General features: G+C 66.7%; 236 protein-coding genes, 4 tRNA genes and 3 pseudogenes (1 of these 243 running past the window's edge). 114 read left to right on the top strand and 129 right to left on the bottom strand.

Features of this window, described 5'->3' with window-relative positions:
* Window positions 1–36: 36 nt before the first annotated feature.
* Together DMP03_RS06570 and DMP03_RS06565 are read left to right on the top strand one after the other, a co-directional pair.
* The gene (locus tag DMP03_RS06570) at window positions 37–1,662 is read left to right on the top strand and encodes a DUF255 domain-containing protein (protein WP_152119901.1); all 1,626 of its coding nucleotides are present in this window, start codon (window positions 37–39) and stop codon (window positions 1,660–1,662) included.
* A 49-nt stretch (window positions 1,663–1,711) separates the two neighbouring features.
* Complete coding sequence (locus DMP03_RS06565) at window positions 1,712–2,518, top strand: TrmB family transcriptional regulator (protein WP_152119900.1); 807 nt, start codon at window positions 1,712–1,714, stop codon at window positions 2,516–2,518.
* Here the strand turns inward: DMP03_RS06565 and DMP03_RS14905 are convergent.
* From DMP03_RS14905 to DMP03_RS06550, 4 genes and pseudogenes are all read right to left on the bottom strand, one after another.
* Window positions 2,515–2,691, bottom strand: a complete 177-nt coding sequence (locus DMP03_RS14905; protein ID WP_172967098.1) for a hypothetical protein — start codon at window positions 2,689–2,691, stop codon at window positions 2,515–2,517. The genes DMP03_RS06565 and DMP03_RS14905 overlap by 4 nt on opposite strands.
* 99 nt (window positions 2,692–2,790) lie before the next feature.
* Window positions 2,791–3,427, bottom strand: a pseudogene (locus tag DMP03_RS14580) (NAD(P)-binding protein); the annotation flags it as partial.
* Window positions 3,428–3,480: 53 nt separating this feature from the next.
* Window positions 3,481–4,410, bottom strand: coding sequence for a GTP cyclohydrolase MptA (gene mptA, locus DMP03_RS06555; RefSeq protein WP_152119898.1), 930 nt, complete (start codon window positions 4,408–4,410; stop codon window positions 3,481–3,483).
* Between the two features lie 66 nt (window positions 4,411–4,476).
* Window positions 4,477–5,289 (bottom strand): NAD(+)/NADH kinase, encoded by an 813-nt coding sequence (locus DMP03_RS06550; protein ID WP_152119897.1) that lies wholly within the window; start codon window positions 5,287–5,289, stop codon window positions 4,477–4,479.
* A gap of 104 nt (window positions 5,290–5,393) precedes the next feature.
* On the opposite strand from DMP03_RS06550, the gene DMP03_RS06545 reads away from it, so the two are divergent.
* From DMP03_RS06545 to fer, 3 genes are all read left to right on the top strand, one after another.
* Window positions 5,394–6,554 carry a KaiC domain-containing protein gene (locus DMP03_RS06545; RefSeq protein ID WP_152119896.1) on the top strand — a complete coding sequence of 387 codons (1,161 nt, stop codon included), beginning with the start codon at window positions 5,394–5,396 and terminating at the stop codon, window positions 6,552–6,554.
* 294 nt (window positions 6,555–6,848) lie between these two features.
* Window positions 6,849–7,757 (top strand): type II methionyl aminopeptidase, encoded by a 909-nt coding sequence (gene map, locus DMP03_RS06540; protein WP_152119895.1) that lies wholly within the window; start codon window positions 6,849–6,851, stop codon window positions 7,755–7,757.
* Window positions 7,758–7,811: 54 nt separating this feature from the next.
* Entirely contained in the window at window positions 7,812–8,549 is a 738-nt protein-coding gene (fer, locus tag DMP03_RS06535) for a ferredoxin Fer (RefSeq protein ID WP_152119894.1), read from the top strand.
* A gap of 4 nt (window positions 8,550–8,553) precedes the next feature.
* Here fer and DMP03_RS06530 read toward each other — a convergent pair whose 3' ends face one another.
* Window positions 8,554–9,087 carry an HD domain-containing protein gene (locus DMP03_RS06530; protein WP_152119893.1) on the bottom strand — a complete coding sequence of 178 codons (534 nt, stop codon included), beginning with the start codon at window positions 9,085–9,087 and terminating at the stop codon, window positions 8,554–8,556.
* A 90-nt stretch (window positions 9,088–9,177) separates the two neighbouring features.
* Here DMP03_RS06530 and DMP03_RS06525 point away from each other — a divergent pair, with 90 nt between their 5' ends.
* A complete protein-coding gene (locus DMP03_RS06525; protein ID WP_152119892.1) occupies window positions 9,178–9,708 on the top strand; it encodes an HIT family protein in 531 nt (176 codons plus the stop codon).
* On the opposite strand, the gene DMP03_RS06520 is transcribed toward DMP03_RS06525, so the two are convergent.
* A complete protein-coding gene (locus tag DMP03_RS06520; protein ID WP_152119891.1) occupies window positions 9,705–12,212 on the bottom strand; it encodes a DNA topoisomerase I in 2,508 nt (835 codons plus the stop codon). The two genes, DMP03_RS06525 and DMP03_RS06520, sit on opposite strands and share 4 nt — an antisense overlap.
* An 833-nt stretch (window positions 12,213–13,045) precedes the next feature.
* Between DMP03_RS06520 and truD the strand changes: the two genes are divergently transcribed.
* From truD to DMP03_RS06480, 8 genes are all read left to right on the top strand, one after another.
* The gene (truD, locus tag DMP03_RS06515; RefSeq protein ID WP_152119890.1) at window positions 13,046–14,371 is read left to right on the top strand and encodes a tRNA pseudouridine(13) synthase TruD; all 1,326 of its coding nucleotides are present in this window, start codon (window positions 13,046–13,048) and stop codon (window positions 14,369–14,371) included.
* A gap of 49 nt (window positions 14,372–14,420) precedes the next feature.
* Window positions 14,421–15,137 carry a class I SAM-dependent methyltransferase gene (locus DMP03_RS06510; RefSeq protein WP_152119889.1) on the top strand — a complete coding sequence of 239 codons (717 nt, stop codon included), beginning with the start codon at window positions 14,421–14,423 and terminating at the stop codon, window positions 15,135–15,137.
* 45 nt (window positions 15,138–15,182) lie between these two features.
* Entirely contained in the window at window positions 15,183–15,905 is a 723-nt protein-coding gene (locus tag DMP03_RS06505) for a DUF2103 domain-containing protein (protein ID WP_152119888.1), read from the top strand.
* Window positions 15,906–15,950: 45 nt separating this feature from the next.
* Complete coding sequence (locus DMP03_RS06500) at window positions 15,951–16,220, top strand: 50S ribosomal protein L37ae (protein WP_152119887.1); 270 nt, start codon at window positions 15,951–15,953, stop codon at window positions 16,218–16,220.
* Window positions 16,221–16,355, top strand: coding sequence for a DNA-directed RNA polymerase subunit P (locus DMP03_RS06495; RefSeq protein WP_075938073.1), 135 nt, complete (start codon window positions 16,221–16,223; stop codon window positions 16,353–16,355).
* Window positions 16,352–16,597, top strand: coding sequence for a KEOPS complex subunit Pcc1 (locus tag DMP03_RS06490; protein WP_152119886.1), 246 nt, complete (start codon window positions 16,352–16,354; stop codon window positions 16,595–16,597). Before DMP03_RS06495 ends, DMP03_RS06490 begins: the two co-directional genes overlap by 4 nt.
* 90 nt (window positions 16,598–16,687) lie before the next feature.
* Window positions 16,688–17,074: a prefoldin subunit beta gene (locus DMP03_RS06485; RefSeq protein ID WP_152119885.1), complete on the top strand. Its 387-nt coding sequence runs from the start codon at window positions 16,688–16,690 to the stop codon at window positions 17,072–17,074.
* On the top strand, window positions 17,074–17,325 hold the full coding sequence (locus tag DMP03_RS06480; RefSeq protein WP_152119884.1) for a DUF3194 domain-containing protein: 252 nt from the start codon (window positions 17,074–17,076) through the stop codon (window positions 17,323–17,325). The genes DMP03_RS06485 and DMP03_RS06480 overlap by 1 nt, the downstream gene beginning before the upstream one ends.
* Here DMP03_RS06480 and DMP03_RS06475 read toward each other — a convergent pair.
* From DMP03_RS06475 to DMP03_RS06465, 3 genes are all read right to left on the bottom strand, one after another.
* Window positions 17,308–19,179: a DUF2070 family protein gene (locus DMP03_RS06475; RefSeq protein ID WP_152119883.1), complete on the bottom strand. Its 1,872-nt coding sequence runs from the start codon at window positions 19,177–19,179 to the stop codon at window positions 17,308–17,310. The genes DMP03_RS06480 and DMP03_RS06475 overlap by 18 nt on opposite strands.
* Window positions 19,180–19,275: 96 nt before the next feature.
* Entirely contained in the window at window positions 19,276–19,824 is a 549-nt protein-coding gene (locus tag DMP03_RS06470; protein ID WP_152119882.1) for a GMP synthase subunit A, read from the bottom strand.
* A 77-nt stretch (window positions 19,825–19,901) separates the two neighbouring features.
* Window positions 19,902–20,429, bottom strand: coding sequence for a DUF7097 family protein (locus DMP03_RS06465; RefSeq protein ID WP_152120096.1), 528 nt, complete (start codon window positions 20,427–20,429; stop codon window positions 19,902–19,904).
* Between the two features lie 105 nt (window positions 20,430–20,534).
* On the opposite strand from DMP03_RS06465, the gene DMP03_RS06460 reads away from it, so the two are divergent.
* The 6 genes from DMP03_RS06460 (at window position 20,535) to DMP03_RS06435 (ending at window position 26,439) form a co-directional block, all read left to right on the top strand.
* A complete protein-coding gene (locus DMP03_RS06460) occupies window positions 20,535–21,278 on the top strand; it encodes a phosphoglycerol geranylgeranyltransferase (RefSeq protein ID WP_152119881.1) in 744 nt (247 codons plus the stop codon).
* Between the two features lie 653 nt (window positions 21,279–21,931).
* Window positions 21,932–22,162, top strand: coding sequence for a helix-turn-helix domain-containing protein (locus DMP03_RS06455; RefSeq protein ID WP_172967093.1), 231 nt, complete (start codon window positions 21,932–21,934; stop codon window positions 22,160–22,162).
* Window positions 22,163–22,206: 44 nt separating this feature from the next.
* Entirely contained in the window at window positions 22,207–23,508 is a 1,302-nt protein-coding gene (gene aspS, locus DMP03_RS06450; RefSeq protein ID WP_152119879.1) for an aspartate--tRNA(Asn) ligase, read from the top strand.
* A 122-nt stretch (window positions 23,509–23,630) separates the two neighbouring features.
* Window positions 23,631–24,452 (top strand): pantoate kinase, encoded by an 822-nt coding sequence (locus tag DMP03_RS06445; RefSeq protein WP_152119878.1) that lies wholly within the window; start codon window positions 23,631–23,633, stop codon window positions 24,450–24,452.
* A gap of 44 nt (window positions 24,453–24,496) precedes the next feature.
* Window positions 24,497–25,273 (top strand): 4-phosphopantoate--beta-alanine ligase, encoded by a 777-nt coding sequence (locus DMP03_RS06440; RefSeq protein WP_152119877.1) that lies wholly within the window; start codon window positions 24,497–24,499, stop codon window positions 25,271–25,273.
* Window positions 25,274–25,344: 71 nt separating this feature from the next.
* Window positions 25,345–26,439: a guanosine monophosphate reductase gene (locus tag DMP03_RS06435; RefSeq protein WP_152119876.1), complete on the top strand. Its 1,095-nt coding sequence runs from the start codon at window positions 25,345–25,347 to the stop codon at window positions 26,437–26,439.
* Here DMP03_RS06435 and DMP03_RS06430 read toward each other — a convergent pair.
* Window positions 26,436–27,572, bottom strand: coding sequence for a pyridoxal phosphate-dependent aminotransferase (locus DMP03_RS06430; RefSeq protein ID WP_152119875.1), 1,137 nt, complete (start codon window positions 27,570–27,572; stop codon window positions 26,436–26,438). The two genes, DMP03_RS06435 and DMP03_RS06430, sit on opposite strands and share 4 nt — an antisense overlap.
* 138 nt (window positions 27,573–27,710) lie before the next feature.
* On the opposite strand from DMP03_RS06430, the gene DMP03_RS14255 reads away from it, so the two are divergent.
* Window positions 27,711–27,872: a zinc ribbon domain-containing protein gene (locus tag DMP03_RS14255; protein WP_172967092.1), complete on the top strand. Its 162-nt coding sequence runs from the start codon at window positions 27,711–27,713 to the stop codon at window positions 27,870–27,872.
* 17 nt (window positions 27,873–27,889) lie between these two features.
* On the opposite strand, the gene DMP03_RS06425 is transcribed toward DMP03_RS14255, so the two are convergent.
* Together DMP03_RS06425 and dcd are read right to left on the bottom strand one after the other, a co-directional pair.
* A complete protein-coding gene (locus DMP03_RS06425; protein WP_152119874.1) occupies window positions 27,890–28,780 on the bottom strand; it encodes a thiamine-phosphate synthase family protein in 891 nt (296 codons plus the stop codon).
* Entirely contained in the window at window positions 28,780–29,364 is a 585-nt protein-coding gene (dcd, locus tag DMP03_RS06420) for a dCTP deaminase (RefSeq protein WP_152119873.1), read from the bottom strand. Before dcd ends, DMP03_RS06425 begins: the two co-directional genes overlap by 1 nt.
* Before the next feature lie 80 nt (window positions 29,365–29,444).
* Between dcd and pth2 the strand changes: the two genes are divergently transcribed.
* Window positions 29,445–29,783, top strand: coding sequence for a peptidyl-tRNA hydrolase Pth2 (gene pth2, locus DMP03_RS06415; protein ID WP_152119872.1), 339 nt, complete (start codon window positions 29,445–29,447; stop codon window positions 29,781–29,783).
* On the opposite strand, the gene DMP03_RS06410 is transcribed toward pth2, so the two are convergent.
* Entirely contained in the window at window positions 29,780–30,415 is a 636-nt protein-coding gene (locus DMP03_RS06410) for a ribonuclease HI (protein WP_152119871.1), read from the bottom strand. The two genes, pth2 and DMP03_RS06410, sit on opposite strands and share 4 nt — an antisense overlap.
* Before the next feature lie 107 nt (window positions 30,416–30,522).
* Here DMP03_RS06410 and DMP03_RS06405 point away from each other — a divergent pair, with 107 nt between their 5' ends.
* Complete coding sequence (locus tag DMP03_RS06405) at window positions 30,523–31,440, top strand: DMT family transporter (RefSeq protein ID WP_152119870.1); 918 nt, start codon at window positions 30,523–30,525, stop codon at window positions 31,438–31,440.
* 46 nt (window positions 31,441–31,486) lie between these two features.
* Window positions 31,487–32,476 carry a PrsW family intramembrane metalloprotease gene (locus DMP03_RS06400; RefSeq protein WP_152119869.1) on the top strand — a complete coding sequence of 330 codons (990 nt, stop codon included), beginning with the start codon at window positions 31,487–31,489 and terminating at the stop codon, window positions 32,474–32,476.
* On the opposite strand, the gene DMP03_RS06395 is transcribed toward DMP03_RS06400, so the two are convergent.
* Genes DMP03_RS06395 through DMP03_RS14250 form a run of 3 tightly spaced genes read right to left on the bottom strand, consistent with a single transcriptional unit; the run spans window position 32,473 to window position 34,150 of the window.
* Window positions 32,473–33,450: an aldo/keto reductase gene (locus tag DMP03_RS06395; protein ID WP_152119868.1), complete on the bottom strand. Its 978-nt coding sequence runs from the start codon at window positions 33,448–33,450 to the stop codon at window positions 32,473–32,475. The genes DMP03_RS06400 and DMP03_RS06395 overlap by 4 nt on opposite strands.
* 36 nt (window positions 33,451–33,486) lie before the next feature.
* Entirely contained in the window at window positions 33,487–33,906 is a 420-nt protein-coding gene (locus DMP03_RS06390) for a hypothetical protein (protein WP_152119867.1), read from the bottom strand.
* Window positions 33,907–33,943: 37 nt separating this feature from the next.
* The gene (locus DMP03_RS14250; RefSeq protein WP_172967091.1) at window positions 33,944–34,150 is read right to left on the bottom strand and encodes a hypothetical protein; all 207 of its coding nucleotides are present in this window, start codon (window positions 34,148–34,150) and stop codon (window positions 33,944–33,946) included.
* Window positions 34,151–34,246: 96 nt separating this feature from the next.
* Between DMP03_RS14250 and DMP03_RS06385 the strand changes: the two genes are divergently transcribed.
* Together DMP03_RS06385 and DMP03_RS06380 are read left to right on the top strand one after the other, a co-directional pair.
* Entirely contained in the window at window positions 34,247–35,449 is a 1,203-nt protein-coding gene (locus DMP03_RS06385; RefSeq protein WP_172967090.1) for a GNAT family N-acetyltransferase, read from the top strand.
* Window positions 35,450–35,490: 41 nt separating this feature from the next.
* On the top strand, window positions 35,491–36,024 hold the full coding sequence (locus tag DMP03_RS06380) for a hypothetical protein (protein ID WP_152119865.1): 534 nt from the start codon (window positions 35,491–35,493) through the stop codon (window positions 36,022–36,024).
* Here the strand turns inward: DMP03_RS06380 and DMP03_RS06375 are convergent.
* Window positions 36,021–37,100: a CaiB/BaiF CoA transferase family protein gene (locus DMP03_RS06375; RefSeq protein ID WP_152119864.1), complete on the bottom strand. Its 1,080-nt coding sequence runs from the start codon at window positions 37,098–37,100 to the stop codon at window positions 36,021–36,023. The two genes, DMP03_RS06380 and DMP03_RS06375, sit on opposite strands and share 4 nt — an antisense overlap.
* 80 nt (window positions 37,101–37,180) lie before the next feature.
* On the opposite strand from DMP03_RS06375, the gene DMP03_RS06370 reads away from it, so the two are divergent.
* The 3 genes from DMP03_RS06370 to DMP03_RS06360 are packed head-to-tail and all read left to right on the top strand — an operon-like array spanning window position 37,181 to window position 40,813.
* The gene (locus tag DMP03_RS06370) at window positions 37,181–37,957 is read left to right on the top strand and encodes an SDR family oxidoreductase (RefSeq protein WP_152119863.1); all 777 of its coding nucleotides are present in this window, start codon (window positions 37,181–37,183) and stop codon (window positions 37,955–37,957) included.
* 52 nt (window positions 37,958–38,009) lie between these two features.
* A complete protein-coding gene (locus DMP03_RS06365) occupies window positions 38,010–39,632 on the top strand; it encodes a long-chain fatty acid--CoA ligase (RefSeq protein WP_152119862.1) in 1,623 nt (540 codons plus the stop codon).
* Complete coding sequence (locus DMP03_RS06360; RefSeq protein WP_152119861.1) at window positions 39,632–40,813, top strand: acyl-CoA dehydrogenase family protein; 1,182 nt, start codon at window positions 39,632–39,634, stop codon at window positions 40,811–40,813. The genes DMP03_RS06365 and DMP03_RS06360 overlap by 1 nt, the downstream gene beginning before the upstream one ends.
* On the opposite strand, the gene DMP03_RS06355 is transcribed toward DMP03_RS06360, so the two are convergent.
* The 16 genes from DMP03_RS06355 to DMP03_RS06280 all read right to left on the bottom strand — a co-directional run bounded on the left by DMP03_RS06355 (window position 40,810) and on the right by DMP03_RS06280 (window position 57,794).
* On the bottom strand, window positions 40,810–41,982 hold the full coding sequence (locus tag DMP03_RS06355; RefSeq protein WP_235908528.1) for a thiolase C-terminal domain-containing protein: 1,173 nt from the start codon (window positions 41,980–41,982) through the stop codon (window positions 40,810–40,812). The genes DMP03_RS06360 and DMP03_RS06355 overlap by 4 nt on opposite strands.
* Window positions 41,979–42,392 (bottom strand): Zn-ribbon domain-containing OB-fold protein, encoded by a 414-nt coding sequence (locus DMP03_RS06350; RefSeq protein WP_152119860.1) that lies wholly within the window; start codon window positions 42,390–42,392, stop codon window positions 41,979–41,981. Before DMP03_RS06350 ends, DMP03_RS06355 begins: the two co-directional genes overlap by 4 nt.
* Entirely contained in the window at window positions 42,392–43,357 is a 966-nt protein-coding gene (locus DMP03_RS06345; protein ID WP_152119859.1) for a hydroxymethylglutaryl-CoA synthase family protein, read from the bottom strand. Before DMP03_RS06345 ends, DMP03_RS06350 begins: the two co-directional genes overlap by 1 nt.
* Window positions 43,358–43,572: 215 nt before the next feature.
* A tRNA-Ile gene (locus DMP03_RS06340) sits at window positions 43,573–43,647 on the bottom strand.
* A 59-nt stretch (window positions 43,648–43,706) separates the two neighbouring features.
* Entirely contained in the window at window positions 43,707–44,243 is a 537-nt protein-coding gene (locus tag DMP03_RS06335) for an FxsA family protein (RefSeq protein ID WP_152119858.1), read from the bottom strand.
* Window positions 44,244–44,325: 82 nt separating this feature from the next.
* Entirely contained in the window at window positions 44,326–44,895 is a 570-nt protein-coding gene (locus DMP03_RS06330; RefSeq protein ID WP_152119857.1) for a peptidylprolyl isomerase, read from the bottom strand.
* Between the two features lie 47 nt (window positions 44,896–44,942).
* Window positions 44,943–45,593: a thioredoxin family protein gene (locus DMP03_RS06325; protein WP_152119856.1), complete on the bottom strand. Its 651-nt coding sequence runs from the start codon at window positions 45,591–45,593 to the stop codon at window positions 44,943–44,945.
* A gap of 1 nt (window position 45,594) precedes the next feature.
* Entirely contained in the window at window positions 45,595–46,338 is a 744-nt protein-coding gene (locus tag DMP03_RS06320) for an ABC transporter ATP-binding protein (RefSeq protein ID WP_152119855.1), read from the bottom strand.
* Complete coding sequence (locus DMP03_RS06315) at window positions 46,335–47,093, bottom strand: ABC transporter ATP-binding protein (protein ID WP_152119854.1); 759 nt, start codon at window positions 47,091–47,093, stop codon at window positions 46,335–46,337. The genes DMP03_RS06320 and DMP03_RS06315 overlap by 4 nt, the downstream gene beginning before the upstream one ends.
* Window positions 47,094–48,161, bottom strand: a complete 1,068-nt coding sequence (locus DMP03_RS06310; protein WP_152119853.1) for a branched-chain amino acid ABC transporter permease — start codon at window positions 48,159–48,161, stop codon at window positions 47,094–47,096. It lies immediately after the preceding gene.
* On the bottom strand, window positions 48,158–49,102 hold the full coding sequence (locus DMP03_RS06305) for a branched-chain amino acid ABC transporter permease (protein WP_152119852.1): 945 nt from the start codon (window positions 49,100–49,102) through the stop codon (window positions 48,158–48,160). The genes DMP03_RS06310 and DMP03_RS06305 overlap by 4 nt, the downstream gene beginning before the upstream one ends.
* 55 nt (window positions 49,103–49,157) lie before the next feature.
* The gene (locus tag DMP03_RS06300) at window positions 49,158–50,504 is read right to left on the bottom strand and encodes a substrate-binding protein (RefSeq protein ID WP_197739301.1); all 1,347 of its coding nucleotides are present in this window, start codon (window positions 50,502–50,504) and stop codon (window positions 49,158–49,160) included.
* 90 nt (window positions 50,505–50,594) lie between these two features.
* Window positions 50,595–52,580, bottom strand: coding sequence for an acetate--CoA ligase (acs, locus tag DMP03_RS06295; protein WP_152119851.1), 1,986 nt, complete (start codon window positions 52,578–52,580; stop codon window positions 50,595–50,597).
* A gap of 45 nt (window positions 52,581–52,625) precedes the next feature.
* On the bottom strand, window positions 52,626–54,605 hold the full coding sequence (locus DMP03_RS06290) for a bacterio-opsin activator domain-containing protein (RefSeq protein ID WP_172967089.1): 1,980 nt from the start codon (window positions 54,603–54,605) through the stop codon (window positions 52,626–52,628).
* A gap of 171 nt (window positions 54,606–54,776) precedes the next feature.
* Window positions 54,777–56,678: an acetate--CoA ligase gene (locus DMP03_RS06285; RefSeq protein WP_152119849.1), complete on the bottom strand. Its 1,902-nt coding sequence runs from the start codon at window positions 56,676–56,678 to the stop codon at window positions 54,777–54,779.
* 54 nt (window positions 56,679–56,732) lie between these two features.
* The gene (locus DMP03_RS06280) at window positions 56,733–57,794 is read right to left on the bottom strand and encodes an anthranilate phosphoribosyltransferase (RefSeq protein ID WP_152119848.1); all 1,062 of its coding nucleotides are present in this window, start codon (window positions 57,792–57,794) and stop codon (window positions 56,733–56,735) included.
* 233 nt (window positions 57,795–58,027) lie between these two features.
* Between DMP03_RS06280 and ahbB the strand changes: the two genes are divergently transcribed.
* Window positions 58,028–59,065, top strand: coding sequence for a siroheme decarboxylase subunit beta (gene ahbB / locus DMP03_RS06275; RefSeq protein WP_394349303.1), 1,038 nt, complete (start codon window positions 58,028–58,030; stop codon window positions 59,063–59,065).
* 98 nt (window positions 59,066–59,163) lie between these two features.
* Window positions 59,164–59,631, top strand: a complete 468-nt coding sequence (locus tag DMP03_RS06270; RefSeq protein ID WP_152119846.1) for a hypothetical protein — start codon at window positions 59,164–59,166, stop codon at window positions 59,629–59,631.
* Window positions 59,632–59,746: 115 nt separating this feature from the next.
* On the opposite strand, the gene DMP03_RS06265 is transcribed toward DMP03_RS06270, so the two are convergent.
* Together DMP03_RS06265 and DMP03_RS14760 are read right to left on the bottom strand one after the other, a co-directional pair.
* On the bottom strand, window positions 59,747–60,736 hold the full coding sequence (locus tag DMP03_RS06265; RefSeq protein WP_152119845.1) for a DUF3179 domain-containing (seleno)protein: 990 nt from the start codon (window positions 60,734–60,736) through the stop codon (window positions 59,747–59,749).
* A 117-nt stretch (window positions 60,737–60,853) separates the two neighbouring features.
* Window positions 60,854–60,982, bottom strand: coding sequence for a hypothetical protein (locus tag DMP03_RS14760; RefSeq protein ID WP_263969972.1), 129 nt, complete (start codon window positions 60,980–60,982; stop codon window positions 60,854–60,856).
* A gap of 140 nt (window positions 60,983–61,122) precedes the next feature.
* Between DMP03_RS14760 and DMP03_RS06260 the strand changes: the two genes are divergently transcribed.
* A complete protein-coding gene (locus DMP03_RS06260) occupies window positions 61,123–62,070 on the top strand; it encodes an AAA family ATPase (RefSeq protein WP_152119844.1) in 948 nt (315 codons plus the stop codon).
* Here DMP03_RS06260 and DMP03_RS06255 read toward each other — a convergent pair.
* From DMP03_RS06255 to DMP03_RS06240, 4 genes are read right to left on the bottom strand one after another with little or no spacing between them, the layout of a single operon-like run.
* Window positions 62,067–62,885 (bottom strand): ABC transporter permease, encoded by an 819-nt coding sequence (locus DMP03_RS06255; protein ID WP_152119843.1) that lies wholly within the window; start codon window positions 62,883–62,885, stop codon window positions 62,067–62,069. The genes DMP03_RS06260 and DMP03_RS06255 overlap by 4 nt on opposite strands.
* 25 nt (window positions 62,886–62,910) lie before the next feature.
* On the bottom strand, window positions 62,911–63,729 hold the full coding sequence (locus DMP03_RS06250) for an ABC transporter permease (RefSeq protein WP_152119842.1): 819 nt from the start codon (window positions 63,727–63,729) through the stop codon (window positions 62,911–62,913).
* Window positions 63,729–64,640 (bottom strand): ABC transporter ATP-binding protein, encoded by a 912-nt coding sequence (locus DMP03_RS06245; RefSeq protein ID WP_152119841.1) that lies wholly within the window; start codon window positions 64,638–64,640, stop codon window positions 63,729–63,731. The genes DMP03_RS06250 and DMP03_RS06245 overlap by 1 nt, the downstream gene beginning before the upstream one ends.
* Window positions 64,641–64,685: 45 nt before the next feature.
* Window positions 64,686–66,740, bottom strand: a complete 2,055-nt coding sequence (locus DMP03_RS06240; RefSeq protein WP_152119840.1) for an ATPase, T2SS/T4P/T4SS family — start codon at window positions 66,738–66,740, stop codon at window positions 64,686–64,688.
* 86 nt (window positions 66,741–66,826) lie between these two features.
* Here DMP03_RS06240 and pyk point away from each other — a divergent pair, with 86 nt between their 5' ends.
* Complete coding sequence (gene pyk / locus DMP03_RS06235) at window positions 66,827–68,602, top strand: pyruvate kinase (RefSeq protein ID WP_152119839.1); 1,776 nt, start codon at window positions 66,827–66,829, stop codon at window positions 68,600–68,602.
* Here the strand turns inward: pyk and DMP03_RS06230 are convergent.
* The 4 genes from DMP03_RS06230 to DMP03_RS06215 form a co-directional block, all read right to left on the bottom strand.
* Window positions 68,596–69,993 carry an alpha/beta fold hydrolase gene (locus DMP03_RS06230; protein WP_152119838.1) on the bottom strand — a complete coding sequence of 466 codons (1,398 nt, stop codon included), beginning with the start codon at window positions 69,991–69,993 and terminating at the stop codon, window positions 68,596–68,598. The genes pyk and DMP03_RS06230 overlap by 7 nt on opposite strands.
* Before the next feature lie 41 nt (window positions 69,994–70,034).
* Window positions 70,035–71,189 (bottom strand): cobalamin-independent methionine synthase II family protein, encoded by a 1,155-nt coding sequence (locus tag DMP03_RS06225; protein WP_152119837.1) that lies wholly within the window; start codon window positions 71,187–71,189, stop codon window positions 70,035–70,037.
* 41 nt (window positions 71,190–71,230) lie between these two features.
* Window positions 71,231–72,502 (bottom strand): OFA family MFS transporter, encoded by a 1,272-nt coding sequence (locus DMP03_RS06220; RefSeq protein ID WP_152119836.1) that lies wholly within the window; start codon window positions 72,500–72,502, stop codon window positions 71,231–71,233.
* Window positions 72,503–72,648: 146 nt separating this feature from the next.
* Entirely contained in the window at window positions 72,649–73,086 is a 438-nt protein-coding gene (locus tag DMP03_RS06215) for an SRPBCC family protein (RefSeq protein WP_152119835.1), read from the bottom strand.
* Between the two features lie 61 nt (window positions 73,087–73,147).
* On the opposite strand from DMP03_RS06215, the gene DMP03_RS06210 reads away from it, so the two are divergent.
* Window positions 73,148–73,612, top strand: a complete 465-nt coding sequence (locus DMP03_RS06210; protein ID WP_225870724.1) for a pyridoxamine 5'-phosphate oxidase family protein — start codon at window positions 73,148–73,150, stop codon at window positions 73,610–73,612.
* Window positions 73,613–73,658: 46 nt separating this feature from the next.
* Window positions 73,659–75,017: pseudogene (locus DMP03_RS06205) on the top strand (PQQ-dependent sugar dehydrogenase).
* Here DMP03_RS06205 and DMP03_RS06200 read toward each other — a convergent pair.
* From DMP03_RS06200 to DMP03_RS06190, 3 genes are read right to left on the bottom strand one after another with little or no spacing between them, the layout of a single operon-like run.
* Window positions 75,014–75,223 (bottom strand): hypothetical protein, encoded by a 210-nt coding sequence (locus DMP03_RS06200; RefSeq protein WP_152119834.1) that lies wholly within the window; start codon window positions 75,221–75,223, stop codon window positions 75,014–75,016. The pseudogene DMP03_RS06205 and the gene DMP03_RS06200 sit on opposite strands and share 4 nt — an antisense overlap.
* 35 nt (window positions 75,224–75,258) lie before the next feature.
* Window positions 75,259–75,621, bottom strand: coding sequence for a hypothetical protein (locus tag DMP03_RS06195; protein WP_152119833.1), 363 nt, complete (start codon window positions 75,619–75,621; stop codon window positions 75,259–75,261).
* A gap of 36 nt (window positions 75,622–75,657) precedes the next feature.
* Window positions 75,658–75,960: a putative quinol monooxygenase gene (locus DMP03_RS06190; RefSeq protein ID WP_152119832.1), complete on the bottom strand. Its 303-nt coding sequence runs from the start codon at window positions 75,958–75,960 to the stop codon at window positions 75,658–75,660.
* Window positions 75,961–76,085: 125 nt separating this feature from the next.
* Here DMP03_RS06190 and DMP03_RS06185 point away from each other — a divergent pair, with 125 nt between their 5' ends.
* Together DMP03_RS06185 and DMP03_RS06180 are read left to right on the top strand one after the other, a co-directional pair.
* Window positions 76,086–77,801 carry a histidine kinase N-terminal 7TM domain-containing protein gene (locus DMP03_RS06185; protein WP_172967088.1) on the top strand — a complete coding sequence of 572 codons (1,716 nt, stop codon included), beginning with the start codon at window positions 76,086–76,088 and terminating at the stop codon, window positions 77,799–77,801.
* Window positions 77,802–77,827: 26 nt separating this feature from the next.
* Entirely contained in the window at window positions 77,828–78,727 is a 900-nt protein-coding gene (locus tag DMP03_RS06180; RefSeq protein WP_152119830.1) for a diacylglycerol/lipid kinase family protein, read from the top strand.
* A gap of 54 nt (window positions 78,728–78,781) precedes the next feature.
* Here the strand turns inward: DMP03_RS06180 and DMP03_RS06175 are convergent, their stop codons facing one another.
* Window positions 78,782–79,972: an iron-containing alcohol dehydrogenase family protein gene (locus DMP03_RS06175; protein ID WP_152119829.1), complete on the bottom strand. Its 1,191-nt coding sequence runs from the start codon at window positions 79,970–79,972 to the stop codon at window positions 78,782–78,784.
* A gap of 84 nt (window positions 79,973–80,056) precedes the next feature.
* Here DMP03_RS06175 and DMP03_RS06170 point away from each other — a divergent pair, with 84 nt between their 5' ends.
* Genes DMP03_RS06170 through DMP03_RS06155 form a run of 4 tightly spaced genes read left to right on the top strand, consistent with a single transcriptional unit; the run spans window position 80,057 to window position 83,506 of the window.
* Window positions 80,057–80,947, top strand: a complete 891-nt coding sequence (locus tag DMP03_RS06170; RefSeq protein WP_152119828.1) for a DUF4129 domain-containing protein — start codon at window positions 80,057–80,059, stop codon at window positions 80,945–80,947.
* Window positions 80,944–81,738 carry a DUF7269 family protein gene (locus DMP03_RS06165; RefSeq protein WP_152119827.1) on the top strand — a complete coding sequence of 265 codons (795 nt, stop codon included), beginning with the start codon at window positions 80,944–80,946 and terminating at the stop codon, window positions 81,736–81,738. Before DMP03_RS06170 ends, DMP03_RS06165 begins: the two co-directional genes overlap by 4 nt.
* The gene (locus tag DMP03_RS06160) at window positions 81,735–83,009 is read left to right on the top strand and encodes a DUF58 domain-containing protein (RefSeq protein ID WP_225870725.1); all 1,275 of its coding nucleotides are present in this window, start codon (window positions 81,735–81,737) and stop codon (window positions 83,007–83,009) included. Before DMP03_RS06165 ends, DMP03_RS06160 begins: the two co-directional genes overlap by 4 nt.
* Window positions 82,997–83,506, top strand: a complete 510-nt coding sequence (locus tag DMP03_RS06155) for a DUF7519 family protein (protein WP_152119826.1) — start codon at window positions 82,997–82,999, stop codon at window positions 83,504–83,506. The genes DMP03_RS06160 and DMP03_RS06155 overlap by 13 nt, the downstream gene beginning before the upstream one ends.
* Window position 83,507: 1 nt before the next feature.
* Here DMP03_RS06155 and DMP03_RS06150 read toward each other — a convergent pair whose 3' ends face one another.
* Window positions 83,508–83,759, bottom strand: coding sequence for a DUF7125 family protein (locus DMP03_RS06150; protein ID WP_152119825.1), 252 nt, complete (start codon window positions 83,757–83,759; stop codon window positions 83,508–83,510).
* Here DMP03_RS06150 and DMP03_RS06145 point away from each other — a divergent pair.
* Genes DMP03_RS06145 through DMP03_RS06125 form a run of 5 tightly spaced genes read left to right on the top strand, consistent with a single transcriptional unit; the run spans window position 83,758 to window position 88,645 of the window.
* On the top strand, window positions 83,758–84,225 hold the full coding sequence (locus DMP03_RS06145; RefSeq protein ID WP_152119824.1) for a DUF7287 family protein: 468 nt from the start codon (window positions 83,758–83,760) through the stop codon (window positions 84,223–84,225). The genes DMP03_RS06150 and DMP03_RS06145 overlap by 2 nt on opposite strands.
* Window positions 84,222–84,857, top strand: a complete 636-nt coding sequence (locus tag DMP03_RS06140) for a DUF7288 family protein (RefSeq protein WP_152119823.1) — start codon at window positions 84,222–84,224, stop codon at window positions 84,855–84,857. The genes DMP03_RS06145 and DMP03_RS06140 overlap by 4 nt, the downstream gene beginning before the upstream one ends.
* Entirely contained in the window at window positions 84,845–87,463 is a 2,619-nt protein-coding gene (locus DMP03_RS06135) for a PKD domain-containing protein (RefSeq protein ID WP_152119822.1), read from the top strand. Before DMP03_RS06140 ends, DMP03_RS06135 begins: the two co-directional genes overlap by 13 nt.
* A 1-nt stretch (window position 87,464) precedes the next feature.
* Complete coding sequence (locus tag DMP03_RS06130; protein ID WP_152119821.1) at window positions 87,465–87,893, top strand: DUF7266 family protein; 429 nt, start codon at window positions 87,465–87,467, stop codon at window positions 87,891–87,893.
* Window positions 87,890–88,645, top strand: coding sequence for a DUF7289 family protein (locus DMP03_RS06125; RefSeq protein WP_152119820.1), 756 nt, complete (start codon window positions 87,890–87,892; stop codon window positions 88,643–88,645). The genes DMP03_RS06130 and DMP03_RS06125 overlap by 4 nt, the downstream gene beginning before the upstream one ends.
* On the opposite strand, the gene DMP03_RS06120 is transcribed toward DMP03_RS06125, so the two are convergent.
* The gene (locus DMP03_RS06120; protein WP_152119819.1) at window positions 88,642–90,261 is read right to left on the bottom strand and encodes a DUF7289 family protein; all 1,620 of its coding nucleotides are present in this window, start codon (window positions 90,259–90,261) and stop codon (window positions 88,642–88,644) included. The genes DMP03_RS06125 and DMP03_RS06120 overlap by 4 nt on opposite strands.
* A 64-nt stretch (window positions 90,262–90,325) precedes the next feature.
* On the opposite strand from DMP03_RS06120, the gene DMP03_RS06115 reads away from it, so the two are divergent.
* Window positions 90,326–90,859 carry a hypothetical protein gene (locus DMP03_RS06115; RefSeq protein ID WP_152119818.1) on the top strand — a complete coding sequence of 178 codons (534 nt, stop codon included), beginning with the start codon at window positions 90,326–90,328 and terminating at the stop codon, window positions 90,857–90,859.
* On the opposite strand, the gene DMP03_RS06110 is transcribed toward DMP03_RS06115, so the two are convergent.
* Together DMP03_RS06110 and DMP03_RS06105 are read right to left on the bottom strand one after the other, a co-directional pair.
* Complete coding sequence (locus DMP03_RS06110) at window positions 90,856–92,619, bottom strand: PAS domain-containing protein (RefSeq protein WP_152119817.1); 1,764 nt, start codon at window positions 92,617–92,619, stop codon at window positions 90,856–90,858. The genes DMP03_RS06115 and DMP03_RS06110 overlap by 4 nt on opposite strands.
* A gap of 3 nt (window positions 92,620–92,622) precedes the next feature.
* On the bottom strand, window positions 92,623–92,931 hold the full coding sequence (locus DMP03_RS06105; protein WP_152119816.1) for an ATPase domain-containing protein: 309 nt from the start codon (window positions 92,929–92,931) through the stop codon (window positions 92,623–92,625).
* A 74-nt stretch (window positions 92,932–93,005) separates the two neighbouring features.
* Here DMP03_RS06105 and DMP03_RS06100 point away from each other — a divergent pair.
* Together DMP03_RS06100 and DMP03_RS06095 are read left to right on the top strand one after the other, a co-directional pair.
* Window positions 93,006–93,090, top strand: a tRNA-Ser gene (locus DMP03_RS06100).
* A 224-nt stretch (window positions 93,091–93,314) separates the two neighbouring features.
* Window positions 93,315–93,782, top strand: a complete 468-nt coding sequence (locus tag DMP03_RS06095) for a pyridoxamine 5'-phosphate oxidase family protein (RefSeq protein WP_152119815.1) — start codon at window positions 93,315–93,317, stop codon at window positions 93,780–93,782.
* A 5-nt stretch (window positions 93,783–93,787) separates the two neighbouring features.
* On the opposite strand, the gene DMP03_RS06090 is transcribed toward DMP03_RS06095, so the two are convergent.
* Complete coding sequence (locus DMP03_RS06090; protein WP_152119814.1) at window positions 93,788–94,033, bottom strand: hypothetical protein; 246 nt, start codon at window positions 94,031–94,033, stop codon at window positions 93,788–93,790.
* 42 nt (window positions 94,034–94,075) lie between these two features.
* Window positions 94,076–94,363: a hypothetical protein gene (locus DMP03_RS06085; RefSeq protein WP_152119813.1), complete on the bottom strand. Its 288-nt coding sequence runs from the start codon at window positions 94,361–94,363 to the stop codon at window positions 94,076–94,078.
* A 79-nt stretch (window positions 94,364–94,442) separates the two neighbouring features.
* On the opposite strand from DMP03_RS06085, the gene DMP03_RS06080 reads away from it, so the two are divergent.
* Window positions 94,443–95,042: a hypothetical protein gene (locus tag DMP03_RS06080; protein WP_152119812.1), complete on the top strand. Its 600-nt coding sequence runs from the start codon at window positions 94,443–94,445 to the stop codon at window positions 95,040–95,042.
* On the opposite strand, the gene DMP03_RS06075 is transcribed toward DMP03_RS06080, so the two are convergent.
* Window positions 95,039–95,377, bottom strand: coding sequence for a DUF192 domain-containing protein (locus DMP03_RS06075; RefSeq protein WP_152119811.1), 339 nt, complete (start codon window positions 95,375–95,377; stop codon window positions 95,039–95,041). The two genes, DMP03_RS06080 and DMP03_RS06075, sit on opposite strands and share 4 nt — an antisense overlap.
* A 46-nt stretch (window positions 95,378–95,423) precedes the next feature.
* Window positions 95,424–95,957: an inorganic diphosphatase gene (locus DMP03_RS06070; protein ID WP_152119810.1), complete on the bottom strand. Its 534-nt coding sequence runs from the start codon at window positions 95,955–95,957 to the stop codon at window positions 95,424–95,426.
* 529 nt (window positions 95,958–96,486) lie between these two features.
* On the opposite strand from DMP03_RS06070, the gene DMP03_RS06065 reads away from it, so the two are divergent.
* Window positions 96,487–96,837, top strand: coding sequence for a PadR family transcriptional regulator (locus DMP03_RS06065; protein ID WP_152119809.1), 351 nt, complete (start codon window positions 96,487–96,489; stop codon window positions 96,835–96,837).
* 42 nt (window positions 96,838–96,879) lie between these two features.
* Here the strand turns inward: DMP03_RS06065 and DMP03_RS06060 are convergent, their stop codons facing one another.
* Both DMP03_RS06060 and rnhA read right to left on the bottom strand, forming a co-directional pair.
* Window positions 96,880–97,458, bottom strand: a complete 579-nt coding sequence (locus tag DMP03_RS06060) for a DUF7108 family protein (protein ID WP_152119808.1) — start codon at window positions 97,456–97,458, stop codon at window positions 96,880–96,882.
* Window positions 97,445–98,038, bottom strand: a complete 594-nt coding sequence (rnhA, locus tag DMP03_RS06055; RefSeq protein WP_152119807.1) for a ribonuclease HI — start codon at window positions 98,036–98,038, stop codon at window positions 97,445–97,447. Before rnhA ends, DMP03_RS06060 begins: the two co-directional genes overlap by 14 nt.
* Before the next feature lie 193 nt (window positions 98,039–98,231).
* Between rnhA and DMP03_RS06050 the strand changes: the two genes are divergently transcribed.
* On the top strand, window positions 98,232–99,191 hold the full coding sequence (locus tag DMP03_RS06050; protein WP_152119806.1) for a transcription initiation factor IIB: 960 nt from the start codon (window positions 98,232–98,234) through the stop codon (window positions 99,189–99,191).
* A gap of 67 nt (window positions 99,192–99,258) precedes the next feature.
* Window positions 99,259–101,484 (top strand): CDC48 family AAA ATPase, encoded by a 2,226-nt coding sequence (locus DMP03_RS06045; protein ID WP_152119805.1) that lies wholly within the window; start codon window positions 99,259–99,261, stop codon window positions 101,482–101,484.
* A gap of 12 nt (window positions 101,485–101,496) precedes the next feature.
* On the opposite strand, the gene DMP03_RS06040 is transcribed toward DMP03_RS06045, so the two are convergent.
* Window positions 101,497–102,372: a homoserine kinase gene (locus DMP03_RS06040; RefSeq protein ID WP_152119804.1), complete on the bottom strand. Its 876-nt coding sequence runs from the start codon at window positions 102,370–102,372 to the stop codon at window positions 101,497–101,499.
* Window positions 102,373–102,490: 118 nt separating this feature from the next.
* Here DMP03_RS06040 and DMP03_RS06035 point away from each other — a divergent pair, with 118 nt between their 5' ends.
* The 5 genes from DMP03_RS06035 (at window position 102,491) to DMP03_RS06015 (ending at window position 106,979) form a co-directional block, all read left to right on the top strand.
* Window positions 102,491–102,847: an Hsp20/alpha crystallin family protein gene (locus DMP03_RS06035; protein ID WP_152119803.1), complete on the top strand. Its 357-nt coding sequence runs from the start codon at window positions 102,491–102,493 to the stop codon at window positions 102,845–102,847.
* Window position 102,848: 1 nt separating this feature from the next.
* Window positions 102,849–104,510 carry an ABC1 kinase family protein gene (locus DMP03_RS06030; RefSeq protein ID WP_152119802.1) on the top strand — a complete coding sequence of 554 codons (1,662 nt, stop codon included), beginning with the start codon at window positions 102,849–102,851 and terminating at the stop codon, window positions 104,508–104,510.
* A 34-nt stretch (window positions 104,511–104,544) separates the two neighbouring features.
* Complete coding sequence (locus tag DMP03_RS06025; RefSeq protein ID WP_152119801.1) at window positions 104,545–105,234, top strand: SDR family NAD(P)-dependent oxidoreductase; 690 nt, start codon at window positions 104,545–104,547, stop codon at window positions 105,232–105,234.
* A 67-nt stretch (window positions 105,235–105,301) separates the two neighbouring features.
* Window positions 105,302–106,174, top strand: coding sequence for a ZIP family metal transporter (locus DMP03_RS06020; RefSeq protein WP_152119800.1), 873 nt, complete (start codon window positions 105,302–105,304; stop codon window positions 106,172–106,174).
* A 91-nt stretch (window positions 106,175–106,265) separates the two neighbouring features.
* Window positions 106,266–106,979 carry a hypothetical protein gene (locus tag DMP03_RS06015; RefSeq protein WP_152119799.1) on the top strand — a complete coding sequence of 238 codons (714 nt, stop codon included), beginning with the start codon at window positions 106,266–106,268 and terminating at the stop codon, window positions 106,977–106,979.
* On the opposite strand, the gene DMP03_RS06010 is transcribed toward DMP03_RS06015, so the two are convergent.
* The 4 genes from DMP03_RS06010 to DMP03_RS05995 are packed head-to-tail and all read right to left on the bottom strand — an operon-like array spanning window position 106,974 to window position 110,077.
* The gene (locus tag DMP03_RS06010; RefSeq protein ID WP_152119798.1) at window positions 106,974–107,735 is read right to left on the bottom strand and encodes a Nif3-like dinuclear metal center hexameric protein; all 762 of its coding nucleotides are present in this window, start codon (window positions 107,733–107,735) and stop codon (window positions 106,974–106,976) included. The genes DMP03_RS06015 and DMP03_RS06010 overlap by 6 nt on opposite strands.
* Before the next feature lie 24 nt (window positions 107,736–107,759).
* Window positions 107,760–108,572 carry an arginase family protein gene (locus tag DMP03_RS06005; protein ID WP_152119797.1) on the bottom strand — a complete coding sequence of 271 codons (813 nt, stop codon included), beginning with the start codon at window positions 108,570–108,572 and terminating at the stop codon, window positions 107,760–107,762.
* A gap of 21 nt (window positions 108,573–108,593) precedes the next feature.
* The gene (locus DMP03_RS06000; RefSeq protein WP_152119796.1) at window positions 108,594–108,971 is read right to left on the bottom strand and encodes a translation initiation factor IF-5A; all 378 of its coding nucleotides are present in this window, start codon (window positions 108,969–108,971) and stop codon (window positions 108,594–108,596) included.
* Window positions 108,972–109,015: 44 nt separating this feature from the next.
* The gene (locus DMP03_RS05995; RefSeq protein ID WP_152119795.1) at window positions 109,016–110,077 is read right to left on the bottom strand and encodes an aminotransferase class I/II-fold pyridoxal phosphate-dependent enzyme; all 1,062 of its coding nucleotides are present in this window, start codon (window positions 110,075–110,077) and stop codon (window positions 109,016–109,018) included.
* A gap of 132 nt (window positions 110,078–110,209) precedes the next feature.
* On the opposite strand from DMP03_RS05995, the gene DMP03_RS05990 reads away from it, so the two are divergent.
* From DMP03_RS05990 to cruF, 3 genes are read left to right on the top strand one after another with little or no spacing between them, the layout of a single operon-like run.
* Window positions 110,210–111,814, top strand: a complete 1,605-nt coding sequence (locus DMP03_RS05990) for a phytoene desaturase family protein (protein WP_152119794.1) — start codon at window positions 110,210–110,212, stop codon at window positions 111,812–111,814.
* Window positions 111,815–112,678 (top strand): prenyltransferase, encoded by an 864-nt coding sequence (locus DMP03_RS05985; protein ID WP_152119793.1) that lies wholly within the window; start codon window positions 111,815–111,817, stop codon window positions 112,676–112,678. It abuts the gene before it with no gap.
* A complete protein-coding gene (gene cruF / locus DMP03_RS05980; protein ID WP_152119792.1) occupies window positions 112,671–113,525 on the top strand; it encodes a bisanhydrobacterioruberin hydratase in 855 nt (284 codons plus the stop codon). The genes DMP03_RS05985 and cruF overlap by 8 nt, the downstream gene beginning before the upstream one ends.
* A gap of 6 nt (window positions 113,526–113,531) precedes the next feature.
* Here the strand turns inward: cruF and DMP03_RS05975 are convergent, their stop codons facing one another.
* On the bottom strand, window positions 113,532–114,479 hold the full coding sequence (locus tag DMP03_RS05975; protein WP_152119791.1) for a phytoene/squalene synthase family protein: 948 nt from the start codon (window positions 114,477–114,479) through the stop codon (window positions 113,532–113,534).
* A gap of 166 nt (window positions 114,480–114,645) precedes the next feature.
* On the opposite strand from DMP03_RS05975, the gene DMP03_RS05970 reads away from it, so the two are divergent.
* On the top strand, window positions 114,646–115,032 hold the full coding sequence (locus tag DMP03_RS05970) for a universal stress protein (protein WP_152119790.1): 387 nt from the start codon (window positions 114,646–114,648) through the stop codon (window positions 115,030–115,032).
* On the opposite strand, the gene DMP03_RS05965 is transcribed toward DMP03_RS05970, so the two are convergent.
* Window positions 115,029–116,255, bottom strand: a complete 1,227-nt coding sequence (locus DMP03_RS05965; protein WP_152119789.1) for an ornithine cyclodeaminase — start codon at window positions 116,253–116,255, stop codon at window positions 115,029–115,031. The genes DMP03_RS05970 and DMP03_RS05965 overlap by 4 nt on opposite strands.
* A 30-nt stretch (window positions 116,256–116,285) precedes the next feature.
* Window positions 116,286–116,702: a hypothetical protein gene (locus DMP03_RS05960; RefSeq protein ID WP_225870726.1), complete on the bottom strand. Its 417-nt coding sequence runs from the start codon at window positions 116,700–116,702 to the stop codon at window positions 116,286–116,288.
* 78 nt (window positions 116,703–116,780) lie between these two features.
* On the opposite strand from DMP03_RS05960, the gene DMP03_RS05955 reads away from it, so the two are divergent.
* Complete coding sequence (locus DMP03_RS05955; protein WP_152119788.1) at window positions 116,781–117,443, top strand: SOS response-associated peptidase; 663 nt, start codon at window positions 116,781–116,783, stop codon at window positions 117,441–117,443.
* On the opposite strand, the gene DMP03_RS05950 is transcribed toward DMP03_RS05955, so the two are convergent.
* Complete coding sequence (locus DMP03_RS05950; RefSeq protein ID WP_152119787.1) at window positions 117,440–118,105, bottom strand: hypothetical protein; 666 nt, start codon at window positions 118,103–118,105, stop codon at window positions 117,440–117,442. The two genes, DMP03_RS05955 and DMP03_RS05950, sit on opposite strands and share 4 nt — an antisense overlap.
* 89 nt (window positions 118,106–118,194) lie before the next feature.
* Between DMP03_RS05950 and DMP03_RS05945 the strand changes: the two genes are divergently transcribed.
* The 3 genes and pseudogenes from DMP03_RS05945 (at window position 118,195) to DMP03_RS05935 (ending at window position 119,614) form a co-directional block, all read left to right on the top strand.
* Window positions 118,195–118,908 (top strand): fumarylacetoacetate hydrolase family protein, encoded by a 714-nt coding sequence (locus DMP03_RS05945; RefSeq protein WP_152119786.1) that lies wholly within the window; start codon window positions 118,195–118,197, stop codon window positions 118,906–118,908.
* A gap of 48 nt (window positions 118,909–118,956) precedes the next feature.
* Window positions 118,957–119,305 (top strand): annotated as a pseudogene (locus DMP03_RS05940) (ArsR/SmtB family transcription factor).
* A 57-nt stretch (window positions 119,306–119,362) separates the two neighbouring features.
* Window positions 119,363–119,614 (top strand): DUF7521 family protein, encoded by a 252-nt coding sequence (locus DMP03_RS05935; protein WP_225870727.1) that lies wholly within the window; start codon window positions 119,363–119,365, stop codon window positions 119,612–119,614.
* Window positions 119,615–119,673: 59 nt separating this feature from the next.
* Here the strand turns inward: DMP03_RS05935 and DMP03_RS05930 are convergent, their stop codons facing one another.
* A complete protein-coding gene (locus tag DMP03_RS05930) occupies window positions 119,674–119,931 on the bottom strand; it encodes a hypothetical protein (protein WP_152119784.1) in 258 nt (85 codons plus the stop codon).
* A gap of 90 nt (window positions 119,932–120,021) precedes the next feature.
* On the opposite strand from DMP03_RS05930, the gene DMP03_RS05925 reads away from it, so the two are divergent.
* Both DMP03_RS05925 and DMP03_RS05920 read left to right on the top strand, forming a co-directional pair.
* On the top strand, window positions 120,022–120,240 hold the full coding sequence (locus DMP03_RS05925) for a DUF7543 family protein (RefSeq protein ID WP_152119783.1): 219 nt from the start codon (window positions 120,022–120,024) through the stop codon (window positions 120,238–120,240).
* 45 nt (window positions 120,241–120,285) lie between these two features.
* Window positions 120,286–121,317: a S66 family peptidase gene (locus tag DMP03_RS05920; RefSeq protein WP_152119782.1), complete on the top strand. Its 1,032-nt coding sequence runs from the start codon at window positions 120,286–120,288 to the stop codon at window positions 121,315–121,317.
* Here DMP03_RS05920 and DMP03_RS05915 read toward each other — a convergent pair.
* From DMP03_RS05915 to DMP03_RS14245, 3 genes are read right to left on the bottom strand one after another with little or no spacing between them, the layout of a single operon-like run.
* Window positions 121,303–121,713 (bottom strand): acyl-CoA thioesterase, encoded by a 411-nt coding sequence (locus DMP03_RS05915; protein WP_152119781.1) that lies wholly within the window; start codon window positions 121,711–121,713, stop codon window positions 121,303–121,305. The two genes, DMP03_RS05920 and DMP03_RS05915, sit on opposite strands and share 15 nt — an antisense overlap.
* A 39-nt stretch (window positions 121,714–121,752) precedes the next feature.
* The gene (locus DMP03_RS05910) at window positions 121,753–122,142 is read right to left on the bottom strand and encodes a hypothetical protein (protein WP_152119780.1); all 390 of its coding nucleotides are present in this window, start codon (window positions 122,140–122,142) and stop codon (window positions 121,753–121,755) included.
* Window positions 122,139–122,291 carry a hypothetical protein gene (locus tag DMP03_RS14245; RefSeq protein ID WP_172967087.1) on the bottom strand — a complete coding sequence of 51 codons (153 nt, stop codon included), beginning with the start codon at window positions 122,289–122,291 and terminating at the stop codon, window positions 122,139–122,141. Before DMP03_RS14245 ends, DMP03_RS05910 begins: the two co-directional genes overlap by 4 nt.
* A gap of 151 nt (window positions 122,292–122,442) precedes the next feature.
* On the opposite strand from DMP03_RS14245, the gene DMP03_RS05905 reads away from it, so the two are divergent.
* Both DMP03_RS05905 and DMP03_RS05900 read left to right on the top strand, forming a co-directional pair.
* Window positions 122,443–122,862, top strand: a complete 420-nt coding sequence (locus DMP03_RS05905; protein WP_152119779.1) for a DUF2178 domain-containing protein — start codon at window positions 122,443–122,445, stop codon at window positions 122,860–122,862.
* Between the two features lie 3 nt (window positions 122,863–122,865).
* Window positions 122,866–123,057, top strand: a complete 192-nt coding sequence (locus tag DMP03_RS05900) for a helix-turn-helix transcriptional regulator (RefSeq protein WP_152119778.1) — start codon at window positions 122,866–122,868, stop codon at window positions 123,055–123,057.
* Between the two features lie 5 nt (window positions 123,058–123,062).
* Here DMP03_RS05900 and DMP03_RS05895 read toward each other — a convergent pair whose 3' ends face one another.
* Entirely contained in the window at window positions 123,063–124,103 is a 1,041-nt protein-coding gene (locus tag DMP03_RS05895; RefSeq protein ID WP_152119777.1) for an alcohol dehydrogenase catalytic domain-containing protein, read from the bottom strand.
* A 103-nt stretch (window positions 124,104–124,206) separates the two neighbouring features.
* Between DMP03_RS05895 and DMP03_RS05890 the strand changes: the two genes are divergently transcribed.
* The 4 genes from DMP03_RS05890 to DMP03_RS05875 are packed head-to-tail and all read left to right on the top strand — an operon-like array spanning window position 124,207 to window position 128,711.
* A complete protein-coding gene (locus DMP03_RS05890) occupies window positions 124,207–125,691 on the top strand; it encodes a COG1361 S-layer family protein (protein WP_152119776.1) in 1,485 nt (494 codons plus the stop codon).
* The gene (locus tag DMP03_RS05885; protein WP_152119775.1) at window positions 125,691–126,395 is read left to right on the top strand and encodes an ABC transporter ATP-binding protein; all 705 of its coding nucleotides are present in this window, start codon (window positions 125,691–125,693) and stop codon (window positions 126,393–126,395) included. The genes DMP03_RS05890 and DMP03_RS05885 overlap by 1 nt, the downstream gene beginning before the upstream one ends.
* Before the next feature lies 1 nt (window position 126,396).
* Window positions 126,397–127,572 carry an ABC transporter permease gene (locus tag DMP03_RS05880; protein WP_152119774.1) on the top strand — a complete coding sequence of 392 codons (1,176 nt, stop codon included), beginning with the start codon at window positions 126,397–126,399 and terminating at the stop codon, window positions 127,570–127,572.
* On the top strand, window positions 127,569–128,711 hold the full coding sequence (locus DMP03_RS05875) for an ABC transporter permease (protein ID WP_152119773.1): 1,143 nt from the start codon (window positions 127,569–127,571) through the stop codon (window positions 128,709–128,711). Before DMP03_RS05880 ends, DMP03_RS05875 begins: the two co-directional genes overlap by 4 nt.
* A 13-nt stretch (window positions 128,712–128,724) precedes the next feature.
* Here DMP03_RS05875 and DMP03_RS05870 read toward each other — a convergent pair.
* Window positions 128,725–128,853, bottom strand: a tRNA-Met gene (locus tag DMP03_RS05870).
* An 89-nt stretch (window positions 128,854–128,942) separates the two neighbouring features.
* Between DMP03_RS05870 and DMP03_RS05865 the strand changes: the two genes are divergently transcribed.
* A complete protein-coding gene (locus DMP03_RS05865; RefSeq protein ID WP_152119772.1) occupies window positions 128,943–129,815 on the top strand; it encodes a DUF7115 domain-containing protein in 873 nt (290 codons plus the stop codon).
* An 18-nt stretch (window positions 129,816–129,833) separates the two neighbouring features.
* Here DMP03_RS05865 and DMP03_RS05860 read toward each other — a convergent pair whose 3' ends face one another.
* A complete protein-coding gene (locus DMP03_RS05860) occupies window positions 129,834–130,268 on the bottom strand; it encodes a DUF5830 family protein (protein ID WP_394349300.1) in 435 nt (144 codons plus the stop codon).
* Between DMP03_RS05860 and DMP03_RS05855 the strand changes: the two genes are divergently transcribed.
* A complete protein-coding gene (locus DMP03_RS05855; RefSeq protein WP_152119770.1) occupies window positions 130,263–130,898 on the top strand; it encodes a VTT domain-containing protein in 636 nt (211 codons plus the stop codon). The two genes, DMP03_RS05860 and DMP03_RS05855, sit on opposite strands and share 6 nt — an antisense overlap.
* Here DMP03_RS05855 and DMP03_RS14820 read toward each other — a convergent pair.
* On the bottom strand, window positions 130,888–131,004 hold the full coding sequence (locus DMP03_RS14820) for an HVO_2523 family zinc finger protein (RefSeq protein ID WP_318655861.1): 117 nt from the start codon (window positions 131,002–131,004) through the stop codon (window positions 130,888–130,890). The genes DMP03_RS05855 and DMP03_RS14820 overlap by 11 nt on opposite strands.
* Window positions 131,005–131,083: 79 nt before the next feature.
* Here DMP03_RS14820 and DMP03_RS05850 point away from each other — a divergent pair, with 79 nt between their 5' ends.
* The gene (locus DMP03_RS05850) at window positions 131,084–132,535 is read left to right on the top strand and encodes a molybdopterin-dependent oxidoreductase (RefSeq protein ID WP_152119769.1); all 1,452 of its coding nucleotides are present in this window, start codon (window positions 131,084–131,086) and stop codon (window positions 132,533–132,535) included.
* A 6-nt stretch (window positions 132,536–132,541) separates the two neighbouring features.
* On the opposite strand, the gene DMP03_RS05845 is transcribed toward DMP03_RS05850, so the two are convergent.
* Window positions 132,542–135,676, bottom strand: a complete 3,135-nt coding sequence (locus tag DMP03_RS05845) for an adenosylcobalamin-dependent ribonucleoside-diphosphate reductase (RefSeq protein ID WP_152119768.1) — start codon at window positions 135,674–135,676, stop codon at window positions 132,542–132,544.
* Window positions 135,677–136,027: 351 nt separating this feature from the next.
* Between DMP03_RS05845 and DMP03_RS05840 the strand changes: the two genes are divergently transcribed.
* Window positions 136,028–136,225: a hypothetical protein gene (locus DMP03_RS05840; RefSeq protein ID WP_152119767.1), complete on the top strand. Its 198-nt coding sequence runs from the start codon at window positions 136,028–136,030 to the stop codon at window positions 136,223–136,225.
* Here the strand turns inward: DMP03_RS05840 and trpG are convergent.
* From trpG to trpD, 4 genes are read right to left on the bottom strand one after another with little or no spacing between them, the layout of a single operon-like run.
* The gene (gene trpG, locus DMP03_RS05835) at window positions 136,222–136,797 is read right to left on the bottom strand and encodes an anthranilate synthase component II (protein WP_152119766.1); all 576 of its coding nucleotides are present in this window, start codon (window positions 136,795–136,797) and stop codon (window positions 136,222–136,224) included. The genes DMP03_RS05840 and trpG overlap by 4 nt on opposite strands.
* Window positions 136,794–138,356, bottom strand: a complete 1,563-nt coding sequence (gene trpE / locus DMP03_RS05830) for an anthranilate synthase component I (protein ID WP_152119765.1) — start codon at window positions 138,354–138,356, stop codon at window positions 136,794–136,796. The genes trpG and trpE overlap by 4 nt, the downstream gene beginning before the upstream one ends.
* Window positions 138,353–138,973 carry a phosphoribosylanthranilate isomerase gene (locus tag DMP03_RS05825; protein WP_152119764.1) on the bottom strand — a complete coding sequence of 207 codons (621 nt, stop codon included), beginning with the start codon at window positions 138,971–138,973 and terminating at the stop codon, window positions 138,353–138,355. Before DMP03_RS05825 ends, trpE begins: the two co-directional genes overlap by 4 nt.
* On the bottom strand, window positions 138,973–139,989 hold the full coding sequence (gene trpD, locus DMP03_RS05820) for an anthranilate phosphoribosyltransferase (protein WP_152119763.1): 1,017 nt from the start codon (window positions 139,987–139,989) through the stop codon (window positions 138,973–138,975). The genes DMP03_RS05825 and trpD overlap by 1 nt, the downstream gene beginning before the upstream one ends.
* 131 nt (window positions 139,990–140,120) lie before the next feature.
* Between trpD and DMP03_RS05815 the strand changes: the two genes are divergently transcribed.
* Together DMP03_RS05815 and DMP03_RS14240 are read left to right on the top strand one after the other, a co-directional pair.
* Window positions 140,121–140,195: transfer RNA gene (locus DMP03_RS05815), tRNA-Val, on the top strand.
* Between the two features lie 175 nt (window positions 140,196–140,370).
* Window positions 140,371–140,526: a hypothetical protein gene (locus DMP03_RS14240; RefSeq protein WP_172967086.1), complete on the top strand. Its 156-nt coding sequence runs from the start codon at window positions 140,371–140,373 to the stop codon at window positions 140,524–140,526.
* Window positions 140,527–140,535: 9 nt separating this feature from the next.
* Here DMP03_RS14240 and DMP03_RS05810 read toward each other — a convergent pair whose 3' ends face one another.
* Together DMP03_RS05810 and DMP03_RS05805 are read right to left on the bottom strand one after the other, a co-directional pair.
* Complete coding sequence (locus DMP03_RS05810) at window positions 140,536–141,012, bottom strand: type II toxin-antitoxin system VapC family toxin (RefSeq protein WP_197739300.1); 477 nt, start codon at window positions 141,010–141,012, stop codon at window positions 140,536–140,538.
* Complete coding sequence (locus DMP03_RS05805) at window positions 140,927–141,163, bottom strand: antitoxin VapB family protein (RefSeq protein ID WP_152119762.1); 237 nt, start codon at window positions 141,161–141,163, stop codon at window positions 140,927–140,929. Before DMP03_RS05805 ends, DMP03_RS05810 begins: the two co-directional genes overlap by 86 nt.
* A gap of 483 nt (window positions 141,164–141,646) precedes the next feature.
* Between DMP03_RS05805 and DMP03_RS05800 the strand changes: the two genes are divergently transcribed.
* Window positions 141,647–142,789, top strand: coding sequence for a CBS domain-containing protein (locus tag DMP03_RS05800; protein ID WP_152119760.1), 1,143 nt, complete (start codon window positions 141,647–141,649; stop codon window positions 142,787–142,789).
* A 46-nt stretch (window positions 142,790–142,835) separates the two neighbouring features.
* Here DMP03_RS05800 and DMP03_RS05795 read toward each other — a convergent pair whose 3' ends face one another.
* From DMP03_RS05795 to DMP03_RS05775, 5 genes are all read right to left on the bottom strand, one after another.
* Window positions 142,836–143,261 carry a universal stress protein gene (locus DMP03_RS05795; RefSeq protein WP_152119759.1) on the bottom strand — a complete coding sequence of 142 codons (426 nt, stop codon included), beginning with the start codon at window positions 143,259–143,261 and terminating at the stop codon, window positions 142,836–142,838.
* A gap of 63 nt (window positions 143,262–143,324) precedes the next feature.
* Window positions 143,325–145,103 carry an ATP-binding protein gene (locus DMP03_RS05790; RefSeq protein ID WP_152119757.1) on the bottom strand — a complete coding sequence of 593 codons (1,779 nt, stop codon included), beginning with the start codon at window positions 145,101–145,103 and terminating at the stop codon, window positions 143,325–143,327.
* A gap of 47 nt (window positions 145,104–145,150) precedes the next feature.
* Window positions 145,151–146,050 (bottom strand): HFX_2341 family transcriptional regulator, encoded by a 900-nt coding sequence (locus DMP03_RS05785; protein WP_152119756.1) that lies wholly within the window; start codon window positions 146,048–146,050, stop codon window positions 145,151–145,153.
* A 35-nt stretch (window positions 146,051–146,085) separates the two neighbouring features.
* Entirely contained in the window at window positions 146,086–147,603 is a 1,518-nt protein-coding gene (locus DMP03_RS05780) for a sodium:solute symporter family protein (RefSeq protein WP_152119755.1), read from the bottom strand.
* On the bottom strand, window positions 147,600–147,830 hold the full coding sequence (locus DMP03_RS05775; protein ID WP_152119754.1) for a DUF3311 domain-containing protein: 231 nt from the start codon (window positions 147,828–147,830) through the stop codon (window positions 147,600–147,602). The genes DMP03_RS05780 and DMP03_RS05775 overlap by 4 nt, the downstream gene beginning before the upstream one ends.
* 190 nt (window positions 147,831–148,020) lie before the next feature.
* Between DMP03_RS05775 and dnaG the strand changes: the two genes are divergently transcribed.
* Window positions 148,021–149,424 carry a DNA primase DnaG gene (gene dnaG / locus DMP03_RS05770; RefSeq protein WP_152119753.1) on the top strand — a complete coding sequence of 468 codons (1,404 nt, stop codon included), beginning with the start codon at window positions 148,021–148,023 and terminating at the stop codon, window positions 149,422–149,424.
* Here the strand turns inward: dnaG and DMP03_RS05765 are convergent.
* The 3 genes from DMP03_RS05765 to DMP03_RS05755 are packed head-to-tail and all read right to left on the bottom strand — an operon-like array spanning window position 149,404 to window position 151,522.
* Window positions 149,404–149,820: a GNAT family N-acetyltransferase gene (locus DMP03_RS05765; RefSeq protein WP_152119752.1), complete on the bottom strand. Its 417-nt coding sequence runs from the start codon at window positions 149,818–149,820 to the stop codon at window positions 149,404–149,406. The genes dnaG and DMP03_RS05765 overlap by 21 nt on opposite strands.
* Window positions 149,817–151,151 carry a DUF92 domain-containing protein gene (locus tag DMP03_RS05760; RefSeq protein ID WP_152119751.1) on the bottom strand — a complete coding sequence of 445 codons (1,335 nt, stop codon included), beginning with the start codon at window positions 151,149–151,151 and terminating at the stop codon, window positions 149,817–149,819. The genes DMP03_RS05765 and DMP03_RS05760 overlap by 4 nt, the downstream gene beginning before the upstream one ends.
* 41 nt (window positions 151,152–151,192) lie before the next feature.
* Window positions 151,193–151,522 carry a DUF5802 family protein gene (locus DMP03_RS05755; protein ID WP_152119749.1) on the bottom strand — a complete coding sequence of 110 codons (330 nt, stop codon included), beginning with the start codon at window positions 151,520–151,522 and terminating at the stop codon, window positions 151,193–151,195.
* A gap of 98 nt (window positions 151,523–151,620) precedes the next feature.
* Between DMP03_RS05755 and DMP03_RS05750 the strand changes: the two genes are divergently transcribed.
* The gene (locus tag DMP03_RS05750) at window positions 151,621–152,373 is read left to right on the top strand and encodes an ArsR/SmtB family transcription factor (RefSeq protein ID WP_152119748.1); all 753 of its coding nucleotides are present in this window, start codon (window positions 151,621–151,623) and stop codon (window positions 152,371–152,373) included.
* Here the strand turns inward: DMP03_RS05750 and DMP03_RS05745 are convergent.
* On the bottom strand, window positions 152,357–152,815 hold the full coding sequence (locus DMP03_RS05745; protein ID WP_152119747.1) for a hypothetical protein: 459 nt from the start codon (window positions 152,813–152,815) through the stop codon (window positions 152,357–152,359). The genes DMP03_RS05750 and DMP03_RS05745 overlap by 17 nt on opposite strands.
* A gap of 80 nt (window positions 152,816–152,895) precedes the next feature.
* Here DMP03_RS05745 and gatD point away from each other — a divergent pair, with 80 nt between their 5' ends.
* Together gatD and DMP03_RS05735 are read left to right on the top strand one after the other, a co-directional pair.
* On the top strand, window positions 152,896–154,158 hold the full coding sequence (gene gatD / locus DMP03_RS05740; protein WP_152119746.1) for a Glu-tRNA(Gln) amidotransferase subunit GatD: 1,263 nt from the start codon (window positions 152,896–152,898) through the stop codon (window positions 154,156–154,158).
* Complete coding sequence (locus tag DMP03_RS05735; RefSeq protein ID WP_197739298.1) at window positions 154,146–155,042, top strand: GNAT family N-acetyltransferase; 897 nt, start codon at window positions 154,146–154,148, stop codon at window positions 155,040–155,042. Before gatD ends, DMP03_RS05735 begins: the two co-directional genes overlap by 13 nt.
* Here DMP03_RS05735 and DMP03_RS05730 read toward each other — a convergent pair.
* Together DMP03_RS05730 and DMP03_RS05725 are read right to left on the bottom strand one after the other, a co-directional pair.
* Entirely contained in the window at window positions 155,039–155,317 is a 279-nt protein-coding gene (locus tag DMP03_RS05730; RefSeq protein ID WP_152119745.1) for a ubiquitin-like small modifier protein 1, read from the bottom strand. The genes DMP03_RS05735 and DMP03_RS05730 overlap by 4 nt on opposite strands.
* 24 nt (window positions 155,318–155,341) lie before the next feature.
* A complete protein-coding gene (locus DMP03_RS05725; protein ID WP_152119744.1) occupies window positions 155,342–156,475 on the bottom strand; it encodes an acyl-CoA dehydrogenase family protein in 1,134 nt (377 codons plus the stop codon).
* Between the two features lie 79 nt (window positions 156,476–156,554).
* Between DMP03_RS05725 and DMP03_RS05720 the strand changes: the two genes are divergently transcribed.
* Window positions 156,555–157,508 carry a phosphotransferase family protein gene (locus tag DMP03_RS05720; RefSeq protein WP_172967085.1) on the top strand — a complete coding sequence of 318 codons (954 nt, stop codon included), beginning with the start codon at window positions 156,555–156,557 and terminating at the stop codon, window positions 157,506–157,508.
* A gap of 51 nt (window positions 157,509–157,559) precedes the next feature.
* Complete coding sequence (locus tag DMP03_RS05715; RefSeq protein ID WP_152119742.1) at window positions 157,560–158,441, top strand: NAD(P)H-binding protein; 882 nt, start codon at window positions 157,560–157,562, stop codon at window positions 158,439–158,441.
* Here the strand turns inward: DMP03_RS05715 and DMP03_RS05710 are convergent.
* On the bottom strand, window positions 158,434–158,850 hold the full coding sequence (locus DMP03_RS05710) for a hypothetical protein (protein ID WP_152119741.1): 417 nt from the start codon (window positions 158,848–158,850) through the stop codon (window positions 158,434–158,436). The two genes, DMP03_RS05715 and DMP03_RS05710, sit on opposite strands and share 8 nt — an antisense overlap.
* Window positions 158,851–158,949: 99 nt before the next feature.
* Between DMP03_RS05710 and DMP03_RS05705 the strand changes: the two genes are divergently transcribed.
* From DMP03_RS05705 to DMP03_RS05685, 5 genes are all read left to right on the top strand, one after another.
* Window positions 158,950–159,960, top strand: coding sequence for a hypothetical protein (locus tag DMP03_RS05705; RefSeq protein WP_152119740.1), 1,011 nt, complete (start codon window positions 158,950–158,952; stop codon window positions 159,958–159,960).
* A gap of 68 nt (window positions 159,961–160,028) precedes the next feature.
* On the top strand, window positions 160,029–161,528 hold the full coding sequence (locus DMP03_RS05700) for an MATE family efflux transporter (RefSeq protein ID WP_152119739.1): 1,500 nt from the start codon (window positions 160,029–160,031) through the stop codon (window positions 161,526–161,528).
* Window positions 161,529–161,568: 40 nt separating this feature from the next.
* A complete protein-coding gene (locus DMP03_RS05695) occupies window positions 161,569–162,969 on the top strand; it encodes an FAD-dependent oxidoreductase (protein ID WP_152119738.1) in 1,401 nt (466 codons plus the stop codon).
* Window positions 162,970–163,004: 35 nt separating this feature from the next.
* Entirely contained in the window at window positions 163,005–163,226 is a 222-nt protein-coding gene (locus DMP03_RS05690) for a PLDc N-terminal domain-containing protein (protein WP_152119737.1), read from the top strand.
* A 42-nt stretch (window positions 163,227–163,268) separates the two neighbouring features.
* The gene (locus DMP03_RS05685) at window positions 163,269–163,523 is read left to right on the top strand and encodes a hypothetical protein (protein WP_152119736.1); all 255 of its coding nucleotides are present in this window, start codon (window positions 163,269–163,271) and stop codon (window positions 163,521–163,523) included.
* Window positions 163,524–163,693: 170 nt separating this feature from the next.
* Here DMP03_RS05685 and DMP03_RS05680 read toward each other — a convergent pair whose 3' ends face one another.
* A complete protein-coding gene (locus DMP03_RS05680) occupies window positions 163,694–165,160 on the bottom strand; it encodes a cobyric acid synthase (protein ID WP_152119735.1) in 1,467 nt (488 codons plus the stop codon).
* 96 nt (window positions 165,161–165,256) lie between these two features.
* Here DMP03_RS05680 and DMP03_RS05675 point away from each other — a divergent pair, with 96 nt between their 5' ends.
* Window positions 165,257–166,117: a universal stress protein gene (locus DMP03_RS05675; RefSeq protein WP_152119734.1), complete on the top strand. Its 861-nt coding sequence runs from the start codon at window positions 165,257–165,259 to the stop codon at window positions 166,115–166,117.
* Between the two features lies 1 nt (window position 166,118).
* On the opposite strand, the gene DMP03_RS05670 is transcribed toward DMP03_RS05675, so the two are convergent.
* On the bottom strand, window positions 166,119–167,519 hold the full coding sequence (locus tag DMP03_RS05670) for an HTTM domain-containing protein (protein ID WP_172967084.1): 1,401 nt from the start codon (window positions 167,517–167,519) through the stop codon (window positions 166,119–166,121).
* A 132-nt stretch (window positions 167,520–167,651) separates the two neighbouring features.
* Between DMP03_RS05670 and DMP03_RS05665 the strand changes: the two genes are divergently transcribed.
* Complete coding sequence (locus tag DMP03_RS05665) at window positions 167,652–168,710, top strand: PAS domain-containing sensor histidine kinase (protein WP_152119732.1); 1,059 nt, start codon at window positions 167,652–167,654, stop codon at window positions 168,708–168,710.
* Here the strand turns inward: DMP03_RS05665 and DMP03_RS05660 are convergent.
* From DMP03_RS05660 to DMP03_RS05605, 11 genes are all read right to left on the bottom strand, one after another.
* Window positions 168,707–169,753 carry a zinc-dependent alcohol dehydrogenase family protein gene (locus DMP03_RS05660; RefSeq protein WP_152119731.1) on the bottom strand — a complete coding sequence of 349 codons (1,047 nt, stop codon included), beginning with the start codon at window positions 169,751–169,753 and terminating at the stop codon, window positions 168,707–168,709. The genes DMP03_RS05665 and DMP03_RS05660 overlap by 4 nt on opposite strands.
* Before the next feature lie 284 nt (window positions 169,754–170,037).
* On the bottom strand, window positions 170,038–170,445 hold the full coding sequence (locus tag DMP03_RS05650; RefSeq protein WP_152119730.1) for a Rieske (2Fe-2S) protein: 408 nt from the start codon (window positions 170,443–170,445) through the stop codon (window positions 170,038–170,040).
* 37 nt (window positions 170,446–170,482) lie between these two features.
* Window positions 170,483–172,345, bottom strand: a complete 1,863-nt coding sequence (locus DMP03_RS05645; protein WP_152119729.1) for a GAF domain-containing sensor histidine kinase — start codon at window positions 172,343–172,345, stop codon at window positions 170,483–170,485.
* A gap of 83 nt (window positions 172,346–172,428) precedes the next feature.
* Window positions 172,429–173,433, bottom strand: coding sequence for a TIGR04024 family LLM class F420-dependent oxidoreductase (locus DMP03_RS05640; RefSeq protein ID WP_152119728.1), 1,005 nt, complete (start codon window positions 173,431–173,433; stop codon window positions 172,429–172,431).
* A 252-nt stretch (window positions 173,434–173,685) separates the two neighbouring features.
* Complete coding sequence (locus tag DMP03_RS05635; protein ID WP_152119727.1) at window positions 173,686–175,935, bottom strand: NADP-dependent malic enzyme; 2,250 nt, start codon at window positions 175,933–175,935, stop codon at window positions 173,686–173,688.
* Window positions 175,936–175,999: 64 nt separating this feature from the next.
* On the bottom strand, window positions 176,000–176,647 hold the full coding sequence (locus DMP03_RS05630; protein WP_152119726.1) for a helix-turn-helix domain-containing protein: 648 nt from the start codon (window positions 176,645–176,647) through the stop codon (window positions 176,000–176,002).
* Window positions 176,648–176,686: 39 nt separating this feature from the next.
* Window positions 176,687–177,202: a hypothetical protein gene (locus DMP03_RS05625; RefSeq protein WP_152119725.1), complete on the bottom strand. Its 516-nt coding sequence runs from the start codon at window positions 177,200–177,202 to the stop codon at window positions 176,687–176,689.
* Complete coding sequence (locus DMP03_RS05620) at window positions 177,199–177,963, bottom strand: nucleotide-binding protein (RefSeq protein WP_152119724.1); 765 nt, start codon at window positions 177,961–177,963, stop codon at window positions 177,199–177,201. Before DMP03_RS05620 ends, DMP03_RS05625 begins: the two co-directional genes overlap by 4 nt.
* Window positions 177,964–178,003: 40 nt before the next feature.
* Window positions 178,004–178,456, bottom strand: a complete 453-nt coding sequence (locus DMP03_RS05615; protein ID WP_152119723.1) for a universal stress protein — start codon at window positions 178,454–178,456, stop codon at window positions 178,004–178,006.
* Window positions 178,457–178,495: 39 nt separating this feature from the next.
* Window positions 178,496–179,581 carry a CAF17-like 4Fe-4S cluster assembly/insertion protein YgfZ gene (gene ygfZ / locus DMP03_RS05610; protein ID WP_152119722.1) on the bottom strand — a complete coding sequence of 362 codons (1,086 nt, stop codon included), beginning with the start codon at window positions 179,579–179,581 and terminating at the stop codon, window positions 178,496–178,498.
* Window positions 179,582–179,627: 46 nt separating this feature from the next.
* Window positions 179,628–179,921, bottom strand: coding sequence for a DUF6432 family protein (locus tag DMP03_RS05605; RefSeq protein ID WP_152119721.1), 294 nt, complete (start codon window positions 179,919–179,921; stop codon window positions 179,628–179,630).
* Between the two features lie 105 nt (window positions 179,922–180,026).
* On the opposite strand from DMP03_RS05605, the gene DMP03_RS05600 reads away from it, so the two are divergent.
* The 3 genes from DMP03_RS05600 to DMP03_RS05590 are packed head-to-tail and all read left to right on the top strand — an operon-like array spanning window position 180,027 to window position 181,681.
* Window positions 180,027–180,758 carry a DUF7093 family protein gene (locus DMP03_RS05600; RefSeq protein ID WP_152119720.1) on the top strand — a complete coding sequence of 244 codons (732 nt, stop codon included), beginning with the start codon at window positions 180,027–180,029 and terminating at the stop codon, window positions 180,756–180,758.
* Window positions 180,759–180,797: 39 nt separating this feature from the next.
* A complete protein-coding gene (locus DMP03_RS05595) occupies window positions 180,798–181,184 on the top strand; it encodes a DUF5611 family protein (protein WP_152119719.1) in 387 nt (128 codons plus the stop codon).
* A 47-nt stretch (window positions 181,185–181,231) separates the two neighbouring features.
* Window positions 181,232–181,681 carry a DUF5810 domain-containing protein gene (locus tag DMP03_RS05590; protein WP_152119718.1) on the top strand — a complete coding sequence of 150 codons (450 nt, stop codon included), beginning with the start codon at window positions 181,232–181,234 and terminating at the stop codon, window positions 181,679–181,681.
* Here DMP03_RS05590 and DMP03_RS05585 read toward each other — a convergent pair.
* On the bottom strand, window positions 181,678–183,015 hold the full coding sequence (locus DMP03_RS05585; RefSeq protein ID WP_152119717.1) for an arylsulfotransferase (asst): 1,338 nt from the start codon (window positions 183,013–183,015) through the stop codon (window positions 181,678–181,680). The genes DMP03_RS05590 and DMP03_RS05585 overlap by 4 nt on opposite strands.
* A gap of 72 nt (window positions 183,016–183,087) precedes the next feature.
* Between DMP03_RS05585 and DMP03_RS05580 the strand changes: the two genes are divergently transcribed.
* Genes DMP03_RS05580 through DMP03_RS05570 form a run of 3 tightly spaced genes read left to right on the top strand, consistent with a single transcriptional unit; the run spans window position 183,088 to window position 184,480 of the window.
* A complete protein-coding gene (locus DMP03_RS05580; protein WP_152119716.1) occupies window positions 183,088–183,546 on the top strand; it encodes a DUF5809 family protein in 459 nt (152 codons plus the stop codon).
* Window positions 183,543–183,941, top strand: coding sequence for a hypothetical protein (locus DMP03_RS05575; RefSeq protein ID WP_152119715.1), 399 nt, complete (start codon window positions 183,543–183,545; stop codon window positions 183,939–183,941). Before DMP03_RS05580 ends, DMP03_RS05575 begins: the two co-directional genes overlap by 4 nt.
* Window positions 183,938–184,480 (top strand): NUDIX hydrolase, encoded by a 543-nt coding sequence (locus DMP03_RS05570; RefSeq protein WP_152119714.1) that lies wholly within the window; start codon window positions 183,938–183,940, stop codon window positions 184,478–184,480. The genes DMP03_RS05575 and DMP03_RS05570 overlap by 4 nt, the downstream gene beginning before the upstream one ends.
* On the opposite strand, the gene rimI is transcribed toward DMP03_RS05570, so the two are convergent.
* Together rimI and DMP03_RS14235 are read right to left on the bottom strand one after the other, a co-directional pair.
* Window positions 184,472–184,942, bottom strand: a complete 471-nt coding sequence (gene rimI / locus DMP03_RS05565; protein WP_152119713.1) for a ribosomal protein S18-alanine N-acetyltransferase — start codon at window positions 184,940–184,942, stop codon at window positions 184,472–184,474. The genes DMP03_RS05570 and rimI overlap by 9 nt on opposite strands.
* A 216-nt stretch (window positions 184,943–185,158) precedes the next feature.
* Window positions 185,159–185,332: an HVO_0416 family zinc finger protein gene (locus DMP03_RS14235; RefSeq protein WP_172967083.1), complete on the bottom strand. Its 174-nt coding sequence runs from the start codon at window positions 185,330–185,332 to the stop codon at window positions 185,159–185,161.
* Window positions 185,333–185,452: 120 nt separating this feature from the next.
* Between DMP03_RS14235 and DMP03_RS05560 the strand changes: the two genes are divergently transcribed.
* Both DMP03_RS05560 and DMP03_RS05555 read left to right on the top strand, forming a co-directional pair.
* Window positions 185,453–187,294, top strand: a complete 1,842-nt coding sequence (locus DMP03_RS05560) for a UvrD-helicase domain-containing protein (protein ID WP_152119712.1) — start codon at window positions 185,453–185,455, stop codon at window positions 187,292–187,294.
* Between the two features lie 46 nt (window positions 187,295–187,340).
* Complete coding sequence (locus DMP03_RS05555) at window positions 187,341–187,616, top strand: hypothetical protein (RefSeq protein ID WP_152119711.1); 276 nt, start codon at window positions 187,341–187,343, stop codon at window positions 187,614–187,616.
* Here DMP03_RS05555 and DMP03_RS05550 read toward each other — a convergent pair.
* Complete coding sequence (locus DMP03_RS05550) at window positions 187,613–187,852, bottom strand: DUF7533 family protein (RefSeq protein ID WP_152119710.1); 240 nt, start codon at window positions 187,850–187,852, stop codon at window positions 187,613–187,615. The genes DMP03_RS05555 and DMP03_RS05550 overlap by 4 nt on opposite strands.
* A 94-nt stretch (window positions 187,853–187,946) precedes the next feature.
* Between DMP03_RS05550 and DMP03_RS05545 the strand changes: the two genes are divergently transcribed.
* Window positions 187,947–188,537 carry a riboflavin synthase gene (locus DMP03_RS05545; RefSeq protein ID WP_152119709.1) on the top strand — a complete coding sequence of 197 codons (591 nt, stop codon included), beginning with the start codon at window positions 187,947–187,949 and terminating at the stop codon, window positions 188,535–188,537.
* A 61-nt stretch (window positions 188,538–188,598) separates the two neighbouring features.
* Window positions 188,599–190,458: a PINc/VapC family ATPase gene (locus DMP03_RS05540; RefSeq protein ID WP_152119708.1), complete on the top strand. Its 1,860-nt coding sequence runs from the start codon at window positions 188,599–188,601 to the stop codon at window positions 190,456–190,458.
* Between the two features lie 72 nt (window positions 190,459–190,530).
* Here the strand turns inward: DMP03_RS05540 and DMP03_RS05535 are convergent, their stop codons facing one another.
* A complete protein-coding gene (locus tag DMP03_RS05535) occupies window positions 190,531–190,803 on the bottom strand; it encodes a MarR family transcriptional regulator (RefSeq protein ID WP_075937905.1) in 273 nt (90 codons plus the stop codon).
* Window positions 190,804–190,966: 163 nt separating this feature from the next.
* Here DMP03_RS05535 and DMP03_RS05530 point away from each other — a divergent pair, with 163 nt between their 5' ends.
* The 3 genes from DMP03_RS05530 to DMP03_RS05520 are packed head-to-tail and all read left to right on the top strand — an operon-like array spanning window position 190,967 to window position 193,944.
* Entirely contained in the window at window positions 190,967–191,281 is a 315-nt protein-coding gene (locus DMP03_RS05530) for an EMC6-like membrane protein (protein ID WP_152119707.1), read from the top strand.
* Complete coding sequence (locus tag DMP03_RS05525) at window positions 191,281–193,128, top strand: ribosome biogenesis/translation initiation ATPase RLI (protein ID WP_152119706.1); 1,848 nt, start codon at window positions 191,281–191,283, stop codon at window positions 193,126–193,128. The genes DMP03_RS05530 and DMP03_RS05525 overlap by 1 nt, the downstream gene beginning before the upstream one ends.
* Before the next feature lie 42 nt (window positions 193,129–193,170).
* Window positions 193,171–193,944 carry a PHP domain-containing protein gene (locus tag DMP03_RS05520; protein WP_152119705.1) on the top strand — a complete coding sequence of 258 codons (774 nt, stop codon included), beginning with the start codon at window positions 193,171–193,173 and terminating at the stop codon, window positions 193,942–193,944.
* Between the two features lie 113 nt (window positions 193,945–194,057).
* On the opposite strand, the gene DMP03_RS05515 is transcribed toward DMP03_RS05520, so the two are convergent.
* Complete coding sequence (locus DMP03_RS05515; RefSeq protein ID WP_152119704.1) at window positions 194,058–194,291, bottom strand: DUF7573 domain-containing protein; 234 nt, start codon at window positions 194,289–194,291, stop codon at window positions 194,058–194,060.
* 76 nt (window positions 194,292–194,367) lie between these two features.
* On the opposite strand from DMP03_RS05515, the gene DMP03_RS05510 reads away from it, so the two are divergent.
* A complete protein-coding gene (locus DMP03_RS05510; RefSeq protein WP_152119703.1) occupies window positions 194,368–194,574 on the top strand; it encodes a hypothetical protein in 207 nt (68 codons plus the stop codon).
* On the opposite strand, the gene DMP03_RS05505 is transcribed toward DMP03_RS05510, so the two are convergent.
* Together DMP03_RS05505 and DMP03_RS05500 are read right to left on the bottom strand one after the other, a co-directional pair.
* Window positions 194,575–195,549, bottom strand: coding sequence for a 5,10-methylenetetrahydromethanopterin reductase (locus DMP03_RS05505; protein ID WP_152119702.1), 975 nt, complete (start codon window positions 195,547–195,549; stop codon window positions 194,575–194,577).
* Window positions 195,550–195,647: 98 nt separating this feature from the next.
* A complete protein-coding gene (locus DMP03_RS05500; RefSeq protein ID WP_152119701.1) occupies window positions 195,648–197,615 on the bottom strand; it encodes an aconitate hydratase in 1,968 nt (655 codons plus the stop codon).
* Window positions 197,616–197,871: 256 nt separating this feature from the next.
* Here DMP03_RS05500 and DMP03_RS05495 point away from each other — a divergent pair, with 256 nt between their 5' ends.
* Complete coding sequence (locus DMP03_RS05495; RefSeq protein ID WP_152119700.1) at window positions 197,872–198,618, top strand: coenzyme F420-0:L-glutamate ligase; 747 nt, start codon at window positions 197,872–197,874, stop codon at window positions 198,616–198,618.
* On the opposite strand, the gene DMP03_RS05490 is transcribed toward DMP03_RS05495, so the two are convergent.
* From DMP03_RS05490 to DMP03_RS05480, 3 genes are read right to left on the bottom strand one after another with little or no spacing between them, the layout of a single operon-like run.
* Window positions 198,619–199,407, bottom strand: a complete 789-nt coding sequence (locus DMP03_RS05490; protein ID WP_152119699.1) for an ABC transporter permease — start codon at window positions 199,405–199,407, stop codon at window positions 198,619–198,621.
* The gene (locus DMP03_RS05485) at window positions 199,404–200,345 is read right to left on the bottom strand and encodes an ABC transporter ATP-binding protein (RefSeq protein WP_152119698.1); all 942 of its coding nucleotides are present in this window, start codon (window positions 200,343–200,345) and stop codon (window positions 199,404–199,406) included. Before DMP03_RS05485 ends, DMP03_RS05490 begins: the two co-directional genes overlap by 4 nt.
* A 39-nt stretch (window positions 200,346–200,384) precedes the next feature.
* The gene (locus DMP03_RS05480; RefSeq protein WP_075937894.1) at window positions 200,385–200,732 is read right to left on the bottom strand and encodes a cell division protein SepF; all 348 of its coding nucleotides are present in this window, start codon (window positions 200,730–200,732) and stop codon (window positions 200,385–200,387) included.
* 96 nt (window positions 200,733–200,828) lie between these two features.
* Between DMP03_RS05480 and DMP03_RS05475 the strand changes: the two genes are divergently transcribed.
* Window positions 200,829–201,539, top strand: coding sequence for a DUF1028 domain-containing protein (locus tag DMP03_RS05475; RefSeq protein WP_152119697.1), 711 nt, complete (start codon window positions 200,829–200,831; stop codon window positions 201,537–201,539).
* Window positions 201,540–201,846: 307 nt separating this feature from the next.
* Here the strand turns inward: DMP03_RS05475 and DMP03_RS05470 are convergent, their stop codons facing one another.
* From DMP03_RS05470 to DMP03_RS05430, 9 genes are all read right to left on the bottom strand, one after another.
* The gene (locus DMP03_RS05470) at window positions 201,847–202,326 is read right to left on the bottom strand and encodes an RNA-binding protein (protein WP_152119696.1); all 480 of its coding nucleotides are present in this window, start codon (window positions 202,324–202,326) and stop codon (window positions 201,847–201,849) included.
* A gap of 54 nt (window positions 202,327–202,380) precedes the next feature.
* Window positions 202,381–202,998, bottom strand: coding sequence for a class I SAM-dependent methyltransferase (locus DMP03_RS05465; protein WP_152119695.1), 618 nt, complete (start codon window positions 202,996–202,998; stop codon window positions 202,381–202,383).
* 44 nt (window positions 202,999–203,042) lie between these two features.
* Window positions 203,043–204,095: a hypothetical protein gene (locus DMP03_RS05460; protein ID WP_152119694.1), complete on the bottom strand. Its 1,053-nt coding sequence runs from the start codon at window positions 204,093–204,095 to the stop codon at window positions 203,043–203,045.
* 10 nt (window positions 204,096–204,105) lie between these two features.
* Window positions 204,106–204,720 carry a CAP domain-containing protein gene (locus DMP03_RS05455; RefSeq protein ID WP_152119693.1) on the bottom strand — a complete coding sequence of 205 codons (615 nt, stop codon included), beginning with the start codon at window positions 204,718–204,720 and terminating at the stop codon, window positions 204,106–204,108.
* 78 nt (window positions 204,721–204,798) lie between these two features.
* Entirely contained in the window at window positions 204,799–208,167 is a 3,369-nt protein-coding gene (locus DMP03_RS05450) for a PKD domain-containing protein (RefSeq protein WP_152119692.1), read from the bottom strand.
* Between the two features lie 87 nt (window positions 208,168–208,254).
* Window positions 208,255–208,518, bottom strand: a complete 264-nt coding sequence (locus tag DMP03_RS05445; protein WP_152119691.1) for a hypothetical protein — start codon at window positions 208,516–208,518, stop codon at window positions 208,255–208,257.
* Between the two features lie 31 nt (window positions 208,519–208,549).
* Window positions 208,550–209,848 carry a hypothetical protein gene (locus DMP03_RS05440; RefSeq protein ID WP_152119690.1) on the bottom strand — a complete coding sequence of 433 codons (1,299 nt, stop codon included), beginning with the start codon at window positions 209,846–209,848 and terminating at the stop codon, window positions 208,550–208,552.
* 2 nt (window positions 209,849–209,850) lie between these two features.
* Entirely contained in the window at window positions 209,851–211,980 is a 2,130-nt protein-coding gene (locus DMP03_RS05435; protein ID WP_152119689.1) for a type II secretion system F family protein, read from the bottom strand.
* Complete coding sequence (locus DMP03_RS05430) at window positions 211,970–213,619, bottom strand: type II/IV secretion system ATPase subunit (protein ID WP_152119688.1); 1,650 nt, start codon at window positions 213,617–213,619, stop codon at window positions 211,970–211,972. The genes DMP03_RS05435 and DMP03_RS05430 overlap by 11 nt, the downstream gene beginning before the upstream one ends.
* Before the next feature lie 100 nt (window positions 213,620–213,719).
* Here DMP03_RS05430 and DMP03_RS05425 point away from each other — a divergent pair, with 100 nt between their 5' ends.
* Entirely contained in the window at window positions 213,720–214,385 is a 666-nt protein-coding gene (locus tag DMP03_RS05425; protein WP_152119687.1) for a hypothetical protein, read from the top strand.
* A 5-nt stretch (window positions 214,386–214,390) separates the two neighbouring features.
* Here the strand turns inward: DMP03_RS05425 and DMP03_RS05420 are convergent, their stop codons facing one another.
* Together DMP03_RS05420 and DMP03_RS05415 are read right to left on the bottom strand one after the other, a co-directional pair.
* The gene (locus DMP03_RS05420; protein WP_152119686.1) at window positions 214,391–214,648 is read right to left on the bottom strand and encodes a hypothetical protein; all 258 of its coding nucleotides are present in this window, start codon (window positions 214,646–214,648) and stop codon (window positions 214,391–214,393) included.
* Window positions 214,626–214,871 carry a hypothetical protein gene (locus DMP03_RS05415; RefSeq protein ID WP_152119685.1) on the bottom strand — a complete coding sequence of 82 codons (246 nt, stop codon included), beginning with the start codon at window positions 214,869–214,871 and terminating at the stop codon, window positions 214,626–214,628. Before DMP03_RS05415 ends, DMP03_RS05420 begins: the two co-directional genes overlap by 23 nt.
* A 272-nt stretch (window positions 214,872–215,143) precedes the next feature.
* Between DMP03_RS05415 and DMP03_RS05410 the strand changes: the two genes are divergently transcribed.
* Window positions 215,144–216,172 (top strand): HNH endonuclease, encoded by a 1,029-nt coding sequence (locus tag DMP03_RS05410; RefSeq protein WP_197739297.1) that lies wholly within the window; start codon window positions 215,144–215,146, stop codon window positions 216,170–216,172.
* Here DMP03_RS05410 and DMP03_RS05405 read toward each other — a convergent pair whose 3' ends face one another.
* Entirely contained in the window at window positions 216,173–216,694 is a 522-nt protein-coding gene (locus tag DMP03_RS05405) for an archaemetzincin family Zn-dependent metalloprotease (RefSeq protein ID WP_152119684.1), read from the bottom strand. It abuts the gene before it with no gap.
* Window positions 216,695–216,733: 39 nt separating this feature from the next.
* On the opposite strand from DMP03_RS05405, the gene DMP03_RS05400 reads away from it, so the two are divergent.
* Together DMP03_RS05400 and DMP03_RS05395 are read left to right on the top strand one after the other, a co-directional pair.
* The gene (locus DMP03_RS05400) at window positions 216,734–217,132 is read left to right on the top strand and encodes a UPF0146 family protein (RefSeq protein WP_152119683.1); all 399 of its coding nucleotides are present in this window, start codon (window positions 216,734–216,736) and stop codon (window positions 217,130–217,132) included.
* Window positions 217,132–217,632, top strand: partial view of a TIGR01548 family HAD-type hydrolase gene (locus DMP03_RS05395; RefSeq protein ID WP_152120087.1) — the 5' portion only. 390 nt of this gene lie beyond the right edge of the window; only the first 501 of its 891 coding nucleotides appear in the window; its start codon is at window positions 217,132–217,134; the stop codon falls past the right edge of the window. Before DMP03_RS05400 ends, DMP03_RS05395 begins: the two co-directional genes overlap by 1 nt.

Below are 217,632 nucleotides of genomic sequence, written 5' to 3'. Positions count from 1 at the left end.
GCCGACGCTTTGCCGGTGGGCGCGTGAGAGACGGTAATGAGAGACGAGACGCTCGTGGAGTGGCGCGAGTGGGGCGAGGAAGCGTTCGCCGAAGCCAGGGCGCAGTCGAAGCCGCTGTTGCTCTCGCTGTCGGCGTCGTGGTGTGTCGCCTGCGACGAGATGGACCGCACGACGTACGCCGACCCGCGACTCGCGGGCCACCTGAAGGAGAGCTTCGTCCCCGTGCGCGTGGACGTGGACCGCCAGCCTCGCGCCCGCGAGCGGTACAACATGGGTGGGTTCCCCTCCACCGTGTTCTGTACCCCCGAAGGAGAGATTATCACCGGCGCTGGCTACCTCTCGGCCGACGGGCTGCGGCAGGCAATCGACACCGTCCGGGAGACGTGGGACGCCAAAGGGACCGAGGCCGGCCGCATTCCCCGCGCGCTCCAGAATCCCGACCCGCCGCGCGGAGCGGTGACCGCCGAAATCGAGGCGCACTTCGTCGAGCAGGTCGCCGAGGCGTTCGACGGTGAGTTCGGCGGCTGGGGCACGGACGCGAAGTTCCCGCTCCCCCGCACCGTCGAGTTCGCCGCCAAGCGCGACACCGAGCGTGCGAGTCGCACCCTCCAGGCGATTCAAGCGCATCTGTACGACACCTACGCCGGCGGCTTCTACCGCTACGCCACCAACCGAAACTGGGCGGGCGAAATCCACCGCGAGAAGCTCACCGACGAGAACGCCGCGCTCGTGCGAGCCTTCGCGACCGGCTATCTCCACACCGGCGAGGAGTCGTACCGCGACACCGCCCGCGGCACCATCGAGTATCTGACGACCGACCTCTGGACCGGCGACGCCTTCGCCGGGTCACAGGCCGGCGGCGACTACTACACCCTCGGTCCCGCCGAGCGCGAGGAGGCCGACCCGCCGGCCGTCGACGAGACGGTCTACGCCGACCGGAACGGGCTGGCCGCCAACGCGCTGTTCCGATTCGCCGGCTACACCGACGACGAGCGCGCCCGCACCTACGCCGAACGCGCTATCGAGCACGTCACCGACACCCTCGTCTCGGACGGCGTCGTCGCCCACTTCGACGGACCGGACGCCGAGTCCGGTCTCCTGCTCGACGGGGCGCGCGTCCTGCTCGGGTTGACCGCCGGCACGCAGGCCACCGGCGAGGCGTCGTATCTCGACACCGCACGCGAAATCGCCGACGCGCTTCGGGCCCGGCAGGCCGACGACGGTGCCTTCCTCGACGGCCCGGCGACGGGTATCGGACTACTCGACCGCCCGCTGCGTCCCCTCGACGCGAACATCGAGTTGGCGAACGCGCTCATCGACCTCGCGGTGCTGACCGGCGAGGCGTCGTACCGCGAGACGGCCGGCGAGACGCTCGAGGCCTTCGCCGGCGCAACAGAGCGCATGGGCGCGGACGTAGCCGAGTACGGTGCCGTCTGTGCCCGTCACGTCTACGACCCGCTCGTCATCGAGACGCCCGAAGCGGGAAGCGACCTCCACCGCGCGGCGTGGCGCGTAGCCGACCACGAGAAGGTGGTCGTCCCGAGCGGCCGGTCTGACGCCGTGGTCGTGCGCGGCGGCGAGCGCTCGGAGCCGGCGGTCACGCCCGATGAACTGCTGGAACGAGCCAGCGAGACGCGTCCGGAGTCCGTCCTCGGCGAGTAAGCAGGTAAACGAGGCGAGTGTTTTTCTCCTCGGAGGGGAATACCGGACAATGGCAACCCTGCGGGATTTGGGCCTCTCCGACTACGAAGAGCGCGCCTACCGGTCGCTGCTCGACGCCGGGCCGACAACGGCAAAGGAGTTGTCGGCGACGAGCGACGTACCGATGGGGCGCATCTACGACGTGTTGAACAGCCTCGACCAGCAGAGTCTCGTCCGGTCACAGACCGCGAGCCGCCCCAAGAAGTACGCTCCCGTCGAGCCACAGACTGCGCTCGACCGCCTGCTCGACGCCAAGAAGTCGGAGCTCGCCGCCCAGCGCGAGCAGTACGAGTCCATCGTCGGCGAGCTACAGGGCGAACTCGAAACCACCGACACGCCCGACGAGACGTTCTGGACGGCAGCCGTCGGGACAGAGGAGACGGCCGAGCTTCTCGTCGAACGGCTCGGCTCCGCGAGCGAGGAAATCGTGATGTGTCTCTCCTCACAGACCCCACAGCTGTTCGACATCGACCGCTACGGCGAGACCGTCCTCGATGAACTCGTCGCCGCGCTCGACCGAGGCGCGACCGTCAGGCTCTTGCTCCGCCGGAATCTCGTGCCGGCGCTACCGGAGGCAATCGGCGTGCGCTACCGCGAGTCGCTTTCCGACCACGACCGGTTTCAGGTCCGGACCAGCGACGACATCACGGGGACGTTCACTTTCGTCGACGCCGTCGAGACGGTCGTGGAGGTGCCACATCCGCTCGACCGGTCGGCGACCTTCGGCGTGATCGACCTGACGGACCGCGAGTTCGCCGGCTCGCTCGCCGACACCTTCGAACCCCGGTGGACGGAGGCCGACCCACTCTCCATTTAGGTGTCGCGCGCGACCAGATTCGCGACCGTCCGGCCCGCGATCGCTTGCGTCTCCATCGTCGACGCCACCGACTCCATCGCGTTCACGTAGTAGAGCCCGTCGGCGAGTCGAAACGGCGGTGTCGGCGTCTCCGGGTCTAATCGCGGGAACGCCCGCCAACTCACTTCCTCCATTTCGTCGACGGACGCGAACAGCGACTCCAGCAGCGTCGGCGTCGGCGAGCAGTCGCCGGCACAGGTCGGCGTTCGCCACGTCGAGCGTGTAGGTCCCGCTGCCCATCCCCGTCAGCGCGACCAGACAGGCGAGAGCGTTCAGCGTCGGGTCCTGTCCGTAGATAGTGCGGGTCGTCCCGGCGACGAGTTCGTCGACGAACTGGGAGCCGACACCGTGGTCGATCAGAAACTCGCGGCCGGACTGTGTGCACACCTCGCCCAGGCCGACCGCCTCGAACAGGCGTTCGGGCGTCTCGAAGGCCGTCTCGGCGTGGTCGTAGATGGCGTCGAACCGATCGGCGACCGCCTCGGCGCGCGCTCTGCGTGGCGAGAGCCCGTATCGAGTGAGGAGTCGAAACAGCGTCACCGGCTCCGTTCCTGCCGTCGTGAGCGGAAACCGACGCCCGTCCCAGACGCCGGTGCGCTCGGCTCCGCGGCTCACGGGCCGGCGCTGGAAGCCGAAGCGGTCGACGAAGGAGTCGATACAGCGGTTCCGCTCGTGGATGTGTTTCCCGCCGGCCTCGAACCGTCGACCGCCGACGGAGACGGCACGGAGCCGGCCGCCGACGCGTTCGCTCGCCTCGTACACGTCGGCGCGCGCTACGTCGGCCCGCTCGCGCAGAAACCACGCCAGCGACGCGCCGCCGATGCCGGCTCCGACGACAGCGACAGCCGGCCCCGACTCGTCTCGTGGCAGGTGCTAATTTATTCGACGAGAGAGCGAGTGAAAAAGACTGCGTGTGTGTCTCGTCAGTCGTCGCCGTTCAGCTCCGCGCGAAGCTGGCCGAACTCGGCGACCCGCTCCGCGTGGGCGTTGTGCTGGTGGATAGACTCGTCGTTCGACTGCACCATCGTCAAGACGGTATCGTCGGGGAGGTCGAGCCGGTCGACCGAGAGCTCGGCGAGCGAGCGCACGCAGTCCTCGACGAACTTCGCGTTCGCGTGGGACTCATACGTCATGTGGTCCTCGTCGGGGCGCTTGGCGTAGTTGTAGATGCGCGCCGACATCGAGTCCCGGGCGATGTCGATGAGATCGTGGAGTTCGATGTCGGGCGTCCCCGGCGTCTCGACGGTGAGGGTAGCGTGGCCGCGCTGGCTGTGGCCCGGCTGTGGCACCTCATCGAGGAACTGCTCGATGACCTCGCCATCGACGCCCATCCTGTCGAGCGTCTCGCGGGCGCGCACCTCGCTCATCCCCTGTGAGCACGGACAGACCGTCATCCCGACGACGTGACAGCCGATCTCCTCGTGGGTACCGTCCTCGTCGGCCGTCGCACCGGCGATGATGTCGGCGGTCGCCTGGGTCTGGCGGCCCGATGCCGGCGTCTCCTCGCGGATAACGTACTCGGCTTCCATGTTGACCTCCGCGCGGGAGGTGTAGTCGTGTTTCTCGAGCAGTCGCTCCGCCACGTCCCCACACACGTCCTCGACCCGGTAGGCCGGCTGGTCGAGCGCCTCCTCCAGCATCTCGTCGACGACTTCCATGTTGCGGGACATGTCGATTCCCTTCCGCCACTTCGGCAAGTCGACGTACGCCTCGAACTCCGCCATCAGGACAATGGGTCGTTCCTGTTCGCGGTCGATCTTCACGAGCTTCTCCACCCCAGTGACGCCGACCCGATTGAGGCCGACGCTTACGTCCGGACTCGACGCCTGCACGTCCGGCAGTTGCTGACTCATTGCGATAACAAAGGACGGGACCCATTTACGGGTTTCTACCCCCGTACTCGTTTGTGGGTTTTCTGACTACTCCAGCTTCTCTAAGGCGGCGAAGAAATCCAGCGCCGGACCGACGGTTCGAGTGGGCGTCCGTGCCGTCTGAACCGTCAGCTCCGCGGGCGGTTCCAGTTTCACCCGGGACCGTCCGTCGGCGACGACGTACGCCGTCTCCGCGTTCGACACCCGGACGGAGATCTCGTCGCTGGGGTCGATAACGAGCGGGGGCATCGCGCCGTCGGCTGCCATCTCGGTCACGACCAGCCCGTCGGCCCGGGGGTGGACCACCGGACCGCCCTCAGAGAGGTTGTACGCGGACGACCCCGTCGGCGTCGCGACGATGAGTCCGTCGGCGTGTGCCTCGGAGTACGTCTCCCCGTCGAGTCGCACTTCGATGTCGACTCCGTGGCCGTGGCCGCGCTGTGGGCCGAGCACCGACACCTCGTTGAGCGCCGGCGGCAGGTCGATGCCCTCGCCGGCGGCCTGCACCCGCCGCAGTTCCCGGTAGCTCGCCTCACCAGCGCGAATCGCCGCGACCGTCTCTGCGACGACCGCCGGCGCTTCCTCGGGAGCGAGGGGGTTGAGGAAGCCGACTTCGCCGAGATTCACGCCCAGTATCGGCGCGCCGTCGGTGGTCCGAGCGGTGTAGAGGAAGGTCCCGTCGCCGCCGATGGAGACGACGAGGTCGTACTCGCACATCGCCGATGGCTCGACGCCGTCCCGGTCGAGTGCGCTCGCCGTCTCCGTGTCGAATCGGACGGTCGCATCGAGGAGACTGTCGAGGTCGGCGGCGAGCCGGACCGCTCGGTCGTTGCCGCGTTGCGCGACGACACCAACGTGCATCGTCGGCGGTTCGCCCGGCCCGCCGATAAGCGTCACGGCCCCGAGGCCACACTTATCTCTCTGCGTCGGGAACAGAGAGATATGTGCGGACAGGAGGGGGGAACGTGAGCGAAGACGCCGAGGAGGACGACTGGTTCGAGTCCGACTCGGGCGACGACGAGTCGGACGAACTCGACTGGCATGACTGGGAGACCGACGACTCGGACGGCGAGGAGTCGACCGAGCCGTCAGACAAACCCGAGGAAGCGAGCGACGCTGACGGCGGCTCGTTGACCGCCGGCTTCGACGACGTATCGGACGCCGAGTTCGCCACCGACGCCGGCGATGAGTCGCTGGAGCAGGACGCCGAACCGGCGACCCCAGAGCCGACGGGCAGCGACGATTCCGCCGAGCCCGACGACGACTCCGGTGGGCTCGGTAGTTCGGAGTTCTTCGGCGGGGAGTTCGGCGCACCGGAGATGCCGAGCGACGAGGAGATGGACGACCCGTTCGCCGAGGACGACGGCGACGACACCGAAGAGTCACTGGAGGCGACGGGCGGCACGGAGTTCGACGAGGAGTTCGAGTCCGAGATCCCCCGCATCGACATCGGTGTCACCGGGCTCGACCAGATGATTCAGGGCGGCGTGCCCGCCCGCTCGCTCATGGTCGTCATGGGGTCTGCCGGGACCGGGAAGACGACGTTCGGGCTCCAGTTCGCCAATCGCGGGCTGGAGAAAGGGGAGAAGGCGGTGTACATCACGCTGGAGGAGACCCGCGACGCCGTCATCGCCGCCGCCAGCGAGAAGGGCTGGGGCTTCGAGCAGTACGCCGCGGACGACGATCTCGCTATCGTCGATTTCGACCCCATCGAGATGGCGAATTCGCTGTCCTCCATCCGAAATGACCTGCCCCGGCTCATCGACGATTTCGGGGCCGAACGGCTGGTGCTCGACTCCGTGTCCCTGCTGGAGATGATGTACGACGACCAGGCGAAACGGCGGACCGAGGTGTTCGATTTCACCAAGTCGCTCAAGAAGGCCGGCGTGACGACGATGCTCACCTCCGAGGGGAGCGAGGACAACCCGTACGTCTCTCGCCACGGCATCATCGAGTACCTGACCGACGCGGTGTTCGTCCTCCAGTACGTCCGCTCGGAGTTTCAGGAGACCCGACTGGCCGTCGAGATTCAGAAGATACGAAACGCGAACCACTCGCGCGAGACGAAGCCGTACGAGATTACCGACGACGGGATTTCGGTGTACCAGCAGGCGAACATCTTCTGAACCTTTTTCCACGGCGGGTCTGCGACCCGCCGGCAAAAACGTTCATGAAAAAGACACGTCGGGCCTCCAGTCGCTGGCCGGAGGCCAGCGGTAGTCGGCCCTCGGTCCTGCGGCTCGCTCTGCTCGCCGCAGCGAAACGCCTCCCACTGGTCGGCGTACACTGAACTGACCGCAACCTCGACAGCGACCACAACAGCACAGCGACACACCACGACCGCACCACACCAGCACAGCAATCGCACGGCCGTCGCGCCGGACGGAAAGCCCCTTGAGGAGTCCACTCCGAGTCGAGGTATGAGCGATATCGACCTCGACGCGGCGAAGTACGAGAAACACCGACAGGCCGGCGAGATTCTCGGCCAGGTGCGGGATGAGGCCGCCGAGCGAACGGAAATCGGCACCGGCTACCTCGAAATCTCAGAGTGGGCCGAAGACCGCATCCGCGAGCTCGGCGAACAGAAGGGCGTCGACGCAAAGCCCGCCTTCCCGGTGAACGTCAGCGTCGACCACGAGGCCGCCCACGGGGCCGCCGCGCCCGACGACGACCGCACCATCGGCGAGGAGATGGTGAAACTCGACATCGGCGTCCACATCGACGGCTGGCTGGCCGACACCGCCGTCACCGTCGATTTTACCGGCGAGACCAAGTTGGTCGAGGCCGCAGAGCAGGCGCTCGATGCAGCCCTCGACCTCGTGGAACCGGGCGTCCACACCGGGGAGGTCGGCGCGGAAATCGAGTCGGTCATCGACGGCTACGGCTACAATCCCGTCGTGAACCTGACGGGCCACGGGCTCGGCCACTGGGACCAACACACCGCGCCGAACATCCCGAATCGCGCGGTCGATAGCGGGACCGAGCTCGAAGTGGGCGACACCGTCGCCATCGAACCGTTCGCCACCGACGGCGGCGGAAAGGTCACACAGGGCCAACAGGAGGAGATCTACTCGCTCGAGCAGGAGGCGTCGGTCCGCAACCGACAGGCGCGACAGGCGCTCGAACAGATTGTCGAGGAGTTCAAAACGCTCCCGTTCGCGCGTCGGTGGCTCGACACGTCGCGTGCGAAGATGGCCCTCCGCCGGCTCGAACGGCAGGACGTGGTCCACGGCTACCCCGTCCTACAGGAGGATGAGGGGTGTCTCGTCGCCCAGCGTGAACACACGATTATCGTCACCGAGGACGGGTGTGAGGTGACGACGAGCTAGCGCGCAGATTGTCGGAGGCCGAGGGGATTTACACCCCCGAACCGTACGAGTGGTGTGGAGAATCCGTACGAGGTGCTTGGCGTCGAGTCGGACGCCGGCGAGGCGACCGTCGAGACCGCCTACCGCGAGCGCATCAAGAGCGCACACCCCGACCACGGCGGCGATATGGAGGAGTTCCGCCGGGTGCGTGCCGCGTACGAGACGATTCAGGCCGACGACCTCCCCGCGACGGCCGAGGAACCCGATACACCTGCCACGACGGACGAGGACGGCGACGACGCCGAGCCCACCGGTCCCGGCGAGCGACGCGGGGCACGCCGGCGCACCAGCCCGGACGATGAGGAGCCGGCCGACATCGACTCGACGCTCGACAAGAGCCGCGTCGAGTATCTCAACTACGAGGTGTTCGACGACCACGGCTGGGAACTCACCGACGACGACCTCTTCGAGAAGGCCAGCGACGCCGACTTGGCCCCCGATGACTACGGCCGCCTGCTCGTCCAGCAAAACGAGACCTTACTCGAAGCTGCCGAGAACCGCGGCTTCGCCTGGCCGTACTCCTGTCGCGGCGGAGCCTGCTCGAACTGCGCCGTCGCGCTCGTCGAAGGAGAGATGCCCACCCCCGCGGGCCACATCCTCACCGAGGAGTGGCTCGACCGCGGCATCCGGCTGTCGTGTCTCTCCGCGCCCGTCACCGAGTCCGCGAAGGTCGTCTACAACGTGAAGCAGTTACCCGGACTGGAGGAGCTTATTTTGCGTCCGAGCCGCTTTTCGAGTGCGAGGATGGACTGAGCGCTCACCCGTTGATTCGTTCTCGTACGGCGGGACGCTTCTCCGTGAGGTCTCGATAGAGGTCCGTCTCGCCGATGTACGGCTCCGATTCCTCGATGAAGTACGCCATCTTCGCGAGGAGCTGCTGTGCCAGTTCGTCCGAGTCTGCCAGCCCGTAGTAGTCGCTGTTGTCGAGAATGTCTGCGGCCTTGACGAGGACCGCGGGCCGCCCCACCGCAAAGCAGCTGTCGTAGATGTCGTAGTGGCGTTCGAGATACTCGTCGATGCTCGGGTCAAAGCTGGCCGCTTCCACGATATCGGCGACTGCCGTGCCGAACCACGACCGAATCTCGTCGGCGGTCACGTCCGTATCCTCGATGAGGTCATGGAGGAAGCCGGCGACGACGACAGACTCCTCGTACCCCCGCTCGTAGAGGTCCATCCCCACGCGCGTGCTGTGGAGAATCACCGGCTTCGGGTTGTCGCCCGAGCTCTCGAAGGCGTGGACCAGATACTGAAGCGCTCGCTCGATTTCCTCGTCTTCGGTCGCATCGCGCATCGTAGCGAAAACGAGCCGGGGAGTGTTGACTTTGCTTCGGTCGACGCGACAGCGGGCGGCTATTTTACCCGCGGGGCGCACACGTCGGGTATGGACCAACTGTTCGCCCCGTGGCGCATCGACTGGATCGAGCGCGAGGAGACCGACATCGACGGGTGTCCGTTCTGCGTGTTGCCCGACCGCGACGACGACCGCGACTCCCGCATCCTCGCGCGCAACGACCACGCGTTCGTCATTCTCAACAACTACCCGTACAACCCGGGCCACGCGATGGTCATTCCCTACCACCACACCGGGGAGTACCGCGACCTCGACGAGGAGACGCTGCTCGCGATTGCGACGCTCAAACAGCAGACGTTCGACGCGCTCGATGCCGCCCTCGGTCCCGAGGCGTTCAACACCGGAATGAACCTCGGTGGTCCCGCCGGCGGCTCCATCACCGACCACGTCCACGCCCACGTGCTCCCCCGGTGGGGCGGCGACACGAACTTCATGCCCGTGCTCGCGGACACCAAGGTCATCGTCGAAGCCGTCGACGACACCTACGAGCGGGTCCGCGAGGCGTTCGCCGACCTCGATGGCGCACACGACCCCGGCGACCCGGCCGCAGTCGAGTTCTAGTCGGCGGCTTCGGTGTCTGTGACCTCGGCTTGCCAGTCGCGCAGGCGGTCGGCAGAGACGCCTTGTACGTCGCCGGCGACGGTCTCGGGGTCGGCCGAAGAGAGGTCCGAGAGGCTCTCGATACCCGCGGCGGCGAGTTTTTCTGCCGTCTTCGCGCCGACCCCGTCGAGGTCCTCGATCGCGCTTGCGGCCTGTCGCTCCTGATACTCCGCGTAGTTACAGATGGGACAGCCCAGCTCCCACGGCTCGTCGTCGTCCTCGTCGTCGCGCACGAGGAGTTCGGGGAGGTCGTGCTCGCCACACCGGTCGTCCGTCACCTCGATGTCGCCCCGCCGCGGAAGCGGCAGCGAGTAGTCGCAGTCGGGATAGCGCGTACAGCCGACGAGCCGCGACCCCGACCGGAGCTGCTTGATTGCGAGTTCGCCGCCGTCCTCGGCTCCACACTCCGGACAAGTCCCGATGACTCTGTCTTCGGTCTGGTCGGCCTCGTCGGCCTTACACAACGGACAGCCGTGGGTGAACGTCGACCGGCCGGCGAGCATCTTCACGTGACCGAGCCCGTGTTCTGCACACACCTCGTCGGTGACGGTCGGCTCGCCCTGGCTCGGGAGCGGAAGGGTGTACTCGCAGTCCGGATACCCGTCACAGCCGACGAAGTACGACCCCCGGCGCGACCGGCGCACGAGCAGGTCGTCGCCACACTCGGGGCAGGGACCAAGCGTCTTGTCCGCCTTCAGCGACGTGCGCAGGAAGTCGCCGATTTCCTCGCGGTGCTCGTGGAGGTCCTCGAATACCCGCTGGAGCATCTCGCGCGACTCGTCTGTCACCTCGTCTAGCGACTTCTCGCCGGCCGCGATGGCGTCCATGTCTGCCTCCAGTCGGGCCGTCATCGCCTCGTCGGTGACGTGGTCGGCGAACTGCTCTGCGGCCTCCACGACCGCCATCGCCAGTCCAGTCGGGCGCGGCGGGTCGTTCTCGATGTAGCCGCGGTCGTACAGCTTCTGGATGGTCTCGTGGCGGGTCGCCTTCGTCCCGATACCCATCTGCTCCATGGTCTCGATGAGCCGCGACTGGCCGCGACGGCGGGGCGGCTGTGTCTCTTTGGCTTCGAGCCGCACGCCCGAGAGGTCGAGGTCGTCGCCTTCCTCGACTTCGGGGACGAAGTTCTCGCTGGCCGAGGAGTACGGGTAGACCGCGTGGTAGCCGGCCTCGACGAGGCGCTTCCCGTTGGCCTTCAGCGAGCGGCCGTTTGCCGTTGCGACGACGCGCAGGTGCGCCCACGTCGCCGGCTCCGCACAGGTCGCGAGAAACCGCCGGACGACGAGTTCGAACACCTCCCACTCGTCCTCGCCGAGGTCCTGTCGGCCGGGAATCTCGCCGGTCGGATGAATCGGCGGGTGGTCGGTCGTCTCCTCGTCGCCTTCGGTCGGCTCGATGTCGTCCTGTTCGAGCAGGCTGGCGGCGTCCTCGCCGAACGCGCCCGTGTCGGCGAACGTCTCGAGCAGTTCCTCGGGGTCCAAGTCCTCGGGGTAGACGGTGTTGTCCGTGCGCGGGTAGGTAATCCAGCCGGCGGTGTACAGCTCCTCGGCGATGGACATCGCGCGCTGGGCGGAGTAGCCGAGCGAGCCGGCCGCGCGAATGAACTGCGTCGTGTTGAACGGGGCCGGCGGGTCGTCCGTCCGGGTGCGTCTGCGCACGGACTCGACGCTCGCGCTCGTCGCTTCCCGCAGGTCCTCGTAGGCGTCGTCGGCGTCGGCCTCGTTCCAGACGCGCTCGTTTTCAGTGCCGTCCTCGCCCTCGTAGAAGTACTGCGCTTCGAACGCCTCGTCGTCTTTCGCGAGGTCGCCGTAGATCACCCAGTAGTCGTCGGGGTCGAACGCCTGAATCTCGCGTTCCCGGTCGACGATGAGCTTCAGCGTTGGAGACTGGACGCGACCGACGGAGATGAAGTCGTTGCCGAGCTGGCCGGCGGTCAGCGAGAGGAACCGCGTCAGCGCGGCCCCCCACATCAGGTCGATGATCTGGCGCGCCTCGCCCGCGGCAGCGAGGTCGAAATCGAGGTCGTCGGGGTTGGCGAAGGCGTCTCGAACCTCGCGCTCCGTAATGGACGAAAATCGGACGCGCTTGATTGGGACGTCCGTCTCCTCCTCGATGAGTTCGTACGCCTCCTTGCCGATGAGTTCCCCCTCGCGGTCGTAGTCGGTGGCGATGACGGCCTCGTCGGCGTCGCGGGCGAGGGATTTGAGCGCGGCGACGATGTTCTCTTTCGTCGGCGTCTTGACGACCGACGCCTCGGAGAGTTCGACGGGCTGAACGTTGCGCCAGTCGCTGTACTCCGGCGGGAAGTCGACGCCGACGACGTGGCCCGACAGCCCGATGCAGCGCGTGTCGCCCCACCGGTAGATGTTGACCCCGTTCGTGCGTTCGACACCGTGGCCGCCCTCTGAGAGAATCTCTGCGATACGCCGGGCGGCGTTGTCTTTTTCGGTGACGATGAGTTCCATTATCGAAGTTAGGGCCGACAGGCGAAATAAACGCTTCGACGGCCAAAATCGACAGCAAGCGCGCCTGTGCGCGTGCTCTCGCGTGTACGCTCGCGCGTGTCGTGGTCGGGTTGGAGTGGTCTGTTTTCGATACTGCTGACGCTGTTTGGTATGGTTTCGACAGCACCGCGACCACTCTCGATTCTTGGCATCGGGGAAACAGCACCGCGACCGCAGCGGTCGCTGGCCCGTGGCCGTCGGCCACTCTCCCAACCCTTCCTCACGACGCACACGGCTTCGCCGGTGCGTCAGGCCACCGCGACAGTTGATCAATCGAGTGACATGGTGCGGTGGCGTGGTCCGAGCGCGCCTCGTGCGCGCGAGTCAGCGCGAGGTCGTCGCGAGGGCACCGAGCGACGGCTTGTCAGCGCGTGCTCTGACAGTGGATGAGCGACTGAAAAGAGCGAATCGGCTGGGGAGGCTCGTGGGCGGTTCGGGTGGATAGAAAGGGGTCCTGAAGTCTGCCGTGGCAGACTTCAGGGTCAGCACGACGCGCAGCGTCGTGCCCAGACGGGCGTGTCGCGCGTGTTTGGTCTGTTCCGTGGCCCCTCTCGACGTGAGCGAAGCGAACGAGAGATGTCACGGAAAGACCGCGACACGCCCGGGGCTTTCAAGCCGTTCACAACAGCGAAATCAGCGAACGATACGTCCGGGACTTTCCGCCTGTTCTCGTTACCGATGTATTCAGAGCAGTCAGCAAGTGAGACGACCAGAGGTTCCAAGCCAGAATTACCGACGTATCCGGAATCGGGCAAGCGACACGTCCAAACCACCACCACCCGAACACCGAGAAAGTGAAACAGGCCCACCGCCACGAGCGTCCGACGGGCGTCGAGTGGTACGTCAGCGACACGGACGGCACCGGCGGCCACCTCCGAGACTCGGCCGACGCCTTTCGGGTGCGCGAGCTCGAAGCCGTGGAGCCGGAGCCGCTCGACGCCGACCCCGGCTCGTACGCGCACGTCGTCTTCCGGGCGACCCTTCGCGAGTGGGACACCAACGCCTTCGCGGGCGCGCTGGCGTCGAAAGTCGGCGTCTCCCGCGAGCGCGTCTCGTGGGCCGGCACGAAGGACAAGTACGCGGTGACGACACAGCTGTTTTCCGTCCGACTGGAGGACGAACGCGACCTCCCCGAACTCGACGGCGCTGACATCGAGCCGCTCGGACGGGTGGGCCGGCCCGTCCTCTTCGGCGACCTCGCGGGCAACGAGTTCGAGATTTCGGTCGCGGAGCCAACCCACCCCGAACGCGCCGCCGACATCACCGCGGAACTCCGGACGTTCGCCGGCGACGACGAACGCGTGGGCGTCCCGAACTACTTCGGGCCACAGCGGTTCGGGAGCGCGCGCCCCGTCACCCACCGGGTCGGGCTCGCGATTCTCCGCGGCGAGTGGGAGGAAGCCGTCCGGACGTACGTCACGTTCACGAGCGAAACGGACCCCGAGACGAGCGCGAAAGCGCGGCGTTCGGTCGACGACCGATGGGGCGACGACTGGGGCGAGCTGACGGAACTGCTCCCCGGCCGACTCCACTACGAGCGGTCGCTGTTACAGGGGCTCGCGGAGACCGGCGGGGACACGCCCGAGGATTTCCGGGCCGCACTCGAACGGTTCCCGTCGAATCTCCAGCAGCTGCTCGTTCATGCGGCGCAGTCGTATCTGTTCAATCGCATCGTCTCGGCGCGATTAGAGCGGGGGCTACCCTTCGACGGGGCAGTCGCGGGGGACGTGGTCGCCTTCGCCGACCGCGACGCCCCGCTTCCCGTGCCGGACATGGACCGACTCCAGCACGTCGACGGCGACCGCGTGAGGACCGTCAATCGCCACGTCGAGCGCGGGCGGGCGTTCGTCACCGCGCCGCTCATCGGCACGGAGACCGATCTCGCGGACGGCGAACCGGGCGACATCGAACGCGAGATACTCGCGGAAGAGAGCATCGAGCGGTCTGACTTCGACCTGCCCGGAGAGTTCCACTCCGAGGGGACCCGGCGTGCCGTGCTCGTGACGACGGACCTCACGGTGACGGAGCCGCTGACCTTCCAGTTTCAGCTGCCGAAGGGGAGCTACGCGACGACGCTGTTGCGCGAGTATCTGAAGGTCGCGCCCGACCGTCTGGGATAGTCCCGCACGGCGTCAGCAGACTTTTTCGCCGGCTCCCGGTAGACGGCGCATGGACCCCGAACACGACGCCTACGGCCAACTGCTCCGCGACCACGTGGACGGCGAGGCCGGGCGCGAGATACTTGAACGCGACGACGGACTGGTGTCGGTCGCGCCGCCGGCGGAGCGCTACTTCGCCGTGCGCGAGGAGTGGAGTCCACGCGAGCAGACCGCCATCGAGCGCGCCGAGGGCCGCGTCCTCGACGTCGGCTGTGGCGCGGGCCGGGTCGCTCTGGCACTCGACACCGAGGTCGTCGGTATCGACGTGTCGCCGGGAGCCCTCGGGGTGAGTCGCGACCGGGGCGTCGACGCGAGAGAGTTGGACGTGACCGACGCCGCGCAGTTAGAGGGCGAATTCGACACGGTCGTCATGTTCGGCAACACGTTCGGGCTGGTCGGGACGGGCGAGCGCGCGCCGCGGGTGCTCGACGCGCTGGCGCGGGTGACGACCGACGACGCCCGGATACTGGCCGACACGCGCGACCCACACGCCACCGACGACGCCGTCCACCGCGAGTACCACGACCTGAACCGGCGGCGCGGGCGACTGCCGGGCGCGCTCCGGGTGCGGAGTCGTTACGAGACGACCGCCACTCCGTGGTTCGACCTGTTGACGGTCTCGCCCGACGAGATGCGCGAGGTCCTCGGGCCGTCGCCGTGGGACCTCCACGAGGTGGTTGCGCGAGACGAGGGCGGCGGATACGTCGCCGAGCTACGGAAGTCTTGAGCGCGGCTCCGGGCGGTTTATCCGCCGGCGTCGTCTCCCTTCCGTATGGACTGTCGGCAGTGTGGCACGGCGCTGGAACGCCCCGGTGACTTCTGTCTCACCTGCCGCACGCCGAACGTCGACACCGTCGTCATCGGCTGTGACCGCGACCGCGCGACCGTCACCTGCCTGCTCGACGAGGAGATTGTCGCAGAGCGCACCGTGACGACGCTCCCCGAGGACGACCCCGAGCAGGAGCCGCGGGAACTCCGGAACTTCGCCGGCAGAGTCGCCGACGAGGTCCACCGGAAGCGGCCCGAGGAGGTGTACGCGGCCGGGGACCGTGAGGTCCTCGACGCCGTGCGCGCGGAACTGCACTACACCCTCTATCGCGTCCCCGACGAGGACCCCGTCGCGCACGTGCTCGACCGACAGGGCGAGCCGGCACTGGAGGTCGTGAACACGCCCCCACGCGAGAAGTTGGGCGGGAGCCACACGACGCTCATCGGGGAGCGCGACGGTATGGAGGCCATCCAGACCGTCGGTGACCACCCGCACGTGAAGAAGATTATCCCGGGGCCAATCGACGCGGGCGGTGCCGGCTCGAACTCCGGGGTGCGGGCGAAGGCGACCCGCGCCGACGACACCGGCAACGTCCGGCTGTTGATTCGTGACGGCTCTTCCGTACAGGAGAATCGCGTTGTCACGACGGCCGACAGCCGCGAGTTGGGCGAGCGCATCCGCGAGGACCTCAACCACGCGCTGCGCGAGACCGAGCTTCAGGAGTAAGGGCGTCTCGCAGGGTTTATGCCCGCGACACCAGTTCGATACGACATGAGCAACAGTATCACCGGGAGCGCCGGCCGCTTTGGCGCACGCTACGGCCGTGTCGCTCGTCGCCGCGTCGCGGAGATCGAGGAGGACATGAACGCAGACCACAGTTGCCCCTCCTGCGGTGAGGACCGCGTCGACCGCAAGGGCACGGGCATCTGGCAGTGTGGTGCCTGCGGCCACAAGTTCGCCGGCGGCTCCTACCAACCGGAGACCCCGGCCGGTCGCACCGTGCGACGGTCGCTGCGTGCTGCACTCGGCGACGAGGAGTAAATGACGTACAAGTGTTCCCGCTGTAAGCGCGACGTGAGCCTCGACGAGTACGGCGGCGTGCGCTGTCCGTACTGCGGTCACCGCGTCCTGCTGAAAGAGCGCAGCCGCGACATCAAGACCGTCCAGGTCAATTGAGCCGGCCACACGCGGCGACACTCGTTTTCGACTACGCTGACTCGACAGCCGCGCGGCTCGTCGCGGCGAGCGTCGAACAGGAACTCGACGACATCGAAGGCGACCGCACGCACGCGACGCTGACACGGTCCGAGGCGTCCATCGAGGTGCGCGTCACGGCCGACGACCTCACCGCGCTCCGGGCCGGGATGAACACGTGGTTCTCGCTGGTCGAGGTGGCGGAGTCGGTCGCCGAGGTGTGACGCGAGTCGCCAGCAGGCGGCCGAATCGGCGGCTGAACGGAGGAAGACGGAAAGCGGGGGTTTTTGGGCAGCAAGCCCGTCGCCGGAAATATGCAGGGCAACCTTCCGCCGGAAGCACAGGAGAAAATCGAGGAGCTACAGGATCTTCAGGACACGGCCCAGCAGGTCGCCGCACAGAAGGAGCAGGCCCAGACCTCGCTGCAGGAGTCCAAGACCGCACTGGAGACGCTCGAAGACCTCGACGACGGGCTGGAGATGTACCGCGAGGTCGGCGAACTGCTCGTCGAGACCGACTACGACGACGCCTACGAGGCGCTCGAAGAGAAGGTCGACTCGCTCGAAATCCGCGTCGAGACGCTCGAAAAGCAGGAAGAGCGCGTCGAAGACCAGTTCAACGGTCTCCAGTCCGAACTGCAGAACATGCTCCAGCAGGGCGGTGGCGGCCCGCAGGGTCCCCAGGGTCCGGGCGGCGCGTAATGGGCGACGCCGAGCCGACCGACGAACAGGTCGTCGAAACTGCCTCCGACGCCGCGGAGGGACTCATTTTCTCACGCTACGCGCAGAGTGACGTCCGCGACCTCGACGTGACTGTCACATTCGAGGACGGCGTGCTCGACGTGGACGTGTACCTCGACGCCGAAGAGCACGCGGCAGAGGTCGCCGACGGGGCGGCACGCGCCGCACGCGACGCCGTCGACGAGCTGTTCGAGTCAGGTCACGAAGAATAACACGGCCGAGATGAGCGTGACGGCGAGGATGAACGTCGCCGCCAGCGCTCCGCCCATCTGGACCATTGCGTTCGCGTGGGCAGCAAGCGACTCCGTTCGGTCGTTCCCGAACACTGTCACCTCGGCCCGCTCGGTCGCCATCCCCGCCTCCACGGGTTCGAGGTCTTCTCGCGCTTCTTCGAGCAGTTCGACGGCGAGCAGCCGAAGCTCGTCGCCGTCCATTCGCTCGCCCACCTGATTCGACGCCTCGACCGTGTTGACGATGTGGGTGTCTGTCGTCATCACCTCGGCGAAGTCGACGTGCATTTCGAGCGTCTCGACGATTGAATCGCGCAGCCCCGGCTCCATGTTGTTCCCGTCAACGAGCACGTACGCCGTCACCTGTCCGTTCACCTCGGTGACGGCGACGCGGACGCCGAGGGGACCGATACCGTCGAGTGGCTCCCACCGCGTGCGGTCCCACGCCGTACCGAGCTTGACCGGGTAGCGGGTCGCGTCCGCCAGTCGGTCGCCGGACGCGCGTGCGCCCTCAATCATGTCGAACGAGCGCTTCGACCCGGGGACGACGTGGCCGAGGTCGTCGCCGTCGAGACCGTTGTTGCAGTTGTGGGCGTCAGCGAGCATGATGTCCTCCAGTCCGCCCTGTCGGGCCTCCGCCTGTGCGGAGAGCCCGACGGCGTACTCCACGTCGTCGGCGAACCCCGGCGCGTAGGTGGCGGTCATGAACGCGTCGTCGCCGAACGCCTGTGCGAGCAGCGTCGCTTCGCCCTCGGTCGTGCGGACGCTCTCGGTCGCGCAGTCGTGATACTCCAGCCGCTCCATCGCGCGGTCGGTCGCATCGAGCAAGGTGTCGACCTCGCGGGAGGTGACGAGATTGAAGTCGTGGCCGGCGGTGGCGTGTGGCGGAAACGCGAGGCCCTCGGCCTGTCGGGAGACGCGCTCGGGGAGATTTCCGCCGCCGATTTCTCCCATCGGCCCCGGGTGTATCATCGGGAGGACGAACCGGGCCTTCTCCCCCTCGTCGGTGCGAAACGAGAGGACCGTGACGGGGACGACCGCCTCGTCGCCGATGCGTTCGAAGAACGTCTCCAGCTCGCGGGTCCCCTCGGCGATGTGGCCGATGAAGCCGCGGAGGAAATCCAACACGGAGATGCCCATCGACTGCTTCCACGGCCGGTCGATGACGGCGACGAACAGCGTCACCGCGGTCGCATAGAGCACGCACATCCCGCCGAGCAGGAGGAAGTCGGACGGAACGACGGCGAGCAGCTGGAGTTCGGTCGGGGCCTCGCTGGCGCGCGTGGCCGGCGAGAGGAACGACTCCGTGAGCGAGCCGCCCTCCAGATAACGGGCCGCACCGGTGTAGACGAACAGCAAGAGTGCGGCGGTGACGGTCTGGATGCTGGCGGGGATACTCGCGCGCAGCGGTGACCGGTGGGAGATGGCCATCGCCACGAGCAGCCGGAGCGCGAAGATCCCCGCGAGTGCCGCCAACAGCGTGTCGAAGACGAAGTCCTGTCCGAGACCGGTCACGACCACGGCGAGCACGCTCGCCGCGACGAGCGCGCCGACGAGGAGCAGTTCACAGACGAGAGCGAGCAGGGAGGCGCGGTTCGGCGTGAGGTTGCCGCCGAGCATCCGGTCGACGTATGGCGTCACGGCACTGGCGACGACGGTCGGAATCCCGATGTAGAAGATTCCTTCCCACGCGTCTTCGAGGACGAACCGGGAGTCGAAGGCCGCGATACCGGCCAGTGCCGCGACGGCGAGCGCGAACGCGAGACTGGAGTACCAGCTCGGGGCGCGGAAGATGAACCGCGACAGCGAGGCGAGGTCTCCCTGCGATGCCGTCATTGGCGCGGCTTGTCGCTCGGGCCAGATAACGCTACTGACAGTGTGGTGGGGTGTGAGGGGTTCACACTCCCAAATCGTTAGACCGGCGTCAGACGTTCACGAACAGCGGGCGATGAAGTTCTCGAACAGTTCCTCGCCGCGCTCGGTGTGGGCCACTTCGGGGTGCCACTGGACGCCGTAGAGGTCGCGGTCGGTGTCGCCCATCGCCTCGACGCTGCACACGTCGCTGGAGGCGGTTCGCTCGAACCCCTCGGGCACCTTCGTCACCTCGTCGGCGTGGCTGGCCCACACCCGCGTCTCCGGGGCGAGCGAGCCGACGAGCGGGTCCGTGTCGTCGTCGATTGCCACGTCTACGTCGGCGTACCCCCCGTACTCGCCGGACTTGACCTCGCCGCCGAGTTCGGTCGCGATGAGTTGATGGCCGAGACAGATGCCGAGGACGGGTACGTCGGCGTCGATGTACTCCGGGGCGCGGCCGACACGGTCCATCGATGGGCCGCCCGAGAGGACGTAGCCGTCGGCGTCGGTCTCGGCGAGTGGCGTCTCGTTGTCGACGAGTTCGACGTCGACGCCCAAATCGCGAAGCGTCCGGTGTTCGAGGTGAGTGAACTGGCCGTGGTTGTCCACGACGACGATGCGGGTCATGGGCCGGGTAGCACATCCGTGGTGAAATATCTGCGGAATACGACGGCTGTCGCCGTCAGTACCCATCTCCGTGCATACTACTCGTCGTCGTAGCGGTCGGCTGCGGTCGCGAAACCCGCCTCCGACTGCTCGTCGCTGCGGCGCTGCTCGCGGGCGGCGAGCGCCTCGGCGTCGGGGCTGGCGTCGTCGTCCACGCGCGCCCACGACTGATGCACCTTCGCGTGACACCACCGACACAGCGAGACGGTGATCTCGTGGCTCAGCTCGCGGCGGTCGTCGTCGGGGTATTCGAGGTGGTGTTCTTCGAGCAGGGGACGGCTGTCGTCGTGGGCCTGCCGGTGGGCAGAGAGCCCACACCTGATACACTCGTCCCCGTGCGTGCGCGACCGGAACTTCGGACAGTCGCTCCACTCCCACTCGCCGTGGGGGTCGGCGGCGGGACATCGAAGGTCGTCTCGCCGGCGCTCGCGGGCGAAGCCGGGGTCGTTGTGGCCGTGCTCGACGGCGTAGCGACAGCGGCCGTCGTCGGTGAGATACTCACACCGGTCAACGAACGCGTAGGGGTCGTCCACGCCGACGGAGGTCCCCTCCGGCGTCTGTCGCACCATACCCGCGTTTTCGGTGCCACACGGTTATACCAGTTCGGACGCGTGAGCCTGAACTGATGGGTATCCGAAGAGGTTTTCTCTCCGCGCCGGGTTTCGGGGAGTATGACCGCTCCGTGGACCGACTGGGACCACATCGTGAAACTCGACCCCGACAAGACGCTGTACGCCGACGAGACGTTCACGGACGTGTGTGCGACCGGCACCGACGCCATCGAAATCGGCGGCACGCTCGACATCACGGCAGAGAAGATGCGCGAGTATCTCCGCCCGTGTCTGGCGGCGTGTGCCGAACACGATGTCGCCTGTTACATTGAGCCGTCACACGCCGACGCAGTCGTCCACGAGCCGATTCCCGACGGCTTTCTCGTTCCGGTCGTGCTCAATGCCGGCGACACCTTCTGGACGACCGGCGCACATCTCAACTGGGTGAAATCGGACGAGCACATCGACTGGGACCGGACGTTCAACGAAGCCTACATCATCATGAATCCAGACGCCTCCGTGGCGACGTACACCGAGGCGAACTGCGAGCTGGACGCCGACGACGTGGCCGCGTACGCGACCGTCGCAGAGCGAATGCTCGGACAGGATATCGTCTACGTGGAGTACTCGGGGATGTTCGGCGACACCGACGTCGTCGGTGCGGCCCACGACGCGCTGGACGAGGCGACGCTCTTCTACGGCGGTGGCATCGGAACGTACGACGACGCCTACCGGATGCGACACCACGCCGACACGGTCGTCGTCGGCGACCTCATCCACGACGAGGGAGCAGACGTAGTGGCCGAGACGGTCGACGGTGCGAAGGCCGCGGCCAAAGAACGCACCCCGGACAACACGGCCTGACGGGCAACTCATCTCCGGCCGAAACGGCGGATGTTTCTCCTCGCGCGCGTTATTTCATCCGCTGAGAACGGTACCAGAAGTTATATTCGGTAATATCGACAGGTATCTTGTGAGCGTGATTGCTCGGTACGCCATTCAATCCGATGCACTGCCCCTCACAGAGACGTTCTCACGGGGATCGATTCGACTGGTGCTCGAACGGACGGTCGGCGTAGACCCCTCTCGGCCGGCACACTTCTCGTGGGTAACGGACGGGGCGACGGCGTTTGAGGCGGGAACCGAGAATGACCCGACGGTCCGTGACGTACAGTGTCTCACGGAGAAGAACGGCCGCCGGCTCTACCGCTACGTGGTGACCGACGAGGCACACACGACCTACCCAAAGCTCGTCGACATCGACGCACAGCGGCTTCACGTCCAGTACGCGGAGGGGTGGTGGCACGCGCGGACCCGATTTCCCGACGCCGAGATCTTCACCTCGTACAGGGAGTGGCTCGCCGACGCCGGCGTGACGGTCCGGCTGCTTCGCGAGTACAGGTCGGACGCCGAAGGCGACAGCGGGCTCACGCCAGAACAGCAGGCGGTGGTGACGTTGGCGAGAGAGCGGGGCTACTTCGCGATTCCACGAGAGGCTGGTCGACGCGGGCGTGCAGGTGGAGGTGCGTCGCATCTACGCGGAGGAGCCACACGGGCCTACCCCCGGACTGACGACCGAACAGCGGGAGGCGCTCGCGGTGGCATACCGGAACGGCTACTTCGCGGTGCCGCGAGAGACGACGACGGCCGCGCTGGCCGAGAAGCTCGGCATCTCCGGGCAGGCGGTGAGCGAGCGGCTCCGGCGCGGCTACACCCGGCTCGTGGACGCGACGTTCGACGACGAGTGACCCGGAAAGACGGGGCTTAAGTCGCGACCGCAGGAAATGGTCGTATGGACGAACGGACGTACACGGCGGACGCGGCGCCGGGCGACACTGTCACCGTCGCCGGCTGGGTACACGAACTGCGCGACCTCGGCGGCATCGCCTTCCTCATCGTACGCGACACGAGCGGGAAGATTCAGGTCAAGCTCGAGAAAGACGAGATGGACGACGAACTCGTAGAGACCGGACTCGACGTGGCCCGCGAGTCGGTCGTCAAAATCGTCGGCGACGTGAAAGAGGAGCCGCGCGCGCCGACGGGCGTCGAAATTGTCCCGACCGACATCGAGGTCATCGCCGAGGCCGAGACACAGCTACCGCTCGACCCGTCCGGCAAGGTCGACGCCGAACTCCCAACCCGCCTCGACAACCGCACGCTCGACGTGCGCCGCGACGAGTCGAAGGCCATCTTCGAGATTCGCTCGGAGGTGTTGCGTGCGGTGCGCGAGGAGTTCCGCTCGTTCGGCTCGACGGAGATCACGACGCCGAAGATCGTCGCCACCGGGACGGAAGGCGGTACGGAGCTGTTCCCGATCACGTACTTCGGCGAGGAGGCGTTCATGAACCAGTCGCCACAGCTGTTCAAACAGCTGATGGTCGGCTCCGGGCTGGAGCGCGTCTTCGAGATCGGTCCAATCTTCCGCGCCGAAGAGCACAACACGCCGCGTCACCTCAACGAGGCCACCTCCATCGACTTCGAGTCGGCCTTCTTCGACCACACCGAGGCGATGGACGTGTGTGAAGCCGTCACGAAAGCGGCCTACGAGGCCGTCGCCGAGAACTGCACGGACGAGCTGGAGACGCTCGGCATCGACGACTTCGAGGTGCCCGAGGAGGCGTTCCCGCGGCTCACCTACGAGGAGGCAATCGAGCGCATCAACGCGACGGGCGAGCTCGACGAGCAGCTCGTGTGGGGCGACGACCTCCCGACCGAGGGCGAGCACGCGCTCGGACAGGACGTCGGCGAACACTACTTCATCACCGACTGGCCCTCGGAAATCAAGCCGTTCTACATCAAAGACCACGACGACGACGAGACGCTCTCGACTGGCTTCGACATGATGCACCCGCGCATGGAACTCGTCTCCGGCGGGCAGCGCGAACACCGCTTCGACCGCCTCGTCGAAGGGTTCAGAAAGCAGGGACTCAACCCCGACGAGTTCGAGTACTACACCAAGATGTTCAAGTACGGCATGCCGCCACACGCCGGCTGGGCAATCGGCGGCGAGCGACTCATCATGACGATGCTCGGGTTGGACAACATCCGCGAGGCGGTGTTGTTCCCGCGCGATCGCCAACGTCTGAGTCCGTAGGACGAAGACCTGAGAGCCAGCGAGGCGAACGAAGTGAGCCTCGCACGGACAGGCATCGACTTTCGCCGTAGGGGAAATCGCCAAAACAGATTCTTTAAATCGAGTCACACCGACGCCGGAGTATGCACGCGACGGCGTTCGTCCCCGGTCACGTGACCGGGTTCTTCTCCACGCATCCCGACGAGCGGCCGCTTCGCGCCGGGTCTCGGGGCGGCGGCGTCGCACTCTCACACGGCGTCGAGACGACCGTCACCGACGACACGGGCGTGACGCTCAACGGCGAGTCGATTTCCGTCGAACCCGTCGAGCGAGTGTTGGACGCACTCGACGTCGACCTCGGGGTGGCGTGTGAGACGCCGCTCCCGCTCGGCTCCGGCTTCGGGGTCTCGGGCGCGATGGCGCTCGGCACCGCCTACGTCGTGAGCGCCCACACGGCGGCCGGTCTCTCCGAGAACGACCTCGTGTCGCTGGCCCACCGCGCGGAAGTGGAGTCCGGGACCGGACTCGGTGACGTGGTCGGGCAGGCGCGGGGCGGGATTCCGCTGCGGCTCGAACCGGGCGCACCGGGGTACGGCGCGATGGACGGGGTGCCGGGCGGGTCGCGCGTCGAGTATCTCTCCTTGGGCGGGCTGTCGACGGCGGACGTGCTCGGCGGCGACACCGAGACGCTGTCTGTGGCGGGGGAACGTGCACTCGAAACGGTACGAGAGACGCCGACGCTCGCGACCTTCGTCGCGGCCTCGCGGCGCTTCGCCGAGGAGGCAGGTCTCCTCACCGACGAACTCCGGGCAATTCTCCGCGACGTGGACGCGGTCGGCGAGACGGCGTCGATGGCGATGCTCGGCGAGACGGTGTTCGCGCTCGGGACCGGGCTGTCCGATGCGGGGTACGACCCCGCAGTGTGTCGGATTCATCCGCCGGGAGCCGGCCTGCGCGTCGAGTGAGCGGCTATCCGGTGACATTTGTAGCCGGCGCGTCGAGAGGTGGTATGAGCGACGAGCCACAGATTCCCGTCTCTCCGGACGACGAGACCGAGATACCGGAGTCACACCCGCGCTACGAGTCGCTGCTCACCCGCCACCGCATCGAACACGGCGTCGACATCGGCATCACCTCTCGACAGGGGCTCATCGCGCAGGGCCGCGGCGAGGCCTACGACTACCTGCTCGGCGAGCGGACCATCGAGAGTGCCGACGACGCGGCCCGCGCCGCGGCCGCCCACTTCCTGCTCGCGGACCACCCCGTCATCTCCGTCAACGGGAACGTCGCCGCGCTCGTCCCCGGTGAGGTCATCGCCCTCGCGGAGGCGGCCGGCGCTGACATCGAGGTGAATCTGTTCAACCGCACCCGCGAGCGGATGGAGACCATCGCCGACCATCTTAGCGAGCACGGAGCCGAGGACGTGAAGGGACTCACCGCCGACAGCGAGATTCCGGGTCTCGACCACGCCCGTGCGAAGGTGGACGCCGACGGCATCGGCTCGGCGGACGTGGTGCTCGTCCCACTCGAAGACGGAGACCGTGCGCAGGCGCTCTCGGCGATGGGGAAAGTCGAGGTCGTCATCGACCTGAATCCGCTCTCGCGGTCGGCACAGGCCGCGAGCGTCCCAGTCGTGGACAACATCATTCGCGCCGTCCCGAACATCACGCGCCACGCCCGCGAGCTACAGGACGCAGACGAGTCCGAACTGCATGCGATTGTGGAATCGTTCGACCCCGAGACCGCACTTGAGGCCGCAGAGCGCGCGATTCGACGCGGGGAGTAGAGCCGCGACCCGCGTCCCGACCATCGTGTCGAGTCACTTATTAAGCAGCAAGCGTTGCTGACCGAAGGATAATGGATTCGCTACGCACCGGACTGAGCTACGGAGACGTGCTTCTCGTGCCGCAACGCTCACCAGTCGACAGCCGCGGCGACACCGACCTCTCGACGCAGCTGACGCCGAACGTCGAGCTGTCGAACCCGCTCGTCTCCGCGGCGATGGACACCGTCACGGAAGCCGACCTCGCGGCCGAACTCGGGGAGGCGGGCGGACTCGGCGTGCTCCATCGCTTTCTCACCGCCGAAGAACAGGCCCGGCAGGTGCGCGAGGTCCACGAGGCGGGCCAGCAGGTCGCGGTCGCCATCGGCATCAACGAGGATTATCTCGCCCGGAGCGAGGCGGTCGTCGCGGCCGGCGTCGACGCGCTCGTCGTCGACGTGGCCCACGGTCACCTCGAACGCACGCTGGACGTGGTGGAGACGCTCGCCGAGGCGTTCCCCGAGACGGACCTCGTCGCCGGGAACGTCGCCACGCCCGAAGGCGTCCGTGACCTCGCTGCCGCCGGCGCTGACTGCGTGAAGGTCGGTATCGGTCCCGGCTCGCACTGCACGACGCGGAAGGTGGCCGGAGCCGGCGTCCCGCAGTTGACCGCCGTGGACGACTGTGCCGACGCCGCAGACGAGGCGGGCGTGACCATCTGTGCTGACGGTGGCATCCGTACCTCCGGGGACGCCGTGAAGGCCCTCATGGCCGGCGCGGACACGGTCATGCTCGGGAGTCTCTTCGCCGGGACCGAGGAGGCCCCGGGCGCAGTGGTCGAGGTCGACGGAACCCGGTACAAGCAGTCGCGCGGGATGGCGACGACGGCCGCCGCCGAGGACCGCGAGGACAAGGACAGCGAGGTGCGCGCCGACGAGGGCGTCGAGGCGCTCACCCCCTACAAGGGTCCGGTGGCCGACGTGGTGACAGAGTTCTGTGGCGGGATTCGCTCGGGGCTTTCCTACTGTGGTGGACACACTATCGAGACGGCACGCGAGTCGGCAGAGTTCATTCGTGTCGCCGCCAGCGCACAAGAGCGAGAAGGCTACCACTCGGACCACGACTGGGAGGGCGTCAGCGTCGACAGCGTCGGCGAGGCGGACGGAACAGCCGTCCAGAGCGACGATTAGAGGTACGCGTCGAGTCGGTCGAGCCCCGTCTCCAGTCGGTCCAGCGAGTTCGCGTACGAGAGTCTGAGTTTCCCCTCACCGGCGTCACCGAATCCAGCGCCGGGGGCGAACACGACGCCCGCCTCCGTGACGAGAGCCTTCGCGAGCGCCGTGCTGTCGTCGTACCCCTCGGGGTCGAGGAAGGCGTAGAAGGCACCCTGAGAGCGCGACGCTTTGACGCCGTCCATCTCGGCGAGTCGGTCTGTGACGTAGTCGCGCCGCTCTCTGAAGGCGGTCTGCATCTCTCGAACGGGGGCCTGTGGCCCTTCCAGCGCGGCGATGGCTGCGTGTTGTGAAGGGGTCGGCGTGCTCGCGGTCGTGGATTCGCGAATCTTGGTCGTCTCGTCCACGACGCTGGATTCGGTAGCGAGCCAGCCGACGCGCCACCCGGTCATAGCGTAGGCCTTCGAGCAGGAGCCGATGGTGATGACGTGCTCGGAGTCGTCGACGAGTGTCGCCATCCCGGTCGGGTCGCGGTCGTAGGTGAGCGCGGCGTACACCTCGTCGGCGATGACGTACGCGTCGTGTTCTCGGGCCGCCTCGATGACCCCCGCGACGGTCTCGTCTGTGAAGACCCGGCCCGTCGGATTCGACGGCGAACACAGCATCACCGCCCCGGTGTCCGGTCCCATCCGGTCGATGACGCGGTCGGCGTCGAGATCGTACGGGAACGCCATCGGCACCTCGACGGGCGTGGCGTCGGCGAGTTGTGCCTGCGTCCAGTAGTTCGGCCAGCCCGGCGAAGGTATCAGGAGGTCGTCGCCGGGCTCGAGCACGGAGAGACAAGCCAGATGGAGCGCCTCCATCCCACCCGTCGTGACGAGCACGTCGCCGGCCCCGTAGGAGTGGCCGTACTCGCGGGCGAGCGTGTCGGCGATTGCGGTCCGGAGTGCCGGCAGTCCCGCGTTCGAGGTGTAGTTCGTCTCGCCGCGCTCGATAGCGGCGACTGCGGCCTCCTTGACGTGAGCGGGCGTGTCGAAGTCCGGTTCGCCGACCTCCAGTCGGACGAGGTCGCCGTCGGTTCGTTGCGCGAGGTCGAAGAGCACGCGAATCGGGGAGCGGTCGCACCTCCGGACGCGCGCGGTCGGTTGCATACCGAGATGGGCGACGGCGCGGGGCTTCAACTTTCCCCGCTGTACCGTCGGTCGACCGCCACGAGTACCGGCTCCGGCGTTTTCAGTCACTGGATCTCGACATCCGTTTTACCACGCCGATCCTCGAAACGTGGAGGCGTGGGACTCACCGACCTATTCGCTTCCACGGTCGCCCGACGGGAGTATCGGTGTGAGGGTTGCGGGCACGAGTTCGAGGCCCCCGACCGCGAGCGCGTCCAGTGTCCCGACTGTCTGGGCTACCGGACCACGGTGCCGATTCCAGCCGACCCCCCGGAGTAGTCGAGCGACGCCACGCGTTACAACAACTCTCGAACGAGTTCCGCCACCACGCCGGCATCCGCCCCGAGCAGGTACGCCGCCGGCTCGATGCCGAAGCCGCCCGACTGGAACACCACGTCCACGTCGTCGGTCACGGTCTCGGCCACGGCCGTCTCGACCGACGCCTCGGCGTCGAACTCCGCGGTCGCGAGACCGGCTTCGGCGAATCGCGTCGCAATCTCGTCGTCGTAGCGGATGTTGAGCGCCGCGCGCGCGCCGCTCCCGCCGGCGCGCGCCGCGAGCAGCACCGTCGCGACGTGTTCAGAGACGCCGAACTCCGGGTCGCCGGGGACGGTCGCCCGCCCCTTCACGTCGAGAATCCGCCCCGGCACGCCGGCTACGTCCTCGATGCCGGTGGCGTCGGGCAGCGTCTCCACGAGATTTGAGCCGACCGCCGGGATGAGACCCGCGAAGCCGCTCGTGTTTTCGAGAGTCCGCACGCCCCGACGGACGGACGCGAGCACGCGCTCTGCGGTCCGCACCTCGGAGTCGGCGTCGTGGACCGCGAAGTCGCCCTCGTACTCCGTGAGGGGCGGGAACGTCTCCTCGTGGAGTCGCGCGAGCACGTCGCCGCGTTCGAGTTGCCGGATGAGTACCTCCGTCTCCACGAGCGCCTGTACCGGCGTCACGTCGCCGCTTGCGAGACCCGCACCCAATCGTACGACGAGGTCCTGAACGCGCTCGTCGCCGGCGAGTCGGTCGTTCGTGTCCACGTCGCCGTGGGCGTACTTCGAGACCGCACTCTGTGAGATCCCAAGTAGGTCAGCCACCTCGCTCTGTGTCAGCCCGCGGTCGCGCAGGTCTCCGGCCAACAGCGCCCGGAACGTCGGCAGAAACTCGTCGACGACGACCTCCTCGATGAACCGCATTACTGGTCACCACCGAATTCCCTGTCGCTCTGAATCCGTGACGCCTGCGGCCCGGTCTGGCCCTGATACTTTGACCCCCGCTCGCTCCCGTACGGGCGGTCGGCCTCGCTCTTGAGTTCCGTGAACGTGAGCTGTGAGATGCGCATCCCCGGCGAGAGTGCGACGGGCGCGCGACCGAGGTTCGACAGCTCGAGCGTGATCTGGCCCTCGTAGCCGGGGTCACACAGTCCGGCCGTTGCGTGGACGACGATTGCCAGCCGGCCGAGCGAGGAGCGACCCTCGACGTGGGCAATCAGGTCGGCCGGAATCTCGACGCGCTCGACGGTCGTCCCAAGAACGAAATCGCCGGGATGGAGGATGTAGTCGTCACCTTCCGGGACCGTCGTCTTTCTCGTGTACTCCTCGGTCTCCGTCTCGTCGTTCGGGTGGATACACGGGATGTTGGCGTGTTGGAACTCGAGAAACTCGTTGCCGAGTCTGAGGTCGACGCTCGCCGGCTGTATCTGGATGTCGGGGTCGTCGAGCGGTTCGACGACGAGGTCGTCGCCGAGTCGCCGCTCGATATCGGCGTCCGAAAGTATCATACGAGAGTGGCCGGGCGAGAAGAGCAAAAATGGGGCGGTCGTGTCTGAAGGCATATGCCCGTCGCCCCCGAGCGACGACTATGAAACAGGCAATCGTCGTCCGCACCGACATCGGCATGGGGAACGGAAAGCTGGCCGCACAGGCGTCTCACGCCTCGCTGAAGGCCTACGAAAACGCCCACACCAAGAGCCAGTCCGAGTGGAAGGAGGGCGGTCAGAAGAAAATCGTCCTGAAGGTCTCGAGCGAGCGCGAGATTCACGAACTCGCCGACCAGGCCCGACGCGAAGGCTTACCGAACGCGGTCATCAGCGACGCCGGCCACACGCAACTCGAACCGGGGACGGTGACGGCACTCGCCGTCGGGCCGGGCGAGGAGAACCTCGTGGACCGGGTGACGGGCGAGCTCTCGCTCCTCTAGTCGGCGTGGCGGTCCGCCCGCGACGGCGGCGGAATCTGCTCGCCCGTCGAGTCGGCCGTCGACTCCAGCGTCGACGGGACGACACACCGGTCGGGTTCGTGGTTGACGTGGCTGTACCCGGTCGGGTCGTTGGCGAGCGGGTGGGCCGGGTTCTCGCGGGAGTCGAGCCGCGCGGCCCGAAGCCCGTCGAAGCCGCCGATGCGCGCGAGAATCCCGCGCCAGTGGTTCCCCGTCGCGGTCGGGAGTCGGACCGGATGTGGCGGCTCGGCCTCGGGGGTCGCGAGGGCGAGCATCGCCCGGTTCACGTTCGCCGCGAGGTCGTCGTGGTCGAGGACGACGCCGACGCGTGCCGACGGCGGTGCACGCTCCGCCAACACGTCGAGTCCGAGATGGAGCGCGCGATACTCCGCGACATTGTTGTTCGGAGGTGAGTCCGCGACAGCCAGTCGCGCGACCGTCTCGCCGTCACCCGTCTCGATGAGCACGCCCAAGCCGCCGGCTCCGGAGTTGCGGTAGGAGCCGTCGGTGGCGACGTAGAAGTCTCGATGGTGGGTGCGCGGTGGGTGCGCAATGTGGGGTGTCGGGCTGTCGTCAAACAGCGATCTGAGTGCGGGCCGGCCGTATGCGGCCATGGTGATATGTGGGACAGCTGTACTGATAAAGCTACGGCATTCATGCCACATGTTGACACGAAACTCCGGTCCGAAAGCTTCTCCCCTCGACCGGGGCGAGTGTCGGCGTGCGACACCGCAATCACCTCTTGTTCGCGACGTTGGCGGCCGTCTGGGGGTCGGCGTTCGTCGCTATCAAGGCCGGACTCGGCACGCCCGACGCGCCGGCCGGCTTCTTCGAGACGCCCGTGCTGTTTGCCGCGCTCCGGTTCGACATCGCCGGAGTCATCATGCTCGCGTACGCCGTCGTGGCGACCGACCGACTGGTCCCCGAGGGTCGCCGCGAGTGGGCCAGCGTTGTCTCGACGGCCGTCCTCATCATCACGCTGTATCACGCCTTGCTGTTCGTCGGCGAGACCGACCCGGCGGTGTCGAGTGCTGCCGCCGCCATCGTCGTCTCGCTGTCGCCGGTCCTGACGGCCGGCTTCTCCCGGGTCCTCCTCCCGAGTGAGCGGCTTACACCGCTGGGTGTCGCCGGCCTCCTGTTGGGGTTCGTCGGCGTCGGGGTGCTCGCCGTTGAGGACCCACGGCGGCTCACGGTCGCGCCCGGACTCGTCGCCGTCTTCTTCGCCGTGCTCGCGTTCGCCGCCGGCTCGGTCGTGAACCGGCGGCTCGACGCTGCGCTCCCGGACGCATCGCTCGAAGCGTGGGCGATGGTCATCGGCGCGGGACTGTTACACCTCGGTAGTCTCGCCGTGGGGGAGTCCGCGGCCGACGTGGCGGTGACACCACGGGCAGTCGGCGCGCTGTTGTTCTTGTCCGTCGCCGCGAGTGCGGTCGGCTTCCTCATCTACTTCGACCTGTTGGCGCGGCTCGGTCCCGTCGAAATCAACCTCGTCTCCTACGCCGCGCCGGTCGCGACCGCGGTCGTCGGCTTCCTCTTTCTCGGGGAGGTCATCGATACGCGGACCGTCGTCGGCTTCGGCGTCATCCTCGCGGGCTTCCTACTCGTGAAGCGACGGGCGGTCGCCGCGGCCCTCGAGTGACACGCCCCGTACTGTTTTGCCCGCGGGCGGCGAGTCGCAAGCCAAGATGGGAGATTCGAGCGCGGGCGACCCCGTCGGGGAACAGTTCGGCGACGAGGACCTCTATGACATCGCCGAGTGGGACAAACGAGGACCGGTCGACGCACTTGCAGTCAAGATACACACCGCCGTGCGATGGGGAGGCAAGGGCCTGTTCGTCCTCACCGCGTTGCTTCTGCTCATCGCGCAGGTGGGCGTCATCGGCTACGCGATGTATCAGAACCCTGCAATCGGCGGACTGACGCTGCTTTCCGTGGTGCCGGCGCTCGGGTTGGCCGGCTTCGTCTGGTACCACGACGAGACGATGCGCGAGCCGTGGTGGCCACTCGCGGTCACGTTTATTCTCGCCATCCTGTTTGCCTCTTTCGCCACAACAGTGAACACGGCACTCAGCCCGCTTTTCGACGGGATTCAGTTCGGAATGGTGCTCTTTTTCTTCCTCGTCGTCGGTCCCGGCGAGGAGTTCTTCAAGTGGCTCGCCATCCGCGTGTACGCGTTCGACCGCTCGGCGTTCAACGCCGTCATCGACGGTGCGGTGTACGGAGCCGTCGCCGGACTCGGCTTCGCCACCGTCGAGAACGCGCTGTACATCGTGCAGGGGGTCATCCGCGCGAACGCGCTCACCGGCCCGGGAACCGTCGAGGCTGGCTTCCAGACGGCCTATGCCCGCGCGTTCGTCGGTCCCGGCCACGTCATCTACTCCGCCTTCGCCGGCTACTATCTCGGGCTCGCGAAGTTCAACCCCGAGGATGCCGGTCCCATCGTCGTGAAGGGGCTGCTCATCGCCGCAGGTATCCACGCGACGTACAACAGCATCGTCACCTACGTCTCCTTTCCCGGGATTACCTTCCTGCTCTTCATCCTCGTGTACGACGGCGTCTTCGGCTACATCCTCTACCGGAAGCTCAGTCGCTACAACAGCTACTACACCCGCGTGACCGAGGAGGACGACGAGCCGACCGTCGAGCCGGCCATCACGCGAATCGACGAGAGTTAGACCAGCGACGGCGCGTCCTTCGCCTCGCTCAGCCGCTCGACCTGTTGCTCGGAGAGGTCCATGTCGGTCGCGCCGAGGTTCTCCTCCAGCTGGTCGACGGTTCGGGCTCCGATGATGGGTGCGGTCATCGTCGGCTGCTCGAGCAGCCACGCGATGGCCACCTGTACCGGCGAGGCGTCTTCCTCGTCGGCGACGGCCCGCACCTCGTCGAGTACGTCGAAGTTCTCCTCGGTCAGATACCGGTCCTCGAAGCGGTCGCTTTCCGCGCCGCGGGTCCCCGCGGGAATCTCATCGCGCGTGTACTTCCCGGAGAGGAAGCCGCCGCCGAGTGGCGACCACGGACACATCCCGACGTCGTACTCGGCGAGCGCGTCGGTGTAATCGTACTCTACTTCCTTCGTGACGAGACTGTAGCGCGGCTGGGCGACGGTGAACGGCTCGTACCCTTCACGCTTTGCGATTTCGTTCGCCTGCGCGATACGCCACGCGTTCGGCTCCATCGTCGAGGTGCCGAGGTGGTTCACCTTCCCCGCACGCACCAGTCCATCGAGGGTGCGCATCAGCTCCGTGGTCGGGGTGGCGTCGTCCCAGCGGTGGATGTAGAGGAGGTCGACGTACTCCGTACCGAGCCGGTCGAGAATCCCGTCGATCTGTCGGCGGATATGCTTGCGCGAGAGCCCGCGACCGTTCGGGTCGTCCTCGCGGGTTGGCCAGTACACCTTCGAGGCGATGACGAAGTCCTCGCGGTCGCGGCCGGCGAGCCAGTCGCCGATCCACTCCTCGCTTAATCCGCCGCCGTAGACGTCAGCGGTGTCGATGAAGTTGCCGCCGGCGTCGGCGTACGCGTCAAGGAGTTTGTGCGCCTGCTGTTTGTCCACCTCGTAGCCGTCGTCGGTCTCGCGGCCGAATCGCCACGTCCCGAAAGAAATCTCCGTCACCGCCGTCCCCGTGTTGCCGAGTTGGGTGTACTCCATACCGACCGTCCGGCCGAGGGTCACCTCAACGTTCTGCTACCCGAGGGTGACGACGGAGACCTCGTGGCTCCCGTCGGCAGTGTCGATGGTGGTCGACTCGACGATGCTCGTCGCGACCGTGCGCCGCCAGCCGTCGACGGCCTCGGTGTGGGCGTCGCGGTGACGCTTCACCGAGTAGTCGCCGGTCTCACGCACCTGTTCGTCGGTGTCGTCGGGCGTCGGAAACGCCGGCGCGTCGGCCACGAGCAGTTCGGGGTCAACGTGAATCGGCTGCGGGTCGCCGTAGTCGGCCTCCTGGCCGTCGAGGTGGAGACGCGCGCGGATGCGACCCGAAAAGGGCGGCGTGATGCGTAACACTGCGCCGGCGTCACGCCGGACGTTCGCCTCTAGGGCCGTGACGATGTCGTCGGCGTGGATGACGACGCGGTCGATGACGGACGGACTGTCGGACTCCACGTTCGACCGCACGGGACACAGCGAGAAGAGCGTTCGGCTACTGCGGGTCGAACGTCTGCCCGCGGAACCACAGCGCCCACGCCGTGATGATTACGCCGCCGTAGCCGAGCACCCAGATGAGCGACCCCACGCGCCCGAGTCCCAGCTGCGCGAAGACGTAGTTGCCCAGCCCGGCAATCGCGATAATCGCCGCGAACAGGCCGGCGAGCGGGAGCCAGTCGGGGCTGTCCGTACTGTCTGCCATACCTCCAGTTACCGCCGTGGCCACCTGAATCCGCCGGTCCGTGACGGCCTCCCACGCGGTCGACGCGATTATCAGCCACCGTCGAAACCTTCGTGTATGCACCTCCACCGACTGCCGGACGGCACCGACGACCTGTTCCGGCAGTACGTCCAGTACGCCTTCCAGCCGAACGCCGGCCCCGATCTCGAGGAGTCCGACCGCCCGAACCCCCCGCACACCCGCTACGGACTGTATCCCGACGCGTCGGTGACAGCCGACGACGAGCCGGTCACCATCTGCTCGTCGTACGACTTCTCGCTGTGGGTGCGCGACAGTCTCGTCTCGGCGGGCGGGCTTTCGACGGTTGCGACCCCGCCGGAACATCGGCGCAACGGCTACGTCGAGACGATGCTCCGGAAGCTCTGTCTGTTGTACCGCGACGACGAAGTATCCATCTCGGTGCTGTGGCCGTTCAAACACGCCTTCTACGCGCAGTTCGGCTGGGCGACCGCCAGCCGCAGGCTGGAGTGGGAGACGGAGCCGTCGACGCTGCGGTCCGCGGCCACGACCGGCGGCACATGGGAGCGGGTCGACCGCGACGCGTGGGAGTCGCTCGATGCGATTCACGAGGCCGCCACCGGCACGGACGACCTCTCGCTCGACCGGTCGGAGGCGTGGTGGCGGACCCGCCAGCTCCGGAGCTTCGGCACCAACCCGTACGTCTACCGGTGGCGGGACGACGACGGCGAGCGTCGGGCGTGGCTCGCGTACACCATCGACGGCGACTGGGGCGACCGCACCCTCTACGTTCGGAGCTACGACGCGGCCGACCTCGAGGCGTTCCGCCACCTGCTCGGCTTCCTCACCGACCACGACTCGCAGGTCGGAGAGGTCCACGTCGAGACGGGGACCGACAACCCGCTGCACGCGATGGTGGACGACCCGGACGACCTCTCGCCGAAGCTGACGACCGGGCCGATGATTCGGTTCGTCGACGTGCCGGCGGCGCTCGAGTCGCTCTCGTACCCCGACGGCGTCGACGCGACGGTCGAAGTCGGGATTCGGGACCCGTTGCTCGAAACCGTGGCCGGTCGCTACCGACTCGCCGTCGCCGGCGGGGAGGCGACGGTCGACCGCGTCGGCGACGACCCGACCGGCGACGCGGTCGCGTCGATTGGCGCGTTCTCACAGCTCGCGGTCGGGTATCGCGGCGCGGACGCCCTCGCCGCGACCGACGACCTCGAGACCGACCGCGAGACGGTCGAAACGCTCGCGGCCGTGTTTCCGGAAACTGCGACGTATCTCCGAGAAGGGTTTTGACACCCGGCGATTTATCTCGGCGGCGCGTCTCCGGGTGAACGATGGGGAGTGGACAGTCGGTCCGGGAAATCGTCGAGCCACACCTCGCGCGCGGCGAGGAACCGCGAGCGGTGTACACGGACGACAACACCGTCACGGTCGTGACGGACCGCCGTATCGTCCGCTCGCGCGACCACGAAATCGAGGGGACGGATGCGACCGACGTAGAGTCTATAATGCTCACCGGCCCGCAGATTCTCGGCGCGCGCGTCCGAACGTATCCGGCGACCGCACCCGAGTGGGGGAAGATTGCCCTCGGGTCGCTGTTCACCGGCGTGGGGGCGCTGTTCGCGTACGGGAGTCTCGTCCAGAACTTCCTCGGGACGCCAACCGAGAGTGAACTCGCGCTCATCGTGGCGCTCGCCCCGCTCTTGCTCGTTCCATCGGGAGCGTACATCGCCTACGAGGCGTTCAACACACAGGAGAGCCACATCCGCGTCGAAGTCATCTCCACGGGCGGGGACACGACGCTGCGGCTCCCGCTCGACGCGACCGAGGCCGCAAACGCCGTCTCCTCGGTCGTCGGCGATAACTAAACGAGGTCGTCGTCTTCGCCCAAGTCCGGAATCGACTCGCCTGCGGTCGGCACCTCGCCGTCGATTCGAGCCGGAAAGCCGACGCGGCCGTCGTGGACGATTCCACGCTCGCGGTAGCTCTCGTCATCGACGGCGTCAGCGGGTGACTGAACCGCCGCGACCATCCCTGTCTCCCCACACAGCTGTTCCCACTCCTCGGCCGTTCGCTCACGGAACAGGTCGGTGAGTCGCTCGCGGACGGCACTCCGCTCGGCCGGGTCGGTCGTCCCGTGGGCGTCGATGAGCTCCGGACAGCCAGCCGTCTCACAGAACGCCTGCCAGAACGGCGGCTCCAGCGCCGCGAGCGTCACGTAGCCGTCGGCAGTCTCGTACAGATCATACCACGGTAACTCGCCGGTGAGTGGCGTCGCTCCAGGACGAGGGACCCCGTCGAACGCGAGCGCTGCGACCGGTGCGGTAAGCGACATCGCGGCATCGGCCAACGATGCGTCGATGTAACAGCCGCCGTCACCACGCGACCGGGCCAGCAGTCCGGCGAGAATTGAGAGTGTCGCGACCAGTCCACCCGCCATATCTGCGACCGGCACGCCCGGAATCTGGGGCGACTCCTCGGTGTCGCGGCGGGTCATATCCAGTAGTCCGGTCGTCGCGATGTAGTTGAGGTCGTGGCCCGGCCAGTCGCGACGCGGGCCTGTGCCACCGTAGCCGGACAGAGAACAGTAGATGAGGTCGGGATGGCGTTCTCGGAGTCGCTCGTGGCCGATACCGAGACGCTCTGCTGTCCCGGGACGGAACCCCTCGATGACGACATCTGCAGTCGCAGCGAGCGAGTCGAAGCGATCACGGTCTGCCTCCGTCGTCAGGTCGAGACTGATACTTCGTTTGCCTCGATTGACGGCGTCGAAAATCCGGCCGACGCCCTCGTCGGTCGTCGGTTCCATCTCGCGGGCGTAGTCGCCGCGGTCTGGAGCCTCGATTTTGATGACATCCGCGCCGAGATCCGCGAGTAGCTGGGTCGCGTACGGGCCGGGAAGCAGCCGCGTCAGGTCGAGCACGCGCACGTCTTGCAGTTGCATACCGCAGAACGTCGGAATGGCTTGAAAAGTTCTTGGGACAAGAGAACATTTAACAAGGACCGGTAGCACCCACAAACGAGATGGATTTCGGACTCGCTGACAAGACGGCGCTGGTGACGGGAGGTGCGGGACGAATCGGCAGTGAGGACTGTCGTGTGCTCGCCGACGAGGGAGCAGCGGTGGTGGTGCTCGACGTCGACGCCGACGCGGCGGCGGCCGTCGCTGACGAAATCGAATCGAACGGTGGCGATGCGATTACCGCCGAGTGTGACCTCACCGACCGCGAGGCGGTGCGTGAAACCGTCGAGACGGTTCGGGAGGCGACTGGCGGCGTCGATATTCTCGTGAACAACGCGGCGTTCGTCGATGCCGCCGCACAAGTCGGCGAGTTCGACGACGACGTGTGGGACCGCGACGTCGCGGTGAATCTGACCGGCGCGTACAACATCACGAAGGAGGTGTTCCCGGCGATGTGCGAGCGCGGCTGGGGACGCGTTATCAGCATGTCGAGCATGGCCGGACTGCAAGGTGGGTTTGGGCAGGCCTCCTACTCGGCGACGAAGGCTGCACTCATCGGGCTGGGCAAGACCCTCGCGCTCGAAGGGGCACAACACGGCGTCACCTCGAACGTTATCGTCCCGAACATCGTCGTGGACGAGTTCGCTGACCTCTCAGGGGAGGAGCTGGAGGCGGTCAATCCGATGTACGAGCGCATCAGACAGGCGACACCGATGAAGGAGCTCGGCCGGGAGGAGGACGTGTCGTTCATGGTCGCGTATCTCGCCAGCCAACAGGCTCGGTACGTGACCGGGCAGGCCGTCGGCGTGACGGGCGGCGTCGACCTATTTTCATTCTAACACGAGAGAACGCTTATGTAGATAGCGTATAGGCATGATAACATAGCCCATGATGGACGTTGACCTGACCCTAGATCGGATACTCGACCGGGCAGAGACGCTGTATCCCGACCGGGAGATCGTCACTGCCCGCCCCGACGGAAGCCGCCACCGGTATAGCTACGCCGATGCCGGTGACCGGATTGCACAGCTCGCACACGCGCTCGATGAGTTGGGACTCAGCCCTAAAGACCGGATTGCGACGGTCGCGGGGAACCACTACCGCCACTACGAGCTCTACTTCGGTCCCTCCTGCTCTGGCCGGAGTATCCACATGTGTAACATGCGGCTTCCGGAAGAGCACTTCACCTACATCGTAAACGACGCCGCAGACCGAGTCATGTTCGTCGATCCGGCGTTTCTCGACCTGGTGGAGTCGGTTGCTGAGGACCTCAAGACGGTCGAACAGTACGTCGTCCTGGCCGATGAGGTGCCGGAGACATCACTTGACCCCGTGACGGATTACGAGTCGTTGCTCGCTGACCACCCGACGAGCTACGAGTGGCCAGATATCGACGAAGAGCAGGAGTGTGGGATGTGTTACACGTCCGGAACGACCGGTAAGCCGAAAGGCGTCGAGTACAGCCACCGGGGCGTCTATCTCCACAGCGTGATGAGCGGCCACACCGATGCGAACGGCGTGAGCGAGCGCGACACCGTGATGCCGATTGTGCCGATGTTCCACGCGAACGGCTGGGGATTGCCGTACGCCGCGACGCTATCGGGAGCCAAGCAAGTGCTACCAGGCCCGCACACGGAGCCGGAACCGGTGGCCGAGCTCATCGCGGAGGAGGACGTGAGCATGTCTGCTGCGGTGCCGACTATCTGGCTGGAGATGGCCGAGTATCTCGATGCCAATCCGGAAATCGACGTGTCCAACATCGACCGATTGGTCGTCGGCGGGTCTGCACCCCCAGAGTCGCTCATTCGCACCTACGACGAACAGTACGACGCCCCAATCGTCCAGGGATGGGGAATGACCGAGCTGAGTCCACTCGGCACGCTCTCGACGCTCCGGAAGGAGGACGCAGACGCCCCATCCGAGGAGCGGTACGCGAAGCGGGCGAAGGCCGGTCTCCCGGTGCCGGGAATCTCCGTCCGCATCCGCGACGAGACGGGCGAGCCGGTCGACCGCGACGGCGAATCCAGCGGCGAGTTGCAGGTCCGCGGGCCGTGGGTCGCCGACCGATATCACGAGCGCCCAACGGCGACTGCTGAGTCCTTCACCGACGATGGCTGGCTCAAGACCGGCGACATCGCGACGTGGGACGAGCGTGGCTACATCGATATCGTCGACCGCATCAAGGACGTCATCAAGTCCGGCGGCGAATGGATCTCGAGCGTCGAGTTAGAGAACGAACTGATGGCACACGACGCCGTGGCCGAGGCGAGTGTCATCGCCACCAGCCACGAGCAGTGGCGGGAGCGACCCGTCGCCGTCGTCGTGCCGAGTGGGGAGCCACCGGACCCCGACGGGCTGGAAGCGCATCTGGCCGAGTCGATGCCGTCGTGGTGGCTGCCGGACGCCTACGAGATCCGCGACGCGATTCCTCGCACGAGCACCGGGAAGTTCGACAAGAAGCAGCTCCGAGAGGGGCTGGATGTGACACTAGACCGCACTCCGGGTGAGAGCTGATGGCCGAGTACGACGAGGAGACGCGGCTCGTTCTCGACGCGTTCGAATCGTTCATCGACGAAGAAATTGCCCCGATTGCGGCCGACCTCGGCGATCGGCTCACCGACCCACGATTAGGGCGTGAACAGGATGGACGCCCCGATGAGACGGTTGTCGAGGCCGTGGAGACGGTGCGACGGCGCGCTGCTGATGCCGGCTTCTACGCGATGAACCTGCCCGAACCGGTCGGCGGTGGCGTCTCGAAGCTGACGTGGTACGCCGTTAAGAAGGCCGCTGCGGCCCACGACTGTCCGCTGGCCGGGCGAGCACTCGCTGGACCCGAGGGGCCGAAGCCGCTCCTCCTCGATGCGACCGATGACCAACACGACCAGTACGTGGAGCCGGTCCTCGCGGGCGAGCAGTCGACCGCATTCGCACAGACAGAGCCCGGGGCTGGCTCCGACTCTCCGGGGATGGCGACCACCGCACACAAGGAGGGTGACGAGTGGGTCATCGACGGCCACAAGCAGTGGATTACGAACGCTCCGTTCGCCGACTTCGTACAGGTGTTCGCACGCACCAGCCCTGCCGAGGAAGGCCGATATGACGGCATCACCTGCTTCATCGTCGAGCGCGACGAGTTCGAGCTGACGGGCGTGAACAATGCCATCGGACTCGGTGGCTGGCAGGGAGAGCTCGCGTTCGACGACGTGCGCGTTCCCGAGACACGCGTCCTCGGTGAGGTTGGCAACGCGTTCCGGTCGGCGATGGCGTTTCTCTCATTGGGACGGCTCGAACTCGGGGCAGAAGCCGTCGGCACCGCGGAGCGACTGCTCGACAGTGGCTTCTCGTACGCACGCGACCGGGAGGCGTTCGGCCGTCCGATCGGCGACTTCCAGCAAGTGTCAGCCGCGCTGGCACGGGGAAAGGCGCGCACGTACGCCGCAGACGCCGCCGGCAAGCGGTGTGCACGGCGACTCGATGCCGGTGAACGGGCCGTCGAAGATACGTCGATTTTCAAGTGGTTTGCGACGAACGCGCTGTGGGAGACCGCAGACAGCGTGCTCCAGACCCACGGTGCGACCGGGCTCGCAGAGGGGAGCGAGTTCGCGAACGCGCTCGCCCGGGCTCGCGTGCTCCGCGTCGTCGAGGGCACCGACGAGATTCAGCTCAATACGATTGCGAAAGAAAACGGGCTTTAGCGCTGTCTTGAGAGGATATTCACACAGGAGACGCTTCCGGTCGCGTTGCGCCCGATACCGATGTTGTGTTGGAGTCCGTACTCGGGGTCGTTATCAGCCTGGACTGCGCCGGCTTCACCCCGGAGCTGTTCATAGATTTCGTTCACCTGGGCGACACCCGTTGCGCCGATTGGGTGACCTTTCGCGAGCAGGCCGCCTGACGGATTCACGGGCGTCTCACCGTCGAGAAGTGGCTCGCCGGAGTCGATGAACGCGCCGCCGTCACCCTTCTCACAGAAGCCGAGATCTTCGTACGTGACCAGCTCCGTGATGGTGAAACAGTCGTGTACCTCCGCCACGTCGATATCGTCGGCCGTGATTCCTGCCTGTTCGTACGCCTGCCCGGCGGCCTGTTCCGTCGCCGGGAAGCCGACGAGCGACTCGTCGTTTCCACGCTCGAATGAGTCAACAGAGAGCCCGCTTCCAGCGACCCAAATCGGGTCGTCGGTGAACTCATCGACCACGTCCTCGCTGACGACGAGGGTAGCAGCCGCCCCGTCCGTCACCGGACAGCAGTCGTACAGATTCAGCGGGTATGTCACCTGTGGGCTGTCGACCACATCGTCCACATCACAGGTGAACCGGTAGTGGGCGTGGGGGTACTTCGCGCCGTTCTCGTGGTTCTTCACGGAGATTTTCGCAATTTGCTCGCGGGTCGTACCGTACTCCTCCATGTGTCGGGTCGCGCGCAGGCCGAAGAAGGCGGGCATCGTCACGCCACGGCCACGCCACACCTGATCGAGCGCGGCTCCTTCGATGAGCCCGGCGGCGGAGTCGCGCATCTTCTCTGCACCGGCGACGAGTGCAACGTCCGTATTCCCCGCACGAACCGACTCGACGGCCGACCGGAACGCCGAGCTCCCGGTCGCACAGGCGTTCTCGACGCGAGTGACCGGCATCTCGAACAGGCCCGTCGGATGACTCAATCCGAGCCCCGACGAGGCGTTATCCGCTATATCGATCGTACCGAACCACGCGGCGTCCACGTCAGCCGGCGACATTCCCTTATCCACGTCGTCGAGACAGTCGCGAAACGCCGCCGCCAACATATCGTCGATGGACTGCTCGAACAGCTCGCCGAAGTCGATCATGCCAGCACCGACGACTGCCACGTCGGTCTCACTGCTCACAGGCGATCACCTCGCGGACGCGTGAACTTGAAGGAGTGAATCGGCAGTCCCGCCACATCGAAGACGCGGCGGAACACCCCCTCCGCCTCCATCCCGATTTCGATATCCGCGGGGTCAGTCTCGGTGAACAGTCCGTAGACGCGCGCCGGCTCACCGCTTTCTTCCTGTGGCATATCCATCACGGCGAGGGGGAGCGGAGTCTCGAACTCCTCGGGGAGTCGCTGCTGGACGACGTACGACCGGACCGTTCCGCGGGGGTGAAGCCGTGTCTCGGACCACGACGCATCGACTCCACACCGCTTGCAGAACTGTGGTTGCTCCGGAAAGCTGACCCAGCCACAGGCGTCACACTCGTGTGCACGAAGCCGCTCGTTCGCGGCGCGCGTCCGTGTGTACGGCGGTTCGAACATCAGTTCCCACCCCACGTCCGGAACTGCCGGTGTTTTCCATACGGGAGCTGCTCGCTGCTCTGAATGTACTCGTCTGTCGTCATTTCTGGTGTTTCTGCCGTTCGTCGCTCGATACGCAGCGCGTCACAGCCACCCGGGCCGTAGCCGGCGAGAAGCACCGACTCACCGGCTTTCGCGGTATCCAACGCCGCGGCGGTATCGAGAAAGACACCGGCGGCAGCCGTGTATCCGACCTCGGGGAACGTCGAAACGAGCGTCGCATCGAGACCGAGCGCGTCGCTCGCCTTTCGCCCCCACCCGCCATCGTGTGCTGGAAACACCGCGTGGGTGAACGAGTCGTCACCAAGGTGACCGACTGCGATCTCGACAGCGTCGAGATACCGCTCGCGGTTGAATCGTCCGTCACCGTCGGTCACGTCCTCGTGCGTCGCGAATCGACCGACGAACCCCGTCGTCGCGACACCGGAGTCGGTCAGGGCTGCGACCGCGTCCCCCTCACCAAACACCAGCGCGCCAGCGCCGGCGCCAGCGGTCCGCTCGGCGGCCGACCCGGCCGGCGCAGAGAGCGCATCGCTCCCGACGACTAACACGGTGTCGGCATCGGTCGAAAGCGCGTCCCGCGCCGCGAGGAGCGCGTTCGTTCCGGCGCGGGCGCTCCCCTGGAAATCGCCGACGCGCGTGTCACGCCCCGCTCCGACCGCGTGGGCAACGTGGGCGGCGACCCCCCGCTCGACGAACGGGTCACTCGTCGTCGCCGCGAACACCGCATCGATCTGGTCACCGTCAGTCGACGCTTGCGTGAGTGCGTCCGTCGCCGCCTCGACAGCCATCGTCGTCGTATCCTCATCGTGGCCCGGGACGGCGGTTTCACCGTCACCCGCGTAGTCGCCGTACTGCTCGGCGATACGCGACCGCTCGATACGATAGAGCGGAATATACGCACCGTAGCCGAGTATTCCTGCCATGGTAATCCAAGACATGGAGGAACCCAATATAAATCCCTGCCCCACTCTGGAGATGGAGCGACGGTAATCGCCAGGCTGCGGGGTCGGCCGTTCGTGGTCCTCCTGAACTCGGCGTAGAACAGCCGCTGCTCGGAAGTTGGTATCGCCAGAATTGTGGTGGCTGGGGAGGCCCACGCCCGAGATTCGCGTCGGACGATAATCGCCCGGAAGTTGGATGGGCCAACTCGGATTTGAACCGAGGGCCTCCCGGTTATCAGCCGAGCGCTCATACCTGGCTGAGCTATTGGCCCAGGTCAGCGCATCTTAGCGTATCGTCGTCGGTTGTTTAACCGTTTCGTTTCGGTAGACGCTATCGGTCGTCATCGACGTTTCGGTACTCGTCGCCGTCCATGTCAATCGTGTCTCCGTCCGTCGATTTCGACCCAGTTCCGGGACCGGAACCGGTGCCCGTGCCCCCGTCGTTCGGGAACCCGCCCATGTAGACGTTGCCGGTAGCGAAGCCGCCGGTCTTGGCGTCGAGATACGGCGTGACGACGTACTTCTTCACGACGACGCGAATCGGGTACCGGGTCGGCGGCAGCGCCAACAGCAGCGCGACGAAGTCGGTGACCAGCCCGGGCGTGAGGAACATCGCGCCGGCGACCAACAGGAGCGCGCCGTCGACGACCTCGTCGGTCGGCATCTCACCGGTCGCGAGCTTCCGTTGGAGGTTGGCGAGCGTGCGTCTCCCCTCGGCGCGCACGAGCACCATGCCGACGAGCGCCGTCAGGACGACAAGCGCGACGATAGCGACCAGCGAGAGGCGGGTCGCGAGTACGGCGAGCAGCATCGCGTCCAACAGCGGCACCAACAGCAGGAGCGCGATGACCCGGAAGTCGATCTTCATACCTGATGGTGGGGGGCGGGGTCGGATAACCCTTTTCGAGCCGCGCGGCTCGCGGGCGTGAGAAGGACGAAGACGAGAGGCGTTACGCTTCGACGGTGACGGCTTCGATTTCGGCGTCTTCCTGTGGCTGGTCCTGTCGGTCAGTGGGGAGCGAGCCGAGCTCCTCGACCACGTCCATCCCGTCGATGACCTGCCCGAAGACGGCGTGCTTGCCGTCGAGGTGCGGCTGCGCGTCCAGGGTGATGAAGAACTGCGAGCCGTTGGTGTCCGGGCCGGAGTTCGCCATCGACAACAGCCCCGGGCCGTCGTGGGTCAGGTCGTCGTGGAACTCGTCGTCAAACTGGTAGCCGGGGCCGCCGCGGCCGGTCCCGGTCGGGTCACCGCCCTGGATCATGAACCCCCCGATGATGCGGTGGAACGGAACGCCCGCGTACAGCGAGTCGCCTCGTACCTCGCCGGATTCCGGGTCTTTCCACGTGTTTGTGTCCGGGGCCGGCGTCGCGTCGGCCGCGGGGTCTGCGCGGGCGAGCCCGAGGAAGTTCTCGACCGTCTTCGGCGCGCGGTCGGCGAACAGTTCGATGGTGATGTCGCCGTGGGTGGTGTGGAAGGTGACTGTCGGATTCTCCGGGTCGGCACGCTCGTTGTTCTCCATACCGACAGGTGGCGTGTTGCGCGCAAAAAGGTAGTGGAACCGACCAGTCACTGGTATGCCGACGTCGCGGCCGCCTCGAACGCCGCCGGCGATTCATCCCCTTCAACGCGTGTCGCCAGTTCACCGTCGACGAGAAACAGCGCCGTCGGGGCGACGGTCACGTCGTAGCGGTCACGGATGGTCGGCGCGTTCCCGCCGTCGACACCGAACGTCGCCACCGCGTCGGGAATCGCGTCTGTCACCGTTTCGAACTCTGCCTTCAGCCGTGTGCAGGGTCGGCAGTCGCGCGCGAAGACAAACACAACCGCATCGCGGTCGGCAAGCACATCGTCGGGCGACTTCGACAACAGCGGCAACGACCCCGGAACCGGTGAATCGCGGGCCGCAGCCACCATGCCGACGCTTACAAGGAGCGTCTCAGACGTGGCTCCGTCGAGAAACCGCTGGACCGCCTTCAGGATGCAAAACTCCTCGCGGGTCACGTCGTGGGTATCAATCTGTTCGGCGGCCGCCTTGGTCGAGAGGTCGAACGTCTCCGCGACCGCCGCGTGAAACTTGTCGGTCGGGCAGTCGCCGTACGTGGCACGGACGATACCGAGCGTGGAGGCGAACTCGTCGGTGAGTTCGACCCGGTCGTCCCGTTCGACGAGGACGGCCGCATCGGTGAGCCGTGTAAACAGTGCGCTGTCGTCGGCCATCTCAGACCCCCAGATACCGCTGTCGTGTCTCCTCGTCGGCCGCGAGTTCGTCGGCCGTCCCGTCGAAGACGACCTCACCCGCGTCGATGACGTAGGCACTATCTGCAATCTCCGTGGCGGCGACGGCGTTCTGCTCGACCAGCAGAATCGTGCGCCCGGAGTCGCGGATTCGCTCGATGGCTCGCTCAACAGTCTCGATAATCTGGGGGGCAAGCCCCTCGTACGGCTCATCGAGCAGAAGCATCTGTGTTGGCTGCCGGAGCGCGCGCCCGATGGCGAGCATCTGCTGTTCACCGCCAGACAGCGTCCCGGCCGTCTGATTGCGCCGCTCGTCCAGTCGTGGGAAATCATCGTACACGTCATCGAGAGACATGCCACTCTCCGTGGTTGCGACGGAGCGACCGAACCGGTTGGAGACGTTGCGCGCCACCTCCGGCAGATGGAGGTTCTCCTCGACGGTGAGGTTCGGGAAGACACGCCGCTCTTCGGGAACGAGTGAGATTCCTTGTGGAGCGACATCCTCAGCCGGTTGGCCGGTGATATCCTCGCCGCGGAACCGAATCGAGCCACGACGCACCTGTGGCGGGGTCGCCCCCGCGATACACCGGAGCGTCGTCGTCTTGCCGGCTCCGTTGCGACCCAACAGCGCGCAGATTTCACCCTCTTCGACTTCCATCGAGAGTTCACGGAGGATGTGGCTCTCATCGTAGTAGGCGTCGATACCGTCGACTGAGAGCATGCTCATCGGTCTGCACCTCCGAGATAAGCATCCTGAACGCGCTCGCTCTCGCGTATTTCCTCGGGCGTTCCCTGTGCGATGACGCTGCCGCGGTCAAGTACGATAATCCGGTCTGAGATGTTCATCACAATCTCCATGTCGTGTTCGACGAGCAGGAAGGTGAGGTCGCGTTCGGCTTTCACGTTCTCGATGAGTTCGACCGTCGCGGCGGTTTCCTCGGGGGACATCCCCGCAGTCGGCTCATCCATGAGAAGCAGGTCCGGTTCAGCCGCGAGGGCGATACCGAGTTCGAGCCGGCGTTTGTCACCGTACGGGAGGTCAGCCGCCGCTGTTTCGCGTTCGGCCCACAGCCCAACGTCTTGGAGCGTCTCCCGCGCAACGGCATCGACCTCGTCGTAGGAGTCGAGTCGCGAGAGCAGATTCAGCCGAAACGCGCCGTGTTCTGCGCCCAGTGCTGCGATGCGGGCGTTGTCGATGACCGGCAGTTGGGGGAAGATTGAGGCGGTCTGGAACGATTTCGAGACGCCCCGCTGGACCACGTCGTGAGGTTTGAGTCCGAGGATGGACTCACCGTTGAACCGAATCTCCCCCTCCGTCGGGTCGAGACGGCGCGTGATGAGGTTGATGAGCGTCGATTTGCCGGCTCCGTTCGGGCCGATGAGACTGACGCGTTCGTTGCTCTCGATGGAGACGGAGACGTCATCTGTCGCCGTCACGCCACCGAACCGCTTGACTAGATTCTCTGTTTCGAGTAGTGGCATTCAGTCGTTTCCTCCGTCATCTGTTGTCTGTGTGTGAGTTGTATCGTCACTCCCGACCATCGACCGGAGCCGTCTGAGACCGCCCCAGACGCCGTCGGGGAACAGCCAGACGATGACGACGAACAGGACGCCGAGCAGGAGATGCCACCGGTCACCGATGAGTCCAATCGAGCTAGCGACGTTGTCCATGTAGAGGTAGATACCTGCGCCGATGAAGCCACCAAACAGCGTTCCGACCCCGCCGAGGATGGACATGATGACCACGTCACCGGAGACAATCCAGTAGAACGGCGAGGCCGAGGCGTTGCCCGCCTGCAGTGCGTGTAGACCACCCGCAAGGCCGGCGAAGGCTCCGGAGGCCACGAACGCCGCAAGCTTGTACCGCCAGACGTTGAGTCCGACGAACGACGCACGCTGTTCGTTCTCCCTGATGGCCTTGAACACCAGTCCGTACGGCGACTGTAGAATGCGGTAGGCAACAGCCACGGAGACGAGCGTGAGGACACCGGTGACGGCGTAGAGCCACGACGGAATGATACCGAGCGGCGTCAACACCGGCAGTCCAGCATCGAGGGGAATCACGCCGAACAGCGAACTCGCATCAAGGATGAGTCCGTCCTCACCGTTGGTGAGTTGGCCGGCCGGGCCGAGCATCGTGTAGTAGATCATCTGGCCGAACGCCAGCGTGAGGATAGCGAAGTAGATGCCACCCCGGCGAAGGGAGAGATAGCCGATGAGTGCCGCAAGCAGGATGCCGACGATGACGGCCAACGCGACCGCGACGAGCGGGAAGGAGAACTCGGCGTGGTGAATCAACGCGCCGACAGTCATCCCGCCGGCACCCCAGAAGGCGGCGTGCCCGAAGGACAGAAGACCGGTGTAGCCGTGTAGAAGGTCATATCCCATCACGAAGATACCCCAGATGAGTATCGGGGTTGCTAACCCGGCGTAACCGTTGAGAACATCACTCACGACCGGGGCTTCCGCGAACAGATACGGGAACGCGAGCACGGCGAGTGCCGTGAGTCCGAGCACGCGCAACTCATCGCGCGGAACGCGCGGACTCATGAACTCACCTCCTCACCGAGGAGCCCCTGTGGCCGGTAAAGCAGGACCAACGCAGCAATCACGTAGATACCGACCTGTGACCAGGCGGTGAAATCAAGCCCGGCGATGGAGACGCGCACGAGGGTCGCCTGTGTGAGACCGAGCAACACCCCGCCGGCGACCGCGCCGCGTATCGACCCGACGCCGCCGATAACGACGGTGACGAAGGCGGGCACGAGAATGTCGGTTCCGCTGGTGTAGTTGATGGCCGCGATTGGCCCACCAACGACACCGGCTACCCCGGCGAGTGCCGACCCGATACCGAAGATGAGCAGATACGGCCGCGTAATCTTGATACCGAGCAGTCGAACCATCTCGGGGTCGACGGTGCCGGCCTTCACGACGAGTCCGAAGTCGGTGTACTCGACCAGTACGTACACCGCACCGACGAGCACCGCCGTGATGACGATAATCCAGAGTCGCCACTGTGGGAGTGAGATACCCGCGATAGGAACCGGGTCGGCGGCCCACACCGGCGGGTCGAATCGGTGACTTCCGCGACCGACCAACAGTCCGAGTAGCTCCTGAAGGATGATGGCGAGTCCGAACGTGACGAGAATCTGGTCCGTGTCGGGGCGGTCATAGAAGGCGCGTGCGACGAACCGCTCGAACAGCAACCCGAGCACGAACACGAGCAGCGCGCTCGCGAACAGGCCGGCGAGGAAGCCGGCGTCCAGCCCGATACTCGTGAACCCCCACTCGGCGAGATAGCCGCCGGGTTCGAACCCCTGTGCGACGTACAGCCCGAAGAACGCGCCGACGAGATACAACGCGCCATGTGCGAAGTTGACGAACTCGACGGTCCCGAGGATAATCGAGAGACCGACGGCCAACAGGACGTAAATCGCACCCTGTTGTAGTCCATCAAGCAGGAGCGAAACCACTTCGATGAGGAGACTCACCGTCGGGCCCCCGTGAACGTTGTGTCACTCATGGCGACATGGAAAGACGGACGGCTCACTGTGGCTCTGCAGGTCCCAGCGTACATTCGGCGGCCGGGCCGGAGTCACAGCCGTAGCTCACCTGTGACCGGTCGGTCAGATTCACGATATCGAAGTAGTTGCCGGTGGATATCTCGTCGGCGGGGAGTCCCCGAACAACCGGGACGGCACGCTGTGCTTGGTGGTCACAGCCGCGCATCGTCTCCTCACCCATGCCGATGTTGTTGTAGTCGTAGTCTTCGAGTTCACCGATGACGTCGATAGGATTGAACGAGCCAGCGCGCTCGACGGCAGCGGCGTAGTTGAGCGTCTGGGCGTACGCGAGCTGTGCGACCCCTGACGGCGTGCGGTCGTACTCTGATTCGAACGTCTGTGTGAACTCGTTCGACGGCGTGTTGTCGATGGCAGAGTCCCACGCGACGGTCCCGAACACACCTGAGATGGCGTCACCGGCCGCGCTTGCCATCGGACGGTTGTACAGTGGCAACACGATTTCCATCTCCTCGTTGAGACCGGCATCGACCGCCTGCTGGACGGAGGTTGCCCCGTCGAGTCCGTAGTGGTCGAGCAACAGCACGTCCGCCCCGGAGTTTGCCGCCTCCGAGAGGAACGAGGAGTAGTCGTCCTCACCGAGTGGGGTGGCGACGGAGTCTGCTTCCGTCCAGCCGGCCGTCTCGGTGAGGGTGCGCCGCATCGACGCTTGGACCGACTCACCCCACGTGTAGTCGGCGTACAGCTGATAGAACGTGTTGTCACTGCCGTACTCTTCCTGTAACACGGGGGCAAGTGCCTCTGCCGTGTGGTAGGCGTTGAACATCTCGCGGAAGCCGTAGCGGGCACAGTCCGCGCCGGTCGTCGCGTTCGAGTGCGTGAGACAGGCCATGAAGATGACGTTCTGTGCCTGACACTCCGCTTGGACGTTGATGGCGACCGACGAGGAGGAGCCGCCGGTGACCATGATGGCGTTTTCCCGCTCGATGAGCTGTTTGGCGTTCTCGCGGGCCCGGGTCTTGTCCGTCCCGGTGTCCATCACCTCGTAGTCGATGGTTTTGTCCGCGACACCGTCACCGGAGAGGCCGTCGAACTGTGAATCGACCCAGCCGCCACCGTTGTTCAGATGTTTGACCGCCAGCTCGTAGGCTCGCAGTTCATCCTCACCCTCGGAGGCGTACGGTCCCGAGCGCGGGATGTTGAAGCCGAACGTCGCCGTGTCTCCCTCGATTGGGTAGTTACCGATCGATTCGCCGCTGGAGCTGGTGAGTGAGCTACACCCCGCAAGGCCAGCGATACCGGCCGCGCCGGCCGCCTTCATCACGGTTCGTCGAGTGTGGTTGGTATCGTTCATCACGATAGAGACACCCATTGTACACTATGGTATAAGTATAGAGTAAAAATATGATAAATATCCACACGGCGGAAGGAACACCCGACCTGAGACGAAACCCCGTGAGCGTTACTTCTCGGCCAGTTCGTCGCGAATCTGCTCGGGGACGGAGGGGTCACGCAGCGTCGTCGTGTTGCCCAACTCCTCCTCGTTGGAGATGTTCTCCAAGATACGGCGCATAATCTTGCCCGACCGCGTCTTCGGCAGGTCGTCGACGAAGATGACGTTCGCCGGGCGGGCGAACTTTCCAATCTCGTCCTCGACGGCGCGGACGATTTCCTCGCGTACGGTATCGCTCTCCTCGATACCCTCACGCAGGACGGCGTACACGTCCGGCACCTCACCCTTTTCCGTGTCTTCGCGGGCGGCGACAGCGGCCTCTGCGACCTTCTCAACCTCTGCGACGGCAGATTCCAGTTCCATCGTCCCGAGCCGGTGGCCGGCGACGTTCATCACGTCGTCAAGTCGGCCGAGCACGCGCCAGTAGCCGTCTTGGGCTTGGACTGCCCCGTCGCCCGCCTTGTAGTTCCAGTCGCGCCAGTCGTCGGAATCGGTGTCGGAGTACTCCGCCCAGTAGGTGTCGATGAACCGCTCGTCGTTGCCGTAGACGGTCTGGAGCATCGAGGGCCACGGCCGCTCGATGATGAGATTGCCGGCCTGTCCCGACGCCTCGGGCAGTGTTTTGCCGTCATCACCGACGAGTGCCGCCTCAATACCCGGACAGGCACGCCCCGCAGAGCCGGGTTTCATATCGTCTAACGCCGGCAGGTTCGTGAGCAGGTGACCGCCGGTCTCGGTCTGCCACCACGTATCCACGATGACGGCATCCTCGTCGCCGATGTGTTTGTAGTACCAAAGCCACGCCTCCGGCTGAATCGGCTCGCCGACCGTCGTCATGTGCCGGAAGTCGAAATCGTACTTCTCGGGGTACTCTTCGCCCCACTTCATGAACATCCGGACCGCCGTCGGCGAGGTGTGGAAGATATCCACGTCGTACTTCTCGGCGATCTCCCAGATGCGGCCCTTGTGCGGATAATCCGGCGTATCCTCGTACATCACGCTGGTCGTCCCGAGCGCGAGCGGGCCGTAGACGATGTAGGAGTGGCCGGTAATCCAGCCGATGTCGGCCGCACACCAGTAGGTGTCACCCGGCTCGATGTCGAGGACATTTTTTGCCGTCGCGGTGACGTAGGAGAGATAGCCGCCGGTGCGGTGTTGACACCCTTTCGGTTTTCCGGTCGTTCCCGAAGTGTACATCAAGAAGAGCGGGTCCTCCGCGTCACGAGAGACGGGGTCGACACGCGCACCGGCGTGCTCGTCGAGCAGGTCGGCCATCCGGACGTAGTCGTCCGATACGTCGGCCTGTGGTTCGTCGTGGCGCAGCCACGCCAACACGTCGGGGTCGCGCTCGGTCTGTTCGAGTGCCTCGTCCGTCTTCTCGATGTGGTCTAAGAACTCACCGCGGCGGTAGTAGCCGTCGATGGTGACGATGAAATCAGAGTCGGCGGAGTCGGTGCGCTCGGCGAGCGCCTGCGCGGAGAAGCCCGCGAACACGACCGAATGGGGTGCACCGATGCGGGCACACGCCAGCATCGTAATCGGGAGTGCGGGCACCATCGGCAGATGGATGGTCACCACGTCGTCCTCCTCGACCCCTTGTGCCCGGAGGGCGGCAGCCGTCTCGTTCACCCGGCGGTAGAGGTCCTGATAGGTGAGATTCACCTGCTCGCCGTCGGATCCCTCCCAGAGGATGGCGGTCTGGTTCTTTCGCTCGTCGAGATGGCGGTCGACGCAGTTGTGGGCGGCGTTCAGCTTCCCGCCGACGAACCACTCGAAGAAGGGGGGATTCGAGCCGTCGAACGTCTGGTCCCAGCGTTCATCCCAGTCGAGTAGTTCGGCGTAGCGGTCGAACCCCTCGGGGAACTCGCCGACCTCGTCGTAGATGTCGCGGTCGGTCGCGTTGGCCTGCCCGACGAACTCCGGTGGTGGCCGAAAGTACTCCTGTTCACGGAGCCTCGATTCCAGTTGGATATCCGCTGTGTCCTCATCAGACATGGTAGCTTATCCACCCGACAGATGGGTATTAATCCCGTCGCCTAACTATGCCAATTCGGTGTCGCTTTCCCCGTCGAAAAAGGCGGCAAGCAGTTTCCGTTGGGCGCGCCGGAGATGGTTGTGCAGGGTAGGAGAGGAGACGCCGACGGAGTCGGCCAACTCCTCGGCGGTGGAGCCGCGTGGCCAGTCGAAGTAGCCGGCGTGGTATGCGACCTGTAGCACGGACTGTTGCCGGTCGGTAAGTGCGGTTTCGAGTGCCTGTTGGAACTCCGTCGCCGTCCGCACCGACCGCTCGATTTCGCGTTTCGCCAGCAGACCAACGCCCGGATAGGCGGCTTTCAGCCCGTCGATGAACTCACGCACGTCTGCGGTCGGAGCCAACTCACACGAGAGCGTGATGACGCCGTCGTCTGCGGTGAGTGACGTGAGACTCGCGCCGCGGTCAATAATCTCACTGGGGAGTGAGCCGCCCGTCGCCGTGAGTTCGAGCAGCGAGCCGTCGCTCGCGGCGGCGACGAGCCGGGTAGACGTGCCGACCGCTCCGAACGCTTCGAGTGCACGCTCGGCGGAGACACCCGAAACCGTGACGTAATAGAGCAGCGAGCCGTCGTTGAGCGGAACCAACCCCTCGACCGTGAGCGTACAGCCGAGCTGTGCCGACAGCTCGCCGAACAGCGAGTCGGTGTTGTCACCGCGTAGCTCCAGCTCCACGACCGCGTCAGCAAGCAGGAGCTGTTTCCACTCAATGGCGGCGAGCGTCTCGGCAATCCGGCCACCCAGCCCGCGGAGCGCCCGTTGCTCGCCACCACCGACGGTGTCGGTTGCGACGACGACGAGACAGCCGTGGTCGGTGTCGCCGGTCGTGAGCGGAATCGCGACCTGTTGCTCGTCGACAGTCAGTTCACCAGCCTCGATAGCCGTCACGGCGAGTGGGGCCACACCGTCAGGCACGTCACCGGCAGTCGCCACCGGGGAAGCTGACGCCGTAACAGGGGTATCGAACGCGGCCACGCCCGCATAGAGGTCACCGGCGACGAGCCGCTCACAGACACGGGTGAACACCCCCTGTCGGGTGCCGGTGTCAGCGAGTACGGAGCCGGCAGCGAGCGTTCGCCGCTGGGCGTCGTCGAGTCGTGGGGAGTGCGTCGCGTTCGTCGCTGTTTCGGATTTGAGTGTCACGACGAAACCATCGTGTCCTGCACCCAGCGGGGAGAGTGAGAGCGTTCCGTCGAGAGTGTCTCCATCGGGAAGGGTACAGACGACCGAGCCGCGCCATCGGCCCCCATCGAGTGCCGTCTCCCACGCGCGACTGAAGGAGTCGCCGTCGGTCGGGGTGAACAGCGAACGGAGTTCACGCCCGGCAAGCGTCGTCATGTCGTGGCCGGTCGTCGTCTCGAACTGCTCGTTCGCGCGGGTCACGTGTCCGCTTGCATCAAGCACGAGTGCGGGGACGTCAACCTCAGCGAACACCCGTTCAGGCGTGGTGTCGGCGCGGTCGAACGCCGCCGCGATGGCCGAGCGGTCCAGCCGCGCGGGGTCGTCTGCCACTCCATCAAGCCGTGTCCAGCCGCCCGAGACCATCACGGCGGCCGGCGGGACACCCCGGCGGAGTTGTGACTGAGCACAGTAGCGGCGAACGTCTGCCGTCGAGACGTCGTCGAGTTCGGCCGCCGTCGCCGCGTCGCCGACGAGCATCTGGACGCGCCGGGCCGAGAGGTCGAATATCGGTTCATCCTCACGAATCCCGTTGCTCTCGATGTAGCGGTCGAGTTCACGTTTCACCGAGGTGGGGAGATACGCATCTCGCGTGCCGTCCTCTTCGGGAACGACGAGAAAGTGGTGTGGCGTCCCGTCATGTGGGGTGACACGAATCAAGGGAGGCCGAAGCTGGACGATTTCGGTCGGCCGGAGCCCGACCTCACCACAGAGCCGGACGAGCAGCCGCGTCCGATGGGTTGTCGCCCCGTCTCGGAGCCGCTCGTACTGCTCGTCGGCAAGCCGTGTGCGGTCACCGTTCGCGGGCATCTTTCGAATTCTCTTCGCGTGGCGAAATAAGCACTCGGGCAAGATACCGAACCGCTCGCGCACCAACATCGTGGTGAAAACCGGAACGTCGTGCCGAAACCGCGCTGAGTGTGTGTCGATTGGCGGTGAGCATCCGCAGATGTTTCGAGTTGATGCGCGCTGGCGAAACGGCTACTCGTCGCGCGTTACCGTCTCGATTTCGCCGACCGTCTCGGGGTTGCGGAGCGCGGAGGTGTCACCATAGCTGTCGCCGTCGGCGATTGCACCCAGTAGTCGACGCATAATCTTCCCCGAGTGCGTCTTCGGGAGTTCGGGGATGAAGACGATCGCACCGAAGCGGGCAGTCGGGCCGAGCCGTTCGCTAACGTGGTGTTCGATGCGGTCACGGAGCTGTTCGTCACCGCTTTTGCCGTGTTTGGTACAGACGTACGCGAGTGCCGTCCCACCCCGCTCGTTCGCCTCGACGACGGCTGCCTCTGCGACCCCATTTACATCGATGATGGCACTTTCGAGCGTTGCCGGGCCGAAAGCGGTGTTGCCGACGGTGACGGTATCATCCTCACGCCCGAGGAAGGTGACGTAGCCGTCCTCGTCGATGACGGCGCGGTCGCTGGTGACGTAGTACCAGTCGTCGGCGTTCGCGCCGCTGGCCTCGGCCGCAAGCGACTGTGACATTCCGGGCCACGGTGACGTGACCGCGAGATAACCAGATTCGCCGGGAGCGACCGGTTCACCCTCCTCGTCGATGACGGCGATATCGACGCCAGGAAGCGCAGGGCCGGCACTTCCCGGCTTCATGTCGTCAACGCCGGGGAGCGTCGAGACGAGGATGCCCCCCGTCTCCGTCTGCCACCATGTGTCAACGACCGGCGTATCGCCGCCGCCGACATGGTTGCGATGCCAGTTCCACGTGCGCGGGTCGATTGGCTCACCGACCATCCCGAGCAGACGAAGCGACGAGAGATTGTGTGATTCGGGGTGTGTCTCCCCCCACTTCATGAAGGCGCGCACGGCCGTCGAGGCGGTGTAGAAGGTGTCGACGCGGTGGCGCTCGACCAACTGCCACATCCGGTCTTTCTCCGGCTGGTCGGGGGCACCCTCATACAGCAGCGTCGTCGCCCCGAGCGCGAGGGGCGCATACACCATGTAGGAGTGGCCGGTAATCCACGCCACGTCGGCGGCACACCAGTGGGTGTCGTCCGGCTTGATATCGAGGACGCTGTGGCCGGTCCACGCGACGTGGGCGAGATAGCCACCCGTCGTGTGGGTGACGCGGGACGGCTCGCCCGTCGTGCCGGAGGTGTAGATGACGAACAGCGGGTCGGTCGCAGCCCGTGACACCGGCTCGACCGTCTCGTTGCGGTGGGCGTCCAACAGCGTCTCGTAGCGGCGGTGTTCCTCGCCGAGATAGACGGCGTCATCGTCGAGTCGCCCGACGACGACCGGCTCCACGTCGTGGTCGACCGACATCCGGGCGGTGTCGGCGGTCGTGAGCTGGTTCACCGCGCTTCCGCGTCGGTAGTAGCCGTCACAGGTGACAAGATAGCCGGATTCGGTGCGGTCAAGTCGCGTCGCGAGTTCATCGGCGGAAAAGCCCGCGAAGACGACGTTGTGGAGCGCGCCGATGCGGGCACACGCCAGCATGGTGACGACCAGTTCGGGAATCACGGGAAGATAGCAGGTGACCACGTCACCGGTCTCAACGCCAAGCTCACGGAGTGCGGCGGCGGCTTCGTTCACCTCGCGGTGTAAGTCGAGATACGTGTAGAGCCGGGTGTCGCCGTCAGCTCCCTCCCAGCGGATAGCAACCCGGTTTTTGCGCGTCTCCAGATGCCGGTCAAGGCAGTTGGCAGCCGCGTTGAGCGTTCCGTCGGCGTACCACTCGACGGTGTCGTCATCGGGCAACGGCTGGTCGGGGGGTGTCTCCCACGTCAGTAGCTCGGCGGCACGCTCCCAGACGGCGTGTGATTCCGCATCAACCACCGAGTTGGAGGGACTGACGTTCGCCTGCTCTACGAACGACGCTGGAGGCGAAACCGTATCTCGGCGACCGGGTGTGTGTTCACCACTCATTCAGCTATCGGGAGACTCGGGAGAGGCATCTATAAGCGTTCGGTCAAATCTGGCTCAGAACTCGCGCAGCGCGTCGAGTCGGTCGGCGGCAGCGCCGGAGTCGATTGCCTCGCGCGCTTGGTCGAGTCCGTCCTCGATGGAGTCGGCGTCTTCGCCCGCGTAGATGCGGAGCGCGGCGTTGAGCGCGACCGCGTCGGCGAAGGCGTCTTCCCGCTCGCCGGCGAGTACAGCCTCCGTGATGGCGGCCGACTCGCCGGCCACCTCCTCGACGCCGAGGGTCTCCGACTCGAAGTCCATCCCGTAGTCGGGCGTCTCGATGGTGAAATCGTCCACGTCGCCGCCGGACCACTCGGCGACGGTCGTCGACCCCGGCCGAATGTCGTCGTACCCCTCCATCCCCTGGAACATCAGGACGCGTTCTACGTCCGAAGAGCGGGCCTCTTGGAACGTCTCGATGATGCGGACGGCGTAGGGGAGATGATAGAAGGAGCCGAGATGCGTCGACGCTTCGGCGGGGTTCGCCAGCGTCTCGATGGTGTTGACGAAGGTGCGGACACCCATCGCGGCGCGGCGGTCCGAGAGCGCGTCGATTGCCGGCGCGAAGTTGGGCTGGTAGTAGAAGCCGAAGCCGACCTCGTCGGTCATCGCCGCCGAATCTTCAGGCGCGAGGTCGGTCTCGACGCCGAGTTCATCGAGGACGTGTTTGTAGGCGTCCTGCTTCTGTGTCGGCACGCGGTCGCCCGAGTGGACGACGACGGGCGTGCCGGCCGCGGCGGCGACGAGTCCCGCGGCGACACCGAGAATCGCGGTGCGGCCCTTGCCGTCGTAGTTCGCGCCGCAGTCGACCGGGTCACAGTCGGGCGCGGCGGTATGGGTGTCGGCGGCCATCTCGTCGACGAACGCGCCCAGCTCCTCGGGCGTGTTGCGCTTCCAGCGGTTGGCGAGCCAGAACGCGCCCAGCGTCGTCTGGTCGGGTTCGCCGTCGAGAATCCGGCGGAACGCCTGGCTGGCCTGCGGGCGTGTCATGTCGTCTGCGGACTTGTGGCCCGAGCCGACGACCTCCGTCATCAGTCGGACGAGCGGCCACTCCTCCTCGGTCGCGTTCGTTGTTGCCATATCCGTTCGTGGGGGCGCGCGCGCCGAAAATCCGTCGGCTCCGGCTAGCTGGCTACTATCGTGACGCCCGCCTTTCATCCCCGATGCGTGCGTCGGTTGTGTATGGAACTCCTCCCGCTCGCCCCGGACACCCCGCACTTTTACGCCACGTTGCGGCTCTACGAGGAGCTGGTCGAGGCCGTCGCGGCGGCGTAGGAACCGAAAACGGGGTATAGCTACCCCACCTAAGAGAGATAATGAGCCAGCAGGCCGACTGGCGTATCGGACTCGACGCCACCGACGCCGCCCTCATCGACGAGTACCAGAGCGGCTTTCCCGTCACCGAACGCCCGTTTCGCGTCCTTGCCGACGAGCTTGGTATCGAGGAGTCAGAGGCACTCGACCGGGTCCAGCGGCTCCGCGAGGACGGGATTTTCCGCCGCTTCGGCGCGGTGTTGAATCCCCCCGTCATCGGTTCCTCCACGCTCGCGGCCGTCAGCGCCCCCGAGGAACGCTTCGATGAAATCGCCGCCATCATCAACAGCCACCGGCAGGTGAACCACAACTACCGGCGCGAACACGAGTGGAACATGTGGTTCGTCGTCACCGCGAGCGACCGCGACACCCGCAACGAGATTCTCGCCGACATCGAGACCGAGACCGGCTGTGCGGTCCTGAATCTCCCGATGTTGACGGACTACTACATCGACCTCGAGTTTCCGGTCGTCAACGAGGACCGCTTCGCCCGCGAGTCGCTGACCGAGACCGAGGTGAGCGCGACCCGCATCTCCGAGCAGGCCACCGGCGACCTCTCCGCGCTCGACCGCCGCCTCCTGCTCGCGATTCAGGACGGCTTTCCGCTGTCGCTGACGCCGTACGCCGACATCGCCGCCGACCTCGACGTGGACGTGGCGTCGGTGCTCGACAGCGTCGAGCGCCTGCGCGAGAACGGCTGCATCAAGCGCATCGGCTGTGTCGTCAACCACGTCGTCACCGGCTTCGACAGCAACTGCATGGTCGTCTGGAACGTCCCCGACGACAAGCTCGACGAGTACGGCGAGCGCGTCGGCAGCCTGCCGTACGTCACCCTCTGTTATCACCGCCCGCGGCGGCCCGAGCAAGGCTGGGAGTACAATCTGTTCACGATGGTCCACGGGCGCGATTCGGCGGCCGTCGACGAGGTCATCGACGAACTCGCGAGCGAGTATCTCCCCGTCAACCACGAGCGGCTCTACTCGACGGCGACGCTCAAACAGACCGGCGCACAGTACGAGCGACTCGTCGAGGAGTAAATTCGCCCCGTTTTACCCCCAAAAGAACTATCTGACATCCACCTGAACAACGCAGCGTGTCAGATAATGAAACAGTACAGGGGTGACGGCGACGACAGATGCGACTGCTGATTACGCTCGACGCCGACGCCGACGCCGAGTATCGGACCGACTACCACCACAAGCTCCGTGGACGGCTTTGGCGAGCGCTTGACGGAACGGAGTACGGGAGCGAGCACGACGACGGGGAGCCGACCGGACTCGCATTCTCGAATATCTTCCCGTGGGGACAAATTGTGGAGGACGACGAGCGGTCGCTACTCGTCGCCTCACCGCGCGAGGGGTTGTTGGCGACGATGGCGGAGTCGCTCAAGCAGCATCCGGAGTTCAACGTCGGTGACATGCCGTTCACCGTGACGGACCTCACACCCGTCGAGCCGGATGTGGGCGAACCGGGTACCCGGGGAGTCATCGAGACAGCCACCGGCGTCGTGATTCGGCTCTACGACGAGCGCCGAGAACAGTACGGCATCGACGGTGAGTCCGGGTCGCCTCCTCCTTCGAGAGTGTGTCCAACGAGTAGATGAACATGCCAACCAGTCGATTGGTTAAAATCAAAACATACCGTCGGTCGGATTCGCGCTATGCAGATTGTGAGGGGCGAGAAGCCACTAGCACAAACTGAGATGCGCTCCAGAGGGATCAGTTGAGTCTATAAAAACTCTCTCGGCCGTGATCATCCTGCCACGCGAACGCGTACAGCCGGCGGGCTGGAAGCCGTGTCAGCTGTCGCCCGTCGCTGCTTTCTCCGGTCGCGAGGTTCCACGACACACCGTCGCCGTACAGCGTCTCGTCGCGGAATTCGAACTGGTCGCCCGGATGCGCGAAGGCGTGAAGGTCACCACCACTACTGACGATGAGCACGCTGCGTCCACCGACGGAATCAGAGACGACGCCGCCTTCCGATTGAATCACGGACAGCGGGTACCCCACTGCGTCGCCGTCGTGAACAATCCCCAGTACCGTCGTTTTCGCGCTGATGTCGTCTCTGTCCCACGTCCGTTCCGGTCCTTCGCCGCGCATCGCTCGCAGGCCGAATGCCTCCTTCGACTCATATCGCTCGTAGGGCGTCATGTCGTACGCCGTTTTGGGTGAGCCACGTCGCGGGTCGCGCTCGCCGCCGTACACAGGCTGTAGCACGATGCCATCTGGATACGCCTCGCGAAACTGGTGCCATGACATCATGGACGCAGGGACGACCGGCAGTGACTCCCCGTCGAGCGGCCCAGTGATGGCTTCTCCGAGCGGTTGTTTCCACTCCGATTCAGTCTCGTGGTCGTACATCACGAGTGCGTCGTCAGCGAGCTTTCCGGAGGTACCGAACGTCAGTACCTGTCCCCCTGCCGCCCGGACGTAGACAATGCCGCTGGCACAGATTGGACACCACGTAACCGCGATCGGGAGCTGCTCGTCGGAGGCGTCTGAAGATGTGAACGTACCGGAGTGGAAGCTTCCATCGAGTACGTCGTTGACGATTTCGTGATAGCTGAGGATGCGAACCGGATACGCGCGCGGTGGATCACTTCCAACGACGATGACGTCATCGTCGTCGTCACCGAAGTACGACGAGCCAAACGACGGCTCGTCAATACTCGGAATCGAATCTTGCGGAAGCACATCCTGGATATCCATATGCAGCACACGATTGGCGTGTGTTTAATCGCTGGGTCCGCCTGCTTGTCGGAGCAAAACGGACGCAATGCGACGAACGCAGACGACGCGATTGCACGGCCGGCGTGGTTCGGAGGATTACTCCTCAACGACGAACTGCCCGGCTGCCCGTGTCCTGATTGTCACCGTCGCCACGCGGACGGTGAATGCCGTCAACAGGAAGAACGGCGACAGCGCGAAGATGAAGACATCCCCGGGTCGCTCCACTGGATATCGAGTCGAGCGCTCTCGGCGTCGTCGCTCGTCGCCGGCTGGCTGTCCACGCGGGGCCAATCTGGGGCGCTCGCTGGGCGGTGTAGCCGGTCACAACCACGGCGATTTATCTTGGCTTGGCTGTCACCACCACCATGGACATCTCCGAGACGAGTGCGGCCTGCGGGGACGTACTCGACACGCTTCGTGGCGCGATTATCGCCGAGGACGCCTTCTTCGAGGACATCCTGCTCGGACTGCTCTCGCGTGGTCACGTCCTCATCGAGGACGTTCCCGGCACCGGGAAGACCTTGACCGCGCGGTCGATGGCGACCGCACTCGGACTTTCGTTTTCCCGCATCCAGTTCACGCCCGACCTGCTCCCCTCGGACGTGACGGGCACGACGATCTACGACGAGGGCACCGGCGAGTTCGAGTTCTCCGAGGGTCCCATCTTCGCGAACGTCGTCCTCGCTGACGAGATCAACCGCGCGCCGCCGAAGACACAGGCCGCGCTGCTAGAGGCGATGGAGGAAGAACAGGTCACCGTCGACGGGACGACCTACGAACTCCCGAGTCCGTTCTTCCTCATCGCGACCCAGAACCCCGTCGAGCAGTCTGGTAACTTCCCGCTGCCCGAAGCGCAACTGGACCGCTTCAGCGTCAAGACCTCGATGGGCTACCCCGACACCGACGGCGAAATCGAGCTGTTGAAGCGGCGACTCGACCGCGTAGAGCAGTCGCCGTCGGTCGAGCCGGTCCTCGACACCGAACGCGTGGTCGGAGCACGCGAAGCGTCCGAAGCCGTTCGCATCGAGGAGGATCTGCTCGCGTACATGGTCGACGTGACACAGGCCACCCGGAGTGATCGCCGGGTCGAGGTGGGCGTCTCGCCCCGCGGAACCCAGCGACTCCTCGAGGCGACGCGGGCGGCGGCGACGCTCGCCGACCGAGATTTCGTCACGCCCGACGACGTGAAACGCGTCGCGACGCCGGTGCTCGCACACCGACTCATCTTGACGCCGGACGCGACCGTCGAGAACATCGACAAGCGAGACGTGCTCGCGGACGTGTTAGACCGCGTGGAAGTGCCGACCGTCTAGAGATCGCCCCGACGGAACCGTTGGTAGCCGACGGCGAAGGGGACCAGACCCCACGCCGCGAGGACGGCGACCGCGACGACCGGCGAGATGAACCACGTCTCGTTTTGCGCTGCGACCGCCGGCACGGGACCGACGCCGATTACCTCACCGAGCAGGTACGAGACGGCCACGTTCGGCGAGAAGAACTTGGCGAACACCGCCCAGGTCGGCGGGTTGGCGGCAATAGTGGCGGTGTTCAGCCGGAAGAGAATGAGCGCGACGATATCGATAAACTGCGTCCAGAAGACGACGAGCCCGATATACGCACCGAAAGCCGCGGTGATGACCCGCCGGGTCGTCGCCAACCCCATCGATAACCCCGTCGCGAGCGCGACGAACACCGCGGCGTAGGCGGCCGAGACGACGCCGAGTCCGAGCAGTGCGAGCGGGTCGAAGCCGTCGAACGCGACCGCCGTGACGATTCCCGAGAGAAGCGTCCCGAGACCGATAGCACCCGCGATGACGGCGGTTCTGGCGACGAACTTCCCGACCGCGAGGTCGAGCCGCGAGTGGGGAAACGAGAGCGTGAGCGCGGCCGACCCCGACGTGCGCTCGCCGACGACCGACTCGTAGCCAAAGACGATAGCAAGCAGCGGGACCAACGCCGCGAACACGAATCCGAGCACGTCGACGTACGGAGTAAACTCCGGCGTTCCGTAGAGGAACGCGCCAGCGATCCCGAGATACGCGAGCAGGAAGACGACGACCAGCCCCCACGCTCCGCGGGCGCGGCGTGCGATCCGGAGGTCGTTGCGCGCGATGGCGCGCCAGCTCACCGTCGATCACCCCTGTGACGGCGGCTCATAGGTCCGTCCCCCGGAAGCGACGGTAGCCACCGACGAGCGGGCCGACGAACCACGCGAACAGGAGCAGGACGGCCACCTCTCCGCCCAGATACCACGGCGCGTCGGGACCGAGGAACGTCCCGGTCTCGCGTCCGACGACGAACCCCTCAACGATGCGGTCGTAGACGAGCGACGGCTCGGCGCCGTAGACGAACAGCGCCCAGTCTGGCAGTCCGCCGGCGGGCGTCGCCAGTCCCAGCGCGTCCAGCACGCGCGCGAACGTCCCCCGGAGGTTCCGCCAGAACAGGACGGCGACGATGACGGCGAACGCGCCGACGGTCGCCCGACGCGGCGAGGCCGTCAGCGTCGAGAGCGCCAGCGAAATCGCAAACAGGGCGAGAGCAAACAGCAGCGTCGCGCCGAGATAGACGAGGAACGTCACGCCGTCGACCGTCCCGAACGGGTATGAGACGAGCCACCCCCCGACGAGCAGGCCGGCGAGGATGGAACCGACGATGACGGTTCCGCGGGCCGCGAACTTCCCGGCGAGCACGTCCCAGCGAGAGTGTGGTAGCGTGAGCAGGAGTGTCAGCCGGCCGGCCGCGCGGTCGGCGACGATGGCTCGGTAGCCGACCAGCAGCGCGAACACGGTGACGACGAGCGGGACGAGCCCCGACAGTTGACTCGCGTACGTCGCCACGTCGCCGCTGGTCGAACCGCCGGCGACGTAGCCGCCGGCGACGAACACGAACGCGACGAACGCCATGCCGATACGCATCGAGCGACCCTCGATTACGTCGGCGAACTCGCGGCGGGCAATCGGTCGCCACGACATCAGGCCGTGCCCCGCGTGTATTCGACGAACAGGTCTTCGAGCGACGCCTCCTCGGTCGAGAAGTCCACCACGTCGACGCCCCGCTCGTCGAGCGCGACGAGGACATCCAGCTTCGCGTCGTCCTCGCAGGTGACGACGAACTGACCGTCCTCGTCGAGCCACGCCGAGTCGACGCCTTCGGTCGCTTCGATGGTCTCGATGTGCGCCTCGTCGGGCGTATCGACGGTGATGAGCAGCTTCGTCCCACCGCCAGCCGTCTCGCGCAGTCCTTCGATGGTGTCGACGGCCGCGAGCGTGCCGTGGTGCATGATGCCGACGCGGTCGGCGACGGCCTCCACCTGTTCGAGGACGTGCGAGGAGAAGAAGACTGTCGTCCCCCGCTCGTTCTCCTCGCGGATAATCTCCCGCATCGCCTTCGCGCCGTTGGGGTCCAAGCCGCTCGTCGGCTCATCGAGGACGAGCAGGTCCGGGTTCCCGACGAGGGCCATGCCGAGCACGAGCCGTTGGGCCATCCCCTTCGAGTAGCCGCCGGCGGGACGGTCTGCGGCGTGCGTGATGTCGAGGCGGTCGAGCACGTCGAACGGCTCCCCCTCGACGCCTTTCGACTCCATGGCGAACTCGATGTGTTCGCGCCCGGTCAGCGAGTCGTAGACGGCGTACCCCTCCGGGAGCACCCCCATGTGTTTGCGGGCGGCGACGCTGTCGGCCTGACAGTCCTTTCCGAACACCTCGATGGTCCCCTTCGTCGGGCGGGCGAAGTCCAACAGCATGTTGATGGTCGTGGACTTGCCCGCGCCGTTGTGGCCGAGGAAGCCGAACACCTCACCCTCCTCGACGGTGAGATCGATACGATCGACGGCCGTCACCGAGCCGTACCGCTTGGTCACGTCCTGTGCGCGTATCGCTGGCATACTGACTGAGCGTTCAGCGGTCGGAGTGATATGTTTTCCCCACGACTACTTCTGTCGGTAGGCGTCGCGACGGTGGCCCACCCGCTCTATCGTCGCCGCCTCGGCTTCGTGAAGGTCCGCGAGGAACTCGAACAGCGCCGCGTGTCCGTCGATGCTCTCGTCGACGAGATACTCGACGTACCGGCGCTTGCGGGCGAGGTCGGTCTCGATGTCGGCGGCCGTCCGGTCGGTTCGGCGAGCGAGTTGCGCCGTCAGTTCCTCGGCGAGCGAGACGCCCTCGCCGCCGCGCGCCCACAGTTGTGTCCACGACGGGTCGTCCTCGCCGGCGAAGTAGCCGACCGCGGTGACCCGTCGTTTCCCGTCGACGTGGCGAGTGACGAGGACGATGTCGAAATCACGGGCGGCGGCGTCGGCGGTCCACGCGTCGAGTCGGGACGCGAGCGCGTCGGGATTGCGAGCGTCGACGGTCGCGATGACGCCCCCGCCCGCGGCGAGTCGCTCCGCGAGCAGGTCACCGCGTGCCGGCCCGTCCACGTCGTCGAGGACGGTGACTGCCGGATTCAACGCAGCGAGCTCTTCGCCCACGTCTGCCGTCGTGACCCGGCGCTCAGGGTCGACGTGCGCGTGGGTCGCGAGTCGGAGCGACGACTCGTGCGGGACGGCGACGCCCGCCGTGTCGCCGGCGACGACCGGCCGGCGGTCGTGCGGGACGAACGGGAGGAGGGCGTTCAGGAGGGTGGTCTTGCCGGCACCACGTCCGCCGCTGATGGCAATTCGCCCACGGTGCTCGGCGAGGAGCCAGCAGAGCGCGGCCACCTCGGCGGGGAGTCTGTCCTCGGCGACGAGTCCGGGAGCCGTCGGCGGGTCGGCCGGTCTATGACGGACCGATAGCTGTGGACCGGCGTCGGTCGTGCGGGCCAGTCCGAGCGTGCAGTCGAGGACGGTTTCGGTTCCCTCAGGCCGGACGGTGACGGTCGCGGTCGGCCGCTGCGCCGAGAGGTCGGTCCCGCCGGCCGCAGCGAGTCGGCGCACCTGCTCGCGCAGTCGGTCGGCGTCGAACTCGATGTTCGTCGGGAGCCGGCGCGTCTGCCCCTCGTCGTCGCGGTGGCGGACGGTGACTCGCCCGTCGGTGGTGGTCTCGACGGCTTCGAGTCGCTCGTCGCGCAAGGGTATCGTCAATCGGCCCTCGCCGGCGAACGCGCGGAGCACGTAGTAACAGAGGTCGTCGAGGCGGTCTGGCGGGACCGGAGACTCGACGGCCGGAGCGACGAGTCCGTGGTCGGCGAGCAGCTCGCGCGTCCGCTCGCGGGCGGTCGCGAGCCACGTCGCCGGCGTGGCGGCCGCCAGGTCGCGCCGAAAGAAGGCTGCGGCGCGCGCTCGGACCGCGTCGGGGTCGGTGGTGTCGAACTCGTCGGCCGTCGCGAGCAGGTGGCGGCGACACCGGTCGATGCGGTCGCGGTCGCCGGCCCGAAGCGGCGGCTCGTCGACGGCGTACTTGCGGGTGAAGCTGTCCGTGCCGAGCGTGTCGTCGCGGTAGCGAACGACCGGTATCTCGTAGCCGCAAAACCGGACGGTCTCGCGGGCGAGCCGCTCGCTCGCCAGCCGGGCCACGCGGTCGGCGTCGGCTTCGAACGCCGTCACGGCAGGGGCAAACCGCTCGGTATGGACGGCGACCGTCGCACCCGTGTCGACCGCCTCGATACGAGGGTCGAGCGCGAGCGGCGTCAGCTCGCCGAGTCCGCGGTGGGTCGCACGGAGGTGGTAGTCGAGGCGGCGGGTCGACGCGGGCGGGCCGCCGTGGACACGGTCACGGGCCTCGCGCCACGACGCCGGCAGCGGTGCGCCGAACTGTTCGCGAACGCCCGTCGCGGTCCGCGGGGGGTCGGAGTCTACGTCGGTGAGATAATCGGACACGGTATCGAGCGCGTCGCGCCCGTCGGGCGAGAGGGACGGCTCGCGCACCGCATAGGAGAACGGCGCACCGGTCGACCGCTCGCGAATCGTCGCGACGACGCCCGGCGACACCGCGTACTGTGCGCGAACGTCGGGGGCGTACCACGCTTCCGGGTCGTCCGGGGCGACGGGGGGTGGAATCTCCACGGCTGTGTTCAGTATCGAGTTAGTGGAAAAATGTGTTGTGGTCGCGAGGGCGGAGAGTGATATACGAGGGACCAGAACGGAGGCGTATGTCCCCCTCACCTATCAGTATCGTCGCGACGCTCGGGCCGGCGTCCGACGAGCGAAGTCAGATTGCGGCGCTTGCCGACGCCGGCGTCTCCATCGCGCGGCTCAACGCCAGCCATGGCGCGACCGACGACCGCGCGACGGCCATCGACCACGTCCGCAGCGTCGACGCCGAGCGCGACGACACGCTGGCCGTCATGCTCGATCTGCCCGGCCCGGAGATTCGGACCGCACCCACCGACGACCCCGTCCACATCGAAACGGGGAGCGAACTCCGGCTCACGACCGGCGACACCGTCACCGCGACCGAGGTCGGCGTGTCACAGTCGCTGTCGGGCGTGGAGCCGGGCGACCGCGTCCTCTTGGACGACGGGCGTATCGAGACGACCGTCGAGCGCGTCGACGGCGAAACGGTGGTCGTCACCGTCGACGACGGCGGCGACCTCGGCAGCCGGAAGGGGGTGAACGTCCCGCGCGTGGACCTCGGACTCGACGTTATCACCGAGCGCGACGAGCGGGAACTCGACCTCGCGGCCGAGGCCGAAGTCGACTTCGTGGCGGCGTCGTTCGTGCGCGACGGCGACGACGTGTACCGCATCATCGAGGCGTTGGAGGCGCGCGACGCCGAGATACCGGTCGTCGCAAAAATCGAGCGCTCCGACGCCGTCGCGAACCTCGACTCCATCGTGGAGACGACAGACGGGGTGATGGTGGCACGCGGCGACCTCGGCGTCGAGTGTCCACTGGAGACGGTGCCGCTCATTCAAAAGCGCATCATCCGGCGGTGTCACGAGGCCGGCGTGCCGGTCATCACGGCGACGGAGATGCTCGACTCGATGGTGACGGCCGGCCGACCGACGCGGGCCGAGGCGACCGACGTGGCGAATGCCGTCCTCGACGGGACGGACGCCGTCATGCTATCGGGCGAGACGGCGATCGGCGACCATCCCGTACACGTCGTGGAGACGATGGACCGTATCGTCCGGGATGTGACCGACAGCGAGGAGTACGCCGAACTCCGCGAGCAGCGGGTGCCGGCCGCGGGCGAGTCGGCGACGGACGCGCTCGCCCGGTCGGCCCGCTATCTCGCCCGCGACGTGGGAGCCTCCACCATCGTCGTCGCCTCGGAGTCCGGCTACACCGCGCGCAAGGTGGCAAAGTACCGCCCTGAGACCCCAATCGTCGCCGCGACGCCCGACGACAGCGTCCGCCGCCGGCTGGTGTTGAGCGGCAACGTCACGCCGGTCCGGGTGGACCTCTCCGGCGACGGAGCCGACGCCGTCATCCACGACGCCATCGCCGCCGCGCTCGATTCGGGAATTGCGGCCTCCGGCGAGACGGTCGTCGCGCTCGCGGGGATGATGAACGACATCAGCGGCGTCGACACGACGAACACGCTGAAGATACACACCGCTGCGGCCGTGCTCGCGACCGGGCGCGTCGCCGTCAGTGGATACCAGACCGGTCTCGTCCACCGAGTCGAACGCGACCTCGCCGAGGTGCCAGACGGCGCGATTGCCGTCCTCGACGACGGCTTCGACGACGGCCTCACCGGCGAGATCCCGGACCTCGCCGGTATCATCGACGCGCGAGGCGGGCTGACGAGCTACGCGGCCGTCCTCGCGCGGGAACTCGAACTCCCGATGCTTGTGGGGACCGTCCTACCGGAGGAGATAGCGGACGGAACGACCGTCACCGTGGACGCGAATCGCGGGGTCGTCTACGAGGGCCGCGTGGACCGCGCTCACGCCGACCTGCCCGCCGGGACGGGTCAGTAGCCGCCCGTCTCGCCTCTGACCCAGTCGGCGAGGTCGGTGGTGACCCCTTCGGCGACGTTGCTCGGCCGGAAATACTCGTTCGGGGTCGACTGGCCCTCGCCGCTCACGAACAGGTGATTGAGCGACGGGTAAGCGTCGAACCGGCCGGGCGTCGTCTCCTGCCAGCGCCCGAAGTCGCGCTCGACGCTCACCTGATAGTCGCGCTCGCCCTGCAGGAAGTAGAGCGGTCGGTCGAGGTCGCCGGCGGTCGCGACCTGGTCGTACGCCTGGAGCTCTCGCCAGTAGGCCGGACCGCCGAGTCCGAACGGTCGCTCGCCGGCGTCGAGAGTTCCGTTGCGAATCCGGGTAATCGTCTCCTCGACCGACGCGAGTCGCCGTTCGTCGCCGTCGGAAATCTCACCGTCCAGCGAGAGCAGATACCGCATCTGCTCAGGAATCAGTTCCACCAACGGGCGGGCTGGTGCAGCGAGCATCGCGCCGCCGGCGAGCGAATCGTCGCGCGCTAACAGCCGCGGGACGAGCATTCCACCGAGGCTGTGTCCCACGACCGCCGTCCGGGAGACGCGCTCCTGTTCGCACAGCGTCGCGGCCGCCGTAAGCGCGTCGTCGGTGACGGTCGCGTCGAGCGAGAGCGCGGCGGGGTCCACGTTGCAGGCGCTCGTGCGCTTTCCGTACCGGAGGACGGCGACCCCGTTGCTCGCTAGCCCCATTGCGAGGTCTCGAAACGGCTTGTTCGGCCCAACTGTCGAGTCCATATCGAGAGGACCGCTCCCGTGGACGAGCACGACACCCGGAACCGAGTCGTCCCCAGTCGGGAGGGTGAGTTCGGCCGGCAGGGTGCAGCCGTCGCCGGTATCGAGCGAAAGCGACTGCGCGGTGAACGCGCTGGTGTCGGCGTACGCCGGTGGGCTGTACGTCCCCGCGCTGGGGAACTGGATGCCAGCGATCCGGCCGGCGTCGTCGTAGACCAGTCGGATGATTACCCGACCGCCGGTGAATCTGACCACCGCGTCGGTGACGAGAAACTCCTGCTGGGTGGCCGACTGAACGGTCGCGATTTCGACGTACTCGCCGAGTCCCTCGGTCTGTGTCGTCCAGACGGACTCGAGCGTCGCAGCGTCTAGCTGCTGTGTGACGGCGTCGGTGTACTCGTACTCCTCGATCGCCGTCGTGTACTCGCCGTCGACGAGACGTTCGACGTACGCGCGGGTGCGGTCGCGCAGTGCGACGGCGGTCGGTCCAGCGGGCGTCGGACTCGCTGTCTCCGTATCTGTCGGCGTCTCCGTCGACGTGTCGGTCTCGGTCGCCGTCGGCTCGTCGCTGCTACAGCCCGCAAGCAGGAAAGAAGCCGTGACGCCGGCCGTCTGGAGGAGTCTGCGGCGCGTCTGCATAGTGACAACAGAACGGAGAGACACATAACCGTTGCCCCGGCTCAGGCGAGACGCCCGCTCGCGATGGCGGCCCCCTCGTCGAGCGCCTCCAGTTTCGCCCACGCGATTTCGGGACTGACCATGCCGAGTCCGGCTTGTGTGCCGAAGCCGCAGTCCGGTGCGGCGACGAGTGGCGTGTCGTCGTCGACGGCGTCGGCGACCCGTTCGAGCCGGTCGGCGATTGTCTCGGGGTGGTCGATGATGTTCGTCTTCACGTCGACGACGCCCGGAATCAGCGTCCACCCGTCGGGGACGGGGTGTTCGGCGAAGGCGCGGTACTCGTGTTGGTGGCGGTGGTTCGCCTGTTCGACACTGAGACCCGTGATGTCGGCCTCGTACAGGATAGGTAACATCTCCGCGAGGTCGGTGTCGCGGTGGCCCGGTCCCTCGTAGCTCCCCCAACAGGTGTGGAGCCGCACCTGTTCGGCGGGGACGTTCTCCAGCGCGTCGTTGAGCGCCTCGACGTGGAGTCGGCTGGCCTGCTTGATTTCCTCCAGCGAGGCGTCGGCGTAGGCGTCGGTCTGGCCGACGGTGAGCAATTCGGGGGCGTCGATCTGGAGGGTGTAGCCGGCCTCGGCGAGCAGTCCGTACTCAGTCTGCATCGCGTCGGCGGCGGCGAACAGATACTCCTCGTAGTCGCCGTAGTGCTCGTCGACGTGCGTGGCGGTGACCACGCTCGGCGAGGCGCTCGTGACGAACGTGTCGTCGAACGTCGCGCCGGTCGCGTCGAGCGCGTCCTCGAAGACGGCGAGTTCGGTCTCGGCCTCCTCGCGGCCGGTGTACTCGAGTGGCCCGGTGACGACCGGATGCTCGGAGAGGTCGAGTACGTCGGTGGTGAACGTCTCGTCGGCGTACTCGGGGTAGTCCTGCAGGTCGGCCCACAGCGCCGTGGTCTCGGTCCCCTCGATACCGCTGAGCCGGTTTTTCACGTACCAGTTGAACGAGACGCGGGGCTGTTCGCCGCCGTTGGCGATGTCGATACCGGCGTCGACCTGCCGCCGGACGACCGTCTCGGTCGCCTCGCGTACCGTCTCGGCCCACTCTTGTTCGTCCACCTGCTCGCCGTCTTGTCGCCGTTTCAGGAGGTCGAGCAGTTCCGGGGGACGCGGGAGGCTACCGATGTGTGTCGTCGGAATCTGCCGTGAGTCGTTTGGCATACTCAGTAATACTTGTGCGTAGAAATATAACTGTGGGTTTTCTACTCCGTCGGTTGGGTCGGCGGCCGGAGCAGGAGCGCGGTGAGTCCGGCAGCCATCGCGAGCACCCCACCGAGACCGAACGCGGTGTACCAACCGGTCCGGGTGACGAGCCACGCCACGACGGCACCACCGAAGACGCCGCCCCACATCTTCCCCGAGTACAACAGCGCGTAGTTCGAAGAAGAGTGTGTCAGGCCGTAGTACTCGCCGACGATACTGGGAAAGAGAGTGTACTGGGGACTCCAGAAGAACACCGCGAGGACGACGCTGGCGACGAAGAGCGTGGGCGCGCCGGCGCTGGCAGCGTACACCAGCCCGGCGACGCCGATTCCACACAGCAGAAAGGAGACGGCCATCATCCGCCGGCGCTCGAACCGGTCGGAGAACTCACCCATGACGAGTCGACCGACGCCCGCGGCGACGGGGAGCACGGTCGCCGACAGGGTCGCGGTGTCGAGACTCGCTCCCAGAATTCGGATGCGGTCGGCCAGGTTCGTCGCCTCAGCGAAGGAGACCACCTGTGCGGTCACCATCAGCCCAGCTCCGCTCACGGCGATGAACATCGCGTACATCACCCAAAACTGCCACGTCCGGAGCGTCTCGCGCCACGTGAACTGGTGGGGACGGCTCCTCGTCGTGTCGCTTTCCTCGTCTCGGGTCTGCCACTCGGTCGGCGGGTCACGGATGACTACCGCGGCCACCAACACGAGCAGGCCGATGAGGATGCCCATGTTCCGGAGTACCTCGCTGTAGGCCCCGACGGTCTCGTTCGCCCGGACGTAGGGGACGAACAGCGCCGAGCCGCCGGCGAAGGCCATCGTTCCGACGCCGGTCGTCAGTCCCCGCCGGTCTGGAAACCACTTCAGCGCCGTGTTGACCGAGACGGTGTAGACGATACCGACGCCGACAGCCCCGAGCGCGTAGAAGAGATACAGCTGCCAGACGGCCGTCGCGTACGCTAAGCCGACGTAGCCGCCACCGGCGAGCAGGGCGGCGAGCGTGGTAATTCGTCTCGGCCCGTGGCGGTCGCGCCACCAGCCGACCGGGAACTGCGAGCCGGCCTGTAAGATGACGAAGACGGTGAAAATCGGGGCGAGGACGGCCGGCTCAACGCCAAAATCCGTCGCGAGCGGCCCCTCGATAGAGGACCAGACGTACTGATACGGGCTGATGACGCCCATCGCGCCCGCCGCGGCGACGATGAGCCACCACCGCGAGTAGCCCAACTCCTCGCGTGCGCGCGCTGCCGGGTCGGCTCCACTCGAACTCATTGTCCATCCTCTGCGACGGGGACGGGTATTCGTACCGGTCGCGGGCCGTCACTCAATCGCCGCACCGAGCGTGACGGCCGTCGTCAACGAATGGCGACGGGTCGGTCACGTGATGTGTGTCACCGGCTGTCGCCGAAAGTGTTGGCCTACGCCGACTCCAGTCGCGTCTTCAGGTTCTGGAGGGCCGTCTCCAGTTCGCGTTCGTTGTAGCGTTCGGCGAAGGGACGGACGACGGCTTCGAGCACCGAGGACGGCAGTTCGTACGAGGCGCTGTAGGTGACACGCGTCCCGTCGTCGGTCGTCTCGAACTCCCACGTCAGTTCGCCCGACAGCGGCCCTTCGACCATGTCGAACACGACGCGGGACTCCGGCTCGTACGTCGTGGTCTCCAGCGTGCCGTCCAGCGAGACGCCGGCCATCGTGTACGTGTAATCGAGTCGCTTCCCGTCGTCGCCGCGGTCCTCGACGCTGCGTACGTCCGACAGCGACGGCGTGATTTCGGCCTGGTTGTGCGGGTCGTCCATGTACGCGAACACGTCCGAGAGCGGGGCGTCGATGGCGACGGTTTCACTGACCGAGAGCATACTCGAAATCAGGTGCGGCGGCGGCAAAAAGGTCAGCCCGCGACCCCACGACACTATGCCGATGGGAGTCTTAGCCCGCGGCATGAGCGACCACGAGACGCGCGCAGCGGCGATGGACGACGCGGCGGTGGACACCTTCCTCCGCGAGCAGGGGACCGGCGTCTTATCGCTCGCCGACGGCAACGAGGCGTACGCCGTCCCCGTCTCCTTCGGCTACGAGACCGGCCGCGCACTCTTCGGTTTCTACACCTTCGGCGAGGCGAGCATGAAACAGCAGTTCGCCGAACACACCGACCGAGCCTGTCTCACCGTCTACGACGTGGACGAACAGACCGACTGGAAGAGCGTGCTCGCCTTCGGCCCGCTCACCGAACTCGGGCAGGAGTCGTGGGGCGACATCGGCGAGCTCATCAGCGACAACGCGTGGACGCCCGACCTCTCGGGAGTCGGCACCCGCCGACTCTCGATTACGGGGTACGAGCTCGAAATCGAGGAGGTCACCGGCCTGCAGGGCGACTCGGCGTAACCGGTGTGACAGAAGGGATTTATCAGCCGATTCCCGAGTCGTAGCCATGAACGGGCGCACGCGGCGCGAACTGCTTGCCGGCGGGCTAACCGTCGGACTCGCCGGACTCGCCGGCTGTGCAAACAGCGGCGGCGATGGCGGCGGAGCCGGAGCCGGAACCCCGAGAGCGACCGACACGCCGACGGCCACCCCCACCGCACCGACGTACGACACGTCCCTCGCGCACGACGCGACCGCCTGGGACGGCTACGACCCCGAGTGGACCGCGCCGACCACGAATCCCGAAGGCGAGTACGACATCGAGGTGCTCGTCGAGAATCTCGACGTGCCGTGGGACCTCTCTTTTGTCGGAGAGCGGCTGTTCATCACCGAGCGGACGGGCCGGGTCAGGGTGTACGACTCCGGGACCGTCTCCGACATCGCCGCCCCGCAGGACGCCATCGACGCCGGCTCGGTCGAACCGGGCAGCGACGACGCCTCGTGGTTCGTGAAAGGCGGCGAGGGCGGGACGATGGGCGTCGCCGCCCACCCGAACTACCCGGAGCCGCCGCTGGTGTACGTCTACTACACCGTTCAGACGGACGACGGCATCGAGAATCGGCTCGCGTATCTCGACGCCAGCGCGGACGACCCCGCGGCACACAGCAAGGTGCTCCTCACGACGCCGGCCGCGAACATCCACAACGGCGGCCGCATTGCCTTCGGGCCGGCGAACTATCTGTGGGTGACGACCGGCGACGCGAACGACCCTGACAGCGCCGCCGACCCCGCCTCTCTCGCAGGAAAAATTCTGCGCGTCACGCCGGAGGGTGAGCCGGCACCCGACAACCCCGGCTTCGACGCGCCGGAGGCGTACACGATGGGCCACCGGAACCCGTAGGGTATCGACTGGCTCCCGGACGCGACGCCGATTATCGACGAACACGGCCCCGGTCCGGACGAGGTGAACCGCCTCGTCCCCGGGGAGGATTACGGCTGGCCGGAAGCCCGGCGTCCCGAGAGCTACGCCGGCACCGACTACCACCGGCCGCTGGCGAGCGGGGCGGTTCCACAGACGGTGTGGGCACCGTCGGGGGCGACGTTCCACGACGGCGACGGTCCGCTCGCCGGTCGGTATCTCGTCGGCGCGCTCGCTGGCCAACAGCTCGTCGCGTTCACGCTCACCCGCGAGGGCGAGACGCCGCCGCTCGGCGAGACTGGCGTGCGCTACGAAGCCGACTGGCTCGACGACGAGTACACGGCCACGAGCCACACGCTCTTGACGGACGAACTCGGACGGATTCGCCACGTCGAAACCGGACCCGACGGCGCGCTCTACGCGATTACCTCGAACCGAGACGGTCGGGCCGGCGAGGAGTTTCCCCGCGAGCGCGACGACGTGCTCGTCCGTATCACGGCGGCTTAGTTCGACCCGTCCGTCAGCCCCAAATCGGCGGCCGCCAGCTCCGCGACCTGCTCCCGGATGGCGGGGTCGACCGTCGCGACCTGCTCGCCGTCGTGGCGACTCTCGTTGTGGCGTTCGAGCGCGTCGCCGACGGTGTCGAGCGGGAGTCGCGTCTCGGTTCCACACTCCGGACAGCGAATCGGCACGGTGGGCTGGTCGTCGCTCACGCTTGCCGTCGGGCGAGAGACGGGGAAAAATCTTCCTACAGTGAGAGTCGCCGCCGGATGCGCGCCAACAGCCCGCCGGCTCCGTCGTCGAGACCGAGCTCCGTGGCGATGGCGTCGAGTTCGGCGTCGTCGTAGCGGTCGTCGCCGCGGGCGTCTGCGAGCCACGTCTCCCACTCCGTCTCCGAGAGGACGCCGCGCGACCGGTCGCTCCACTCGGCGCGAAACGCCTCCATCGACGGGACGGGTACGTCCATCTGGCCGCCGCCCCAGTAGAGCGGCGAGAGCACGAACGCAGCGTCGGCGTCGTCGCTGGGTTCGAACCGATAGGGATACTCCTCGTAATGAAACACGTCTTCGGGGGTGACCGTCTCCCCCGACGGGAGCTCAAGCGTCTCCATACCAGACGTAGCCGTCGGAGTCGGAAAGCGATTTGGCTACATCACCTGTGTCGTCTCCGCCACGTCGAACCGGACGATTTCGGGGTCGCCACCGAGGAAGGTGGGTAGCGCCTCCTGAAAAGCGGCGAAGTGGTCGCTCTCGCTGTGTGCGCCGAGGGCGCTCTCGTCTTCGTACCGTTCGATGATGTGGACGAGCGTGTCGTCCTCGGCATCGACGGTGACGCGGTACTCGACGACACCCGACTCGGCTCTGGACTGTTCACCGAGCTCGCGCAGTGCGTCGAGTCCGTCCTCGCGGGCGTCGGGGCTGAGCGGTATCGTGGCGTGTTGGACAATCATCGCCTACACCGTCGCACACGCGATATAAAAACCTACGTGACACCGAGGCATGTCAAACACTCGTCGTATTTATGTAGCCCATACAGTAATCGAATTTATACGACAATGTGATAATGGTTTCAACGATGCCACCGGTGCTCGACCCGGTCAGACTCCCGTATCTCCTCGTGTTCGGCGGGGTGACGCTGGCGTGTTTCGGGCTCGCTACCGTGTTAGCCCGCCAGGGAACAGCCGCGGGTGAGCGGGAGTTGACGGCGCTGTTCGTCGCTATCGGCTGCTGGAACGCGTGTTCTGTCGGGCTGCTTCTCGTCCCACGGCAGTTCGCTGTCCGTCCGCTGTTTGCCGGCTCCCTGCTGATGGCCATCGTCGTCTCGGTCGTCTGGCTCCGGTTCGCACAGGTGTACTGCGGACAGGACCCGCTGCCGATACCTGGGCGGAGATATCTGGTCATCGGCGCGTTGATGGCGGCACTCGTGCTTCCGATAACGAACTCGCTCCACGGGCTGGTCTGGACCGACATCACCGTCCAGTACCGCTACAACATCCCCGTCTTCCTCGCCGAGCGCGGTCCGGCACACCACGTACTCACGGGTGCGTCGTATCTGTTCACCTTCGCCAGCGTCCGGTGTCTCGCGATTCGATTCTGGAACGCGCGTATCACCCGTCCCGCGATTCTGTCGGTGCTCGTCGGCTTCGGTCTCTCCATCTCCGCGAACCTGCTCCCGGTCGTGAGTGACCTGCTCATCGAGTACCCGCCGGCCGTCACCGCCGGCGGGGGTGCCTTCGGCGCGTTCGGCGTCCTCGTCGCCGTCCGGTCTGACCTCTCGGGGACGGTCTCTATCGCCCGGCGGTCCGTCTTCGATACGCTCGCCGACCCCGCCGTCGTGGTCGACACCGGCGGCCACGTGCTGGCAGCCAACGAGGCCTTCGTACAGACGTTCGGTGACCCGACCACCGGAGAGCCGTTCACGGCCACCAACCCGGGGCTCGCCCGCCAGCTCGACGCCGACGCCATCGACCGACAGACGGTACAGGTGGACGGGGAAGACGACGCCACCCACTACTCGGTCATCGCCTCGCCGGTCGGAGTCGACGGGACGCGCGGCCGGTCGTTGGTCTTCCGTGACATCTCCGACCTGCGGTCTGCGACCCGGCGGCTGGAACGCCAGAACGAACACCTCGATGAGCTCGCCTACTCCGCGGCCCACAATCTCCGGAATCCCCTCGGAGTCATCGACGGCTACGCGGGGATGATACGGTCGGAGCTCGACGACGTCGACGACCCGTCGTTCGACCGCGACCGCGTTCAGGGGCACGTCGACAAGGTCGCCGCCAACAGCCAGCGGATGGAAGAGATCGTCACTGACCTGTTGTGCGTCACCCACGCGAGCAAGGCAGACGGCGAGCGGGAGTGGGTGTCGCTCGGAGCACTGGCGGAGGCCGCGATGGACGCCGTCAACGGCGTCGAGAACCTGCGGCTCACGGTCGCGGAGGACGGAGAGGTACGGTCGAACCCGGAGCAGTTCGAGATGCTGCTCTCGACGCTGGTGCGGGCGAGTCGCGACCGCTCCGGTGACGAACAGGTGTCCGTGCGGCTGACGGCCAGCGAGGACGGCTTCGTCTTCGAGGACGACGCCGAATCAATCGACGAACAGGACGCCGAGGTGTTTCTCTCGTACGGGTACGCGACGAAGTACCCCGGCACCGGGCTCGGGTTGGCCGTCGCGCGTATGCTCGCGACGAGCCACGAATGGGAAATCGACATCGACGGAAGCTACGACGGACTCCGGGTCGTCGTCTCGGGGGCAGCCGTCCGGCCGGCGACCGACACGCGAAGCTAAAGACGGGCGAGCGAGTCGATACGGGCATGCAGGCCGGGTCGCGCCGCGCAATCGTCAACCCACAGAGCGGGACCGGAGACCACGCCGACTACGCCGAGCGGCTGCTCAGAGGGCGCGGCTACGCCGTCGAGCAGACGACCGGGCCGGAGGACGCCGTCCGATTCGGGCGCGAAGCCGGCGCTGACGGCGTCTCCGAACTCGCCGTCTGTGGCGGCGACGGTACCATCAACGAGGTGTTGCGCGGTCTGGCCGACAGCGACGCGCTCGGCGAGCCGACGGTCGGAGTCGTTCCTTGCGGGACGGCGAACATCCTCGCGGACGCGCTCGGCATCCGCGATCTCAGACACGGCGTAGAGCTGGCCGACAGCGGACCGGTCCGGGAAATCGACGTGGGGGTCGCCGGCGGGAAGCCGTTCGTCGTCTCCTGTATCGCCGGGTTGCCGGCCGACGCGAGTCTCGCGGCCTCCAGCGACCTCAAGTCCCGGTTCGGCACGTTCGCGTTCGTCGTGACTGGCGTCCAGGAGGCGCTCGGCTTCGACGGCATCGACATCGAACTGGCGGCGACCGTCGCCGGCCGGACGGAGACGTGGGAGGGGGAAGCCACCTGCGTGCTGGTCGGCAACGCGCGGAAGTTCATCGAGGAGGGGGGCCAAGCCGACATGGAAGACGGGCTGTTCGACGTGGCCATCGTCGACAAGATGCCGGCCGGCAATCTGGTCGCCGAGGCGGTCGGCCACCGCGTGCTCGGGCAGGAGACCGACGGCGTCACCCACATCCGGGCGAGTGAACTCACCGTCACCGGGCCGGAACCGATTACCTTCTCGCGGGACGGGGAGCTTGCGACCCACGAACGGCTCGAGCTGACGAACGAGAAACGACTGTTGTCACTGCGCGTCGGACCGACGTACGACCCGACGCCGGGGTAGTCGGATTGCGGGAAATACGAGGCGAAAGCCTCGCCCTTCAGGGCGGGGAGGATGTCAATCCCAGGCGGCTTCGAGCACGTCCCGAAGCTCCGTCTCCGTCGCGTCCAGTCCCGGCGGCGCGTTCGCCATGAGTCCGTCCTCGTAGGTGATTTCGGCCGCGCGGTCGAGCGCGGACTCCTCTACAGCGGTGTCGGCGAGTCGGCTCGGTAAGCCGAGTCCGTCGCGGATTTCGGCGACCGCTTCGACGGCACCGTCGGCTGAGTCGACCCCCAGCCCCTCGGCGAGAAGGTCACGGCGACCGTCGACCGCCGAGAAGAGATACGAGAGCGCGTGGGGGGCAACGGCACCGTGGGCTGCCCCCTGCTGGACGCTGCTCACGGCCGTCAGCCCGTGGCCGAAGGCGTGGATGAGCGAGAGCGTCGACTCGCCGCCGTTGGAGATGCCGTACTGCGCGAGCATGATGCCGGCGACGGCGTCAGACAGCACGTCGATGTCGTCGGTCCCGCCGCCGAGTTCGGGGAGCGACTCGCGACAGAGCCGGAGCGCGTGAATCGCGGTCGCGTCGGTGACGGCGGTCGCGTTCGCGGCGTAGGTCGTCTCAACGGCCTTGTCGAAGCCGTTCATCGCGGAGGCGGCGAGGATGCCGGCGGGCGTGTGGACGAACAGTTCGGGGTCGTACCACAGCCCGATCGGCATGAGTCGGCGGTCGCTGAGCCCGCCGGCGACGCGCTCGTCGAGCGCTCCCGACTCTGGACCGGCGGTGATGCCGGCCATCTGTGAGAGGTCGGCCCCGGCGAGGGTCGTCGGGACGGCGAGAAGCGGCGGCAGGTCGCCGTCGGGAATCGGTATCGTCCCGGTGTCAGCGAGCGCGCGGGCCGCATCCGAGAGCGACTGCTCGCTCGCGGTCAGGACGGCCGCGGCCTTCGCCACGTCGAGGGCAGAGCCACCACCGAGCGCGAGGAACGCATCGGCGTCGGTCTCGCGGAAGCGGTCGCGGGCGGCGGCGGCCTCGCTCAGGGTCTTGCGCGCACTCGTGCCGGCGAAGGTGCCGGCGTGGCGGTCACCGAGCCCGGCTTCGACCGGGTCGCGCACCTCGGGGGTCGCGCCGACGCTCTCGCCACAACAGACGAGCGCGCTGTCGATACCCTGTGTCGTGAGTTCTTCGGCGAGCGTGTCGACGGTGCCAGCACCGAAGCGAATCGTGCCCGGGTGGTAGTCGAATCGGAACGGGGACGGCGTGTCCATGTGGTGGTCTCTCCCGCCGGCGAGAAAACTGTACCGCGGGTGGAGAGACACAACAGATAACTGCGTTGATGTGTGTCACACGGTATGAACCGTCAGCGCGTCGTCGCCCTCCTCGCTGTCGGCGTCCTAGTCGTCGGGCTCGGGGTCGCCGCCGGCGCGCTCGACTCGCTGGAGCGCGAACGGGGCGGGGAAGGCGTCGGGACAGAAGCCGGCGGGGGCGTCGAGCGACAGGACGGGCAGTTGCGTACCGACCCGCAGACGACGACGGACACGATTGCCTCGATACCGCCGGTGGTGAAGCAGGTGCTCGCGGTGCTCGTCGCGGTACTACTCGTCGTCAGTACGGTCGACATTCTCAGACGACACGGCCCGAAGGCCGTCGCCGCGGTCGTCGGGACCTTCGTGCTCGTCGCGCTCGTGCTTCAGACGATGGAAGAGGGGAATGTAACTCCTGGCGAGGGCGGCAACCGGACGAACGTCTCCGTCGGCGGCGATGCCGGCGGCGTCGTCTCGACCGGCGAGACGGTGTCACAGGCGACGGAGCCGCCCGTCATCCTGGGTGGTATCATCGCGTTCCTCGCGCTCGGGGGCGCACTGCTGTTTCTGTTGTCGGGACGGAGCAGCAAGACGACGACGCCGGAGCCGGAACAGCCCGCGCTCGACGCTGACGCGGAGACCGTCGCACAGACGGCAGCCGAGGCGGCAGACCGAGTGGCCGCCGGCGTCGACGTGGACAACGAGATCTACCGTGCGTGGGAGGAGATGACCGCGGCCCTCGACATCGACCGCCCCGAGTCGGCGACCCCGTCCGAGTTCGCCGACGCCGCGGTCGAGGCCGGCTTCGACCGCGAGGACGTGGCCGAACTCACCCGGCTGTTCGAGGAGACGAGATACGGGGAGTACCCCGTGACCGACGACCGCACCGACCGCGCAGAGCGCGCGCTCCGGAGCGTCGAACGCGGGGGGGCGGAATGAGACGACTGCTCGCGGTCGGTGTCGTGGTCGTCGCGGTCGGACTCGTGGCGACGGTCGCTCCGGGAGTCGCTGACTTCGTGCCGGCGGACGGGCTGAGTTCGCTCGTCGGCTTTCTCGCCGTGCTCGGCGTCATCGGTGGGGTGACCCGGCGGGCGCGTGCAGACCCGGACACCCCGGACCTGCCGACGCTGGAGACGGTCGCAGTCGAGCCGCCCGGAAGCCAGTTCGACGAGCAGGTGAAGACGGCCGCGACCGGGGAGACGCGCCGCGCCGGAAAAGACGAGACCGCCGTGCGGACCCGCCTCCGCGAGGCCGCGGTCCAGATGCTCGTCCGGGAGGGCCACAGCGAGACGGCCGCAAACGAACAACTGCGAGCGGGAACGTGGACCGACGACCCGGAGGCAGCGTCGTTCTTCGTTCCCAAGGACAGCGAGATACCCCAGAAGCTGCTGGCGGAAGCACGGACCGACGTGAAGGGTCGGCGGTCGGTCCGGAGTCTGTTCGCCGAGACGACCGTCTTCGAGCGGAGCACCGAGCGGGTCGTCGCCGTGCTGGACGAACGGCTGTCTGAGACCGCGGCGATGGGGGCAGGCGACGTGACAGATTACGGTCGACCGGAGAGGGGGGTAGGTGCGGCCGAATCCGAACGGACGGACGCGACAGTAGATGCGGCCGAATCCGAACGGACGGACGCGACAGCAGGTGCGGCCGAATCCGAACGGACGGACGCGACGACAGGAACCGACGGCGACGAACGGAGCGACGACGGAGCCGCGGAGGGGAGACCGTGACGGTCACCGCCGACCGCGAGACGCTGCGGTGGGTTGGCGTCGGTGCCCTCGCGTTCGCCGGGCTGACCGCGGCCGTGATTCTCGACGCGCCGGGACCGTTGCTCGTGTCGGTGTTCGCGGTCGCGGCAGGCGGGCTGGCGGCGGCGAGTCGTCCCCCGGAGGTGGACCTCGCCATCGAGCGAGCGGTCTCAGAGCAGTCGCCCGGACCGGACCAACAGACCACGGTGACGGTGACGGTGACGAACGAGGGACGCGGGCCGGCGACCGACCTGCGAATCCTCGACGGGGTGCCGCCGGCGCTCACCGTCGAGACCGGGTCGCCGCGACACGCGACCGCGCTCCGGGCCGGCGAGAGCGCCAGCTTCCAGTACGTGCTCGCGACGCGAGTCGGTCTTCACCCGTTCGGGCCGACGACTGTGCTGGCGCGCGATGCGACCGGCACACACGAACGCGAGTACGAGCAGATGGCGTCGGGAGCCACGGAACTCAACGTGGCTCCGACGCTCGATGCGCGGACGACGGTTCCGCTGCGGACACAACAGACTCCCTATGCCGGGGCGCGGACGACGGACTCCGGCGGCTCGGGCGTCGAGTTCCACGCGACGCGCGACTACCAGCACGGCGACCCCATGTCCCGCATCGACTGGAAGCGCGTCGCCCGGACAGGTGAGTTGACGACCGTCTCGTTCAGACAGGAACGGGCCGGGTCGGTCGTGCTCGTGGTGGATACGCGGGCCGACTCGCACGTCGGCGCGACCGACTCGGCGGTAGCGCGGTCGCTGGAGGCGGCGGCGACGACCGCCGGCAGCCTCCTCGACAGCGGCGACCGGGTCGGGGTAGCGACGTTCGGACCGGGGTCGGCGTGGCTCGCACCGGGCAGCGGACCGGCACACCGGGCGCGGCTTCGCGAGGCGTTCGCGACGGATTCCGCTTTCGCGGCCGCACCTATCGAGGACGAGGACTTCCTGCCGTGGCTGGCGCGCCGGCGACTCCGGCGGCGGCTCTCTGGTGGGACGCAGTTGGTAGTGTTTTCGCCGCTGCTCGATCCGTTCATGGTGGAGTCGATTCGCCGGTACGAGGCCCACGGCTACCCGGTGACGGTCATCAGTCCCGACCCGACGGGGCGGGAGACGACGGGCCAGACGCTGGAAGCCGTCGAGCGGTCGCTGCGGCTGTCGCGGCTGCGCGGTGCCGGCGTCCGGGTGGTCGACTGGGGGGACGAGCCGTTCGAGACGACGCTGGTCGGCGCGAGCCGGCGGTGGTCACGGTGAGTGCGAGCGCGGAGTTCGAGCCGGGGGTGCCGATGCTCACGCAGGGGTTGGTCACCGGCGGTGGGTTCGTGACCGCGCTTCTGTTGGTGTCACTGCCGGTCGCCGCGCTGCTTGCTCTGGTCGGGGTCGTCGCGTGGACGGTGGCGGTGCGGCGACACAGCCCGCGTTATCTGGACGGTGGCGCGGGAATCGTCGCGCTGTCGCTGGTGACGGCCGGCTTGGCGGGCATCGAGCCGCCGGTGCTCGTCCTCGCGTCGGGGGCCGCGTTCGTCACCTACGACCTCGCGTCGACGGGGTTGTCGCTGGCAACACAGGTCGGAACTCGCGCCGAGACTCGACAGGCAGAGGTTGCACGACTGGGCGTCACCACCATCGGGGCGGCAGTGATTGCCGGGATGGGCTACGTCGCGTTTACGCTGGCGTCGGGGTCGGTGTCGCCGGCCGCGGTCGCACTCATCTTCGGGGGCGTGTTGCTCGCGGAGCTCGCGCTTCGGTAGCTCACATATCCCACGAGGTGTCGATTTCGACCGCCTGCCCGAGCTTGATTTTGAGCGCCTCGTCGGGCGGTCGCTTGCCGCGCGTCTTCTGGATTCGCAACAGCGTCTCCGGCTCGATGCTGTCGTAATCGACCGTGAGCCGGAGGATGAGGTCCGCGGCACGCAGCGTCCAATCACGCGTCGTCGGCAGGTCGTTGCCCGCGACCGCGTGGAGAAGTCCGACCGAGTCCATCATCGACTTTGCCGTCGGCATGAGCCTCTTTCTGGTGACGGTGTCGTTCGTCTTCTTGTTCGTGCCAACGGTGTTCTCGCCGTTCGAGGTGGCACAGGGCCAGCCGCTCGCGGCCGACCGCGCGGCGACGCGGCTCGTGGACACGATGCTCGCGGGACCGGACCCGGGGACGCTCGCGCCGGCGTGTACGCTCGGCTTCTTCGCCGACGTGGATACGCCCGGCTGCGTCTACGACAGTTCCCGGTCGCTCGGTGACGCGCTCGGCATCGGAAACGAAAACGTCCGCGTCGCGGTCCGCGAGGGTGGCGAAGTGGTCACGCTCGACGGAACCGTGGCGACGACCGACGGTCCGCGTGCACCGTCGGACCCGCCGACGACGCTGGAGCGCGGGCAACCGGCGGGTGAGATACCGGAGCGGGCGACGACGGTGGCGCGGCTGGTCACCCTCGACGGCCAGCAGGTCCGCGTGGAGGTGTCGGTGTGGTGAGCCGCGGCCAGACGTGGACGCTCGAAGGCGTCGCCGCCTCCGTACTCGTGTTGGGTGCCGTCGTCTTCATCCTCCAGTCGTCGATTATCACGCCGCTGTCGGCCTCAACGACGAATCAGTATCTCGAAGAGCGCCAACAGGACCTCGCGACGGACGTGTTGTCGGGAGCCGCGAGCGAGGGAGAGCTCCGCGAGGCGCTCCGCTACTGGAACGAGCAAGACCGGGTGTTCCACGGCGCTGGCGAGACCGGCTACACAAGCGGTGCAGAACTCGCGGCCAGAGATATCCGATTTGGTTACACCCTAAGGGATGCATTCGGTGGGCGCGGCATCACGTACAACGTCTACATCCGGTCACCGATACCCGAGGAATCACCGGCGTCGATGCCGGCCGGCGCGGGGCGGTACGGGAGCGAGCGCCAGTCGCTCGTGTATCAGGGCGCACCGTCGGATTCGGCCGTCTCCGCGAGCACGCACGTCACGCTGTACGACGACGACGTGCTACTCGATTCCAACGGCGACGCGACAACGGCACGGCTCGACACCGCCGACTTCTACGCCAACGAGGCCGCGGTCGGCGACGACACGATATACACGGTCGTGGAGGTGCAGATCGTCGCATGGCAGTCGTGAGCGAGCGCGGCCAACAGCTGCTCATCGGCGGGTTAGTGTTGGCTATCGCGCTCACCGCGCTCGTCGTCGTGCTCAACGCCGCGCTTTACACCGACGATCTTCAGACGCGCGACGCAGCGGGCCAGACCCTCGCGGCCGACGACTACGAGGGGGAGCTGTCGCGTGAACTCGGGCGGACGCTCGACCGAATCAACGACCGGCGCGAAAGCGACCGGAGCGTCGTCGAGCAGGCGGTTCTCGACGCCACGTTCGCGACGAACGACCTGCTCGGCCGCCAGTACGCGAGCGGGCAGGCCGCCTACGCCAGCGTCGACCCCACCCGCATCGAACGGGGTATCGTTATCGAGCAGGATGCGACCTGTGTCTTTACCGCATTGAACACCGACTGTGGCGGGACGAGCGAGCGGCCCGTCACGCCCCGATTCACCTACGGCGACGACGACGGCGACAGTTGGGTCCACGCCACCAACGAGAACCTCCAGCTCGACGCCTCGGCGACGGAAGATTACAACGGGACGAGCGGCGACCTCTCGTACGACTGGACGCTGACTGAGGGCACTGATACCATCACGAAAAGCGGCGAGACCCCGAGCGGCTTCACGCTCCCCGAATCCGGCTTCTGGGAGGTGACGCTCACCGTGTCCGACTCGAACGGACCGGACCGGGAGACGACGGCGTGGGTCGCCGCACACGCGGCCGACGATACGAGTGAGGTGCCGCCTCGCGCGCGATTCTCGCACTCGCCGACGGTGCCGGTCGCGACCGAACAGGTCGCCCTCGACGCGACGGCGACGACCGACGGGAACGGTGACATCACAAGTTACGACTGGTGGATCAAGGGACCCAACGGGACGGTCCTCCCCTCACCACCCAACGGAGAGACGACTAGCTTCACGCCCGCAGACGCCGGCGACTACATCGTCGCGCTCGACGTGAGCGACGCGACCGGCAACACCGACACGCTCCGCAAGACCATCACCGTCGACGAGACCCTCGCGAACGGGGGCGGACGCACCGGTGACATCGACGGCGACGGCACGGACGAACCACCGTTCCGCGTCGCGCCGATGGCGGGCGACCGCTACTTCGCGCTCGGTGAGGCGGGTGCGACCCCCGACTCGCCCGACTGGACGCTCGCGGAGAGCGCCACCGCCCGCCAGTTCGAAATCGAGACCGACGACATCGACTCACTCGCCGACGTGCCCGACTCCTCCAGCGACGACGCGGCCGCCATCGCCGACACCTTCCACGTCGAACTCACCGGCCAGGAGGGAGAGACGTGGGCGGTCCACATCTTCGAGAGTTCGACGAGCGGTCAGTTCACCGTCGCGACGATTGCGCCCGACGGCACGGTCGACATCCGCCACCGCTCGAACGACCGCCTCTCGGTCGACGTGACCACCGGCGAGGTGAACGGGCGACAGGTGTTCCCGTTCGCGCCGGGGCTCTCACAGCCGGCAGATATCGCCTTCCGCAACGGCGACCAGATTGCCGGCAGCTACGAACTTACGCTCGCGACTGGGACGAGCGCGAGCACCGACGTGCAGACGGCGAACTTCTATCCGCCAGAGGGTGACCGCCAACCGTACGCCGCCCCGGCGGTGTACGCAGTCAACGTGCCGGCGACGTACGACACGGCCGAACTATCCCGGCGCGGTGTCGTCAGGGTCGCACCCGACGAGCCGACTGCGTACGGTCGCGGCATCTCGCTTGGCGTACCCGAACCGTCATACACTGACCGCGATGAAATCGTCTACGTCGCACCCGACGGCGGTGTGAACACGCTCCGGTCGATTACCCCGGACGGCACCATCACGACCTACGATGCGACTGGCGTGCAGGCTATCGGCCCGAAGCAGGTCAATATCGACGCCGACGACGTAGCCGAGATTCCATACGTCGCAAGCGACGGCTCGCTCGGTATCGTGGACGCGAACGGCGAAAAGCAGACGCTGGTGTCTGCAAGCGCCCCCGAGGCCCCCGACACGACACAGACGCTCATCGGTATCGACCGCTGGAACGGGCAGTTCTCGGTCCTGTACGCGACCGCGAACGGGAACGCCTACCGCGTCGACGCGGCAGGTAACACCGCACAGATTGGACTGGACCCAGGTGGAAACGGCGTCGGGGCAATCGGCGGCGTCACCGACATAGACGACGACGGGACGCCGGACATCCTCTTTGCGGACACGAGCCAACAGCTCCGGTTCTACGAGGCTGGCGCGAGCGACAACGTCCTGGTCTCCAACGGTGGCGTGGGGCAAAACAACGGTATCGGAATGGGAGCGGCCCGCGACTTCGACCGCGACGGTATCGACCGCGCGCCCATCGTCGACAGCTCCGGGAGCCTCCGGCTCATCAGCGAGACGACCGGACGGAGCGGACAGCTCACCTCGGTTGCACAGAAGGCACCCGCGACCGGCTTCCAGTGGGACGAATCCACGACCAACCGCGAAATCATGTTCGTCGCGCAGGACACCAACGACGCCGGAAACACCATCTACGTGCTGGCGTACATTCCCCCGGATGGGGGCGAGCCAGCGGCGATCGTGACCGACTCGAACGGTGACCCGATTCAAATCGTGCAGGGGACGGGGGTGGCCTGACGTGCGCGAGCGCGCCCAGTCGTCGACGATCGGCTACGTGCTCGCCATCGGGGTTGCGACGCTGCTCATCACCGGACTCATCACCGGCGTCGGCACGTTCGTCGAGGGGCGACAGGAACAGGCCATCCGCGACCAGCTCACCGTCGTGGGCGAGCGGGTGGCGTCACAGCTCACCGCGGCCGACGCGCTGGCGACCCGCGAAGGGACGGTGTACGTCGAGCCGGCCGTCCCCGAGCGGGCCGTCGGGATGAACTACCGGATTAGACTCGACGCGAGCAACGAGCAGCTGGTGGTGTCGACGGCCGACCCGGCGGTCACGGTTCGGGTCCCGGTCTCGACGACCCGGCCGCTGGTCGACTCGACGACACGGGGGACGGACCTCGCGGTTCGGTACGACGGGAACGGGCTGTCCGTTGGTGAGACGCGATGACGGCCGACGAGCGTGGCGTCTCGGAGGTGCTCAGCTACATCCTCGTGTTCTCCGTCGTGGCGGTGACCATCGCGTTCGTCCTCGGTGACGGGCTGGGGGCAGTCACCACGACACAACAGAACGCCCGTATCGACGCCGCAGAAAGTGGCGTTGCCATCCTCGATAAGAGCGTCGAGACGGTGTACCAGACGGGTGTCCCCCGGCGCGCGACGGAGCTGAAACCGAACGGAGGGACCCTCTCCGTGGGCGGGCGGCTCGACGTTGACATCGTCGTCTCGCAAGGTGGGACCGACCTGTTCGATTACGGGTCGGCGAGCAGTCGCTTTACCCACACCATCGACGACCAGTCGGTCGGGCTGGCGCTCGGCGCGCGGTTCCGCAGCGGGCCGGGCGGCGTCGGGATGACGGCCGACCCGCCGTTCCACTTCGGCGACGAGCGGACGACTCTCCCGGTCGTGTTATTGACCGGTGCAGACAGCGTCTCCACCGGCTCACCGGTCCAGATCGTCGCCGCCACTCAAAACGAGGAACTGCTCGACCACCGGACCGCCGGTCCGAGCGCGGGGACGCCATACACCGTCGAGGTGGCCATCGAGACGACGCCGGAGCGAGCGGCCGCGTGGAACCGATACTTCCAGCGCGAGGGACTCACCGCGGTGGACGACGACCCGACCGACGGGACGGTCGTCTACAGTCACGAGACCCGACGGCTCATCATCGAGGAGTTCACCACGGCGCTCGACCTCCGCTAGGACTCCTCGACGACGACCGTGTTGCGCGAGACGTGGAGATACGAGAAGATCGTTACATCGCTGTCGTACGCCGGCATTCCACTGGCGGCGAGGTCGTAGTGGATAGTCGACCCGGACCTGAGGTCGGGTTTGCCCACGGCCATCGCGCCGAATATCTCGCTTTCCGACCGCATATCCAGCGAGGAGCGGTCACCCGGCGCGTAGAAGATGCCGACGAACCGCGACTGTGAGGACATCGTCGCGGTCAGGTCGTCGGTGCCGTAGAGCCAGAACCGCGGTGACGCGTCGTCGAGGACGGACACCTCGCCGCTGCTCATGCTCACGCTGCCGCCGGTCGTGTACACTCTGGCGGCGTTGTCGTTGTTGCCGGCGACCGCGATTTCACCGCCGTTAGAGATGTCGATGTTGCCGGTGACCGCGAGCGTGACCTCCTCGTCTGTGGACGGTTCGAGCGTCAGCGTGTGCCCGTCCAACTGGAGTTCCCCGTCGATGTAGTAGGTGCCGGCAGAGAGCGTCACGTCGCCGTCACCGGCGAGCGAGTTGTCGGCGAGCGCGGCGACATTGCTGTTATTATTATCGTCGCGCGCGCTCGCAACGCGTTGCGTGACGCGGCCGCCGGGGCGTTGTACCTCGACCGGCTGTTTGATGACCTCGCCGTTGCGAATCTCGGCGTTTCCGTTGACGTTGACGTAGTTCCCTTCGGGGACGATGACGTCACCGTAGACGGTGACGCCACCGCCGAGGTTGACGTTGCTCGTCGCGACGATACGTCCGTCATCCCGTTGGCTCTCGGAGTACGGCCCCTCCGTGGAGTCGTAGCTGTCGAGGAAGGTGGGCGAGCCGCCGCCGCCCTTCAGGTTGAAGCCGGAGGTGCCGGTTGCCGCCGCGCCGTAGAAGATGCTGTTGTCGTACTCGGTCGTGAGGGTGACACTCGCCGTCTCGGTCGAATCGTCCATGGTCACGTCACCGCCGACCCAGCGCTCGAAGTAGCGCCCCCACGCGCGGTAGTAGTCGCTTTGCACTCGGACGGTGAGTTCGCGGTCTTCGACGGGGTTGACACCGCTTTCGGGGGAGGGATACGTCGTCTCGCTACCGCCGGAGGCGAGCCGAACGGTGTCGCCCGAGAATCGCGCCGGGAGGTCGGCTGCGGTCACGCTCACGACGGGGATGGTGAGCGTATCGTCGTTAAAATCGAACTCCGGAGGCGAGACCATGCGGGCGTAGCCGTCGCCCTGTCGCCAGACCCCGCCACCCTGATACGCGAGGGTGTCGCCGTCGGTGGCGTACTCGACTGCGCCGAGGGGTTCGTCCACCAGCGTCTGGGTGGTCCCGTCGTCTGCGGTCGCGATGACGGAGATCGAACCGCCGTCGGAGACGGTGATACTGTCGGCGTTACCGATACCGACGGTCGTCGCCTGGCCAGTCTCGCCGAAGGCGACGAGGGCGGCCGCGGAGTCGAACTGCGCGGCCGCGATGCCGGCACGCTCCTCGTTGGCCTGTGTGCGCGACTCGTCGAGCGTGTACACGGCCGCGCCGACGGTCGCCGTCGCGGCGGCCACGGTGATGGCGATAACGAACACCGTTCCGAGCGTCGACGATTGGCCCCGCTCGTTCATACATCGTACACGGCGTCAACGGTGATAACGACAGGGGCTTGTTTCAGGACGTGAACACACGCCCGTGACAGCGCGTCTCGACATCGAACACGACCTGCCGCCCGACCTCGCCGACGCCCTCGGCGACGACCGCCGCAGCGTCGGAACGTTGTACAACGAACTGCAGGACCTCACGGCGGAGGCGTTCCGCGACCGCTTCGGCGACGTCTTTACCCGCCTCACCGAGGCGGTCCCGGCCGACGTGGAGTTCGTCATCGTCGCGCTCGGACTGGGGGTCGACACCGACGCCGACCCGTTCGTGACCGACGCCGGCGTCGTCGCCGTCCACGAGCCGAAGCCGGGCGGCAGCGTGGAGACGCTCCACTTCGTCGGCGACCACGCCCCGACCGACACCTTCGTCATGCTCCCGATTCGGCCCGGGGACTGTCCGCCGGGGTCGAGGCGACCGATTTCGGAACTCACACTCGAGGAGTTCCGCGAAGTCGTGAGCGCGATGGTGTACAAGCGGTTCGACCTGCTCGATTCCGATGTCGACGCCTACCGGGATTCGTATCTCCGGCCGCTGGTCCGGGGCGTCGAGGCGTACGCGTCGAGTTAAACCGCGGGCAGCGACAGCGTCACCGTCGTCCCGTTCTCGACGTCGACGTGGAACTGTCCACCGACGCCCTCGACGGCCCACCTGACCAGCCACAACGCGATACCCTGCGTGTGTTCCAGTGGCGTCTCGGAGCCGGTCATGAGCGCGCGGCGCTCGATCTGTGGCATCGCCTCGCCGTCGTCGTGGACCCGGAGTTCGACCACGTCGTTCCGGTCGACGACGGAGACGGTGATCTTCGAGCCGTCCCCGCTGCGGTCGATTGCGTCGTCGAACAGCTTTTTCAGACAGAACTCGATTTGGTCCGGACAGACGGCGACGGCAGACTCCGGCGCCACCGTCTCGACGTTGGCCTCGGGGTAGATGACTTCCAGTCGCGGGACGGTCTGTTCGACCAGTTCGGCGAGGTCGCACTGTTGGCCGGCCTGTCCGTCGATAGCGGTGTCGTCGCCGAACTTGCGAACCGACTCGGCGATGTCTAACAGGTTCTCTGCGGCCGCGGAGATGCGCTCGCCCGCGGACTGTATCGTCTCCGGGTCGCTGTCGGGTGCGTCCGTCAGCGTCGCGGCGTGGCCGGCTACCACGTTCAGCTTGTTGCGGAGATTGTGACGCAACACCCGGTCGAGCACGGAGAGTCGCTCCTGTTGGCGGCGGATGTCGGTGATGTCGCGCGCGACGACGATGACCCGCCGACTCCCCTCCAGCGTCTCGGGCCGGAAGCGGAACTGGTAGGTGTGGCGGTCACCCGGCAGCGTCAGCTCCTGTTCGCGGGTCTCATCGCGGGCGAGCGCGAGCATCAAGCTGTCCATCAGCTCGCCGGCCTGCTCCTCGTCGAACAAGCCCGTCACGGCGGTGTCGGTCGTGTCGGCACCGAACACCTGTGCGGCCGCGTCGTTGGCGTACTCGATGGTTCCCGCGGGGTCGAGCACGAGAATCGGGTCGCTCACCGACTGGACGATTCGCTGGTGGCGCTGGAGGATTCGCTCTCTGGCCTTTCGCTCGGTGATATCCCGCTGGAAGCCGATGAAGTGCGAGATGCTGCCGTCTTCGGTGACGGGGACGATTTCGAGTTCGTTCCAGAACGGCTCGCCAGACTTCCGGTAGTTCAGAATCTCGACGCTGACCTGCTCGCGGGCCTGAAGTGCCTCCCGCAGTTCCGTGCGCGTCTGCTCGTCGGTGTCGGGTCCCTGCAGGAACCGGCAGTTGCGCCCGAGCACGTCCTCGCGGTCGTAGCCCGTCATCTCGAGGAAGCCGTCGTTAGCGTAGACGATTGGATGGTCGTTGTCTGCTTCGGTCATGATGATACCGGTTTCGGCACCGTCCATGGCCCGCCCGTAGAGTTCGAGTTGGTTGCGGCGGTCGGCTGCGAGCTTTGACTCCTCGCGCGTCTCCACCAGTGCCGAGACGCGCGTCTCGATTGCGCGTTTCGGGGCTGGAATCGACTGAATTGCGTCGACGGCCGTCCCGACCGCGTCGCCGTACTCTTCCCACAACGCCGTCTCGTCGCCTGTCGCGACGAGCAGCGCCGGTGCGGCTGTCGGCTGGCTGGCTGTCTTCCACGCTGTGAGTGCATCCCGAACTCGGGAGAACGCGCCGGCGTCGACGATACACAGGTCCGTGCCGTCGGGGACCGATCCGTCGAAATCGACTACGTCGTACTGGGCGAGCAGCTGTGCGAGCAGTTCGCGGTTCCGGTCGCTGTCGAAACCGAGGGTAATCCGCACCGCGCCGTCGTCCGTATCGGACCGGCGGTGCGTGTCCATCGGCTACTCAATCAGTTCTGGGACGCCGGTGAGGATACCGCGCCGGTCGGTAAGTGCCTCACCGAGAGTGGCGCCGTCGGTGTCGATACGCAGCTCGCGCAGCGACTGCTCGAAGTTGCTGAATCGCTTTTTGAGGACGCCGACCACCTTTCGAATCTCGCCGTCCATCTCCACGTACCGGAGGAAAATCATGTTATCGGCGAGATAGCTCACCCGCTCGTCGGTGGCGTCGAGCGACCCCGCCAGGCTGCCGACCTCGTCGATGAGGATGGTGGTGACGCCCATGCGCTTGAGATAGCGACACAACGTCATACCAACACAAGAAGGCTCGGATCTCTCAGCCGAATCGTAATCCCTAAACTCGCGCCCGGCAGACGTGCGAGTGAGCCGAGATAGCCTAGCCTGGCCAAGGCGGTAGATTCGAAATCTACTGTCCTCACGGACACGTGAGTTCAAATCTCACTCTCGGCGCTTTTCCGACGCACCGTAGCGAACTGGTGAGCGACAGCGAAGCCGTGAGCTACCCGCGTCGGTGAACGCTGCGTGAGTTTGAACGAGAGACGACGCGAGCATCGCGAGCGTCGTCGCGTAGTTCAATATCTCACTCTCGGCGTTTTGTCGTATCTGCCGAGCGACCGCCCTGCGTGTCGTCCCGACATCTCAACCGCTAAGTGCAGATGCGGCAAGCATTGCGCATGGAAATCGTCGAGGACACCCTCGGTGTGCCGATTGCGACGTTTCTCGCGCGTCCGCTGTTTGCCCACATCGCGACCGCGAGCCCGGACGGGCCGCGCGACTCGCCGGTGTGGTTTCTGTACGACGAGGAGACCGAGACCGTCTGGATCGACGCCGACCGCGCGTCCAACAGCTTCACCGACCGCATCGAGGAGGACGAGCGAGTGGCCGTCAGCGTCGTGGACTCAGAGCCGGCCCGCGGGCTCATCCAACACGTCGGTGTGCGCGGAACGGCGACGCTGGAGCCGTTCGACGCCGAGCGTGCAGGACGACTGTACGCGAAGTATCTGGGCGCGGGACGAGAGACGTGGGACGACCGTTTTCATACGTACGTCGAACAGCCGCCCGACTCGGCGACGCTCGTTCGGGTAGAGCCGGAGACGGTGGTGGCGCGCGACCAGTCGTACCGGCCGGCACCGACCTACTGAGCCGGCTACTGGTCGTCGGGGTCGTCCTCGCCGGGTTCGACACCGCGGTTGCGAATCATGCCGCCGCGGAACGCCACCCACCCGAGCACGCTAATCATCAGGATAGGCGGCAGAATCATGAACCCCCACAGCGGGTCGAGTCCCCACTCTAAGAGGAGAATCACGTCGGCGACGCCGAGCGCGAGAAACGGGAGAATCCCGCGGAGCGCGCGCTTGCGGCTGAGCGTGAACTCCGAGCCGTCGCTTTCCATACGCTCTCTCGCGGCTACGCGAGCATAAATTCACGCTCGCGGTCACTCGACGTTGGCGAGCGACTCCTGCTCGCCCGGGTCGGGGTCCCGACGCGGGGAGACGCGCCGCCCGCCGACGACGTAGCCGTCGACGTCGCTCTCGTCCCACGGTGCGGCGTCCTGCACCCAGACCGTGCGCTCGGGCGGCGACATGATGCGCGCCCACTGGGCGGCGAGCGCCTTCGTGGCGAACGCTCGCCGCGTCCCGTGGGCGCGCACCCACCGGCCGGCGTCGGGCGACACCTTCCGGGCCGACCGCTTGATCTCCACGAGATACTCGTCGTCGCTCACACCCGATGTAGGCGCGTCTCTCGACAAAACAGTACGGATACGCCCGAAAGCACTTACCACCGTGTCAGCGAGTTTGCGTGTGCGCACCGCCCTCCTCCTCGTCGCGCTCGTGCTCGTCGCCGGCTGTACCGGCGGGCCGGCGGCGACACCGATCGAGACCCAGACGGACACAGCAAGCCCGACGCCCGACCCGATACCCGGAACAGCGACCGAAACACCCGAGACAGTCGCCTACGCCGACCTCTCCGAGACGGAGCAGGCGGTGGTCCGGGCCGCGGTGAACGGGACCGTCCGGTTCCTGCCCGACTCGCCACACGTTCCCGAGACGCGGTTCGGCCCTGATGCGGTGAACGCGTTCCACGACGTCGAGTACGTGCGCTACGACGGGACCCGGTACGAGGTGTCGCTCACGCAGGGCGACCTGTACGCGAGCTACGGCGTCGAAACCGAGGTCGCCGAACCCGGCCCGAACACGACAGTCGTCGACGCGGCGAACCTGAGCGACGGCGAGCGTGAGGTCGTCGCAGCGGCCGTCGACGGCGGCTACCACACGGAGTTAGGTGCCGACAGACCGCCGCTTCCGGACGCGGAGCACGTCCGCTACGGGGGAGAGACCTACCGGCTCCTGCTCGTGGTGGGCGACTACTGGACGTGGGAGCTTCGGCTCTCGCCGGCCTAGTCGACCGTGACGTGGTCGCCCGGTTCAATGTCGTCGGCCGCGCCCGCGGGGAGTTCAATGACGGTGTCGGCGACCGCTCTCCCGCGGCCGGTCCACGCCGAGAGCCGTGTCACCTGTTGGACGACGCCGTCGGTGAGCCACACGGCGTCGATGGCGAACGGGACGAACACCATGTGGAGGCCCCGTGTCGACTGGCCCGTGAACTTGAAGACGAGCGCGTAGTCGTCGGGAACCGACCGCCGGAACATCAGCCCGCGAGCGCGGGCGAGAAAGCTGTCGGCCACGTCGACGGTCGTCGCAACGGTGTCGCCGGACTCCTCGTGTACGACCTGCACGGCCGACTCTGTCGGCGACTCGGTATGAGGGTTTGGGCGGTCCGCTCTACGCGAACTGCTCGTCGTACAGCTCCTGAGCGTGCTCGATGGCGTCGAAGGCGGCCTGCTGGCCCTCGAAGCCGAGGGTCTCGACCTCTTTGCCCTCCTCCAGATTCTTGTACGTCTCGAAGAACTCCTCGATCTCGTCGAGCTGCTGTTGTGGGATGTCTTCGAGGTCCTCGATGTGGTCGTAGCGCGGGTCCTCACTCGGGACGGCGATGACCTTGTCGTCCTGCTCGCCGTCGTCGTCCATCTTCATGAGCGCGACGGGACGCGCCTCGATGACGCAGCCCGGGAACGTCTGGTCTTCGACGAGCACGAGCACGTCGAAGGGGTCCTCGTCGTCGTAGTACGACTGCGGGATGAAGCCGTAATCCGAGGGGTAGTGGACGTTCGAGTGGAGCACGCGGTCGAGCACGACGCCCGGGATGTCCTTGTCGTACTCGTACTTGTTGCGCTCGCCCTTGAGACACTCAACGACGGCGTAGATTTCCTCGGGCGCGTTCGGTCCCGTCTCCATGTCCTCCCAGAGATTTGCCATACTCCGCGCTGGGATTGGCTGTCAAAAACCACTTTCGATTACTCTGTACGGCCGATATTCGGTGAGTGACATCCTCCCGCGTCTAAAGGCGCGGGCCTCCCACCCAGTGTTGGACGGGCAGGTCAATCCTGAAGATTGGGGGTCTAAGATTTGCTGGACAGTCAGCCAGTGGCTCTGTCACGAAGCCGTTACTCGTACCCTGTAGAGGGCTTCGAGTTACCTGATTGTGTAACGACTGTCGGCGTGGTCGGCTTACTTTTTGATTTCGACTAAGAGTCGTGGTGAACACCGAGTCAACCGCCAGTTCCCCACGCATACATTCTGATACGGTTGTTTGTGATTTAACCTGTCGGATTCATCTGGTGGCTAACGCCACCAGTATTCTCCTCGAACCTCTATAATACCTCAGGAGCTTACCGAAACTCTCTAAGGCCTATCGAGACGTACACGGTGGTAGACACAACGGCGAGCCCGCTGGCAGAACAGATGTTCGCCAAGTGTTAAATACGTCAACTACGTTAACAGTACCATGTCAGAGGCACAATCAGTCACGGGCACCCCAGGCATTGCAAGCGAACTCACGGCGTTCCAGCGGAACATCCTCACCATCCTCGCGGAGGAGGCACGCTACGGGCTCGCCATCAAGCGCGAACTCGAGGAGTATTACGGGACGGAGGTCAACCACGGCCGACTCTACCCGAATCTCGACGACCTCGTCGAACTCGGGCTCGTCGAGAAGAGCGAACTCGACAAGCGGACGAATCAGTACGAACTCACCGAGGAGGGCATCGACGTGCTACTCGACCAGTACGCGTGGGAGTTCGAGAAGTTCACGGCCGCCGAGGAGCGCGTCGAGGCGCTCGAAGCACGACTCAACTGAGTCTGAGTCTGTTTCTCCGAGTCACCAGCCCCGGAGCCGCGGCTACGTCGACTCTGCAGCCTCGACGGTGAGTTCGACCGACTCCTCCAGTGCGGCCCGCTGTTGCTCGTCGGGGAAGGCGTTGCGCGGATAGTAGTCAGTGATGAACTCCCGTCGCTCGGGGGGCGTGAGCTGTTCGATGGGCTTCGCGTAGTGGTTGCCGGCGAAGTCGGCGAGCCGGTGGGCGTTGTAGCCGTGTAGCTCGCCGTGTTCGCGCTCGATACGGTCGGCGACGGCGCGGTTGTGCTCTTCGACCGCGTGCCAGTTGTCGCCGTCGCCTGTTCCCGACAGCTGGCGCTCGATTGCCTCGTCGGTGTCGACGCGCTCCATCACGACGGTTCCCTCCTCGTCGGTCCAGTCGTCGGGGTGTAAGACCAGGTGGGTGTCCGTGTCGCCGGAGCGAAGTCTAGCGACGTAGTCGTAGTCGGCGAGCAGTTCGTCCCGGCGCTGTCGATAGCGGTCGGCCTCGGAGACGGTCGGGTCGTCGCCGTCGAAGGGAGCGTCGTGTTCAGCGCGCTGTTCGACCTCGCGGGCGAGTTTCGTCAGGCGTTCCGCCTCGTCGCGGATATCATCGGGAAGCATCGAAGGCGTCGTTCGCTAGGTTATCGGCCCGCTCGTTTATTTCCCGCGGAACGTGCTCGATACTCCAGTCGACGCCGGACAACAACTCTCTGACGCGGACCCGGCGTTCCCGGAGGTCGGGGTCGTTCGTGTCCCACTCCCCGCGCACCTGTTTGACGACGAGCTGTGAGTCGCCCTTGATTTCGAGCGTGTCGAAGCCGCGGGCGGTCGCCACTTCGAGCGCCCGGATGAGCGCCTCGTACTCGGCACGGTTGTTCGTCATCCGGCCGACCTGCTCGCCCCCCTCAGCGGCGATACCGTCACCGGTGACGATGGCGTAGCCGATGGCCGCGGGACCGGGATTGCCGCGACACGCGCCGTCGAAGTAGACGTAGGCGCGACCGCCGCCGCCGCGGAGGAGACCGACCAGCCGGTCGGTTCGTTGGCCCTGGACGACGACCTTCCCTTCGTAGGCGACGGCGGTCGCGTCACCGTCGGTCGCGCGCCACTGCTCGTGGTCGGTGTTGCCGGGCGTAATCTCGACGCCGGCCTCGCGGAGTCGGTCGCGGGCGTCAGCGGTGTCACACTCGATGACGGGCATAAACGGAGTTTCCGGCCGACGGCGTTAGGGCTGTCGTGTCGCGGGAACCCGGCCACAAACGGGTATATAAATCGGGGGCGAGAGACGGGAACGGCAGCGCGTCAGACACTCCCCAGTGGGCGGATTCGGCCCGTTTTGAGAGGTCAGATACCCGGGTGGTTTTATACCACATTCGGCTGTGGGGAGACATAAGATGACACGACCCAGTCGCGAGCGCACCCGAACCCGCGAGGCCGGCGAGAGTGAGGAGACGACGGAGGTCGAGAACGCCTGTCCGGAGTGTGGGACGGATTCGCTCGTGACGACCGGCGACCACGAGGTCGTCTGTGACGGCTGTGGGCTCGTGGTCGAGGAGTCGAACATCGACCGGGGACCGGAGTGGCGGGCGTTCAACCACTCCGAGCGGCAGTCGAAATCGCGCGTGGGGGCGCCGACGACCCAGACGATGCACGACAAGGGACTGACCACCCAAATCGACTGGAAGAATCAGGACGCGTACGGTCGCTCGATTTCCTCCGAGAAGCGGAGCCAGATGCACCGGCTCCGGAAGTGGCAGGAGCGAATCCGGACGAAGGACGCCGGCGAGCGCAATCTTCAGTTCGCGCTGAGCGAAATCGACCGCATGTCCTCGGCGCTGGGCGTGCCGCGGTCGGTGCGTGAGGTCGCTTCCGTCATCTACCGGCGCGCGCTCAAAGACGACCTCATCCGCGGTCGCTCCATCGAGGGGGTCTCGACGGCGACGCTGTACGCCGCCTGTCGGAAGGAAGGGATTCCACGCTCGCTGGAGGAGATTTCGGAGGTCTCGCGCGTCGAACGCAAAGAGATCGGCCGCACGTACCGGTATCTCTCACAGGAGCTCGGACTTGAGATGGAGCCGGTCGACCCCAAGAAGTACGTGCCGCGATTCTGCTCCTCGCTCGATGCCGGCGACGAAGTGCGCGCGAAGGCCAAGGAGATAATCGATAAGACCGCAGAGCAGGGACTGCTCTCGGGGAAGTCGCCGACGGGGTACGCGGCGGCCGCGATCTACGCCTCCTCGCTGTTGTGCAACGAGAAGAAGACCCAACGCGAGGTCGCGGAGGTTGCACAGGTGACGGAGGTCACCATCCGGAACCGCTACCAGGAACAGATCGAAGCGATGGGGCTGTACTGAATCGCTAGCCGTAGCGAGCACAAGACATATTTCCGGGGACCTCCGATTGGTAGTAGATACCACGCTCATGAACGAGGTCCAACTAGAGGTGGCGAAGGCGTACCCGAACGACTCCGGTCGCGGCATTGCGCGGCTCGACCCGGATACGCTGCTTCACCTCAAGCTCTCGCCGGGAGACATCATCGAAATCGAAGGCGCAGACACCACCGCGGCGAAGGTGTGGCGCGCAGACCGGCAGGACTGGAACACTGACACGGTCCGCATCGACGGCTTCACTCGCCAAAACGCCGACGTCGGTATCGGCGAACGCGTCACCATCACGAAAGCCGAGGCGACGAAAGCCGACAAGCTGGTGCTCGCCCCGCCCGAGGAGGCGTCCGTCCAGTTCGGCTCCGATGCCGCCGGGATGGTCAAACGCCAGATTCTGAAACGACCGGTCGTCGAGCGCGACATCGTCCCCGTGATGTCCTCGACGAACCATCCGTTCATGCGCTCGCCGGGACAGGCAATTCCGCTCATCGCCATCGAGACCGAGCCGGAGGGCGTCTGTCTCATCACCGAAGACACCGAGGTCGAACTCCGCGAGGAGCCGATTTCCGGCTTCGAGAAGACCGGCAGCGGCATCACCTACGAGGACATCGGCGGGCTTGGCGACGAGATTCAACGCGTCCGCGAGATGGTCGAACTGCCGATGAAGCACCCGCAGATCTTCTCGAAGCTCGGCATCGAGCCGCCACAGGGCGTGCTCCTACACGGCCCGCCGGGCACGGGGAAGACCCTGCTTGCGAAGGCCGTCGCCAACGAGACCTCGGCAAGCTTCTTCTCCATCGCCGGACCGGAGATCATCTCGAAGTACTACGGCGAGTCCGAACAGCAGCTGCGTGAAATCTTCGAGGAGGCGACCGAGGAGTCCCCCTCCATCATCTTCATCGACGAACTCGATTCCATCGCTCCAAAGCGCGAGGACGTGACCGGCGAGGTCGAACGCCGGGTCGTCGCCCAGCTGTTGACGATGATGGACGGGCTCGAGTCGCGCGGGCAGGTCGTCGTCATCGGGGCGACGAACCGCGTCGACAGCGTCGACCCCGCGCTCCGCCGCCCGGGCCGGTTCGACCGCGAAATCGAAATCGGCGTCCCTGACGAGAAGGGCCGCAAGGAGATCGCCCAGATTCACACCCGCGGGATGCCGTTGTCCGACGACGTGTCGCTCGGGGCGCTCGCCGACGACACGCACGGGTTCGTGGGAGCCGACATCGAGAGCCTGACGAAGGAGGCCGCGATGAAGGCGCTGCGCCGTTACCTCCCCGAAATCGACCTCGACGAGGAGGATATCCCGCCGAGTCTCATCGACCGGATGATTATCAAACGCGATGACTTCGACGGCGCGTTAAACGAGGTGAGTCCCTCGGCGATGCGAGAGGTGCTCGTCGAACTCCCGAAGCTCTCGTGGAACCAAGTGGGTGGTTTGACCGACGCCAAAGAGCAGGTCCAAGAAGCCGTCGAGTGGCCGCTCTCCTCGCCCGATAAGTTCGACCGCTTCGGCATCGACCCGCCGGCCGGCGTCCTGCTGTACGGCCCGCCGGGCACGGGGAAGACGCTGATGGCGAAGGCCGTCGCCAACGAGACGAACGCGAACTTCATCTCGGTGCGCGGACCACAGCTGCTCTCGAAGTGGGTCGGCGAGTCGGAGAAGGCCATCCGCCAGACGTTCCGGAAGGCGCGACAGGTCGCACCGACCGTCATCTTCTTCGACGAGCTCGACTCGCTGGCTCCGGGCCGCGGCGGCGGCACGGGGACGAACGTGAGCGAGCGCGTCGTCAACCAGCTGCTGACTGAGCTTGACGGACTCGAAGAGATGGGCGACGTGATGGTCGTCGCGGCGACGAACCGCCCGGACATGATCGACCCGGCGCTCATCCGCTCGGGGCGGTTCGACCGGCTCGTCATGGTCGGTGAACCAGACCTGGAAGGCCGCGAGCAGATTCTCAACATCCACACCGAGGACATGCCGCTGTCGCCGGACGTGAGTCTGCGCGAACTCGCGGAGATCACCGACGGCTACGTCGGCTCCGACCTCGAATCCATCGCGAGAGAAGCCGCCATCGAGGCGCTGCGCGAGGACGACGACGCCGACACGGTCGAGATGCGCCACTTCCGGCAGGCGCTCGACAGCGTCCGTCCGACCATCAACGAGGACATCAGGGACTACTACGAGGGCATCGAAGACCAGTTCAAGGGAAGCTCTTCCGGGCTGGACCGCACGGGCGGCGCCGGGAAAATCGGCTTCCAGTAGCGCCCGACTCTTTTACAGTATCGTCGCACCGGGACCGATTGCGGTCTGAAAGGCGCGCGCCTCGATATCTTCCTCGGCGAAGGCCTCGATGGTCGCGAGCGCGATGTCCCGCTGCGTGTCACCCGGACAGACCGCGAGAATCCCGGGACCGGCCCCGGAGATGGTGACGCCGCTCGCGCCGGCATCGAAGGCAGCCTGCCTGACGGTGTCGTAGCCGTCGATGAGCTTTGCGCGGGCCGGCGTCACAATCGGGTCGTCCATGCCGCGGCCGACGAGCGCCGGGTCCGAGCGTGCGATCCCCGCAGTCAGGGTGGCGGCGTTGCGGACGGTCTCGACCACCTGGGACATCTGGGCGTGCTCGGGGACGACCTGTCTGGCGTCACGCGTCGAGATGACGATTTCGGGGAGACAGGCGACGAGCGAGATGTCCGCGTCGAGACAGGTGACGCCGTCGTCGCGAGCGATGGTGAAGCCACCGAGGATGGAGGGGGCAACGTTGTCGGCGTGAGCGTCACCGGAGACGACCGCCTCCCCCTCGGCGGCGATGGGAACGAGCTCCTCGCGGGTCTTCCCGCGGTCGTACAGTTCGTTGAGCGCGACCGCAGCGGCGGCCGCGCTGGCGGCGGACGAGCCGAGTCCCGATGCCGGACGGACGCCCTTCTCGATGCTGATGTGAGCGGGCGCGTCGAGCGCCTCGGCGACGGCTCCGACGGTGTTCTTCTCGGGGTCTTCCGGAATGAAACGCGAGCCGACGCCAGACACGTCGATGGTGGTGCGGTCGGCCTTCTCGACGGTGACCACGTCGCTGGGGCGGTCCAGCGCGACGCCGAAGGTGTCGAAGCCACTTCCGAGGTTCGCACTCGTGGCCGGTGCCCGCACGCGAAGCATACCAACGTCGTTGGCGGGTGCCCCGATAAAACTACCCGAAGCCGAGAGTGTCACACCACGGGGGCGCGGGGGTCACGCCACCGGGGGCTTTTTCGCTCGCGCGACCATCTGTCGGAGTATGAGTGCGCTTCGTGAGGCACTGGGGAATCTTCCGGAAGCGGTGTTCGCCGACTTGCTCGAGAGCGACGAGGCGTATCGCGTCGTTCTCGACCTACCGGGGGTCACGGCCGACACGGTGGACGTGACCGCCGAGGGGGGCCGCCTCCGTATCGAGGCCCGCCGCGACAAGGACGTGCCGACGGCGTTCCGCTACGTCACCGAGGAGCGGTCGCTGTTTCTCGACACCGAACTGCCGCTGCCGCCGACGGTCGATGCACCGGACGCGACAGCGACGGTCGAGCGCGGCGTCCTGACGGTGACGCTCCCGAAGACCGCGGTGACGGGGGGGACGAGCGTCCCGGTGTCGGACGCCTGACGTGGCCGTCCTTCGCGCGTACCGTCGATTCGTCGTCGTCGCGGTGCAGTTCCTGCCGCTGTTGGTAGCGTACGCCCGCGACCGCAAGCGATTCATCCTCTTCGGGAGCGGTCGGACCGTCGACACCGAGACCCGAAGGCGGCGCGCGCGGTCGCTGCTCGAGTCGTTGCTCACGCTCGGGCCGACGTTCATCAAGCTCGGTCAGCTGCTCTCGACGCGGCCCGACGTGTTGCCGCCGGAGTACATCGAGGAGTTCGAGGAGCTACAGGACCGCGTTCCGCCGGCCGAGTGGACGGACGCCAAGCGAGTGTTGGAAGAAGAGCTCGGTCCCGTCGAGGAGTCGTTCGACGAGTTCGACACCGACGCCATCAGCGGCGCGTCGCTCGGACAGGTCCACGTCGCGGAACTCGACGGCGAGCAGGTGGCGGTGAAGATTCGTCGCCCGGGCGTCGAGTCGCTCGTCGAGGCCGACCTCTGGGTCATCTCCACCCTGTTGCCGCTGTTGATGCGGTTCGTGGACGACTCGCGCTCCTTCTCGATGGAGACGCTGGCCAACGAGTTCTCCCGCGTCATCCGCGACGAGATGGATTACCGCCGCGAGCGGGAGATGCTCCGCGAGATTCGCGCGAACTTCGAGGGCGACGACCGCCTCCGAATTCCCGACGTGTACGAAGACCGGTCGACCGACCGCGTGCTCACGATGGAGTACGTCCCGGGGACGAAGATCAACGACATCGACAGCCTCGACGACCTCGACGTCGACCGGACTCGACTGGCCGAGACCCTCCAGCGGGTGTATCTTCAGATGATCGTCGACGACGGCGTCTTCCACGCAGACCCGCACCCCGGCAACCTCGCGGTACAGGACGACGGGACCCTCGTCTTCTACGACTTCGGCATGAGCGACCGGGTGGACCCCTTCGTCCAGGAGAAGATCATCGACTTCTACGTCGCCATCGCACGACAGGATACGGACGCAGTGCTCGACACGCTCGTCAGCATGGGGACGCTGTCGCCGGACGCCGACCGCGAGGTGATGAGCGAGGTGATGGAGCTGGCTATCGCAGACGCCCGCGGCGAGGACATAGAGCAGTACCGCGTCCAGCAGATCGTCATGCAGATCGAAGATACGCTGTACGAGTTCCCCCTTCGGCTCCCACCGAATCTCGCACTGGTGTTGCGCGTCGCGACGGTCGTGGAGGGCGTCTGCGTGACCCTCGACCCCGAGTTCGACTTCATCACCGTCGCGACCGAGTATCTCGGCGAGGAAGGCTACATAGAAGAGGGGGTCCGCGATGCAGTCCGGGATACGGGCACGCAGCTGTCGGAGACAACCCAGTCGCTGTTCCGCGTCCCGCCGAAGCTGGAGGACGTACTCGACACCGTCGAGCGCGGGAACCTGGAGGCGACGGTGGAGTTCCCGAACGACCCGCCGATGTTCCGGAAGCTGGCGAGTCGGCTCATCTACGGCATCCTGCTCGCGTTCGCGCTTCCGTCGACGGCGCTGTTGTATCTGTTCGCGTCGCTGCAGGTGACGGTCGTCGCGGCGGTGCTCGCGCTCGGCTTGGTGGTGCTGTTGTACCGCTCGTTCACGAAGTCGAGTTCGAGCATCAGCGCCCAGCCGCAGTTCACGCGCCAGAACCTGAACCGACGCGACGAGTGACAAACTCCATACTGCGAGCACACCTACGCCGAGTATGGACACGGTAGTCATCACGGGGGCGAGTCGCGGCATCGGCGCAGCCATCGCACGCGAGTACGGTGAACACGGCGACCGAGTCGTCTGTTGTGCCCGGTCGAAGGACGCGCTCGACGCCGTCGCGAGCGACGTGCGTGAGGCCGGCGGCGAGGCGATCGTCCAGCGGGCGGACGTGCGCGACGAGTACGATATGGAGCGGCTGATGGAGACGGCCGCCCGCGAGGGCGGCGAGGTCGACACCCTGTTCGCCAATGCCGGCGTCTACCACGGCGCGCCCGGCGAGACGCCACTCGCAGAGGAGTCGTACAGTGCCTTCGACGAGCACACGCAGGTGAACGGCCGGGGCGTCTTCGCGGCGATACGCGAAGCACTCCCGCATCTGGCCGACGACGCGCGCCTACTCGTCCCCTCGGGGAGTATCGCTCGCGACGCCAGCGCTGGCTTCGGCTCGTACGCCGCCTCGAAGGCGTTCGCCGAGGCGCTCGTCCGGCAGTTCGCCGCCGAACTCGAGTATCCGACGGCCGTCGTCGACCCCGGCCAGGTTTCCTCGGAGCTGACCAACGGGATGCAGGGTCGCGACCCCGACGACGTGGCTCCGATGTTCCGGTGGGCCGCGACCGAGACCGACCCCGAGGAGATGGACGGGGCGGTGCTCTCGCTTCGCGACTGGAAGTCCGCAACGCGATAGTTAATAACTTCAGCTCGCACGTTGTGAACCGACGCCCTTATTGTTAATCTTCGACTCGAAGTTAGTAATGACAGGTGACACTGGGCGGACACAGGCGGGCGGGCGCTCGCTCGTCGGCGTCGGCGCGACGGTGCTGTTGGTCGTACTGCTCGCGGTGGGGTACAGCGTTGGCGAGCGGAAGGTGCTCGTGGTCTCCGCGGTGGCGTTTCTCGCGATGGCCTGCTTTGCCGTGCCGGGCGCTCGCGCGGCGGGAAAACAGAACGCCCGCCGGCTCGTGTGGGGGTACGGACTGGCCGCCGGCGCGATGGTCACCTCGGCGAGTCTGTTCTTGCTCCCGCAGGCGTTCGCGCTCGGACAACAGAGCGGCGGCGTCCTCGGCGCGAAGGCCGGCGGCGTCGGCGTCGCGCTCGGTCTGCTTGCGGCCTACGGCGGCCACACCATCGGCCACCGGCTCTCGCACCTAAACTCGGCGTTCGACAGCACCGCGGCACAGATCACGGCTCACGCCCTCTCTGCCGGACTCGTCATCGGGACCATCTACGCGGCGCTCCCGACGGTCGGCTATCTGCTCGGGCTCTCTATCGTCTCGCACAAGGGACCGGCCGGCTACGCCGCCGCGCGACGGCTCCGCATGGCCGGCAAGCCGGTCTCCGTCCTCCTGCTGCCGGCGGCCGGCGTCGGCCTGACCGCAATTCCCGTCGCTCTGCTCAATCCGACCTTCTCGATGGAGATGAAGGCCGTCCTGTTCGGGTTCGGTGCCGGCGTCTTTCTCCACGTCGCGATGGACTTCCTCCCCGAGTGCGAGACGGGGACGGAGGTCGGCGAGGTCGCACAGCTGTCGGAGAACGCCCACGCGCTGCTCGATAAGCTCCGCGTCCACGCCGTCGGCTCGACGGCGACGGGCGCGCTGGCCGTCGTCGCCGCGTGGCTCCTCATCTGACCCGTTCGGCCGCGACGGTCCGGGGTTCGGTTACTCAAACGCCGGTTTGTGTCTCCAGCCGGCTTATCTGCGAGAACGGTGTAGAGAGGGTATGACTGACGGACACCAGTCGACCCGACGTGCGCTCTTGCGTGTGGCCGGCGTCGCGACCGCCGCCGGTCTCGCCGGCTGTACCGGCAGTCCGAGCGACGGCGGAAGTGGTGATACCGGTGGGGCCGATACTGAGACGCCGACAGACACCGAGACGCCACCGCCGGAGGACGCGGCCGGTCGCGTGCGGCTCGTCTCGAGCGACGATAACCCCGACCTCGCCGTCGAGCCGGCGGTGATCGTCGTCGAGGAGTTCGTCACGGCCGACGGGCCGGCGGTGCTTCGGGTCGACGTGGAGAATCCGACCGACGAGACCGTCGTCGGGGAGTACCGCGACGTGGTGTTCCAGTACGTGTCGAGCAGCGACTTCAGCTACCAACTGCTCCCGCACTCCGAGCGCTCAACGACGGGCGTGCCCGAGCGCGAGCGGCCGCCGTATCCGACCGACGAGGACGCGCCGTGTTGGCGGCTCACCGAGCCGCTGGCCCAAACGACGGAGTACGGGACGGTGTCGATACCGGCCGACGGCACGTTGACCGCGTTCGTCGGCCTGTACGCCAATCCCGACGCCGAGACGTGTCTCCCGACCGGCGAGCACCGGTTCGAAGCGACGTACGGAATCGAAGAACCGGTCGGCACGTCGAGCGGGACGGCGACGGACGACGCGTGGACGACCGCCGAGTGGGGCTTCTCGCTGTCCGTCGAGTCGCTATAGCCCGGTCGGGTGGGAGATGTACGTCGTGTCGAGTCCCCACTCCTCGGTGAGCGACTGGAGCGCCTTCACGCCCAGCGTCTCCGTCGCGTAGTGGCCGGCGAGAAACACCGAGATGCCCGCCTCTTTCGCTTCGTGATACGCCGGCTGTTTCCCTTCGCCCGTGACGAGCGCGTCGACGCCGAGGTTGCGCGCTTCGTCCAGCCAGTCGGTGCCGCTCCCGGTGAGCACGGCGATGTCCGACAGCTCGTCGGGACCGAAATCGAGCACCTGCACGTCGCCAGCGCCTTCCAGCGTCGCGAGTTCCGCTCGGAGTTCCCTCGTCGAGAACGGCGCCTCGGCGCGACCGCGCTGGCCGGCGTGACCCGGCCCGCTCTCGCCGAACGGTGCGACGACATCGAGGCCGAGCCTGTCACACAGTCGGGCGGCGTTGCCGTACTCGTCGTGGGCGTCGAGGGGGGCGTGGGCTGCATACAGCGCGATATCGTTATCGAGCAGTGCTCGGACACGATCGTACTCCTTGCCCGTCACGCGGTCGATACCACCCCACGAGATGCCGTGGTGGACGACGAGCGCGTCCACGCCGGCGTCGGCCGCTTGCTCGAACGTCTCGACGACCCCGTCGACGGCGAAGGCGACGTGGTCGACGTCGGCTGACTCAGGACCGACCTGTAGCCCGTTGACGGCGTAATCCGCGCCGGCCCACTCGTCGACCTGCAGTTCGGTGTCGAGCCGTTCGACGAACTCGGAGAGATGCATATCCGAGCCACGGGAGCGAGGGTGTTAGGCGCTCGGCTCCGCCGCGTGGCTGAAGACGAACTCCCGGAGCAGTTTGCCAGCGAGCGAGGCCGCCTGCCCGTCGTCGCGGTCGTTCACCTCCACGGTGTCGAAGGCGATACAGTGGGGCGCGACAGCGCGCACCACGTCGCGCATCTCACGCGAGGTGAGTCCGAACGGCTCCGTCGTCCCCGTCCCGGGCGCGAAGGCCGGGTCCGCGCCGTCGATATCGACCGAGAGGTACACATCGCCGTCGAACGCGGGCGTCCACGCGCTCACATCCTCGGGGGGGACGACGGTCACGTCCGACTCGGCGGCGCGCTCGTACTCCTCGGGCGAGCCGGTGCGTGCTCCGATGACGACGGCCTCGTCTGCAACGTCGAGGGCGTGGCGGGTCGCGGTGGCGTGTGAAAGCTCGTTGCCGTCGTACTCGGTGCGCAAATCGAGGTGGGCGTCGACGGCGACGAACACGTCGGGGTCGGTCGCGCGCACGCCGGCGACGGAGACGGTGTGTTCACCGCCGACGAGTAGTGGCGTCACGCCGCCGTCGTGCCACTCCCGGAGGTCGGCTTCGAGGAAATTCAAGTACTCCGCGGCGTCGTCCCACGCGTGGAGGTCGCCGGCGTCGTGGACGGAACGGTCGGTGAAGAAGGAGTCCGTTCGGCGGTCGTAGTCGTCGAAGGTCCGCGCGAACCGGCGGATACGGTCCGGGCCGAACCGCGTCCCCGGCTGGAAGGTGGTCGATACGTCGAGTGGTGCACCGACGACGGCATACTCTGCGTCGTCGGGTGCGGCGTTCGCGCCCGGAAACTGAGACATGGCCGGGCTTCGGCGTGCATCTTAAACGACCTTGCGCTGGTCTTCGTACTCGAGGAACTCGATCTCATCGTCGGCCGACACGTCGAGTTCGTCCGGGACGCGCATCGTGAACGTCTCGTAGGTCTCGAGGTCCATCACCTGCATCTCGCCGGAGCTGGTGGAGACCACCTGCCCCTGCTTGCGCGTGATGATGGGAACCCACACCTTCGCGTCGACGGGGTTCGTGAAGTTTCGCTTTTGCCCGCCGTCGAAGACGCCCTGTCCCTCGACGCGAGCCTTCGCGCTGCCGTGTTTGCCCGGCTTCGACGTGCTGTAGGCGGTGATGACCGACGGCGTGTCGTTAATCATCACGTAGTTACCTTCCTGCAGTTCGCGGACCTCGGTCTGCTCTCGTGCCATAATCCTGCATTTCCGCTTTGTCGGTATAAACGGTACGATACCCCTCAGACGCGGCGTGTGAGAAACGCGTCCAGGCGGGCGAGTCCCTCCGTCAACTCCTCGCTCGCTAGCCCGAACCCGATGCGGAACCGGTCTGGAACGCCGAACGCGCCACCGGGCGCGAGCAGCACTGACTCCTCGCGGACGAACGCCTCACAGAACGCCCGGCCGGTCGCGAAGCCGTCGGGCACGGTCGGAAAGCCGTTGACGCCCGTGGGTTCACGCCACGACATGCCGTGGTCGGCGAGGAACTCGTCCACGCGCTCGCAGTGGTCGCGCGCCTGCTCGCGGTTCTCGGCCAGAATCTCGTCTTCGCGGTCGAGCGCCTGCTTCGCGACGTGTTGCCCGAACGTCGACGGCGAGATGGTGGTGTAGTCCTTCCAGTTTGCGGCCGCCTCGATTACCTCCGAAGGGCCAGCGACCCAGCCGAACCGACAGCCTGCAAGCCCGTGGGCCTTCGTCACCGACGACGTTGAGATGCCGTACTCGCCGAAGGAAGCGACCGGCGGGAGTGGCTCCTCCGCGAGCAGTCGATACACCTCATCACACAGCAGGTAGGTGTCGTTGGCGGCGGCGATGTCGTACAGCTCCCGCATCGTCGCCTCGTCGAGATACCGGCCGGTCGGATTGTTCGGGTTGTTGACGACGAGCACCGCCGTTTCTGGCCGGAGGGCGTCTCGCACGCGGTCGGTGTCGAGCGTCCACGCCGGCGGGTCGAGATCGACGGTCGTCACCTCGCCGAAGGCGTCGGGGACGGCAGACAGGGACTGGTACGTCGGCGCGACGGTGACGGCGTGCTCGCCCATCAGCGCGGCGAACGTCGTGAAGTTGGCCTCCTGTGCGCCACAGGTGAACAGTACCTCGTCGCCCGACCGGTCGTAGCGGGCGGCGACCTGCTCGCGCAGTTGTGGGTCGCCGCCGGTCGGGATGACGTAGCCGAGTTCGCCGGGGTCGGTGTCGAACTCCGCGGTGGAGCGGGACTCAATGCCCGACTCCGCGAGCATGATGTCGGCGTCGTGTTCGAAGCGGTCGAAGAAGCGCTCCAACTCGAACGGCTCGATGTCCATACCGGACCTTCGGAGCCGGGAGAATAGCCCTGTCGGGGGAGGTGTTGCACGCGGACGGACAGAGTTCGACCTCCGCGGTCGGTTCGGGGCGGCCACCGGTGGCTTTTCGACACTGTGGCCCCAAATTCAGGTATGTCACGCTCCGAGTCAATAGCTGTCATCGGGAGCGGCTTCGGTGGCCTCTCGACAGCCTGTTATCTGGCCGACGCCGGCTTCGACGTCACTGTCTACGAACAACACGACCAACTGGGCGGGCGGGCGTCCTCGCTCCAGCGCGACGGCTTCCGCTTTGACATGGGTCCGTCGTGGTATCTGATGCCCGACGTGTTCGAGCGGTTCTTCGACCACTTCGGCCGGGAGCCGGGCGACTACTACGACCTCCAGCGGCTCGATCCCCACTACCGCATCTTCTTCAAGAACGACCAGCGGGCGGCCAGCGACGGCGGGGTTGCAAGCGAAACGGCCCCCGGATTCGGTGAGGAGGCGGGCGCACGCTACGTCGACATGCTCCCGGACCTCGCGAAGAACGTCGAGACGTTCGAGGCACTCGAGGCGGGCGCGGGCGAGAAGCTGGAGTCGTATCTCGACACCTCCGGCGTCCACTACGAGACGGCGATGGAGCATTTCGTCTACGAGGACCGCCCCCGGCTGCGCGACTGGGTCGACCTCGACGTGATGCGCGCCGCCCCCATCGGCCTCCAGTTGCTCGGCACGATGGACGACTACGTGGCCGACTACTTCGACAACCCCCGGCTCCAGCAGATTATGCAGTACACGCTGGTGTTTTTGGGTGGTTCGCCGAAGAACACGCCGGCGCTGTACAACATGATGAGCCACGTCGATTTCAACATGGGCGTCTTCTACCCCGAGGGCGGCGACCCGACCGCGGCGACCCGCGAACAGATGCACGTCGGCGACGGCGAAGTGTCCGGGCTGGCGGCCGTCGTCGCCGCGCTCGTTGACCTCGGCCACGAACTCGGCGTCACCTTCGAGACGAACGCCGAGGTGACAGAAATCGTCTCCCGGCGCGAAGGCTTCGACGTCGAGTTCGCCGACGGCGAGCGCGCGAGCGCGGGCCGTGTCGTCTCCGACGCCGACTACGCCCACACTGAACAGGAACTGCTCCCCGAACACGAGCGGGGCTACGACGCCGACTACTGGGACTCGCGGACGTATGCACCCTCCGCGTTCCTCATGTACATGGGCGTCGAGGGTGACATCGACCCCATCGAACACCACACGCTCGTCCTGCCGAACGACTGGGACCCCCACTTCGAGCAGATTTTCGACGAGCCGGCGTGGCCCGACGACCCCGCCTACTACGTCTGTGCCCCCTCACAGACCGACGAGTCGGTCGCACCCGAGGGCCACTCGAACCTGTTCGTGCTCGTCCCCATCGCCCCCGGGCTAGAAGACACCGAGGAGATTCGTGCTGAGTACCGCGAAACGGTGCTCGATGACCTGAAAGCGAACACGGGTGTCGACCTCCGTGACCGCATCGTCGTCGAAGAGCAGTTCTCCGTCGACGACTTCGCGAGCCGGTACAACTCCATGCAGGGGACCGCGCTCGGGATGGCCCACACGCTCCGCCAGACGGCGCTGCTCCGGCCACCCCACCGCTCGAAGAAGCTCGACGGTCTCTACTTCACGGGGTCGTACACGACGCCCGGTATCGGCGTCCCGATGTGTCTGATCTCGGGTGAACACACCGCCGACGCACTCATCGACGACGCCTGAATGAGCGGTCTCGGCATCGTTCCGGGTCGCGACACGCGACTCGGCTATCTGCTCCGCGTCTCCCGGCCCCGGTTCTGGCTGTATCTCGCCGGCCCGGTCGTCGTCGGCGTCGCCTACGCCGCACAGACGCGGGGCGAGCTATTCGCGCCCGTCGCGGTCGCGCTGTTCGTCTACTTCCTGCTCCCGGCGAACGTCTTCCTCTACGGCGTCAACGACATCTTCGACCGCGACGTGGACGCCGCGAACCCGAAGAAACAGGAACAGGAGGTGCGCTACCGCGGGGAGAGGACGGTCCCGGTCGCGGTCGCGGCGACGGGGCTGGCCGGGCTTGCCTTCCTCCCACTCCTGCCGACTGCCGGCGCAGCCGCGATGGTCGCCTTCCTGCTGCTCGGTGCAGAGTACTCGGCTCCGCCGTTGCGGTTCAAGACCCACCCCGGGCTCGACTCGCTGTCGAACGGGCTGTACGTCCTGCCGGGCGTGGTCGCGTACGCCGCCCTCGCCGGGCAGGCCCCGCCCCTGCTCGCGCTCGCGGGCGGATGGCTGTGGGCGATGGCGATGCACACGTTCTCCGCGATTCCGGACATCGAACCGGACCGTGCTGCCGGCATCGAAACGACCGCAACCCGACTCGGGGAGTCCCGCACCTACGCCTACTGCGCGACACTGTGGCTCGGCGCGGCCGTCGCGTTCGCCCTCCTACATCCCTTCTTAGGTGCGGTGTTTGTCTTTTATCCCGTCTTCGTCGCGGGCATCGCGCTCTCCGATGTGAGCGTCGACCGCGCGTACTGGTGGTTCCCCGCGGTGAATACCGTCGCCGGCGCGCTCCTCACGAACGGTGCACTCTGGGTGCTCATCTATGGCTGACCGGGCACACATCGAGCACCGGCTGAACGGGCTCGTCTCGGAGAATCGGTTCACCATCGCCGTCTTCTTCCCGCTGGTCGGCGCGGTGATGTTGCTCGCGAGCGCCGAACAATTCCTCATTCCAGACCCGCTCGTCTTTCACCCGCTGCTCGTCATCTTCGGGACGGCCGTGATGCGGCTTCCGCTCATCGTCGGCTTGCTCCCGCTCGTGGGGCGGCGCGCGGCAGCCGCCATCGGGCTGCTCACGCTGTACGCCTACGCCATCGAGTACGTCGGCACGACGACCGGGCTTCCGTACGGCGTCTTCGAGTACGGTGTCGACCTCGGGCCGATGCTGCTGGGGAAGGTACCGTTCGGGCTGCCAATCTTCTTTCTCCCGCTGGTGGCGAACGCGTATCTGCTCTGTCTGCTCTTGCTCGGCGACCGGGCGCGGGCCGCGCTCGTGCGCGTGCCGGCCGTCATCGCAACGGTGTTGATGATGGACCTCGTGCTCGACCCCGGTGCCGTCGCCATCGGCTTCTGGGCGTACGACCTCGCGGCGACGCCGTTCGCGGTGTGGCCGTACGATTCGGGACTCGCTTTCTACGGCGTCCCGCTGTCGAACTACGCGGGCTGGGTGGTGTCCGCGACGGTCGCCGTCGTCACCCTCGACGCGGCGTTCGCGTGGACCGACCTCCGTGCGCGGCTCGACTCGTGTGCGTTCATGCTCGATGACCTCGTCTCCTTCGTGCTGTTGTGGGGTGTCGTCAACGCCGTCTACGCCCAGTGGATTCCGGTCGTGTTGGCGGCGCTGCTCGGCGTCGGCTTGTGGTACACGGACAGATTCGACGTGCCGGCCCCGCCGTAGCTCTAGCTACTGGGCCGGCGAGGGAGAGACGCCTTCCCCACGGGTCCGGGTCTCGGCGTTCGGCACCGAAGACACCTTCGCGAACACCGCCTCGGGGTCTTTGTTCCAGATCCAGTGCCAGCGGGCACGGGCGAGCAGCGAGAGCTTCCGACGCTTCGAGATGCTCGGCGTCGCAGAGAGCGTGTCGTAGTCGCGCTCGCGGATGAGCCGGTGGTGGTCTGCATAGAGGATTGCCGACACGAGGATGGCGAACTGGCAGTCGCGGGGGAGATACGCGATACCCTTGACGCCCTCCTCGTAGAGCTTCTCCGTCCGGTGGAGTTCCGCCTCCATCGCCTTCCGGAACTCCGGGGTCGCCTCTTTATTCCGGATCTCCTCGACGCCGGAACCAAACCGTTCGAGCGTGTCGATGGGGAGATACACGCGGTCGAGGTCGTCGATATCCTCGCCCACGTCACGCAGGAAGTTCGTCATCTGGAACGCCTCGCCGAGCTTACGGGCGTGTGGAAGCGCCAGCGACACGTCGTCCGGCTTCATCACGTAGCTCATCATGACACCGACCGCGGCCGCGGAGCCGCGCATGTAGCCGCGCACCTCCTCGAACGTCTGGTAGCGGTTCTTGTCGATGTCGGCGATCATCGCGTCGATGAACGTGTGAATCTCCTCGTCGGGAATCCCGTACGCCTCACGCATCTCCGAGAAGGCCGTCAACACCGGGTCGTCGCTGTCACCGCCGAGAGCTGCCTCGCGAATCGCCTCCAGTTCGGCCCGCTGGTCGGCCGGCGAGGCGTCGCCGGCGTCGTCCACGACCTCGTCCGCGACACGGAAAAACGCGTACAGCACGTAGGTTGCCTCCCGAACTCGCGTCGGTAGCACGCGGGTAGCATACCAGAAGGTCTTACCCGTCGTCTTGTGAATCGATTTGCTCTCTGCGAGCTGGGAATCGTCAACCATTCGTTGTGTGATTTACGGCCTCATTTGGCTTATAGCTTCCTCGATTCTGCCCCCTCACAGCCGACATATCCCGGTTTCGTCGGTACACAGACCACGTATTCGAGCTGTGACCGCAACCCTACGGGGGGATGGCTTTTTATTATCGCGGCGTGTCACCTGTGCTCGTATGACAACGTTTCTGGCAGGCGTCGACAGCGAAGAGACCGCAGAGCATCTGCTCGCGTATCTCCGCGGACGAATCGACGACGACGACACCGTCTATGCGGTGAACTCACAGCGGGGCGGCGACGACACCAGCGACGACGAGGTCGCCGCCGGCAAGAGCGCCCTCGAGCCACTCGAGGAGGAACTGGGTGCCGACGGCCACCAGCTCGTCCGCGGCAACAGCCCGCAGGAGGATATGATCCAGTTCGCCCGCGACCACGACGTCGACGAACTCGTCATCGCGATTCGGAAACGCTCGCCGACGGGGAAGATGCTGTTCGGCTCGACCGCACAGGACCTCCTGCTTGAGACAGACCGCCCGGTCGTGACCGTCCCGCGACAGCGCTAGTCGAGCAGGTTCTCGGCGAGCGTCGGGACGAACGTCCCGATGTCCGTCACCATCCCGACGGCCTGTGCGCTCCCGCGGTCGAGCAGTTGGGTGACGGTCGCCGGGTTGATATCGACACAGACGACCTTCGTCGTGGAGGGGAGACAGTTCCCGACCGCAACGGAGTGGAGCAGCGTCGACAGCATGAGCACCATGTCGGCGTCGTGAGCCTGTTCGCGAATCGCGTTCTGTGCCTCCACGGCGTCGGTGATCGTGTCCGGGAGCGGCCCGTCGTCGCGAATCGACCCCGCCAGCACGTACGGCACGTCCTGTTGGTGACACTGATACATGATACCCGACTCGATGAGCCCCGACTCGACGGCCTCCTCGATGCCGCCCGCACGGATTATCTCCGAGATGGTGTAGATGTGGTGTTTGTGGCCTTTTCGCGCGTGGTCTGCGGTGTCGGTGTTCACTCCGAGCGAGGTGCCGAACAGGTCGCGCTCGAGGTCGTGGACGGCGAAGCCGTTGCCCGCCGAGATACCGTCGACGTACCCCTCACGGACGAGTCGCGCGAGCGCCTCGCGCGCGCCGGTATGGATGAGCGCCGGCCCGGCGACGACGAGCACGTTGCCACCCTCGCGTTTGGTCTCCGCGACCGCCTCCGCCACCTGTCGAATCGTCGTTTCCGAGGGGCGCTCCGAGGAGACGCCGCCCTGCATGAAGCCGAACGCACCGCTGCGGTCGCGGGGGCGTTCGGGCGGCTGGACCCGGATTCCGCCCTCACCGGTGACGATGCGGTCGCCCTCCTCGACGGCGTTGAGCACCTTCGTGTAGGCGCGCGCGCCGTCGTCGGTCTCTTCGACGACGACCGCACAGTCCATCTCCATGCGTTCGACCTCGACCCACTCGTCCTCGTAGCGAATCTGCGTCGGGTGGTTCGTCGTGGAATAAAAGCCCTCGGGGACCACCTGGTCGTCGGGGGCGGGCGTGAGAGTGGCGTTCGCCGGGTCGGCCGGGTTGGCTCCGTTCTGGTGGAGTTCGTGGAGAATCGAGTGGAGCGTCTCGTGGTCCTCGGCCATCACTCGCATCCGGGCGTACGACTGCTGGTCCTTCTGGCGACCGATGTCGAACTCCTCGACGTCGAAGTCACCACCCAAGTCCATCACGATGGAGAAGGCAGACTGCATCATCCCCGAGTCGATGATGTGGCCCTCCAACTCGACGACGCGTGAAACGGTCATACCACACCCAGTGTGCGGGGGGTCAAGTCACTACTGCTCGCGGCGCACGTCGAGCGCGCCGACCCGGCCGGTGAGCCGGTCGTGAAACGCCTCGACACCCGCGGGGCTCGTCGCCGACCGGACGTGGAGTTCGACGCGTTCCTCGCGCACCCCGAGCCGGAAGGTGTCGTCGGTGTCGTCGTCGTGAACCAAGAACAGCGGCATCGGGAGGTCGAACCAGTCGCCGTAGCGGTACGGCCCCGCATCGAGCAGCTCCTGCACCTGCTCGGCCAGTCCGTCCGAGCGGCGGGGTACGAAGACGAACACCGTCCCGCCCTCGTACTCCATCCCGCGGGCACGCGAGTGGCTCCGCTCCGGATGCGTGATGTCGAACCGCGACCCCGCCGACGGCTCGCGCTGCTCGTCGCGCAACGCGTTGGCGGTCGTGAACTCGGGGTCGTCGTCCACACCGTCGATAGTGTGTAATCGGATATAAGTCTCGGGCCGCCGCGGGGGATTTTTCACCGCTGTGGCCCTCTGTGTGGTATGTGCGGGCGCTACAGCATCTATCTGCCAGCCGACGACATCGAATCTCGGTTCGGCGTCGAGGTCGGTGACGACTACGAGCCACACTACAACGCCGCGCCGGGCCAACGGCTGCCCGTCGTCACTAACCACGAACCGGACGAGCTGACCCACCACGAGTGGGGGTTTCAGCCGTCGTGGGCCGACTCGCGCATCATCAACGCTCGTTCGGAGACGCTGGGAGAGAAGTTCGCCGACCCCAAGCAACGACGGCGCTGTCTCGTGCTCGCGGACGGCTACTACGAGTGGGCGAATCTCGGCGACGGCAAACGCCCCTACCGAATCACGCGCAGCGGCGAGGAGCCGTTCGCGATGGCCGGCATCTGGGAGCCGTACGAGCCGGAGACGACACAGACCGGTCTCGACGCGTTCGGCGCGGGCGGTGAGGGAACCGACGAGCCGGAGGCCAGGTTCTCGATACTGACGACCGAGGCCAACGCCTTCCAGTCGACGTACCACCACCGGATGCCCGTCGTGCTCGCGCCCGGCGAGGAACAGACGTGGCTCGCCGAGGCCGACGAGTCACTGCTCGCTCCCTATGACGGCGACCTCGAGGCTTACCCGGTCTCGGAACGCGTCAACAGTCCGGCGAACGACGATCCCGAACTAGTCGAGCGAGTCTAGTCCTCGCGCACGGACAGCCCCTCCAGTTCGGCCGCGATGCTGGGAGACTCCTCGTCTTCGAGCCCCGCCTGAACCGCACGGACGAGCGACTCCACGTCGTCGGGGTCCACGTCGACGGAGAGCTCGAGCTCGACGGTGAGCGCCGCGCGTTCGCGCTCGACGGACCGGGTCTCTACCTCGCCGGGGAGATACAGGCCGTCGTTGGTTCGGTCGAGCACTCCGGCCCAGACGAGAAGATCCAGCAGCGTGCGACAGCCGATGCGCTCGCGGCTGGTATCGAGGTCGGCACCGGTCACGTCGGCGACACGCGCGAGCAGGTCGTCTTCCGGCATCGCGCCCCCGCGGAGGATGTCGCGCAGCCGACTGCTTGGGGGCCACGCAGAAAGAATCGTGTACGCGCGGCTCTTGGCGTTCGGCTCGTCGTCGCTCGCGAGCGCGGCCGCGAAGGCGGCCCCGCGGCTCGTGAGCTGGTGGTCTTGCCCTTCGGCTTCGAGGACACCGACGGCTTCCAGAAACGCCGTCTGGCGGCTCGTCGCGTCGCTGTAGCCGGCCTGTTCGGCCGCGGCGGCGGTATCGACTGGCTGGTCGTCGCCGCCGGCGCGGTACCAACCGACGATGACATCGAACAGCGTGTCGCGGGCGATTCCCTTCGGAACGGTCATACGCGATAGTTGTCGGGCGCGAAAATAAAACCGCCCCCGTCGCTCGCGGGAACCACCAGCCGTTTACACCCGGGCGTCCGACGGCCGCTATGACGAAGTACGCACGCGTCAGCACCGACGACGGCATCCGGACCGGCGAGTACGACGACGGCGTCGTTGCCACCGACGAGGGCGAGTACGTGGTCGGCGAGGACGCCGACCTGCTCGCGCCGTGTGAGCCGTCGGCGTTCTACTGTGTCGGGCGCAACTACGGCGAGAAGGTCGAACAGATGGGGTACGACGTGCCCGAGAAGCCGGACTTCTTCATCAAGGGACCGACCTCGCTGCTCGGGCCGGGCGAGGACATCGTGTACCCCTCCTTCACCGAGGAACTCACCTACGCGGGCGAGTTAGCGGCCGTCATCGGCGAGCAGTGTCACGACATCAGCGAAGACGAGGTGGACGACGCGGTGTGGGGGTACACGATCATGAACGACCTCGACGCATTGGACCAGGAGCGCCGGACGGCGCGCAAGGCGTTCGACGGCTCCGCGCCGCTCGGTCCCGTCGTCGCTGATATCGACCCCGTCGGTCTCGACATCGAGACGTACGTCGGCGGCGAACGTCGACAGGAGGACAACACCGAGAATATGTTTATCAAGCCGCGTTCGGTGATCAGCTTCCTCTCCGAGCGGTTCACCTTCCAGCCGGGGGACGTGATTTCCTTCGGAAGCCCGGCCAATCCGGGGCTGGTGGAGCCGGGCGAGGCGATCGAGATAACGTACGAGAACATCGGGACGCTCTCGAACACCGTCGTCGAGTGACGCCGCCGTCTTGCCAGATTTTTTGATACCTGGCTACGGCAGTGTGCTGTGGACGAAGCCAGCTCCGGGGAGAGCCTGCTCGACGCGCTCGGTGACGAGCGGGCACGACCTCTTGGAGGCGGCTGCCGCGGAGCCACAGTCGGCAAAGCAGCTCGCCGAACGCTGTGGGATGTCGCTTCCGACGGTGTATCGCCGGCTGGAGCTGCTTCAGGAACACGCGCTCGTCACGGAACGCACCGAGGTCGCCGAGGACGGCAACCACTACAGCGTCTACGAGTGTAACTTCGAATCGACCGTCATCACGCTCGACGAGGACGGCTACGACGTGACGGTGTACCGACGCGAAAACGCCCCGAGCAAGTTCTCGCAGCTGTGGGACGAGCTCGCCGGAGAGTGATACAACGAATGACCACCATTACCCCTGCCGGAATCGTACTGCTGCTGCTTCGACGTCTTGCTCGGGTTCTCGCTCGGACTGACGCTCATCAGCTTCAGAGCCTACCGCGACAGCGGAACCGACCGGCTCAAGTACGCCTTCGTCGGCTTCGCGTCCATCAGCATGGGCGTCGCGGTGACGAGTCTCACCACGCAGCTCCTGTTTGCTGCACGCGACCCCACGGACGGCCTGTTCATCGGGCTGCAGGTCGCCGGCGCGACCCTCTTTTGTGTCGGGTTCGGCGAGCTCTACTACTCGCTGTACAGGTAACTCTTGGAAACCGCGTTCGCTGCTCGGCGCAAAAACAACAGACGACGGAGACGACGGCGTTACTTGCGCGACGCGACGACGATGATGGGACCGACGAACAGCAAGGCGATACCGAGGAACCGGAACTGGATGGGGGCGAGACTGCTCGGCGTGACGAGGAAGATGAAGCCAAACACGACGACGTTGATGCCAACGGCCTTGGCAGACTTCAGTGGGGCAAGCCCGAGGGTCGACACGATGAACAGTGCCAGAAGAATCTGCCCGGCGTTGTATTGGAGCAGAAAGTTGTCGATGACCTGCAGCGAAGCGGCGAGCATCCTTGCATCATCTCGCGCCGTGGTTTTCTTAACGCTTCCGTTCGCCGCGACGGCCCCCACGGTTTAGCCGTCGGCTCGCGACGGCACGGTATGGAGTGGGAACAGACGACCGACACCGACACCAAGCTCGTGTGGGAACGCGGCGACGCGACGGCCGAAATCGTCGCTCGCAAAACCGCCGGCGGCGAGTGGGCCGTCCACTACGACCGACTCATCCAAGCGCCCGAAGGCGAGACGTACAGACACGAAACCGTCCCCGACCGCGAGCGCGCAGTCGAACGAGCGAAGATGTGGCAAGCGAGCGAGTGACACACCACCCGAACCGTTTCGTCGCTGTCGCCACCACCGACCGGCATGGAGACGCCACCGCCACTTGAGCCGGGCAGCACCGTCGCAGTCTGTCGTCCCGCAACCGTTCCCGTCGCCGGCGACTACCCGGCCCACCTCGTCGAGTTGGGCTTTGACCGGCTGCGCTCGTTCGACCTCGACCCCGTTGGGTTGGACAGTCTGTACGCCGACAAGCAGACGCTGTACGACAACCCCGAGGGGCGCGCTCGCGAGTTGGAAGCAGCGTTTCGCGACCCCGATATCGACGGTGTCATGGCTGCCATCGGCGGCGACGACCAGATTCGCATCCTGAAACATCTGGACCCGAGCGCGATTCGGGACAATCCGACCAGGTTCTACGGGACGAGCGACAACACCTCGTTCGCCGCCTTCTGTCGGGCACAGGGCGTCGTCAGCTTCTACGGCGGGACGCTGTTCACCGACATCTGCGAGCCGGGCGGACTCAACGACTACGCCCGCGAGTATCTGGAGCGGGCGTTCTTCGACGATTCGTTGGGCGAACTCCGCGAGCCTGACCGGGTCAGCGACGAGGACTTGGACTGGCACGACCCCGCGAACCTCGACCGCACTCCGGAGTACGAGGCGAGCGATGGCCGCCGGTGGCACGGCTCCGGGCGAATCGAGAGCCGGACGTGGGGCGGCTGCCTGGAGGTGCTCGCGGCGCATCTCATGGCCGATAGCTACGTCCCCGAGGAGACGGCCGGGAGCGTCTTGCTGCTCGAAACGTCGGAAGAATTACCCGAATCGACCGCCGTCCGCCGCGTCCTCAGGGGACTGGGCGAGCGGGGTACACTCGACGTGGGGGCGGTACTCGTCGGTCGTGCGAAGGCGCGGAGCTTCGGTAACGAGCGCACGCCCGAGGAACGCACAGCGTATCGGGAACGACAGCGCGAGGCAGTTGTCGAGACGGTCCGTGAGTACGGGGACGCGGTCGTCGTCACAGACGTAGCGTTCGGGCACACACGGCCGACGGCTCCGGTTCCAATCGGCGGCCAGTGTGTCGTCGACGCGGCGACCGAGACGTTACGATTCGAGTGACTCGAACGACGTGATGGTCTTGCGCCACTCGTCGGGCAGCGACTTCGCCGTGCCCGCCTCGCGGTCGACGTGCACCATCGTCGTCGACCCCGTTGCAGCGCGGTCGCCGGCGGCGTGAATCGCGTACTCCATCGGGATGCTGCTCGTCCCGAGTTCGGGGACGCGCGCGCCAACGACGACCTCACCGGCGTCGAGGGTAATCGCCCGTTCGAACTCGACGTTCAGGTCGGCAATGACCATCCCGACGGAGTTGAGCGGCTTGTCCACCACATCACGGAAGTACGCCGTCCGCGCCTGTTCGAGGAAGGTGGCGTAGACGGCGTTGTTGACGTGGTCCATCTGGTCGATGTCGCGCAGGCGGAGCGGAATCGTCTCGGTGAAGCGGTAGCCGTCCATACGGGGTCCGGGCGGCGAGGCGGGTCGTCACTTTCGGTTTCAGAACGCGTCCGTCGTCTCTCGCACGCGGTCGAAGTACGCCGTCTCGCCGTCGGTCGTCCACGCTGCCTCGACGCGCCACTCCGCGGCCAGGGCGTCCTCGGCGTCGGCGATCGCGACGGCACCGAGCGTGTGGTCGCCCTCGGGGTGGTGGTCGGCGTACGCGAGCGCAATCGTCCGCGCCTCGGCCCGGAGCCCGTCGGTCGTCGTCGCCGTCGTGAGATACTCCAACTCCCAGCCGCCCCGTGCAGCCGAGAGCGCGCGAATTCCGACTCCGGCGCTCGCGAGGGCACCACGAAACCGCGATTCCGGGGTGTCGCCGCTCGCACAGCCGGGGAGCAGCGCGAGCCCGACGCCGCCGAGTACACCCAGAAACCGCCGTCTGGTCATGTCGCGTCGAGGTCCTCCGACAGGTACGCGCTAGCACACGCCGGGCTACAGAACCGACTCTCGAAGTTCATGTGTTCGTGGTGGTGTCGCAGTTCGACCCACTCGCCGCCGGCGGAGATTCGTGTCTCACAGCGAGCACACTGTTGCATCGTCCCACTGTACGGGCGACACCGGCAAGTAGGTTCGGGCTACTCGCTTGGAGATCGCCTGCGTTCTGGCGTCGATAGGGAACCCTCGACTGAGCGATGGTTTTAATATACTGTGTAAAGTTTACTTTACTGTAAAAGAGACTTTACCACCATGACAACGAATCAGACCACAGCGGGACTCTCGCGGACGACGTACCAGCGGGTCGTCTACGGTATCATCGCGCTCGCCGTCCTCGGACTGTTCGCCGGTATCATCGTCGACAGACCGCTGGTCGGGACGGCGGTCTATCTGGTCGGCGCGTGGGTCGGCGGGGGGTTCGCGTTTCTCGCACCCCGGCTGAGCAGTGCACAGCTACACGACGAGCGTGATTACGTCCTTCACAACCGCGCGAGCGGACTCCTGCTCAAGATACTGACCGTCATCACGCTCGCGACGGTGCCGGCGCTGTACGTGCTCGAAGCCGCTGATTACCTGACGATTTCGGGTGCGCTGGGCGGGTCGATTGGGACCCTTTCGGCGCTGTTCATTCTGTACGGAGTCTGTTACGGGATCGTCAAGCGGCGTGGGTGAGACATGGAGAACGACCTCAAACAGCGGCGGGCGACACACGACCTCAGCCAGGCGGGCTTGGGCGAGGCGGTCGGCGTGTCGAGACAGACCATCAACGCCATCGAGCGGGGTCGCTACGACCCGTCGCTGGAACTCGCGTTCGAGCTAGCCGCCCACTTCGACTGCCGAATCGAGGATATCTTCACGCCCGAGTGACCGACTCAGGTCAGGTCGACGAACACCTTCACGGCCTCGCGCTCGTCCATCGCCGCGTACCCCTCGGGAACCCCGTCCAGATCGACCGTCTTCGTGAACACCGGCGAGGGGTCGAGCGTCCCCTGCAACACGTCGGCCATCAGCTCCTCGATGTACTCGCGGACGGGCGCGACACCGCCTTTCAGGGCGATGTTCTCGCCGAAGGCAGTCCCGAGGAACTCCGCCTCCTCGATGCCGGCCGGCACGCCGACGTAGCCCACCGTGCCGCCGGGCCGCGCAACGTCGAAGGCCATATTCATCGACGACTCCATGCCGACCGCCTCAACGACGTGGTTGACGCCGCCGTTCGTCAGTTCGTGGACGCGCTCGACCGCCGCCTCGCCCCGTTCGGTGACGCGGTCGGTCGCGCCGAACTCCTCGGCGATGTCCAGTCGGTTCTCGTGGTGACCCATCGCGACGATTCGCTCTGCGCCGAGTCGCTTCGCCGCGAGCACTCCACACAGCCCGACGGCACCGTCACCGACGACGGCGACCGTCGAGCCGGCCTCGACGCCGGCGTTGACGGCGGCGTGGTGGCCGGTACACATCACGTCCGTCAGCGGGAGCAGCGATTTTAACGTCTCGGGGTCGTCGGCGTGGCGGTCGGGCACCTTCACGAGCGTCCCGTCCGCGGTGGGACATTTCACGTACTCCCCTTGGCCGCCGCCGTTTTCGCCGCCCCAGCTACTCGCGTTCGAACAAGAAGTGTGGAGCCCCTTCCGACAGAACTCACACTCGCCACAGGAGATGGCGAAGGGAGCGAGGACGCGGTCGCCGGATTCGAGCGACACGACGTCTTCGCCGACCTCCTCAACGATTCCCATCGGCTCGTGACCGACGCCCGACGGAACGTCGCGGTCCTGCTGGCCGCGATAAAACCACAGGTCCGAGCCACAGATGGCGGTGTGAGTTACCCGGACCAGTGCGTCCTCGGGGTCGGTGACCTCGGGGCGGTCGACCTCGTCGATGCGAATGTCGCCGGGTCCGTGATAGCGTGCTGCGCGCATACGACACCTGCGACCGGCGGCGGCAAAAAGCCGCGGCTCCGTCGACTGAACTTCCGTTCAAAAATGTGGAAACGCTTTACCACCCGGCAGTCCACCTTCGGGTATGACGACGCATCGCGCGGTCGCGGCGCTGGTCGTACTGCTCGCCGCAAGCGCGGGAGTTCCACCGGCAGCGGGCGCACCGGCGACGACCGCGAACGACGGTCTCCTGTATCTGACGACGAGCACCGACCCTGTCCAGCCGACGACGAGCGGGAACTTCAGCTTCACTGCTCAACTCACAAATCCCGACGCGAGCAGGGAGACGTACTCGATTCGCTCCGTCTCGGTGTACGACGGCGATCCCTCCGAAGGCGGTGACCGACTCGACCGCAGGACCAATCCCGGCCGCGTCGCGCCCGGTGGCGAGACGGACATCCCCCTCGACATCGGCTTCGACGAGTCGGGGGCCAAGACGCTGTACGTCACTATCGACGCCCGGGCGGCCGGCAGCGGCGACCCGCTGACCGTCGAAACGACGACCACCGTCGAGGTGTACGACCCGGCCCCGCGCATCGAGGCGAGCGCCGCCGGCACCGTCGCCGGCCAGCCGACTGACCTCACCATCGGGGTCGCGAACGGCCTCGACGTGCCGGTCAGAGACGTGAACCTCGAACTCGCCGCCGACGGCGTTGACTTCGACGAGTCCTCGCGCGTCGACTCTTCCGTCGCCGCCGGCGCGGAACGCGAGTTCACCTTCACCGCCACGCCGGCCGAACTCGGCGTGCGCGACATCGAGGCGACGCTCTCGTACACGGACGACGACGGCTTCAGGCGGACGACCACCGAGACCCTCGACGTGCGCTTCCGCTCGCCCGACCTCGCGGGGAGCATCGACGTGGGCGGGACGGTCGACCCCGCCTTCCCCGGCGCGGAGACCACCCTCTCCGTGAACGTCACCAACGGGCTGGACCAGCAGGTCAGACAGATTGCCGTCGCGGCGGCCGGCGAGGGCGTCGAGTTCCGCACCGACCGCCGCGTCGGGACCCAACTCGCCAGCGGGGAGGGCCGGACCTTCACGTTCCCCGTGACCCGCGATTCGGCCGGCGCGCAGTCGTTCGACGTGACCGTCACCTACACGACGGCAAACGGCGTCGAACGCCAGACCGACCGCACCCTACAGACGCGCTTCACCGAGCCGGCAAACCCCGCGGAGATATCACTCACCGGCACCGAGGCCGTCGCGCGCGAGGGTGAACTCGAGCTGTCGGCGACGGCAAGTAACCTTGGCGGTGGCCCTGCGAGCTCGGTCACCGTCGAGGTCGGCGGGGAGAACGTCTCCGCGAGCGAGTACTTCGTCGGCAGCGTCGACAGCAGCGACTTCGCCGCGTTCACCCTCACCACCGGAACGACGGGCGACGTGTCGACCGTTCCCGTCACCGTGAGCTACGACGTGGGCGACACCGAGCGCTCGTACACGCAAGAGGTGTCCGTCCAGACGGTCGAGACGGTCGAGGAGTCGGGCGGCGGCGGCTTCCCGATACTGCTCGTCGGGCTGGTGGTCGCCGCGCTGGTCGTGGGTGGCGTCCTCATCCGCCGGCGGAACTGATGGCCCACCCGGTCGGCTACGTCCCCGAGGACGCCGTCATCGAGGGCCACGACGTGGTGAAGGAGTATCGCACCGGCGACCAGGTGGTGCGGGCGCTGAAGGGGATTGATTTCGGCATCGCATCGGGCGAGTCCGTCGCGGTCGTCGGTCCCTCCGGCTCCGGCAAATCGACGCTGTTGAACCTGCTCGGCTTACTCGACGTGCCGACCAGCGGCTCCGTCACGCTGTACGGCGAGGAGACCGCCGAGTTCTCCGAGGCCGAACGCACCCAAAAGCGCAAGGAGGTCATCGGCTTCGTCTTCCAGAGCTTCTTCCTGATTCCGACGCTGACGGCGCGGGAAAACGTCGAGATGCCGCGGCTGCTCGACCGGACGCCGAAGCGCACCCGCGAGCGCGCGACCGAACTGCTCGAACGCGTCGGGCTCGGCGACCGACTCGACCACTACCCCGACGAGCTATCGGGCGGCCAGAAACAGCGCGTCGCCGTCGCCCGCTCGCTCATCAACGACCCGGCCCTCGTCCTCGCTGACGAGCCGACGGGCAACCTCGATCGCAAGACCGGCGACCAGATTCTCGACCTGTTCGACGAGCTGCGCGAGATGGAGGACGTGGCGGTCGTGACGGTGACCCACGACGACTACGTCGCCGACGCCGCAGACCGGGTCGTCAGGCTCATCGACGGGACGCTGCGCGAGGAGAGTTGAGATGTTCGACCGACTCGCCGCCCGGTTTCCCGTGCTCCTCCTCGCGCGTCGAAACCTCGCCCGGTCGCGCGACCTGACGATACTCGCCGTGCTCGCGGTCGTCATCGGCGTGGTCGCCATCGGCGGCATCGGGCTCGGCGGCGAGGCGTTCAAGCAGGACCAGCTCTCGGCGTTCGAGGGGTTCGGCGGCACGGCGACGGCAGACCCCATCGACTACGAGGGTGAACCGGCGAGTGAGCGCGGCTTCGGCGACGGCGACATCGACCGGATGCGGCAGGCCGCCGGGAGCGCGACGGTGCTCCCGGTGGTCTCGCCCGGCGGCTCGACCGTCCAGACGGCCAGCGGCGACATTGCGGTTACCGCGCAAGTGAACGGTATCGAGGACCCGCGCGCATTCTACGACGCACAGACCGGCGAGATACCAGCGAACTGGCGGCGCAGCGTCGTCGTCGGCGCACGCATCGCCGACACGAACGACATCGCGGTGGGCGACCGCATCACCGTCTCGGTTCCCGGCGCGTTCACGCGCGCGTTCACCGTCGACGCGATACTGGAAGCGCAGGGCTTTGCCGACCCGCTCAGCGCCGACCAGACCGTCTTCGTCCCGCTGGCGCAGTTCGGCGAGCCGCGGTACGATTCGGCCGTCGTGCGCGTTCCCACGACCGCCGGCGACATCGACGCCGTCGCCGAAAACATCGAGGCGGCGCTCAACGTCCGGCGACAGGAGGTGTCGGTCTCACCCGTCCAAAACCAGCGCGCGCAGTTCGAACAGCTGTTCGGCACGATCAATCAGTTCCTCGCGGGCGTCGGCGCGCTGTCGCTGCTCGTGGCGGCTGTCACCATCGCGAACACGCAGCTGATGAGCGCGCTCGAACGCGAGGGCGAACTCGGCGTGATGCGGGCGGTCGGCTACCCGAAGCTTGCCGTCGTGCGTCTACTCGTCGCCGAGTCTGCGGCCCTCGGCGTTGTGGGCGCGGCCGTCGGCATCCCGCTGGCGCTCGCCATCGGCCTAGTGGTCAACGCCCTGCTCGTGGGGGACCCGCTGGCGTTCACGGCGACGGGGCTAACCTACGTCGCCGTCGGTGCCGTGTTCGGCATCCTGACGGCGCTCGTCGCTGGTATCTACCCCGCGTGGCGGACGGCGAACAAACGACCCGTGGAGGCGTTTCAAGCATGAGTCTCGTCAACCGCCTGCTCGGTCGAGTGCCGTCGCTGCTCATCGCCCGCAGGAACGTCACCCGCGCGAAGGTGCGGTCCGGGCTCGCCATCGCGGCTATCGTCATCGGCGTCGTCGCTATCGGCGCAATCGGGGCCGGCGGCGCGGCGTTCAAACAGAGCCAGCTCGCGACGCTCGACGACCAGGGCGCGACCAACGTGTTCGTCCTCCCGGGCGTCGACAGACAGGAGCGCACCTTCGACCAGACCGACCTCCAGCACATCGAGGAGACGGTCGCGCCCGCGGGCGTCGTCGCCACCCGGTCGGGCGGCGGTGAGCTACGCACCCGCGACGGAACGGAGCCGGTGTCGATAACGTATCTCTCCGCCCCGAGGCTCATCTACACCGTAGAGGCGGGAGCGATACCACCCGACTGGCGGCGGGGCGCAGTCGTCTCGACGACCATCGCCGAGGAGTACAGCATCGACCCCGGCGACCGGATTCACCTGACGCGCGGTGGCGAGGTGGGCGTCCACCGGGTCGAGGCGCTCGTCTCCGGTGGCGGCTTCGGCGGACAGAGCATTCTGCTGCCGCTCGAACTCACCGGCGAGCGACGCTACGACCAGCTTCGCGTGACGACCCAGTCGGTCGACCGCGCGGAGGTGGTCGCGGCCACGCTCCGCGAGGAGTTCAACAGTCGGAAGGACACCCTGCTGGTGTTCGAACTCACGTCGCTGGTCCGGCTGTTGCGCTCGATTGTCAATGGTATCAATTTCTTCCTCGCGGGGTTGGCAGCCATCTCGCTGCTCGTCGCCGGCGTCTCCATCGCCTCGACAATGTTGATGGCGGTCATCCGCCGGCGACAGGAAATCGGCGTGCTCCGGGCGGTCGGCTACGGTCGCGGGGATATCGTCCGCGTGCTCGTGGTCGAGGCGGCGCTGTTGGGAGCTATCGGGACAACGATCGGGCTGGCGCTCGCACTGCTCGTGACGATGGTCGCGAACGCGCTGTTTCTCGGGAGCCCGCTCGCCTTCGCCGGCGAGTCGCTGTTGTATCTCGGGGCCGCGGCGCTGTTCGGTATCGGTATCAGCCTCGTCGCGGGCGTTTACCCGGCGTGGCGGGCAGCGAACGACCGGCCGGTCGAGGCACTGCGCGGGTGAGCGGAACAGAGAATGGCCGGGGTGGGCTCCGAACCCACGATCTCCGCATGTCCCAGGTGTCGGATAGGCGTCCGACGGGGAGGCGGGAAGCCGACTCGTAACCCTATGAGTGCGGCGCTATGTCCAGCTAAGCCACCCGGCCTATCATCGCGTAGCCAACTGAGAGACTTGAAGCTGTCTATCCCGTCTGTTCCCCTGCGGATTTATGCCGCGTGCCGGAAACACACGGGCATGGACGTTCCCTCGCTCGTCACCGACCGACTCGACGGCGACTCGGTCCGCACGCGCGTCGATCTGGGCGGCGACGACGCCGTCTTCGTCACCGCCGGCCAGACGCTCGTCTACCGCGCCGAAGGCCTCCTCTCGGATGAGTCCGTCTCCGCGTATCCACACGACGTGGAACGGCTAGACGTGACGACCGGCCGCAAGAGCACCTTCGAGCTGACGTACGTCGACACCGCCGGCAAGTTCGCCGTGCCGAGCGACCGCACCGACGCGGTGCTCGCGCCGCTGCTCGAAGGCGTGCTTGCGACGGTCGGCGTCGTCGACTCGGGTGAGTCCGTCCGGGCGACCTACCGGTTTTCCGAGCTCACGTTGGTCGTCACGGACGCCCGTCTGCTCAAACACGTCGGCAGCGCGGTGTGGGACAGCGACTTCGAGTCGTACGGGTTCGACACCGTGACCGACCTCGAGACCGAGGCGGGCAACGTCGCGAGCCAGCTCGTGCTCACCGCCGACGGCCGCCCGCAGCGCGTGAAGGTCCCCTCCGAGGAGGCCGACGCCGTCGCTCACACCGTCGAGAGCGCGCTGCTCGCCTTCCACGGAGTCGACAGCGTCGCCGACCTCTCGGCCGGCGAACCGGAACCCGAATCCGAGCCGGAGACCTTCGAGGACCAGAACCTCGACACGCTCGTCTCCGACACGGAAGCGACCATCGACCGCGTCGCCAGCGGCGACACCGAGTCGCTCGACGTGTCGAAGGCGAACGCCCTGACCGAACGGCTCGCCTCGCTCGAGGAGACCGTCGAGCGACAGACCGAACTGCTCGAACAACAGCAGGAGACGATAGAGACCTTGGTCGAGGAGCTGCGTCGCGGCCGCTGAAACGCACGCGACACACCCCTACTCTCTGCCCGTCACTTTCCGAATGCACGAGGAGCCGAACGGCCCGTGTTCGCCGGCCTCGAGGTTCATGAAATACCCAGTCGAAATCGAGACACCACACCGCCGACACGTGAACTCACCTTCCTTCGTAATGACTTCCGCCTCAAAGGAGAGAAACGACGACCGATTCGGCCGGACGACACCGTCCTCGCGCTCGATGATGCCGCGTCGGTCCGCCGTATCGAGGATTTTGCGGACGAGCGCCGGGTCGGTGGTGACCGTCTCGATGCGGTCCATCGTCTCTGCCAGCGTCAACTCGGCGTGTTCGAGCCGTTCGAGCAGCTGTAGCCCGAGTTCGACGGGGTCCTCGCCGTCCGAATCGCCGCTCACATCGGGGTCAAGCGACCGGATGACAAAGCGTTTGCCACAGCGGGCGAAGCCTGAAGCGTGCATCCCGTCGCCCGGAGACAGGCCGCCGGCGTCGCGACGCTCGCGCTCGTGGCTGGAGTCGCCGCGGTGGTACTCTCGCCGGCCGGCGTCGCGCGGGCACTGACGGCGCTCGCGGACCGGCCGCTTCTGTTCGTCGGCGTGGTTTCCGTGGCGTATCTGCTCCGATTTCTCGCGGCGTGGCCAATCAGTGCGCTGTCGGTCGTCGTCGGCTTCACGCTCGGCCCGCGTGCGGTGCCGCTCGCGCTCGCTGGCGCGGTCGTGACCTGTCTGCCGCCGTATCTGCTGGCCGGCCGGTTCGACCAGCGCGGCCCCCTCGCCACGCTTGCCGACCACGGCGACCGCTACTTCACCGCTGCCGGCGGCCTTCGAGGTATCGTCGCCGCGCGACTCGCACCGCTGCCAGCAGACGCGGTCTCGTACACCGCCGGGCTATCGGGCGTCTCGCTGCCGGTGTACGCGGTCGGGACGGCACTCGGCGAACTCCCGTGGGTGACGGCGGCGGTACTCGTCGGTGCGAGTGCAGAGCGAGTGACGACGGACGGGATGGCTGGTGGCCCGGCGCTGGTCGTCGGGGCGGTGGCGCTGGCCGTGTTACTGCTCGCCGGGCCGGCCTACCGCGCGCTCAGAGGGTAAACGGGTCCGAACAGTCGGTGACGACGCCGTGTTGTGGACAGACGTACTTGCAGTGACGCTTGAACAGCGCGGCCTCACAGCGGGGACACGCCGGTGGCTCTGGCATACCTTCGTTCACGCCGCCGCGAGTATCAATCCTCGCGTCCGTGGACAACGACTTTGCCCGTCGCGTCCCTCGTGTGCGTATGTCACGCCGCCGCGAACGGGGAGTGCAGGCGGTCGCCGCGGGGGTCGCCGGGGTGGCCGGGAGTTACGCAGTCGGAGGGTTCACGCCGGGGTTCGTCCCCGCGACCGTCGCCACGGCGATCACACGCCACTCGCCGGACGCCGTCATCCGGTTTGCCATCACCGTTCTCGGCGACCTCGGCCGGCAGTTGGCCGTCGTCGCCGGCTTTTTCCTCGCCGTCGCGCTGTTTGCCGGAATCGCCGGCGGCGCACTCGCCGTCGGTCGCCAACTCGGCGCGGAACCGCTCGCGGTGCCACTCGCCGGTGGGGGCGTCTTCGCCGTGGCCACGGCCCTCGGGAGTGGCTCGAGTGCGGCACTCGCGGCCGCGGTCGCCTCACTGCTCCCGCTGGCGGTTCCTCCACTTGCGGCGCGGGTTCCGAGCGAACGCGTCTCGCCCGCGCGCCGGCGCACCCTCGGCACGGTCGGCTCCGCGCTCGCGACCGTCTGGGTCGGCATCGAGTCCGGGGTGTTACAGGGGCCGGCACTCCCGAGTCGTGCTGTCAGTGACCCCGCCGTCCGCGACCGACTCGACGAGGCCGAGGCGAAATCGCTCGACGTGTCCGGGTTGGAGCCGCTCGTCAGCACCGACTTCTACCGCGTCGATGCCAGCATCGCCGCGCCACAGACCACGCGCGGCGAGTGGTCGCTGTCGGTCACCGGCGAAGTGGAGGAGGAACTCGACCTCGGTTTCGCGACCGTCACCGAGATGGACAACGAAGAGCGGTTCGTCACGCTCCGGTGTGTCGGCGACGGGCTGGACGACGAGAAGATGGATACCGCGCTCTGGACCGTTGTCCCGGTCAGCGAGATTCTGGACCGCGCCGGCGTCACCGACGCGGCCAGTCACGTCATGCTCCGAGCGGCCGACGACTACTACCAGGAGTTCCCCGTTGAGGTGCTCGAGTCCGCGGTGTTGGCCTACCGGATGAACGGCCGGCCGCTTCCCCGCGGGCACGGGTTCCCCGTGCGCGCGCTCGTCCCGGGTCACTGGGGGGAGATCAACGTCAAGTGGCTCGAGGAAATCGAAATCCTCGACCGCGAGGCCGAAGGCTACTGGGAAAAGCGCGGCTGGCACGGCACCGGTCCCGTCCACACGGTCGCGAAGATCGAGACGACGAGCCGCGAGAGCGGGACGCGGACCGTCGCCGGCCACGCCTACGCCGGGACGCGCGGCGTCTCCGCGGTCGAGGTGTCGGTCGACGGCGGCGAGACGTGGAACGAGGCGACCCTTTCAGAGCCGCTGCCGGGCGAGGACGTGTGGCGACAGTGGGCCTTCGAGTACGAGCCGTCGGGGAGTCACGAGGTCGTCGCTCGGGCTCGCGAGGCTGACGGGACGCTTCAACCGCAAAAACGAACGGAACCGTACCCCAGCGGCGCAACGGGCTGGGATTCGGAAACGATAAGCAACTAGCTCAGCCTAACACTCCGACCAGCCGCAGGACTGACACGTCTTACAGCCCTCGTTCATCGCGAGCGACATCGCCCCACAGTCGGGACACTCCGGCGACTCGCCGGCGGCAAGCAGCGAGTCGGTGGCGTCGTCGCTCGCCAGACTCTCGCTCGTCGGCTCGCCGAGCGCGTTCGCGCCGCCGTCCGTCTCTGGCGTCGGCTCGGGTTCGCGGTTCGGGTCGGTCTCCGTGGCGTCGGCCGCCTCGGAGAGGCGCTGCTGTTGTGGGTACGGCTTGTCGATGTCGTCATCGAGGTAGCGCTGGAGCGCGGTGCCGATGGCGTCCGGGATGGAGTTCACCTGCTCGCCCTTGTCCCACGCGACCTTCGGCGAGCGGATGCCGCGCAGTTCGCTCGCAATCTCCTCGGGCGCGACGCCCGACCGGAGCGCGGTGGAGATGGTCTTCGCGAGCGCCTCGGTGAAGCTCGCTGTGAAGCCACCGGAGTTGCCGATGGTCGCGAACAGCTCGAACGGTCGCTCGCGCTCGGTGTCCTCGTTGATGGTGACGTAGAGCTTCCCGTAGCCGGTGTCGATGCGCTGGGTCACGCCGTGGAGCAGGTCCGGCCGGCTCTGCTTTTCGGCGTAGGCGTGCTCGTCGAAGCTGAACAGTTCCTCGGGGGCCGTCTCCAGTGCCGCGGTGACTTCCTCGTGGCTGAGGAACTCGTCTAGCCCGCCGAAGATCTCCTGGATGCGCTCTGCGAGCACCGGTGCGGCCTCCTCGGGGTCCATGTCCTCGGAGAACTCCGTGTTCTCCGCGCGCGTGGTGAGCACCTGCTTCGAGCGGGTGCCGTCGCGGTAGACCGTGACGCCCTTGCCTCCGTTCTCGTAGATGTAGCGGAACACCTCGTCCATGTCCTCCGGCGTCGCGGAGTTCGGGAAGTTACACGTCTTCGAGATGGCCGAGTCGACGCCGACCTGACAGGCACACTGCACGGCGGCGTGCTCGATGCCCGAGAGGTCGGAGGTGACGACGAACAGTTCGCCGATGGGGTTCGGCACGGTGTCGAGTCCCTCGACGCCGTCGAACTCGTTTGTCGCCATCTGCTCTTGAGCCTCCTGCTTGACGGCCTCCACGTCGATGTCGTTGGCCTCCAGCGTGCGCAGGAAGTAGTCGTCGAACTCGACGAGCATCTCGTCGCCCTGCACGTCGTCGGAGACGTTCTTGTAGTAGGCGACGTTGTAGATCGGCTCACAGCCGCCCGTCGTGTTGCCGACCATCGAGGTCGTGCCGGTCGGCGCGATGGTGGTCGTGTTGTGGTTGCGAATCGGGTAGCCGTCGGCCCAGTCGTCGGCCGACTCGCCGGTCTGGTTCTCGAACCACTCGCGGTACTCGGTCGGGTTCGCGTACTTGGAGTCGTCCCAGTCGTCGAAGGAGCCGCGCTCGGTCGCGAGTTCGTGAGACGCCGCCTTCGAACCGTGGTTGATACGCTGCATGACCTGCCGGGCGACTTCGTTGCCCTCGTCGCTGCCGTAGCGGATGCCGAGTTGGACGTACAGCTGGGCGAGTCCCATGACGCCAAGCCCGATTTTCCGCATCTCGCGGACCTTCTGTTCGATCTTCTCGACCGGGAAGTCCGACATCGTGACGACGTTCTCGAGGAAGCGCGTGCCGGTCTCGATGCGCTCGTCGAACTCCTCGGTGTCGAGTGCCTCACTCAGGAACTGCTCGACGCCCTCCTCCAGCGTGTCGAACTCGTTGTTCTGCGACCAGACACGCCAGTCGGGAGCAGAGTCAGCCGCGAGCGTGGAGAGGTTGATGTGGCCGAGGTTACAGGCCTCGTACTCCTCGAGCGGCTGTTCCCCGCAGGGATTCGTCGCGAGAATCTGGTGGTCCGGGTGCTCCTCTACGTCGAAGGAGTGCTGCTTGTTGATGCGTTCGAGGAAGACGACGCCCGGCTCGCCGTTCTCGTGGGAGCCGTCGACGATGCGCTCCCAGACGAGGTTCGGGTCGATGGAGAACGGCTCGCCGACCTCGACCTCGTCGCCGAGTCCGTAGCGGGAGTACATCTCCTTGGTCTCCTCGCTGGCGATGTGTGGCTCGCCCGTGCGCGGGTTCGTGAACGTGAACTCCTCGCCCGAGTCGAGCGCGTCCATGAAGTCGTCCGTCACGCCGACGGAGATGTTGAAGTTCGAGAGGTGGCCCTCGACGGCGTTACGGAGGTGTTTCGGCACCTTGCCGTCGTCGTCGATGAGCCCGCGCGCCTCTTCGAGCGCCTCCGAGAACGTCGTGTACGTGTAGTCGTCGGGGTCGTTGAGCCGGAGACAGTGCGCGAGGCTCACATCCTTGTTCTTGGCGTGGATGAACTCGATGACGTCCGGGTGAGAGATGCGCATGACGCCCATCTGGGCACCGCGGCGAGCACCGCCCTGTGCGATGGTCTCGCACATCTGGTCGAACGTCCGCATGAAGGTAATCGGCCCGGAGGCGATGCCGCCGGTCGAGCCGACCGCGTCACCGTACGGGCGGAGCCGCCAGAAGGCGTACCCCATGCCGCCGCCCGACTGGAACACCTCGGCGGCCTCCTTGGCCGTCTGGTGGATGTCCGTCAGGTCGTCTTCGGGCGAGTCGACGAAACACGCCGACAGCTGCTGAAGCTCGTCGCCGGCGTTCATCAGCGTCGGCGAGTTCGGGATAAACGAGAGCCGCTCCATCACGTTCTGGAACTCCTCGCGTTTGTCCTGGACGTGGGCGCGAACCCCGTCGGGGAGTTCGGGAACGACGGTGTCGTAGGCGAACTTGTTGACGTTGTAAACGGAGAGCTCGGTCTCGGCGTCGTCGTCTGCGGCCGTGCCGGCACCGAACACCTCGGCGGCGAGCTCATCGCGGCGCGGGTGGTCGGGCTTGAGCTGGTCCGGCGTGACAGTCGCGTCGACGCCGCGCTTGTCGGACTCGAAGACGGCTTCCGCGAGCGCGATGTTCTTCGCGACGCGGGAAAAGAGGTCCTCCTGGCTCTCGGTGAGTTCGCCGTCCTGGTTCTGGCGGAGATACCGCGCGGGGAGAATATTGTGGTAGGCGTTCGCAGTGAGTCGGTCTTCGAGCGTCTCACCGTCGGTGCGTTTGATCGGCAGTTCGAGGTCGTCCGCAGAGAGGTCCGTTCCGGACATTATCGGGCCTCTGTCTGTGTGGCGTGGATGGTCATGTTCATGTGGAGATTCCGTGGCGTCATTCGTGACGATGCGTGCTTCCGTGGCAGGCCAAATTAACCCTTTGGCGCGGCGGAGCGCCCGCCGAGCTGCTGGTCATTGTTGACACTGCTCGTGGTGGATGGGTCGCTCCTCGTGTGGAACACGTGGTACGTACCTCAGTGGTCGCCCCACCCATATAAGGCTACGCACCGCGGAGTGAAACTGAATAACTCGACACGAAATCGGGGTGTCGTCGTGCGGTTTCCCACTCGAACGTCAGGGGGGTCGAGATGCCCACAAGCTTTTGCGAGCGGAGGGGGAGACGCAGGTATGAACGCCGTACTGCCAGCGCTCCAGGCGATACCGGAACTGACGCCGGTCTCCATCGGCACCACAATCGTCGTCGTCCTGCTCGCCGTCTTCGCCGCCCGACTCCTGTTTTCGATTGCGGTTCGGGTGGCCGTCGTCGCAGCCATCGTCGCCGGCCTGCTGTGGTACTTCGGACTGTTCCAACTGCTCCCCTTCTAGAGCGTCGCGAGGAAGTTGTCGATGATGTCGTGACCGACGCCCGTGAGCACCGACTCCGGGTGGAACTGGACGGCTTCGAGCGGATACGACTCGTGGCGAATCCCCATCACGAGCGCGGCGTCGTCGGCCGTGCGCGCTGTCGTGTCAAACACCTCGGGCACCTCGGTCGCGATGAGCGAGTGGTAGCGCCCGGCCTGGAACCCCTGGTCGAGACCGACGAAGACCCCCTCGCCGTCGTGGTCGATTGGCGAGGCCTTCCCGTGGACCGGTTCGGGCGCGCGCCCGACCGTCCCGCCGTACTCGTAGGCCGCGGCTTCGAGTCCGAGACAGACGCCGAGGGTCGGTACCTCGGGCGATAGCTCAGTGAGCACGTCCGCCGAAACGCCCACGTCGCGGTCGTGCTTCGGGTGGCCCGGTCCCGGCGAGATGATGATGCCGTCGGGGTCGTGACCTCGCACGGTATCGAGGGCGGCGACGTTCTTCTCGACGGCCACGTCGATGCCGTGTTGGCTGACGTACTCCACGAGGTTGTACGTGAACGAGTCGTAGTTGTCGACGATGACGACGGTCATGGTTCCTCCGCGATGGCGTCGAGCGCGTCGAGCACGCCGCCCATCTTCTTTTCAGTCTCCTCGTACTCGCGTTCGGGGTCGGAGTCCGCGACGATGCCCGCACCGGCCTGCACGGTAATGGTGTCTTCGTCGCCGGCGGTATCGACCGTCGCCGTCCGGATGACGATGGCGAAGTCCGCATCGCCCGACCACGAGTAGTAACCGACGCCGCCGCCGTACAGGCCTCGTGGCGTGCGTTCGAGGTCGTCGATGATTTCCATCGCGCGCACCTTCGGCGCACCCGAAAGCGTTCCGGCAGGGAACGCCGCACGGGTCGCGTCGAACGCGTCCGAATCGCTGGCGAGCGTCCCCGTCACCGTCGACTCGATGTGCTGGACGTGTGAGTACTTCAAGACGTTCATGAACTCGTCGACGCGGACGCTGCCGGCCTCGCTCACCCGGCGCACGTCGTTGCGTGCGAGGTCCACGAGCATCGTGTGTTCGGCCCGCTCTTTCCCGTCGGCGAGCATCTCGCCGGCGAGTCGGCGGTCCTCAACGGGCGAGGAGCCGCGGGCACAGGTACCGGCAATCGGGTTGGCCATCACCTCTGTGCCGCGCACGGAGACGAGGGTCTCGGGCGATGCCCCGACCACGGTTCGGTCGCCGTAGCCGAGCAGATACATGTACGGCGAGGGGTTCACCTCGCGGAGCGCACGGTAGAAGCCGAGGGGGTCGACCTCGCCAGTCCGTTCACGGGTGCGCGAGATGACGCCCTGATAGATGTCGCCGTCGAGGACGTGCTCTTTCGCGCGGTCGACCGCGTCCTCGTACTCCGGCTGTGGCCCGGCGGTCTCGCCCGCCTGCGTGAATCCGCCCGTCTCCGGTGGGTCGGCCTGCGCGAGCAGGTCCTCGACGCGTTCGACCTCGTCGGCAAGGGCGTCGTACACCCGTCCCGCGTCGGACTCGTCGACGACCGGCGTGCAGACCAGCGAGAGAGAGTCGGCTTCGTCGTCGAAGACGAGCGTCTTCGTGTTGAGGACGAACTGCGCGTCCGGAAACTCGGTGTCGGGGCGGTCGACGCCCACCTCGTCGAGCCAGAGGTCGTAGACGGCCTCGTACGCGAGAAAGCCGACCAACCCGCCGTCGAGATGGCGGCGGTCGCTCTCGGCGAAGTTCTCCCGAGGTACGTCTGGCAGCGCGGTTCGGAGCGTGTCGATGCAGTCGCCGTCGGCGTCGGGCGCGAGCAGGTCGTCGTAGCGATCATCGAAGCTATCCGCGTCGGCACCGTCGGGACCGACCGTGACGACGCCGACGGGGTCGTAGCCGACGAACGAGTAGCGGGCGTGGCGGTCGGTCTCGTCGGTCGAGAACGCGCCGTCCGGGTCCGAGGAGGCGACCTTCTGGGCCGACTCCAACAGGAACGAGTAGTCCGCACGGTCGGTGTCAGTCGTTCTGCCGACGAGGGCGGCGTACGCCGACAGCGGTTCCACGTCGGCGTCGATGGGCGCTTCCAGTCGGACGACCGTCGGCTCTGTGCCCGCGAGCTCGGTGAACCGTTCGCGGGTGGTGTCGAAACTCATGCGCGGTGGGCCCGCTCGACGAACGCCTCGACGGCGTCGGGGTCCTTCTCGCCCGGCGCGGCCTCCACGCCCGAGGCCACGTCGACGGCGTACGGCCGGACCGTCTCGATTGCCTCGGCGACGTTGTCGGGGGTCAGCCCGCCCGCGAGGATGAGGGGGCGGTCGAGGTCGGCGGCCGCGTCCCGCGTGGCCGCCCAGTCGTGCGTCTCGCCGGTGCCACCGCCGCCGTCCTCGCTCGGGGTATCGACCAACAGCGCGTCGCCCAGGTTCTCGTACTCGGGAATCTCCGCGGGCGTGATAGCGGGGAACACCGGCCCGCGGAAGCTCTCGATGACGACCGACAGCGAGGAGGGGTCAAGCCCATGGGCTTGAATCGCATCCACCTGCACGAGGTCGGCCAGGGTAATCGCCTGCGCGGCGTTGTCGGGCATCGTGACGAGCGTCGTCGTGACGAACGGCGGCACGCTCGCCTCCAAACTTGCGGCCTTCTCCGCGGAGATCTCACGGGAGGAGTCCACGTCCACGTCGACGATGAAGCCGACCGCGTCCGCGCCGGCCTCGACGGCCGCCTCCACGTCCGTCTCGGAGGTGAGTCCACACACCTTCGCGCGCACCATCAGAGGCTCACCTCGCCGCCGGCGAGCGTTTCGAGCGTCTCGCCCGCAGCGCCCGAATCGATGGCCTCGCGGGCCTGCTCGACACCCGCGGCGAGCGACTCGGCCTCGCCGGCGACGTAGATAGCCGCCCCGGCGTTCGCGAGGATGATGTCGCGTTTCGGACCGTCGAGTTGCCCGGTGACGATATCGCGGAGGTCGGCGGCGTTTTCGGTTGGTGTGCCGCCCGAGATTTCCTCGACGGGGGCGCGGTCGAGTCCGAGGTCCTCGGGCGTGATGGTGTACTCCTCAATGTCCCCGTCGCGGAGTTCGGCGGCGGCGGTGTCGTCGTGGAGCGCGATTTCGTCCATCCCGGAGCCGTGGACGACGAGCGCGCGGTCGACGCCGACGCGGTCGAGCGCCCGCGCGACCACGGGCACGAGGTCAGGGTCGTAGACGCCGACGACCTGTGCGTCCGCGTCTGCTGGATTGGTCAGCGGCCCGAGGACGTTGAACACCGTCCGAATTTCGAGTTCGCGGCGCGGCCCGATGACGGCCTTCATCGCCGGATGGAACGCCGGCGCGTGCATGTAGCCGATGCCGTCGCGCTCGATGCGCTCTTCGACGGCGTCGGGAGTCGACTCCAGGTCGACACCGAGTTCGGCGAGCACGTCGGAGCTCCCCGAGGAGGAGGAGACGGAGTAGTTGCCGTGTTTCGCGACCGTGACGCCCGCGCCCGCAGTCACGATAGTCGCGGCCGTGGAGACGTTGATGGTGTCGTAGTCGTCACCGCCCGTGCCGCAGGTGTCGACGAGCGGCCGGCGGTCGGGGGCGATGGTGTTGGCCACCTCGCGCATCCCCTCGGCGAACCCCGCAATCTCGGCTTCGGTCTCTCCCTTGGCGCGCAACGCCGCGAGCAGTGCGCCGATCTGTGCCTCGGTCGCGTCCTCGAAGACGAGCCGTGCGGCGGTTCGCGCCTCCGCCTGCGTCAGGTCTTTTCCACCCGTCACCCGTTCGAGGTACTGTGTCATGTCCGTCATAATGTTCGATACTGTGTTATAGTGTACAAGTCTGTACATTCGTAAAAGCGTGTCGGAGCCACGGGACGCAGGTGAGAGGTGGCGATTCGAAACCTTCAATTGTACCACCGGGCTACCCGAGAGTGGAACAGGGGTTCGTGGTCTAGGCTGGTTATGACACCTCCTTGACATGGAGGAGGCCGGCGGTTCAAATCCGCCCGAACCCATTCCCTTATCGGTATTTTGTTGTGCACACAACAAGCACCCCAGCGTAGCCGCTGCTGTCGGGGGTGGTCGCCGTGTCTGAGAGTGTTCGGCGCGTCAGTGTTGCTGCTCTTGAAGCCCCAGAGTGCGAGTTCTGCGGCGACGGCGTTCGGTATCCGGGAGGCGAAGGTTGGCCACATGAAGGATGCTCGCGAGGAAGTCGGCTACACTGGGACGGGCTTCGTGCTAGGTGTCGGTATCGGGACGCTGCTCCGAGCGGCGAATGGTGGCTCCGTCGATGTCGCGAACGTTGTCGATGTGATCGGACAATTCGTCGGTTCGGTTCCGCTGTAGAACGCTGTCTCAGTAGGTCTCTATCTCAACACCCAGACGTTCGAAGTCGTCTACGTTTCGTGTGAGGACTGGTTCGTCGACAACATCGGCGGTCGCGCCGATAATCACATCCCCATCTCCAACCGCATTTCCTTCACTCACCAACTCGCCAGAGAGCCGGCCAGCCTTCCGCATCACGGCGGTATCGGCGGGGTGGATTGGTTTCGAGGCAAGGATGTTCTCGATTTTCTCACGTTCGTCTTGGGATTGGCTTGAGCGAGCAACTCCGTAGTACAGCTCGAACAGCGTCATTGATGAGAGGCGTTGCTGGACAAGATTGCGTTCTAATTGCTTCGCCTTCTCAACTGCTCCCTCGTCGCCGTTCATCAAGTCAATGAGAAACGACGTGTCAAGGAGCACGCTACGTCCCTCGCATCTCGCCAGCGATATCTTCGAGTTCTTTGCTACGACTCTCTCGACGCTCCGCCACAGCGTCTCGGAGTTCATCAGCCTCCTCGTCGCTGAGGATTCCTGCGAGTTCGAGCAACGACCGCTCACCCGCGAGCCGGAGAACGACATCTGAGAAGGTCTCGTCCTCCTGCTTGTGCGCGGCGAGACGCTCGTAGGCGTCCTCGGAGAGACGGATACTCTTCGACATGTGCATACAGTTGTATGCAGACTCGCAAAGACCTTTTCCTCAACCTCACGACGTGCGATATGGTATAGCCGACTTGTTCCACAACTCGCTCACATTTCCTCACAACCCCGGGAACGACGTCTGAGTCCGTCAGAGAACCGCGTGACGCCGTTCGGGGGCGGCCGTCACGCCGGCGCCAGTGGTGGCTCTGAAACAGGTCCCACGTCCCGGGTCGAGACACGGCGGGCCGAAACCGGTCCCCCACGACCGCGTCGGGGGAGAGCGCGGCTCGTGTCGGAGAGAGCGGCTCGATGGCCGAGTCGGTCTCGGCCGGGACAGCCGAACGGAGGCGTTGCACGCGTCTCACCGTTGGCACGAATGTGTTCGGATGAGGCTGTGCTGTCGCGACGATATCGGTCCCTCGCGCGGGTGTGGATAGGCCACACGCGACACGGGATTAGTTTCAATACCGCGGCTTGCGAAGCCCGAAAGAGAGGGACTCCAATGGATATCGAGGACATCATCATCGACGAGTACGAGGAAGTGGACGTAGACGAACGACTGGGGAAGGTGCGCTCGGCGTTCGAGCGGACCCGAAGCAAGGGCATCATCGTCACCGAGGACGGTGAGTACGCCGGCGTTATCACCGAAAAGCAGCTGCTTCAGTCGCACGTCGAGGACAGCACGAAGGCCGGCGCGATGATGCTGTCGGCCCCTCGCGTCGACGAACACGCCGACGTGCGCGACGTCGCGCGCGTCCTCGTCGAGGGTGACGTGAAGGTCGCCCCCGTCTTCGCCGGCGAGCGACTCGCCGGTATCATCACCGAGAACGCCATCCTCGAGGCCGTCATCGAGAACCTGGACGTGCTCACGGTCGGCGACATCGCGACCGAGGACGTGCTCTCGGTGTCGGAAGACGCCACCATCGGGCAGGTCATCAACCTCATGCGAGAAAACAGCATCTCGCGTGCCCCCGTCACCAACGAGAACGGCTACCTGACGGGCGTCGTCACGACCCACGATATCACGGACATCGTCGTGCGCGACATGGACAAAGCGACCACCGGCGACCGCGGCGGCGACATCGAGCGCATGCTCGACATCCCGGTGTACGACGTGATGCAGAGCCCGGTCGAGACCATCGACCCCGACGCCACCGTCGAGACCGCCGTCCGCACCATGCTCGACGAGCGGTACAGCGGGCTCGTCGTCACCAGCGACCCCGAGGACCGGCTCGTCTCGGGAATCATCACCAAGACGGACGTGCTCCGTGCGCTCACCTACACCGAAGACGAGCACATGGACGTCCAGATCACGAACATCGAGGTGTTGGAGACCATCACCCGCGAGGAAATCGTCTCCAGCATCGAGGCGGTCTCGGACAAGTACGCCGACATGCAGGTCCAACACGCCCACGTCCGCTTCAAACAGCACAAAGAGAAGCTCCGTGGCACGCCGCTCATCTACGCGCAGATCCGGCTCCGGACCAACGTCGGCCAGATCGGCGGCTCGGGCGAGGGCTACGGTGCCGAGTCGGCGTTCCGCGTCGCACTCGACAAGCTCGAGCGCAACGTCGTCGAGCTGAAGGGAATGCAGGCGGACGAGGAGTACGAAGGACAGCTCCTCCGGAAGCTGGGCCAACTGTGAGTACACCAGAGCGATAGCCGGTGTGAGTCGTACCGCAGTCAGTCGGTTACCGGGCGACCGTGACCGGGACGTGTGCGCGCCGAACGACCGTCTCGGCGACCGAGCCGAGCAGGACGCGGGAGATCCCTTTTCGACCGTGGCTGCCGATGATGATTTTGTCGTGGCCGTTCTCTTCGGTGAACTCGACGATGGTGCGGGCCGGCTGGCCGACCTCCGTCGCGGTCTCGACGGTCATCTCCTCGGGGGCGTCGGCCTTCGCCTCCTCGAACAGCTCCTCGGCGGCGGCTTCGGCCTCCTCGTACCACTCCTCGGAGAAGCTCGGCAGACCGGCCTGTGCGCCGTAGCCGGCGCGGGCCGGATTGATGACGTGAAGCAGCGTCACCGTCGCGTCGGGGAAATGCTCGTACGTGTACTCCAACGCCTTCTGTGACTGGTCCGAGCCGTCGACCGGAACGACGATTTTCGTTCCCATGGGCGAACGTCCAACGTGGATAGATAAAAAGCCCCACCTCGTCGATCGGAATCTACCGACGGCTCAGTCTCGCCCGTGTCGGGTGACACAGTGTGGCAGTCCGACCACCTCCACCGGCTCGGAGTTGTCCGGCGAGTAGATGGCCATCTGTCCCTTCTCGAAGTACGGCACCTTTCCCTCCAGCGTCGACGGGATGTTCACCGATTTGATGGCGTCCTCGTCGCCCAGGTTCAGGACGACAGTCGTGTTCACCTGCTTGAACACGGGGTCGGCGATGTCCTGTGGGTCCTGGGTGATCAAGAATAAGCCGAGCCGTTCTTTCCGGCCCTGTTTTGCCGCCTCGGAGAACTTCGAGATGACCTTGTCGGCCTGTACGCTGTCGGCGTCGGTGAGGAAGTTGTGCGCCTCGTCCATCCCAAGCACGAGCGGCGTCTCCTTGATGCGGTCGTACCGGGGGTCGTTCGAGAGCTTCTCGTCCACGAGCAGCGAGGAGAGCGCCAACACGACGGTCGTCGTCGCTCGCGTATCGTTGATGTGGTACGTCGGCACGCAGGTAAGCCCACCGGGTCGGACGAAGTCGTGGACCAGCTCGGTGATGGGCGGGGCATCGCCGTCGAAGATGTCGCCAAAGCCCTGCGTCTTCCGCTTGACGGCGTCGAAAGTCGCCTCGTGAATCTGGCCGCCCTCGTGAAGTTCTTCCCGCAGTGCGGGATCGTCGAGGAACGAGCGGAACCGCGCGTACGTCCCCTCGTTGCCGTGTTGTCGGAAGAACCGGTCGAGCAGATTCGTGAGTCCCTGGTACTGATTGTCGTTCAATCCAGCGCCGGCGACGAGCCACGGCCGCGACTCGACCATCGAGAAGGGGAGCGTGAAGGCCACCTGCTCGGCGCGGTGGTGGTCGGCGGCGTAGGTGGCCCCGCCGACGGCAGGGACGAACGCCTTCGTGTCGGCGTGGCCGCCGTGTTTGACCCCCTCGGCGTCGAGTTTGCGAGCAAAGTCGTCGGGGTAGTCGCCGTCGTCGTGCATCTGTGCGTACTCGTCTTGCGGGTCGAACTGGACGACCGCCGCGCCGGGCGTCCGGCCGTCGCTCATCTCGTAGGTCCGGCCGAGATACTGTCTGAGGATGTTCTTCGAGGCGTGGGTCTTCCCCGACCCGGTCCCGCCGGCGATGAGCGAGTGGCGGAACACGAGCGGGTCGCCCGAATCGTAATCGTCCTGTAGTCGGTAGTCGACGGTCGGCGGCTCCGCCGCGGTCTTGATCTTCTCGCCTCCGACCGCGAGATGGCCGATGAAGACGCCGTCGTCGGGCACCTTCAGCCCGGTCTTCACCTCGACTTTGTCCTCGGCCTGCCGGACGACGGTCTCCGGTTTCGGGACGCGGTCCGCCATCCGCCGGCGGAGTTCACCACCCTCGGAGTAGAGCACCGCGAGGGGTTCAAGCGTCGCCATCAGCTTGTAGTCGGCCTCGTCGATACCGTCGTTGCGCATGGCTCGCCGGGCGTGAATCTCGGTTGCGTCGTCGGACTCGAACTCCTGTGCGTACTCCAGCGCCGAGATGCGACAAAACAGCGCCTCGTCGTCGGGGTAGTCGGCGATGGCGTATCTGCCCACGCGCACGAGCGAGCGGTTGCCCACGGTCACGTACGCGCGCAGTCGCGTGTCGTCTTCCTCCTCGCCGACGGAAAGCCCCTCCGCGGCCGAGAGCGTCCCCAACCCGCGGTCGCGTCCCCGCGGCGTCGCATCCACCGGCTCGAACGCCGGTTCCTCGCCCGTTGGTTCTGGCTCCGAGTCGGCGTCGCTCGTCGGCTCCGTGCCGGGTTCGAAGTCCCCGAGGTCGGTCATGCGTCGCCTGCGTGTTCGGGAGACAAAAAGCCCCGCTCGCGGAACCGCTACTCGGCGAACTCCTCGGTCGTGTGCGAGCGCACCCACAGCTCACCGATGCGCGAGAGCCGCGTCCGGTAGGATTTCCCCTGTTCTTCCTGTTCGACGTACCCCTTTCCGCCCGGGCCGAGCCGGTCGACGTTGTAGATGACCTTCGACCGGAAGGAGTCGGTGTACTCCTCGCCCAGCTCCGAGGCGAGCGTCTTCGCGAGTTCGGAGACCGACCCGAACTCGCCGTGTTCACCGAGGGTGAACAGAATTAGCTCCTCGAACGGCTTCACGTTCGAGAACGACGCCACCGGAAGCTCGACGATGTGACTGCCGTCGAACTCCTTTGCGCCGATGGTCGTGCCCCGCTCGTCGAACTCCGCGAGTAGCTCACGGCCCGCTTCCAGTCGCTCGCGCACCTGCTCGTCGTCGCCCGCGCCGTCGAGCACCTCGGCAAGCAGGTCGGTTTGGGCGCGCAGCTCCTCGGCGAGTTCGGTCTCCAGATACTTCTCAGGGGCGGTGTAGTAGGTGTGGATGCGGTCGCGGTCCGCGCTGCGCTCGACGGCGATGGAGTGGGCCGCGGTCGCAAAGGCGAAAGAGACGACGCGGGGCATCGAGGAGACGTTCACCCACACCTCGTTACCGGCGTCGAGTTCCGCGTTGATAAGGTCGAACGCCTGCTCGAAGGCGGCCCCGTAGTCGTACACGTCGGCGACGCCGTGACGCTGCGTCTCCGCGCCGAGGAGGTTCTCGAAGTCCTGTTCGAGTTTTCCGCCCAAGTTTCGGGAGTACTCGACGTTCGCTTCGCTCCCGACCGCACCCTCGAGCAGGATGACGCGGTCCACGGTGAGCCGGTCCCGGACCAGGGGGGCGATGAGCCGGTCGTAGTCGAAGCCGACCGGGACGATGTGGGTCTGCATACGGCGACTTGGCCGGAGTCGGGTAAAAGGGTTGGTCAGTCGGCGCCGACGCCGAACTTCGCCGGGTTCTCACTGCCCGCCGGCGGCGTGACGAGACTCACGCCGACCGTGACGACGAGGGAAAGCAGCATACACCACAGCGCGTACTCCCACGTGAGATACGACGCCTTCAGCAGGGTGACGCCGGCGACGGTGACACCCTCCATACCGAGCACGCTCAACACGCCGACGTGGGCGAGATAGACGGCCTGCGAGACGACGATACCGGCGAGCATTCCGGTCCGTGTCGTTCCACCCCAGTAGAGCGCACACAGGAGCGGGAGTGTCAACTGCGCGTAGCCGCCGAAGGCGGTGTCACCGAGCGCGACGATTGCACCGAGTCCGCCGCCCTGCGTGAGGAGTGCGCCAACGAGCGTGGCGGTCGCGAAGACGGCGACGCCGATGCGGGCGATTCGCCCCTCGCGCTCCTCGCTCGCGTCCGGAGCGAGGAGCGGTCGGTAGATGTCCCGCGTGAAGTACGACGACCCGGACAGCAGCATCGAGTCGGAGGAGGACATCATCGCGGCCATCGCACCGGCCACGACGAGCGCAGTGAACCACGCCGGGGTGTATTCGTTCAGGACGGCGGGGATGACGTTTCCACCCTCCGGAACCGCGACACCGAGTCCCGACGCCCACGCCCCCAGCAGGAACGCCGGCACGAACAGCAGCACGACGAGGACGGGCCACAGCGCGAACGACCGCTTGAGCGTCTCGACGCGCTTTGCCATGAAGAACCGCTGGTTCACCTGCGGGAACGCCGCGACGCCAAAGGCGATGGTGATTGCCGTCCCGAGGATGTACTGGACGGAGTAGGCACCGCCGCCGAGCGCGCCGAACTCGGGGTTCGTTGAGACCATCTGGTCGGTGAGTGCGCCGATGCCGCCGACGCTGGTGGCGAGCCACGCGACCGCGACCCACAACACGCCGAGCATGAACACTCCCTGGAGGGTGTCGGTCCACGCGACCCCACGCAGCCCCGCGAGGGTGACGTACAGAATCATGAAGACGGTGATGAGGGCCGCACCGGCCCAGTAGGGTATCGCGCCGTCGGTGAGACCGACGACTGCCTGTCCGGCACCCTGCTGTTGGAGCATCACGTACGGGAACAGCCACAGCAACCCGACGCCGGCCACGAGTCCGCGAAGCCGAGACGAGCCGAACCGGTCGCCCAGCATCTCGCCCATCGTGACGTAGCCGTGTTTCTTCCCGACGAGCCACTGCTTGTAGCCGACGACGTACCAGAGGACAGCAAAGAGGATGCCGTCCATCAGCCCCATCACGAGCAGCCACTCCGGCCCGATGCTGAACGCGACGTTCGGCCCGCCGAAGAAGGTGAACGCCGACAGCAGGGTCGCGAACGTCGTGAACAACAAGACGCCGGTCCCGAGCGTTCGACCCGCGAGATAGTAGTCCTCGGCGGCGCTGTCGGTCGCGCGGTAGGCGATAAGTCCGATGGCCAGCGAGGCGACGAGATAGAGACCGAGGACGCCGAGTTGGACGGCGAGGGTCACAGCTCCACCCCCAGTCCCCACGCGCGGCGGCTGAAGCCGTAGAACACCAGCGAGGCGACGCCCATCCACACGATGTGCCACCAGATCCACGCCGGCAGGCCGGCGACTATCGTCGCGTCACGCCACAGGAACCACGGGACGGCGAGCGCCACGACGACAGCAATTGCGAGCACCCACAGCGTCGCCTCTACGGGCGACACGTCGACATCATTTGCGTCCAATCCCATCTCTGCCACACAGAAGCCGATACGTAGAGGTAAGTGTTGCTCTCCGTCCGTTCACATCTCTGGATTGAAGTCGAAATCTCTTCACGGCCGGGTCAGGCCGGCAGGGTTTTCCCCACGACTCGCGTATCCTTCGTGTTGCGGTCTCTCGCAACGGTTCACCATCATTCGCCCCGCGAGGGGCAGTTCATCAATGCAAGACACGGCCAAATATCTCATCCACGCCGACATCACCGCCGACGGGGTGGTCGAGCGCTCCGACGTGGTCGGTGCCATCTTCGGTCAGACCGAAGGGTTGCTCGGCGACGACCTCGACTTGCGCGACCTCCAGGACTCCTCGAAGGTCGGGCGCATCGACGTGGATATCGACTCCGCACACGGACAGTCGTTCGGCGAGATCACCATCGCGACCTCACTGGATAAGGTCAAGACCGCCATCCTCGCGGCGGCGCTGGAGACCATCGACCGGGTGGGTCCCTGTCGCTCCACCATCGACGTGGAGACCATCGAGGACGTGCGCGCCGCAAAGCGCCGCGAGGTCGTCGACCGCGCGAAGGGACTCTTACAGGGGTCGTTCGACGGCTCCATCCTCTCCAGCGAGGAGCTGGTCGCCGAGGTGCGACAGGCCCTGCGCGTCGAGGACGTGACCGAGTACGAGGGGTATCCGGCCGGGCCGCGCGTGGCCGATTCGGACGCCATCATCGTCGTCGAGGGTCGCTCGGACGTGCTCCAACTGCTCACGTACGGTATCAAGAACGCCGTCGCCGTCGAGGGAACGAACGTCCCCGACGCGATTGGGAAGCTCACCAAAGAGCGCACCGTCACCACCTTCCTCGACGGCGACCGAGGCGGGGAACTCATCCTGAAAGAGCTCGCACAGGTCGGCGACATCGACTTCGTCGCCTTCGCGCCCTCGGGCGAGTCCGTCGAGGACCTCTCGCGGTCGGCCGTGATGGCCGCGCTCCGCGAGAAGGCTCCCTACGAGATGGTGGCCGACACCGACGAGGACGGCTCCGTCACCGTCGCCGACGACCCCGAAGCCGTCGCCGACGAGGCGACCATCGCACCGAAGCGGACCGACGACGCGTCGGCCGACCCCGACCGCGGCTTCCAGTCGGTGACCGACGACGGACCAGACGACGAGGCTGGCGAGGACACGCCCCCGGCACCGGAGACGGCTCCGGAGAAGAGCGCGGAGTCGGACGGCACCGACGAACGGGAGCCGAGCGGGAGCGACGAGTCGGCTGGCGACACCGAGGGAGAGTCGGACGAGCCGGAGGAGTATCGCACGCCCCGAACCCTCGGAGGCCACGTCGACGCCGTCATCGACGGAGAGGCGGGGCTGGTTCGGCTCCTCGACGCCGACTTCGGCGTACTGGCGGAGGGAGACGCCGCCGATGTCTTCACGCTCGTGCGCGACGCCGAGCCGGTGCCGGAGACGGTGGTCCTCGACGGCGAGGCGAGCCAGCGACTGCTCGACGTAGCGGCCCAACGCGGCGTCGCGGACATCGTCGCCGCGGCGACCGGCGAGTTCGTGAAACAGCCGACGAACGTCCGCATTCGGACGGCGGCGGAGCTACGACAGCCGGCGGAGTAGCAGTAAGCCGTCCTCGCCGTCGAACCTGTCCTCGATGCGGTCCAGTTCCCAGAACCCACACGCGGTGTAGAAAGCGCGGGCACCGTCGTCGCCAGCGGCGACCGTCACCCGAAGCTGGTCGAACTCGTCGTAGTCGTCGGACAGCGACGCGACCAGTCGGCGACCGTACCCCTCGCGTCTGACGCCGGGCGCGACCGCCAGCTCGGCGAGGTAGACGGTCTCGTCGCCGGGCACGGCGAGCGCGTAGCCGACGACGGACCCCTCGTTCGTGGCGACGACCACGTCGCCGGCTCCGGCATCGAAGGCGGCTTCGAGTAGCGCCGGCGCACGGTGGTTGAGCAGCGACTGGAGTGCGCGCACCGCCGGCTTGTCGGCCGGGCGAGCCGGCCGAATCACAGCAACATGAAGAGAACGCCGGCGGTGACACCACCTGAGAAGGTGGCGAGGAAGTTCACGGTCTGGTTGCCGACCCGACCGCCTTCGAGGGTCGCGCCGAGCAGGCTATCGGTCGTCATGCCGACGACGCCGCCGAGCACGACCAGCCCCGTCGTCGGGGCGTCGAGACCGAAGCCGAGCGCAGCGAGTCCCGCGATGAGACTCGCTCCGAGCAGTCCGAACAGCTCACCCTGCCACGTGACCGCGCCGTCGGTACCAGGTTCGACCCGGCCGAGGGTCGTAATCAGTCGAGGGTTGTCGAACAGGCCGCCGAACTCCGAGGAGAAGGTGTCCGCGAGGGCGGTGGCGACCGAGCCGGCGAAGGCGAGTCGGAACGCGGGCGCGAGCGTCGCGTCGACCCCCATCGTGGCGGCGTAGCCGACGACGGCGGCCAACGCGACGGCGGAGTTCGCGAGGACGTTCCCGCTCCCGCGGGCCCCGTCGTTGGCCTCGGCGATGCCGCGCTCGGCCTTGTCGTCGTAGCGGAACTTCGAGGCGAGCGCACCGAGCCCGAAGAAGGTGACGAGCAGCGCAAACCAGCCGTAGCCGCCGAGCACGACGGCAAACAGCGCGAGCAGGACGCCCGTGAGCATCCCGGCGATGCTCGCCGTCCCGAGACCGTAGGCGACGTAGCCGAGGAGCGTGGTCGCGGCGACGCCGACGACGAAGCGGACGGGCGGGACCGTCGGGTCGAGGTCGGCACACAGCCAGACGACGAGCGCGACCGACACGAGGATGAGCGGGGCGTCGTGTCCGCCGAACATGTCCCGCAGGAGGGCGGCGGTGACGGCGGCAGCGGCGGCGAGGAAGCCGACCTGCGTCGGGGCGAACGCGCCGAATGCAGTCCCCTCAGCGAGGAAGTCCGCGGCGACTGCGCCGACGGCTCCCCACGCGAGCGCGGCGACGAGGAAGCCGAGCATCGAGGCGAACGTGCCCCGTCCGCGCTCGATGGCGATTGCCGCGCCGACCCGCCCGCCGGTGAGCGTGAAGATGGCGGTGACCGCAGCGACGATCGAAAGCGGGGTCCCGACGGCGAAGGCGACGATGGCGGCGGCCGCGAGCGCGAAGGAGCCGAGCCCGAACAGCTGGCCCGACTCGAACTCCTCCGAGCGGGCAAACAGCTCGAAGAAGGGGCCGTCCTCGCCCAACAGGAGTGCGTAGCCGGCGACGAAGAGCAACGGCGACGCCGCGAGAACGGCCGCTGTCACCGTCTGTCGTGGGTCGAGTTCGGGGGCGGCCAACGCGAGCACGCCGACGACCGCGAAGGCGACCGCCCGCCTCAGTTCTGACACAGCCGCTCTTGCTGCGAGACGCACTTAACGCTCCCGAACAGCTATGTCCCCGACCGCGGCGTCGCAGCCGGGAGATACCGCGAGGCGACGTCGGCTTTCGCCAGCAGGACGGCCGACAGCGTCGGTGGGTTGTCGATGCCCGCGGCGTCGAGACCGGTCGCCGGCACGCTGAGTGTCCGCGCCGGCACGCCCGCCTCCCCGCGGACGGCGAGGTGCGTCTGTCCGAGCTTCACGACGAGGGGCTGTCGCTCGCCGTAGAGGTCCTCGGTGACGGACTCGTACGTCCGTTGGCTGATAGTCGCGTGTGGCCCGTCGGTCGGCTCCACGTAGAGCCGGCCGAGGTAGTAGCCGCTGGAGAATCGTTCGAACATCGTTCGGTAGTGTGGTAGTCAATGACACACATAAGCCTTGCGTGCGTGTGTCTCTCCCAGCGGTGTCGTTTTACCGTCTCGTGGCTAACGTCAGGTAAATGGACTCCGCCGTACTCCTCAATTTGTTGGGGAACGAGAATCGGCGGCGTATCCTCCGGCTGCTCGCGCGCCGTCCGTGCTACGTAACCGAGATCTCGGAGTATCTCGGCGTCAGTCCCAAGGCCGTCATCGACCACCTGCGCAAGCTGGAGGACGCCGGTCTCGTCGAGTCGCGGGTGGACGAGCAGCGCCGCAAGTACTTCTCTATCGCCCGAAATCTCCGACTCGAGGTGAACGTCTCTCCCTACGAGTTCGGCACCAAGTCCGCGTACCCGGCCTCGCGCTCGCTGGACATGACCCGATGTCGGTATCTCTCCTTGCACGTCGAGCCGAAGGCGGTCGACGACCCAGACGACGACATCCCGACGGTGGAGCCGGCCGACGACGACCCGGACGGGAGAAGCCCGGAGACCGACGAGCTGGACCCCGACGCGGACGACTCCCTGTCCGACCTCGCGGCGGAACTGGAGCGGCTGGAGACACTCGAAAACGAGCTGTCGATGGCCCAACGCTGGGTACAGGGTCGTCTGACCGACGTGATGGACTCCCTGTCTGCTGCCTTCGGCGACCGCGACGGGAGATTTTACGCCGAACTGCTGGCGGCGGTCGCGAACGGCGCACGGACGACGAGCGCGGTCGCCCGCCGCGTGGACGCGAGTCCGGCGGTGACGGCCGACGCGCTCGCGCAACTCGAAAGCGAGGACCTGCTCGAACAGGTGGGCGAGGAGTGGCGGCTCACAGCGAGCGAGTGAGCCCGTCTCGCAGGTCGCGCCCGAAGTAGTGACCGATGACGCCTGCGAAGATGCCGGCGAGGACACCGCCGCCGGCGACGGCGAGCCCGGCGTTGCCGGCCGCCGAAAAGAGGAGGAGATTCGAGACGAGCGACAGCGCCGCGGCCGCGCCGCCGGCGATGGCCATCTCCAGATACGACGCCGCCGACCGAACGACGCCGAGGAGGAACCCGCCGAGCGCAAGCCCGACGAGCGTCGCGACGGATCCCGGGACGAGCGGAACCATCCCGACGAGCGCGGATGCGGCGATAGTGACGACGACGGCGAGCAGGAGCGAGCGGCCGGACATCGACGGGGTGACTCGGCGTTTCACGCGCGCGAGCCGCCCAGGGGATGCCTCCGTCGTCGACTCCGGCTCGGACTCCTGTTCGCGTTCGAGGAGCGTCTCACCGCTTCGTGACATACCCCAGCTTCGGCGTCCAACAGTAACGGTGTTTCGCCCGAATGGGGGTAATTGAAGACGGAGGCGGAGGTAGCGAGCGTATGAACGTAGGCGACCGCGTGCGGGTCGAACGCAACGCGGTGACACACGAAGGTGTACTGTTACCGTCCAGCACGGACGAGGAGCTCGTCGTCAAGCTCGACGGCGGCTACAACGTCGGTCTCGATCGCGAGCAGGCGAGCGTCGAGGTACTGGAGGAGAACGTCCACACCGTCGGCGAATCCGAAACGGGCGATTCGACCGTCGCCTTCGACGAGGACCTCCCGACGGTCGCGCTCGTCTCGACGGGGGGTACCATCGCCTCCACCGTCGATTACCGGACGGGGGCCGTCACCGCACAGTTCGACGCCGAGGACGTGCTTCGAGCGGTACCGGACCTCGCCGGCCGGGCGAACTACCGCGGGCGCGTCGTTGCCAACATCCTCTCGGAAAACATGGACGCGAGCATCTGGCAGGACCTTGCCGACGCGGTCCACGAGGAAATCGAGAACGGAGCCGACGGCGTCGTCGTGATGCACGGCACCGACACGATGCAGTACACCGCCAGCGCGCTCGCCTTGATGCTCGACACCCCGGTTCCGGTCGTCTTCACCGGGAGCCAGCGCTCTGCGGACCGCCCGTCCTCGGATAACGTGATGAACGCCGTCTGTGCGGTCGAGGCGGCGAAAGCAGACTGCGCCGAGGTGCTCGTCTGTATGCACGCCAGCGAGTCCGACGACGAGTGCGCGCTCCACCGCGGCACGCGCGTCCGGAAGGGCCACACCTCCCGGCGTGACGCCTTCGAGACCGTCGGCGCGCCCCCGCTCGGCGTCGTCGACTACGACGCCGCGACCGGCGACGAACCGGAGGAAGCAGTCGAGTTCCGCGGCGACTACGTCGCCCGCGGCGAACGGGCCCTCTCGCTCGCGCCGGCGCTGAACGAGAACGTCGAACTGCTGAAGTTCCATCCGGGAATGGATCCCTCGCGGCTCGAATCGCTGTCGGGCGCGGACGGCATCGTCATCGAGGGCACAGGGCTGGGACACGTCAACACGGACCTGATTCCGACGCTCGCGGAGTTCGTCGACGACGGCACGGTCGTCGCGATGAGTTCCGCCTGCATCGAGGGCCGGGTGTGTGACCGCGTCTACGACACCGGCCGCGACCTGCTCGACGCCGGCGTCGTCGAGGCCGAGGACACCCTCCCCGAGACGGCGTATGTGAAGCTGATGTGGGCGCTCGAAAATCACGACGACCCCGCCGCGGCGATGGGGACTGACCTCGCCGGCGAAGCGACCGACCGCTCGACACCATGGCAGGCATGACTGTCCGCCCGGCGACCCACGACGACCACGACGCCGTCGTTGCGTTCACCGAGAACACGTGGCCCGACCGCGACGGTAGCGACTACCTGCCCCGAATCTACCACGACTGGATCGACAACGAGACCGCGGAGACGTTTGTCGTCGATCCCGAGGACAGCGACGACCTCGCGGGTATCTGTCAGGCCGTCATGCTCTCGCCCCACGAGGGGTGGGCACAGGGGATGCGCGTCAACCCCGACTATCGCGGCGACGGTATCGGTTCCACCCTCAGCGATGCCTGTTTCGACTGGTGTCGCGAGCAGGGCGCGACCGTCTGTCGCAACATGGTGTTCTCGTGGAACCAGGGCGGGCTCGGCGTCTCGCGGGCGGCCGGCTTCGAGCCGGCGACGGAGTTTCGCTGGATGCAGCCCGAGCCGAGCTACGAGGTCGAACCGACCCTCGACGTGTACAACGACCCCGACGCCGCGTGGTCGTGTTTCAAGCGCAGCGACGCGAACGACGAGCTTCGCGGGCTGACGCTCGATATCGACGAGTCGTACGCGCTCGCGGAGCTGACCCGCGAACGGCTCCATCGCGCGGCCGCCGAGACCCGCGTCTTCGCCGTCGGCGACGGCAACGGCACTCGCGCGATGGCCTACCGGACCCGCGTGAGCGAGGAGGGCGACGACAGCTACGCCGAGTACGGCGTCGGCGCGTGGGACGACGTGCCGGCGCTCCGGTCGCTGGTCGCGGCCATCGCCCGCGACGCCACAGACCACGGCGTCGACGCCACCCGCGTCGCCATCCCCGAGACCGCCCGGCACGTCAGCGACGCCTCGCTCGCGCGCGCCGGCATCTCCGACGACCCCGACTTCGTCCTCGAAGCCGACCTGACCGGACGTTAACCCCCCGAGACGGGCGGGAACAGCGCCAGCGTCTCCCCCTCGCCGACCGGCTCATCGAACCCCTGACCGTCGAGAAACGGGTTCGTCTCGCCACACAGCAGCGTGATGTGTTCGTGGAGATCGCCCTCGTCGTCCAGCACCTCCTCGCGGAGTTGGGGGTGGCGCTCGAACAGCGCGTCCAGCGCGTCGCGGACGGTCGCACCGTCTCCGAGTTCGAGCGTTGACTCGCGCTCGCCGGCCGCATCCGCGACCGTCGCGAACAGCTTCCAGTGCACACCGACAGAAGCGCCGCGACCGGCTTAGCGGTGTTCCTCGACGACTGCCGCGCCGAGCGCGTCACGGTGGCCGGCGTTCGGTCCGCCGGCGATCGTCAGCAGCTTCGCGTCGCGCAGATACCGCTCGACGGAGCGCTCGCGGGTGTAGCCGATACCGCCGTGGAGCTGGAGCGCGTCGTTGGCGTTCTCGACGGCCGCCTCCGTCGCCTCCAGTTTCGCCGTCGCCATCGCCCGCCCGTAGTCGAGCCCGCGGTCGGCGCGGTCGGCCGCCCGCAGGGTCACGGCCCTGGCCGTCTCGAATCGGCGTGTTAGCGACGCCAGCTCCCAGCGGACGCCCTGCCGGTCGGCGAGGGGGTTCCCGGCCTGCTTGCGGTCGGTCGTGTGTGTCGCCGCGGCGTCGCGGGCGGCGCGGGCGATACCGACACCGCGTGCGGGGACGTTCACGCCGTTGGCGACGGTGCTCCGGTGGCGATACCCCTCTCCGACCGCGCCGAGTCGCCGCTCGTCGGGGACGAACGCGTCCTCGAGCGTGACTCGGCAGGCCGGAACCGGGCGCGCGCCGAGCGTGTCCCACTCGCGGTCGAGGGTGAACGCTTCGCTGTCCACGAGGAAGGCGGTGATACCGCCCGGAAACGGTTCGTCGCCGGTACGCGCGTACGTGCACACGAGGTCAGCCTCGTGGAAGTTCGACACCCACCGCTTGTGGCCGGTGAGCCGCCATCCCTCACCGTCGCGTTCTGCCGTCGTCTCGATGCCCGACTTGTCGCTGCCGGCGTTGTCCTCGCTCAGGCCGAGCGCGGCGACCGTCTCGAAGCGCGCCATCGAGTCGAGCCAACGGTCCCGCTGGGCCGGGGTTCCGTGTTCCGCGGTGAGTTGTGCGACGCCGAGATGGAGATTCAGCGCCGAGGCGACCGGCATCGACGCCGCCGCCAGTTCCTCGGTCACGAGCGCGAGCGCGACGTAGCCACGCCCAAGCCCGCCGACGGACTCGGGGAGGGTCAGTCCCGCCCACCGCCGTTCCCCGAGGGCGGACATGATGTCCGCAGGATACCGGGCCTCGTGGTCGAGTTCGTCTGCGACGGGGACGATCTCGTCGGTGGCGAACTCCCGGGCCTCACTCCGGAGTGCCGTCTGTGCGTCGGTGGGGTGAAATGGCATGTCACACGTTGGTCCCCGCCCCGGCTTGAACCTCCGGGTCCGCCACAAAACCGATACGAACTCCCCGAGAGCAGAGCGTATGGACGCAACACCGGTCGTCGAACGGGCGTTCCCCGACCGAACGGTGCGGGAGGTCGGCGACACCGGCCCGTCGTGGAACCCCGACACCGCGACCGTCCGGGTCGCGTTCGCGACCCACCCGCCTGCGTATCTGAAGTGCGCACGCGACGGCGAGCGAATCCGCCGTGAGCGGGCCGCCATCGAGTTCGTCGCCGACACGACCGACGTTGCCGTGCCGACGGTCCTGCGGGCCGACCCCGACGGACAGAGACCGTACCTCGCCACCGAAGCGATGACCGGCGATTCGTTGCTTGCGCGGTGGAGCGGGGCCGACGGCGAGACGCGCCGCAAACTGGCCGCGGGCGTCGGGCGGACGCTCGCACGCGTGCACGAGCAACGGTTCGACACCGCCGGACGGGTGGTCGGTGGCGACGGCGAGGGACTCCGCCTCGACCCCGCGGCGTGGCCGGACGTGCTGGCCGAGTCAATTCGCCACACCCGCGCGATGACCGACGCGACACGGTACGACGACTACTTCGACAGACTGCTCGACGCGCTCGACGGGTGGCGCGACCGGCTCACCGACGCGCCGGCGGTGTTGCTCCACGGCGACCCGGCACGACCGAACGCCGTCGTCTCGGCGGGGTCGGTCGGCCTGCTCGACTGGGAACGGGCACACGTCGGTGACCCGGTGCGAGACCTGTACCGTGCCCGATCACAGCAGTTCGCGCCGACACGCGGGCGCGCCGACCCCGCTATCGTCGCGGCCTACCACGAGGGGTACGCCGCGGTCGCCGGGTCGCTTCCCGACGGCTACGACCAGCGTCGACCGGTGTACGAGGCCGTCCGGCTCACCGGCCCGGTCGCGTTCTTCGATAACTACGTCGCGTTCGACGACACCGACGAGACGGCGTTCGCCGGCTGGCTCGAGACCGAAATCGAGCAGCGACTCGCCGCGCTCACCGACAGTTAGTGTGTCATTCTCACCCAAATCGATATGTGACGACGGCACCTCGCTTTTCTCATGCGCGCACTCGTCGTCGGGGCAACGGGATTCGTGGGGTCGCGACTCGTCGAAGCGCTGGCCGAAGCGGGTCACGAGGTAGTGGCCTGCTCGCGGTCGGCGACGAGCCACGGGTTCCCCGAAGGCGTCGAGCCGCGCGAGGCGGATTTCGCCGAGCCGTCGACGCTCGAGGGCCTCTGTGAGGATATTGACGTGGCCTACTACCTGCTCCACTCGCTGTCGGCGGCGGATTTCGTGGAGCGGGACCGCCGCTACGCCAAGCGATTCAGGTCGCAGGCCGACGCCGGCGACGTTGACCGCGTCGTCTATCTCAGCGGCATCACCAGCGACGAAACGCAGTCGGCGCACCTCGATTCCAGACGCGAGGTGGAGGGGCTGCTCGCGGCCGGCGGCTACGACTTGACGGTGTTGCGGGCGGCCATCATCATCGGCGCGGGGAGTTCGAGCTTCCGCATCATCGACGATTTGACCGACCGGCTCCCGGTGATGATCGTCCCCGAATGGGTACAGACGCCGTGTCAGCCCATCTACATCGACGACGCGATACGGTATCTGGTCGGCGTCCTCAACGTGCCGGCGACCCGAGGAGAGACCTACGAAATCGGCGGCCCGACGGTCCACACCTACGAGTCGATGCTCCGGTTGCTCGCCGCACTGAAGCAAAAACACATCGTCCTCATCCCGGTGCCGGTGATGAGTCCCGAGCTATCGGCCCACTGGCTCCGGATGGTGACGGATGTCGATTACAACATGGCGCGCCCGCTCATCGAGAGCATGCGCTACCCGGTGACGGTGAGCGCCGAGGCAGATATCCAGTCGGTCATCCCTATCGACCGCACGTCGATCGGGGAGGCGATGGCCACCGCGAGCGGCCTCAGGTAGCGTCCTGCACGTCGATTTCGACGCCGACAGCGCCCCAGAGGACGGTCGCCGCGTCGTCGTCGAGGGTGAACTGTCCGTCGATGTCGGCCGGTTCCGCGCCGTGGACGACCCGGCCGAAGGAGTCACCGCCCACGTCGTAGAGTCGCTCGGCGAGGGCGGTGAGACGCTCGCCCGCGCCGTAGCGTTCGAGCAGCTGCGAGATGGCCGTCCCACCGGCGTAGACCCGGTCGCCCGCGACGAGCAGGAAGGCGAAGGGCCGCTCGCCGAACTGCCGGTCTAAGAAGGCCGCGCCCGTCTCGCTCCCCAGCGGGACGAGCGCCAGCCCATCGGCGCGGCGTTCGACGGCGCGCGCGAGCCGTCGGAACAGCGGCCGGCTCCCGTCGTACAACAGCACGGACTGCTCGCTCATACCGGAGGAAAGTGTCCCGGCGGCTTGAGTGTCCGGGCGAATGTGGTTTGTTTCGTCTCATAGTAGAAGAGTTAAACGCAGCGAGCCGCGGGAACAGGTATGGATTCGGTCCGTGCACTCGCGCGGCAGGCGCGTCCGAAACGGGTCGCACATGCGCTGTTTTCTCGCCACGCGAGCGACTGGCGGCGCGCGCGGAGTAGTCGCACGGAGCGTGTCGACGGGTACGTCGTCCGGCTCTACACCTGGGCGTGGCTCGCCGCGCTCGCTGTCGGAACGGCCACGGCGGCGACTCGCCCGACCGTGCGCTCGGGGCTTCTCGTCGGGCTCGCGACCGTGGTCGGCGTGCGGTTGCTCCTCGTTCGGGTCGGCTTCGCTCGACTCCGGTTCGCGCGGTGGCGACGGGACAGACGACTGGACCACGCGATGCCCCACGCGGCGGCGACGCTCCGGCGCTGCGTCGCGGGTACGACCGACCGGGAGCGACTGTTCGGTGCGGTCGTGCGGACGAGCGACGGTCCGACGGCACAGGCGTTCGCGTCGCTCCGAGACCGCGCCACACTGGAGGGTGCCGGGTCGGCGCTCGAATCGACCGCGCGAACGACCAGGTCGTCTGCGTTCGCCGACTGCTGTCGCGCGCTGTGTGGTCCCGAAGAGACGCTCCCGGCGCGGCTCGACGCGCTCGATACGACCCGAGAGCGAGGAGAAATCGAGAAATTCGCTGAGGGGGTGGCGACGACGCTTCGGACGCGAACTCGACCCCGAACCCGACGCCGTCAGACCGCGGAGTGCGAGCGGTTCCTCGATGCGGTCGCGGCCGACCTCCGTGCGGGAGCGACCCTCGCTGCGTCTGTCGAACACGCGGCGGACGGAGAGTACGACGCGTTCGCGCCCGAACTCGACCGACTGGCCGGCGGTGTCGCGGTCGACGGACCACGGGCGACCCGGCACGCGTTCGAACAGTCTGCAGACGCTGTCGACGCGCCGGCGGCGCGTCGTCACCTCCGACGGGTCGCTGCCGCACTCGCGTGTGACTGCTCGCCGGAAGTCGCGGTCGGTGGTGTGACCGACGCTATCACGCCTACATCTGTCGAGAAACGACAACGTTCATAACCGACTGACTAGTTAGTCAGTACATCAGCAGTTCCGCGCCGCGGCGGGCGGCTTCGCTCGCCACACACATGGTTCTTTCGGCCCTCACGTCGCTGCGGGCCGTCGCCAGCGGCGTCGCCGCGCGGCTCCCGAACCCGGTTCGCGGCGTTGTCCTCGTGGTCGGACTCGCACTCGCGCGACTCGGTCTCGCCGACGAACACCGGGTCCGGCAGACGACCGACCTCGCGTGGCCGCGCGTCGTCACCGGTATCGCCCGGATGTCGAAGAACGCCGTCGACGTAGCGATGGTCGGGACGGTGCTCGGCTCGACCGGCGTCGCGGGCGTCGGGTTCGCCGGTCCCTACTGGGGGCTGGCGTTCGCGCTCGGGGGCGGGGCCGCCGCCGGCGCAATCGCGCTCGTCTCACAGCGGTTCGGTTCCGACGCCGACAACGACGGGCTGGCACAGGCCGTCCGGTCGTCGGCCGCCGTCGCTCTGCTCGTCACGCTCCCGGTGATGGCCGTGCTCGCGACGCAGGCAGAACCGCTCATCCGACTCGTCAGCGACAACGCCGCGGCCGTCGGCTACGGCGGCGAGTATCTGCGCGTCGTCGCCTTCGGCGTCCCCTTCGCCGCCCTGAATCTGGTCGGCTCGCGCGTCTTCATCGGCGTGGACGACGCCCGGACTCCGATGCTCGTTCGCGGCGGCGCAGCCGTCGCCAACATCGGGCTGAACGCGCTGTTCATCTTCGGGTTCGGACTCGGCGCGGCCGGCGCGGGACTCGGAACCGTGCTCTCGAACGCGGCCGGAACCCTCGCGTTCACGATCATCCTGCTCCGGGGACATCTGCCGGGCGTCGGGTCATTTCCCGTCTCCATCGACGTTCGCGGCCCGTATCTCATCCGCGAGACCGTCCGTGACGTCATCGACATCGGGACGCCCGTCTTCGGCCGCTCGCTCGTCTGGACCGTCGCCGAGTTCCCGATGTTCATCATCCTCGACAGCTACTTCGGCGTCGAGGTCGCCGCGGCGTTCGTCATCGCGCGCCGCATCTGGGGCATCATGAACACGCCGGGGTGGGGCTTCGAGCTGGCCTCCTCCTCGCTCGTCGGGCGGTCGCTGGGCGCGAACGACGAGGCGGAAGCCGAGGCGTACGGGCGTGAAATCGTCCGCCACGCCGTCGGCGTCTATCTCGTCTCGGCCGTCATCGTCGCGGTCTTTGCCGAGCAGATCGTCGGCTTCTTCGCCGACTCGCCGACCGACCCCGCCGTCCCCATCGCCGTCTCGCTCGTCTACGCCGCCTGTGTCGCCGTCATCATGCAGGGGGTCTCGGGGGGCGCGGCCGGTCCCCTCGACGCCAGCGGCGACACCCGGTGGCCCTTTGCCGCGCAGTTCCTCGGCATGTTCTGTTGTTCGATTCCGCTGGCGTACGTCGGTGGCGTCACCTCACTCGGCATGTGGGGGCTGTATCTGGCCTTCGTCGCCGAGACGACGATTCCGGCACTGTTGAACTACTACCGGTTCCGCTCCGGCGTCTGGAAGCGCGTCAGCGAACAGTACCGGCCGGACGCCGCGCCAGCCGACGACTGACCGCGCACACCCTTTTGCATGCGCCCCGCGAACCATTCGTATGGACCCGTTCGTCGTCGTCGGTGGGGACGCCGCCGGCTTGAGCGCCGCCAGCAAGTGTAAGCGCGAAGCCCCCGAGCGCGAGGTCGTCGTCTTCGAGAAGGGAAAGTGGGTGTCGTACGCCCACTGCGGGACGCCCTACTACGTCAAAGGCGAGGTCGAGGAGCTGACGGATCTCATCTCGCTCACGCCCGAGGAAATCGAGGAGCGAGACGTCGCCCTTCACCGCGACCACGAGGTGACGGCAATCAACCCCGAGGCGGAGACCGTCACCGTCGTCGGTCCCGACGGCGAGCGCGAGCAGGCGTACGGCGACCTGCTGCTCGGGACGGGTGCCCGCGCGACTCAGCCGTTCGAGACCGGCGAAGACGTGTTCACCCTCCACGGGCTTCCGGACGCGGCGGCCATCCGCGCCCGCGTGGACCCGGCGTTCGACCCCGACAGCGCCGCGCTCGGCCCGATGGACCCCGACAGCCTCCGGCCGTACGCCACCCGTCCGGCCCCCGAGACGGTCGCCATCGTCGGCGGCGGCTACGTCGGCGTCGAGATGGCCGAGGCGTTCTCTGCGTACGGCACCGACGTACACCTGTTCCAGCGCGGCGACCTACTCCCGCCGTTCGGGCCTGCCGTCGCCGGGGCGGTCGAGTCAACCCTCGACTCCGAGGGGGTCGTCGTCCACACCGGTACCGAGGTCGAAGGGTTCGACGCCGGCGACGAGGGAGTGAGTGGGATTCGCTACGGCGACCAGCGGCTCGCCATCGACATGGCCGTCGTCGGGGTCGGCATCACGCCGAACACCGACATCGCCGAGGACGCCGACATCGCGCTCGGAGAGACGGGGGCGGTGGCCGTGGACCGTTACGGGCGCACCGACACCGACGGGGTGTACGCCGCCGGTGACGTGGCCGAATCGCGCCACACTGTCACCGGCGAACCGACGTGGGTCCCGCTCGGGCTGACGGCGAACCGGGCGGGCAGAGCGATCGGTCAGACAGTCGCCGGCGAGCCGACACCCGTCGGCGACATCGCCGGCACGGCCGTCGTGAAGGCGTTCGACCTCGGGGCTGGTCGGGCGGGCTTCGTCACCGAGCGCGAGGCGCGCGATGCCGGCTTCGAACCGGTGTCCGAGACCATCACCGCGGGGTCCCGCTCGGGCTACTACCCCGGAGCCGCCGAGACGACCGTCACCCTCACCGCCGACCGCGGGACCGGGCGCGTCCTCGGCGGGAGCGTCGTCGGGACCGACCGCGCGGCAAAGCGCATCGACACGCTCGCGACCGCGCTCAACGCCGGGCACACCGTCGCCGAACTCGAGCGGCTGGATTTGGCGTACGCGCCGCCGTTCTCGCCCGTCTGGGACCCGATTCTCGTCGCGGCGAAGGTGCTCGCTGACGCGGTCTGAACAACGTTTTTTATTCGCCGGAACAGCTACGCGGTATGCTGCAACTGGTCCCCCTCCAAGCCGCCGGTGCGGTCGTTGGGCTGTTCGGCCTGCTCGTGTTCGCCTTCTTCATCGCCCTGACGCTGTGGGTGTACAACGACGCTCAACGACACAGCGAACAGCCCGCGTTCCTGTGGGCCGTCGTCGTCTTCCTCGCGCCGGTCATCGGTATCCTGCTGTACATGTTCATCGGACGCGAGGGCGCGAACGGCTACTGACGCCCCCTACATCTTTAAATCACGAGACCGTATCTGCGGGCGATGATTCCATCATTCGACCCCGCGAAGAGTGCGGCATCCGCAGGCGCGAGCGTCGGAGCCAGCCTCGGGGCGCGCGCCGGCCCGGTCGGAGCCGGCGTCGGTGCGGGCTTCGGTGCGGCGGGTGGCTACATCGCCGGCGCGCTCGCGGTCCCGATTCCCGGCCGGAAGGTCCTGCCGGACGGCGGGGAAATCGAACGCGAGACCGGGTCGAGCGAGCAGTCTGACGGCGTCGCGATTCCCGTCACCGAGGCGTAAGCCGACCTGTCGGTACAGAAGAACTATTACCGTGCACGAGTAGCATCGCGTATGACGCCCCTCCAGTTCGGCATCCCCGGCGGTACAGAACTGGTCCTCCTGAATCTCCTCATCACCATCGGACTCGTGTACATCGCTTACCGGATGTTGAATCGATAACGCCCCCGGCGCTACGGCTCCAGCGGGCGGGTATCGACGTGCTCGCCGACGAGCCGCGCGGCCGCGTCGTAGGGGTTCACGTCCTCGGCATCGTCCGTCGGGCGCTCGACACCCGCCGACGCGAACACGCCGTCGAGGAACGCTTGCCTGACTGCGTCGTTCTCGAACAGCCCGTGGAGGTAGGTGCCGAGCACGCCGCCGACACGGGCGCTGTCGGGACCGAGCGGCGCGGGCACGTCTCCCAGCCGCCGGGTGTCGCCGGCGTGAATCTCGTAGCCGGTGGTCTCGCCCGTCGCGCCGGCGAGTGGTCCCGCACCCTCGACCGTCACGGTCGTCTGTGTCACGCGCTTCTCGGGAGAGAAGGTCGTCTCGACTGGCAACAGGCCGAAACCGTCGACCGTCTCCGTCTCGCCGGTCCCCTCCACGTCGGCTCCGAGCAGTCGCTCGCCGAGCATCTGGTAGCCGCCACAGATGCCGACCACGGGGCCCTCGAAGTCGGCGAGGCGGTCGCCGAAGTCGGCCGCCTGTAGCTCCCGGAGGTCGTCGACGGTGTTCTTCGTCCCCGGAAGGACCAGCGCGTCACAGTCGAGGGGAGCGTTGGGGGCGAGATACCGAACCGACACGCCGGGCGCGTCGGCCAACGGTCCCACGTCGGTCGCGCTCGAGATGTGCGAGAAGCGGACGACGCCGACAGTGACGCCGGCTCCGGGCTCGTCCGTCTCCAGCCCGGTCATCGCGTCGGGGATGCCGACGCTGTCCTCCTCGGGGAGACCGGGGTCGTCGTAGGGAATCACGCCGAGCACCGGCACTCCGGTCCGAGCTTCGAGCTCCTCGATACCGGGGTCGAGGAGGTCACGCGAGCCGCGGAACTTCGTGATGACGACACCGACCACCCGGGATTCGAGGTCGTCGGGCATGAGTTCGAGCGTCCCGACGACGTGGGCGAAGACCCCGCCGCGTTCGATGTCGGCGACCAGCAGGATGTCAGCGTCGCCGAACCGGGCGGTCTCGACGTTGGCGAGGTCGCGGTGGAGCAGGTTCGGCTCGGCGATCGAGCCGGCCCCCTCAGCGACGACGACGTCGGCCGTGCTCGCGAGGCGGTCGTGGGCGGCGACGGCTGCCGCGCGCGCCTCCTCCCAGTAGTCGTCGTAGTACGCTCCGGCGGCGACGTTCGCGAGGGGGCGCCCGTTCACGACGAGTTGGCTCTCGCCGTCCCCCCGCGGTTTCAGCAGGACTGGGTTGTGGTCTGTCGTCGTCGGCGTTCGGGCGGCGCGGGCCTGTACGTGCTGTGAGACGCCGACTTCGCCGTACGGCTCCGGGCCGACGGTCGCGGTGACGGCGCGGGCGTTGTTCGACATGTTCTGCGCCTTGAACGGAGCCACGTCGTAGCTGTCGGCGAACAGCCGGCAGAGTCCGGCGGCGACGGTGGATTTCCCGACGTGGCTCGCGGTCCCGGCCACGAGCAGGGTTCGGGTCACGCCGTCGGGAGGCGCGTGTCGGGCGCGGGCGTGGTCTGGTGCATACCCCCTGTTCGGCCGGGTGGATTTAATCTCTCCCGCGTCGCCGCCTTGTGTATGTACGAGAAGCTACTCGTCCCGGTCGACGAGTCGAGCGTCGAGATGGCGCTGTTGCCACACGCCTGTGAACTCGCGCTCCGGTTCGACGCCGAGGTGCGACTGCTCCACGTCGCCGACACCGCCCGCGACAGCGTCACCGTCACCAACGACGGACTGGTGGACGCACTCGAGGCCGCCGGCCGCGACGTGGTCGACGACGCCGGCGAGGTGCTCGACACCTTCGGCGTCGAGTACACGACCGACGTGGTACAGGGGAGTCCGGCCGACACCGTCGCCCAGTACGCCAGCGAGTTCGACTACGACTGTATCGCGATGGCGACCCACGGCCGGACGGGCGTCGCCCGGGGGCTGCTCGGGAGCGTGACCGAGAAGGTCGTCCGACTCGCCGACGTGCCGGTGCTCACGCTCCGGGGCGGTGACCACGACCCGCTCACGTTCCCCTACAAGCGGATTCTCGTCGCGACGGACGGGAGCGCGACCGCCGACCGCGCCGCGAGCCACGCCTTCGCGCTCGCAGAGACGCTGGACGCTTCGGTCCACGTCGTCACGGTCATCGACACGGCGGAACTCGGTCCAGACGTTCGGTCCGTGCTCGACACCAGCGGCGCGAGAGCCGCCGCACGCGAGACGGTGGGAGGTGTCGCAGGGGACGCCCCGGAGGGCGTCGATGTGACCACCGCGGTCATCGACGGGAAGCCATCGAGCGCACTCGGCGAGTACGCCGAGGCGAACGGGATAGACGCGGTCGTGCTCGGGACGACCGGCCGCCGCGGCGTCGACCGCATCCTGCTCGGCTCGGTCGCCGAACAGACCGTCCGCACCGCCTCGGTCCCGGTCATCACCGTCGGCGGCGAGTAACTCAGCAGTCGAACGTCCCGAGCGACCGTCGGTCGGGAGCCGACGGCTCCGGATACATCTCCTGTGTGACATGGAACAGTTCGACGGTCGCGAGCCGCGAGTCGTGACGCCGGTCCCACCGGTCACAGAGGTAGTCGGCGAAGCCGGGCCGGAGCGTCGCCGCGTCGGGCAAGCTGGTGAGATACAGATACCAACTGACGTTGGGGTACGTTGCCCCGCTGTCGGCGACGGCGAACTGTGGCTCGCCGCCGCGGAAGACGTCGACGCGCTGGCCGTCGGTCGTCGTGCCAACCGGAACCGACCAGCTGTCCGCGGTCTTCGGCTGTGGCGCGAACATGTCCCACCGGCGCTCTTCGGGGTCGACGGGTGCCGCGGGCACCGTCAGAAACCCGATGCTCGCGAGCGACCACACGAGCACGAACGCGAGCGCGACGGCTGTGAGCGTCTGGGTTGCGGGTCGCGGGACGGTCGGCCAGTCGTCAGGCGTCGGGAGCGCGGCCGCGGGGTCACGGAGGCGTGCGCGCAACGGCTCGGTCACTCGCTCGACGCGGTCCCAGACCGGCGGCGGGAGGAAGACGAGCAAGCTCGCAACGGAGACGAGCGGGAACACCCCGAGCCGGAGGGTCGCGAACATGAACAGGTGGCCACCGGCGAGCGCGGCGACGAGCAGCGTCCGGACGTGACCGCGCGCGAGCACGAGCAGGGGCGAACAGACGAGGAGAGCGAGCCACGCGTGGCTCCCGACCGAGAGCAGCGGCGTCCCCGCGACGAGATCGCCGAGTCCAACGGTGAGCGAGTCGACCTGATAGATGTACTGGACGGCGCTCCCCTCGACCCAGCGGTCACCGCGGAGCTTGAGCACGGCGTTGACGGCGTAGACGACGACCACCTGTACGAGGACGCCGAGCGTCGCAATGGAGACGGCGCGGCCGCGGTCGGCGGCGACGTGCCGGGCGTCGAGCGCCCACCGGCGACCGATTGGGAGGAACGCACACCACAACAACAGCCGACGCAGGAGCCAGTTGCCGGCGTTGGCGATGAGGAGATTCCGCGCGTGGAGCGAGAGCAGGAGGACGAACAGCACGAGCGCGGCCAGCCGGCTCCGGTAGCCGACGACGAGGGCGACCGCCGCGAGCGCCGTCAGCCCGAACAGAAAGGTCCCCCACGCGAGCGACCCCGAGAGGAGATACAACGACAGTTGGCTGATGGTCGGATACGCCTCCGCAAGCAGCGACCGCGGGAGGACGCCGGCGTCAGTGTAGAACGCGGCGATGTCGGGGAGCCGGAGCGCGAGGTCACAGAGCACGAGCAGCCCGAGGGCGATACGGACGGCGGCGAGCCCGCGGGTATCGATACCGACCCGAGCGGGAAGCGTCTCGCGCAGCGGTGCAAGCAGGGACACGACACACGGTGGGGAGACGGCGAGCGCCGTAGCTCTTTGCGTTCGTTCCGGCGGCAGTGAAGTTGACGAACGTGCTGTTTTCCGACTGTCGCTACCGAAGCACTAACCCCGAACCGGAGGAATACGGAAACGATGGATAGTTCCCCGCGTGACGAGGCAGCCGTCGACACCGACGACCGCTACCACCATCTCATCCCGCACGTCCAGGACGCGGTCGTCGAGTTCGAGTTCGTCGACGGAACGCCGGTCGTCCGGGAGGTGAACGGGGCGTTCACCGAGCAGTTCGGCTACGGGGCCGCGGAGATCGTCGGCGAACCGCTCAACGACTGGATCGTCCCCGAGTGGCTGGCGACCGAAGCCGAGGCGCTCGACGAACAGACGCGAGCGGGTGAGGTGAACTACCAGCGGGTGCGTCGGGAGACGGCGACAGGGCTGCGGGAGTTTCTCTACCGGGGGATACCGTACACCGACGAAGCGGGCGGACTGGACGGGTTCGCCGTCTACACCGACCTGACGGAGGTGACACGGAGCGAGCGCCGGATTCAGGTGATGAATCGCATCCTCAGACACAACCTCCGCAACGGGGCCAACGTCATCGCCGGCAACACCGCGCGGCTGCTCGCGGAGGGCGAGCCGACAGCAGAACGGACAGAGACGGCCGCGACGGTCGAGCGAGCGGCCCGCGAACTGGAGACGCTAGCCGAAGAGAGCGCGGACATCCAGCGGATGCTCGACGAGCCGGAGGTGGACGAGTCGGGTATCGACGCCGTCCCGCTCGTCCGGCAGGTAGCGAGCGAGACGCGCGCGAACGCTCCGACCGCGACCGTCGATACCGACCTCCCTGAGGAACTCGTCGTCTACGCGAACGACCACCTCCGGCGCGCGCTCGACAGCCTCGCCGACAACGCCGTCAGACACAACCCCGACCCGGAGCCGACGGTCCAATTGACCGCCCGGGCCGCCGACGCCGACAGCTGGGCCGACATCGCCGTCGAGGACGACGGCCCGATGATTCCCGAAATCGAGCGCGCCGTCGTGGGCGACGACGCCGACATCACCCCTGTTCGCCACGGCCGCGGGCTGGGGCTGTGGCTCGTCCGCTGGGCGACGGAGACGTTTGGCGGGACGCTCAGCTTCGAGGAGAGCGACCTCGGGGGCAACAGCGTCCGCCTGCGACTCCCCCGGCGTTAGGACGTCAACACCTCGATGCCGTCGGTGTCGTACGTCGACATCGCGGCGAGTCGCTCCGACACCGAATCGAGCGACACCTCCCGGCCGACGAGCGACCCGGGGTCGAGGTGGCCGCTTTCGACCATCGAGAGCAGTTCACCGAATCTAGTCGGAGGCATCCCGCGCGCGCCGAGCCAATCAATCTCCCACCGGGTCATCCAGTCGGTCGGCAGCGACACCACACCTTTCTCGGCCTCGGTCGTCAGTCCGACCTGTGCGTGGGTGCCGCGCTCGCGGAGACACCGGACGGAGTTGCGCGCGGTCTCCGCGCGACCGAGCGCGTCGACGCTCACGTCGGCCCCGCCGTGAGTGATGTCGCGGATCGCCTCGACCGGGTCTGACTCTACGGTCGCGACCGCGCCCGCACGCTCGGCGCGGGCGAGCGCCTCGGGGTCAACGTCGACGGCAATCGCTCGCGCACCGAGTGCGTCGGCAATCTGGACGGTCGAAAGCCCGACGCCGCCACAGCCGTGGACCGCGACCCAGTCGCCACCGGAGATATCGGCCCGGTGTGCGAGGGTGTGGAAGGCCGTCATGTACCGACAGCCGACGGCGGCCACGTCTCGGAAGGAGACGCCGTCGGGAATCGGCTGGAGGTTGTAGGATGCGTTCGGGACGGCCACCTGCTCGGCGAACGCGCCGGGGACGGGACGCTCGAAACCGAGCGCCAGCCCGTCGGGGCAGGTGTTCCCATGGTCGGAATAGCAGTGTGAACACGCGCCACAGCCGAGACTGAACGGGACGACGACGCGGTCACCGACCGAGAAGCCGGTCACGTCCGGACCCGTCTCGACGACGCGGCCCGCCGGCTCGTGGCCGAGCACATAATCGAGAGGGGCTTGATCGTCGGCCCACTCGCCGTGGCCCTGCCACGCGTGCCAGTCGGAACGACAGATACCGCAGGCCTCGACCGCGACGACGGCCCCGTCGGCGTCGGGGGTCGGGTCGGGCCGGGTCGTCACGTCGAGCGGTTCGCCGTACTCACGGAGGACGCCAGCGCGCATACGCGAGGTGTGCGCGAGACCGACAAAAGCGCTCGTGTCAGACGGCGGTGTACCGGTCGCCGCGCTGCTCGATTAGTCCCGTCTCGACCAGCCGGCGACACACCGGCAGCAGTCAGAGCAGTTGCTCGTCGAGCGCGGCCGACAGCTCGTCGGCCGTCGCCGCGCCGCGCTCGCTCAGATACAGATACACCAGCTTCGCCGTCGGCGAGGACAGCGCTCGGACCGAGTCCATATCCGCGACTGAGGACGACACATACTAAAACTATCTACGACGGCTGTCGAATTCAGAAGCCGAGATGCGAGCTCGATCCGGGCATATCGTCGTCGCTGATGCCACCGACGTGTTCGAAGGCGAGGTCGTCGTCGGTGAGATACACGTCCGTCCGGTTGATCGTGATGTCGACCTCGGCGAGTGTCGAGCCGGCGGCTTTCCCGTTGTCGCAGTAGCCGGTCGACCCGTCGAAGATGGAGCCGTGTTTCGGGCAGATGACGCCGCCGTCCCGGGTGACTGCACCGTTGCCACGGTCGAGTCGTTGGTCGATTTCGTGCTGACAGAAGTTCTTCCACGCGGCGATTTCGTCCTCGCTGTCGCGGATGAGGATGACCTCCTCCTCGCGGCCGTCGCTCTCGGTGACGGTAAAGAGGAACGACCCCTGTTCGGGCACTTCGTCGGTCGTCGTGATACGTTCCATACCGGCGGTTCACGTCCGAGCGAGGTGTGCGTTTCGCTCACTCGGCGAGGGCGATTCTCGACAGCTCGATACAGAGTCCGCCGGCGTCGCTCTCGGAGAGTGAGATACCCCAGCCGTGCGCCTCGGCGATGCGGGCGACGATGCCGAGTCCGAGTCCCGACCCCTCGCTGCTGGTCGTGTAGCCCGACTGGAGCACGTCCTCGCGCTCATCGGCCGGGATGCCGGGACCGTCGTCACAGATTGACAGCGTCGCAGTGTCGCCGGTGACGGTCACGCTCACGTCGATGTGGGGGTCCTCCGCGTGGTCGACGGCGTTGCGGAGCACGTTCTCGACACACCGCTGGAGACGCGGCTTGTCGGCAAGCACGGTCACCGACTCGGCGGGGACCGAGAGCGTCGCGCCGTCGGCGGGCACGCCGTTCCATGCAGTCTCGACCAGCGGCGTCAGTTCGACCGGCGACGGCGACTCGACGGTGCGGCCGTCGCGCGCTAACGTCATGGCGTCTTGGATGAGCGTCGTCATCCGGTCGAGCGCGTCCTCGGCGGCACCGAGATGCGAGGCGTCCTCGGTCTCGCGGGCGAGTTCAATACGGCCGCTGGCGACGTTGAGCGGCGTCCGGAGGTCGTGGCTCACGACCGACGCGAACTCGTCGAGCCGCTCGTTCTGTCGGCGAAGTTCCTCCTCGCGGGCCTTCCGCTCGGAGATGTCGCGGGCCACGCCCAACAACATCGGCTCGCCGTCGTGGACGATGCGGCGCGTGTTCAGCTGGTAGGGAATACACTCGCCGTCGTTGTTGACCTCAATTTCCCCGCGGAAGGAGCCGCCCGAATCGAGGATCTCCTGAAGCTCGGTCGTGAAGTCGCCCTCGACGGTGTCGTTTGGTATCTCGGCGACAGACATCTCCACGAGTTGGTCGCGGCTGTACGGGACCGCCTCGAGCAGGGCGTCGTTGACCGTGTCAAAGCGCAACGACTCATCGAGGATGTACACCGGGTCGGGGATGGAGTTGAGCACCTCCCGGAAGAACCGCTCCTGTTCGGCGATTTCGTCCTCGCGTTCGATGCGCGAGAGCGTCTCGGCGAGGTGGTCGCACAACAGGACGGCGGCCTCGTGGTCCTCGGTCGTGAAGACGCCGACGCCGTCACCGACCGCCTGGAAGATACCGTGTTCGCCGATTGGGACGCTGAGGAGTGCGACCTCGTTGTCGCTCTCGACGTGCGGGTACGCGGCCACGTCGTCGATGAGCAGCGCCTCGCCCGACTGATAGGAGAGACCGGCGATTCCCTCGTCGCTGGGGAGCACGTCAGCCTCGCCATGTTCGTCGCCGCGCTCCTCGACGACACGGAGCATCCCGTCACGCTCGATGCCGAAGGAACACCGGTCGAACGCCAGAATCTGCGTCGCGGCGTCTGCGGCCATCTCGATGGCCTCCAGCTCGTCGGTACAGGCGTGGAGGTCGCTGGTGAAGGCGGCGAGCGGCTGCATCCGTGTCGAGACCCGGTCGACCGTCTCGCGGTCGTACCGCGTGACGCGACGCTCGATGCGGTCGAGCAGTCGGTCGTACGCGTCCTCGTCTGTCGCGGGGACGTAGTCGGTCACGTCGGCGCGGATGGCCGCCTCGGCGAACGCCGCGGGGTCACGGGCGGTGAACAACACGATAGGCAACAGCGCGTCGTACTCACGGACCCTCTCGACCGTGTCGAAGTCGCCCGCAGTCGGGTCGACGACGAGACAGTCGGCCTCAGAGAGGTGATTGAGAACGTCGCTGGCGTCCGTGGCGGCGTCGATTGGAATCGCAGACAGGGAGGGGGCTCGCCGGGAGAGTTCCGCCGTCACGCGGGTGGCCGTGTCGGCGACCACGAGGACCGTCGGTCCCGTTGACTCTCCCTTCGCATTCATCTATGTATAAATTGCGGGCACTCGTATATATACTTACATACACTCGCGTGTATCGCCGGCAAGCGCCGACCGCCGACGGTTCGTCACAACAGCGGCTCGACGGCCGCCATCGTCGCCTCCTTCGTGTCGTCGTCCAGCCCGCTCGCGAAGCCGACTCTGACGGCGTCGACCCCGTCGATATCCCGGAACGTCGAGAGTCGCTCCCGCACCTCCCGTGGGGTGCCGGCGGCCGCGAGCGAGTCGAGGAGTTCGTCGGGCAGCGCGGCCGCCATCGCGTCCGTGTCGCGGTCCGACTCCCACGCCTCGCGAATCTCGTCGACCACGTCCGGATACCCCTGTTTCGCGACCGAGTCACCGTAGAACGGCCCGTACGCGCCGATGAGGAACGCGACCGCCGACCGCGCGCTCGCACGCGCCTGCTCGCGGTCCTCGCTCGCGACCGTCCGCACCAACGGCGTCACCCGCACGTCTTCGACGGCTCGCCCGCCGAGGTCGGCTCCGCGTTCGAGGTCGGCCAGCCGGTCGCGAAGCCCGTCGGCCGTGAACAGCTGTGGCACCCAGCCGTCGGCGAACCGCCCGACGAGTTCGGTCGCCTTCGGACCGAGCGCGGCCACGTCGATTGCCGGCGGCTCCTCTGGCACCGGACGGCTGTACCGCAGTCCACCGACATCGTAACACTCCCCCTCGTACTCGACGCTACCGCCCTCGTACACCTCCCGGATGATGTCGAGACACTCACGCAGTCGCCGAAGCGGACGGTCGAAATCCCCCCCGTGCCACCCCTCCGCGATGGCCGGCGAGGAGGTACCCAGCCCGAGCCGGAAGCGCCCGTCCGTCGTGTCGTGCATCGTCAGAGCAGTCTGGGCGAGCACGGTCGGCGCGCGCCCGTACGGCGAGAGCACGTCCGTCGAGACGCCGATTTCCTCGGTTCGCTCGCCGACGACGGTGAACGCCGACACCATGTCCCAGCCGGTGGTCTCGCCGGCCGAGACGCGCTCGAACCCCAGTTGTTCGGCGTGTCGAGCGCGGGCGGCGAGCGAGTCCAGCGAGTCGTGGTCGTCGGTCGATAAGACGAGTTCGTAGCTCATACGCCGGTAGCCGGGTGGGGACATGATAAACGTCGGGGCAGTACAGTCGCGGTGAACCGCTCGCCCTCGCTCGCGGACGCCTACTCTTCGTCTTCCTGTGCGTCGACGACCGCAACGGACGCCAAATTCACGATGTCTTCGCACTTCCAGCCGTTTCCCGCTCGGGTTCCACCCTCGCGGCAAACCCCTGGACCGGAAAGGCCGCGCCCTCACGAGTTCGGGCGCGGTGAACCGCTCGCTGTCGCTCGCGGACTACTCTTCTTCCTGTGCGTCGACGACCGCAACGGACGCCAAATTCACGATGTCTTTGACCTCGTCGCCGCGCTGGAGGACGTGGACCGGCTTGTCCATCCCGACGAGCATCGGGCCGACGGCGTCGGCTCCCCCGAGCCGCTGGAGCAGTTTGTACGCGATGTTGCCGGCCTCCAGGTTCGGGAACACGAGCACGTTCGCCGGCTCGTCGAGTTCGGTGAAGGCGTAGTCGGCCGTGAGAATGTCCTCAACGACGGCGGTGTCTGCCTGCATCTCCCCGTCGACCGGGAAGTCGACGGTCGGGTCGCTGCGGAGGCGGTCTGCGGCCTCGCGGGGTTTTCGCGTCCCCTCGTTGTCGACGGTTCCGAAGTCGGAGTACGACAGCAGGGCGACCCGGGGGTCGACGTTGAACTGTCGCGCGAGGTCGGCGGTGTGGCGGGCGACCTCCTCTAGCACGTCCTCGTCGGGAGCCTGATTCACGGTCGCGTCGGCACAGAAGACGACGCGGTCGTCGAAGGTGAGCATGTAGACGCCGGCGGCGTAATTGGCGTCGGGGGCCGTGCCCACGACCTGCAGCGGCGGGCGGAGCGCGGTCGGGTAGTGGTGGGTCAGGCCGGTGAGCATCACGTCGGCGTCGCCCATCTCAACGAGCGTCGAGGCGAGCCAGTCGCCGTCGCGGATGAGCGAGTCGGCCTCGTTGCGGGTGACGCCGTCGCGCTTGCGTAGCTCGTGGAGTCGCTCGGCGTAGGGGTCGAGGTGGTCGCTGGTCGGGTCGACGATTTCGGGGTCGAAGGCGAGTCCGAGTTCCGCCGCCCGGCGGTGAATCTGGTCGGCGTCGCCGACGAGTATCGGCTCGGCGATGCCCTCGTCCTGTAGCTGGTAGGCGGCGCGGATGATTTTCCGGTCTGCGCCCTCGGAGAAGACGACCCGTTTCGGGTTCGACTGCGCCTTCGTCAGGACGGTACGCATCATCTCGCGGCCCTTCCCGAGGCGGGCCTCGAGTTCGTCGCGGTAGCCGTCGAGGTCGCGCTCGACGCGGGCGACCCCGGAGTCGATAGCCGCCTGCGCGACGGCCGCCGACACCTCGAACAGGACGCGGGTATCCAGCGGCTTCGGAATCAGGTACTCCGGGCCGAACTGGAGCGGCTCGTCGCCGTACGCCTTCACGACGGCGTCGGGCACGTCCTCCTTCGCGAGGTCGGCGAGCGCCTCGGCGGCGGCCTGTTTCATCGGCTCGTTGATGTCGGTCGCGCGCACGTCGAGCGCGCCCCGGAACAGAAACGGGAATCCGAGCACGTTGTTCACCTGGTTCGGGTAATCCGACCGGCCCGTCGCCATGATCAGGTCGTCGCGGGCGGCCATCGCCTCCTCGTAGCCGATTTCCGGATTCGGATTCGCCATCGCGAACACGACCGGGTCGGTGGCCATCGACTGCACCATTTCCTGTGAGACGATACCGCCGACGGAGAGCCCGACGAACACGTCGGCTCCCTCCATCGCGTCCGCGAGTTCGCCCCCAGACTCGGCGGCGAACGGCTCGGTGTACTCGTGTGGGTCGCCGGCGGCCGCCCGCGCTTCGGTAATGATACCGTCGATATCGACCATCGTGATGTTGTCGGGGTCGACGCCGAGATCAGTGTAAAAGCGAGCGGTGGCGGTAGCGGCCGCGCCGGCACCCGAAAAAGTGACCGAGAGATTCTCGAAGGATTTGCCCGTCAGCTCACAGGCGTTCATCAGCGCCGCCCCGGAGATGATGGCGGTGCCGTGTTGGTCGTCGTGGAAGACGGGGATGTCCATCGACTCGCGCAGGCGCGTCTCGATTTCGAAACACTCGGGCGCAGAGATGTCCTCGAGGTTGATACCGCCGAACGTCGGTTCCATGCGCTCGACCGCGGCACAAAAGCCGTCGGGGTCGGCGTCGTCGAGTTCGATATCGAACACGTCGATGTCGGCGAATCGCTTGAACAGGACGCCTTTTCCCTCCATGACTGGCTTCGAGGCCTGTGCGCCGATGTCACCCAGACCGAGCACGGCGGTCCCGTTCGAGACGACGCCCACCATGTTCCCCTTCGTGGTGTAGCGGTAGGCGTCGGCTGGGTCGTCGGCTATCTTCTCACAGGGGGCGGCGACGCCCGGCGAGTAGGCCAGCGAGAGGTCGCGCTGAGTCTTCGTCGGCTTTGTCGTCGAAATCTCGATCTTCCCCGGCGGCTTCGCCTCGTGATACTCCAGTGCGTCCTCGTCGAGTCCCATATTTCGTCTCTATCGCCGGGCTACTAAACGGCTCTCGCTCGTTGTATCGTTCGTGACAGACCGGTCACTCGGTGTCGGCGTCGGCCAGCGCGTCGCCGACGAACTGCCGGATGATGCTCCCTTCGGCGCGGTGGAGCGTCTCCGAAGCCGTAGATTTCGCCACGTCGGCCGCCTCGGCGAGTTCGGTCAGCGTGCAGTCGCGGGGAGTGTCGTAGTACCCCTCCTCGACGGCGGTGAGTACGAGGTCGCGCTGGCGCGGCGTGAGCAGCGTCTCCACGTCCAACTCCTGTCTGAGCGACTCCACCTCGAACCGAAGCCCGTACTCGCGGAAGTAGTCGGTCAGCTTCGAGATGGCGTCGTCGGGCGCAGTCGCCTGCAGCGAGGCGCGACCGTCACGGCAGGCGAGCGGCGGCTCGAACGGTATCGACGCCCGGCGCAGACAGAAGACCACGAGCGGCGTCTCAGAGCGGAATCGGACGACGGTCGCCCCCTCACCGCGCTGGACCACGGAGAAGGCGCGAAAGCCGTCGACCTCGCGCATGAACTCGACCGGCCGGTCGGGGTTGGTCGCGTCGACGCGGACGAGCTGGTGACACTCGTTCTCGCCGGGTTCGAGCGCCAACAGCTCGAACTCGGCGTCTGGAAACTGCGTCGAGACGGTGTGTGCCCACTCCCCCTCCGAGAGCTGGACGACGAGGTTCGCGCGTGACACCTACATATGTTCGCTCGGTTCGGCCTAAAATCTGCGGGGTCACTCGGTGTCGAGCTGGTCCGACAACCCCCACTCGTCGGCCCGTGCGGTCGCCTCGGCCCGCGCCTCGGCTTTCAGCGCGGCGATCTGGTCGGGGTCGTCGAGAAAGTCAGCCATGGAGTCGTCGGTGGGGTCGTCGGGCGCGCGCTCGCGGAGGCGGGCCGCGAGTGCGGGGGCGTCGGCGCGCTCGGCTATCGCCCCGGGGTCGACGTGACACGCGGGGCGGTCGTGGAGCGACGCGAGGGCACTCGCACTCGTCCGGGCGCGTTCGACCCGAAATGGTCCCGTGTCGGGGAGCGCGGCGAGGGCACCCGCGCCCGTCTGGTCGCCGTCGGGGACGACCGCCGCGGTCGGCACACCACCATCGAGGGTGACGACGACAGGGTCGGCGTCGGCGAGCGGCATCCCCGACTCGATCCGGAGGTAGCCGGTGAGTTGGTCCGCGAAACAGGTTTCCAGCGGGGTAGCGAGCGACTCGACGACCCGCGAGGCGACCAGCGTCCCCTCGGGCGTCATGGCGGGTCGGGGATGACCGCCGACTGGAACCGGTCGGCGACCGCCTCGCCGTCACCGGCGCGCACGTCGAGCGCGTCGGCAGCCTGCCGGAACGTCTCGGCAGCGGCCGACTCGGGAGCGTATGCGAGGAGGGGTTCGCCCGCGCTTCTGGCGGCGCGGGCGGCGTCGGCGTCGGGTACCTCGGCGAGCGTCGGTCCCTCGAAGTAGCGGTCGGCCTGCTGGGCGACGCCATCGTCGCCGTCGTGGACTTTGTTGAACAGGACGCCGGCGATGTCCGTCCCGTACGAGAGCGCGTACTCCTGTACTTTCAGCCCGTCAGAGAGCGCGGGCACCGTCGGCTGGAGCACGACGATGGCGCGGTCGGCCAACACCACCGGGAGGACCGCGGCCTTCGAGCCGAGCGTCGCCGGCGAATCGAGGAGCAGCACGTCGGTGTCGCTCGCGAGGTCGGCCACCACGTCGCGCAGTCGGTCGGGGTCGGCGCGCTCGAACGCCGCGAGTGAGGTGCCACACGGGACGACCGACATCCCGAACCGCTCGTAGGTGGCCGCCTCGACGGACGGACCGCCCTCGACGAGCACGTCGTGGAGGGTCGCGTCGGCGTCGGAGAGACCGGCGTGAAAGAGCAGATTCGCCATCCCGGTGTCGGCGTCCACGACCGTCACGTCGTAGGAATCGGCGAGTGCCATCCCGAGCGCGAGCGTGCTCGTCGTCTTACCCGTTCCGCCCTTGCCGGAGGCGACGGCGAACGCTTCGACCATCTGGTTTCACTCGCCGTCGGTCGAACAAAAACATTCGGCCTCAGCGGACGACTGTCACGGGGGCGTGTGCCCGGCGCATCACGGACTCGGCGACGGAGCCGAGCAGGACGCGCGACACGCCGGAGCGACCGTGGCTTCCCATCACGATGTGGTCGCAGTCGCGCTCGTCGGCGAACACCACGATTGCGCGGCCGGGTTGGCCGACGACGACCTCGGAATCCGCGTCGTGCCCGGCCGCCCGCGCTTCGGAGGCCGTCTCCTCGACGCGTTCGGTCGCGGTCGTCTCCAGTTCGTCGAGCAGTTCGGCCCCCGCGCCGGCGGTGCCGGCGGGGGATTCGTATGCGCCCGTAATCGGCTCGGAGACGACTGCGTCTGCGGGGTCGACGACCGACAGCAGCGTCAGCTCCGCGTCCGGAAACCGGTCGAGCGCGTACTCGAACGCCTCGCGCGCCTGTTCGGAGCCGTCGACCGGGACGAGTAGATGTTCCTGCACGAGATTGGTCTCCCCCGTGGAAAATAAAAAATCGCCGGGTCAGTACTCCGGCAGTCGGGCCGACCGCTCGGACCCGTCGACGAACGGGAGCGGTTCGTGGCTCGCTGCCACCTGCTCGCCGTCGACGCGGACGGTGAGAGTATCGAGGTCGTCACCGAAGCCGACGAACGCGAGCGCAACCGGCGACTCACGCAGCGGGGGATCTCCGGCGCGGGTCACCTCGCCGGCGTGGCTGTCTCCGGCGAACACGGCTGCTCCAGGTTCGGGCACCGAATCGAGCGCGAGACCGACCAGCCGGCGCGAGGGTCGCCCGCGGTTCTCGATCTTCGAGACGACTTCCTGCCCGACATAACAGCCCTTCGAGAAGTCGAGGGCGTTCCGAAGCCCGAGCACGTTCGGCACCGTCCCGTCGAGTTCTGTCTCGAACATCGGGGTGCCGGCTTCGAGCGTCAGCGACTCCCAGGTTCGGTAGCCGAACGGGACGGCGTTGTTACCGCGGGTGATGAGCGTCTCGAACGCCTCGTGAGCATCGTCGGCCGCACACACCACCTCGTACCCCTCCTCGCCGGGGAGGTTGTCCGTCCGGATGACGCTGACGCCGGCTTCGCCCATCGAGCCGCGTACGAAGGTGAATTCCTCGTCCGGACTGCCGACGCCACCGTGGAGGACGCTGGCCACCTTCTCCGTGGCCGTCGGCCCGTGGACACCGAAGACGGCGAGATCATCGGTCGCGTTCTCGATGTCGACGTCCTGGATGAAGACGTTCTCGCGCCACGACGCCGCGAGCGGCGCGGCCTCGCCGGGCGGGGTGAAACAGAGCAGTCGCTCGCCGGCGTTGTAGACGTAGAGATCCGTCTCGATTCGTCCCTGCGGGTCAAGCAGGAGGGCGTACACGCCGCGGCCGTTCTCGGTCGGGACGGCGTTGGTGACGGCGTTGTCGACGAACTCGACGCGGTCGTCGCCGGAGATCTGGAGAATCCCGTAGCGCGTTTCGATGACGCCGACGCCCTTGCGGACGGCGCGGTGGGTGCGGTCGGGTCGGCCGTAGGAGTCGACGACCCGGCGGCCGTCGTACTCGCGGAAGGTGGCCCCGTGGCGCTCGTGGACCTCGGGAAGGACGGTCATTACCTACCGAAGTGTGCCGAGGGTGAAAAACGGCTCGTCGTCGAAACTAGAAGGGGAGCCGCTCGCGGAGCGCATCGACGACTGATGGGTCGTCCGTCTCCTCGTCGTCGGGAATCACGCGGTCGCGGGGGTAGATGCGGGTCTCGCTGTCGGCGTTGGTGACGCGGATGAGGTCGTCTGCTTTCAGCGCGGCGAGACTCTCCTCGATGTCGTCGATGGAGGCGTCGACGCTGGCGCGCACCTCGAAGATCGTGAGCCCCTCCTCGCGTGCGTCGACCAGCGTGTCGAGCACCGCGAGTTCCGTCTCGTCGCGGTCGCGATAGGTCGACTTCGCCTGCATACTCACGGCTACGTGGCGGGGCGACATAACCGTTCGTAGGGCGCGCGTCAGACACTCGTCGGGGGCGTCGGTAGCCTTATGCCCGCGACGACGGGAAGATGACCAATGGGAGTTACGTGTTCGCTACTCGGGCACGCCTTCGAGGAGGCGGACACCGAGCGTGAACGAACCGAGCAAGGGAGCGAGGCGATCACCGTCGTCCGCGAAATCGAGGAGTGTCGCCGCTGTGGCGAGCGCCGCGTCACCTCCGAGAGCAAGGAAGTCACCTCCATCGTCGAACCGTCGGACGTGGCCGTCGACGACGCGACCGACCCGGAGCCGGAATCGGCGGCAGAAACAGACGCCGAGTCGGAGCCTGAGCCGGCGGTCGCGGCGGCGACTGCCGGCGGAGAGCCGGGGCCGGGCGGTGACGAACCGCCGCTCGAGTCCGACCCGGCGGTGGACCCGGGGTTCACGTCCGGCGAGGACGACGAGGAGCCACCCGCCGACCCGAGCGAGGAGGACGCGGAGATCCTCGACGACGAGCCGACGGAGACGCCGAAGTCGGCGATGCGTGAACCTGGGCAGTGGCCGGACGAGAGCGACCAGTTCGACCCGAGCACGCTGACGGGCGACGAAGGGGTCGAGGCGTCGGCGTCCACGGAGTCGAGCGACGAGTCGCCACAGTCGGAATCAACCGAGGGGGCGGAGGCGACGACGGAGCCGGCGGCGACGAGCATTCTCGACGGCGAGTACGTCTGCCCGGAGTGTGGATTCACAGAGCAGATGGACGCCTCCTCGCTGCGGGAAGGCGACGCGTGTCCGGCGTGTCACCGAGGGTATCTCGACGCCCGATAGCTCCGAAATCCGTAAACCATCGGGTGTCGAATCGGCCGTATGGAGGAGTATAAGATGCGGCGCGGGGAGTATCTCGAGGAGCGAATCCCCGACCTCGAATCGACCGTCCAGGAGTACTTCGGCGAGATCACCGACACACAAGAGTACAACGACTCGGACCTGTTCGTCATCGAGAACCCCGAGAACCCGGTGTTCGAGCGCATCGTCGTCGGTGCCGTAACGTACGGAAGCAAGAAGGACACCCTCGCGGTCAACTTCGAGGAGCGCGAACTGGAGGACCTGATGGAGACGGGCGACGTGGACACCGCCGGCGACGCCAACACCGCGAAAAACGAGTTTCTGCTCGAAGCAACGGGTCGCGACGCGAAAGCGCGGCGCGACTCGATGAAACGCGACGTTGAGGACGAGGCCCCCGACGACTTCTGAGTTCGCGGGGACGCTGTGTTTTTCCCTCCCGATACCCCACGTCGGGTATGGGCTACGCGTGTCCCGTCTGTGACGACCCGCAGGTCGACGCTCGCCACCTCGCGAACCACCTCGCCTTCACCGCCATCCTCGGTGACGACGGCCACGAGGCGTGGCTCGACGAGCACGCCCCCGACTGGGCCGAGGAGGGCGAAGCGGAGCTCGCCGAGCGCGTCCGCGAGTTCGCGGAGGAAGACGAGTACCCACAGGTGTTCGAGGACACCACCGGCGGGCGATCCGACCGAGAGAGTGGTCGCTCGGGCGAACTGTTCGAGAGCGAGGGACACGACCACTCGGGTCACGACCACGGTCACGCACACGACCAGGAGCTGCCGTCACAGGCGGACGTAGAGATGGACGAGGACACGCAGGCGGTGTTAGAGGAGGCACGCGAACTGACGAAAGAGATGCTGGCCGAGAGCGAAGCAGACGAACCCGACGACGAAGACGAGAATTAGCGCCCGACCGCGGCCCGGATGCGGTCGCGCCGCCACCAGATTTCTCCCACGCCCCACGCGAGCAGCGTCAACCCTAACGCGAGCACTACGAGCAGCTCGGGATACAGAACCCACGAGGGCGAGACGTACAACAGCCCGTTGACGAGTAGTTGGGGGACGGCGGTTCGGAGGGTGTAGCCCGGATTCGCGAGCAGCCCCGCGCTCGGGTCGATACCGGGGTCGCCGGTGTCGACGGCCGGACCGCCACCCGACTCGCTGGGCGTGGCGAGTCGTTCCGCCTCGTACGGGAGCCGGACGGTCGCGGACCAGAGCACGGTGCCGTCGGGCGCGACCTCGATGACGCGGTCGCCGTGGCTGTCGGTGACGAGCGTCGAGCCGTCCGGGAGTCGGTCGGCGTCGCGCGGCCACTGGAGTCGCGCGTCGGTCCACGCCCACGTCTGGACCCACTCGCCGTCCTGTCGCTGGTACTCGACGACGCGGCGATTCTCGGAGTCGGCGACCGGAACGCCCGGGCCGCCGTTCGCCGCGGGGATGTAGTCGGGGTTGTGTTGTTCGTACAGGACGCTGTGAGCGCCGTCGGAGCCGAGCGTCTGTTCGGCCACCAAGCCCTCGCCGGGCCGGACGAAGACGACGGAGTCCTGATTCCGGAGGCTGGCCTGGAACCGGCCGTCTGGCGTCGTCTCGATGTCGTTGACGTGGGTCCAGTCGCCGGGCGACCCGCCCGACGAGCGGTCGTAGTCCTCCTCGGCGTTCCAGCGCCACACCTCCTCGCCGGTCGCGAGGTCGACGGTGTAGAGCGCGTCCTCGTAGATGTCGGCGACGGCGATGTGGGTCCCGTTGACGCGGTCGATGTCGTGGTATCGGTTCGACGGGATACGCGGCGTCGTCTTCGACCACAGGCGGGTGGTCTCGTCGGTGCGGAGATTCAGCCGCTCGTAGACGTTTCGCGAGCAGGTGTCGGTGGAGACGCCGGCACAGGCGTCGCCGGTCAGCTTCTCGGCGCCGACGTACTCGACGACGTAGGGGGCGTCGGGGACGGGGTCCACGTCGAAGTAGGTCTGGAGGGTGTCGTTGCGGTACGCGACGTTCCCCTCGTCGGTGAGCGCGACGAGTTCACCCGCGGCGTCGGATTCGGGGACGCCCTGAGTGGCGGCGACGGTGACGTTGGCGGCCGATTCGAGGGCGGCGGGGTCGTACCCCCCGGCGTCGGTCGGGCGGAAGCCGTCGGTCGTCGTCGGGTCGTGCGGGCCGGTGAGATAGCCGACGAGCAGGCCGACGAGACAGACGACGACGACCGCGAGGAGGGCACGGCGGAGGGTCGAGCGGGCGGGCATCGACTCTGACGTGTCGGGCAGGGTAGGATACTGTTTCGGTATATCTACCACCGACGACCACGTACGGGAGGTATGCACGAAGACGGGTGGCTCGCCCCGACGACGGCGACGGAGGCCCGGGAGGCGTACAGCGACCTCGCGCCGACGGCACAGACGGTCGTCCGGGAGACGGCCAAGGCGATGGCGTTCGACCGCGAGGAGTACGGCGACCGCGTCACGAGCGACGTCATCGAGACGGCACTGGACGCGCTGTTCGCCTCCCTGCTCAAGGTGACGGTCGGCACGCGCGGAGAGTTCGAGTCAGTGGTCGAAGACTCGGAGTTCGCCGTCGAACTGGAGGGGAGCGACGAGGTTGACAACGTCGCGTGGCACGTCGCCCCTGCGGGAGACACCGTCGTCGCTGCGACGTTCCACGCCGAGGAGGAAGCCGCCGTCGGCACGCTGCGGCGACAGGCGTACGGGAAGGTGTACCGAGACATCCTGAAGGAAGGCGACGGAAGCGAGGAGAGTGTGGAGGGAGCCGCGTCGTGAGACGCATCACGCGCAACGTCACGCTCGGACTGCTGGTGGTCGTCGTCCTGCTGCTCGCGCTCGGGGCGCTGCCGTCGCTGCTCCAGAGCGGCGACCCCTACTACGCCGAGGCGACGGCGGCCGAGGCTCCAGATGGAGTCGTTCCCATCGACGGCGCGAACCTCTCCGAGCAACGGTTTCCGTACACCTACGGCGCGGTGAGCGCAGCAGACGGCGGGACGGCGCGCTCGACGGCCTACTACAGGGGACCGTTCGGCATCAAGGAGACGTTTACCCACTCGGTGTTCGACGAGCGCGACGTGTTCAGACAGCGGTACGCGTCAAACATGTCGGGCGACGCCGTCTTCGTCACCTTCGAGAACGTCACGTATCGTGTGACGGTGGTGCAGCCGTGAGCGACAACGCAGACCACGACTGGCCGGTCGTCGAGTCCGTCGCCGAGTACGAGACCGGCTGGTACACCGGCGGCTACGACGAGGTGCGCCAGCCCGACGCCACGACGAAGAAGTACTACTGGGCTGACCTGCCGCCGGCGGTCGTCGTCGTCGCACAGGACGGCGACGACCTGGTGATGGTAGAGCAGTTCCGGCCGGCCATCCGCGAGCACTGTCTCGAGCTCGTGGCCGGCATCGTCGAGGACGGCGAGACGTACGCCGAGGCCGGCGCGCGCGAACTGGAGGAAGAGACCGGCTTCGTCCCCGACTCCGTCGCGCACGTCGAGGAGTTCTGGTGTTCGACGGGCGTCCTCCGTCACCGTCGCGGCATCGTCTATGCGGAGGGACTCACCGACGGGAAGCGCAAGCTCGACGGCAACGAGTTCATCGACGTGGTGCGCGTCCCAGTGGCGGAGGCGCTGGCCCGCGCACGCGAAGCGCCAGCCAACGACGCCACCATCGAGGGGATTCTGCTCGCGCGGGCGGACGGGCTACTGTAGGGGACACACCATCACGAACGCGTCCTCGCCGTCGTCGTAGTACCGGGGAAGTCGTCGGTGAATCTCGAAGCCGAACCGCTCGTAGAGGCGCTTGGCGGTGTCGTTGGTCTCCCGCACTTCGAGCTTGACGCGGCCGACGCCCTGGCGTCGACAGATACTGAGGGCGGTCCCGAGGAGATTCGCGCCGAGTCCCTGCCCGCGGGCGTCGGGGCGGACCGCGAGGTCCTTGACGTGGCCGAGCGGCGTCCCGCCGTTCGGGACGGTGTCGGCGACGATGAAGCCGTCGACTGACCGCTCGCCGGCGACGAGAAATCCGGGCTGACCGAGGAACTGCTCGAAGGCGGCGTAGGGCCACGGCTGGGGAAACGACGTGGTCTCGATGCGGTACACGTCGAGCAGGTCCGCCCGCGTCGCCTGCCGAATCGTCGGCCCGTCGGTCGGCTGGCTCCCGGCTGTCGTCACATTCGTCGTACGTCGGTCGGCCAGTAAAGCCTTGGTCGCCGGCAGCCAGCACTTTCTTATACACCTACCATTTACAACCGGGTGCACCCAGTTTTGGGTGCATCCCCACCTCGTCCCTGTCGGGAGGACTCCCCCCACCCTCCTCCCTCCGGGGACACGTTTCACTCCCCGACGCGTTCGCTGGTGAGCGCGAGCGACGCGAGAACGAGACGCCGGTTAGTTCGGCGTCCAGCCGCAGACGGTACACTCCGAGGCCGCCATCTCGTGGAGTCCGCCACACTCCGGGCACCGCTTTTTATTATAATCCTCCTCCCACGCCGGCGTCTCGGTTTCCGTCTCGTGGCCCCTGTCTGCGAGGAAGTCGTCGAAGATGTCGTTCGCGGTCGCCATACAAGCAGATAGTTAGCCCCGGTGGCAATAAATGTGTGGTACGTGGTAGCACGGATTGCGGCGGACGAGCGGCCCAGCGAAGCCACGCCCCTTATGCCCGGTGGTCGTGTTCATGTCTCTATGACCGACGATACGCACCTGACGCGGCTGTTCGGTGGTCCCGGCAGCGGGAAGACCACCGCGCTATTGGACCGCGTCGACGAGATGCTCGACGACGGCGTCGACGTGCGGGACATCCTCGTCGTCTCCTACACCCGGGCGGCCGCCGCGGAGATTCGCGAGCGACTCGCCGAACGACTCGACCGCTCGCCGAAGTCGCTGAAGGGGAACGTCTCCACGATGCACGCGAAGGCGTACGAGCTGCTCGACTTATCACGCGGCGACGTGGTCGGCGAGGACGAGAAAAAGGAGTTCTGCTCGGAGTACGGCATCGAGTTCGAGGGTGAGTACGACTCCAACCGGCGGCGCTCGTCGCGCTCGACCACCATCGGCAACAAGATTCTCGCCACCTCCGAGTGGCTCCAGCGCACCCGCCGGGACGTGGCCGACTGGTACGACGTACCCTTCCAGTGGGACGTGGAGGAGGTTCGACTCCCGCCGGAGGAGGACCCCAACTCACAGACGGGCAACAAGTACACCCCGACGTGGCCGTCGGACGACGACCGCATCGACGTGCCGGAGGTCATCCGGGCGTGGCGCGCGTACAAGGGGGAACACGGCGTCGTCGGCTTCGCCGACATGCTCGAACGCGTCACCCAGCGCTCGCTCGTTCCGAACGTCGACCACCTCGTCATCGACGAGTTCCAGGACATCACGACGCTCCAACACGACGCCTACGAGGAGTGGCGACCCCACATGGAGTCGGTGCTCATCGCCGGCGACGACGACCAGGTCGTCTACGCGTGGCAGGGGGCCGACCCCGCGCTCCTGCTCGAGGCCGACCCCGACGACGACGTAATCTTGCCGAACTCCTACCGGCTCCCGTCGAACGTGCTCAACGTCGTCAACCGCGAGATCCGCCACATCGACGAGCGACAGGAGAAGGACCTGAACCCGCGCAAGGAGGGCGGCACCGTCGAGGGGATTCGCTCGCCGTCGATGTTCGATTTGACGCGGAACGTCCGCGACACCATCGAGGCGACCGAGGACGAGACCGTGATGGTGCTGTTCCGGGCGCGCTATCAGCTGTTCCAGTTCATGGAGGAGTTCACCTCGATGGGGATTCCGTACACCTCGCTGACGGACATCCGGATGTGGACCGACCGGCTCGAAGGGTACGTCCGCGCCGTCGAGAAGAAGACCGACGAGGGACACATGACCGGACTGGAGGCGCGGCGGCTGGCCGAGATGCTCGCCGACTCCGCGTTCGGCACGAAAGAGCGCGACGACCTCTTCGACGCGCTCGACGAGCTGAAAGAGCAGAACAATGCGCGACTGGAGGATTTCGAGGTCAGTCCCGACTTCATCGAGGAGTACGCTCCCTTCACGCCCGGCGTCGCCGGCGCGTCGGACATGCTCACCCGCACCTCGAACTTCCAAGAGCGGTCCGTCGACGCCTACTTCGACGGGCCGTATCAGGGGATGGACGCCGACCGCGTCCGCGTGGGCACCATCCACTCCGCGAAGGGTCGCGAGGCCGACCACGTCTTCGTCTGTACCGACCTCACGGAGAAGGTCGTCGAGCAGATGGCGGCCAGCGTCGACCGCGACCGGCTCCCCGAAGCGGTGGAGTTCGAGAAGGGAACCGACCCGGTCCCCGTGTTGACGGACAACGAACGCCGCGTCTTCTACGTCGGGATGTCGCGCGCCCGCGAGCGACTCGTCTTGATGGAGAATCTCATCGACGGCGCGCCGACGCTCCCGCTCGACGTGCTCATCGACAACGAGCCCAGCGAGCTCCCGCTCGTGGAGTTCATCGAGCAGGCACAGGAACCGCTCGAGGTCGCCGAGCCGGCCGACTGACCGCGGCGACCGCAGTCGTTTCACCGCTAGCGACTCTACTTCAGGTATGAGCGAGCAAACGACACGAGTGTGGCTTGTCGAACGAACCTACTCGGACGACGAGCAGAACCTCATCATCCTCACGTACGCGACGACAGACGGCGAGCGCTACTTCCGGAAGGAGCGTGCGCTCACGACCCCGGGAGACCGCCGAGTGACGACCGCAGCCGTCAAGGCGGAGCCGCAGAATCTCGGCGACGTGACCGACCCCGACGAGCGGGCGCAGTACGCGGCCGAAGCACAGCGAATGGCCGCCGAACACGACCCCGACGACGAAATCTAGTCCTCTTCGGGCTCCTCGACGACCGCTCCGACGGTCTTCTCCGCGACGAGACCCGGGATGTCCGTCGGCGTCGTGAGATACTCCTCGATGAGCACCATCAACGCCGCAATCGCGAGCACGATACCCCCAACCAGATGCTCGCCCGCGAGCAGCTGCTCGATGCCGAAGATGACGAGCGGGACCGCCAGCGCGACGGTCGCCGCCAGCCCGATGGTACTCGTGATTGACCGCGCCATGTCTCCCGTGAGTCGCCGGCGACCGAAAACGCTCCGGGTCCGTCCCAGTTTCGGGAATACTAACACATTTGCGTCGCGTCGCCGTATCTCGACTGTGTTCACCGGAATCATCGAGACGACGGGTGAGGTGCTCGCCCGCGAGCGGACCGACGACGGACTGCGGCTCCGACTGGCAGCGCCCTTCGCCGACGAACTGACGCACGGCCAGTCGGTCGCGGTGTCGGGGGCCTGTCTTACCGTCGAGGAGCAGACCGACGACGACTTCTCCGTCTTCCTGGCCGAGGAGACCGTCGAGGTGACGTATCTCGGTGACCTCGGTGTCGGCGACAGCGTGAACCTCGAGCGCGCACTCCCCGCGGACGGTCGCTTCGACGGCCACATCGTGCAGGGTCACGTCGACGGCGTCGGCGAGGTGACCGGAATCGAGCAGGTGGAAGAAGATTGGTACTTCGAGTTCTCGCTCCCCGAGTCGATGGGCCAGTACGTCGTCTCGAAGGGCTCGATCACCATCGACGGCATCTCGCTGACCGTCGCCGACATCGACGAGGACGGATTCGCCGTCGCCATCATCCCGGCGACCTACGAGATCACGACACTCTCGGAGAAGTCGGTTGGCGACCCCGTCCATCTGGAGGTTGACGTCATCGCCAAGTACGTCGAATCCATCACCGAACAGTACGCCTGAGATGCGGTGACACAGCGCCCGCTGTTACAACCCTTATAAGCTCGCCCGCCTTCCGTCCGGTATGGATATTCTTCCGGACACGAGCGCGGTCATCGACGGCCGCGTGTCCGAACACGACGACGTGGCCCACGTCTACGTGCCGAACGCTGTCGTCGCGGAGCTGGAGTCGCAGGCGAATCAGGGGCGCGATTCGGGGTGGGCCGGACTCGAAGAGCTACAGCGGCTGGCGGCGGCTGCCGACGCCGGCGATATCTCTGTCGAATACATCGGCCGTCGCCCGACTCACGACGAGACCGAGGGCGCGGGCGAAGGTGACATCGACGCGCTGATTCGCGACCTCGCGCGCGACCACGACGCGACGCTGCTCACCAGCGACCGCGTGCAGGCGGAGGTGGGTGAGGCGATGGGCGTCACCGTCGAGTACGTCGAGCCGAAGGTCGACACGACCGACGACGGGACCGACGACGGACTCGACATCGAGCGGTACTTCGACGGCGAGACGATGTCCGTCCACCTGAAGACGGGCGTCGCACCGATGGCGAAGCGCGGCGACATCGGCGACATCGCGTACGGCCCGATCGGCGGTGAGCCGCTGTCGGAATCGGAGATGCTGACGTTCGCGAACGACATCGAGTCGACGGCGCGCGCCTCCTCGCGCGGCTTCATCGAACTTGAGGAGCCGGGGATGAAGATCATCCAGTACGCCGACTACCGTATCGCCGTCGCCCGGCCGCCCTTCGCCGACGGAATCGAGATCACGGCCGTTCGACCCATCGCCTCGCCCACGCTCGACGAGTACGACCTACCGGACGGGCTTCGCGACCGCTTCACCGAACACCAGCGCGGAATCTTGCTGTCGGGGTCGCCCGGCGCAGGGAAGTCGACGTTCGCGCAGGCGGTAGCTGAGTTCCTCGCCGACTCCGATTTCGCCGTTAAGACGATGGAGAAGCCGCGCGACCTCCAGGTCGGCGACCACATCACCCAGTACACCGAGCTTCGCGGGTCGATGGAGCGGACGGCCGACTCGCTGCTCATGGTGCGGCCCGACTACACCATCTACGACGAGGTGCGCAAAACGTCTGACTTCAGTACCTTCGCCGACATGCGACTCGCCGGCGTCGGGATGATCGGTGTCGTCCACGCGACGCGTGCCATCGACGCCCTCCAGCGGCTCGTCGGCCGCGTCGAACTCGGCATGATTCCACAGGTCGTCGACACGGTCGTCTACATCGAGGCCGGCGAGATCGACACCGTCTACGAGGTCGAAACGAAGGTGAAGGTTCCCCACGGCCTGATGGAGGAGGACCTCACCCGCCCGGTCGTCGTCATCTCCGACTACGAGACGGGCGAGCCGGCCTACGAGATCTACACGTTCAATCAGCAGGTCGTCACCGTCCCGCTCGAAGACGGCGACGAACAGGAGTCGGGGGTCAGCCGCATCGCGAAAAACGAAATCGAGCGCGAAATCAAATCCATCGCCCACGGACAGGTGGAAGTCGAGATTACGAGTGACAACGCCGCCACCGTCTACGTCTCCGAAAACGATATCTCGTCGGTCATCGGGAAGGGCGGCGGCCGCATCACCGATATCGAAAACCGGCTGAGCATGGAGTTAGACGTGCGGACACTCGATGAGTACGCCGGCGGCTTCGGCGGTGGCAGTGGTGGCAGCTCCGCCGGCGCAACCGGCGGGGGCAAGCAGGGTGAAATCGTCACGCCCGAAATCACCTCGCGTCACATCATCCTCCCCGTAGAGGGCCACTCGGGCGAGACGGTCGAGGTGCAGGCCGGCGGGCAGTATCTGTTCACGGCGACCGTCTCGCGGGGCGGTGAGGTGCAGATCTCCCGCGGGAGCGGGCTGGCCGACGAACTGGAGACGGCAGTCGACAGCGGCCAACAGGTGACGATTACGCCGCAGTAGTCGAGAAGAGCAGCCGCGCTATCGGAACGGGACTCACGGAGAAGACGAACTGCAACGAGCAGGACGAGAAACTCAGTCGTCGGCGGCCGCGACGGTCTCGGCGGATTGGTCGTCGGCGTCGGTGAGCTGGTAGAGATTCTGCCGGGCGTCGGCGAAGTAGACGTCTTCGCTGACCACGTCGATGGCTTCGAGCCGTTCGAGGGCGTAGCGAACGGTCCGGGCCGACAGCATCGACTCCTCAACGATGCCCTTCTGGGTCATCGGCCCGTCGTACTCCAGTACCTTGTAGACGAGCTTGGCGCTCGGTGGGAGATCGGCGACTGTCTCTCCGTCAGAATCGCTCATACTACTTACCCACAGAACGTCTGACGTCATAAACATGAAGGTGAGTTATTGCTAACCGCCCCACAGCAGGCCGCGAGCGACGAATGTGAGGGGCCGACGCACCAGGTTCGCGTGCGGTTGTGGCTTCGAATCGCTTTTGCCGTCAGGGAGACGACGGAGGTACATGGCGACCGACACCGCTGGCCGCTTCTCCTCACATCTGCGCGGAGTCGTGGTCACATCACTGGCGTGTTCGATGGGGCTTGCCGCTGCGGTCGCGTCGTCGGTCGTGACGGCCGGCCTCCAGACGCCCGCAACGAGCAACCAGGCGCTATACGTGCTGGTGGGGGCGATCCTCGTTCAGTTCCCCGTCCTGTCGGTCATGGGTATCGACGTCGGTGAGTTCTCGACGAAGGACTACCTCTACGTCGCGTTCATGACCTTCGCGCTCTGGTTCATCAGTTGGGGTATCCTGCTGACCACGGGGAGTAGCTTCTAATGGCCGGCGATTCTATCGCTGTCGTCGACTTAGACCGGTGTCAGCCCGACCGGTGTAACTACGAGTGCATGAACTACTGCCCGCCGAACCGGACGGGCAAGGAGTGTATCGTCGAGCGCAGTGACTACTTCGGCGAGGACGAACCCCACGAAGGGGGCGACGACCAGATCCTAATTTCCGAGGAGATCTGTCTGGGCGAGAGCTGTGGGATCTGCGTCGAGAAGTGCCCGTTCGACGCCATCGAAATCATCAATCTGCCCCAGGAACTCGACGAGAACCCGACCCACCGCTACGGCGAGAATGCGTTCGGTCTCTACGGGCTTCCAGCGCCCGAATCGGGGACTGTCACCGGTATCCTCGGCCCGAACGGCATCGGGAAGACGACGGCCGTCCGCATCCTCGCCGGCGAAATCGAGCCGAATCTCGGCCGCCACACCGACACCCCCTCTTGGGACGAGGTGATGGACGCGTACCGTGGCACCGGACTGCAGTCGTATCTCGCAGAGCTGCGCGAGGGTGACGTGACCGTCGCGCGCAAGCCACAGTACGTCGATAAGATTCCGAGCAGCTTCTCGGGAATCACCCGCGAACTCATCGAGGGCGTCGACGAACGCGGCATCGCAGACGAGATCACCGAGCGGCTCGACATCCAGCCGGTGCTCGACCAGCCGATCGACACGCTCTCTGGCGGGGAGCTTCAGCGAGTCGCGCTCGCGGCGACGCTCGTGCGCGACGCCGACTTCTACTTCCTCGATGAGATTACGCCGTATCTCGACATCGGCCAGCGCGTTACCGCCTCGCGGCTCATCCAAGACCTCGCCGCGGACGGGGACCGCTCGATGCTCGTCGTCGAACACGACCTCGCCGTGCTCGATCTGTTGGCGGACTCCATTCACGTCGCGTACGGTGAGCCGTCCGCCTACGGTGTCATCACCGACCCGAAGAGCACGAAAAGCGGCATCAACGAGTACCTCTCCGGCTATCTCGACAACGAGAACATGCGAATCCGACAGGAGGCAATTGAGTTCGAGCAGCACGCGCCACGCGTGGCCTCCAACACCGACACGCTCGTCGAGTATCCGGCGCTCTCGAAGTCTTACGGCGAAGGGGAGTTCTCACTCGACATCGAGGCCGGCGAAATCCGCAACAACGAGGTGTTGGGTATCGTCGGGCCGAACGGTATCGGGAAGTCGACGTTCGCGAAGATGCTCGCCGGCAAGCTCGACCCAGACGAGGGGAGTCTCGACGCGAACCTCGACATCTCGTACAAGCCGCAGTACGTCGACATCGACCAGCCGATGCGCGTCGACGCGTTCTTGTCATCGATTACGGACCAGTTCGGCTCCTCCTACTGGGAGACGGAAATCGCCCAGCCGCTCCAACTCCAGCGAATCATGGAGCAGAACCTCACCGACCTCTCGGGCGGCGAGCGGCAACGGGTCGCCATCGCGGCGTGTCTCTCGAAGGACGCCGACCTCTATCTCTTGGACGAGCCGTCGGCCCACCTCGACGTGGAACAGCGGGTGCTCGCCACCCGTGCCATCCGTCGGTACACCGAGAACCACAAGGCGACGGCGATGGTCATCGACCACGATATTTACATGATCGACCTCCTCGCCGACCGGCTACAGGTGTTCGACGGCCAGCCGGCGGAACACGGCCATGCCGACCAGCCGGTCGGGATGCGCGAGGGGATGAACGAGTTCCTCGCGAACCTCGACGTGACGTTCCGGCGCGACCAGCGCACTGGTCGCCCGCGCATCAACAAGCCCGGCTCACAGAAGGACCGCGAGCAGAAGAACGCCGGCGAGTACTACTACGCGCCCGCCGACGACGAGGAGCTGTAACGGACCCGAAGCTTCCTATCCGTGGCTCTCCTTGGTCGGGGTATGCGCTGTGATTATCACACTCATACGACCTACTCGGACGGCTCTTTTCTCGGGTGGATGGTCCACGCCGCCGAGAGCGCCGGGCTCGATGCCATCGGCATCACCGACCACTGTATCGTCTCCTCGCGCGAGGGACCGCGCCACCAGCGCGAGAACATGGGCTTCAACCTCGACGTGACGTACGAGCGCCGGAGGGCCGCCATCGACGCCCTGAACGAACGCCGCGACATCGATGTTATCGACGGCGTCGAGATGGATTTCCACCCGGACGACGAGACAGAAATCGCGGCCTTCCTCGACGAGGTCGGCTTCGAGTACGCCGTCGGGAGCGTCCACGAGGTAGACGGCACGAACGTCCACTTCGAGGACCACTTCGCCGAGCAGTCGGCGGCTGCACGCCGCGACCACGTCACCACCTACTTCGACCGCCTGGTCGCACTCATCGAGTCGGAGCTGTTCGACATCGCCGCCCACGTCGACCTCATCGAGCGCAACAGCACGCTCCGGGGGCTGGCGACGGACGAGCAGTACCGACGGGTGGCCGAGGCGTTCACCGACTCTCGGACCGTTCCAGAACTGAATGCCGGGCGCGTCCTCTCGGAGTACGGCGAGGTCCACCCTACCCCGCAGTTCATGGAGATACTCCGGGAGGAAGGCGTCGAGTTCGTCTTCGGTACCGACTCACACGACCCGAGCGAAATCGAGCCGCGCAAAGAGGAGCTAGAGAAGTTCGCCGCGACCCACGGCGTGGAGACGACGACGCTGGCGCTGTAAGGGGCACACAGGTGGACCCCGCGGGTCGGTAGCAGGTGGTCCACGCGGTCACCTGAGTCTGCTACCGTCGATAGCCAGCCGATGAGGTCGGTGGCCGCGTCATCCCACAAAAGCTACCAGTTCTTGCAGTCGGTACAGACGAACCGACCGTCGTCGTGCCAGCGGCGCGTCACGACCGCTCCACAGCCCTCACAGGGCGTGCCGTCGGGCGAGAACCGGGCCGTCGCGAGGAGTTCCTCGGCGTCGTCAGTCGAATCGTCCGAGGTTCGGTCACTCGCGTCCCGCTTGTCCGGCGTGTCCGGCGCGTCAGCGTCGTCGGAAAAGTCCGACAGCGAGTGGTCGCTCACGCCCGTAACTCGACACACAGCGGCAAGAACGTGGCGAACCCGCAACTGAGAAGTAGTCGCACACCAACCGGGACACATGGCAGGCTTCATCCAGAACACGATACAGGGTGTCATCGAGTACTTCGGCGGCGTCATCATGCAGAGTCCCGAGCAGGCGATTCTCGTCGCCCTCGGCGGACTCATCGTCGGCGGCGCGTCGGCGGTGTTCGGCGTGCTCTCGCTCGGTGCCGTCGTCAGTCTCGTCGGTCGCGCGCTCCCGACCGCCGGCCCGCCGGACCAGTAACTACGACAGCGTCTCTCCTGTGAGGTCGATTGCCGTCTCCAGGTCGGGACCGAGTGGCGACCCGACGACCAGAGTATCCGCGTGTGCTAACACCTCCTCCGCCCGCGCAGCGACCGCCTCTGGCGTCCCGGCGATACAGAACGCGTCGACCATCGGCTCGGTCACCTGCTCGAAGGCCGCTTCGAAGTTCCCCGCTGCAATCGAATCACCGATAGCGTCGGCCACCCCGGGGTCGATGCCGTGTCGCTGGAGGACGGGCGGGGCGGCTCCCGACGCGATGAACGCGACCGGCGGGCGGGCGGCAGCGCGTGCCGCGTCGGCGTCCGCTGCGACCGAAACGGAGGCGTACGCCGCCAGTTCGAACTCGCCGCGCTCGTCGGGCCGGTCGGATTTCCCTTCCTCGACGCGGTCGCGCGCCCACGCGAGGTCGTCTGGATGCGAGCCGTTGAACAACAGTCCATCGGCGTGTTTGCCGGCCATCCGGCACATGTGCGGCCCTTCGCCGCCGACGTACACCGGGATGTCGGCCCCCTGTGGTGGCTCGAAGTTCAGTCCCGCGTCGGCCGCGGTGTGGACCCCCTCACGGGAGACGCGCTCGCCGTCCCAGACCCGTTGAGCGTCCTTGAACGCCTGAATCGTCGCCGAAAGCCCCTGCTCGCGCTCGACGCCGAGGTTCCGGAGCGTCGACGGGTCACCCGGTCCGATGCCGAACACGGCACGCCCGCCCGAGGACTCGTCTAAGGTTGCGACCTTTCCGGCGAGCGTGAGCGGATGGGTGTCGTAGGGGTTGGCGACGCCGGGACCGACGCGGGCGCTGTCCGTCTGCCGGGCGATGCGGTCGAGCGCGACGAACGGGTCGCGGTTGTTGTAGTGCGACGAGCAGAAGATGGTGTCGAAGCCGGCGGCCTCGGCGCGCGCGCCAAGCTCGCCCAGCCGGGAGACGGGGTGTTCGGGCGTGAGTTCGATACCGAGCATACTACCGCTTGGGGGGCCACTGCCTTTGTGTCACCGACCGCTCGGTGTGTTGCCGGTGGTCGTCGCTGGACTGGCAAAAAAACGGAAAACGGGACGGTTCAGTCGTCGGCGGGTGCCGCGCCCTCGGCGTCGTACTGCGAGCGCGTGAGCGACAGCTTGCCACCGGCGGAGAGGATCTCGCGTTCGCGCGCAGAGGCGTCGAGGTGAGCGGTGAGCTCCCAGTCGTCGTTGACGCGGACGGTGAACTCCTCCTGTCCGGAGTCGACCGCTTCGGCCACGTCGTCGACGATTTCGATGTCGTCGCCCTGCTCGATGTTCGCGTAGTCCGCTTCGTCGATAGTGAGCGGGACGAGACCGAAGTTGAACAGGTTCGCCTTGTGGATGCGGGCAAAGGACTGTGCGAGGACGCCCTCGATGCCGAGATACATCGGACAGAGGGCCGCGTGTTCACGCGAGGAACCCTGACCGTAGTTCTCGCCGGCGACGAGGAAGCCGCCGTCGGAGTCCAGTGCACGCTGTGCGAACGTGTCGTCGACACGCGAGAGCGTGAACTCGGAGAGCTTCGGGATGTTCGACCGGTACATCAGGATATCCTGCGTCGCAGGGATGATGTGGTCGGTCGTGATGTTGTCGTCCATCTTGAGCAGCGCCTCGCCCTCGAGCTTGGAGTCGAGGGGGTCTTTCAGCGGCACGTCGCCGATGTTCGGCCCCTTGACGAGCTCGTCGTCGACGGCCTCGTCGGGCGCGATGAGGTCGGTCTTCGAGCCGTTGTACTTGTCCGGCATCTGGACGCCCGGCGCGTCCAGCCCGAGTTCGTCGGCGAGGTCGCGTGGGTCGGTGAGTTCGCCCTTGATGGCGGCTGCGGCCGCGACCTCCGGCGAGGAGAGGAAGACGGAGTCGTCCTCGATGCCGGAGCGACCCTCGAAGTTGCGGTTGAACGTCCGGACGGAGACGGAGTCGGAGGCCGGCACGTGGCCGATACCGATACAGGCACCACAGGTGGCCTCGGAGAAGTTCACACCGGCGGCCATCATCTCTGCGGTCCAGCCCTCGCGAGCGAGAATCTCGGACGCCTGCTTGGAGCCGGGCGCGACGATCATCTCAGTCTTCATGTCGATCTCCTGGCCTTTCAGCATCTTCGCGGCGGGGAGGATGTCCTCGTAGCCACCGTTCGTACAGGAGCCGACGATGACCTGCTCGACGTCCTGACCGGCCACCTCACGCACGGGGACGACGTTGTCCGGCATGGACGGCTTGGCGACGAGCGGCTCGATGTCGCTCAGATCGACGACGATCTCGTCGTCGTACTCGGCGTCTTCGTCGGGACCGATCTGCTCGAAGACGTCTTCGCGACCCTGTCGGGAGAGGTACTCGCGAGTCTCCTCGTCGGTCGGGAAGATGGAGGAGGTCGCGCCGAGTTCCGTCCCCATGTTGGTGATGGTCGTTCGCTCCGGCACGTTGAGCGTCTCGACGCCGGGACCGGTGTACTCGAAGATCTTGCCGACGCCGCCCTTCACGGAGAGCCGTCGGAGCATCTCGAGGATGACGTCCTTGGCCGAGGACCACTCGGGAAGCTCGCCCTCGAGTCGCACGTTGACGACCTCCGGCATCTCGATGTAGTACGGGCCACCGCCCATGGCGACGGCCACGTCGAGTCCACCGGAACCGATGGCGAGTTCGCCCAGTCCGCCCGGCGTGGGCGTGTGAGAGTCCGAGCCGAGCATCGTCTTGCCCGGGGCGGCGAAGTTCTCCTTGTGGACGTTGTGACAGATACCGTTGCCCGGTCGCGAGAAGTGCGCGCCGAAGGTTCCTGCCGCAGAGCGGAGGAAGCGGTGGTCGTCCGTATTCTTGAAGTCGAACTGGTAAGTCTGGTGGTCACAGTACTGTGCCGCGACCTCGGTTTGGACCTCGTCCAGCCCGAGCGCCTCGAACTGCAGCCAAACGAACGTGCCGGTGGTGTCCTGCGTGAGGACCTGATCGATCTCGATACCGATTTCTTCTCCTGTCTCGAGCTCCCCTTCGACGAGGTGCTCCGAGAGGATTTTCTCCGTTAGCGTCTGTCCCATAACGTCAGCATATCTACCAGCCTGAACTATAAATCCGGCGTGTTTGCCCGATTTTGCGCCGAACAGCCCGCGAAACGGTCAGTGTCGGGTTCGTGAGAGCTTCCGTCTGACCCCGCCTGCCGCAAACGTGGCTCAGGGAGTCGTACATGGACGTTCACGACAGAGTGTGTTGACACGCCCCACGGACCAGTCGGGCATCGGTCATGTCCCGACGAGAGACCGGGTCACTTTTTCGCCGCTGTATCGACTGGACGGTATGCATCTGTTCGCTGTCGACGGTCTCCCCGAGATCGCGGCCGGCGACGACCTCGCGGCGCTCATCGACGCTCGCGTCGAGTTCGAGGACGGTGACGTGTTGTGTGTCGCCTCCACCGTCGTCTCGAAGGCCGAAGGCCGCAGCTACGACTACGAGGACTTCGAGGCCGGCGAGTGGAGCCGCGATATCGCCGCCCGCCTCGAATCCATCACCGGCGACGAGAAGGACCCCCGGTTCGCGCAGGCCGTCATCGAGGAGAGCGAGGAGCTCATCGTGGAAGCCCCGTTCATTCTCGCGGTCACGAAGTTCGGCCACATTACCGTCAACGCGGGCATCGACCGCTCGAACGTGCCGGATGGTGACCTGCTGCTCCTGCCCGAGGATCCGTCGGCGTCGGCACAGCGCCTCTCCGACGCGCTCGGCGTAGCCGTGGTCGTCACCGACACTTCCGGGCGACCGTTCCGCTACGGCCAGCGCGGCGTCGCCGTCGGCTGGGCGGGGATGCCGGCCTCCCGGGACTGGCGGGGCGAACACGACCGCGACGGCCGGGAACTCGGCGTCACGGTCCAGTCGGTCGTGGACGAACTCGCCGGCGCGGCGAATCTCGTCGCCGGGGAGGGCGACGGTGGGACCCCCGCCGTGGTCGTGCGCGACTGGGAGTTCGGTGAGCATGATGGTTCAGAAAATCTGTTCCGCGACGAGGAGGACGATATCGTCCGCGAGGCACTGCGCGACTGGGAGTTCTGATTACTCGATAATCCCGTAGCCGCGCCGGAACAGGAGCACGTCGAGACCAACGACGACAACCGTGAGTCCGACGAGCACGGCCAAGGAGAGATTCGCGTTCACGTCCGTGTAGCCGAGGAACCCGTATCTGACGCCGTTGACCATGTACACCATCGGATTCAACAGTGACACCTGCGCCCAGAACTCCGGGAGCGTCTCCAGCGAGTAGAAGACGCCGCCGAAGAATGTGAGCGGTCGGAGGATGAACTGATTGAGCACGGTCAGATAATCGAAGTCCCGCGCCCACAGGCCCCCGACGACGCCGAAGGCAGCAAACAGCGTCACAATCGTGAGCATGAACGCGGCGAGATACAGCGGTTTCCGGACGGGAACGCGTCCCCCATCGATGGCGAAAGGGACGAACAGCAGACCGACGACGACGATGATGACGCCGACGACCAGTCCACGCAGGGCAGAGGCCGCGACGTACGCCAACACCTGACTGGAGTACGGCAGCGGCGAGGTGAGCACCTCGTGGATGTACTCGTTCCACCGGCCGTGGAAAATCGAGAAGGAGGCGTTCTCGAAGGCGTTGGAGATGGCACCGAGCACGACCAGTCCAGGGAGGATAAAGAGGATGTAGTCGTACCCCTGAATCTCCGCGATGCGGTCACCGAGGATGACCCCGAAGACGGCGAAATAGAGGACGTTCGTGATGGCCGGCGGGATGAACGTGTTCCGGGGGCGGCGCACGAAGCGGAGGATCTCGCGCTTGAGCAGCGACCGAAAGCCCGTCCCCAGAGGGGTCATCGGGTCACCTCCCCGCCGGCGTCGGTGTCAGCGCGCGTCATCCCGACGAACACCTCTTCGAGCGAAGCGCGCCGCAGGTCGAGATTCGTGACCTCGTAGCCGCCGCGGTCGAGCGCGCGAATCACGGCCGCCGCACGCGACCCGGCGTCGTCGACAGTCACCGAGAGGTCGGTTCCGTCGAGCGTCGCGCCGTAGACGCCCTCGCGGTCGAACGCGGGCACACTCTCGGGGGCGTCGGCGAGCGTGACGACGAGCGTGTCCTCGCCGCGTCCGCGCAAGTCGTCCGGAGAGGCCACCTCCACCTTCCGGCCGGCGTCCATGATTGCGACCGTGTCACAGAGCCGTTCTGCCTCCTCGATGTAGTGGGTGGTGAGCAGGACCGTCGTACCGTCGTCGTTGAGCCGCTGGACCAGCTCCCACAGCTCGCGGCGGAGTTCCACGTCGACGCCGGCGGTCGGCTCGTCGAGGATCAGGAGGTCCGGGTCGGTGACGAGGGCACGCGCCAGCAGGAACCGGCGTTTCATCCCGCCCGACAGCCAGTCGAAGCGGGTGTCGCGCTTGTCGTAGATGCCGACGGTCTTGAGTGCCTCGTCGGCGCGGCGTGCGGCCTCGTCGGGGGCGACGCCGTGGTAGCCGGCCTTGTGTTCGAGCACCTCGCGAATCGGAAAGAATCGGTCGACGTTGAACTCCTGTGGCGCGAGCCCGATGCGGTTGCGGGCTTCCTGATACTCGCTTTCGACGTCGTGGCCGAACACCTCGGCGGAGCCGGCCGTCGAGCGTGCGAGACCGACGAGGATGTTGATGAATGTCGTCTTGCCGGCCCCGTTCGGGCCGAGCAAGCCGAAGAACTCGCCCTCAGCTACCTCGAATGAGAGGCCGTCGAGCGCCCGCACGTCTCCGTACTCCTTGACGAGGCCGTTAGCGCGTATCGCGGTCATACAGAAGCGAACGGCGGCGCGGGGGTAAACGGCCCGTTTCTACTCCAGTCGCGAGCGGGCGACCGAGATGCCGCCCGGCGTGATGATGAGTTGGTCGTCGTCCTTCTGGATGATGTCGCCGCCGACCTCGTCGGCGACCTGTTTCAGCTCATCGGAGATGTGCTCCATCGTGCGGTCGGTCGTCGTGTGGCGGGTGATATCCGCGATGACGATGTCGCCGTCGTAGATGGCGTCCTTGATTGGTACCACGTCGCCCTGCTCGCCAATCGTGGCGATGTGTACCTGCGTCCCCGAGTCCGACGGCGTAGCGTCGAAGTCGTCGATGTCGAGTTCGACGTAGTCGTCGGTGCTCCGGTCACCACCCAACAGCCTGCTCATCAGTCCCATACTGGCGAAACGCGGCGTCGCGGGGGAAAACTCTTGCGTCAGACGCCAGGTGACCCCGATCACAAGCGTTTCCTCGCGAGCGTCGAACCCCCGGCTGTGACATTCAGCATCTGCGTCCGCGACCCGTACGAGACTGACGACGGCAGCGAAGAGACACGCTTCGGCGTCGCCGTCACCACCCGCCTCGCGGCGGTCGGCACGCTGTGTCCCTTCGCCAACGAGCACGGAGCCGTCGCCACCCAGTCGCTCGTCAACGTCGAACTCGGCGAGAGGGGCGTCGAGTATCTCGCCGACGGTCTCGCCGTCGACGACGCGCTCCAGTCCCTGCTCAACGCCGACGAGGGTGCCCCGAACCGCCAACTCCACGGCGTCGACGACGAGGGCACGTTCGCCTTCTCCGGTGGCGACTGCAAGGAGTGGTACGGCCATATCGAGCGCGAGAACTTCACCGTCGCCGGTAATCTCCTCACCGGCGAATCGGTCGTAGAGGCGACCGCCGACGCTTACGAGGCGAGCGACGCTGACCTGCCGCTGGCCGAGCGCCTCGTCGACGCGCTCGCGGCCGGCCACGCCGAGGGCGGCGACAAGCGCGAGGAATTGGAGGTGCAGTCGGCCGCGCTCATCGTCACGACCACCGAGGACCGCGAGATGGAGCCATACTACAACGACCTGCGCGTCGACGCCTCGAAGACGCCGGTCGAAGATCTGCGTGAGACGTACGAACTCGCCGACGAGAGCTATCAGGCCGCAGTGGAGAAGTACGAGGAGAGCTACGAGGAGGACGATATCGACGCGGGAGAAGAGTAGAGCCGCTGTCGTGTCTGCTATACGGCCGGTTCTGTGTCGTTTGGTTTCGACACCACCCCGTTCGCTATCACGTCAACACCCCCTGCTCGTCGTCACTTCGACACCACCGCCACCACTCTCGTTGCTTGGCCTCGGGACCGGTACCGCGCCAACCCTCCCCCGGACCGCACACGCTCGCACGGCGAGCGGTGCGGTAGGCCACCGCCACGGTTGCCTGTGCGGGTGACGTGGTCCGAGCGCGAATCAGCACGAGGTCGCGAACCATCAAAGCCGAAGTCAGCAAGCCGTCAAGGCAAAAACAGCAGTCCTAAACAGCGAACTCGAACAGGTCGTCGCCGACGTGGTGGAGCGACTCGACCACCTTCCCGCTGTCGCCGACCATCTCGGAGCCGCCGACCTGCGCGCGACCAATGGCGAGCACCTTGCCGTGGCTCTCCTCGGCAATCGCGACCAGATCGTCCGCCTCGATGTCCGCGTCGGCCTCAACGATGCCGGGACGCATCACGTCAGCGCCGTCCGAGACGAACGAGATCGCGCCGGCGTCGACGGTGACGACGCGACTTTCGGGCGCGAACTCCTGTGCGCCGTTGACCGTCAGCGACGGCTCCCCATCGAAGAAGACCACGTACGGGTCGCCGTCGACGAGGACGACCCGCTGGTCGGAGTCGTCGAACGTCACGTCCTCGAAGCTGTCGCCGTCGATTTCGACCCCAAACGTCGCCCGAATCGTCTCGACGATGTCGTCGATTTCGTCGCCGCGCAGGTGGTGGCGCGATTTGACCTCCATATCTTGGAGTACGCCGGTGGGCGAATAAATCCGTCCATACCGCCGACAAGTCGGTCAGGGCGTCCGGAAGACCCGAATCGTGTCTCGGGAGGTCGGCTCGCGAAGCAGATGGGCACAGCCGCGCTCACCGAACACCTGCTTCCAGTCCCGGTGATACAGTGGGAACTCACCGTCGACACAACTGGTCTCCGACTCGCCACGGCCACGCGTCGGACTGTTCCCCTCGTTTTCTGCGGTCACGATGAGGTCGTCGCTGACGCGCACCACCTCGTCGAACACCCACGTGTCGTCCGGGTGGATATGCTGGAGCGTCTCGACGGAGTACACCACGTCGAAGGCGTCCGTCTCGTAGTCGAGGAGGATATCCTCGATTGCCCCGGCGTGGAAGGTACCCGTCTCCGCGAGCGTGGGGTACGCCTCGTCCATCACGTCGAAGGAGTCCTCGTTGATGTCGATGCCGGTCAGGTGCTCGTAGCCGTGCTCGCGGAGGGTTTCGAGGTGACGGCCGGAGCCACAGCCGAGTTCGAGAATGCGCGCGTCGGTGTCGGCGTAGTGGTCAAGCACGTCGAGCAGCGTTTCGCTCACCTGATTCGGTCCGAGGTCGGCGTAGTACTGTGGGGAGTAGCGGCCCGACCGACCGGCCCAGTCGTCGCGTACCTCATCAGGGTCCATATTCCCGATACACGCTTAGCTGGTAAATGTCGTGCGACCCGCGCTCACGCCGACTCCCCCTCGCAGTCGAACGCCCGGTCGAACTGCGTCTTCGACGATTCGTAGGTCTCACTCGCGGCGTGGGTCTCGCCCGCGAGCGCCGACTCGCCCGCAGCCCGGAGCGTTTCCGCCGACTCGACGAACCCCGGGGCGCGACACGCCACCGTCTCGAGCCACGAGGAGAACAGCGACACGTCGCGGTCGAGGGCCGTCGGGACGGCCGTCGCGGCGGTGTCGAACTTCTCGCGGGCGATACGTGCCAGCCGGACGCTCCGCTCGTACTCGTCGGCTTCGAACGCAGTCCGGGCCTGCCCGAGTGCGCCGAATCCGTCGAGTTGGTGTATCAGTCCGCGCGCCGCCGGCTCCCACCGATACACCAGCGTCGACACGTACGTCTGTTCGGCCTGCTCGTCCATAATCGAGAACCCGTCGACGTTGGCCTCGATACCGTCGGTCGCGAACTGCTGGAGGAGTTGACTCGCCGCGACACGCTCCTGTGACATGCTCGCCAAGTCCTCCCGTGCTCCCGTGTAGAACTTGTAGGCGTCCCCGACCTGAGTCGACATGTGCGCGTCGATGCCGCGGTACAGCCGCGAGAATCCCTCCGCGATTGCCGTGTACTCCTGATACTTCGTGTTCGTGTACTCGCCGACCGACAAGAGGAGTTCGACGTGCGCCTGCTGGCGCTTGCTTCCCTCCTCGCGCACCGGGACAAGCGTATCCCGTACGACCGTGAGCGGATCGTACACGTCGGCTCGTTCGTGGGCTGCGTACCCGCGGAACCCGCTGTCTTCGTCCATCGCGAGGTCGCCGTCGTCGACGACCTGTAACGACTGGACCGCCTCGAACGCTGTCGCCGCTTCCGGCCGGGCCGTCTCCAGTGCGGCCGTCACCTCCGGATTCGCGGGTGTCGGCGTCGCCGTCGACTCCGGCGTCGGACTGGCCGTCTGGGCCGTCGTCGCTGTTCGCGTCTCGGTCGACTCGTCGCTGCTGTTACAGCCGGCGAGTGCGCCGGCGAGGGCTGTGCCACACGCTGTGAGGATGGTTCGTCGGTTCATCGTTGGGGGGTTACTGTGTCGGTGTCTGCCGGTCAACGTCGTACTTCGAGAGCTCTGCCGTCCAGTAGATGCGCGGCTCGGCCGTGACGTACACGCCGATTCCCTCCTCCGTGTTGTGTTCTCTGAGGAGGGCATCACGGTGAGCGGGGGAGTCGAGCCACCCATCAACCGCCATCTGAGCTAACTCTTCGACAGAAAGATCGGTTACAGGATTCTCGATTGTGAGCAGATTCTCATATACCACTCGTGAATGGTACCCATACTTTGGCAGGCGGCTGATGTGGAGTTCACCATCGGGATTCTCATGAGCATAGAAATCCCTAACCGCCATATCTCGTGAATGGAGTCGGGCAATATCGGCCAACTCTGAGTCGTATGAGAGTGGGCTTCGAGAGTGCTCCCGTCTTGCCGCATTGGTGGCTTTGTGAGTGAGGCGTTCCAATTCCCGCACGTCTGGAACAATTGAGTGGTGAGTAGCCTCGTACTCTGGAATTTTCTGTACGTTAGCAGCCTCAGTCGGGCTGGTTCGCTCACCTGGATTTGTCCGAAACTCACCCAAACAACCGGTGGTAAGAGTGGAAGTGAGCGTGGCACCACTTAATCGCAACACTCGTCGTCGGTTCATGTCGACACACCCGTTCTGACTTGTTTTTCCATAAATGTTTCAGATATTTTCTAGTAGAACAAAGTCATTATCTGCCCTCTATTCGGCAACCCTGGAGGTCATTTCATCTTGCTCCGTCATTTCGGTATCTAGCAGAACCGCATCAAGTCGATTCTGTACAGACTGATCATCTTTGTCGTCTCTCGCGGCCTCTGTCTGTTCGGTGGAGGAATCCGTATCTGGTGTAGATTCAGAGATTTGAGTCCCGGCTCCAGAGTTCGTAATTTGCTCACTCTGTACCGCCTCAACGTGTCCTCTCGCCGCATCATAGACACGATTGTCTGCCTGATCGCGGGATACTGCATTGGTAGTCCCATCTGACGGAGTCACCGTTGGCTCAGTGGATCCGACAGTTTGACCACCGTCCGCGTCAGATTGCGAATCCTGAATCTCACCGTTGCGAGCAGCAATTGCAGTCCCGTTGATGTCACCGTGTGGACCAACTTTGATGACGACAGTTACCGTGGTTTGAGGCCCCGAGTCAATTCCCTGCTCAATTTCAGGATTGTTCAGCGATTTGTGTCTATTTAATGCGATTTGACTACCTCCTGCAAAGGACGAACCAGACGATTGCTCCGCCTCCGATTCAAGGAACCTAGCCTCACTACGACTGACTTCCCTCGTTATTGTGTAACTGTCTGGAGCAACGGTATCTCTGACTTTATCAACCGCTGCTGCTGCGGCAGAGCCAAGATACGAAATCTCGTTCTTTCGGGAATCAGAGAGTTCCTGCGTCGCAAGACTACGAGGATAATGTTGCCTGTGGGCATCATTATCACCGATGCTTGCCGTCATTTCACCGGATCCAGACAGCACGAGTACCTCATTCTCTTCATTCTTCTCAGTTATATTCATATCAGGACTAGCTTGGGTCTCTCTACACGACATCGTAGTAACCCGAACAGACCGGTACGTCTCTGCACCGTGGTTGTCCGTCGCGGTGTAGGTCGCGGAGCTAACGCCCGGTGAGTCAAGATGTATCGGCATCCGTCTGTCCCACTCGCCGGTAGCGGTGTCCCCCTCTTCGGTGACGATGGTCGGATTCAGTCGCACCGACTCGCCGACACAGCCGGTGACGGCGGGCGGGAGTTCGATTTGTGGGTCGCGGTTTTCGTCGCTAATCTCAACCACCTTCGTCGCGGTCGCCGTCTGGCCGGCAGTGTCGGTGACGGTGAGCGCGATGCGCCGCGTCTCGCCGGGCGCGTCGTCGAAGGTGTGGGTCGCGGTCGACTGGTCGTAGCTGTACGCGCCGTCCCACGAGTAGTCGACGATACCTTCGTCGTCGACGGCGTTTGCCTCGAACGTCGCCTCGCTACCGGGTGCGACCGTGTTCGGCCCGGAGATGGAGACGGCGGGTGGCCGGTCAGTGTCCGTTGAACCGCCGGACAACTCGTCGCCGACAGCGGACTGCGGTGACTGCGGCGACTGAGAGGACTGCGTCGCCGAGCTATCGGACACTGTCGTGGAGTCGGTAGTCGGTGGCGCATCGGTAGCCGGCGGCGACGCATCGGTCGGAGCTGTGCTATCGAGCGAGACAGCGGGGAGGTTCGTCGCGCGGATCTGCTTGTCGAGGACGACCGACTCCGCGTTGGTGTCGACGACGCGGACGCGGACGATATCGCCTTCGGTAATGTGGTCTTCCGCGAGATGGACGGTGAGTGCCTCACCGTTTTGCCATACCGCGGGCGAGTCGCGCGTCGTCGTGCCGCTGAGCCCCTCGACGATGCTGCTGGCACGCGCAGGCGGCTCGTCGCTGCCGTCGACCTCCAAGAACGGCAGTCGGTCGAGGACGTGGTCGGGTGGGCCGTCGTCGGCACTCTCGCCGGCATCGTCTGCAACTGTCTCGTCGTCCTCAGCGTCCTCTTCGTCTCCCGTGTCAGGGCCGGATGCAGCGACGCTCGCTTGTTCTGGCGACCCGACTGCTGGGGAGTCGGTGAGTCCGCGCTCGACGGATTCGACGCTGTCGTCGAAGGTTGCCGTCGTCTCCGTCTCCGTGACGACCGTCGTCTTCGGCACCATCCGGTAGTGGCTGATGAGACGCTCCGTCGTGGTGCCGGTTCGAATCCGCTGCTCGACGATACCGTACGTCGGCTGCTGGACCGTGACGGTCGTCTCGCCGATTGCCCCGTCGCTGGCGAGCGACCACCCGTCGCCCGGCTGTCGCGGGGCGAGTTTCGTCTGGGTCTGCTCGACTGACTCGGTCCGGACCGGCGTGTCGCTGACCCGGGTCCAATCGTCGCCCGGTGCCTCGGCCGCGAGCGTCGTCTCCGTTCGTGTTCGGTCGACGCGTGAAACGACGGCTGCGCTCTTTCGCGTCCATCCCGGTGCGGGCGGATCAGTTGCGACCTCGCTGTCGGTTCGCTCGACCGTCATGTGGTCGAACGCGCGCGGTGATGCTTTCCGCCAGCCGTCGCCCGTCGGCTCGCTCGTCGAGAGCGTCTGTTCTGTCGTCCGGTCGACGCGTTCGTATCGGTAGAACGCCTCGGTGTCGTAGTCGGCCCGCCACTGCCACTCGTAGATCGGCTGGCGGACGGTCTCGTACACCGGGACGCGCTCGTACTCGTACACCGGTTCACGAACTGTTTCGCAGGTCCGCCCGCGGGCGAACCCCCACGGCGACGGCGAACACTCCGTGTGGGTCTCGTAGCCGGCGTGGACGCGTTCACGCTCCATGTCGACGAGTCGCCGCTCCGTCTCGGTTCCCGTCCGGACCTTCTCTCGCGTCCGGCCTTTGTACACCGAGTCGGTGTGAACGACGCCGCTGGCGCGCGACCACGCCGGACCGGGCGACTCCCAGTCGACGGTCGTCTCGCGGTCGGTGACGGTGCGCTCCCACCGGTAGCGCGGGACACGTTCCGTCCACGTGTGGTGCCAGCGGTACTGGGGCACCTGTTCGGTCACCGTGTGGTTCCAGCGGTGTATCGGTCGTTCGGTCGTGACGGTGCGGTTCCACCGGTAGGTCGGGACGGTCTGTTCGACGCGTTCGGTCCCGGTCTGGACGCGCTTTCGGACGGTCTCGTAGACGGGTCGTGTGACCGTCTCGTACACCGGTTCGGGTTCGAGCCCGTTGGTGACCGTCCGGGTCGTCGTCTCGGTCGTTGTCTCGCTTCGCTCGACGGCCGCTCCGGCGTCGGTGACGGTGAACCCGCGCTTGTCGGAGTTCGGGAACGTGACCCGAACCGTCGTGGCGTCGAGATCGAGGTCCGATCCGATGACGGGAACGACGCGGAGTTGATTCTGAGAGACGATATCGACGCTGGCGTGCTCGATTGTCGTCTCCGGGTCGGTCTGTTCGTCCATCCGTGTCGAGAGACCGGCGTAGACGACGCCGCTCATCACCACCATCAGCGCGACGGCGACGATCATGCCGGTCGTGGACGCGGACGCCTGCTCGTCTGTTGTGAGCATTGGGGGATTAGATGTGGTCGGTCGGGAAGCGGTACGGGCATCGGGACTCACTCCTCGTCGGGTGGGCTGTCGCGAGGTCGGGGACGCTCACGGTCGGTCGACATCGCTCACCCCCTCGTCGACGACGGCTTCGAGCAACGTCTCGACGGCCGTGTCACGGCCCAGTCGAGGGTCGTCGTCGTCGAGGACGGATTCGAGGACGCCGCGCTGGCGCTCGGTCTCATCGGCGAGCGCGGCGACGAGTCGTTCGAGTCTGTCGAGTCGCTGCTCGCGGGCGCGTTCCAGTCGGTCGACGCGGCTGCGAAGCGCACGAAACGCCGGGTCGGCGTCGGAAGTATCGTGTGGTGACATGGGGTGGCTGTCTCGTATTGGTATATAAACGTCAGTCGTGGGTGTTCTGGACGCGAATCTCGAAGACGACGACCCGCGGGTCGCCGTCGCCGCCGCTGGCGTCTGGAAGCGTGACCCGGACGCGTTCGGTCCGTTCGCTCGTTTCGCTCGTCGGTCGGGTCACCTCGGGAGCGGTGTACTCGAACGTGACCGTCCCGTCGCCGGCCGAGAGTCGGTCGCGGCTGGTCGCTCCGCCGGCGAGCCGGCCGTCGGTCTCGACGCGGGCCGTCACCGGCACGTCCGGCTGTGGGTTCCCGTAGTCGTCGGCGACGCGTGCGGTGAGCCTCGTGGTCGTTCCCTCGGTGACGACGGGCGTCCGGTCGCCGGTCGCGAGATACGCCGACTCCGGCTCGCTGTCGTCGGGAAATCCGGGCTGGTGGCCGGTTCGCCAGCCGACCTTCGCCATGTCGAGCCGGTAGCTGACGCCGGTCTCCAGCGAGACGGTGAGCGTGCCGTCGCTCTTCTCGACGCCGGTGACGTAGCGCCCGTCGCCGTCGGAGTCGGGCGCGGCAGGGGTCGTGTCGTCGTCGATTTCGGCGGCGAGCAGTTCTCGCCACCGTCGCTCGGAGAGCGTCGTCTCGAACCGCACCCGAATCGGTGTCTCCGTCGACTGCTCGACCCGGACCGCGCGGTCGGACGTCGAGAGTCGCTCGGTGCGGAGAGTGAGCGGCTTCGTCTGGCTGGCCGCGATGTCGCCGGTCGTCCAGACGAGATTCAGGTTCCGGCCGTCGACCACCTCGCCGCCGGCGACCGGTTCGGCGTGGTCGCTGTACTCCTCGGTGAGGACACCCTGTGCGAGCCGCGTCGTCGGCGCGTCATACTGATGGTAGCCGGGCGTGTATTCGAGCGCGGTCGTCTCCCGCGCGATGGGGCTGCCATCGAAGTGGTCGGCAGCGCTGGGGTTGGTGGCCGTCGCGCCCGTGACAGTGAGCCTACCGGCGTCCTCGGTGTTGAGCGTCCCGTATGGCCCGGGTGGCTGGGCGAGAATCAGGTAGGTCGGATAGCTGTCGCCCATCCGGAGGACGCTGGCCTGTCCGTCCGCGCCGTCGGCGACGACGCCGCGGTCGGCCTGTATCTCCTGCATGTCGGCGAGGACGGTGCTGGAGTGGCGCAACTCCGTCTCCGACTGCACCTGCGGAGCCAGCGACACCTGTGCGACCAACAGGAGGCTGAACAGGCTCCCGATAGCGAGTATCAGCCCGATTTGGGTTGCCTGTGCGCGTGTCTCGCCGGTGAACGTCGATGCCGGCGTGCTGTCGGTGCTACTGTCGTGTTGTGGTGTGTCGGTCATGGTCAGACGAAACAGAAGACGACGGTCGCGAGCAGGAGCTGTGGCAGTGCGAGCTTCAGTCCGGCGAGCGCGCTGTCGTAGGCGATTTGTCCGGAGACGAGTCCGGTCGCGAGCGCCTGCAACAGCGCGCCGTGGAACAGGACGACCCGGAAGGCGTCGATGTCGATGTTCGTGCCGAAGGTGGTCGCGCCGAGTTCGCTCGCCTGCGAGGCGGCCTCGACCATCGGCGGGAGGTAAAACTCGATGACGCCGACCGCGACGACGAGATACAGCAGAAAGCCCATCACGCCGATGACGAGTTGGTTGCGCGTCTCGTCGCGCCGGCGCGTCTCCAGCCGGTAGGCGTTGCGCACGTCGTCGGCAACGACGGTGAGGACGGCCCGTACGCGCCCGCTGGCGGCGTTCGCCTCCGCGAGCAGGTGGACGACCCGGGTGAGCCGTTCGTTGCGAACGCGGTTCGACATCCGGCGGAGCGCGTCGCCGAGGACGACGTTGTAGTTCAACGCGTGGTCGACGCGCTGGAACTCGCCCGCGAGATACCCCTCCGAGGTCTCACCGACCAGCCCGATGTTTTGCGCAAGCGTCATCCCCGTCTCGGAGGTGCTGGCGAGCTTTCGCACCACGTCCGGGAGTTCGCGGTTGACGCGCTGGCGGTGGCGGTACTGCCGTTCGTGGAAGTAGGCGAGCGGGACGAGTACGCCGAACAGCGGCACGACGACCGAGAGGAGCGTCGTCGCAATCGGTGCGGCGAGGAAGCCGGTCGGCGTCGGAACCGAAATCCCCGCGAGCGCGAGCACGCCGACGTATACGAGTGCAATCGGAACCGAGATGGCGAGCGAGACGACCGGTCGCCGGCGCACGAGGTCGATCGGCGCACGGAGTGTCCGAACCGTGGACTGTCGACGCAGCGCGGCACGCAACCCCTCGATACCGCTCGCCTCGGCCGCCGAGAGAGCGTCGGTGTGGCCGCTGGTCCGACTGGGTGCGCGGTCGGTCGTCTCGCCGTCGAGGCGGTCGGCGAGTTCGCCGACGGAGACGCGGTCGTCGTCCACCGGGAGCGTCGGGGAGGTGCCGAGGTCGTCCGGCGAAACCGTGTCGATGAGGACGATGAACCCGACGGCGACGGTCGGGACGAGCACGTAGACGACCAACTGGAGCCGCGCCATCCCCGACCCCGAGATAGCGACCATGATGGTGAGCGTGATGAGCAAGAAGAGCGGGAAGGCGACGCCCGCAATCATGTACAGTTGCGCGTACATGCCGACGGTATCGACCATGCGGTCGTTCGCGCGGAGCCGCCGCTCCTGGTACTCCTCGGCCTTGCTCCGGAGGAACGGCGTCACGTCGCCGCCCGTGTCGATGATACCGATCATGTCGTCGAGCAGTTCCGCGAGTTCGGTGGAGGGCGTCGATTCGCGCGCACTCCGGAGCGCCGACCGCAGGTCGGAGCCGAAGAAGTCCATGTCGTTCGTCACCGCCTGGAAGGCGACGGCCACCTCGCCGTAGGTGTCTTCCGTCTCGGCGAGTCGGCGCACGATGGCGGGAAACGGGAGGTCGCCCTGCGAGAGCGCGAACATGTAGGTGACCGCCTGCGGGAGCAGATAGTCGATGGCGCGCTCGCGCTGATAGGCTGCGAATCTGGGCGCGTAGTAGAGGGTCGCGCCGACCGGCACCGCAAACAGCAGGGCGACTGATAGCGTGACAGTGGCCATCGCGAGCGGTGTCTTCACCACGTCGACGGCCGGCGAGAGCGGTCCGAGCGGAACGGCAAGCCCGAGTGCCGAGAACACGCCGAGTTGTCGAAACAAGAGTGCGAACAGCAGTCCGACGACCGTCCCGACGGCGAAGGTGAGCAGCGTCCACAGCGTCGTGCGGGCGAGGTATCGGTCGTACGTCTCCTCGTAGCGCGCCTGATTCACGACCCGGCGATACGACTCGAATCTGTCGTGTCGGTCGCGGAACTTCCCGGCGAACTGCCGGTAGGCGAACCGGTCGAGCCGGCTCCGGTCGGCGTCGGACGCGACTCGTTCGCGAACCCCGACGATGGCGTCGGCGACCCGGTTGAGGAGTTCGGTCCGACGGTCTTCGTCGTCTGCAACCTCGAAGGTCGCGTCGTCGGTGCTACTCGCCACCGTCACCCGCCTCGATGTGGTGGAGCGTCTCGGCGTCGAGCGTGCCGGCGCGTACCTGCTCGATGACGCGGTCGGGCGAGCGCTCGAAGGCCCGCACCGCGGCCGAGACCGCCTCGTAGCCGCTGATATCCTCGTCGACCAAGTACGCGAGCAGTTCGCGCCGACGGTCGGTCCGGCCGTCGATAGCCGGCTGTTCCTGCCGGAGGGTCGCCATGTGTGCCGACCGGTTCACCTGTCTGATGGTGTCGTCGTGTTCGCTCCACTCGAAGACAGTACGCGTCTTGAGCCGGCCGCTCTCGATGTCGAGCACCTCCGCAATCTCGGTGTTGCGCCGCTCGCTCTCGGAGCCGACCTGCGCCTGAAAACAGAGAAAGCCCAACTCGGAGATGAGTTCCTTCTCGACACCCATCCGCGGACCTTGCAAGCGGTTGAGGACGGCCTCGACGCGGTCGGCGTGGAACGTCGAGTAGGTCGTGTGGCCGGTGGACATCGCCTCGAACATGTCGCGGGCTTCCTCACCGCGCACCTCGCCGACGAGGATGTACTCCGGCCGCTGCCGGAGTGCGCCCCGCAGCAGGTCGAACATGTCGATACCCGTCTCGTCGGCGTCGCCGGTCATCGGCTCGCGGGTGAGCGAGGCGACCCAGTTTTCCTGTGGAATCTGGAGTTCGCGGGTGTCTTCGATGGAGACGACCTTTGATTTCGGCGGGAGAAACATCGAGAGTGCGTTGAGTGCGGTGGTCTTCCCCGAGGCGGTTCCGCCGGCGACGATGCCCGAAAGGCCGGCGTCGATGCAGGTCCACAGATACGCGAGCTGGTCGACGGTGAACGTGTCGAGGTGTACCAAATCGACCGGCGTGAACGGCACCTCGCGGAACTTCCGGATGGTGAAGTTCTCGCCGCGCGGGGCGACCTCGTCCAGCGTGAGCTGGATGCGCGAGCCGTCCGGGAGGGCGGTCCCCTGCATTGGTTTCGCCGTCGAGATATCCTTCCCAGACCGCTGGGCGAGCGTCTTGATGAACGAGCGGAGTTCGCCCGCTCCGTACTCGATGTTCGTCGCGAGGTCCTCGTAGTCGCGGTGGTAGACGAAGACGGGACTCTCGGGAGCGTTACACGAAACCTCCTCTAATCGAGGGTCGGACATCAGCGGGTCGACCTTCCCGAAGTGGACGAGGTTCCGCTTGAGGTAGTAGCAGATCTGCTGGAACGACGACTCGGGCACGTCCAGCCCGGGCAGTTCGTCGATGACGCGGCGAGCCTGTCGTTCGAGCATCGTCTCGCGTTCGTGTTCGTCCTCGCCGGGCGCAACGCGGTGAACGAGATGCTCGCGGAGTTCGCGCTCAAGCTCCCGATAGACGTAGTGTTCGTGCTCGTCGAGGTCCGGCTCGACGACGTGGTAGCTGTACTCGTCGGTGCGGGCGTCCCGAAGGACAACCGCGAAGGCGAACGGACGGACGAGCCAGTAGCGCTCGGCGATTTCGACCGCGTTGTCGGTCTCCGTCCCGAGTTCCGTGCGCATCGGTACGAGGAGGTTCCGGGTTCGTTCGTCGGGAATCGGCCCGTCGCTGTGGTCGCCACCGGCCGAATCGAGCGGCAGGGCCGGCCTGCCGGGGGGTGTCGACTCGCTCGAGTCACTCATCGTGGTAGCCGGTTCTACCCCACGTATTAATATCTGTTGTTGCTAACTGGAATTAACGTGTAGGCTCCACGTTTTTATCCGAACCCGGTGTAGGTCCGGCATGGCTCGCGACGCGTTCCGGACCGGCGTACACAGCCTCGACAGAGCACTCGGCGGCGGCATCCCGCCGGGGTCGCTCGCGGTCGCGCTCGGCGACGCGGCGAGTGCGGTCGAACTCCTCGGCTACCGGACGGCCGTGGCGACCGACCTAGACACCCGCTATCTGACGACGATGCGGACGCCGGCGACGGTGCGAGCTGCCATCGGCGACGCCGCCAGCGCCGGCCGGACGTTAGGCGACCTCGGACCGGCCCGCGCCGAGACGGTCGACATCCGACAGGTCGGCGTGGCCGGGGAGTCGGCCGACGTATTCCACCCCTCCCTGGGCGAACACGATGCCGTCGTCGTCGACTCCTTTCGCGACATCCTCGCGACCGACGGCTGGCGCGACGCGTTCACCGCCGTCCGCGATCACGTCCGCGAGCGCGACGGGTTGGCGCTGCTCGTGCTCGATGCCGACCCCGACGGGGCACTCGACCGCCCGGTCCGGCAGGTGTGTCGCGCGGCCGACGCCGTCTTCGAATACCGCGCCGACCGCGCGACGGAAGACACTCTCACCGCCCGGAAGGTACGCGGCCTCGCGACCGAGGTACCGGTCTTGCCGGTGACCGTCTCGTTGGAGGTCGGTCGCACCCTCCACCACGACCCCGACCGCGGCCACCAGTGAGGGAGTCACCGCTGCCGCGGTGCCGGCGCGTGTGCAGTGTGGACGACACGGGCGACGAGCAGCCCACCGAACAGCCCCGCGACGGCGAACAGGCTCCCGGTCGTGAGGAGCGCGACCGCCAGCGTCGCCAGCCACGCGTCGGGAGCCGTGACGCCAGCGGCGACGAGCCGCGTCGCGACGTAGCCGGTCGTCGCACCGAAGCTACCGACGAGCGTCGCGCCGGCGAGCGAGGGGCGCACGTCAGACCACCGGCGGGTGACCATCGGTAATCGCCCGCCACACCGCGAGTGCGACGGTCAGTGTCAGGGCCGTGGTCCCGAGGACGAGCAGTCCGACGAGGGTCGCGAGTACGGGCCGTCCACCGGCGACGTACTCGTACAACAGCACGACTGAGCGATACAACACCACGGCGGGGGGAGCCGTGAATGCGCCGACGCCCACGACGCCGCCGGCGAGATTCCACAGGCGAGTGAGTAGGGGGAACATCTGGTATCGAACCGGGCCGGGGAACGCGACTCCGGTGACGGCAGTTCGGCCCGATGAATAAATATCTGTCTTTTCATCGTGGAATTTTCGACAGTTGCGGCGTACACGCCACGAGTGAGACGGCCCAGTGGACGGATTTTTGCCCGCGCACGCCACAGTGGCTGGTGGTGGCGGTGACGACAGTTACCCCCTCCGAGCCCCGTGTGACGAGGTCGTTCCTCCGAGCCACCATCTCCCGGAAGATCTACACCACTCGCCCGTGACCGACGGGTGTGAGCCGCTGGCGCAACGCCGTCCGGGCCGAACTCCTCCGCTACCGGGCGAGCACCGACCAGACGCGCGTCACCCGCCAGACGCTACTTCGCCAGTCGCTCGACGCCCTCCGCGAGCGGTTTCCAGACGCGACGACGCCGGAACAGACGCTAAGCCGCACGCTACAGGAGCTTCGCGACCGCGAGGAAATTTCCTTCGACGACGACGACGGCGTCTACGAGATACAGGGACTCGCGCCGCCGTTCGACGCCGGCGAGACGTACACCTGCGTCCGCATCCACGACCACTACGGCGGGAAGCGACAGGCCGGTATCGCGCCGTCTGCCTCCTACCCGTTCGTATTCTTGTTTTACGCCGCGGGTAACGACTACGGCTACGAGGACGGCTTCGACGGCGACACCTTCGTCTACACCGGCGAGGGTCGCACCAGCGACATGGAGCTAACGCACGGAAACAAAGCGATTCGCGACCACGCAAGCGACGGCCGTCACCTGTATCTGTTCGAGATGGCCGACGCCGGCGAGGTGAGCTTCGTCGGCGAGTACGCGTACGCCGACTACTTCAGACAGGAACTGCCGGACGCGACCGGCGACCGCCGGAGCGCGCTCCGGTTCGAGTTGAGACCGGTCGCGACAGACCGCGACGCTCAGACGGTTCCGGACCTCGGCGACGAGCAACTCGAACGGCTGTACGAGGAAGCGACCGGGAGCAACGGAGACAACGAGGGGCGCGAGCAGACGCGGACGACCACCACGACGTACAGCCGGTCGGCGGCGGTCCGGTCGTTCATCCGGGCGTACGCCGACGGCGTCTGTGAAGGCTGTGACGAGCCAGCACCGTTCCGTGCCGGTGACGGCGAGCCGTATCTCGAAGTGCACCATCTCCACCGGCGCGCCGATGGGGGTGCAGACGACCCGAGCAACGTCGTCGCGCTGTGTCCGAACTGCCACCGGCGACGCCACTACGGGCGTGACGGCGACAGCTTCAACGGGAATCTCATCGCGTACGTGGAGTCGCGACCGTTCTGATTACAGGACCTGCCGCGAGCAGGAGCCACAGAAGTTCTGCGTCTTCTGGTCGACCTCGCGCACGGTGGGGGAGAAGCTCATGACGCATTTCTTCTCGTCGCAGTGTTCGAGCCCGAGTGTGTGGCCGATCTCGTGGACGACCTCCTTGCGGACGCGGTCGGTGAACACTTCCTCGGGGGACTTCGTCGCGCTGCCGCCGTCGGAGGCGGTCTGGAGCCGGTTGGTGGAGATGACGCTACCGTTGCCGGAGAGATACGCCAGCCCGAAGACGTAGTTGCGGCGGCGGTAGTAGAGGTCCTGTGTGGTGATAGCGATGTTCTTCGTGCCGGAGCCGACCCGCGCTGCGAGCTCGATGAACTCCTCGGCCCGGTACTGATTTCGGGCCTCGTCGAAGGCGGATTCGGGGAGGGGTTGACGGTCGTGGAGTGTCACCTCGGCGTCGTAGACGGCGCGAAGCCCGGAGGAAGCTTCCCGCTTCACCACAGGTGAAACAGCTCCGACCGGCACGATATCGACGTGCATACCAAACAGTTAGGCGACATCGGAAGTAAGGTTTCCGCCATGACTCCCTCTCGACTCGCAGACGCGCTCGCAGCCGCCGCGAGCCGCGCGGTCGAGGTGGGTATCGGCAACCGCACCGAGGTTGCCGCTGCGGTCGCCGCGTCGGGCGCAACGGTGACGGCGACGGACGTGGTGGTGCGCACCGTCCCGGAGGGCGTGGGCTTCGTCCGCGACGACGTGACCGACCCCAACCCTGCGGTGTACGCCGACGCCGATGTCGTCTACGCGCTGAACTGCCCGCCGGAGCTACAGCGCCCGCTCGTGGCCGTCGCACGCGGGGCAGGGGCACGGTGGGCGTTCACCACGCTGGGCGGTGACCCGACGCTCGTGGACGCGCGCCCGAAAACACTGCCGCATGAGACGCTATTTATCCCTCCCGAGCCGAACGGTCGCGTATGATAAACGCGGACGCGGTCGTGCTCGACATCGACGGTGTGCTCGTGGACGTTGCCGACTCCTACCGGCGCGCCATCGTCGAGTCCGTCGGGCGCGTGTACGACGACACCATCGACCGCGGCTCCATCCAGCCGTTCAAGAACGCCGGCGGCTTCAACAACGACTGGGAACTCACCTACGCGGTCGCGCTGTACGTGTTAGCGCGCGACGCCGGCTTCCCGCTCTCCGTGGAGACGTTCACCGAGAAAATCGCCGCCTCCGGCGGGGGGCTGGCCGGCGCGGAGACCGTCGTCGCCGACCACCTCGACCCTCACTCGCGGGAGGCAGTGTACGCCGACTGGGACCGCGACCGCCTCCGCGACGTGTTCCAGGAGCTGTATCTCGGGAGCGACCGCTACCGCGACCTCGAGGGCGGCGAACCGACGCTCGACACGCCGGGGTATATCCACGACGAACCGACCATCCTCACTGCAGAGACGCGCGAGGCCCTGACGACGGAGTAC

Source organism: Halosegnis rubeus, from assembly GCF_009184545.1.
In the GTDB taxonomy this organism is placed as follows: Archaea; Halobacteriota; Halobacteria; order Halobacteriales; family Haloarculaceae; genus Halosegnis; species Halosegnis rubeus.
Note: the sequence above shows the minus strand (reverse complement) of the source record. Positions and strands in the feature narration are given on the sequence as shown.

What these genes read in the sequence shown, in the direction of transcription:
- DMP03_RS06570 (WP_152119901.1), top strand. Translation starts at nt 37, where the DNA reads ATGAGAGACGAGACGCTCGTGGAGTGGCGCGAGTGGGGCGAGGAAGCG.
- DMP03_RS06565 (WP_152119900.1), top strand. Translation starts at nt 1,712, where the DNA reads ATGGCAACCCTGCGGGATTTGGGCCTCTCCGACTACGAAGAGCGCGCC.
- DMP03_RS14905 (WP_172967098.1), bottom strand. Translation starts at nt 2,691, where the DNA reads ATGGAGGAAGTGAGTTGGCGGGCGTTCCCGCGATTAGACCCGGAGACG.
- mptA (WP_152119898.1), bottom strand. Translation starts at nt 4,410, where the DNA reads ATGAGTCAGCAACTGCCGGACGTGCAGGCGTCGAGTCCGGACGTAAGC.
- DMP03_RS06550 (WP_152119897.1), bottom strand. Translation starts at nt 5,289, where the DNA reads ATGCACGTTGGTGTCGTCGCGCAACGCGGCAACGACCGAGCGGTCCGG.
- map (WP_152119895.1), top strand. Translation starts at nt 6,849, where the DNA reads ATGAGCGATATCGACCTCGACGCGGCGAAGTACGAGAAACACCGACAG.
- DMP03_RS06530 (WP_152119893.1), bottom strand. Translation starts at nt 9,087, where the DNA reads ATGCGCGATGCGACCGAAGACGAGGAAATCGAGCGAGCGCTTCAGTAT.
- DMP03_RS06525 (WP_152119892.1), top strand. Translation starts at nt 9,178, where the DNA reads ATGGACCAACTGTTCGCCCCGTGGCGCATCGACTGGATCGAGCGCGAG.
- DMP03_RS06520 (WP_152119891.1), bottom strand. Translation starts at nt 12,212, where the DNA reads ATGGAACTCATCGTCACCGAAAAAGACAACGCCGCCCGGCGTATCGCA.
- DMP03_RS06510 (WP_152119889.1), top strand. Translation starts at nt 14,421, where the DNA reads ATGGACCCCGAACACGACGCCTACGGCCAACTGCTCCGCGACCACGTG.
- DMP03_RS06505 (WP_152119888.1), top strand. Translation starts at nt 15,183, where the DNA reads ATGGACTGTCGGCAGTGTGGCACGGCGCTGGAACGCCCCGGTGACTTC.
- DMP03_RS06500 (WP_152119887.1), top strand. Translation starts at nt 15,951, where the DNA reads ATGAGCAACAGTATCACCGGGAGCGCCGGCCGCTTTGGCGCACGCTAC.
- DMP03_RS06495 (WP_075938073.1), top strand. Translation starts at nt 16,221, where the DNA reads ATGACGTACAAGTGTTCCCGCTGTAAGCGCGACGTGAGCCTCGACGAG.
- DMP03_RS06485 (WP_152119885.1), top strand. Translation starts at nt 16,688, where the DNA reads ATGCAGGGCAACCTTCCGCCGGAAGCACAGGAGAAAATCGAGGAGCTA.
- DMP03_RS06480 (WP_152119884.1), top strand. Translation starts at nt 17,074, where the DNA reads ATGGGCGACGCCGAGCCGACCGACGAACAGGTCGTCGAAACTGCCTCC.
- DMP03_RS06475 (WP_152119883.1), bottom strand. Translation starts at nt 19,179, where the DNA reads ATGACGGCATCGCAGGGAGACCTCGCCTCGCTGTCGCGGTTCATCTTC.
- DMP03_RS06470 (WP_152119882.1), bottom strand. Translation starts at nt 19,824, where the DNA reads ATGACCCGCATCGTCGTCGTGGACAACCACGGCCAGTTCACTCACCTC.
- DMP03_RS06460 (WP_152119881.1), top strand. Translation starts at nt 20,535, where the DNA reads ATGACCGCTCCGTGGACCGACTGGGACCACATCGTGAAACTCGACCCC.
- aspS (WP_152119879.1), top strand. Translation starts at nt 22,207, where the DNA reads ATGGACGAACGGACGTACACGGCGGACGCGGCGCCGGGCGACACTGTC.
- DMP03_RS06445 (WP_152119878.1), top strand. Translation starts at nt 23,631, where the DNA reads ATGCACGCGACGGCGTTCGTCCCCGGTCACGTGACCGGGTTCTTCTCC.
- DMP03_RS06440 (WP_152119877.1), top strand. Translation starts at nt 24,497, where the DNA reads ATGAGCGACGAGCCACAGATTCCCGTCTCTCCGGACGACGAGACCGAG.
- DMP03_RS06435 (WP_152119876.1), top strand. Translation starts at nt 25,345, where the DNA reads ATGGATTCGCTACGCACCGGACTGAGCTACGGAGACGTGCTTCTCGTG.
- DMP03_RS06430 (WP_152119875.1), bottom strand. Translation starts at nt 27,572, where the DNA reads ATGCAACCGACCGCGCGCGTCCGGAGGTGCGACCGCTCCCCGATTCGC.
- DMP03_RS06425 (WP_152119874.1), bottom strand. Translation starts at nt 28,780, where the DNA reads ATGCGGTTCATCGAGGAGGTCGTCGTCGACGAGTTTCTGCCGACGTTC.
- dcd (WP_152119873.1), bottom strand. Translation starts at nt 29,364, where the DNA reads ATGATACTTTCGGACGCCGATATCGAGCGGCGACTCGGCGACGACCTC.
- pth2 (WP_152119872.1), top strand. Translation starts at nt 29,445, where the DNA reads ATGAAACAGGCAATCGTCGTCCGCACCGACATCGGCATGGGGAACGGA.
- DMP03_RS06410 (WP_152119871.1), bottom strand. Translation starts at nt 30,415, where the DNA reads ATGGCCGCATACGGCCGGCCCGCACTCAGATCGCTGTTTGACGACAGC.
- DMP03_RS06400 (WP_152119869.1), top strand. Translation starts at nt 31,487, where the DNA reads ATGGGAGATTCGAGCGCGGGCGACCCCGTCGGGGAACAGTTCGGCGAC.
- DMP03_RS06395 (WP_152119868.1), bottom strand. Translation starts at nt 33,450, where the DNA reads ATGGAGTACACCCAACTCGGCAACACGGGGACGGCGGTGACGGAGATT.
- DMP03_RS14250 (WP_172967091.1), bottom strand. Translation starts at nt 34,150, where the DNA reads ATGGCAGACAGTACGGACAGCCCCGACTGGCTCCCGCTCGCCGGCCTG.
- DMP03_RS06385 (WP_172967090.1), top strand. Translation starts at nt 34,247, where the DNA reads ATGCACCTCCACCGACTGCCGGACGGCACCGACGACCTGTTCCGGCAG.
- DMP03_RS06380 (WP_152119865.1), top strand. Translation starts at nt 35,491, where the DNA reads ATGGGGAGTGGACAGTCGGTCCGGGAAATCGTCGAGCCACACCTCGCG.
- DMP03_RS06375 (WP_152119864.1), bottom strand. Translation starts at nt 37,100, where the DNA reads ATGCAACTGCAAGACGTGCGCGTGCTCGACCTGACGCGGCTGCTTCCC.
- DMP03_RS06370 (WP_152119863.1), top strand. Translation starts at nt 37,181, where the DNA reads ATGGATTTCGGACTCGCTGACAAGACGGCGCTGGTGACGGGAGGTGCG.
- DMP03_RS06365 (WP_152119862.1), top strand. Translation starts at nt 38,010, where the DNA reads ATGGACGTTGACCTGACCCTAGATCGGATACTCGACCGGGCAGAGACG.
- DMP03_RS06360 (WP_152119861.1), top strand. Translation starts at nt 39,632, where the DNA reads ATGGCCGAGTACGACGAGGAGACGCGGCTCGTTCTCGACGCGTTCGAA.
- DMP03_RS06350 (WP_152119860.1), bottom strand. Translation starts at nt 42,392, where the DNA reads ATGTTCGAACCGCCGTACACACGGACGCGCGCCGCGAACGAGCGGCTT.
- DMP03_RS06345 (WP_152119859.1), bottom strand. Translation starts at nt 43,357, where the DNA reads ATGGCAGGAATACTCGGCTACGGTGCGTATATTCCGCTCTATCGTATC.
- DMP03_RS06335 (WP_152119858.1), bottom strand. Translation starts at nt 44,243, where the DNA reads ATGAAGATCGACTTCCGGGTCATCGCGCTCCTGCTGTTGGTGCCGCTG.
- DMP03_RS06330 (WP_152119857.1), bottom strand. Translation starts at nt 44,895, where the DNA reads ATGGAGAACAACGAGCGTGCCGACCCGGAGAATCCGACAGTCACCTTC.
- DMP03_RS06325 (WP_152119856.1), bottom strand. Translation starts at nt 45,593, where the DNA reads ATGGCCGACGACAGCGCACTGTTTACACGGCTCACCGATGCGGCCGTC.
- DMP03_RS06320 (WP_152119855.1), bottom strand. Translation starts at nt 46,338, where the DNA reads ATGAGCATGCTCTCAGTCGACGGTATCGACGCCTACTACGATGAGAGC.
- DMP03_RS06315 (WP_152119854.1), bottom strand. Translation starts at nt 47,093, where the DNA reads ATGCCACTACTCGAAACAGAGAATCTAGTCAAGCGGTTCGGTGGCGTG.
- DMP03_RS06310 (WP_152119853.1), bottom strand. Translation starts at nt 48,161, where the DNA reads ATGAGTCCGCGCGTTCCGCGCGATGAGTTGCGCGTGCTCGGACTCACG.
- DMP03_RS06300 (WP_197739301.1), bottom strand. Translation starts at nt 50,504, where the DNA reads ATGGGTGTCTCTATCGTGATGAACGATACCAACCACACTCGACGAACC.
- acs (WP_152119851.1), bottom strand. Translation starts at nt 52,580, where the DNA reads ATGTCTGATGAGGACACAGCGGATATCCAACTGGAATCGAGGCTCCGT.
- DMP03_RS06290 (WP_172967089.1), bottom strand. Translation starts at nt 54,605, where the DNA reads ATGCCCGCGAACGGTGACCGCACACGGCTTGCCGACGAGCAGTACGAG.
- DMP03_RS06285 (WP_152119849.1), bottom strand. Translation starts at nt 56,678, where the DNA reads ATGAGTGGTGAACACACACCCGGTCGCCGAGATACGGTTTCGCCTCCA.
- DMP03_RS06280 (WP_152119848.1), bottom strand. Translation starts at nt 57,794, where the DNA reads ATGGCAACAACGAACGCGACCGAGGAGGAGTGGCCGCTCGTCCGACTG.
- DMP03_RS06270 (WP_152119846.1), top strand. Translation starts at nt 59,164, where the DNA reads ATGCGACTGCTGATTACGCTCGACGCCGACGCCGACGCCGAGTATCGG.
- DMP03_RS06265 (WP_152119845.1), bottom strand. Translation starts at nt 60,736, where the DNA reads ATGGATATCCAGGATGTGCTTCCGCAAGATTCGATTCCGAGTATTGAC.
- DMP03_RS06260 (WP_152119844.1), top strand. Translation starts at nt 61,123, where the DNA reads ATGGACATCTCCGAGACGAGTGCGGCCTGCGGGGACGTACTCGACACG.
- DMP03_RS06250 (WP_152119842.1), bottom strand. Translation starts at nt 63,729, where the DNA reads ATGTCGTGGCGACCGATTGCCCGCCGCGAGTTCGCCGACGTAATCGAG.
- DMP03_RS06245 (WP_152119841.1), bottom strand. Translation starts at nt 64,640, where the DNA reads ATGCCAGCGATACGCGCACAGGACGTGACCAAGCGGTACGGCTCGGTG.
- pyk (WP_152119839.1), top strand. Translation starts at nt 66,827, where the DNA reads ATGTCCCCCTCACCTATCAGTATCGTCGCGACGCTCGGGCCGGCGTCC.
- DMP03_RS06230 (WP_152119838.1), bottom strand. Translation starts at nt 69,993, where the DNA reads ATGCAGACGCGCCGCAGACTCCTCCAGACGGCCGGCGTCACGGCTTCT.
- DMP03_RS06225 (WP_152119837.1), bottom strand. Translation starts at nt 71,189, where the DNA reads ATGCCAAACGACTCACGGCAGATTCCGACGACACACATCGGTAGCCTC.
- DMP03_RS06220 (WP_152119836.1), bottom strand. Translation starts at nt 72,502, where the DNA reads ATGAGTTCGAGTGGAGCCGACCCGGCAGCGCGCGCACGCGAGGAGTTG.
- DMP03_RS06215 (WP_152119835.1), bottom strand. Translation starts at nt 73,086, where the DNA reads ATGCTCTCGGTCAGTGAAACCGTCGCCATCGACGCCCCGCTCTCGGAC.
- DMP03_RS06210 (WP_225870724.1), top strand. Translation starts at nt 73,148, where the DNA reads ATGGGAGTCTTAGCCCGCGGCATGAGCGACCACGAGACGCGCGCAGCG.
- DMP03_RS06195 (WP_152119833.1), bottom strand. Translation starts at nt 75,621, where the DNA reads ATGGAGACGCTTGAGCTCCCGTCGGGGGAGACGGTCACCCCCGAAGAC.
- DMP03_RS06190 (WP_152119832.1), bottom strand. Translation starts at nt 75,960, where the DNA reads ATGATTGTCCAACACGCCACGATACCGCTCAGCCCCGACGCCCGCGAG.
- DMP03_RS06185 (WP_172967088.1), top strand. Translation starts at nt 76,086, where the DNA reads ATGCCACCGGTGCTCGACCCGGTCAGACTCCCGTATCTCCTCGTGTTC.
- DMP03_RS06180 (WP_152119830.1), top strand. Translation starts at nt 77,828, where the DNA reads ATGCAGGCCGGGTCGCGCCGCGCAATCGTCAACCCACAGAGCGGGACC.
- DMP03_RS06175 (WP_152119829.1), bottom strand. Translation starts at nt 79,972, where the DNA reads ATGGACACGCCGTCCCCGTTCCGATTCGACTACCACCCGGGCACGATT.
- DMP03_RS06170 (WP_152119828.1), top strand. Translation starts at nt 80,057, where the DNA reads ATGAACCGTCAGCGCGTCGTCGCCCTCCTCGCTGTCGGCGTCCTAGTC.
- DMP03_RS06165 (WP_152119827.1), top strand. Translation starts at nt 80,944, where the DNA reads ATGAGACGACTGCTCGCGGTCGGTGTCGTGGTCGTCGCGGTCGGACTC.
- DMP03_RS06145 (WP_152119824.1), top strand. Translation starts at nt 83,758, where the DNA reads ATGAGCCTCTTTCTGGTGACGGTGTCGTTCGTCTTCTTGTTCGTGCCA.
- DMP03_RS06150 (WP_152119825.1), bottom strand. Translation starts at nt 83,759, where the DNA reads ATGCCGACGGCAAAGTCGATGATGGACTCGGTCGGACTTCTCCACGCG.
- DMP03_RS06135 (WP_152119822.1), top strand. Translation starts at nt 84,845, where the DNA reads ATGGCAGTCGTGAGCGAGCGCGGCCAACAGCTGCTCATCGGCGGGTTA.
- DMP03_RS06125 (WP_152119820.1), top strand. Translation starts at nt 87,890, where the DNA reads ATGACGGCCGACGAGCGTGGCGTCTCGGAGGTGCTCAGCTACATCCTC.
- DMP03_RS06120 (WP_152119819.1), bottom strand. Translation starts at nt 90,261, where the DNA reads ATGAACGAGCGGGGCCAATCGTCGACGCTCGGAACGGTGTTCGTTATC.
- DMP03_RS06110 (WP_152119817.1), bottom strand. Translation starts at nt 92,619, where the DNA reads ATGGACACGCACCGCCGGTCCGATACGGACGACGGCGCGGTGCGGATT.
- DMP03_RS06105 (WP_152119816.1), bottom strand. Translation starts at nt 92,931, where the DNA reads ATGACGTTGTGTCGCTATCTCAAGCGCATGGGCGTCACCACCATCCTC.
- DMP03_RS06095 (WP_152119815.1), top strand. Translation starts at nt 93,315, where the DNA reads ATGGAAATCGTCGAGGACACCCTCGGTGTGCCGATTGCGACGTTTCTC.
- DMP03_RS06090 (WP_152119814.1), bottom strand. Translation starts at nt 94,033, where the DNA reads ATGGAAAGCGACGGCTCGGAGTTCACGCTCAGCCGCAAGCGCGCGCTC.
- DMP03_RS06070 (WP_152119810.1), bottom strand. Translation starts at nt 95,957, where the DNA reads ATGGCAAATCTCTGGGAGGACATGGAGACGGGACCGAACGCGCCCGAG.
- DMP03_RS06065 (WP_152119809.1), top strand. Translation starts at nt 96,487, where the DNA reads ATGTCAGAGGCACAATCAGTCACGGGCACCCCAGGCATTGCAAGCGAA.
- DMP03_RS06060 (WP_152119808.1), bottom strand. Translation starts at nt 97,458, where the DNA reads ATGCTTCCCGATGATATCCGCGACGAGGCGGAACGCCTGACGAAACTC.
- rnhA (WP_152119807.1), bottom strand. Translation starts at nt 98,038, where the DNA reads ATGCCCGTCATCGAGTGTGACACCGCTGACGCCCGCGACCGACTCCGC.
- DMP03_RS06050 (WP_152119806.1), top strand. Translation starts at nt 98,232, where the DNA reads ATGACACGACCCAGTCGCGAGCGCACCCGAACCCGCGAGGCCGGCGAG.
- DMP03_RS06045 (WP_152119805.1), top strand. Translation starts at nt 99,259, where the DNA reads ATGAACGAGGTCCAACTAGAGGTGGCGAAGGCGTACCCGAACGACTCC.
- DMP03_RS06040 (WP_152119804.1), bottom strand. Translation starts at nt 102,372, where the DNA reads ATGCTTCGCGTGCGGGCACCGGCCACGAGTGCGAACCTCGGAAGTGGC.
- DMP03_RS06035 (WP_152119803.1), top strand. Translation starts at nt 102,491, where the DNA reads ATGAGTGCGCTTCGTGAGGCACTGGGGAATCTTCCGGAAGCGGTGTTC.
- DMP03_RS06025 (WP_152119801.1), top strand. Translation starts at nt 104,545, where the DNA reads ATGGACACGGTAGTCATCACGGGGGCGAGTCGCGGCATCGGCGCAGCC.
- DMP03_RS06020 (WP_152119800.1), top strand. Translation starts at nt 105,302, where the DNA reads ATGACAGGTGACACTGGGCGGACACAGGCGGGCGGGCGCTCGCTCGTC.
- DMP03_RS06015 (WP_152119799.1), top strand. Translation starts at nt 106,266, where the DNA reads ATGACTGACGGACACCAGTCGACCCGACGTGCGCTCTTGCGTGTGGCC.
- DMP03_RS06010 (WP_152119798.1), bottom strand. Translation starts at nt 107,735, where the DNA reads ATGCATCTCTCCGAGTTCGTCGAACGGCTCGACACCGAACTGCAGGTC.
- DMP03_RS06005 (WP_152119797.1), bottom strand. Translation starts at nt 108,572, where the DNA reads ATGTCTCAGTTTCCGGGCGCGAACGCCGCACCCGACGACGCAGAGTAT.
- DMP03_RS06000 (WP_152119796.1), bottom strand. Translation starts at nt 108,971, where the DNA reads ATGGCACGAGAGCAGACCGAGGTCCGCGAACTGCAGGAAGGTAACTAC.
- DMP03_RS05995 (WP_152119795.1), bottom strand. Translation starts at nt 110,077, where the DNA reads ATGGACATCGAGCCGTTCGAGTTGGAGCGCTTCTTCGACCGCTTCGAA.
- DMP03_RS05990 (WP_152119794.1), top strand. Translation starts at nt 110,210, where the DNA reads ATGTCACGCTCCGAGTCAATAGCTGTCATCGGGAGCGGCTTCGGTGGC.
- DMP03_RS05985 (WP_152119793.1), top strand. Translation starts at nt 111,815, where the DNA reads ATGAGCGGTCTCGGCATCGTTCCGGGTCGCGACACGCGACTCGGCTAT.
- cruF (WP_152119792.1), top strand. Translation starts at nt 112,671, where the DNA reads ATGGCTGACCGGGCACACATCGAGCACCGGCTGAACGGGCTCGTCTCG.
- DMP03_RS05975 (WP_152119791.1), bottom strand. Translation starts at nt 114,479, where the DNA reads ATGGTTGACGATTCCCAGCTCGCAGAGAGCAAATCGATTCACAAGACG.
- DMP03_RS05970 (WP_152119790.1), top strand. Translation starts at nt 114,646, where the DNA reads ATGACAACGTTTCTGGCAGGCGTCGACAGCGAAGAGACCGCAGAGCAT.
- DMP03_RS05965 (WP_152119789.1), bottom strand. Translation starts at nt 116,255, where the DNA reads ATGACCGTTTCACGCGTCGTCGAGTTGGAGGGCCACATCATCGACTCG.
- DMP03_RS05955 (WP_152119788.1), top strand. Translation starts at nt 116,781, where the DNA reads ATGTGCGGGCGCTACAGCATCTATCTGCCAGCCGACGACATCGAATCT.
- DMP03_RS05950 (WP_152119787.1), bottom strand. Translation starts at nt 118,105, where the DNA reads ATGACCGTTCCGAAGGGAATCGCCCGCGACACGCTGTTCGATGTCATC.
- DMP03_RS05945 (WP_152119786.1), top strand. Translation starts at nt 118,195, where the DNA reads ATGACGAAGTACGCACGCGTCAGCACCGACGACGGCATCCGGACCGGC.
- DMP03_RS05930 (WP_152119784.1), bottom strand. Translation starts at nt 119,931, where the DNA reads ATGCTCGCCGCTTCGCTGCAGGTCATCGACAACTTTCTGCTCCAATAC.
- DMP03_RS05925 (WP_152119783.1), top strand. Translation starts at nt 120,022, where the DNA reads ATGGAGTGGGAACAGACGACCGACACCGACACCAAGCTCGTGTGGGAA.
- DMP03_RS05920 (WP_152119782.1), top strand. Translation starts at nt 120,286, where the DNA reads ATGGAGACGCCACCGCCACTTGAGCCGGGCAGCACCGTCGCAGTCTGT.
- DMP03_RS05915 (WP_152119781.1), bottom strand. Translation starts at nt 121,713, where the DNA reads ATGGACGGCTACCGCTTCACCGAGACGATTCCGCTCCGCCTGCGCGAC.
- DMP03_RS05910 (WP_152119780.1), bottom strand. Translation starts at nt 122,142, where the DNA reads ATGACCAGACGGCGGTTTCTGGGTGTACTCGGCGGCGTCGGGCTCGCG.
- DMP03_RS14245 (WP_172967087.1), bottom strand. Translation starts at nt 122,291, where the DNA reads ATGCAACAGTGTGCTCGCTGTGAGACACGAATCTCCGCCGGCGGCGAG.
- DMP03_RS05905 (WP_152119779.1), top strand. Translation starts at nt 122,443, where the DNA reads ATGACAACGAATCAGACCACAGCGGGACTCTCGCGGACGACGTACCAG.
- DMP03_RS05900 (WP_152119778.1), top strand. Translation starts at nt 122,866, where the DNA reads ATGGAGAACGACCTCAAACAGCGGCGGGCGACACACGACCTCAGCCAG.
- DMP03_RS05895 (WP_152119777.1), bottom strand. Translation starts at nt 124,103, where the DNA reads ATGCGCGCAGCACGCTATCACGGACCCGGCGACATTCGCATCGACGAG.
- DMP03_RS05890 (WP_152119776.1), top strand. Translation starts at nt 124,207, where the DNA reads ATGACGACGCATCGCGCGGTCGCGGCGCTGGTCGTACTGCTCGCCGCA.
- DMP03_RS05885 (WP_152119775.1), top strand. Translation starts at nt 125,691, where the DNA reads ATGGCCCACCCGGTCGGCTACGTCCCCGAGGACGCCGTCATCGAGGGC.
- DMP03_RS05880 (WP_152119774.1), top strand. Translation starts at nt 126,397, where the DNA reads ATGTTCGACCGACTCGCCGCCCGGTTTCCCGTGCTCCTCCTCGCGCGT.
- DMP03_RS05875 (WP_152119773.1), top strand. Translation starts at nt 127,569, where the DNA reads ATGAGTCTCGTCAACCGCCTGCTCGGTCGAGTGCCGTCGCTGCTCATC.
- DMP03_RS05865 (WP_152119772.1), top strand. Translation starts at nt 128,943, where the DNA reads ATGGACGTTCCCTCGCTCGTCACCGACCGACTCGACGGCGACTCGGTC.
- DMP03_RS05860 (WP_394349300.1), bottom strand. Translation starts at nt 130,268, where the DNA reads ATGCACGCTTCAGGCTTCGCCCGCTGTGGCAAACGCTTTGTCATCCGG.
- DMP03_RS14820 (WP_318655861.1), bottom strand. Translation starts at nt 131,004, where the DNA reads ATGCCAGAGCCACCGGCGTGTCCCCGCTGTGAGGCCGCGCTGTTCAAG.
- DMP03_RS05850 (WP_152119769.1), top strand. Translation starts at nt 131,084, where the DNA reads ATGTCACGCCGCCGCGAACGGGGAGTGCAGGCGGTCGCCGCGGGGGTC.
- DMP03_RS05845 (WP_152119768.1), bottom strand. Translation starts at nt 135,676, where the DNA reads ATGTCCGGAACGGACCTCTCTGCGGACGACCTCGAACTGCCGATCAAA.
- DMP03_RS05840 (WP_152119767.1), top strand. Translation starts at nt 136,028, where the DNA reads ATGAACGCCGTACTGCCAGCGCTCCAGGCGATACCGGAACTGACGCCG.
- trpG (WP_152119766.1), bottom strand. Translation starts at nt 136,797, where the DNA reads ATGACCGTCGTCATCGTCGACAACTACGACTCGTTCACGTACAACCTC.
- trpE (WP_152119765.1), bottom strand. Translation starts at nt 138,356, where the DNA reads ATGAGTTTCGACACCACCCGCGAACGGTTCACCGAGCTCGCGGGCACA.
- DMP03_RS05825 (WP_152119764.1), bottom strand. Translation starts at nt 138,973, where the DNA reads ATGGTGCGCGCGAAGGTGTGTGGACTCACCTCCGAGACGGACGTGGAG.
- trpD (WP_152119763.1), bottom strand. Translation starts at nt 139,989, where the DNA reads ATGACGGACATGACACAGTACCTCGAACGGGTGACGGGTGGAAAAGAC.
- DMP03_RS14240 (WP_172967086.1), top strand. Translation starts at nt 140,371, where the DNA reads ATGAAGGATGCTCGCGAGGAAGTCGGCTACACTGGGACGGGCTTCGTG.
- DMP03_RS05810 (WP_197739300.1), bottom strand. Translation starts at nt 141,012, where the DNA reads ATGAACTCCGAGACGCTGTGGCGGAGCGTCGAGAGAGTCGTAGCAAAG.
- DMP03_RS05805 (WP_152119762.1), bottom strand. Translation starts at nt 141,163, where the DNA reads ATGTCGAAGAGTATCCGTCTCTCCGAGGACGCCTACGAGCGTCTCGCC.
- DMP03_RS05800 (WP_152119760.1), top strand. Translation starts at nt 141,647, where the DNA reads ATGGATATCGAGGACATCATCATCGACGAGTACGAGGAAGTGGACGTA.
- DMP03_RS05795 (WP_152119759.1), bottom strand. Translation starts at nt 143,261, where the DNA reads ATGGGAACGAAAATCGTCGTTCCGGTCGACGGCTCGGACCAGTCACAG.
- DMP03_RS05790 (WP_152119757.1), bottom strand. Translation starts at nt 145,103, where the DNA reads ATGACCGACCTCGGGGACTTCGAACCCGGCACGGAGCCGACGAGCGAC.
- DMP03_RS05785 (WP_152119756.1), bottom strand. Translation starts at nt 146,050, where the DNA reads ATGCAGACCCACATCGTCCCGGTCGGCTTCGACTACGACCGGCTCATC.
- DMP03_RS05775 (WP_152119754.1), bottom strand. Translation starts at nt 147,830, where the DNA reads ATGGGATTGGACGCAAATGATGTCGACGTGTCGCCCGTAGAGGCGACG.
- dnaG (WP_152119753.1), top strand. Translation starts at nt 148,021, where the DNA reads ATGCAAGACACGGCCAAATATCTCATCCACGCCGACATCACCGCCGAC.
- DMP03_RS05755 (WP_152119749.1), bottom strand. Translation starts at nt 151,522, where the DNA reads ATGTTCGAACGATTCTCCAGCGGCTACTACCTCGGCCGGCTCTACGTG.
- DMP03_RS05750 (WP_152119748.1), top strand. Translation starts at nt 151,621, where the DNA reads ATGGACTCCGCCGTACTCCTCAATTTGTTGGGGAACGAGAATCGGCGG.
- DMP03_RS05745 (WP_152119747.1), bottom strand. Translation starts at nt 152,815, where the DNA reads ATGTCACGAAGCGGTGAGACGCTCCTCGAACGCGAACAGGAGTCCGAG.
- gatD (WP_152119746.1), top strand. Translation starts at nt 152,896, where the DNA reads ATGAACGTAGGCGACCGCGTGCGGGTCGAACGCAACGCGGTGACACAC.
- DMP03_RS05735 (WP_197739298.1), top strand. Translation starts at nt 154,146, where the DNA reads ATGGCAGGCATGACTGTCCGCCCGGCGACCCACGACGACCACGACGCC.
- DMP03_RS05725 (WP_152119744.1), bottom strand. Translation starts at nt 156,475, where the DNA reads ATGCCATTTCACCCCACCGACGCACAGACGGCACTCCGGAGTGAGGCC.
- DMP03_RS05720 (WP_172967085.1), top strand. Translation starts at nt 156,555, where the DNA reads ATGGACGCAACACCGGTCGTCGAACGGGCGTTCCCCGACCGAACGGTG.
- DMP03_RS05715 (WP_152119742.1), top strand. Translation starts at nt 157,560, where the DNA reads ATGCGCGCACTCGTCGTCGGGGCAACGGGATTCGTGGGGTCGCGACTC.
- DMP03_RS05710 (WP_152119741.1), bottom strand. Translation starts at nt 158,850, where the DNA reads ATGAGCGAGCAGTCCGTGCTGTTGTACGACGGGAGCCGGCCGCTGTTC.
- DMP03_RS05705 (WP_152119740.1), top strand. Translation starts at nt 158,950, where the DNA reads ATGGATTCGGTCCGTGCACTCGCGCGGCAGGCGCGTCCGAAACGGGTC.
- DMP03_RS05700 (WP_152119739.1), top strand. Translation starts at nt 160,029, where the DNA reads ATGGTTCTTTCGGCCCTCACGTCGCTGCGGGCCGTCGCCAGCGGCGTC.
- DMP03_RS05695 (WP_152119738.1), top strand. Translation starts at nt 161,569, where the DNA reads ATGGACCCGTTCGTCGTCGTCGGTGGGGACGCCGCCGGCTTGAGCGCC.
- DMP03_RS05690 (WP_152119737.1), top strand. Translation starts at nt 163,005, where the DNA reads ATGCTGCAACTGGTCCCCCTCCAAGCCGCCGGTGCGGTCGTTGGGCTG.
- DMP03_RS05685 (WP_152119736.1), top strand. Translation starts at nt 163,269, where the DNA reads ATGATTCCATCATTCGACCCCGCGAAGAGTGCGGCATCCGCAGGCGCG.
- DMP03_RS05675 (WP_152119734.1), top strand. Translation starts at nt 165,257, where the DNA reads ATGTACGAGAAGCTACTCGTCCCGGTCGACGAGTCGAGCGTCGAGATG.
- DMP03_RS05665 (WP_152119732.1), top strand. Translation starts at nt 167,652, where the DNA reads ATGGATAGTTCCCCGCGTGACGAGGCAGCCGTCGACACCGACGACCGC.
- DMP03_RS05660 (WP_152119731.1), bottom strand. Translation starts at nt 169,753, where the DNA reads ATGCGCGCTGGCGTCCTCCGTGAGTACGGCGAACCGCTCGACGTGACG.
- DMP03_RS05650 (WP_152119730.1), bottom strand. Translation starts at nt 170,445, where the DNA reads ATGGAACGTATCACGACGACCGACGAAGTGCCCGAACAGGGGTCGTTC.
- DMP03_RS05645 (WP_152119729.1), bottom strand. Translation starts at nt 172,345, where the DNA reads ATGAATGCGAAGGGAGAGTCAACGGGACCGACGGTCCTCGTGGTCGCC.
- DMP03_RS05640 (WP_152119728.1), bottom strand. Translation starts at nt 173,433, where the DNA reads ATGAGCTACGAACTCGTCTTATCGACCGACGACCACGACTCGCTGGAC.
- DMP03_RS05635 (WP_152119727.1), bottom strand. Translation starts at nt 175,935, where the DNA reads ATGGGACTCGACGAGGACGCACTGGAGTATCACGAGGCGAAGCCGCCG.
- DMP03_RS05625 (WP_152119725.1), bottom strand. Translation starts at nt 177,202, where the DNA reads ATGACGCCCGAGGGGACGCTGGTCGCCTCGCGGGTCGTCGAGTCGCTC.
- DMP03_RS05620 (WP_152119724.1), bottom strand. Translation starts at nt 177,963, where the DNA reads ATGGTCGAAGCGTTCGCCGTCGCCTCCGGCAAGGGCGGAACGGGTAAG.
- ygfZ (WP_152119722.1), bottom strand. Translation starts at nt 179,581, where the DNA reads ATGACCGTCCTTCCCGAGGTCCACGAGCGCCACGGGGCCACCTTCCGC.
- DMP03_RS05605 (WP_152119721.1), bottom strand. Translation starts at nt 179,921, where the DNA reads ATGCAGGCGAAGTCGACCTATCGCGACCGCGACGAGACGGAACTCGCG.
- DMP03_RS05600 (WP_152119720.1), top strand. Translation starts at nt 180,027, where the DNA reads ATGGGAGTTACGTGTTCGCTACTCGGGCACGCCTTCGAGGAGGCGGAC.
- DMP03_RS05595 (WP_152119719.1), top strand. Translation starts at nt 180,798, where the DNA reads ATGGAGGAGTATAAGATGCGGCGCGGGGAGTATCTCGAGGAGCGAATC.
- DMP03_RS05590 (WP_152119718.1), top strand. Translation starts at nt 181,232, where the DNA reads ATGGGCTACGCGTGTCCCGTCTGTGACGACCCGCAGGTCGACGCTCGC.
- DMP03_RS05585 (WP_152119717.1), bottom strand. Translation starts at nt 183,015, where the DNA reads ATGCCCGCCCGCTCGACCCTCCGCCGTGCCCTCCTCGCGGTCGTCGTC.
- DMP03_RS05580 (WP_152119716.1), top strand. Translation starts at nt 183,088, where the DNA reads ATGCACGAAGACGGGTGGCTCGCCCCGACGACGGCGACGGAGGCCCGG.
- DMP03_RS14235 (WP_172967083.1), bottom strand. Translation starts at nt 185,332, where the DNA reads ATGGCGACCGCGAACGACATCTTCGACGACTTCCTCGCAGACAGGGGC.
- DMP03_RS05560 (WP_152119712.1), top strand. Translation starts at nt 185,453, where the DNA reads ATGACCGACGATACGCACCTGACGCGGCTGTTCGGTGGTCCCGGCAGC.
- DMP03_RS05555 (WP_152119711.1), top strand. Translation starts at nt 187,341, where the DNA reads ATGAGCGAGCAAACGACACGAGTGTGGCTTGTCGAACGAACCTACTCG.
- DMP03_RS05550 (WP_152119710.1), bottom strand. Translation starts at nt 187,852, where the DNA reads ATGGCGCGGTCAATCACGAGTACCATCGGGCTGGCGGCGACCGTCGCG.
- DMP03_RS05540 (WP_152119708.1), top strand. Translation starts at nt 188,599, where the DNA reads ATGGATATTCTTCCGGACACGAGCGCGGTCATCGACGGCCGCGTGTCC.
- DMP03_RS05535 (WP_075937905.1), bottom strand. Translation starts at nt 190,803, where the DNA reads ATGAGCGATTCTGACGGAGAGACAGTCGCCGATCTCCCACCGAGCGCC.
- DMP03_RS05530 (WP_152119707.1), top strand. Translation starts at nt 190,967, where the DNA reads ATGGCGACCGACACCGCTGGCCGCTTCTCCTCACATCTGCGCGGAGTC.
- DMP03_RS05525 (WP_152119706.1), top strand. Translation starts at nt 191,281, where the DNA reads ATGGCCGGCGATTCTATCGCTGTCGTCGACTTAGACCGGTGTCAGCCC.
- DMP03_RS05520 (WP_152119705.1), top strand. Translation starts at nt 193,171, where the DNA reads ATGCGCTGTGATTATCACACTCATACGACCTACTCGGACGGCTCTTTT.
- DMP03_RS05510 (WP_152119703.1), top strand. Translation starts at nt 194,368, where the DNA reads ATGGCAGGCTTCATCCAGAACACGATACAGGGTGTCATCGAGTACTTC.
- DMP03_RS05505 (WP_152119702.1), bottom strand. Translation starts at nt 195,549, where the DNA reads ATGCTCGGTATCGAACTCACGCCCGAACACCCCGTCTCCCGGCTGGGC.
- DMP03_RS05500 (WP_152119701.1), bottom strand. Translation starts at nt 197,615, where the DNA reads ATGGGACAGACGCTAACGGAGAAAATCCTCTCGGAGCACCTCGTCGAA.
- DMP03_RS05495 (WP_152119700.1), top strand. Translation starts at nt 197,872, where the DNA reads ATGCATCTGTTCGCTGTCGACGGTCTCCCCGAGATCGCGGCCGGCGAC.
- DMP03_RS05490 (WP_152119699.1), bottom strand. Translation starts at nt 199,407, where the DNA reads ATGACCCCTCTGGGGACGGGCTTTCGGTCGCTGCTCAAGCGCGAGATC.
- DMP03_RS05485 (WP_152119698.1), bottom strand. Translation starts at nt 200,345, where the DNA reads ATGACCGCGATACGCGCTAACGGCCTCGTCAAGGAGTACGGAGACGTG.
- DMP03_RS05480 (WP_075937894.1), bottom strand. Translation starts at nt 200,732, where the DNA reads ATGGGACTGATGAGCAGGCTGTTGGGTGGTGACCGGAGCACCGACGAC.
- DMP03_RS05470 (WP_152119696.1), bottom strand. Translation starts at nt 202,326, where the DNA reads ATGGAGGTCAAATCGCGCCACCACCTGCGCGGCGACGAAATCGACGAC.
- DMP03_RS05465 (WP_152119695.1), bottom strand. Translation starts at nt 202,998, where the DNA reads ATGGACCCTGATGAGGTACGCGACGACTGGGCCGGTCGGTCGGGCCGC.
- DMP03_RS05460 (WP_152119694.1), bottom strand. Translation starts at nt 204,095, where the DNA reads ATGAACCGACGAACCATCCTCACAGCGTGTGGCACAGCCCTCGCCGGC.
- DMP03_RS05455 (WP_152119693.1), bottom strand. Translation starts at nt 204,720, where the DNA reads ATGAACCGACGACGAGTGTTGCGATTAAGTGGTGCCACGCTCACTTCC.
- DMP03_RS05450 (WP_152119692.1), bottom strand. Translation starts at nt 208,167, where the DNA reads ATGCTCACAACAGACGAGCAGGCGTCCGCGTCCACGACCGGCATGATC.
- DMP03_RS05445 (WP_152119691.1), bottom strand. Translation starts at nt 208,518, where the DNA reads ATGTCACCACACGATACTTCCGACGCCGACCCGGCGTTTCGTGCGCTT.
- DMP03_RS05440 (WP_152119690.1), bottom strand. Translation starts at nt 209,848, where the DNA reads ATGACCGACACACCACAACACGACAGTAGCACCGACAGCACGCCGGCA.
- DMP03_RS05430 (WP_152119688.1), bottom strand. Translation starts at nt 213,619, where the DNA reads ATGAGTGACTCGAGCGAGTCGACACCCCCCGGCAGGCCGGCCCTGCCG.
- DMP03_RS05425 (WP_152119687.1), top strand. Translation starts at nt 213,720, where the DNA reads ATGGCTCGCGACGCGTTCCGGACCGGCGTACACAGCCTCGACAGAGCA.
- DMP03_RS05420 (WP_152119686.1), bottom strand. Translation starts at nt 214,648, where the DNA reads ATGGTCACCCGCCGGTGGTCTGACGTGCGCCCCTCGCTCGCCGGCGCG.
- DMP03_RS05415 (WP_152119685.1), bottom strand. Translation starts at nt 214,871, where the DNA reads ATGTTCCCCCTACTCACTCGCCTGTGGAATCTCGCCGGCGGCGTCGTG.
- DMP03_RS05405 (WP_152119684.1), bottom strand. Translation starts at nt 216,694, where the DNA reads ATGCACGTCGATATCGTGCCGGTCGGAGCTGTTTCACCTGTGGTGAAG.
- DMP03_RS05400 (WP_152119683.1), top strand. Translation starts at nt 216,734, where the DNA reads ATGACTCCCTCTCGACTCGCAGACGCGCTCGCAGCCGCCGCGAGCCGC.